Annotated in this window: 193 protein-coding genes, 4 tRNA genes and 4 pseudogenes (2 of these 201 cut by a window edge); 94 read left to right on the plus strand and 107 right to left on the minus strand. The window is 73.2% G+C overall.

Translation table 11 applies throughout. The annotated features are described in order from the left end of the window. Positions 1-154 carry the 5' portion of a stage II sporulation protein M gene (locus D7M15_RS10145; protein WP_121517210.1) on the minus strand. Its footprint begins 848 nt before the window's first position, so the window shows 154 of its 1002 coding nt (coding positions 1-154); it begins with the start codon at positions 152-154; its stop codon lies off the left edge, out of view. Positions 155-262: 108 nt separating this feature from the next. Here D7M15_RS10145 and D7M15_RS10150 point away from each other — a divergent pair, with 108 nt between their 5' ends. After that, positions 263-1228, plus strand: coding sequence for an RDD family protein (locus D7M15_RS10150; RefSeq protein ID WP_121517211.1), 966 nt, complete (start codon positions 263-265; stop codon positions 1226-1228). 36 nt (positions 1229-1264) lie between these two features. Here D7M15_RS10150 and D7M15_RS10155 read toward each other — a convergent pair whose 3' ends face one another. Next, positions 1265-1879, minus strand: coding sequence for a hypothetical protein (locus D7M15_RS10155; RefSeq protein ID WP_121517212.1), 615 nt, complete (start codon positions 1877-1879; stop codon positions 1265-1267). Positions 1880-2077: 198 nt separating this feature from the next. Then, positions 2078-3541: an adenosylhomocysteinase gene (gene ahcY, locus D7M15_RS10160; RefSeq protein ID WP_121517213.1), complete on the minus strand. Its 1464-nt coding sequence runs from the start codon at positions 3539-3541 to the stop codon at positions 2078-2080. 357 nt (positions 3542-3898) lie between these two features. Here ahcY and D7M15_RS10165 point away from each other — a divergent pair, with 357 nt between their 5' ends. Next, on the plus strand, positions 3899-6082 hold the full coding sequence (locus D7M15_RS10165; RefSeq protein ID WP_121517214.1) for a fructose-specific PTS transporter subunit EIIC: 2184 nt from the start codon (positions 3899-3901) through the stop codon (positions 6080-6082). Positions 6083-6300: 218 nt separating this feature from the next. Here the strand turns inward: D7M15_RS10165 and D7M15_RS10170 are convergent, their stop codons facing one another. The 6 genes from D7M15_RS10170 to D7M15_RS10195 form a co-directional block, all read right to left on the minus strand. Further along, a complete protein-coding gene (locus D7M15_RS10170) occupies positions 6301-7269 on the minus strand; it encodes a cation diffusion facilitator family transporter (protein ID WP_121517215.1) in 969 nt (322 codons plus the stop codon). Positions 7270-7386: 117 nt separating this feature from the next. Then, positions 7387-8592, minus strand: a complete 1206-nt coding sequence (manA, locus tag D7M15_RS10175) for a mannose-6-phosphate isomerase, class I (RefSeq protein WP_121517216.1) — start codon at positions 8590-8592, stop codon at positions 7387-7389. Between the two features lie 146 nt (positions 8593-8738). After that, complete coding sequence (locus tag D7M15_RS10180) at positions 8739-9953, minus strand: SIS domain-containing protein (protein ID WP_121517217.1); 1215 nt, start codon at positions 9951-9953, stop codon at positions 8739-8741. 42 nt (positions 9954-9995) lie between these two features. Beyond that, positions 9996-10211, minus strand: a complete 216-nt coding sequence (locus D7M15_RS10185) for a Trm112 family protein (RefSeq protein ID WP_121517218.1) — start codon at positions 10209-10211, stop codon at positions 9996-9998. A 157-nt stretch (positions 10212-10368) separates the two neighbouring features. Then, on the minus strand, positions 10369-11736 hold the full coding sequence (locus D7M15_RS10190) for a phosphomannomutase/phosphoglucomutase (protein ID WP_121517219.1): 1368 nt from the start codon (positions 11734-11736) through the stop codon (positions 10369-10371). Positions 11737-11844: 108 nt separating this feature from the next. After that, entirely contained in the window at positions 11845-12294 is a 450-nt protein-coding gene (locus D7M15_RS10195) for a DUF3499 domain-containing protein (protein ID WP_121517220.1), read from the minus strand. A 184-nt stretch (positions 12295-12478) separates the two neighbouring features. Here D7M15_RS10195 and D7M15_RS10200 point away from each other — a divergent pair, with 184 nt between their 5' ends. Continuing rightward, complete coding sequence (locus D7M15_RS10200) at positions 12479-12928, plus strand: metallopeptidase family protein (RefSeq protein WP_121517221.1); 450 nt, start codon at positions 12479-12481, stop codon at positions 12926-12928. Positions 12929-12966: 38 nt separating this feature from the next. Here D7M15_RS10200 and D7M15_RS10205 read toward each other — a convergent pair whose 3' ends face one another. The 3 genes from D7M15_RS10205 to D7M15_RS10215 form a co-directional block, all read right to left on the minus strand. Then, positions 12967-14511 carry a DUF5719 family protein gene (locus D7M15_RS10205; RefSeq protein WP_121517222.1) on the minus strand — a complete coding sequence of 515 codons (1545 nt, stop codon included), beginning with the start codon at positions 14509-14511 and terminating at the stop codon, positions 12967-12969. After that, complete coding sequence (locus D7M15_RS10210; RefSeq protein ID WP_121517223.1) at positions 14508-18380, minus strand: glycosyltransferase family 2 protein; 3873 nt, start codon at positions 18378-18380, stop codon at positions 14508-14510. Before D7M15_RS10210 ends, D7M15_RS10205 begins: the two co-directional genes overlap by 4 nt. Before the next feature lie 176 nt (positions 18381-18556). Then, positions 18557-18820, minus strand: a complete 264-nt coding sequence (locus D7M15_RS10215; protein WP_121517224.1) for a WhiB family transcriptional regulator — start codon at positions 18818-18820, stop codon at positions 18557-18559. A gap of 759 nt (positions 18821-19579) precedes the next feature. Between D7M15_RS10215 and D7M15_RS10225 the strand changes: the two genes are divergently transcribed. The 3 genes from D7M15_RS10225 (at position 19580) to D7M15_RS10235 (ending at position 22576) form a co-directional block, all read left to right on the plus strand. Further along, positions 19580-20107, plus strand: coding sequence for a cysteine dioxygenase family protein (locus D7M15_RS10225; protein ID WP_121517226.1), 528 nt, complete (start codon positions 19580-19582; stop codon positions 20105-20107). Positions 20108-20210: 103 nt separating this feature from the next. Further along, entirely contained in the window at positions 20211-21170 is a 960-nt protein-coding gene (gene cofD / locus D7M15_RS10230; protein ID WP_121517227.1) for a 2-phospho-L-lactate transferase, read from the plus strand. Between the two features lie 68 nt (positions 21171-21238). Further along, positions 21239-22576 (plus strand): coenzyme F420-0:L-glutamate ligase, encoded by a 1338-nt coding sequence (locus D7M15_RS10235; protein WP_121520532.1) that lies wholly within the window; start codon positions 21239-21241, stop codon positions 22574-22576. A 51-nt stretch (positions 22577-22627) separates the two neighbouring features. On the opposite strand, the gene D7M15_RS10240 is transcribed toward D7M15_RS10235, so the two are convergent. The 3 genes from D7M15_RS10240 to D7M15_RS10250 form a co-directional block, all read right to left on the minus strand. Beyond that, positions 22628-23605: a DNA-3-methyladenine glycosylase 2 family protein gene (locus D7M15_RS10240; protein WP_240649218.1), complete on the minus strand. Its 978-nt coding sequence runs from the start codon at positions 23603-23605 to the stop codon at positions 22628-22630. A gap of 12 nt (positions 23606-23617) precedes the next feature. After that, complete coding sequence (locus D7M15_RS10245) at positions 23618-24721, minus strand: NDP-sugar synthase (protein ID WP_121517228.1); 1104 nt, start codon at positions 24719-24721, stop codon at positions 23618-23620. 168 nt (positions 24722-24889) lie between these two features. Then, a complete protein-coding gene (locus D7M15_RS10250; protein WP_121517229.1) occupies positions 24890-26236 on the minus strand; it encodes an N-acetylmuramoyl-L-alanine amidase in 1347 nt (448 codons plus the stop codon). A 129-nt stretch (positions 26237-26365) separates the two neighbouring features. On the opposite strand from D7M15_RS10250, the gene D7M15_RS10255 reads away from it, so the two are divergent. From D7M15_RS10255 to D7M15_RS10270, 4 genes are all read left to right on the plus strand, one after another. Continuing rightward, positions 26366-27136 (plus strand): TIGR03089 family protein, encoded by a 771-nt coding sequence (locus D7M15_RS10255; protein ID WP_121517230.1) that lies wholly within the window; start codon positions 26366-26368, stop codon positions 27134-27136. A gap of 264 nt (positions 27137-27400) precedes the next feature. Next, on the plus strand, positions 27401-28696 hold the full coding sequence (locus D7M15_RS10260; protein WP_240649220.1) for an LCP family protein: 1296 nt from the start codon (positions 27401-27403) through the stop codon (positions 28694-28696). 121 nt (positions 28697-28817) lie between these two features. Next, the gene (locus tag D7M15_RS10265; RefSeq protein ID WP_121517232.1) at positions 28818-30623 is read left to right on the plus strand and encodes an LCP family protein; all 1806 of its coding nucleotides are present in this window, start codon (positions 28818-28820) and stop codon (positions 30621-30623) included. A gap of 100 nt (positions 30624-30723) precedes the next feature. Continuing rightward, complete coding sequence (locus D7M15_RS10270) at positions 30724-32502, plus strand: LCP family protein (RefSeq protein ID WP_121517233.1); 1779 nt, start codon at positions 30724-30726, stop codon at positions 32500-32502. Between the two features lie 79 nt (positions 32503-32581). Here D7M15_RS10270 and D7M15_RS10275 read toward each other — a convergent pair whose 3' ends face one another. Beyond that, positions 32582-33655, minus strand: coding sequence for a glycosyltransferase family 2 protein (locus tag D7M15_RS10275; protein ID WP_276314446.1), 1074 nt, complete (start codon positions 33653-33655; stop codon positions 32582-32584). Positions 33656-34114: 459 nt separating this feature from the next. On the opposite strand from D7M15_RS10275, the gene D7M15_RS10280 reads away from it, so the two are divergent. Next, positions 34115-35521, plus strand: a complete 1407-nt coding sequence (locus D7M15_RS10280; protein WP_121520536.1) for an LCP family protein — start codon at positions 34115-34117, stop codon at positions 35519-35521. 85 nt (positions 35522-35606) lie between these two features. Here the strand turns inward: D7M15_RS10280 and D7M15_RS10285 are convergent, their stop codons facing one another. Both D7M15_RS10285 and D7M15_RS10290 read right to left on the minus strand, forming a co-directional pair. Beyond that, entirely contained in the window at positions 35607-36119 is a 513-nt protein-coding gene (locus D7M15_RS10285) for a lytic polysaccharide monooxygenase auxiliary activity family 9 protein (protein ID WP_121517235.1), read from the minus strand. Between the two features lie 453 nt (positions 36120-36572). Beyond that, complete coding sequence (locus D7M15_RS10290) at positions 36573-37124, minus strand: acyl-CoA thioesterase (RefSeq protein WP_121520537.1); 552 nt, start codon at positions 37122-37124, stop codon at positions 36573-36575. 129 nt (positions 37125-37253) lie between these two features. Between D7M15_RS10290 and D7M15_RS10295 the strand changes: the two genes are divergently transcribed. Next, on the plus strand, positions 37254-38555 hold the full coding sequence (locus tag D7M15_RS10295) for an LCP family protein (protein WP_121517236.1): 1302 nt from the start codon (positions 37254-37256) through the stop codon (positions 38553-38555). A 143-nt stretch (positions 38556-38698) separates the two neighbouring features. On the opposite strand, the gene D7M15_RS10300 is transcribed toward D7M15_RS10295, so the two are convergent. Next, positions 38699-40051 (minus strand): UDP-glucose/GDP-mannose dehydrogenase family protein, encoded by a 1353-nt coding sequence (locus D7M15_RS10300; protein ID WP_121517237.1) that lies wholly within the window; start codon positions 40049-40051, stop codon positions 38699-38701. Positions 40052-40307: 256 nt separating this feature from the next. On the opposite strand from D7M15_RS10300, the gene D7M15_RS10305 reads away from it, so the two are divergent. Further along, entirely contained in the window at positions 40308-41438 is a 1131-nt protein-coding gene (locus D7M15_RS10305; RefSeq protein ID WP_121520539.1) for an acyl-CoA dehydrogenase family protein, read from the plus strand. A 108-nt stretch (positions 41439-41546) separates the two neighbouring features. On the opposite strand, the pseudogene D7M15_RS10310 reads toward D7M15_RS10305, so the two are convergent. Then, a pseudogene (locus tag D7M15_RS10310) lies at positions 41547-41980 on the minus strand (class I SAM-dependent methyltransferase); the annotation flags it as partial. A 16-nt stretch (positions 41981-41996) separates the two neighbouring features. Beyond that, positions 41997-42485: a hypothetical protein gene (locus D7M15_RS10315; protein WP_240649222.1), complete on the minus strand. Its 489-nt coding sequence runs from the start codon at positions 42483-42485 to the stop codon at positions 41997-41999. A gap of 170 nt (positions 42486-42655) precedes the next feature. Between D7M15_RS10315 and D7M15_RS10320 the strand changes: the two genes are divergently transcribed. Further along, the gene (locus D7M15_RS10320) at positions 42656-43180 is read left to right on the plus strand and encodes a DUF1772 domain-containing protein (RefSeq protein WP_121517238.1); all 525 of its coding nucleotides are present in this window, start codon (positions 42656-42658) and stop codon (positions 43178-43180) included. A gap of 43 nt (positions 43181-43223) precedes the next feature. Here D7M15_RS10320 and D7M15_RS10325 read toward each other — a convergent pair whose 3' ends face one another. The 3 genes from D7M15_RS10325 to D7M15_RS10335 form a co-directional block, all read right to left on the minus strand. Next, a complete protein-coding gene (locus D7M15_RS10325) occupies positions 43224-44447 on the minus strand; it encodes a dipeptidase (RefSeq protein WP_121520543.1) in 1224 nt (407 codons plus the stop codon). 41 nt (positions 44448-44488) lie between these two features. Beyond that, the gene (purE, locus tag D7M15_RS10330; protein WP_121520545.1) at positions 44489-44995 is read right to left on the minus strand and encodes a 5-(carboxyamino)imidazole ribonucleotide mutase; all 507 of its coding nucleotides are present in this window, start codon (positions 44993-44995) and stop codon (positions 44489-44491) included. 89 nt (positions 44996-45084) lie between these two features. Further along, the gene (locus D7M15_RS10335; protein WP_165906230.1) at positions 45085-46269 is read right to left on the minus strand and encodes a 5-(carboxyamino)imidazole ribonucleotide synthase; all 1185 of its coding nucleotides are present in this window, start codon (positions 46267-46269) and stop codon (positions 45085-45087) included. Between the two features lie 171 nt (positions 46270-46440). Between D7M15_RS10335 and D7M15_RS10340 the strand changes: the two genes are divergently transcribed. Further along, a complete protein-coding gene (locus D7M15_RS10340; protein WP_121517240.1) occupies positions 46441-47025 on the plus strand; it encodes a GtrA family protein in 585 nt (194 codons plus the stop codon). Here the strand turns inward: D7M15_RS10340 and D7M15_RS10345 are convergent. Then, entirely contained in the window at positions 46942-48222 is a 1281-nt protein-coding gene (locus D7M15_RS10345; protein WP_121517241.1) for an ATP-binding protein, read from the minus strand. The genes D7M15_RS10340 and D7M15_RS10345 overlap by 84 nt on opposite strands. Before the next feature lie 12 nt (positions 48223-48234). Further along, positions 48235-48915, minus strand: a complete 681-nt coding sequence (locus D7M15_RS10350; RefSeq protein WP_121517242.1) for a response regulator transcription factor — start codon at positions 48913-48915, stop codon at positions 48235-48237. A gap of 136 nt (positions 48916-49051) precedes the next feature. Between D7M15_RS10350 and D7M15_RS10355 the strand changes: the two genes are divergently transcribed. Then, a complete protein-coding gene (locus tag D7M15_RS10355; protein ID WP_165906231.1) occupies positions 49052-50161 on the plus strand; it encodes an alpha/beta fold hydrolase in 1110 nt (369 codons plus the stop codon). 154 nt (positions 50162-50315) lie between these two features. On the opposite strand, the gene D7M15_RS28960 is transcribed toward D7M15_RS10355, so the two are convergent. Next, positions 50316-50948, minus strand: a complete 633-nt coding sequence (locus D7M15_RS28960) for an ATP-binding protein (protein ID WP_346428830.1) — start codon at positions 50946-50948, stop codon at positions 50316-50318. A 192-nt stretch (positions 50949-51140) separates the two neighbouring features. Next, positions 51141-51521, minus strand: a complete 381-nt coding sequence (locus D7M15_RS10365; RefSeq protein WP_121517245.1) for an STAS domain-containing protein — start codon at positions 51519-51521, stop codon at positions 51141-51143. Between the two features lie 254 nt (positions 51522-51775). Here D7M15_RS10365 and D7M15_RS10370 point away from each other — a divergent pair, with 254 nt between their 5' ends. Continuing rightward, positions 51776-52729 (plus strand): RNA polymerase sigma factor SigF, encoded by a 954-nt coding sequence (locus D7M15_RS10370; RefSeq protein WP_121517246.1) that lies wholly within the window; start codon positions 51776-51778, stop codon positions 52727-52729. 118 nt (positions 52730-52847) lie between these two features. Here D7M15_RS10370 and hutI read toward each other — a convergent pair whose 3' ends face one another. The 4 genes from hutI to hutU all read right to left on the minus strand — a co-directional run bounded on the left by hutI (position 52848) and on the right by hutU (position 58567). Continuing rightward, positions 52848-54035 (minus strand): imidazolonepropionase, encoded by a 1188-nt coding sequence (gene hutI, locus D7M15_RS10375; RefSeq protein WP_121517247.1) that lies wholly within the window; start codon positions 54033-54035, stop codon positions 52848-52850. A gap of 103 nt (positions 54036-54138) precedes the next feature. Continuing rightward, on the minus strand, positions 54139-55554 hold the full coding sequence (locus D7M15_RS10380) for a formimidoylglutamate deiminase (protein ID WP_206337473.1): 1416 nt from the start codon (positions 55552-55554) through the stop codon (positions 54139-54141). Beyond that, positions 55551-56798: an allantoate amidohydrolase gene (locus tag D7M15_RS10385; RefSeq protein WP_121520548.1), complete on the minus strand. Its 1248-nt coding sequence runs from the start codon at positions 56796-56798 to the stop codon at positions 55551-55553. Before D7M15_RS10385 ends, D7M15_RS10380 begins: the two co-directional genes overlap by 4 nt. 41 nt (positions 56799-56839) lie before the next feature. Then, a complete protein-coding gene (hutU, locus tag D7M15_RS10390) occupies positions 56840-58567 on the minus strand; it encodes a urocanate hydratase (protein ID WP_121517248.1) in 1728 nt (575 codons plus the stop codon). Positions 58568-58683: 116 nt separating this feature from the next. Between hutU and D7M15_RS10395 the strand changes: the two genes are divergently transcribed. Further along, on the plus strand, positions 58684-60132 hold the full coding sequence (locus D7M15_RS10395) for a diaminopimelate decarboxylase (protein ID WP_121517249.1): 1449 nt from the start codon (positions 58684-58686) through the stop codon (positions 60130-60132). A 45-nt stretch (positions 60133-60177) separates the two neighbouring features. Here the strand turns inward: D7M15_RS10395 and D7M15_RS10400 are convergent, their stop codons facing one another. After that, positions 60178-60747, minus strand: coding sequence for a hypothetical protein (locus tag D7M15_RS10400; RefSeq protein ID WP_121517250.1), 570 nt, complete (start codon positions 60745-60747; stop codon positions 60178-60180). Between the two features lie 265 nt (positions 60748-61012). Between D7M15_RS10400 and D7M15_RS10405 the strand changes: the two genes are divergently transcribed. Continuing rightward, a complete protein-coding gene (locus D7M15_RS10405; protein WP_121517251.1) occupies positions 61013-61684 on the plus strand; it encodes a TIGR03086 family metal-binding protein in 672 nt (223 codons plus the stop codon). Between the two features lie 27 nt (positions 61685-61711). On the opposite strand, the gene D7M15_RS10410 is transcribed toward D7M15_RS10405, so the two are convergent. Further along, on the minus strand, positions 61712-62569 hold the full coding sequence (locus D7M15_RS10410; protein WP_121517252.1) for a MurR/RpiR family transcriptional regulator: 858 nt from the start codon (positions 62567-62569) through the stop codon (positions 61712-61714). 161 nt (positions 62570-62730) lie between these two features. Between D7M15_RS10410 and D7M15_RS10415 the strand changes: the two genes are divergently transcribed. Next, positions 62731-63171, plus strand: coding sequence for a hypothetical protein (locus D7M15_RS10415; protein ID WP_121520550.1), 441 nt, complete (start codon positions 62731-62733; stop codon positions 63169-63171). A 188-nt stretch (positions 63172-63359) separates the two neighbouring features. Here the strand turns inward: D7M15_RS10415 and D7M15_RS10420 are convergent, their stop codons facing one another. Beyond that, a complete protein-coding gene (locus tag D7M15_RS10420; RefSeq protein ID WP_121517253.1) occupies positions 63360-64748 on the minus strand; it encodes a cystathionine beta-synthase in 1389 nt (462 codons plus the stop codon). A 247-nt stretch (positions 64749-64995) separates the two neighbouring features. Here D7M15_RS10420 and D7M15_RS10425 point away from each other — a divergent pair, with 247 nt between their 5' ends. The 3 genes from D7M15_RS10425 to D7M15_RS10435 all read left to right on the plus strand — a co-directional run bounded on the left by D7M15_RS10425 (position 64996) and on the right by D7M15_RS10435 (position 69163). Next, a complete protein-coding gene (locus tag D7M15_RS10425; protein WP_346428792.1) occupies positions 64996-66285 on the plus strand; it encodes an SGNH/GDSL hydrolase family protein in 1290 nt (429 codons plus the stop codon). A 167-nt stretch (positions 66286-66452) separates the two neighbouring features. Beyond that, a complete protein-coding gene (locus D7M15_RS10430) occupies positions 66453-67673 on the plus strand; it encodes an acetyl-CoA C-acetyltransferase (protein WP_121517254.1) in 1221 nt (406 codons plus the stop codon). 284 nt (positions 67674-67957) lie between these two features. Next, positions 67958-69163, plus strand: coding sequence for a hypothetical protein (locus tag D7M15_RS10435; RefSeq protein WP_121517255.1), 1206 nt, complete (start codon positions 67958-67960; stop codon positions 69161-69163). Positions 69164-69253: 90 nt separating this feature from the next. Here D7M15_RS10435 and D7M15_RS10440 read toward each other — a convergent pair whose 3' ends face one another. Further along, a complete protein-coding gene (locus tag D7M15_RS10440) occupies positions 69254-69574 on the minus strand; it encodes a hypothetical protein (protein ID WP_121517256.1) in 321 nt (106 codons plus the stop codon). A gap of 98 nt (positions 69575-69672) precedes the next feature. Between D7M15_RS10440 and D7M15_RS10445 the strand changes: the two genes are divergently transcribed. Next, positions 69673-69900, plus strand: coding sequence for a DUF4287 domain-containing protein (locus tag D7M15_RS10445; RefSeq protein ID WP_121517257.1), 228 nt, complete (start codon positions 69673-69675; stop codon positions 69898-69900). A gap of 113 nt (positions 69901-70013) precedes the next feature. Here D7M15_RS10445 and D7M15_RS10450 read toward each other — a convergent pair whose 3' ends face one another. Further along, positions 70014-70865 carry a Bax inhibitor-1/YccA family protein gene (locus D7M15_RS10450; RefSeq protein ID WP_121517258.1) on the minus strand — a complete coding sequence of 284 codons (852 nt, stop codon included), beginning with the start codon at positions 70863-70865 and terminating at the stop codon, positions 70014-70016. A gap of 385 nt (positions 70866-71250) precedes the next feature. Between D7M15_RS10450 and D7M15_RS10455 the strand changes: the two genes are divergently transcribed. Beyond that, entirely contained in the window at positions 71251-73506 is a 2256-nt protein-coding gene (locus D7M15_RS10455) for an MMPL family transporter (RefSeq protein WP_121517259.1), read from the plus strand. Between the two features lie 136 nt (positions 73507-73642). Here the strand turns inward: D7M15_RS10455 and D7M15_RS10460 are convergent, their stop codons facing one another. Continuing rightward, positions 73643-75112: a glycosyltransferase family 39 protein gene (locus tag D7M15_RS10460; protein ID WP_121517260.1), complete on the minus strand. Its 1470-nt coding sequence runs from the start codon at positions 75110-75112 to the stop codon at positions 73643-73645. Positions 75113-75238: 126 nt separating this feature from the next. Here D7M15_RS10460 and D7M15_RS10465 point away from each other — a divergent pair, with 126 nt between their 5' ends. Both D7M15_RS10465 and D7M15_RS10470 read left to right on the plus strand, forming a co-directional pair. After that, entirely contained in the window at positions 75239-75919 is a 681-nt protein-coding gene (locus D7M15_RS10465; RefSeq protein ID WP_121517261.1) for a response regulator transcription factor, read from the plus strand. Continuing rightward, the gene (locus tag D7M15_RS10470; RefSeq protein ID WP_121517262.1) at positions 75906-77432 is read left to right on the plus strand and encodes a HAMP domain-containing sensor histidine kinase; all 1527 of its coding nucleotides are present in this window, start codon (positions 75906-75908) and stop codon (positions 77430-77432) included. Before D7M15_RS10465 ends, D7M15_RS10470 begins: the two co-directional genes overlap by 14 nt. Before the next feature lie 101 nt (positions 77433-77533). On the opposite strand, the gene D7M15_RS10475 is transcribed toward D7M15_RS10470, so the two are convergent. Continuing rightward, a tRNA-Leu gene (locus tag D7M15_RS10475) sits at positions 77534-77618 on the minus strand. A gap of 405 nt (positions 77619-78023) precedes the next feature. Here D7M15_RS10475 and D7M15_RS10480 point away from each other — a divergent pair. Both D7M15_RS10480 and D7M15_RS10485 read left to right on the plus strand, forming a co-directional pair. After that, the gene (locus D7M15_RS10480) at positions 78024-78809 is read left to right on the plus strand and encodes an ABC transporter ATP-binding protein (protein WP_240649224.1); all 786 of its coding nucleotides are present in this window, start codon (positions 78024-78026) and stop codon (positions 78807-78809) included. Between the two features lie 149 nt (positions 78810-78958). Next, positions 78959-81502, plus strand: coding sequence for an ABC transporter permease (locus D7M15_RS10485; protein ID WP_121517263.1), 2544 nt, complete (start codon positions 78959-78961; stop codon positions 81500-81502). An 83-nt stretch (positions 81503-81585) separates the two neighbouring features. On the opposite strand, the gene D7M15_RS10490 is transcribed toward D7M15_RS10485, so the two are convergent. The 20 genes from D7M15_RS10490 to D7M15_RS10585 all read right to left on the minus strand — a co-directional run bounded on the left by D7M15_RS10490 (position 81586) and on the right by D7M15_RS10585 (position 109456). Then, on the minus strand, positions 81586-82983 hold the full coding sequence (locus D7M15_RS10490; RefSeq protein WP_121517264.1) for a cyclopropane-fatty-acyl-phospholipid synthase family protein: 1398 nt from the start codon (positions 82981-82983) through the stop codon (positions 81586-81588). 233 nt (positions 82984-83216) lie between these two features. Next, complete coding sequence (locus tag D7M15_RS10495; RefSeq protein ID WP_121517265.1) at positions 83217-84644, minus strand: NAD(P)/FAD-dependent oxidoreductase; 1428 nt, start codon at positions 84642-84644, stop codon at positions 83217-83219. Positions 84645-85024: 380 nt separating this feature from the next. Next, complete coding sequence (locus tag D7M15_RS10500) at positions 85025-85960, minus strand: Ppx/GppA phosphatase family protein (RefSeq protein ID WP_121520554.1); 936 nt, start codon at positions 85958-85960, stop codon at positions 85025-85027. Continuing rightward, positions 85957-86535, minus strand: coding sequence for a DUF501 domain-containing protein (locus D7M15_RS10505; protein ID WP_121517266.1), 579 nt, complete (start codon positions 86533-86535; stop codon positions 85957-85959). The genes D7M15_RS10500 and D7M15_RS10505 overlap by 4 nt, the downstream gene beginning before the upstream one ends. A gap of 207 nt (positions 86536-86742) precedes the next feature. After that, the gene (locus D7M15_RS10510; RefSeq protein WP_121517267.1) at positions 86743-87219 is read right to left on the minus strand and encodes a septum formation initiator family protein; all 477 of its coding nucleotides are present in this window, start codon (positions 87217-87219) and stop codon (positions 86743-86745) included. Positions 87220-87375: 156 nt separating this feature from the next. Then, positions 87376-88656, minus strand: coding sequence for a phosphopyruvate hydratase (eno, locus tag D7M15_RS10515; protein ID WP_121517268.1), 1281 nt, complete (start codon positions 88654-88656; stop codon positions 87376-87378). A gap of 268 nt (positions 88657-88924) precedes the next feature. Then, on the minus strand, positions 88925-89908 hold the full coding sequence (locus D7M15_RS10520) for a transglycosylase family protein (protein WP_346428793.1): 984 nt from the start codon (positions 89906-89908) through the stop codon (positions 88925-88927). 214 nt (positions 89909-90122) lie between these two features. Continuing rightward, the gene (locus tag D7M15_RS10525; RefSeq protein WP_121520555.1) at positions 90123-91400 is read right to left on the minus strand and encodes a cytochrome P450; all 1278 of its coding nucleotides are present in this window, start codon (positions 91398-91400) and stop codon (positions 90123-90125) included. A gap of 113 nt (positions 91401-91513) precedes the next feature. Next, a complete protein-coding gene (locus tag D7M15_RS10530; RefSeq protein ID WP_121520557.1) occupies positions 91514-92305 on the minus strand; it encodes a lysoplasmalogenase family protein in 792 nt (263 codons plus the stop codon). Between the two features lie 96 nt (positions 92306-92401). Continuing rightward, a complete protein-coding gene (locus D7M15_RS10535; RefSeq protein ID WP_121517270.1) occupies positions 92402-94879 on the minus strand; it encodes a polysaccharide pyruvyl transferase family protein in 2478 nt (825 codons plus the stop codon). Beyond that, positions 94876-96135 (minus strand): hypothetical protein, encoded by a 1260-nt coding sequence (locus D7M15_RS10540; protein ID WP_121517271.1) that lies wholly within the window; start codon positions 96133-96135, stop codon positions 94876-94878. The genes D7M15_RS10535 and D7M15_RS10540 overlap by 4 nt, the downstream gene beginning before the upstream one ends. A 193-nt stretch (positions 96136-96328) precedes the next feature. Next, a complete protein-coding gene (locus D7M15_RS10545) occupies positions 96329-97324 on the minus strand; it encodes a nucleoside triphosphate pyrophosphohydrolase (RefSeq protein WP_121517272.1) in 996 nt (331 codons plus the stop codon). Positions 97325-97425: 101 nt separating this feature from the next. Beyond that, positions 97426-98094: a SurA N-terminal domain-containing protein gene (locus D7M15_RS10550; RefSeq protein WP_121517273.1), complete on the minus strand. Its 669-nt coding sequence runs from the start codon at positions 98092-98094 to the stop codon at positions 97426-97428. A gap of 223 nt (positions 98095-98317) precedes the next feature. Continuing rightward, the gene (locus D7M15_RS10555; protein WP_346428794.1) at positions 98318-99133 is read right to left on the minus strand and encodes an HNH endonuclease family protein; all 816 of its coding nucleotides are present in this window, start codon (positions 99131-99133) and stop codon (positions 98318-98320) included. Between the two features lie 93 nt (positions 99134-99226). Continuing rightward, positions 99227-102814 (minus strand): transcription-repair coupling factor, encoded by a 3588-nt coding sequence (mfd, locus tag D7M15_RS10560; RefSeq protein ID WP_121517274.1) that lies wholly within the window; start codon positions 102812-102814, stop codon positions 99227-99229. 519 nt (positions 102815-103333) lie between these two features. Continuing rightward, a complete protein-coding gene (locus D7M15_RS10565; RefSeq protein WP_121517275.1) occupies positions 103334-105913 on the minus strand; it encodes an ABC transporter permease in 2580 nt (859 codons plus the stop codon). After that, positions 105910-106698, minus strand: coding sequence for an ABC transporter ATP-binding protein (locus tag D7M15_RS10570; protein WP_121517276.1), 789 nt, complete (start codon positions 106696-106698; stop codon positions 105910-105912). Before D7M15_RS10570 ends, D7M15_RS10565 begins: the two co-directional genes overlap by 4 nt. 431 nt (positions 106699-107129) lie before the next feature. Next, on the minus strand, positions 107130-107630 hold the full coding sequence (locus D7M15_RS10575; RefSeq protein ID WP_240649226.1) for an SUKH-3 domain-containing protein: 501 nt from the start codon (positions 107628-107630) through the stop codon (positions 107130-107132). Beyond that, a complete protein-coding gene (locus D7M15_RS28965) occupies positions 107627-108190 on the minus strand; it encodes a YwqJ-related putative deaminase (protein ID WP_121520561.1) in 564 nt (187 codons plus the stop codon). Before D7M15_RS28965 ends, D7M15_RS10575 begins: the two co-directional genes overlap by 4 nt. A gap of 699 nt (positions 108191-108889) precedes the next feature. Continuing rightward, on the minus strand, positions 108890-109456 hold the full coding sequence (locus tag D7M15_RS10585) for a TetR/AcrR family transcriptional regulator (RefSeq protein WP_121517277.1): 567 nt from the start codon (positions 109454-109456) through the stop codon (positions 108890-108892). A gap of 113 nt (positions 109457-109569) precedes the next feature. Here D7M15_RS10585 and D7M15_RS10590 point away from each other — a divergent pair, with 113 nt between their 5' ends. From D7M15_RS10590 to D7M15_RS10630, 9 genes are all read left to right on the plus strand, one after another. Next, positions 109570-110484, plus strand: coding sequence for an SDR family oxidoreductase (locus D7M15_RS10590; RefSeq protein WP_121517278.1), 915 nt, complete (start codon positions 109570-109572; stop codon positions 110482-110484). A 225-nt stretch (positions 110485-110709) separates the two neighbouring features. Next, positions 110710-111213 carry an RNA polymerase sigma factor gene (locus D7M15_RS10595; RefSeq protein WP_240649615.1) on the plus strand — a complete coding sequence of 168 codons (504 nt, stop codon included), beginning with the start codon at positions 110710-110712 and terminating at the stop codon, positions 111211-111213. After that, positions 111210-112061, plus strand: a complete 852-nt coding sequence (locus D7M15_RS10600; RefSeq protein WP_121517280.1) for a zf-HC2 domain-containing protein — start codon at positions 111210-111212, stop codon at positions 112059-112061. Before D7M15_RS10595 ends, D7M15_RS10600 begins: the two co-directional genes overlap by 4 nt. Further along, on the plus strand, positions 112058-112945 hold the full coding sequence (locus D7M15_RS10605) for an ABC transporter ATP-binding protein (protein WP_121517281.1): 888 nt from the start codon (positions 112058-112060) through the stop codon (positions 112943-112945). The genes D7M15_RS10600 and D7M15_RS10605 overlap by 4 nt, the downstream gene beginning before the upstream one ends. Continuing rightward, positions 112942-114336, plus strand: coding sequence for a hypothetical protein (locus tag D7M15_RS10610; protein WP_121517282.1), 1395 nt, complete (start codon positions 112942-112944; stop codon positions 114334-114336). The genes D7M15_RS10605 and D7M15_RS10610 overlap by 4 nt, the downstream gene beginning before the upstream one ends. Next, positions 114333-114908, plus strand: coding sequence for a hypothetical protein (locus D7M15_RS10615; RefSeq protein WP_121517283.1), 576 nt, complete (start codon positions 114333-114335; stop codon positions 114906-114908). Before D7M15_RS10610 ends, D7M15_RS10615 begins: the two co-directional genes overlap by 4 nt. 349 nt (positions 114909-115257) lie before the next feature. Next, positions 115258-116232, plus strand: coding sequence for an SMI1/KNR4 family protein (locus D7M15_RS10620; protein WP_121517284.1), 975 nt, complete (start codon positions 115258-115260; stop codon positions 116230-116232). Between the two features lie 7 nt (positions 116233-116239). Further along, positions 116240-118783, plus strand: coding sequence for an SUKH-4 family immunity protein (locus tag D7M15_RS10625; RefSeq protein ID WP_121517285.1), 2544 nt, complete (start codon positions 116240-116242; stop codon positions 118781-118783). Positions 118784-119173: 390 nt separating this feature from the next. Continuing rightward, complete coding sequence (locus D7M15_RS10630) at positions 119174-120094, plus strand: DUF6779 domain-containing protein (protein ID WP_121517286.1); 921 nt, start codon at positions 119174-119176, stop codon at positions 120092-120094. Positions 120095-120134: 40 nt separating this feature from the next. Here D7M15_RS10630 and D7M15_RS10635 read toward each other — a convergent pair whose 3' ends face one another. Then, a complete protein-coding gene (locus D7M15_RS10635; protein WP_121517287.1) occupies positions 120135-121571 on the minus strand; it encodes a histidine kinase in 1437 nt (478 codons plus the stop codon). A 203-nt stretch (positions 121572-121774) separates the two neighbouring features. Between D7M15_RS10635 and D7M15_RS10640 the strand changes: the two genes are divergently transcribed. From D7M15_RS10640 to D7M15_RS29380, 7 genes are all read left to right on the plus strand, one after another. After that, a tRNA-Gln gene (locus D7M15_RS10640) sits at positions 121775-121846 on the plus strand. Between the two features lie 176 nt (positions 121847-122022). Beyond that, complete coding sequence (glmU, locus tag D7M15_RS10645) at positions 122023-123504, plus strand: bifunctional UDP-N-acetylglucosamine diphosphorylase/glucosamine-1-phosphate N-acetyltransferase GlmU (RefSeq protein ID WP_121517288.1); 1482 nt, start codon at positions 122023-122025, stop codon at positions 123502-123504. Between the two features lie 86 nt (positions 123505-123590). After that, entirely contained in the window at positions 123591-124568 is a 978-nt protein-coding gene (locus tag D7M15_RS10650; RefSeq protein ID WP_121517289.1) for a ribose-phosphate diphosphokinase, read from the plus strand. Positions 124569-124867: 299 nt separating this feature from the next. Continuing rightward, the gene (locus D7M15_RS10655) at positions 124868-125458 is read left to right on the plus strand and encodes a 50S ribosomal protein L25/general stress protein Ctc (protein WP_121517290.1); all 591 of its coding nucleotides are present in this window, start codon (positions 124868-124870) and stop codon (positions 125456-125458) included. 87 nt (positions 125459-125545) lie between these two features. After that, entirely contained in the window at positions 125546-126172 is a 627-nt protein-coding gene (gene pth / locus D7M15_RS10660) for an aminoacyl-tRNA hydrolase (protein ID WP_121517291.1), read from the plus strand. A gap of 136 nt (positions 126173-126308) precedes the next feature. Further along, positions 126309-126839, plus strand: coding sequence for a hypothetical protein (locus D7M15_RS10665; protein ID WP_121517292.1), 531 nt, complete (start codon positions 126309-126311; stop codon positions 126837-126839). Positions 126840-127129: 290 nt separating this feature from the next. Continuing rightward, entirely contained in the window at positions 127130-127942 is an 813-nt protein-coding gene (locus tag D7M15_RS29380; RefSeq protein ID WP_165906232.1) for an LPXTG cell wall anchor domain-containing protein, read from the plus strand. An 84-nt stretch (positions 127943-128026) separates the two neighbouring features. On the opposite strand, the gene ppc is transcribed toward D7M15_RS29380, so the two are convergent. Next, positions 128027-130714 carry a phosphoenolpyruvate carboxylase gene (gene ppc, locus D7M15_RS10675; protein WP_240649616.1) on the minus strand — a complete coding sequence of 896 codons (2688 nt, stop codon included), beginning with the start codon at positions 130712-130714 and terminating at the stop codon, positions 128027-128029. A gap of 457 nt (positions 130715-131171) precedes the next feature. On the opposite strand from ppc, the gene D7M15_RS10680 reads away from it, so the two are divergent. Further along, a complete protein-coding gene (locus D7M15_RS10680; RefSeq protein WP_121520567.1) occupies positions 131172-131867 on the plus strand; it encodes a TetR/AcrR family transcriptional regulator in 696 nt (231 codons plus the stop codon). 25 nt (positions 131868-131892) lie between these two features. Here the strand turns inward: D7M15_RS10680 and D7M15_RS10685 are convergent, their stop codons facing one another. Together D7M15_RS10685 and D7M15_RS10690 are read right to left on the minus strand one after the other, a co-directional pair. Then, on the minus strand, positions 131893-132306 hold the full coding sequence (locus tag D7M15_RS10685; RefSeq protein WP_240649228.1) for a VOC family protein: 414 nt from the start codon (positions 132304-132306) through the stop codon (positions 131893-131895). 8 nt (positions 132307-132314) lie between these two features. After that, a complete protein-coding gene (locus tag D7M15_RS10690; protein WP_121517294.1) occupies positions 132315-133142 on the minus strand; it encodes a methyltransferase domain-containing protein in 828 nt (275 codons plus the stop codon). Between the two features lie 73 nt (positions 133143-133215). Here D7M15_RS10690 and D7M15_RS10695 point away from each other — a divergent pair, with 73 nt between their 5' ends. Further along, positions 133216-133713 (plus strand): MarR family transcriptional regulator, encoded by a 498-nt coding sequence (locus D7M15_RS10695; protein ID WP_121520571.1) that lies wholly within the window; start codon positions 133216-133218, stop codon positions 133711-133713. Positions 133714-133737: 24 nt separating this feature from the next. On the opposite strand, the gene D7M15_RS10700 is transcribed toward D7M15_RS10695, so the two are convergent. Then, positions 133738-134697: a response regulator transcription factor gene (locus D7M15_RS10700; RefSeq protein ID WP_121517295.1), complete on the minus strand. Its 960-nt coding sequence runs from the start codon at positions 134695-134697 to the stop codon at positions 133738-133740. 297 nt (positions 134698-134994) lie between these two features. On the opposite strand from D7M15_RS10700, the gene D7M15_RS10705 reads away from it, so the two are divergent. From D7M15_RS10705 to D7M15_RS10715, 3 genes are read left to right on the plus strand one after another with little or no spacing between them, the layout of a single operon-like run. Next, positions 134995-135420 (plus strand): GntR family transcriptional regulator, encoded by a 426-nt coding sequence (locus D7M15_RS10705; protein WP_346428795.1) that lies wholly within the window; start codon positions 134995-134997, stop codon positions 135418-135420. Next, positions 135417-136403 (plus strand): ABC transporter ATP-binding protein, encoded by a 987-nt coding sequence (locus D7M15_RS10710; RefSeq protein ID WP_121517297.1) that lies wholly within the window; start codon positions 135417-135419, stop codon positions 136401-136403. Before D7M15_RS10705 ends, D7M15_RS10710 begins: the two co-directional genes overlap by 4 nt. Further along, the gene (locus D7M15_RS10715) at positions 136400-137422 is read left to right on the plus strand and encodes an ABC transporter permease (protein WP_240649230.1); all 1023 of its coding nucleotides are present in this window, start codon (positions 136400-136402) and stop codon (positions 137420-137422) included. The genes D7M15_RS10710 and D7M15_RS10715 overlap by 4 nt, the downstream gene beginning before the upstream one ends. 90 nt (positions 137423-137512) lie before the next feature. On the opposite strand, the gene galK is transcribed toward D7M15_RS10715, so the two are convergent. The 3 genes from galK to galT are packed head-to-tail and all read right to left on the minus strand — an operon-like array spanning position 137513 to position 140858. Continuing rightward, a complete protein-coding gene (gene galK / locus D7M15_RS10720; RefSeq protein ID WP_121517298.1) occupies positions 137513-138652 on the minus strand; it encodes a galactokinase in 1140 nt (379 codons plus the stop codon). Continuing rightward, the gene (gene galE / locus D7M15_RS10725; protein ID WP_121517299.1) at positions 138649-139749 is read right to left on the minus strand and encodes a UDP-glucose 4-epimerase GalE; all 1101 of its coding nucleotides are present in this window, start codon (positions 139747-139749) and stop codon (positions 138649-138651) included. The genes galK and galE overlap by 4 nt, the downstream gene beginning before the upstream one ends. Positions 139750-139757: 8 nt before the next feature. Next, positions 139758-140858, minus strand: coding sequence for a galactose-1-phosphate uridylyltransferase (gene galT, locus D7M15_RS10730; RefSeq protein ID WP_121517300.1), 1101 nt, complete (start codon positions 140856-140858; stop codon positions 139758-139760). Positions 140859-141093: 235 nt separating this feature from the next. On the opposite strand from galT, the gene D7M15_RS10735 reads away from it, so the two are divergent. Both D7M15_RS10735 and D7M15_RS10740 read left to right on the plus strand, forming a co-directional pair. After that, positions 141094-142764 (plus strand): sodium:solute symporter family protein, encoded by a 1671-nt coding sequence (locus D7M15_RS10735; RefSeq protein ID WP_121517301.1) that lies wholly within the window; start codon positions 141094-141096, stop codon positions 142762-142764. 21 nt (positions 142765-142785) lie between these two features. Further along, positions 142786-143160, plus strand: a complete 375-nt coding sequence (locus tag D7M15_RS10740; RefSeq protein WP_240649232.1) for a hypothetical protein — start codon at positions 142786-142788, stop codon at positions 143158-143160. 53 nt (positions 143161-143213) lie between these two features. Here the strand turns inward: D7M15_RS10740 and D7M15_RS10745 are convergent, their stop codons facing one another. The 3 genes from D7M15_RS10745 to D7M15_RS10755 all read right to left on the minus strand — a co-directional run bounded on the left by D7M15_RS10745 (position 143214) and on the right by D7M15_RS10755 (position 148081). Next, a complete protein-coding gene (locus D7M15_RS10745; protein WP_121517302.1) occupies positions 143214-143915 on the minus strand; it encodes a LuxR C-terminal-related transcriptional regulator in 702 nt (233 codons plus the stop codon). Between the two features lie 216 nt (positions 143916-144131). Further along, on the minus strand, positions 144132-146018 hold the full coding sequence (locus D7M15_RS10750; RefSeq protein ID WP_121517303.1) for a PQQ-binding-like beta-propeller repeat protein: 1887 nt from the start codon (positions 146016-146018) through the stop codon (positions 144132-144134). Positions 146019-146230: 212 nt separating this feature from the next. Further along, positions 146231-148081: an ABC-F family ATP-binding cassette domain-containing protein gene (locus D7M15_RS10755; protein WP_121517304.1), complete on the minus strand. Its 1851-nt coding sequence runs from the start codon at positions 148079-148081 to the stop codon at positions 146231-146233. Between the two features lie 129 nt (positions 148082-148210). Here D7M15_RS10755 and D7M15_RS10760 point away from each other — a divergent pair, with 129 nt between their 5' ends. Continuing rightward, on the plus strand, positions 148211-148588 hold the full coding sequence (locus D7M15_RS10760; protein ID WP_121517305.1) for a hypothetical protein: 378 nt from the start codon (positions 148211-148213) through the stop codon (positions 148586-148588). Positions 148589-148759: 171 nt separating this feature from the next. Here D7M15_RS10760 and D7M15_RS10765 read toward each other — a convergent pair whose 3' ends face one another. The 3 genes from D7M15_RS10765 to D7M15_RS10775 all read right to left on the minus strand — a co-directional run bounded on the left by D7M15_RS10765 (position 148760) and on the right by D7M15_RS10775 (position 153114). After that, on the minus strand, positions 148760-149245 hold the full coding sequence (locus D7M15_RS10765; RefSeq protein ID WP_121517306.1) for a YbaK/EbsC family protein: 486 nt from the start codon (positions 149243-149245) through the stop codon (positions 148760-148762). Between the two features lie 101 nt (positions 149246-149346). Continuing rightward, entirely contained in the window at positions 149347-151077 is a 1731-nt protein-coding gene (locus tag D7M15_RS10770; protein ID WP_206337346.1) for a penicillin-binding transpeptidase domain-containing protein, read from the minus strand. Between the two features lie 186 nt (positions 151078-151263). Further along, positions 151264-153114 (minus strand): phospholipid carrier-dependent glycosyltransferase, encoded by a 1851-nt coding sequence (locus D7M15_RS10775; protein WP_121517307.1) that lies wholly within the window; start codon positions 153112-153114, stop codon positions 151264-151266. Between D7M15_RS10775 and rsmI the strand changes: the two genes are divergently transcribed. The 6 genes and pseudogenes from rsmI (at position 153077) to D7M15_RS10805 (ending at position 158978) form a co-directional block, all read left to right on the plus strand. Continuing rightward, positions 153077-153979: a 16S rRNA (cytidine(1402)-2'-O)-methyltransferase gene (gene rsmI, locus D7M15_RS10780; protein ID WP_121517308.1), complete on the plus strand. Its 903-nt coding sequence runs from the start codon at positions 153077-153079 to the stop codon at positions 153977-153979. The two genes, D7M15_RS10775 and rsmI, sit on opposite strands and share 38 nt — an antisense overlap. Before the next feature lie 235 nt (positions 153980-154214). Continuing rightward, a pseudogene (locus D7M15_RS10785) lies at positions 154215-154481 on the plus strand (hypothetical protein); the annotation flags it as partial. Positions 154482-154820: 339 nt separating this feature from the next. Beyond that, positions 154821-155663, plus strand: a complete 843-nt coding sequence (locus tag D7M15_RS10790; RefSeq protein ID WP_121517309.1) for a TatD family hydrolase — start codon at positions 154821-154823, stop codon at positions 155661-155663. Between the two features lie 296 nt (positions 155664-155959). Further along, positions 155960-157042, plus strand: a complete 1083-nt coding sequence (locus D7M15_RS10795; protein ID WP_276314447.1) for a ubiquitin-like domain-containing protein — start codon at positions 155960-155962, stop codon at positions 157040-157042. After that, complete coding sequence (gene rsmA, locus D7M15_RS10800) at positions 157039-158025, plus strand: 16S rRNA (adenine(1518)-N(6)/adenine(1519)-N(6))-dimethyltransferase RsmA (RefSeq protein ID WP_121517311.1); 987 nt, start codon at positions 157039-157041, stop codon at positions 158023-158025. The genes D7M15_RS10795 and rsmA overlap by 4 nt, the downstream gene beginning before the upstream one ends. Then, a complete protein-coding gene (locus D7M15_RS10805; protein WP_121517312.1) occupies positions 158022-158978 on the plus strand; it encodes a 4-(cytidine 5'-diphospho)-2-C-methyl-D-erythritol kinase in 957 nt (318 codons plus the stop codon). Before rsmA ends, D7M15_RS10805 begins: the two co-directional genes overlap by 4 nt. A gap of 54 nt (positions 158979-159032) precedes the next feature. Here the strand turns inward: D7M15_RS10805 and D7M15_RS10810 are convergent, their stop codons facing one another. From D7M15_RS10810 to D7M15_RS10825, 4 genes are all read right to left on the minus strand, one after another. Continuing rightward, complete coding sequence (locus D7M15_RS10810; RefSeq protein ID WP_121517313.1) at positions 159033-160283, minus strand: serine hydrolase domain-containing protein; 1251 nt, start codon at positions 160281-160283, stop codon at positions 159033-159035. 99 nt (positions 160284-160382) lie between these two features. Beyond that, on the minus strand, positions 160383-161171 hold the full coding sequence (locus D7M15_RS10815) for an ABC transporter ATP-binding protein (RefSeq protein ID WP_121517314.1): 789 nt from the start codon (positions 161169-161171) through the stop codon (positions 160383-160385). Beyond that, positions 161168-161941: a cobalt ECF transporter T component CbiQ gene (gene cbiQ / locus D7M15_RS10820; protein WP_121517315.1), complete on the minus strand. Its 774-nt coding sequence runs from the start codon at positions 161939-161941 to the stop codon at positions 161168-161170. Before cbiQ ends, D7M15_RS10815 begins: the two co-directional genes overlap by 4 nt. A 1-nt stretch (position 161942) precedes the next feature. Beyond that, the gene (locus tag D7M15_RS10825) at positions 161943-163115 is read right to left on the minus strand and encodes an energy-coupling factor ABC transporter permease (protein ID WP_121517316.1); all 1173 of its coding nucleotides are present in this window, start codon (positions 163113-163115) and stop codon (positions 161943-161945) included. A gap of 446 nt (positions 163116-163561) precedes the next feature. Between D7M15_RS10825 and D7M15_RS10830 the strand changes: the two genes are divergently transcribed. Then, on the plus strand, positions 163562-163975 hold the full coding sequence (locus tag D7M15_RS10830; protein WP_121517317.1) for an SsgA family sporulation/cell division regulator: 414 nt from the start codon (positions 163562-163564) through the stop codon (positions 163973-163975). 114 nt (positions 163976-164089) lie between these two features. Here D7M15_RS10830 and D7M15_RS10835 read toward each other — a convergent pair whose 3' ends face one another. After that, on the minus strand, positions 164090-166327 hold the full coding sequence (locus tag D7M15_RS10835) for an MMPL family transporter (RefSeq protein ID WP_121517318.1): 2238 nt from the start codon (positions 166325-166327) through the stop codon (positions 164090-164092). A gap of 146 nt (positions 166328-166473) precedes the next feature. Here D7M15_RS10835 and D7M15_RS10840 point away from each other — a divergent pair, with 146 nt between their 5' ends. Together D7M15_RS10840 and D7M15_RS10845 are read left to right on the plus strand one after the other, a co-directional pair. Next, complete coding sequence (locus D7M15_RS10840; protein WP_121517319.1) at positions 166474-169998, plus strand: S41 family peptidase; 3525 nt, start codon at positions 166474-166476, stop codon at positions 169996-169998. Positions 169999-170163: 165 nt separating this feature from the next. Continuing rightward, a complete protein-coding gene (locus tag D7M15_RS10845) occupies positions 170164-170595 on the plus strand; it encodes a hypothetical protein (protein ID WP_121517320.1) in 432 nt (143 codons plus the stop codon). A gap of 82 nt (positions 170596-170677) precedes the next feature. Here the strand turns inward: D7M15_RS10845 and D7M15_RS10850 are convergent, their stop codons facing one another. The 3 genes from D7M15_RS10850 to D7M15_RS10860 are packed head-to-tail and all read right to left on the minus strand — an operon-like array spanning position 170678 to position 174224. Further along, positions 170678-171565 carry an SDR family oxidoreductase gene (locus D7M15_RS10850; protein WP_121517321.1) on the minus strand — a complete coding sequence of 296 codons (888 nt, stop codon included), beginning with the start codon at positions 171563-171565 and terminating at the stop codon, positions 170678-170680. Then, complete coding sequence (locus tag D7M15_RS10855) at positions 171562-172566, minus strand: alpha/beta hydrolase (protein WP_121520581.1); 1005 nt, start codon at positions 172564-172566, stop codon at positions 171562-171564. Before D7M15_RS10855 ends, D7M15_RS10850 begins: the two co-directional genes overlap by 4 nt. A 53-nt stretch (positions 172567-172619) precedes the next feature. Next, a complete protein-coding gene (locus D7M15_RS10860; RefSeq protein ID WP_121517322.1) occupies positions 172620-174224 on the minus strand; it encodes an NAD(P)/FAD-dependent oxidoreductase in 1605 nt (534 codons plus the stop codon). 388 nt (positions 174225-174612) lie between these two features. On the opposite strand from D7M15_RS10860, the gene D7M15_RS10865 reads away from it, so the two are divergent. Next, on the plus strand, positions 174613-175509 hold the full coding sequence (locus D7M15_RS10865) for a MerR family transcriptional regulator (protein WP_121520583.1): 897 nt from the start codon (positions 174613-174615) through the stop codon (positions 175507-175509). 96 nt (positions 175510-175605) lie between these two features. Here the strand turns inward: D7M15_RS10865 and D7M15_RS10870 are convergent, their stop codons facing one another. The 3 genes from D7M15_RS10870 to D7M15_RS10880 form a co-directional block, all read right to left on the minus strand. Beyond that, positions 175606-176253, minus strand: coding sequence for a response regulator transcription factor (locus tag D7M15_RS10870; RefSeq protein WP_121517323.1), 648 nt, complete (start codon positions 176251-176253; stop codon positions 175606-175608). Positions 176254-176266: 13 nt separating this feature from the next. Continuing rightward, positions 176267-177700 (minus strand): sensor histidine kinase, encoded by a 1434-nt coding sequence (locus D7M15_RS10875; protein ID WP_240649233.1) that lies wholly within the window; start codon positions 177698-177700, stop codon positions 176267-176269. Positions 177701-177947: 247 nt separating this feature from the next. Further along, entirely contained in the window at positions 177948-178751 is an 804-nt protein-coding gene (locus D7M15_RS10880) for an exodeoxyribonuclease III (RefSeq protein WP_121517325.1), read from the minus strand. A gap of 369 nt (positions 178752-179120) precedes the next feature. On the opposite strand from D7M15_RS10880, the gene D7M15_RS10885 reads away from it, so the two are divergent. Together D7M15_RS10885 and D7M15_RS10890 are read left to right on the plus strand one after the other, a co-directional pair. Continuing rightward, positions 179121-179876 (plus strand): hypothetical protein, encoded by a 756-nt coding sequence (locus D7M15_RS10885; protein ID WP_127201735.1) that lies wholly within the window; start codon positions 179121-179123, stop codon positions 179874-179876. Continuing rightward, entirely contained in the window at positions 179828-180301 is a 474-nt protein-coding gene (locus D7M15_RS10890; protein ID WP_121517327.1) for a GNAT family N-acetyltransferase, read from the plus strand. Before D7M15_RS10885 ends, D7M15_RS10890 begins: the two co-directional genes overlap by 49 nt. 34 nt (positions 180302-180335) lie before the next feature. On the opposite strand, the gene D7M15_RS10895 is transcribed toward D7M15_RS10890, so the two are convergent. Next, positions 180336-180911: a class I SAM-dependent methyltransferase gene (locus D7M15_RS10895; protein WP_121517328.1), complete on the minus strand. Its 576-nt coding sequence runs from the start codon at positions 180909-180911 to the stop codon at positions 180336-180338. Positions 180912-181099: 188 nt separating this feature from the next. On the opposite strand from D7M15_RS10895, the gene D7M15_RS10900 reads away from it, so the two are divergent. Beyond that, entirely contained in the window at positions 181100-182479 is a 1380-nt protein-coding gene (locus D7M15_RS10900) for a lipase (protein WP_121517329.1), read from the plus strand. On the opposite strand, the gene D7M15_RS10905 is transcribed toward D7M15_RS10900, so the two are convergent. The 6 genes from D7M15_RS10905 to D7M15_RS10925 form a co-directional block, all read right to left on the minus strand. Continuing rightward, the gene (locus tag D7M15_RS10905) at positions 182444-183238 is read right to left on the minus strand and encodes a dienelactone hydrolase family protein (RefSeq protein ID WP_206337347.1); all 795 of its coding nucleotides are present in this window, start codon (positions 183236-183238) and stop codon (positions 182444-182446) included. The two genes, D7M15_RS10900 and D7M15_RS10905, sit on opposite strands and share 36 nt — an antisense overlap. 185 nt (positions 183239-183423) lie before the next feature. Continuing rightward, positions 183424-183876 carry a lamin tail domain-containing protein gene (locus D7M15_RS10910; RefSeq protein WP_121517330.1) on the minus strand — a complete coding sequence of 151 codons (453 nt, stop codon included), beginning with the start codon at positions 183874-183876 and terminating at the stop codon, positions 183424-183426. A gap of 478 nt (positions 183877-184354) precedes the next feature. Then, positions 184355-185686, minus strand: a complete 1332-nt coding sequence (locus D7M15_RS28200; protein WP_127201736.1) for a PIN-like domain-containing protein — start codon at positions 185684-185686, stop codon at positions 184355-184357. Between the two features lie 393 nt (positions 185687-186079). Continuing rightward, positions 186080-186742, minus strand: coding sequence for a hypothetical protein (locus D7M15_RS10915; RefSeq protein WP_121517331.1), 663 nt, complete (start codon positions 186740-186742; stop codon positions 186080-186082). Beyond that, entirely contained in the window at positions 186736-187152 is a 417-nt protein-coding gene (locus D7M15_RS10920) for an ATP-binding protein (protein ID WP_121517332.1), read from the minus strand. The genes D7M15_RS10915 and D7M15_RS10920 overlap by 7 nt, the downstream gene beginning before the upstream one ends. A gap of 45 nt (positions 187153-187197) precedes the next feature. Then, positions 187198-187605, minus strand: coding sequence for an NUDIX domain-containing protein (locus D7M15_RS10925; RefSeq protein WP_206337475.1), 408 nt, complete (start codon positions 187603-187605; stop codon positions 187198-187200). A 123-nt stretch (positions 187606-187728) separates the two neighbouring features. Between D7M15_RS10925 and D7M15_RS10930 the strand changes: the two genes are divergently transcribed. The 8 genes from D7M15_RS10930 to D7M15_RS10960 all read left to right on the plus strand — a co-directional run bounded on the left by D7M15_RS10930 (position 187729) and on the right by D7M15_RS10960 (position 194220). Beyond that, the gene (locus tag D7M15_RS10930; protein ID WP_121517334.1) at positions 187729-188517 is read left to right on the plus strand and encodes a GntR family transcriptional regulator; all 789 of its coding nucleotides are present in this window, start codon (positions 187729-187731) and stop codon (positions 188515-188517) included. Between the two features lie 188 nt (positions 188518-188705). Beyond that, positions 188706-189056 carry a hypothetical protein gene (locus D7M15_RS10935; RefSeq protein WP_121517335.1) on the plus strand — a complete coding sequence of 117 codons (351 nt, stop codon included), beginning with the start codon at positions 188706-188708 and terminating at the stop codon, positions 189054-189056. Between the two features lie 4 nt (positions 189057-189060). Further along, a complete protein-coding gene (locus tag D7M15_RS10940) occupies positions 189061-190437 on the plus strand; it encodes an FtsK/SpoIIIE domain-containing protein (protein WP_121517336.1) in 1377 nt (458 codons plus the stop codon). Between the two features lie 94 nt (positions 190438-190531). Beyond that, positions 190532-191137: a DUF2637 domain-containing protein gene (locus D7M15_RS10945; RefSeq protein ID WP_121517337.1), complete on the plus strand. Its 606-nt coding sequence runs from the start codon at positions 190532-190534 to the stop codon at positions 191135-191137. 37 nt (positions 191138-191174) lie between these two features. Further along, entirely contained in the window at positions 191175-191297 is a 123-nt protein-coding gene (locus tag D7M15_RS29385) for a hypothetical protein (protein ID WP_276314449.1), read from the plus strand. Between the two features lie 171 nt (positions 191298-191468). Further along, positions 191469-192779 carry a replication initiator gene (locus D7M15_RS10950; RefSeq protein WP_121517338.1) on the plus strand — a complete coding sequence of 437 codons (1311 nt, stop codon included), beginning with the start codon at positions 191469-191471 and terminating at the stop codon, positions 192777-192779. Continuing rightward, the gene (locus D7M15_RS10955) at positions 192779-192988 is read left to right on the plus strand and encodes an excisionase family DNA-binding protein (RefSeq protein ID WP_121517339.1); all 210 of its coding nucleotides are present in this window, start codon (positions 192779-192781) and stop codon (positions 192986-192988) included. The genes D7M15_RS10950 and D7M15_RS10955 overlap by 1 nt, the downstream gene beginning before the upstream one ends. Next, on the plus strand, positions 192985-194220 hold the full coding sequence (locus D7M15_RS10960) for a site-specific integrase (RefSeq protein WP_121520585.1): 1236 nt from the start codon (positions 192985-192987) through the stop codon (positions 194218-194220). Before D7M15_RS10955 ends, D7M15_RS10960 begins: the two co-directional genes overlap by 4 nt. Positions 194221-194292: 72 nt before the next feature. Here D7M15_RS10960 and D7M15_RS10965 read toward each other — a convergent pair. The 7 genes and pseudogenes from D7M15_RS10965 to galU form a co-directional block, all read right to left on the minus strand. After that, positions 194293-194365 (minus strand) — tRNA-Ala (locus tag D7M15_RS10965). A 117-nt stretch (positions 194366-194482) separates the two neighbouring features. Further along, the gene (glpR, locus tag D7M15_RS10970; RefSeq protein WP_121517340.1) at positions 194483-195748 is read right to left on the minus strand and encodes a gephyrin-like molybdotransferase receptor GlpR; all 1266 of its coding nucleotides are present in this window, start codon (positions 195746-195748) and stop codon (positions 194483-194485) included. A 165-nt stretch (positions 195749-195913) separates the two neighbouring features. After that, entirely contained in the window at positions 195914-196537 is a 624-nt protein-coding gene (locus D7M15_RS10975) for a GNAT family protein (RefSeq protein WP_121520586.1), read from the minus strand. After that, positions 196534-197067 (minus strand): MogA/MoaB family molybdenum cofactor biosynthesis protein, encoded by a 534-nt coding sequence (locus D7M15_RS10980; RefSeq protein ID WP_121517341.1) that lies wholly within the window; start codon positions 197065-197067, stop codon positions 196534-196536. Before D7M15_RS10980 ends, D7M15_RS10975 begins: the two co-directional genes overlap by 4 nt. 101 nt (positions 197068-197168) lie before the next feature. After that, positions 197169-197648, minus strand: a pseudogene (gene moaC, locus D7M15_RS10985) (cyclic pyranopterin monophosphate synthase MoaC); the annotation flags it as partial. Between the two features lie 127 nt (positions 197649-197775). Further along, positions 197776-199080, minus strand: coding sequence for a gephyrin-like molybdotransferase Glp (glp, locus tag D7M15_RS10990; protein ID WP_121517343.1), 1305 nt, complete (start codon positions 199078-199080; stop codon positions 197776-197778). 4 nt (positions 199081-199084) lie between these two features. Next, a complete protein-coding gene (galU, locus tag D7M15_RS10995; RefSeq protein WP_121520588.1) occupies positions 199085-199987 on the minus strand; it encodes a UTP--glucose-1-phosphate uridylyltransferase GalU in 903 nt (300 codons plus the stop codon). Between the two features lie 50 nt (positions 199988-200037). Between galU and D7M15_RS11000 the strand changes: the two genes are divergently transcribed. Continuing rightward, a complete protein-coding gene (locus tag D7M15_RS11000) occupies positions 200038-200670 on the plus strand; it encodes a 5-formyltetrahydrofolate cyclo-ligase (protein ID WP_121517344.1) in 633 nt (210 codons plus the stop codon). Between the two features lie 101 nt (positions 200671-200771). On the opposite strand, the gene D7M15_RS11005 is transcribed toward D7M15_RS11000, so the two are convergent. Continuing rightward, the gene (locus D7M15_RS11005) at positions 200772-203552 is read right to left on the minus strand and encodes a penicillin acylase family protein (RefSeq protein ID WP_121517345.1); all 2781 of its coding nucleotides are present in this window, start codon (positions 203550-203552) and stop codon (positions 200772-200774) included. 211 nt (positions 203553-203763) lie between these two features. Between D7M15_RS11005 and D7M15_RS11010 the strand changes: the two genes are divergently transcribed. The 5 genes from D7M15_RS11010 to D7M15_RS11030 all read left to right on the plus strand — a co-directional run bounded on the left by D7M15_RS11010 (position 203764) and on the right by D7M15_RS11030 (position 208298). Continuing rightward, a complete protein-coding gene (locus D7M15_RS11010) occupies positions 203764-205272 on the plus strand; it encodes a potassium/proton antiporter (protein ID WP_276314484.1) in 1509 nt (502 codons plus the stop codon). A gap of 156 nt (positions 205273-205428) precedes the next feature. Further along, complete coding sequence (locus tag D7M15_RS11015) at positions 205429-205809, plus strand: FmdB family zinc ribbon protein (protein ID WP_121517347.1); 381 nt, start codon at positions 205429-205431, stop codon at positions 205807-205809. A 36-nt stretch (positions 205810-205845) separates the two neighbouring features. After that, positions 205846-206679 carry an S-methyl-5'-thioadenosine phosphorylase gene (locus D7M15_RS11020; RefSeq protein WP_121517348.1) on the plus strand — a complete coding sequence of 278 codons (834 nt, stop codon included), beginning with the start codon at positions 205846-205848 and terminating at the stop codon, positions 206677-206679. Positions 206680-207383: 704 nt separating this feature from the next. After that, a complete protein-coding gene (locus D7M15_RS28980; RefSeq protein WP_240649234.1) occupies positions 207384-207644 on the plus strand; it encodes a hypothetical protein in 261 nt (86 codons plus the stop codon). A gap of 99 nt (positions 207645-207743) precedes the next feature. After that, the gene (locus tag D7M15_RS11030) at positions 207744-208298 is read left to right on the plus strand and encodes an MscL family protein (RefSeq protein WP_121517349.1); all 555 of its coding nucleotides are present in this window, start codon (positions 207744-207746) and stop codon (positions 208296-208298) included. A 22-nt stretch (positions 208299-208320) separates the two neighbouring features. On the opposite strand, the gene D7M15_RS11035 is transcribed toward D7M15_RS11030, so the two are convergent. Beyond that, positions 208321-208509 carry a hypothetical protein gene (locus D7M15_RS11035; RefSeq protein ID WP_121517350.1) on the minus strand — a complete coding sequence of 63 codons (189 nt, stop codon included), beginning with the start codon at positions 208507-208509 and terminating at the stop codon, positions 208321-208323. A 29-nt stretch (positions 208510-208538) separates the two neighbouring features. Here D7M15_RS11035 and D7M15_RS11040 point away from each other — a divergent pair, with 29 nt between their 5' ends. Further along, the gene (locus D7M15_RS11040) at positions 208539-209561 is read left to right on the plus strand and encodes a P1 family peptidase (RefSeq protein WP_121517351.1); all 1023 of its coding nucleotides are present in this window, start codon (positions 208539-208541) and stop codon (positions 209559-209561) included. Positions 209562-209572: 11 nt separating this feature from the next. On the opposite strand, the gene D7M15_RS11045 is transcribed toward D7M15_RS11040, so the two are convergent. From D7M15_RS11045 to D7M15_RS11065, 5 genes are all read right to left on the minus strand, one after another. After that, positions 209573-211705 (minus strand): fructose-specific PTS transporter subunit EIIC, encoded by a 2133-nt coding sequence (locus D7M15_RS11045; protein ID WP_121517352.1) that lies wholly within the window; start codon positions 211703-211705, stop codon positions 209573-209575. Beyond that, a complete protein-coding gene (pfkB, locus tag D7M15_RS11050; protein ID WP_121517353.1) occupies positions 211702-212661 on the minus strand; it encodes a 1-phosphofructokinase in 960 nt (319 codons plus the stop codon). Before pfkB ends, D7M15_RS11045 begins: the two co-directional genes overlap by 4 nt. Before the next feature lie 5 nt (positions 212662-212666). Further along, positions 212667-213428 carry a DeoR/GlpR family DNA-binding transcription regulator gene (locus D7M15_RS11055; protein WP_121517354.1) on the minus strand — a complete coding sequence of 254 codons (762 nt, stop codon included), beginning with the start codon at positions 213426-213428 and terminating at the stop codon, positions 212667-212669. A gap of 225 nt (positions 213429-213653) precedes the next feature. Next, positions 213654-214673: a sigma-70 family RNA polymerase sigma factor gene (locus D7M15_RS11060; RefSeq protein ID WP_121517355.1), complete on the minus strand. Its 1020-nt coding sequence runs from the start codon at positions 214671-214673 to the stop codon at positions 213654-213656. A 444-nt stretch (positions 214674-215117) separates the two neighbouring features. Further along, complete coding sequence (locus D7M15_RS11065; protein WP_121517356.1) at positions 215118-216341, minus strand: winged helix DNA-binding domain-containing protein; 1224 nt, start codon at positions 216339-216341, stop codon at positions 215118-215120. A 207-nt stretch (positions 216342-216548) separates the two neighbouring features. On the opposite strand from D7M15_RS11065, the gene D7M15_RS11070 reads away from it, so the two are divergent. The 4 genes from D7M15_RS11070 to D7M15_RS11085 all read left to right on the plus strand — a co-directional run bounded on the left by D7M15_RS11070 (position 216549) and on the right by D7M15_RS11085 (position 221494). Then, complete coding sequence (locus D7M15_RS11070; protein WP_121517357.1) at positions 216549-217214, plus strand: TetR/AcrR family transcriptional regulator; 666 nt, start codon at positions 216549-216551, stop codon at positions 217212-217214. Between the two features lie 202 nt (positions 217215-217416). Further along, a complete protein-coding gene (locus D7M15_RS11075; protein WP_121517358.1) occupies positions 217417-218937 on the plus strand; it encodes an MFS transporter in 1521 nt (506 codons plus the stop codon). A 322-nt stretch (positions 218938-219259) separates the two neighbouring features. Next, positions 219260-219886: an NAD(P)H:quinone oxidoreductase gene (gene wrbA, locus D7M15_RS11080; protein ID WP_121517359.1), complete on the plus strand. Its 627-nt coding sequence runs from the start codon at positions 219260-219262 to the stop codon at positions 219884-219886. A 192-nt stretch (positions 219887-220078) separates the two neighbouring features. Further along, positions 220079-221494 carry an FAD-dependent oxidoreductase gene (locus D7M15_RS11085; RefSeq protein ID WP_121517360.1) on the plus strand — a complete coding sequence of 472 codons (1416 nt, stop codon included), beginning with the start codon at positions 220079-220081 and terminating at the stop codon, positions 221492-221494. 40 nt (positions 221495-221534) lie between these two features. Here the strand turns inward: D7M15_RS11085 and D7M15_RS11090 are convergent, their stop codons facing one another. Beyond that, on the minus strand, positions 221535-222218 hold the full coding sequence (locus D7M15_RS11090) for a class I SAM-dependent methyltransferase (protein ID WP_121517361.1): 684 nt from the start codon (positions 222216-222218) through the stop codon (positions 221535-221537). Positions 222219-222342: 124 nt separating this feature from the next. Here D7M15_RS11090 and D7M15_RS11095 point away from each other — a divergent pair, with 124 nt between their 5' ends. Continuing rightward, positions 222343-222750 carry a S4 domain-containing protein gene (locus D7M15_RS11095; RefSeq protein WP_121517362.1) on the plus strand — a complete coding sequence of 136 codons (408 nt, stop codon included), beginning with the start codon at positions 222343-222345 and terminating at the stop codon, positions 222748-222750. Between the two features lie 36 nt (positions 222751-222786). Here the strand turns inward: D7M15_RS11095 and D7M15_RS11100 are convergent, their stop codons facing one another. Further along, positions 222787-223467 carry a VanZ family protein gene (locus D7M15_RS11100; RefSeq protein ID WP_240649236.1) on the minus strand — a complete coding sequence of 227 codons (681 nt, stop codon included), beginning with the start codon at positions 223465-223467 and terminating at the stop codon, positions 222787-222789. Between the two features lie 235 nt (positions 223468-223702). Between D7M15_RS11100 and D7M15_RS11105 the strand changes: the two genes are divergently transcribed. From D7M15_RS11105 to D7M15_RS11140, 8 genes and pseudogenes are all read left to right on the plus strand, one after another. Further along, complete coding sequence (locus tag D7M15_RS11105) at positions 223703-225496, plus strand: glycoside hydrolase family 3 protein (protein ID WP_121517363.1); 1794 nt, start codon at positions 223703-223705, stop codon at positions 225494-225496. A gap of 124 nt (positions 225497-225620) precedes the next feature. Beyond that, positions 225621-225827: a hypothetical protein gene (locus tag D7M15_RS11110; RefSeq protein ID WP_240649238.1), complete on the plus strand. Its 207-nt coding sequence runs from the start codon at positions 225621-225623 to the stop codon at positions 225825-225827. Positions 225828-226191: 364 nt separating this feature from the next. Further along, entirely contained in the window at positions 226192-227226 is a 1035-nt protein-coding gene (locus D7M15_RS11115; RefSeq protein WP_121517365.1) for a Gfo/Idh/MocA family oxidoreductase, read from the plus strand. Continuing rightward, entirely contained in the window at positions 227219-228520 is a 1302-nt protein-coding gene (gene rfbH, locus D7M15_RS11120) for a lipopolysaccharide biosynthesis protein RfbH (RefSeq protein ID WP_121517366.1), read from the plus strand. Before D7M15_RS11115 ends, rfbH begins: the two co-directional genes overlap by 8 nt. Positions 228521-228742: 222 nt before the next feature. After that, positions 228743-228815, plus strand: a tRNA-Arg gene (locus tag D7M15_RS11125). Between the two features lie 118 nt (positions 228816-228933). Then, a pseudogene (locus tag D7M15_RS11130) lies at positions 228934-229155 on the plus strand (cold shock domain-containing protein); the annotation flags it as partial. Between the two features lie 566 nt (positions 229156-229721). Further along, positions 229722-229907 (plus strand): type A2 lantipeptide, encoded by a 186-nt coding sequence (locus D7M15_RS11135; RefSeq protein WP_206337349.1) that lies wholly within the window; start codon positions 229722-229724, stop codon positions 229905-229907. A 210-nt stretch (positions 229908-230117) separates the two neighbouring features. Beyond that, positions 230118-230686, plus strand: partial view of an HlyD family efflux transporter periplasmic adaptor subunit gene (locus D7M15_RS11140; RefSeq protein WP_121517368.1) — the 5' portion only. The gene runs 238 nt beyond the window's last position; the window shows 569 of its 807 coding nt (coding positions 1-569); it begins with the start codon at positions 230118-230120; the stop codon falls past the right edge of the window.

A 230686-nucleotide genomic window follows, 5' to 3' on the forward strand; every position in this document is an offset into this window, starting at 1 on the left:
GCGCGCTGGACTGGATCTGCGACAGGTGCGTGGAGGCGCGCTGGTAGAGGGCGACGAGTTCGTCCGCTTCGGCCCCGGACAGTCGGCGGCGTACGAGGACATCCAGACGGTCCCACTCCGCTCGGTGTGCGGAGACGAAGACATCGAGATCCATGTGGAGAGCTTGGCAGATCGTGCGCACCGGGCGGCAGACTGTGCGGAGGGCGGCGGGCAGCCGTACGGGATGCTCGCCGTCCGGCGGGCGAGGGGAGGACGGGTCCGGGTGAGCGAACTGGTGACGGGTGACGCCGTCGTGCTCGGTCTGCGGCCCGCCCGTCTGCCGAGCCGCGCGCTCGCCGTACTCGTCGACCTGGTGCTGGCGTGGACGGTCTACGTGGTGCTGTCCCTCGTGCTGCTCACCGCCACCTCGTCGTTGGACACGGCGGCACTGGCGGCGGTCCAGGTGGCGCTGTTCCTGCTCGTCCTCGTCGGCGGGCCGATCGCGGTGGAGACGCTCAGCCACGGACGTTCCCCGGGCAAGGCGGCCTGCGGGCTGCGCGTGCTCCGGGACGACGGCGGGCCGGTGCGTTTTCGGCACTCCCTCGTACGGGGTGCGCTCGGTGTCGTGGAGATCCAGCTGTCCTTCGGGGTGATCGCCTGTACGGCGTCGCTGGTGTCCGCGCGCGGGAGGCGGCTGGGTGACGTGTTCGCGGGCACGCTGGTCGTACGGGAACGGGTGCCCGCCGCGCGCGCGGTGCGGGTGCCGCCGCCACCGCCCGCGCTGGTGGGACGGTTCCGCGGGGTGGACCTGTCGCGCGTACCGGACGGGTTGTGGCTGGCCGTACGGCAGTTCCTGACGCGGGCCGGGCAACTGGACGCCGCCGTGGCGGAGTCGATGGCCCGGCGGCTGGCCGCGGACGTCGCGGCGTGCACGGGGGCTCCAGTGCCTCCGGAGGTGCCCGCGGGGGCGTATCTCGCCGGGGTGGTCGCGGAGCGGCAGGAGCGGGACGCGCGGCGGGCGTTCGGGGCGGGGCCGGGGCACGACGGGTGGCCCGCGGCTGCGGAGGCGCGCGGAGTGGCGCGGGAGGCCACGCCGAAGGGTCCCCCGGTGACGGGCTTCGCTCCCCCGGCGGGTGAACGGCCCGGCTCCGCCGCCGTGTTCACGCCCGCGCCGGGGGCCGGCAGCGGTACGGCGGGCGGAGCCGAAGTGGCGCCGGAGCCGCGTACGGGGTTCGTCCCGCCGTCCTGAACCGCGTACGCGTGACCGCCGGTCCGGTGCGGGGTCTCAACCGAAGGTCGAGGGCGGGGACTCCAGCTCCTCCAGCTCCAGCCCCGGCGCGGCGAGCACGACGTCGCCGGCGAGGTGGACCGCGTGCTGCTCCCCCGTCTCCAGGTCGTTGACCTGGTAGTTCTCCACGACGAGCGGGCCGTTGTCAGTGCCGTGTGTTTCGCTTTCGAGGAGCGCCCAGGACTGGTCGAGGGTGCGCGGAGCGAGCACGGGGGAGGCGAAGGTGACGAGGCGTACGCGGGTCGCGGGGGCACCGGGGGCGGGACGGAGCAGGCGGGCCGTCGCCACGAGGAAGGCGGGCGACGTGCCGGTGAACGAGTGCGCGGGGACGTTGCCCTCCTGCGCCTCGGCACCGGTGGGGTCGCTGCGGACCCAGGTGACGCCGTCGAGCGCCGCGCCGCGCACCTGCCAACCGGAGGCGTGGAGTTCCATACGGATCGGGCGCCCGAGAGCGTCAAGAGTGAGGTCGACCGATCCCGCGTGCTCGCCGGTGGTGCCGGTGAGCTGGGAGACGTAGCGCCACCCGGAGGGGCCGGTGGCGCAGTGGAAGTGCTCGTCACCGAGAGGGGTGTGGTCGTGCGGGTCGTGGAGCGAGTAGCGGCCTCGTGGCATGGGTGGACTGTACGGCGGCGGGTGCGGTGGGCCTGGCGGCGGGCACGGCGGTACGCGGCCGGGATCCGCACGGGCGCGGGTGCGGCCACGGAAACGGCGGCACCGCCGCGTGACGCGGTGGTGCCGCCGGTGCCCGTGCGCCGTCCGACCCCGGCCGGGCGCTGCGCGCCGACCGGGCGGGCGGGTGCGGTCAGCCGCTCAGTAGCGGTAGTGGTCCGGCTTGTAGGGACCCTCGACCGGGACGCCGATGTACGCGGCCTGCTCGGGGCGCAGCTCGGTCAGCTTGACGCCGAGCGCGTCCAGGTGGAGCCGGGCGACCTTCTCGTCGAGGTGCTTGGGCAGCACGTAGACGTCAGTCGGGTACTCCTCGGGCTTCGTGAACAGCTCGATCTGGGCGATCGTCTGGTTCGCGAAGGAGTTGGACATCACGAACGACGGGTGGCCGGTCGCGTTGCCGAGGTTGAGGAGGCGGCCCTCGGACAGGACGATGAGCTTCTTGCCGCCGGGGAAGGTCCAGGTGTGCACCTGGGGCTTGACCTCGTCCTTGACGATGCCGTCGATCGCGGCCAGACCGGCCATGTCGATCTCGTTGTCGAAGTGGCCGATGTTCCCGACGATGGCCTGGTGCTTCATCCGGGCCATGTCCTTGGCCATGATGATGTCCTTGTTGCCCGTCGTGGTGACGAAGATGTCGGCCGTCTCGACGACCTCGTCCAGCGTGGTCACCTGGTAGCCGTCCATCGCGGCCTGGAGCGCGCAGATCGGGTCGATCTCGGTGATGATCACGCGGGCGCCCTGGGCGCGCAGGGACTCGGCGCAGCCCTTGCCGACGTCGCCGTAGCCGAAGATGACGGCGGTCTTGCCGCCGATCAGGACGTCGGTGGCGCGGTTGATGCCGTCGATGAGGGAGTGGCGGCAGCCGTACTTGTTGTCGAACTTCGACTTGGTGACGGCGTCGTTCACGTTGATCGCCGGGAAGAGGAGGCTGCCCGCGGTGTGCATCTCGTAGAGACGGTGCACGCCGGTGGTGGTCTCCTCGGTGACACCGCGGATCTCGGACGCGAGCTGCGTCCACTTCTGCGGGGTGTCGGCGACCGTACGGGTCAGCACCTCGAGGATGACGCGGTGCTCGTCGCTCTCCGCCTCGGTGGCGGGGTCGGGTACGACACCGGCCTTCTCGTACTCGACGCCCTTGTGGACGAGGAGCGTGGCGTCGCCACCGTCGTCCAGGATCATGTTGGGACCGCCGGTCTCGGCGCCGGGCCAGGTCAGCGCCTGCTCCGTGCACCACCAGTACTCTTCGAGCGTCTCGCCCTTCCAGGCGAAGACCGGTACGCCCTGGGGCGACTCGGGCGTGCCCTCCGGGCCGACAGCGATGGCCGCGGCGGCGTGGTCCTGGGTGGAGAAGATGTTGCAGGACGCCCACCGCACCTGGGCGCCGAGCGCGACCAGCGTCTCGATGAGCACGGCCGTCTGCACCGTCATGTGCAGCGAGCCGGTGACGCGGGCGCCCGCCAGCGGCTGCTGCGCGGCGAACTCCTCACGGATCGACATGAGGCCGGGCATCTCGTGCTCTGCCAGCTGGATCTCCTTGCGGCCGAAGGCCGCGAGGGACAGGTCGGCGACCTTGAAGTCCTGCGTGGTGGAAGTGACAGTCGTCATGCGGGGCTGCTCCTCGGGATGTCGAGGTGTCGGGCTTTCGGGTCCGTGCTGCGGCGCGGGAGGCGGACATGCGGCGTACGACGCGGTCAGGGCGTCGACGGGCACACGTCTCCCTGGGTCACAGCGCAGTCCGTCGGAGGCCCTCTCTCCCTCGGAGGCCCGTGTCCCGGGCCGCCCGACCGCCATCAGCAGCGACGTCTGTGCTCTACGAATCTACACCGCTCATCCAGTCGAGCGGATTGCCTACGGGTTGTTCAAGGGCGACCATGGGTCGGTTTTCGGCCCCGGTACCGCGGCTCGTAGGGTCGTTGACTCATCCTCCCCCGTCGTCGAGCCGGTTACGCAAGGAGTAGACACGTGACGAGTCCCCCCGACCCCCGCGACGAGACGGGGAAGGAGGCCGAGCCCCGGCTGAGGCTGCTCGCCGTGACCGCGTGCCCCACCGGCATCGCGCACACGTACATGGCGGCGGAGAAGCTGGCGAAGGCCGCCGAAGCCCGTGGCATCGGCATGAAGGTCGAGACCCAAGGGTCGATCGGCGCCGAGAACGTGCTGACCGACAACGATGTCAGAGAAGCGGACGGCATCATCATCGCCGCCGACAAGGACGTCGCCCAGGACCGCTTCGTGGGCAAGAGGGTGCTGGTGGTCGGCGTGGCCGACGGCATCAGCGACCCGGGCGGCCTGATCGAACAGGTCCAGCGGGCACCCGTACTCGGCGAGGATTCCGGCAGCGGCGGACGTACGGGCTCCGGGGCGGCGGCCTCCGGGGGCTCCGGCGGGGCCGGGGACAAGCACAAGGGCCGGAGCGTCGGCTACAAGGCGCTGATGAACGGCGTCTCGTACATGATCCCGTTCGTCGTCGTCGGCGGCCTGCTGATCGCGGTGTCCCTCGCGCTCGGCGGCGACCCGCAGGCCGACGGCGGTCTCGTCATCCCCGACGACTCGTTCTGGAAGCACGTCAACGACATCGGTGTGATCGGCTTCACGCTCATGGTGCCGATCCTGTCCGGCTACATCGCCTACGCGATCGGGGACCGCCCCGCGCTCGTGCCGGGCATGATCGGCGGCTGGATCGCCAACACCGGTGAGCTGTACGACTCGGAGTCCGGCGCCGGTTTCATCGGCGCCATCGTGACCGGCTTCCTCGCCGGGTACCTCGTCCGGTGGATCAAGAAGGCGTCGGTCCCGAAGTTCGTGCAGCCGGTCATGCCGATCATCGTGATCCCGATCGTGGCGACGTCCGTACTGGGACTCTTCTTCATCTACGTCATCGGCCGCCCGATCTCCTGGGTCTTCGAGAACCTGACGGACTGGCTCGGCGGGCTCACCGGCAGCAGCGCGGCGCTGCTCGGCGTCATCCTCGGGCTGATGATCGCGTTCGACATGGGCGGGCCGGTCAACAAGACGGCGTTCCTCTTCGGCGCGGGACTGGTCTCCAAGAACCCGGAGGTCATGGGCATGTGCGCCGCGGCCATCCCGGTGCCGCCGCTCGGTCAGGGCCTGGCGACACTGATCCGCCGCAGGTACTTCGACGACGAGGAGCGCGAGACGGGCTACGCCGCGCTGTTCATGGGCTTCTTCGGGATCACCGAGGGCGCCATCCCGTTCGCGGCGGCACGCCCCGCCCGGGTGATCCCCGCGAACATGCTGGGCGGCGCCGTCGCCGGTGCCATCGCGGGCATCGGCTCCGTCGAGGACAACGTGCCGCACGGCGGGCCGATCGTCGCGGTGCTGGGGGCGATCGACGGGATGGCGGTGTTCTTCCTGGCCGTGATCGTCGGTACGGCCGTGACCGGTGTGACTACCATCGCGCTCATGTCGCTCGGACGGGACCAGGCGCGTGCCGGTGCCGGGTCCGGGGACGGTGGCGAGCGCGGTACGGCGGCGGGTGAGGACGTACGGGCGGCCGAGCCGGTCCCGGCGACCGGCGGCACCGGGACGGCCACCGCGACCACGACCGCGACTGCGACCGCCACGGCTGCGGCCCCGACCACCGCCACCGGAACCGCCACCGGAACCGCCACCACGGCGGAGGCACCCGCGCCGGAGGAGACGGCCGCGACGGACGATGCGGAAGAGGCCGAGGTGCTCTCCGGGCATCTCACGCGCGACACCGTCAAGGAGGAGCTGACGGCGACCGCCAAGGAGGCCGCCATCCGCGAGATGGCCGAACTCCTCGCCGCCAGCGGCCGCGTGACCGACGTGGACGCGCTCGTACGGGCGGCGCTGGCCCGCGAGGAGCAGGGCACCACCGGCCTCGGTGAGGAGATCGCCATCCCGCACGCCAAGACGGACGCAGTGTCCGCGCCCGTCGTCGGCTTCGCGCGTTCCACCGAGGGGATCGAGTGGGGCGCGCTGGACGACACGAAGGCGCGGCTCGTCTTCATGATCTCCGTCCCGGAGGCGGCTGCGGGCGACGAGCACCTGCGCATCCTGGCGCTGCTGTCGCGGAAGCTGATGGACCCGGGCTACCGGCAGCGGCTGTTGGACGCACCCGACGGCGGCGCGATCCTGTCGGTCCTCGGGGAGATCCGCTGACGGTCGCGGGCGGCAGCGGAAGGCCCCGGGCCGGTGGTTGAGGTACGGGACTGGTGCTTGAGGTACCGGACCACCGGGAGCGACGGAGGCGGCGCACGGCAGAAGCGGTGAACGGCAGAGGCGGTGCGGGTGCCCGAACGGGCCCGCACCGCCTCCGTGTTCACCTCACACGCCGAGGTTGACGCCGCGCGCGTGGCGCACCGCGCTCGCGCCGCCGCTCACTTCTCCGGAACGGCACCCGCGTCCGTACCTGCACCCGCGACCGCGTCCGCGTCGCCCGCGCGCAGCAGGTCCGGCTCCAGGTAGATGACCCGCGCGATCGGCACGGCGGCCCGTACGCGCGCCTCCGCGTCGTTGATCGCGTGCGCGACCTCCGCGGCGGTGTCGTCGTGCTGGACGGACACCTTGGCGGCGACGAGGAGTTCCTCCGGGCCGAGGTGCAGCGTCCGCATGTGGATCACGCCGGTGACGGTGCCGCCGTCGACGAGCGCCTCACGGATGCGTACGACCTGGCTCGCGTCCGCCGCCTCGCCCAGCAGCAGCGACTTGGTCTCGGCCGCGAGCACGATCGCGATGATGACCAGCAGGACGCCGATGCACAGCGTGCCCACGCCGTCCCACACCCCGTCGCCGGTGGCGAGCGCCAGGCCGACGCCGCCGAGCGCGAGGACCAGGCCGACGAGCGCGCCGAGGTCCTCCAGCAGCACGACGGGCAGCTCGGGCGCCTTGGCCCGCTTGATGAACTGGGCCCAGGTCAGGGACCCCCGTACCTCGTTCGACTCCTTGATGGCCGTACGGAACGAGAAGGACTCCGCGATGATGGCGAAGACCAGGACGCCCACGGGCCAGTACCAGTGCTCCAGTTCGTGCGGGTGCTTGATCTTCTCGTAGCCCTCGTAGAGGGCGAAGACGCCGCCGACCGCGAAGAGGACGACGGAGACGAGGAAGCTGTAGACGTAGCGTTCGCGCCCGTAGCCGAACGGGTGCTCCTCGCTCGCCGCCTTGGTGGCCTTCTTGCCGCCGACGAGGAGCAGCGCCTGGTTGCCGGAGTCGGCGAGGGAGTGGACGCCCTCCGCGAGCATCGACGACGAGCCGCTGAAGGCGAACGCCACGAACTTGGCCACCGCGATGGACAGGTTGGCGCCCAGCGCGGCGACGATCGCCTTCGTTCCGCCTGATGCACTCATGTCGAGGAGGGTCCCTTTCTCCGTGCGCCCCGTGTCCTGTCGGCCACGGCGGGCGCCCTGTGTCGTACGGGCCGTGCGCGCGGCGGTCGGGCCGCCGCGCCTCGAACGGTCGGTCGGTCAGACGGCCACCGTCGCGCGGAAGATCGTACCTTCACCGGACACCTGGAGCCGCTCGCTCGCGCCGGCGTACGCCGACTGCCCGCGTTCCAGGGCGAGTTCGGCGCCGCTGTCCGTATCGCGCAGGACCACGCGGCCGTCCGTGCACAGCAGTACGCGGGGGGCGCCGCCCGGCAGCGCCTGCGGGCCGCCGTCGGCCACGGGCAGCAGCCGGGACAGCCGGAACTCCCCGACGGGCGCCGCGTACACCTCCTCACCGCCGTCCGCCTCGGGGCGCAGGAGGTGCGGCGGGCCGCTCTCGAAGCGGACCACGCGCAGCAGTTCGGGTACGTCCACGTGCTTGGGGGTGAGGCCGCAGCGCAGCACGTTGTCGGAGTTGGCCATGATCTCGACGCCGAGCCCGTCCAGGTACGCGTGCGGCACGCCCGCCCCGAGGTAGAGCGCCTCGCCGGGCTGGAGACGTACATGGTGCAGCAGCATCGCCGCGATGACGCCGGGGTCGCCGGGGTAGTGCCGGGCGAGGGAGGCGTACGGCGTGTACGGGTCGCGCGCGCCGGAGCCGCCCTCCTCCGCCGCGAGCCGTTCCAGGGCAGCCGCCACCCGGGCGACCGTGGCGGCGACCACGTCCCGGTCGGCGGTCAGCACCGCCGTGAGCACCTCTCGCAGGGCGCGGTCCTCGGGGCTGGCGCGCAGGATGTCGACGTACGGCGCGAGCCCGTCCACGTCGAGCCCGGCGAGCAGCGCCGCGGACTCCGCCGCCGGGCGGAAGCCGCACAGGCCCTCGAACGGGGTGAGGGCGCAGAGGAGTTCGGGCTTGTGGTTGCGGTCCTTGTAGTTGCGGTGGGGCGCGTCGACCGGCACGCCGCGCGCCTCCTCCGCCGCGAACCCCTCGGCCGCCTGCGCCAGGTCCGGGTGCACCTGGAGGGAGAGCGGGGAGGCGGCGGCGAGCAGCTTCAGCAGGAACGGGAGGCGGGGGCCGTAGGCGCGTACGGTCGCGGCGCCGAGTTCGCCCTCCGGGTCGGCGGCGATCACGTCGGTCAGCGGCACCGGCCCGGCGCCCCGGTCGAGGTGCGAGGGCGCGCCGGGGTGGGCGCCCATCCACATCTCGGCCTGGGGCTCGCCGGTGGGGGCGACGCCGAGGAGGGTGGGGATGGCGGTGGGCGAACCCCAGGCGTAGGGGCGCACGGTGTTCTGGAGGAGGTCCATGGGTGCAGGCTTCCTGACTGGTGGCGGTCCGCGTCCGCCCCCGGTGCTCCGGGCGGGCGGTACGGGCGCGCGGGGGCGTGCCCGTACGGGGGTCGCGGTACGGGGCGGATGAGGGTGAGGTGAAGGGGGTGAGGGGCGGCGGCGGGTCAGAACGCGGACGTGCCGCCCGGGTCCGTACCGGCGCTCGCGCCCGTGGCGAGCCGGAGGTAGACGGCGGCGAAGTCGGCGGTGGCGATCAGCTCGGCCGCCGCCTCCAACGGCCCGCTGTCGGCGGCCGGTTCCAGCTCGCTCAGCGGGACGTCGTGCGCGTACGCGAGGTCGCGCGCGGTGACGACGGCGGAGTCGGCGTCGGGGGCGTGCTCGCGCAGCAGCACGATCCGCGTGTGCAGCGACTCGGCGTCCTCGACGCGGTCGCGGAAGAAGTCGTCCGCGTCGCCGCCCGCCCCGAACGCGCCCGTGAGCAGCGCGCCCTGCCCGTCCAGCGCCTCGGGCAGCTCCGCGGCGAGCGCGGGCCGCCCCGCGAGGGCGGCGAACGTCGTGGCGCAGTGCCGCGCGGCCGCCGCCGCGACGGGGCCCTCGCTCCACAGGAGCGGGAGGGCGCCCGCGAGTTCGGCGGCGAGGGTCTTGCCCGAGTTGCTGTCGGTGTCGACGACGGGGCCGCAGCGCTCCGCCGTACGGTCCAGCCGGTCGGCCATCGCCTGGAGCGCCGAGGGCGGAGCGGTGAGCAGGCCGAGCCGGTCGCACAGGGCGAGCAGCGGCGTGAGGAGCGCCCAGAGGGTGCCGGGGGTGACGACCGGGGGCGTACGCCAGCCGGAACCCGCGCGCCCGGGGCCCGCAGCCGTGTCGGCGGAAGGCGCGTACGGCACGGGCCCGTCGGCCAGCGGAACGGTCAGCCCGCGGGTCTGCGTCGTGGCCTCCGCGACGCTCGTACCGGCGGGGGTGACGGAGACGACGGTGCAGCCGCGCCGGTACGCCTGCTCCAGCAGCGTCTCCAGGCCCGGCTCCTCGCCGCCGGGTGTCGCGACCAGCAGCAGGTCGAGCGGCCCGGCCCAGCCCGGCAGGGTCCAGGCGAGCGCGGCGGGCGCGGCCAGCGCGCCGGTGGGACGCAGCAGCGTGACGGGCACGCCGCCGTTGCCGAACGCCCCGAGCAGGTCCGCGACGCAGTGCGTGACCGGCCCGTACCCGGCGACGAGCACGGCCCGCGGCCGTCCGTCGGGGCGGAGCGCGGTGACACCGGCGTCGTCGGCGAGCCGGATCGCCGTACGCGTACGGGCACCGGCCTCGGCCACGCCGTGCAGCAGGCCGTGCGCGTCGGCTCCGACCAGCGCGTCGGGGTCGTCGAACAGTGACTCGTCGAGCATCCGGTGGGTGCCTCCGTTCGGGCGCCGGTCCGTGCGGGACCGTCAGGCGGGGCGGCGGGCCTCGTCGACGAGGAGGACGGGGATCTCGTCGCGGACGGGGTACGCGAGGCCGCAGGCGTCGCCGGTGCAGACCAGTTCGCCGCCCGTGGCGCCGGTCGCGCTCCCCTCGGTCGCGCTCCCCTCGGCCGGTTCCTCGCGCAGCGGCGCGTGGCAGGCGGGGCAGGCGAGGATCTCCAGGAGCCCGGCTTCGAGCGGCATGTGGTGGTGTCCCTTCGGGAGCGGGCACGCGGGCGCGCGCGGCGGCAGTGGGGCCAGGGTACCGCCGCCCGTACGCCGCGCACCGCCCGGCCGACCCGCCCCGGCCGGGCGCCGTACGGCGGCACGGGCGGAGCGGGCCGCGCGGGTGCCCCGGCGCCTACGCGCCGATGAGCCCCAGCACCTCGTCCCGTACCGCCGCCACCGTCGCCGCGTCGCGCGCCTCGACGTTCAGCCGCAGCAGCGGCTCCGTGTTGGACGCGCGCAGGTTGAACCACCAGTCGTCGGCGGTCACCGTCAGCCCGTCCAGCTCGTCCAGCCCGACGCCGTCGCGGCCCGTGTACGCGCTCCGCACCGCCTCGACGCTGGCCGTCTGGTCCGCGACGGTGCTGTTGATCTCGCCGGACGCGGCGTAACGGTCGTACTGCGCGACGAGCGCCGACAGCGGCCCGTCCTGGCCGCCGAGCGCGGACAGCACGTGCAGGGCGGCGAGCATGCCGGTGTCGGCGTTCCAGAAGTCGCGGAAGTAGTAGTGCGCCGAGTGCTCGCCGCCGAAGATCGCGCCGGTGGCGGCCATCCGCTCCTTGATGAACGAGTGCCCCACGCGCGTACGCACCGGGACGCCGCCCGCCTCCCGTACGACCTCGGGGACCGACCAGGAGGTGATGCAGTTGTGGATGACGGTGGAGCCGGGGGCCTTGGCCAGTTCGCGGGCGGCGACGAGCGCGGTGATGGCGGACGGCGACACCGGATCGCCGTTCTCGTCCACGACGAAGCAGCGGTCGGCGTCGCCGTCGAAGGCGATGCCCAGGTCGGCGCCGGTCTCGCGGACGCGGGCTTGGAGGTCGACGATGTTCTTCGGGTCGAGCGGGTTGGCCTCGTGGTTCGGGAAGGTGCCGTCCAACTCGAAGTACATGCGGTCGAGTTCGACGGGCAGCCCGTCGAGGACGGTGGGCACGGTGTGTCCGCCCATCCCGTTGCCCGCGTCGACGACGACGCGCAGCGGGCGCAGGGACGCGAGGTCGACCAGTCCGCGCAGGTGGGCGGCGTAGTCGGTGAGTACGTCCCGCTGCGTGACGGTGCCCTCGCCGGCGGCGGCCGGGGGCGGTCCGGCGGCGGACCACTCCTCGACGAGCGCGCGGATCTCGGACAGCCCGGTGTCCTGGCCGACGGGGGCGGCACCGGCGCGGCACAGCTTGATGCCGTTGTACCGGGCGGGGTTGTGCGACGCGGTGAACATCGCGCCGGGGAGCGCGAGGCTGCCGCTGGCGAAGTACAGCTGGTCGGTCGAGCAGAGCCCGATCTCGGTGACGTCGACGCCGAGCCGCGCGGCGCCGCGGGCGAAGGCCCGCGACAGACCGGGCGACGAGGGGCGCATGTCGTGCCCCACGACGATCGCGTCCGCGCCCACGACCCGCACGAACGCGGCGCCGAACAGTTCGGCCAGCCCCTCGTCCCACTGGTCCGGCACCACACCGCGGATGTCGTACGCCTTGACGATCTGCGACAGATCAGCAGCGGCAGCCATGCAGCCCTCCCGGAGTCCTCGACGGAGAGCCCAACCTACCGGCCGCCGCGCCGCCGTCCCCGTCCAGGTGCGGCGGGCCCCGCCGAGGGCGGCGGAAGGAGGAACGGGTCAGGGCTCCGGGGAGCGGAGGATGCGCAGGTGCCCGCGCCGGGCGACCTCCATCGGGTCCGCGTCGCGCCCGCCGGGGCCGACCGGGCCGGGGGGCGGGCGGTCGCCCTCGTCGCGTGGCGTGCGGCTGCGGGCGGCCTCGCGTACGGCGTCCGCGAGCGCTTCGAGGTCGTCGCCGCTGGGCCGGGGCGGGGTGGTGTCGAGGGCGAGCCGTACGACCTCCCAACCGCGGGGGGCCGTCAGCCGCTCGGAGTGCTCGGCGCACAGGTCGTAGCAGTGCGGCTCGGCGTACGTGGCGAGGGGGCCGAGGACGGCGGTCGAGTCCGCGTAGACGTACGTCAGCGTGGCCACGGCTGGGCAGCCGCACGCGGTGCGCGAACAGCGACGTACAGGACTCACGACGTTGGACGGTACCGCACTCCTGAGCGGGCCGCGACGACTCCGGGGCACGTCACCTTGCCGTGTCGTCCCCGTATGCCGGTTTCCGCCGTACCGGAGGGCCGGGTACCCGGGGGGCGTACCGGCGGTAAGGGGTGGCCCGGGGGACGGCGGGGGCGCCGGGGAGCGGTGCGATCCGGACGTACGGGGCCGCCGGGGCGCGGACGCGGCGCCGCCGGACGCTAGGCTCGGAGGGATGACCGACCCGGCCCCTCCCCCACGCCGCCCCGCCGCCCCGGCCCGCCGCCGTGACCGGCACGGGCGCGGCATGCGCGGGCCGGTCGCGCCGCCGCAGGTGCCGCTGGCGATCAGCCGGGGTGAGGCCTTCGACGACCTGGTGCGCGACTCGGCGGACCGGCTGGAGCGGCACTGGCCGCAGCTCGGCGGCATCGACTTCGCCGTCCAGGAGGTGCCGCGCGGCGACTCCGGGGAGCTGGACGACGCGGGCGCCGTACCGCTCGGGCGGCTCGTCCCGGCGCACGGGGACGCCCCGGACCGGGTCGTGGTCTACCGGCGGCCGATCGAGATCCGTACGAAGTCCCGCGACGAACGGGCCCTCCTGGTGCACGAGGTCGTGGTCGAGCAGGTCGCCGAACTCCTCGGCATGGCCCCGGAGTCCGTCGACCCGCGCTACGGCCAGGACTGACGCGCCCGCGGGCCGTCCCGGGCCGACGGCCCGCCCGCTCAGTCCGTCAGCACCGACAGGTCCTGGCCCGCCTCCGGCACCGCCACCGTGCCCCGGTCGTCGGGCAGCGTCTGCACGGTGAACGCCGGTACGCCGTCCGCCTTCACCTCCAGCGTCCGCGCCGCGTACACCTCGCCGCCCGACTCCCGCTCCACCGTCAGCGCGTACGTGCCCTTGCCGCCCGTGGGGAGCGGCGGAGTGACGGCCGTCGTGGTGCCCGCCTTCACGGCGTACGTCGCGGTCTTGGGCGAGCCTCCGCCGCTGCCCGCCGACGCGGTGACCTTCACCGTGGCCGCCTCACCGGGCGCCGTGAGCGAGAGCGTCCCGCCCTTGGACCGGTTGTCGGCCACGGTCGCCCGCTCCTCGACGGGGACCGTCGCCGGGATGAACGCCGTCTCCTGCTTCGCGCCCTTGCCCCGCGTCACCCGCAGCGCCGCCACGAACGGGGTGGTGTCGCCCTTCTCGGACGGCGTCAGCACGAGCGAACCCGGTTCACCCTTGGTGACGTCCCCCAGGTCGACGGCGTTGACCTCGCCCGGCTTCAGGTGCAGCGTCTCGTGCCCGGCCGGGGTGATCTGCCCGGACCGGCCCGCGAGCCGCACCTTCAGGTCGGCGTCGTCCTGGCCGGTGGTGAGCGCGACGAGGCGTACGGCGGTGGCGTCGGCGGGGATGCCGGGCAGTACGGCCGTACCGCGCGGCACGCCCGCGGCGGGCAGCCAGTCGCCGCCCAGGTCGTCGTCGACGGCGTGCACCTGGGCGCCGACGCGGCCCGTACGGACGACGGCGTGGACCGCGAGGTTCGTCTCCGGGTCCGGGGTGAGGGTGGACAGCAGCACGGGCACCGTGGAGCGGGGCGGGACGGTGATCTCGCGCCCGCTCTCGGAGGTGACGCGACCCCCCTTGCCGTACATCTCCAGGTCCACGACGGCCGCCGTGTCGTCCGGGTTCGTCAGGTGCGCGTAGTCGTGCCGCTCGTCGGCGGTGCTGGCGGCCGGGAACCAGAAGTCCGTGTCGGCCTCCCCGCAGGCGGTGCCGTGCAGGCCGCGGCCGATGCCCGCGCTCACCGAGGTGGTCTGCTGCACCGTCCAGCCGGGCGCGAACGAGCCGTCGGCGGAGCCGAAGAGGGCGGGCGCGTCGGGGCTGTCGGTGTCGGTGACGACGGGGGTGCCGGGGGCCTTCAGGGGCAGTACGGACTTGGCGGAGCCGCCGTCCTCGCCCTTGTCCTCGTCCTTCTTCTTGTCCTTCTTGTCCTTCTTGTCGTCGCCGCCCGGTGTCGACGGGTCCGCGAGGTCGGCGGGCAGCAGCCGGGCGCCGCCCTTGCCGTCGCCCGCCTCGCCCTTGGGCGTGAACGCGGTGTAGTCCGTCGTCGCCAGCTCCGACTCGGACGGCTTGGGGCAGACCAGCGTGGAGCGCTCCACCGGCAGTCGCTGGGCCGCCGACGCGCCGTCGTCGGCCCCGTCGTCGGGAACGGTGAGCGCGCCGACCCCGGTGACCGCGGCGAGCGCGGTGACGACGCCGATCAGGGTGAGGGTGGTGCGGTTCACTGCTGCTCGCTCCTGTTCCCGTACGGGGTGCCGTCGTGGTCGGCGGGGTCGTGGCCCGCCTGCTGCGGGTCGTAGCCGTACGGGTCACCGGGCGCCGCGTACGGCTGCTGGCCCTGCTGCCCGTGCTGCGGCTGGCCCTGCTGCGGCCAGTCGCCGTACGGCTGCTGCTGCCCGTAGGCGTCGTACGCGCCGTACCCGCCGCCGTGGTCCGCGCCCACGTACGCGCCGCCCTGCCGCTGCGGGTCACCGGCGGGCTCGTACGGCGTGCCGTACGCCGGATCGTACGGCTGCGCGGGGTCGTACGGCTGCGTGCCGTACGGGGCCCGCTGGCCGTACGGGTCGTACGCCTCGTCGTAGCCCGGCTGCTGCTCCGGCACGTACGGCGCGGCCTCCGGGGGCGCGGGCTGCTGCCGCGCCTCGGCGGGCTCCGGCTCCGCGCCGCCCCCCGCCTCCGGCGCGTCCGGGCCAGGAGCGCCGTCCGGCGCGTCCGTCGGCTGCGCCTCCGCGCGCGCGGCCTCCGCCGCCGCGCGCAGTCGCCGCGCGCGCCGCCCCTCGCCCGCCACCGGCTCCGCCGGGACGGCGGCGGCGACGGCCGCCTCGCCGTCCTCCGGCAGGTCGTCGTCGACCTCGCGGCGGCGGCCGGGCAGCGCCAGGACGACCGCGACGACCGCGAGCAGCGCCTGCGTCCACACCCACGCGGTGTGCGCGAACGGCGTCTCGTACGTCAGGTCCAACCGGCCGCCGGACGTGCCCAGTTCGAAGCCCTGGGCCCAGCCGTCGACGGTGACGGGCTCCAGCGGCTTCCCGTCCAGGGTCGCCTGCCAGCCGTCGTCGGCGGCGTCCGCGACGCGCAGCACGCGCCCGTCGGGGCCGGACGGCACGTCCGTGTGCGCCTCCACCGGGCCCGCGGCGACGGCCACCGGCTTGGTCACGCCGCCCGCCGCGCCGTCCTTCTCCGCGCCCGGCACCACGGAGACCCGCGACACCTGCGCCTCCACACGCCACAGCGCGCTGCCGTCCTCCTGGCTGAGCCGGGTCAGGCCGGGGGTGGCGTCGAGCGTACGGCTCATGCCGCGCGGGGCGCCGTCCCGCACGAGGACGTAGCGCACGGCGTAGCCACCGAGCTGCGCCGTCTGGTCGGCGCCGGAGCCCGCGACGAGGTTGGCGACCACGTCGCCGAGGCGGTCGTCCGCTCCGTCGGCGGCGGCGAGGTCGGCGTCGCCGAGGCGGGCGCCCGAACCGCGTACCAGCGTGTACGACACCCCGGTCACCTCGTCGCCCGCGGCGTCGTCGCCGTCCCGTTCACCGGCGAGCACCAGGGTGCGTGCCTGGTCGCGCGTCTCGCTGTCCGCGGCGACGAACGCCGGGACCTGCACCGGGTCGCGCCGCGACAGCGGCCCGTCCGCGCCGTCCGTCATCCAGCCGACGGCGGCGATCAGCGGCGCCGCCACGGCCGCCGCGGCGATCAGCGCGGCGACCGGCTGCTGCCAGCCGAAGCTGCGGGCGGCGACGCGCTCCTTGGCGCCGTCCGCGCCGACGGCGGCGGCCGACAGCAGCGCGAGGCCGTAGACGAGGGTGGCCGGACCGGCCCAGCCGGAACCGTTGCTGAGGGCGGCGAACAGCAGGCCCGTCAGCGCCACCGCCCAGGCCGCGAGGGTCGCCTGCCGCCGGTCGGCGCGCAGCAGCGCGGCCAGCGCGGCCAGCAGGACGCCGACGAGCAGCAGCCCGCCGGGCGTACCGGGGCCGCCCGGCGTGAGGGTCAGCAGGTCGAGCGCGTCGGCGGCGCCCTCCCCGTACGGCAGCCCGGCCTCGTCGAGGAAGCGCGACGGGCTGCCGAACAGCGTCAACGACCAGGGGGCGAGCAGCAGCAGCGGGGTGAGCAGCACGGCCAGGGCGCGGAGCCCCGTCGCCAGCAGCGCGTCGGTCTCGCCACGGCGCAGTACCAGCAGCGGCAGCCACAGCACCAGCGCGATGGGCCACACCACGGGGGTGAAGGCGGTGGTGAGGGTGAGCAGCACGGCGTACGCCCAGGCCGCGCGCCAGGACGCGCGCCCGCGCAGACCGCTCGCGGCGACCGCCGCGCGCCCCAGCAGCGGCAGCACGATCGCCAGCAGCGCCGTACCGATCCGGCCGCCCGCGAGGGCGCCGGTGGCGGCGGGCAGGAAGGCGTACGCGACGCTGGCCCAGGCCCGTACGAGCCGGGACGCGGCCAGCGGGCGGGACGCGAAGTACGCGCTCAGCCCGGCCAGCGGGACCGAGCAGACGAGCAGCAGGGTGAGCGCGGAACCGGTGCTGCCGAGGAAGAGGGTGGCGACGGCGGCGACGATCGCCAGGTACGGCGGGGCGCTGCCGGTGCCCCCCACGCCGACGGCGTGCCAGCTCTCGGTGACGCGCGCCCACAGGTCGGACGCGTCCGCCGGCGCGGGCAGCAGCGCGCCGCCCGCGAGCGCGCCCCCACCGAGGAGCCCCCGGCAGGCGACGAGCGACACCAGCAGCAGCACCGCGAACAGCAGCGGCGCGGGCTTGTGCGCGATCCGCTTCAGCCGGGCGAACTGCTCGACGTCCAGGAAGTCGGCGTCCTCGTCGCCCGGCCCCGACTCGACGGCGCCGTGCCGTCCACCGGAGGAGAGTTCGGGTTCGGAGCGGCCGCCGAAGTTGCTCGCGACCTGCTCGACGGTGGCCCGTACGGTCGCGCCCGGCGGCGGGAACAGGGGGCGCAGGTCGCCGTGGGCCACCACCGCCTTCCCGCGTCTGCGCCGGGCCGCGACGATGCGCTCCGGGCGCAGCAGCGTCCCGTACAACCCGGCCATCTCGTCCAGCGCCTGCCGTGGCACCTTGCCGACGAGGTACGCGAGGGTGCGCAGGTACGTGCCGAGGAACAGCCGGAGCAGCACCCAGGGCAGCACGGCCGTACGGGAGTTGGCGAGCAGCGTGTAGACGGCGGCGGCCTTGTCCACGCGGTGCGGGCTGGCGCCGCCGCTGCGGCCCACGCAGTCGACGGGGCGGCGCTCGCGCGAGGCGGCCTCGGCGTGCCGTACGACGGCGTCGGGCACGACGAGCACCCGGTGCCCGGCTGCCTGCGCGCGCCAGCAGAGGTCGACGTCGTCCCGCATGAGCGGCAACCGCCGGTCGAAGCCGCCGAGTTCGTCGAAGACGTCGCGCCGCACCAGCATCCCGGCCGTCGACACGGCCAGCACGGGCCGTACGTGGTCGTGCTGGCCCTGGTCCTGCTCGCGCCGTTCGATGCCGGTCCAGCGGCGCCCGCTGTGGGCGATGGTGACGCCCGCCTCCAGCAGCTGCCTGCGGTCGTACCAGCTGCGCAGCTTGGGCCCGGCGATCATCACGGTGGGGTCGGCGTCCACGACGCGCAGCAGCTCGGAGAGCGCGTCGGGCTCCGGCGCGCAGTCGTCGTGGAGCAGCCAGAGCCACTGGACGGGTTCGCCGTGGGGCAGTTCGGGCATGTCGTACGCGTCGTCGCGCCAGGTGCGGGTGACGGGGTCCCAGCCGCTGGGGCGCTTGAGGTACGGGAGGTCGTCGGGCGTCAGCACCCCGGCCGTACGGGCCGCCTCGTCGACGGCGGCGCCGAAGCCCGAGCGCCGCGCGAGGTGGAGGACCCGGTCGGGGCCGAGGGCCTCGGTGAGGATCTGCGCGGAGTCGTCGGCGCTGCCGGTGTCCGCGGCGACGACGTTCTGCACCGGGCGGTCCTGACCGACGAGTCCGGCCAGCGCGTCGGGCAGCCAGCGGGCTCCGTCGTGCGCGACGAGCACGGCGGTGACGACGTGCCGCGGGAAGGCGGGGGGATCGACGGCGACCGCCGACCCTGCTGTGGCCGCCTCGTGTTGGGCCGCCGAATGACTGTGCACGGACATCGAGGTACGGGCCCCGTTTGGGTGGACTGCGGTGGACGCGCGCCCTGGGGAGCGGACACGTCTCGGACGGTGCCCCACACTAACGGCTCAGTGCCGGGCCGCCGCCTGCGTCCGCACAAAGATCCGACCCGGGGCGGCCGGTGCCCGTACCGGCCCGACTCCCGTCACGTCCCGCGTCACATCGCGGCTTTTTTCAGCCGCCGCCGCTCACGCTCGGACAGGCCGCCCCAGATTCCGAAACGCTCGTCGTTGGCGAGCGCGTACTCCAGGCATTCGGAGCGCACCTCGCAGGAGAGGCAGACCTTCTTGGCCTCGCGGGTCGACCCGCCCTTCTCCGGGAAGAACGACTCGGGGTCGGTCTGGGCGCACAAGGCGCGTTCCTGCCAGCCGAGCTCCTCTTCCGCCTCTTCGACGAGCAGTTGGTGGAACAGCTCCGTCATGCGCGCGCCCCTCGTCTGTCTTCGCTTCCCCGTGATCCAGTCGTTATCAATTCCGCTTGAACGACACGAGTGAAATTACAAGTGCGCCGATCCGGGGCAGTCAAGCGAGGATCTGCTATTGGGACTGTTATTCACTCTGCGGAACCAAGACGAAGCAGAAAGTGTTCAAATCTCCACAAACTATGACAGTCGCGCGGGGTCGACGATCAGCGCGCCCCTCCCCTACCGGGGAACGTGACGGAAGTCCGCCCGGTTCCACACCGCACACGGGAGCGACGCCGATCACGGCGGGATCACAGAAGCACAACGGCGCCGGAGGACGCGGACGTTGCCCCGTCTTTCCGCGGAAGGGCATGAACAAACCTTTCTCCGCGCAGCGTGACCGGAAGCGGTGAACCCGCGCCGCCAAACGCGCCGCCGGTTGACATCCGTCCCGCCCGTCCGGTCTGCTGGAGCCATGCCTCTGCCCCGCTCGCTCAGCCAGGCCCGCCCCTGCGGGTCCCTTCGCGCTGCGTACGGGGACTGCTGTCGCGAGTGTTTCCGCGGCCGCCGCTGTCGCTGCTGTTGAGGTCCACTCCAGCCGCCACCGCGTAGCCGCACTCCGCGCACCCCGCCCGTTCCGCCGCCGTCGCCGCACACCCGTGGCGCGGTCCGGCGACCCGGCCGCGCGACCCCGCACCCCGCCCCGCACCCCGGGGGCAGACGGGCCGCGCCACCCCGTTCCGCGTCACGTTCCGCACCTCCAGCGAAGGCCCACCCGTGAACAGCGACATCCAGATCGGCGGCGACCTCCTCGCCGTCGCGCACCTGCTGCCGCCCGCCCCCGAGCACCCGAGCACCGTCTCCGGCTTCGCCGGGCTCGCCCGTACGATCGCCGCCGACCGTGACGCGTGGGCACCCCTCGTGCGGTACGACGCCGTCAGCCGCTGGTACCACCGCCTGCGCACCGGCCCCGGCTACGAGGTGTGGCTGCTCAGCTGGCTGCCCGGCCAGGGCAGCGGCCCGCACGACCACGGCCCGTCCTCCGGCGTACTGACCGTCCTCGACGGCGAGTTGACCGAACACGCGGGGGCGCCCGCCGGGGAGCCGGGCGCCACCACGCGCGTACTGCGCCCCGGCGCGCAACGGGTCTTCGCCCCCGGCTACGTGCACGAGGCCGTCAACACCGGCCTCGAACCGGCCGTCAGCCTGCACGTGTACTTCCCCGGCCTCACCGAGATGCCCATGCACCTGCCGCACTGCTCCGCCACGGGCCGTACGCCGCTGGCCGGTTCGACCACGGGCTGACGTCCGGGCCACCCCTCAGTGCTTCAGCCTGCGGCTGAGATTCCCGGCCGTCGCCCGACCACCACCCCTCAAAGCCCCAGCCTGCGGCTGAGATGCTTATGGCATGCAGCGCATTGTGGTTCTGGCCGGGGGTGTGGGTGGCGCGCGGTTCCTGCGGGGGTTGCGGGTCGCCGCGCCCGACGCGGACGTCACCGTCATCGGGAACACCGGCGACGACATCCATCTCTTCGGCCTCAAGGTCTGCCCCGACCTCGACACGGTGATGTACACCCTCGGCGGCGGCATCGACGAGGCGAAGGGCTGGGGCCGCGAGGACGAGTCGTTCCGCGTGAAGGAGGAGCTGGCGGCGTACGGCGTCGGGCCCGGCTGGTTCGGGCTGGGTGACCGGGACTTCGCCACCCACATCGTCCGTACGCAGATGCTGGGCGCGGGCTACCCATTGAGCGAGGTGACGGCCGCGCTCTGCGCGCGCTGGGAGCCCGGGGTACGGCTGCTGCCGATGACCGACGACCGGGTGGAGACGCACGTGGCCGTCGACCTGGACGGGGAGCGTCGGGCGGTGCACTTCCAGGAGTACTGGGTGCGGCTGCGGGCCTCCGTCGAGGCGCACGCCGTCGTACCGGTCGGCGCCGACCAGGCCAAGCCCGCGCCCGGCGTGCTCGACGCGATCGCCGAGGCCGACGTCGTCCTGTTCCCGCCGTCCAACCCCGTGGTCAGCGTCGGCACGATCCTCGCGGTGCCGGGCATCCGGGAGGGCATCGCGGACGCCGGGGTGCCGGTCGTCGGCCTGTCCCCGCTCGTCGGGGACGCGCCCGTGCACGGCATGGCCGACAAGGTGCTCGCCGCGATCGGCGTCGAGGCGACGGCTGCGGCGGTGGCCCGCCACTACGGTTCCGGGCTGCTCGACGGCTGGCTCGTGGACACCGTGGACGCGGGGTCCGTACCGGCGGTGGAGGAGGCGGGCATCCGGTGCCGCGCCGTGCCGCTGATGATGGACGGCCCCGAGGCCACCGCGCAGATGGCGCGCGACGCGCTGGCCCTGGCCGAGGAGGTCCGCGCGTGAGCGGCCACGGACGGGACACGGACGGGCGGGACGCGGGCGGACAGGGCACGAGCGGGCAGGACGGGGGCGTGGCGGGCGCGCCGAACGCGTACCGCGTGTGGGCGCTCCCCGGCATCCCCGAGGTCCGGCCGGGCGACGACCTGGTGCGGCTCGTCGCGGAGGCGTCCGTGGCGGAGGGGCTGCCGGGCCTGGCCGACGGTGACGTGCTGATCGTCACGTCGAAGATCGTCAGCAAGGCGGAGGGCCGGGTCGTACGGGCCGCCGACCGGGAGGCGTCGATCGACGCGGAGACCGTACGGGTCGTCGCGCGGCGCGGTCCGGCGCGGATCGTCGAGAGCAGGCACGGCCTGGTGATGGCGGCGGCGGGCGTGGACGCGTCCAACACCCCGGCGGGCACCGTGCTGCTGCTGCCCGAGGACCCCGACGCGTCGGCCCGCCGCCTCCGGGAGGGGCTGCGCGCGGCGCTCGGCCGGGACGTGGGGATCGTCGTCACGGACACGTTCGGGCGGCCGTGGCGCGAGGGCCAGACGGACGTGGCGATCGGTGCGGCCGGGGTGCGGGTGCTGGAGGACCTGCGGGGCGGTGTGGACGCGTTCGGCAATCCGCTGGGTGTCACCGTCACGGCGGTCGGGGACGAACTGGCCGCCGCGGGCGAGCTGGTGAAGGGCAAGGCGGACGGGCTGCCGGTCGCGGTCGTCCGCGGCCTGGGGCGGCACGTGGCGCCGGACGGCCCCGAGGCCGTCCCGGAGGGCGGGGCGCGGGCGCTCGTGCGGGAGGCGGCGCACGACATGTTCCGGCTGGGCACGTCGGAGGCGGTACGGGAGGCGGTGACGCTGCGCCGTACGGTGCGGGAGTTCACCGCCGAGCCGGTCGACCCCGGTGCCGTACGGCGCGCGGTCGCGGCGGCCGTGACGGCGCCCGCGCCGCACCACACGACGCCGTGGCGGTTCGTGCTGTTGGAGTCGGCCGGGGCGCGGCGGGAGCTGCTGGACGCGATGCGGGACGCCTGGGTCGAGGACCTGCGGCGGGACGGCAAGAGCGAGGAGAGCATCGCGAAGCGCGTACGCCGCGGCGACGTGCTGCGCAACGCCCCGTACCTCGTGGTGCCCTGCCTGGTCGCGGACGGCGCGCACGCGTACCCGGACGCGCGGCGGGCGGGTGCGGAGCGCGAGATGTTCGTCGTGGCGAACGGCGCCGGTATCCAGAACTTCCTGGTGGCGCTGGCCGGTGAGGGGCTGGGGTCGGCGTGGGTGTCGTCGACGATGTTCTGCCGCGACGTCGTGCGCCGCGTGCTCGACCTGCCCGCCGACTGGGACCCGATGGGCTCCGTCGCCGTGGGCCACGCGGCGGCGCCGCCGCGCGAGCGGCCGCCGCGCGACGGCGCGGACTTCGTCACGGTGCGCTGAGGGGGGCGCGCGCCCGTGCCGTCCGCGTACGGGCGCGGGCACCGGCGCGCGTCAGAGGCGCGCGATGTCCCCGCGCGGGAAGCGGGGCGCGCGGCGCGGCGGGGTGCGCCCCGTGGTGAGGATCAGCCGGGCCGCCCGGTGCCGCTGCCCCTCGTACGGTGCCAGCAGCTCCAGCATCCCGGCGTCGTCCGTGTCGCGGCGGCCGGTCAGCGCGTAGCCGATGATGCCCGGCAGGTGCAGGTCCCCGACGGTCACCGCGTCGGCCGCGCCGTTGCTGCGTTGCAGGGTCTCGGCCGCCGTCCACGGGCCGACGCCGGGGATCGCGCACAACCGGGCGACGGCGTCCGGGAGTTCCATGGCGGCGGCCTCCTCCACGCGCCGGGCGTGCCGGGCGGTGCGGAGGACGGCCGACGCGCGCTTGTCGTCGACGCCCGCCCGGTGCCACTCCCAGGAGGGGATCAGGCACCAGCCGCGCGCGTCGGGCGGCACGTACATGTCGTCGGCCGGTCCGGGCGCCGGTTCGCCGTGGCGGCGCAGGAGCAGCCGCCAGGCGCGGTACGCCTCCTGCGTGGTGACCTTCTGTTCCAGGATCGACGGGACGAGGGACTCCAGCACCAGCCCCGTACGGGCCAGCCGCAGCCCCGGGTGCCGCCGGTGCGCCTCGCGCGTCAGCGCGTGGTGCGGGACGAACGCCGCCGGTTCGTCGTCCGCGCCGAGCAGCGCGGGCAGCCGGTCCAGCGCCCAGTCGGCGCCGGGCCCCCACGCGTCGGCGCCGACGCGGCCCGCGCCGTCCGGCGCGACGCGCAGCGTCACCGGCCCGGCGGGGGTGCGGCTGGCGCGCCAGACGGCGCCGCCGCGTACCCGGAACGCGGGGTCGTACGGGCCGCGCCCCAGTACGCGCAGGGTCCGCCCCAGGTCGTACGGGCCGCCGGGGTCCCAGGCGCGGCGCGCGGCGGCGGCCTCCGTACGGGGGCCCGGCAGGGCGCCGTCCGGCGGCTCCCGGCGGGGCGCTCCGCGGCCCCGGCTCATGTCACCGCCGCCTCACTGGTCCGAGGAGAACCGGACCGACCCGGCGGCCAGTTCCGTACCGCACCAGACGCGGATACCGGCGCGCAGCTCGTTGTCCGCGCCCACCACCGCGCCGTCGCCGACGACCGCGCCGTCCAGCACGGCGCGCGCGCCGACGCGCGCGCCCGCGCCGACCATCGACTCCCGTATCCGGGCGCCCTCCTCGACGATCGCGCCGTCCAGCAGCGTGCTGCCCTCGACGCGCGCCCCGTGGCCCACGACGGCGCCCGCGCCGACCGCCGTACCGCCGGTCAGCTTCGCGTCGACGGCGACCTCCGCGCCCTCCAGCACCAGGCTCTCGCCGTGCCGCCCCGGCACGGCGGGCGACGGGGCGCGCCCCAGCACCAGGTCCGAGGAGCCGCGGACGAACGCCTGCGGGGTGCCCAGGTCCAGCCAGTACGTGGAGTCGACCATGCCGTGCAGGTGCGCGCCCTCGGCCAGCAGCCCGGGGAAGGTCTCGCGTTCGACCGACACCGGCCGCCCCCGCGGGATGGTGTCGAGGACGGCGCGGTCGAAGACGTACGCGCCCGCGTTGATCTGGTCGGTGACGATCTCCTCGGGCGTCTGCGGCTTCTCCAGGAACGCCGTCACGCGCCCGTCCGCGTCCGTGGGCACCAGGCCGTACGCGCGCGGGTCGTCGACGCGGGTCAGGTGCAGCGACACGTCGGCACCGGAACGGGTGTGGGTGTCGACGAGCGCGCGGATGTCGAGGCCGGTGAGGATGTCGCCGTTGAAGACGAGCACCGGGTCGCCGGGCGCGGACGACAGCCGGGAGGCGACGTTGCGGAGGGCGCCGCCGGTGCCGAGGGGCTCCTCCTCGGTGACGTACTCCAGGTGCAGACCGAGCCGGGAGCCGTCGCCGAAGTACGGCTCGAAGACCTCCGCCAGGTACGAGGTCGCCATCACCACGTGCTCGACGCCGGCCGCCCGCGCGCGGGCCAACTGGTGGGTGAGGAAGGGGACTCCGGCGGCGGGCACCATCGGCTTCGGAGTGTTCACGGTCAACGGCCGTAGCCGGGTGCCCCGGCCGCCGACCAGAAGGATCGCCTCCGTGCCAGCTGCTGCTCCGACCTGCATAGATCCCCCAGTACGGCCGGGCTTCGCGTGGAGCGCCACCCGGGGCTGCCGATTGCTTCCGGGTGATTCTGCCCCACGCGGGCCCGTGCCGTGCCCGCCGCGCTCCCCGGCCGCACCGGGGCGGGCCCGCCTCGGGCGGCCGGGGAGCGGGGTCCGCGCGGCCCCGCGTCAGCGGCCCTGGAGGCGGCCCGCCGTGGCGCGGATGGTGCCGAGCTTCGCGTAGAGGCGGGCCCCCGGGCACTCGGTGTTGAATCCGTCACGGTGGCCCGAGACGGTGTTCATCCGGACCCGCTTGCCCTTCGCGTACTTGCCGCCGCCGGACGTCATCGTCGTCTTCCCGCGGACGTCGGCGCCGTACAGCCCGAGCTTCCACGCCGTCAGCTTCGCGACGCCGTCCAGCGCCTGCTTCGACGGCTGCGACGAGCCGAACGAGCCGAGGACGGCGACGCCCATGGTGTTCCCGTTGAAGCCGTACGTGTGGGCGCCCTGCACGGGCTCGGTGACGCCGCCCGCGCGGCCCTCGTAGATCTTGCCGCACTTGTCGACGAGGAAGTTGTAGCCGATGTCGCGCCAGCCGCTGCTCTTGACGTGGTAGCGGTAGATGCTGCGGATGATCGACGGGGACTGCGAGCAGCTGTAGTCGTTGCCCATCGCGGTGTGGTGGACGAAGGCCATGCGGACGGTCTTGCCGTACGCGAAGTTCTTCTCGCGGAGGCGCTCGTCCGCGCCCCAGCCGCTGCGGGTGACGATGCCGGGGCGGGGGCCGACGTGGTCGCCCGCGTCGGCGAACTCGATGCCGAGGCCGCGGGCCGCCGCCTCCGCGCTGGTCTGCGCGCGGTCGAGCGGCGGGATGAGCGCGCCACCCGTCTCGCCGCCGGGTTCGGCGGCGCCCGACGCGGTGTCCGTGGTGCCCGGGTCGATCAGCTCCAGGCGGAGCCCGGCGGGCAGCGCGGCTCGGGCGCCACCGGCCCGCGCGGCCTTCTTCACGGCCTCGCCGTCCGTGGCCTCATGGGCGTCCCCGGCGCCCGGCACCACCCGTACCTGCACCCCGTCGGAGGGGCCGACCCACAGAGGCGCCGTCGCGCCGCGCGCCGCGCCGCCCGTCCGCTCCTCGCGGCCGGGGTCGGGGGCGTCGCCGCTGTGCGCGTCGAGGTCGTGCCACCGCGACCAGCGGCCGGTCCCGGCGGTACGGGTGCGCACCTGCACGCGCCCGTGCAGCTCCGCGTCGGCGTCGTCCCAGACGACGCCGAGCAGGGAGAACGGCTTGACGGTACGGGGTGCGAGCCCCGGTGCGGCCTCGGCTCCCGTACGGGGGCCGCGGTCGGCCGACGGGGCGGCCAGCGGCAGCGACTGGGTGCTGCCCTCCTGGGCCGTGTGGGGCGCGCCGCCCCCGGTACCGGCGGAGGCGGGGTTCACGGGGGCGGCCGCGGCGGTGGGGACGGCGGGGAGGACCGGGGTCAGCAGCAGGGCGGCGGAGGTGAGGGCGCCGAGCGAGGAAACGGAGAGTACGCGCATGACACGGATAATGGACATATATGTTCATAGCTGTCCATTCGGGAACTGACGCACCGTCGCCCCACCGGCCCGCACCGGCCCCTCCCCGCACGGCCGCTGACGCCCCGTCGGCCGCGTACGCTTGCGACGATGAACGCCACCGACCGCACCCCCGCCGACCTGCTGGGTTCCGCTCTGGCGCGGGACCCCGCGCACCCCCTGGTGACCTTCTACGACGACGCCACCGGCGAGCGCGTGGAACTGTCCGTCGCCACCTTCGCCAATTGGGTGGCCAAGACGGCGAACCTCCTCCAGGACGACCTGGGCGCCGAGCCCGGCGACCGGCTCGCGCTGCTGCTGCCCGCGCACTGGCAGACCGCCGTATGGCTGCTCGCGTGCTCCGCCACCGGCGTGGTCGCGGACGTGGGCGGCGACGCCGCGCGCGCGGACCTCGTCGTCGCGGGCCCGGACGCGCTGGACGCGGCCCGCCCGTGCGGCGGCGAACGCGTCGCGCTGGCGCTGCGCCCGCTCGGCGGGCGCTTCCCGCAGCCGCCGGAGGGGTTCCTCGACTACGCGGTCGAGGTCCCGGGGCAGGGCGACCGCTTCGCCCCGTACGCGCCGGTCGACCCGGACGCGGCGGCGCTCGCCGTACCGGCCGGGTCGGCGGGCGGGCCGGAGGAGCTGAGCGGCGCGCGGGTCGTCGAGCGCGCCCGCGCCGACGCGGCCGCGCGGGGTCTCGCGCCCGGCGCGCGCGTCCTGTCGACGCTCGGGTACGGGGACTGGGCGGGGCTGTCCGCCGGGCTGTACGCGCCGTTGGCCGCCGGGGCGTCCGTCGTCCTCTGCCGCAACTCCGCCGCCCTCGCCCCCGAGGAGCTGGCCCGGCGCGTGGCGAGCGAGCAGGTCACGCACACCGCCGCGTGAGCGCCGCCCCCGCACTGCCGGCACCGGCCGCTGACACCGGATCAGCCGTACGGGGACGGGGGCCCGTACGGCGCGTGCGGGCGGCTCCGGGGCGGCGCGCGGCGCGGGGAGCGGAACAGGCCGTACCAGATCGTGGCCCCGTTCATACAACCAATCCCACGTTCTGACCGTCTGTCCCTGTGACCGATGCCCGTACGCGTGTACCCGCGCCGTCGCGGCCACGGTCCCCATCCGGGCCGACGACATCGCGAGGGACGGACGCACGTGACCGAAACCGGCACGCTCCCCACCGACGAGGCGCCCCCGCCCCCGGCCCCGCCGGAACGCGGGCGGCGCCGGTGGCTGCGCTGGGCCGCGCTCGGCACGGCGGTGCTCGTCGTCGCCGGTGCCGGCGTCGGCTGGGCCTTCTACGAGAAGCTCGACGGCAACATCCGCACGGACCGGGACACCGCCGAGGAGCTGGCCCGGCACGAGGACGAACGCCCGGTGGGCACGGGCGAGGCGCAGGACATCCTGCTGCTCGGCTCGGACAGCCGGGACGGCGACAACACCGGCTACGGCCCCGGCGGTTCGGAGCGCGCCGACACCACGATCCTGCTGCACCTGCCCGCCGACCGGTCGCACGCGACGGCCGTCTCGCTGCCGCGCGACCTGATGGTGGACATCCCCGGCTGCGGGAAGCCGGACGGCGGGACGACGCGGCCGCAGTTCGCGCAGTTCAACTGGGCGTTCGAGTTCGGCGGCGCCGCCTGCACGATCCGTACGGTCGAGAAGCTGACCGGCGTACGCGTGGACCACCACCTCATCGTCGACTTCAGCGGCTTCAAGGAGCTGGTGGACTCGCTCGGCGGCGTCGAGGTCTGCCTGCGCGAGCCGGTGCGGGACCAGGACGCGCAGCTCGACCTGGACGCCGGACGGCAGACGTTGCACGGCGAGGAGGCGCTGGGCTTCGTCCGCGCCCGCAAGGGCTTCGACGGCAGCGACACCCAACGCATGGACCGGCAGCAGCAGTTCCTCGGCTCGCTGGTGAAGAAGACCCGCAGCGACGGCGTACTGCTCAACCCGGCCAAGCTCTACCCCGTACTCGACTCGGCGACGTCCTCGTTGACCGCGGACACCGGGTTGGACTCGCTGCGCGAGCTGTACGACCTGACGCGCAGCGTGCGCGGCATATCGGAGGAGAAGGTCCGGTTCCTCACCGTGCCCCGGCAGCCGTACGCGCTGAACGCCAACCGGGACGAACTCGTACAACCCGCCGCGGAACGGCTGTTCACGCTCCTGCGGAACGACCAGCCCGTCCCCGTGGGGGAGAAGACCGACGACGCCACCCCCGAGCCGGGCGCCTCCGACGGGACGCCGAGCGCCGCACCCGGGGCCGCGAACCGGGCCTCCCTGGAGACCGGACCGAGCGCCTCCGCGAGCCCGTCCGCGCCGCCGTCACCCGACGGTTCGGGCGACCCGTCACCCGACGCCTCGCCCGACGGGGGCGCCACTTACCGTGGCACGACCGCCGCCCGCGACGTCTGCGCACAGGGTGGCGCAGGGAATGGGGCGGATTGACCGTTTCTGATCCAGTGGAGTTCGTCACCGACGTCGCTCCTTCTGGAAGTCGCCGGATAGTGTGAGCGATCCGGCGCCTTCCCCAGGGGCGCCAGCGGCATATTGGAGGAAGTTCGCAATCGTGGACGCGCATGGCCGGCGGCACGCGGGGGATGTCGACCCCGCGGATCAATGGGTGTTGAATCCGGACACCGGCAGCTACGAGCTGCGCCTGACGCCTCCCGCCGACGAGACCCCGGTTTCATACGGCGACGAGGACCGCCCCACCACCCCGCGACGCGGCAGAAGAGCCTCCTCCCCCACCGACACGGAGCGCGACGGCGACGGCACCGAGCCGCACGTGCCCGGACAGCGGACGACGGCGTCGGCCGCGGAGGACGCGGGCACGGGCGCGGGTACGGCCACGGGCGGTGGCGGCCACCGGGCCGGGGGCCGCGCCGCGGCCCGGGCGGCGGCCGCGGGCAACAGCCGCCGCAAGCCGAAGGAGCAGCTGACCCGGAAGCAGAAGATGCTGCGCTGGGGCGGCGGTTCGATGGGGCTGGTGCTGCTCGCGGGCTGCACCGGCGGCTACCTCCTCTACCGGCACTTCAACGGGAACATCGACAAGGTCGACGTCGGCATCGACAACCCGGCGGTCACCGACGGGCCCGTGAACATCCTCGTCATCGGCACCGACAGCCGTACGGGCAAGGGCAACGACGGCTACGGCGACGCGGGCAGCGTCGGCCACGCGGACACCACGCTGCTGTTCCACGTCTCCGCCGACCGCTCCAACGCGACCGCGCTCTCCATCCCGCGCGACATGATCACCGACATCCCCGAGTGCCCGACGAAGCAGGAAGACGGCTCGACGAAGACGATCCCGGCCGAGCGGAACGTCCGCTTCAACACCAGCCTCGGACAGCGCGGCAGGGACCCGGGCTGCACCTGGCGCACCGTGCAGGAGTTGACGGGCGTCGAGGTCAACCACTTCATGATGGCGGACTTCAACGCCGTCAAGGAGCTGTCCAGCGCGGTCGGTGGCGTCGAGGTCTGCGTCGCCAAGGACATAGACGACCCCAAGTCCCATCTGAAGCTGGACGCGGGCAAGCACACCGTCGAGGGCGAGCAGGCGCTGGCGTTCGTACGGACCCGGCACTCCGTCGGGTTCGGCAGCGACCTGAGCCGGATCGAGCTGCAACAGCAGTTCCTCAGCGCGATGATCCGCAAGATGAAGGCCAGCAACACCCTGAGCGACCCGAGCAAGCTCTTCGACCTGGCGAACGCCGCTACCCGCGCGCTGACAGTCGACACCGGGATAGGCAGCGTGAAGAAGCTGGTCGACCTCGGCAAGGACCTGCGCCGCGTCGACATCGGGAACATCACGTTCGTCACGGCTCCGGTCGTCGACAACCCCGAGGACAAGGCGTCCGTCGTACTGGACCAGGCCAAGTCCGGGCCCCTGTTCAAGATGCTCCAAGAGGACAGGTCGCTCACGAAGACCAAGAAGGACAAGGACAAGGGCGGCAAGAAGGAGAGCGGCGTCGACCTGAGCAAGGTGGAGCCCTCGGCCGCCGACGAGGTGCGCGTCGACATCACCAACGGCGGCGGCCCGGTCGGCGCCGCGCAGGCCACGGTGACGTACCTCCAGAACGAGGAGGGCGTCACGCTCTCCACCAACGCGGGGAACGCCTCGGAGGAACTGCCCGCGACCCGCCTGGAGTTCGCACCCAACCAGGAGGACCAGGCCGCCGCCCTCGCGAAGCTGATGGGCCTGCCGAACTCCGCGCTGAAGCGGAGCTCCACCGAAGCCGGGCCGAGGGACCCGATGAAGCTGACGCTGGGCAAGGACTTCACGGGCGCGGGCGAGCCCATCGGCGCGCCCGACAAGGCGCCGGACGGCGTGAAGGAAGTCAACGCCGGCGACAAGAACATCTGCGCGAAGTGATCCGGACGACGGCGGTGACGGCGCCCCTTTCCTCGACGGCGAGGAGAGGGCCGCGTACCGCCGTGCCGGGCGCGGTACCACAGAAGAACGGGGAAGCCACGTGCGGCAGCGAAACGGTGGCCGTGGCGACGCGGAGCGCGGCAGCGCGCCCTCAGCCAGTGAACTGGGCTGGGACGACGGCCTGTACGACCGCGGGCCGGGCGGATCGGGCGGACCGGAGGACGCGGCCGAGCCGGACGCACCGGGCGACCCGGACGGCTCGGGTCGAGGAGACGACGGCGACGGTCCCCGCGGGAGCGGCGGCCCCGCCCCGGCACGGAAACCGCCGAGTACGGTGAAGCGCCGCGTCTTCCGCTGGTTCGTGCTCGCCACCTCGGTGCTGATCCTCGGCACGGCGGGCGTCGGCTACCTCTACTACCGCCACCTCAACGGCAACCTCGGCCGCGACGCCCTGAACCTCGGCGACCACAAGCTGGACCCGAGCGACCCCAACGGCGACGGCCAACGCCCCCTGAACATCCTGCTGCTGGGCTCCGACTCGCGCGCCTCCAAGGCCAACGTCGACCTCGGCGGCTCCCGCGCGGACGCCGACCGGCCACCGCTGGCCGACGTGCAGATGCTGCTCCACGTGTCGGCGGACCGCAGCAACATGTCGGTCGTGTCCATCCCCCGCGACACCCGTGTGGACATCCCCAAGTGCACGGACAACGACGACGACGAGGTCTACGCGGCGACCTCCGACCGGATCAACTCCAGCCTCCAGCGGGGCGGTCCGGGCTGCACCGTGGCCACCTGGGAGGCCCTGACGGGCGTACCGGTCGACCACTTCATGATGATCGACTTCGCCGGTGTGGTCTCCATGGCCGACGCCGTCGGCGGCGTCCCGGTCTGCGTGAAGGACAACGTCCAGGACGTCAAGTCCGGTCTGAAGCTCAAGAAGGGCCGCTCCGTCGTCCGGGGCGAGCAGGCCCTCCAGTGGCTGCGTACGCGGCACGGCTTCGGGGACGGTACGGACATCGGGCGGGCCAAGGCCCAGCACCTCTACATGAGTTCGATGGTCCGGCAGCTCAAGGCCGGTACGAAGCTCAGCGACCCGAGCAAGATGCGCGACCTCGCGGAGTCCGCGACGAAGGCGCTCACCGTCGACCACGGGCTCGCCAGCGTCAAGCAGCTCTACGACCTGGGCAACGACCTGAAGCGGGTGCCCACCGGCCGTATCACCATGGCCACCATGCCCTGGCAGTACTCCAGCGGCGGCAGCTACGTCGAGCCGAAGCCGGAGGACGCCGACAAGCTGTTCGCGATGCTGCGGCAGGACGTCGCGCTCGACGGCAAGGACGAGAAGAAGGCCCGGCCCGACAAGCCCAGCGAGCCGGCGGACACCGCGCCGCCGAAGGCGGAGATCCCCGTACGGGTGATGAACGGCACCGGCACGGCCGTGCAGGCGCCGGTCTCCGGCCGCGCCGGGAACCTCGCGGAGTGGCTGAACACCCAGGGCTTCACGCAGGCGACCGCCGACCAGACGCCCAAGTCGCAGACGGACACGATCGTCAGCTACGCCACCACGGACCAGCGCGCGGACGCGCTGGCGGTGGCGAAGGCGCTGGGCGTGCCGGAGCGCCTGGTCAAGCACTCGTCGGCGGTGCGGGGGGTGACCCTGGTCATCGGCGCGGACTGGCGTACGGGGACGGCGTACCCGGGCTCGACCCCGGACACCGGCGACACCGGTGGGTCCGACGGCTCCAGCGGCGAGGAGTCGGGCGGCTCCGACGACGGCGGCGCGGAGCCGGAGGACGAGAAGGCGCCGGACAGCGCGGACTCGCTGAACGGCGACGACGAGACGGCCTGCATGGACGTGAACCCGAACAACGTGTGGTGAGTGTCCCCGTCGTCCCCCTTCGGGGACGCGTACGGGGAGGGGCCGCGCGCCCCTCCCCCGGCGGGAGCCGGACCGTGCGTCAGGCCCCGGGGGTGCCCGCGCCCGTACCGGCGCCCGCGTCCGTCACCGCGTCGGTGCCCGCACCCGTACCCGCACCGGCGGCGCTCGCGCGCACGTGCCGCGCCAGCTTCCGCGGGCTGGTGAGGAAGCCCCAGCCCCACGACATGTGCATGGTGGCGAGCGCGACCGGGATGCGTACGCGCGCCCCGAACGGCAGTCCCCGGCCCGCGGGCAGCGACCCGGCGGTGATCGCCGCGAGGTACCCGACGGGGACGGCGAAGCCCCACGGCGTCACGGCGGCGCCGACCACGGCGCCCGCCGCGATGGCGCAGAGGGCCGCCGGGGGCGCGAGGTAGCGCAGGTTGATGGAGCCGGAGTGGTAGCGGGCGACGACGTGCCGCCAACGGCCGTAGTTCCGGTACTGCTTGGCCAGCTCACGGACGTTCGGGCGCGGACGGTACGACACCCGCAGCTCCGGTGAGAACCAGATCAGACCGCCCGCCTCACGGATGCGGAAGTTCAGCTCCCAGTCCTGCGCGCGGATGAACTCGACGTTGTAGCCGCCCTGCCGCTCCAGCACCTCGCGCCGGAACACGCCCAGGTAGACCGTCTCGGCCGGGCCCGCCTCGCCGCCGGTGTGGAACGCCGCGTTCCCGACGCCGATGCGCGCGGTCATGGCGGCGGCGACGGCGTGCTCCCAGTCGTTCTCGCCCTCGGCGTGCATGATGCCGCCGACGTTCGCGGCGCCGGTCTCGTCGAGCAGGCGCACGGCGGTGGCGATGTAGTCGGGCGAGAGCATCCCGTGCCCGTCCACGCGGACGACGACCGGGTGCCGGGACGCCTTGATCGCGGCGTTCAGCGCGGCGGGCGTACGGCCCGTCGGGTTCGGCACGGTGCTGACACGGGGGTCCTCGCGGACCAGCTCGGCGGCGATCTCGTCCGTACGGTCCGCGGAGGGGCCGAGGGCGATCACCACTTCCAGCTCACCCCCGTACTCCTGCTCCAGGATGTGCCGGACCGAAGTGCGCAGATGGCGCTCCTCGTTCAGCACGGGCATGATCACGGAGACGGCGGGGGGCGCGGAGGCAGTCACGGCCGCCACGTTACCGCGAACGGGGGACCCCTTCGCACGCCAGCCGGGTGTCCGCCGCACGGCGGCACGGCGTGGGGGAACCGGTCCGCCGATCATATGTGCCTACAGTGCGACCGCAGCACCGCCCGGCCTCCGGGCCCACGGCCCGGGAGGTCCCCCCAGCCGCGGAGGTCCGCATTGCCCACGCCGGCCAGCCCCCACGAACGCCCGCAGCGCACGGGTGCCCGCCACGCGGCCACGTCCCGTACGGACGGGCCCCGCACCGCCGCGTCCCGCGCGGCCCGACCGCGCACGGGCGCGCGCCCCACCGGGAAGCACGCCGCCGGACGCCCCGCCCCGGGCGGCGGCGGCAGACGCGCGGGCGGGAACGGCGGGGGCGGGAACGGCGCGGGCCGCGCGCGCCGGAGGGGGTCCGGCGGGAAGGGGGGTGGGCGGCCCCGCTGGGGCCTGCGTGTCGTCATGGCCACGTCCGCCGTCGTGCTCGCCACCAGCGGCGTCGGGAACGCCCTCGTCAGCGGGCTGGACGACGGCGTACGCCGGGTCGACCCGTTCTCCGGCATGACCGACCGCCCGAATGCCGCCGGGGGGTTGAACTTCCTCGTCGTCGGCGTGGACCAGCGGGACCAGCTCAGCAAGGCGACACGGCAGAAGTACCGGCTGGGCGGCGGCTCCTGCGACTGCACCGACACGCTGATGCTGGTGCACCTGTCGGAGGACCGGCAACGGATGAGCGTGGTCAGCATCCCGCGCGACTCGTACGTGAAGCTGCCCGACCACCGCGACGACGGCACCGGCAAGCGGCACACCGCGTTCCCCGCGAAGATCAACTCGGCGTACGCGCACGGTGGTCCGCATCTGACGGTGCGCGCGGTGGAGGCCATGACGAAGGTGCACATCGACCACTACCTGGAGGTCGACTTCGGCAGCTTCATGAAGACGGTCGACACGCTCGGCGGCGTCGACGTGTGCACCGTACGGCCGTTGAAGGACACGTACGCGGGCCTCGACCTGCCCGCGGGCACCTCCCGGCTGAACGGCGCGCAGGCCCTGTCGTACGTGCGCGCCCGGCACCTCGACGGCGCCTCCGACTTCGGGCGGATGCAGCGGCAGCAGCGGTTCCTCGCCTCCGTCATCGACAAGGCGACGAGCAGCGGGGTGCTGATGAACCCGGTGAAGTTCAACGAGGTAGCGAAGAGCCTGCTGAAGTCCGTACGCGCCGACCGCGGTTTCGGCACCGCCGAGATGGTGGCGCTCGGGGAGGCGATGCGGGAGTTCACGCCCGCGTCGTCGGAGTTCGTGTCGGTGCCCGTCGCGAACGGCGACTACCGCGTGCCCGCGCTGGGTTCCACGGTGAAGTGGGACACCGCGCGCGCGGAGCGGCTGTTCGACGCGCTGCGCGACGACCGGCCGTTGGCGGAGCACAAGAAGAAGGAGAAGAAGGACCGCGGCGGGAAGGACGCGGCCACGCGCGCGGTGCCCGTCGACATCCCGCCCGGCAGCATCCGCGTACAGGTCGAGAACGGCACCGCGCACGCCGGTCTCGGGCACAAGGCGGACACCGCGCTCCGCGAGGTCGGCTTCAGCACCACCGGCATCCCCCGCAACGCGCGGGAGAAGGACCTGGAGCGGACGGTCATCACGTACGACCCGCGCTGGAACCGTTCCGTCCGCACCCTGGCCGCGGCGCTGCCCGGTGCGGAACTGGAGCAGGAGAAGGGGCGCGGGCCGTCGATGAAGGTCACGGTCGGCACGGACTTCCGCGCGGCGCGCGCCGTACGGGTCGCGGAGCCGCTGCCGACCGCCGGGACCGACAAGTCCGGGAAGGGGTTCCAGGCGGTGACGGGCGACGAGGTGACGTGCGGCTAGCGGAGGCCGAAGCCGGTGCCCGCGGGGGCTCCGGTGCCGTGCGGTGGGGCGCTGTCGCGCCGTGCCGCACGGCACCGGCCGGCTGTCAGCCGATGTTCACGTCGATGCAGGCGTAGAACGCGTTGCCGGTGTCGGCGACGTTCCAGACGGCGAGCACCTTCTGCTTGCCCTTGATGCCGCCGAAGTTGACGTTGTGGCTCACCGTCTCGGGCGGCTGCGCGCCGTTGTCGTTGACCTCCGCGACCTTCTGGCCGCCGACGAAGTACTGCCAGGTGCTGGTGCGGTGGCGCGCGGTCAGCTTCCACGTGAACGTGTGGGAGCTGCCGATGTTGGTGACCTGCCAGCCCTTCCCGTCGTCGTCGAGTTCGGTGAAGCGGCTGCCGCCGCTGCACGTCGTCTGCCCCTTCGGGCCCTCGACGCTCTGCGGCTCGTACTTGATGTCACCGCACGAGACGGAACCCTTCGCACACTGGTCCTGACGGCTCGGCGGAGAGGTCACCCAGCCGTGCGCGCTGGCCGAATTGGCCGGGAGGCACACGGCGATGAGCGGTGCGATACCCGCACCGACCACGGCGGCCAGTCTTCGCTTCGAGTGCATGCCAACTCCTTCACGGTATGAGTCGCCGCGGGGATGGGGGCCGGTGCCCGCGGGAGTGCTGGGCGCCGTCGGCGACTGTGTCGAGTTGCGCGGCGAACGCGAAGACGGATGTTCCGCCAGCGGTGAGGAAGCAGCCGTCCCGTGAAGTGAACTGACGGCTGCGAAAGTGGTCGATTCGGTTCCCGTTCGCCATTAGTCCAGACCATACCGACAGTCCGGAAAGGGTCAAGAGGCCGCGCACGAGCCGGTTTCGGCGCCGTACGCGCCCCTCCACCCCGCCGTACGCACCGGTGCGCACGCCCGCTGACGTACGGCCCGTACGCCGTCTACGCCGCGCGCGCGGGCACGGATCGGCGTACGGGACCCTCGCGGGCGCGCGCAGGCTTCGGCGCACGCCGGAGGGGGTACGGACAGGGGCCGTGCCGTACGGGGACGCCGCCGGGGAGCGCGCCCTCAGTCGTCCAACAGGCCCTCGGCCACACGCCGTTCGCGCAGCTCACGGATCGCGCGGCGGCGCGCCAGCCGGTGCGTACGGCGGATCTGCGCCTCCTGGTAGCGGCGCCGGTCCCGGCCCGTCTCGGGCAGCACCGGGGGGACGGGGCGCGGCGTGCCGGTCTCGCCGACGGCGGCGAACACCAGGTAGGCGCTGCCGACCTGGGTCGCGGGGGTGGACTCGTTCCAGCGCTCGGCCAGGACCCGTACCCCGACCTCCATGGACGACCGGCCGGTCCAGTTGACCTGCGCCTTGACGTGGACCAGGTCCCCGACCCGTACCGGCTCCAGGAACACCATCTCGTCCATCGACGCGGTGACGGCGGGGCCGCCGGAGTGGCGCCCGGCGACGGCGCCCGCGGCGTCGTCCACGAGCTTCATGATCACACCGCCGTGCACGGTGCCCAGCAGATTGGTCTCGTTCGCCGTCATGATGTGCGAGAGGGTGGTCCGGGAGGCGGAGGTCGGCTTGCCCGGAAGGGCCGCTTCCGCCGGAGCTGCCTGGTCGGTCATGACCTCCACCCTATGCGGCGGTCCGCCTCCCGCCCCGCCCCGCGGGTTTGCGACAGCTCTGCTACAGGCTCGGCCCTAATCCGCACCCGCCCTGTGTCCGCGCCGGTGGCTGCGTGCAGACTACGGGGCATGAACCAGTGGCCGGACGGACGGACCGACGAAGGGCCCGACCGGCACGGACGCGGCGGCGCCGCACCCGAGCCGGAGCCCACACGTGTCATGCCCCACACGCAACGCCCCGGCGTACCGCAGCAGAACAGCGGCTACGGCGACAGCCCGTACGGCCATGCCGCCGGGCCGGGAGGCGGCGCCGCGTACGACTCGGGCTACAACACCGGGCAGGTCTACGGCGGTCGCCACGGCGACCCGCAGCCCGGCGGGCCGGCCGGTCCCGGCGGACCGGGCGACTACGCCGGAGGGCCCGGCGGCTACGGTCCCGGCGGACCGGCGCGGCAGGTGGACTGGAGGCGCCGTATCAAGGTCGGCCTGATCACGTTCCTGGTCTTCATGCTGGTGTGGTCCGTGGGCACCTACTTCTGGGCGGACTCCAAGCTCAAGCGCGACGTCGACCTCAGCAAGGTGGAGGACCGGCCCGACGGCGGCGAGGGCACCAACTACCTGATCGTGGGCTCGGACAGCCGCGAGGGCATGTCCGACGACGAGAAGAAGAAGCTCCACACCGGCTCCGCCGAGGGCAAGCGCACCGACTCCATGATGATCCTGCACGTCGGGGACAACGGGAACACCATGGTCAGCCTGCCGCGCGACTCGTGGGTGACCATACCGAGCTTCACCGGCTCCGAGAGCGGCAAGCACTACGAGTCCCCCGGCGCCAACAAGCTCAACGCGGCCTACGCGCAGGATGGCCCGCAACTGCTGGTCCGCACGGTCGAGCACAACACCGGCCTGAAGATCGACCACTACGCGGAGATCGGCTTCGGCGGCTTCGCGAAGATCGTGGACGCGCTCGGCGGCGTCGAGATGGACATCCCGCGCGACATCAAGGACAAGAACTCGGGCGCGGACTTCAAGAAGGGCAAGCAGACCCTGAACGGGGAGGACGCGCTCGCCTTCGTCCGGAACCGCTACGAGGCGGGCAGCGACCTGGAGCGGACGAAGAACCAGCAGAAGTTCCTCTCCGCCCTCGCCAACCAGACGGCGACGCCGTCGACCGTGCTCAACCCGTTCAAGCTCTACCCGACGCTCGGCTCCGGCCTGGACACGCTGATCGTCGACAAGGACATGAGCCTGTGGAACCTGGCCTCGATGTTCTGGGCGATGAAGGGCATCACCGGCGGTGACGGCACCTCGATGAACATGCCGATCGCGGGCAGCGCCCCGATGGGCTCCCTGAAGTGGGACATGGGACGCGTCGAGGAGTTGGTGTCGCAGCTGAAGGCGGACGAGAAGGTCACCGTCAAGGGCGACTGACCCCACCGCGCACGCGCGTACGCGCACGGACCGGCGCCCGCTCTCCCCGTACGGGAGGGCGGGCGCCGGTGCGTCGGTCTCCGGTACGTCCCGCTTCCGTACGCGTACGGACCCCGTACGGGACGCGCCCCCCGCGCGCGCCGTCAGGCCGTCGGCCGGCCCAGCGCGCGGAAGCGCCAGCCGTCCTTCCGCCACAGCGCCGGGTCCAGCGTGTTCCGCCCGTCGAGCAGCAGCCGCTCCGCGACCGCCTCGCCCAGCGCCGCCGGGTCCAGCTCGCGGAACTCGCGCCACTCGGTGAGGTGCAGGACGACGTCCGCCGCCCGTACGGCCTCCAACGCGCTCGGCGCGTAGCCGAGGGTGGGGAAGATGGCGCGGGCGTTCTCCATGCCCTTCGGGTCGTAGACCGTCACCTGGGCGCCCTGGAGGTGGAGTTGGCCCGCCACGTTGAGCGCGGGCGAGTCCCGTACGTCGTCCGAGTCGGGCTTGAACGTGGCACCCAGCACCGCGACGCGCTTGCCCAGCAGCGTGCCGCCGACGGCGTTCCGGGTCAGCTCCACCATGTGGCTGCGGCGCCGCATGTTGATCGAGTCGATCTCCCGCAGGAACGTCAACGCCTGGTCGGCGCCCAGCTCTCCCGCCCGCGCCATGAACGCGCGCAGGTCCTTCGGCAGGCAGCCGCCGCCGAAACCGATGCCCGCGCGCAGGAACTTGCCACCGATGCGGTCGTCGTACCCGATCGCCTCCGCCAGCCGCACCACGTCGCCGTCGGCCGCCTCGCAGACCTCGGCCATGGCGTTGATGAAGGAGATCTTCGTGGCGAGGAAGGAGTTGGCGGCGGTCTTGACCAGCTCGGCGGTCGGGAAGTCGGTGACGACGAACGGCGAACCCTCGGCTATCGGCCCCGCGTAGACCTCCCGCAGCAGGCCCTCCGCCCGCTCGCTGCGCACCCCCACGACGATCCGGTCCGGGTGCAGGGTGTCCTCCACGGCGAAGCCCTCGCGCAGGAACTCCGGGTTCCACGCCAACTCCGCGTCCTCGCCCACCGGCGCCAGCTCCGCCAGCCGCGCGGCGAGCCGGTCGGCGCTGCCGACCGGGACCGTCGACTTGCCCACCACCAGCGCGGGCCGCCGCAGCAGCGGCGCCAACGAGTCGAGGGCGGCGTCCACATAGCTCATGTCGGCGGCGTACTCACCGTGCTTCTGCGGGGTGTTGACGCACACGAAGTGCACGTCGCCGAAGTCCGCGACCTCCTCGTACGAGGTGGTGAACCGCAGCCGCCCGGACGCGCCCCCGATGCCCTCCACGTGCTGCCGCAGCAGCTCCGCCAGCCCCGGCTCGTACATCGGGACCTCGCCGCGCGCGAGCGTCTCGACCTTCTCCGGCACGACGTCCAGCCCCAGCACCTCGAAACCGAGCTCGGCCATCGCGGCGGCGTGCGTGGCACCCAGGTATCCGGTGCCGATGACGGTGATCCGGGGACGGGCCGCCTTGGCCATGTGCTGCTCCCTGCTTCCCGCGGGTGTGCGGTGGTCGTCGGGCCGGTGACTGGTCCTCGCGAGCATAACCGGGGCCCCGGAGAGGAACCTCACCTATGCCTGTCGAGGGCTCGGCCCCTAGAATTGGGTTACTTAACGGTAATTAGCTTCGGCGCTCCAGGCGCCGTACGAACAAGAGGAGTGACGCACCGTGGCGCCCTCAGCGAACAGCACCCCGGCCGGATTCGACCTCTACCGGCCGCTGGAGGAGCACGACATGCTCCGCGACTCGGTGCGCTCGCTCGCCGAGGCGAAGATCGCGCCGTTCGCCACCGAGGTCGACGAGGAGGCCCGCTTCCCGCAGGAGGCCCTCGACGCGCTCGTCGCCAACGACCTGCACGCGGTGCACGTACCGGAGTCGTACGGCGGAGCGGGTGCCGACGCGCTCGCCACCGTCATCGTCATCGAGGAGGTCGCCCGCGTCTGCGCCTCCTCCTCGCTGATCCCCGCGGTCAACAAGCTCGGCTCGCTGCCGGTGGTCCTGTCCGGCTCGGAGGAGCTGAAGAAGACGTACCTCGGGCCGCTCGCCAAGGGCGACGCCATGTTCTCGTACTGCCTCAGCGAGCCCGACGCGGGCTCCGACGCGGGCGGCATGAAGACCCGGGCCGTACGGGACGGCGACAGCTGGGTGCTGAACGGCGTGAAGCGCTGGATCACCAACGCCGGCGTCTCCGACTACTACACGGTCATGGCCGTCACCGACCCCGAGAAGCGCACCAAGGGCATCAGCGCGTTCCTCGTCGAGAAGTCGGACGAGGGCGTGTCCTTCGGCGCTCCCGAGAAGAAGCTCGGCATCAAGGGGTCGCCCACCCGCGAGGTCTACCTCGACAACGTACGCATCCCCGCCGAACGCCTCATCGGCGCCGAGGGCACCGGCTTCGCCACCGCCATGAAGACCCTCGACCACACCCGCATCACCATCGCCGCGCAGGCACTGGGCATCGCCCAGGGCGCGCTGGACTACGCGAAGGGCTACGTCCAGGAGCGCAAGCAGTTCGGCAAGCCCATCGGCGACTTCCAGGGCGTGCAGTTCATGCTCGCCGACATGGCGATGAAGCTGGAGGCGGCCCGCCAGCTCACGTACGCGGCGGCGGCGCGCTCCGAGCGCGTCTCGCTGGCCGCGGGGAAGGGCGGCAAGGAGGACCTGACGTTCTTCGGCGCCGCCGCCAAGTGCTACGCCTCCGACGCCGCCATGGAGATCACCACGGACGCGGTCCAGCTCCTCGGCGGCTACGGCTACACCCGCGACTACCCGCTGGAGCGGATGATGCGGGACGCGAAGATCACGCAGATCTACGAGGGCACCAACCAGATCCAGCGCGTCGTCATGGCCCGCAACCTGCCGTAACGGGGTCTGCGCGGGTCAGCCGTCCTCCACGGCATCGGGTGGGCGGGCCGGGTCGTCCGGCCCGCCCACCCCGAGCGTTTCGCCTCAGCCCACCACCGCGCGGGCGAATCAGCCCACCACCGCGCGGGCGATCAACGTCCCGATGTGGTCCTTCTCCGGGGCCGCCAGCACCCGTACCTCCGCCGTCGCGAAACCGGCGCGCAGCAGCAGGCTCTCCCACTTCCGCGGCGTGTGGGAGTACCGGTAGGTGTACCTGGCCTTCCCGCGAACCCTCCCTTGTAAATGCCCTGGGGACCGTACGCGCCGGGGATCGCCGGAGGATGGGAGAACGCGAGTACGCCGCCGGGGTTCAACCGCTTCGCCACCAACGGCAGCAGCTTGGCGGGGTCGGTGAACCAGGCCGCCCCGAAGATCGAGTAGACGGCGTCGTAGGTCTCCGTGGCGGTGCTCAGGTGGTCCAGCACTTCGGCACGGACGAACCGCGCGCCCGACGACCCCCAACGCTCGGTGGTATGGGCGACCATGACCGGCGAAAGGTCCACCGGACCCAGCGCGTCGTCAGGTGGGTTTCCGGGTGCGGGTGAGGTAGAACGTCGCGACGAGGGCGAAGGTCAGGAAGGCGAGTGCCGCGCAGCCCGACATGACCGCCGCGACGGCCGCGCCGCCGCCTCCGGTGTCCGCGTCGCGGGCGACGACCCGCGGGTCGTCCGCGCGGTGGCGTACCGCCAGTTCGGCGCCGACGGACTGTTTGCCACCGCCGCTGCCCGGCGGCAGGGTCGCGATCACCGTCCGCCCGTCCGCCGTGAACTCAACCTCGCAGGCGCCCAGCATGCACGAACCGTCCTTGTGCAACGTCGCCCGCGCGCGCACCCCGTCGTGGAGGGAGCGCAGGTGTTGGGCGCGCGGGACCAGGACGAACGCCGACAGGGCGCCGAAGAACAGCGCGAGCGTCAGCAGCAGGACCAGGCCGGTACGCGGCTTCATGCCGCTGCCGGGTGCCTGGGCCGGCGGTACGCGGGCCGCGCCGGAATGTGCCGTACGTGCCATGTGATCCCCCCTCCGCGATCCTACCGGCGGCGGGCGCGGCCCCGGGGCGGGCGGACGGACGCGGGCGTATGGGCGTGAGACGCGGGGCGATGGTGCCCGGCCCGGTGGCGGCCTTGACTGGTCGTGGACGCGGGGCGAGGGCCCCGCCGCTACGGGACGGGGTGACGGGGATGGGGCAGGCGGGGGTGCTGGCCGTGGCGGCCGTACTGACCGGGCTGATGGCCGGGATCTACGCGGCCTTCTCGGTCGCGGTCATGCCGGGGCTGGCGCGGGTCGACGACGCGGCGTTCACGCGCGTGATGCGGTCGGTCAACGTACGCATCCTGAACGGCTGGTTCCTGCTCGCCTTCCTCGGCGCGGCACCGGCCGCCGCGGCCGCCGCGCTGCTGCACCGCGGGGACCCGCCGGTGGCGGTGTGGGCGGGAGCGGGATGCGCGCTGTACGCGGCGACGGTCGCGGTGACCTTCCGGGTGAACGTGCCCCTCAACGACGCGCTGGAGGCCGCCGGTGCGGCGGCCGGGCCCGGGGCGGCCGGGCTCACGGAGAACGGGCCCGGGGCGGCCGGGCTCGCCGAGGCGCGGGAGCGGTTCGAGGCGCGTTGGACCCCGTGGAACGCCGTACGCGCCGTGCTCGCCACCGCCGCGTTCGGCTGCCTCGCCGTGGCACTGCTCCTGCACGGCGACGCCGGGAGCTGACCCCGCCCCGGGGGCCCGGGACGGTCCCGGGCCCCGCCCCGGCTCAGGCGTCCGGCGCCGCGCCGTCCGCCTCGGCCGCGCCGTCCAGCTGCGCGAGCGTCGCCACGGACGGCCCGCGCCGCGTGCTCAGGTCCGCCGCGACCGACTCCGCGTCGCGCAGCACCCGTACGGCGTTGTGCCAGGTGAGCTTGGCGAGGTCGGCCTCCGACCAGTGGCGGTCGAGGAGTTCCGCGACCAGGTTGGGGTAGCAGGAGACGTCGTCGAGGCCGGACGGGGTGAACGCGGTGCCGTCGAAGTCCCCGCCGATGCCGATGTGGTCGACGCCCGCCGCCTCCCGCATGTGGTCGAGGTGGTCGGCGACGGTGGCCGGGGTCGCGACGGGGCGCGGGTGCTCCGCCTCGTACGCCCGCTGCACCCGCATCGCGTCCGGGGTGGTGTCCAGCGGGTGCAGGCCGTGGGCGCGCATGTTGGCGTCGGCGCGCTCCGTCCACTCGATGGCCTCGGGCAGCACGAACTTCGGTACGAACGTGGCCATCGCCACGCCCCCGTTCGCCGCCAGCCGTTCCAGCACGTCGTCCGGGATGTTCCGCGGGTGGTCGCAGACGGCGCGCGCGGAGGAGTGCGAGAAGAGGACCGGCGCCTCGGTCACGCGGAGCGCGTCCCGCATGGTGCTGGGGGCGACGTGGGACAGGTCGACGAGGACGCCCGTGCGGTTCATCTCCCGTACGACCTCCTCGCCGAAGCGGCTGAGGCCGTCGTGCCGGGGGGCGTCGGTGGCGGAGTCCGCCCAGTCGATGGTGTCGTTGTGGGTGAGCGTCATGTAGCGCACGCCCAGCCGGTGCAGGGCGCGCAGCGTCGCCAGGGAGTTGCCGATGGAGTGCCCGCCCTCGGCGCCCATCAGGGAGGCGACGCGGCCCTGGGCCCGTACGGCCTCCAACTCGTCGGCGGTGCCCGCGAGTCCGAGGTCCGCGGGGTGCCGTGCGGCCAACTGCCGGACGATGTCGACCTGTTCCAGGGTGGCGGTGACGGCGGCGTCCCCGGCGAGCGACGCGGAGACGTACACCGACCAGAACTGCGCGCCCACGCCGCCCGCGCGCAGGCGCGGGATGTCGGTGTGCAGGTGCGCCGACTGGTCGGCGGCGATGTCGCGGCGCGTGAGGTCGTACGCCACCTGCTCGCGCAGGGCCCACGGCAGGTCGTTGTGCCCGTCGAACACCGGGTGGGCGGCGAGCAGTTCCCGCGCGCGGGCCAGCGACGCGGCGGACACCGAACCGGCGGCGGACCCCGTGGGCCCGGCGGCCCCGCCCGTCACCGGCCGCCGCCGAAGCCGAAGCCCGCGTCCGACGCGGCGGCCTTGGCCCGTACGCGGCGGCCCTTCTCGGTGGCCTCCTCGTTCAGCTCGGCCTGGAACTGCCGCATCCGCTCCTGGAGTTCGGCGTCGTGCGCCGCCAGGACGCGTACGGCGAGCAGGCCCGCGTTGCGCGCGCCGCCGACGGAGACGGTGGCGACCGGTACGCCCGCGGGCATCTGCACGATCGACAGCAGCGAGTCCATGCCGTCCAGGTACTTCAGCGGCACCGGCACCCCGATGACGGGCAGCGGCGTGACCGCCGCGAGCATGCCGGGCAGGTGCGCGGCGCCGCCCGCGCCCGCGATGATCACCTGGAGGCCGCGGTCGGCGGCCTCCGTGCCGTAGCGCAGCATCTCGTGCGGCATCCGGTGCGCGGAGACGACGTCCGCCTCGTACGCGACGCCGAACTCGTCGAGCGCCTTCGCCGCGGCCTCCATCACGGGCCAGTCGGAGTCGGAGCCCATGACGATGCCGACGGCGGGCGAGGCGGGGCCGCCGCCGGAAGCGGGGGCTCCGGAGGGGTCGGTGGCTCCGGCGGAGGCGGCGGATGCGGTCACTCTTGGATCGTCCCTCGCAGGTATCCGGCGGCGTGGGCCGCGCGCTCGCGCACGTCGGCCAGGTCGTCGCCGTAGGTGTTGACGTGGCCGACCTTGCGGCCGGGCTTCACGTCCTTGCCGTACATGTGGATCTTCAGCTGCGGGTCGCGGGCCATGCAGTGCAGGTACGCCGCGTACATGTCCGGGTAGTCGCCGCCCAGCACGTTCGCCATCACCGTCCAGCGGGCGCGCGGGCGCGGGTCGCCGAGCGGGAGGTCGAGGACGGCCCGCAGGTGGTTGGCGAACTGCGAGGTGACGGCGCCGTCCTGGCTCCAGTGGCCGGAGTTGTGCGGGCGCATCGCCAGCTCGTTGACGAGGACGCGGCCGTCCCGGGTCTCGAACAGCTCCACCGCGAGATGTCCGACCACGTCCAGCTCCTCCGCGATCCGCAGCGCCAACTCCTGCGCGCGCACGGCCCGTTCGGCGGGGAGGTCGGGTGCGGGCGCGATGACCGTGTCGCAGACGCCGTCCACCTGGATCGACTCCACGACGGGGTAGGCGACGGCCTGCCCGTGGGGTGAACGGACGACGTTCGCGGCCAGTTCCCGTACGAAGTCGACCTTCTCCTCGGCCAGTACGGGCACCCCCGCGCGGAACGGCTCCGCCGCGCCCGCCTCGTCGCGGACGAGCCACACGCCCTTGCCGTCGTAGCCGCCGCGCACCGTCTTCAGCACCACCGGGAAGCCGCCCGGGGAACCGTCCCCGGAGCCGCCCGCGCCCTCCGCGCCACTCGCGCCCTCCGCCGCGAACGCCGTGACGTCCGCCACGTCCCGCACGATCCGGTGCCGCGGGCACGGCACCCCGAGCGCGTCGAGCCGGGCGCGCATCACGCCCTTGTCCTGCGCGTGCACGAGCGCGTCCGGACCGGGCCGTACGACCACGCCGTCGGCCTGGAGCGCGCGCAGGTGCTCCGTGGGCACGTGCTCGTGATCGAAGGTGATCACGTCGCAGCCGCGCGCGAAGCTACGCAGCGTTTCCAGTTCGCGGTGGTCACCGAGGACCACGTCACTGACGGCCTGCGCCGCCGACTCCTGCGGGGAGGCGGCGAGAAGCCTGAACCGGACGCCGAGCGGTATGCCCGCCTCGTGCGTCATGCGGGCGAGCTGGCCCCCGCCGACCATGCCTACTACCGGGAACGTCACGTGCCCAGCGTACGGTCCCCTGCTCACCGGCCGCACACCGCGGCTGGCAACTGCCGCTGCGTGGGACGCGTCCTCCTGGTTAGCATGTGCCCGGGGACGACGGACCGAAGCAGCACGCGAGGACGGACTCGGAGCGGACCACGCCGAGGGAACGGGGACCAAGCGATCACTATGAGTGAATGGCGCGGCGTACGCTCACGCCTTGAACGAGTCGTCCGCGAGCTGGCGAAGTTCGGCACCGTGGGGGCCTTCGGCTTCCTGGTGAACGTGGTGGTGTTCAACCTCTGCATCCACACCCTCGGGCTCGCCACCGTACGGTCCGGCGTGATCGCCACGGCCGTCGCGATCTGCACCAACTACGTGGGGAACCGGTACTGGACGTACCGGCACACCGACAAGAGCCGGGTGCACCGCGAGGTTTCGCTGTTCCTGCTGTTCAGCGGGATAGGCATGGTCATCGAGAACGGCGTGCTGGCGCTGTCGCACTACGGCCTGGACTACACCTCGCCGCTCGCGGACAACGTCGCCAAGAACGTGATCGGCCTGGGCATCGGCACCGTCTTCCGCTTCTGGTCGTACCGCACCTGGGTGTTCCAGGACAGCGAGGAGGCCCGGGAGCGCGAGGAGGCCGCCGCGGCCGAGGCCCGCGAGCGGCGGGCCGCGGGCGCCGGGTCACGCGCCGGAGCCCGTGCCCGTGTCCTCGGCGGCCTCCCGGCTCAGGAAGAGCGCGAAGACCGGCGGGTGCTGCTGAAGTAGCTCCAGGCGGCCGCCGTCCGCCTCGGCCAGGTCGCGTGCCACGGCGAGGCCCAGCCCCGTGGAGTTGCGGCCGCTGACCGTCCGCTCGAAGACCCGCGAGCCCAGCTCCGGGTCGACGCCGGGCCCCTCGTCGGTGACCTCCGCGACGGCCTGGTTGCCGGTGACGCGGGTGCGGATCGCGACCGTACCGCCGCCGTGCATCAGGGAGTTCTCGATCAGCGTCGCCAGCACCTGGGCGACCGCCCCGGGGGTACCGACGGCGCGCAGCCCGTTCTTGCCGGAGCGTACGAGTGCCCGGCCCTCGCCCCGGTACGCGGGCTTCCACTCCTCCATCTGCTGCTTCACCACGTCGTCCAGGTCGAAGGCGACGGCCGAACCGGAGTGCGGGTCACGCGAGTTGGTCAGCAGCCGCTGTACGACGTCGGTCAGCCGCTCGACCTGCGCCAGCGCGATCGTCGCCTCCTCCTTGACCGTGGCGCGCTCCGCCGGGTCGGAGGTGTCGGCGGTGGCGATGATCTCCTCCAGCCGCATCGACAGCGCGGTGAGGGGCGTACGCAGCTGGTGCGAGGCGTCGGCGGCGAGCCGCCGTTCGGCGGTGAGGATGCGGGCGATGCGTTCCGCGCTGGCGTCCAGCACGTCGGCCACGCGGTCGAGTTCGGGCACCCCGTAGCGGCGGTGCCGGGGGCGCGGGTCGCCGGAGCCGAGGCGTTCGGCGGTCTCCGCGAGGTCGGTGAGCGGCGCGGCGACGCGGTGCGCCTGCCGTACGGCGAGGATGGCGGCGGCGGCGATCGCGAGCAGCGACACGGCGGTGATGATCAGCAGCGTGCGCCCGACCTCGTCGCGTACGGCGTTCTCCGCCTCCCGCACGGTGACGGTCTCGCCGTGCGCGCCGGTCTGCCGCACCTCGATCGCGCCGTCGCCGGGCGGGTCGCCGAAGACGATGGGCGGGCGGCCGGGGACCTGGATGCGGGCGTAGCGGTTGCCGTCGACCGTGGTGCCGAGGCTGTCCTCGGTGACCCGCTCCCCCGCGACGAGGCGGCTCTCGACGACGGACACGAGGCGTACGGCCTCGGACCGTACGCTCTCGCGCGCGCTCTCCTCGATGGTGCGGGACTCGACGATCACGAGCGAGACGCCGAACACGGCGATCACCACGAGGACCACGGCCAGCGTGGACTGGATCAGTCGGCGTCTCATACGGGGCGGGGCTCAGCTCTTCTCGAAGCGGAAGCCGACGCCGCGCACGGTGGCGATGTAGCGCGGGTTGGCGGCGTCGTCCCCGAGCTTCTTGCGCAGCCAGGAGATGTGCATGTCCAGGGTCTTGGTGGACGACCACCAGGTGGTGTCCCAGACCTCGCGCATCAGCTGGTCGCGGGTGACGACGCGGCCGGCGTCGCGGACGAGCACCCGCAGCAGGTCGAACTCCTTGGCGGTCAGGTGCAGTTCCTCGTCGCCCATCCAGGCGCGGTGCGACTCGGCGTCGATCCGTACGCCGTGGGTGGCGGGCGGCGGCGCGGGCTCGGTGGTGGCGCCGCGGCGCAGCAGGGCGCGTACCCGCGCGAGCAGCTCCGCCAGCCGGAACGGCTTGGTGACGTAGTCGTCGGCGCCCGCGTCCAGGCCGACGACGGTGTCGACCTCGTCGGCGCGCGCGGTCAGCACGAGTACGGGGAAGGTGTGCCCGCCGTTGCGGAGTCTGCGGCAGACCTCCAGGCCGTCCATGCCGGGCAGGCCGAGGTCCAGCACGACGAGGTCGACGCCCTCGCTCAGCCCGGCGTCGAGCGCGGTGGGGCCGTCCTCGCGGACCTCGACCTCGTAGCCCTCCCGGCGCAGCGCGCGGGCCAGGGGCTCCGAGATCGACGCGTCATCCTCGGCGAGCAGTACACGGGTCATGGGCCGATGGTAGTCCGCGCTGCACAGCGCGTGGATGGTCCCCGGCCGTCCGGGCCGGTCCGGGGGCGCCCCCCGCGTACGCCGCGTCCCGTGGCCCCGGGATGCGGCGTACGCCGGGAGCGGTCACGATGTGGCGGTGCGCCGACTCCTCCGTACCCTCGCGGTGTGCGCGGCGCTCACGTGCTGCACGAGCCCCGGCCTGGTGCCCGTGCCCGGCACGGACGCGCGGTCCCCCCGCGCGGAGCGCACGTACGCCTACGGCCCGCACGCGCGGCAGCGCGTGGCCGTGCACTGGCACCCGGAGCGCTCCGCGGACCGTACGCGCCGCCCCGCCGTCGTCGTGCTGCACGGCGGCTTCTGGCGCCTGGACGCGGCGCCGGGCTGGCGCGGCTGGTGCCGGACGCTCGCCGACCGCGGCCTGGTCGTCTTCGACGTGGAGTACCGCCGCAACCTCGACGCCCGCTGGCCCGCGCAGCGCGACGACGTGCTGTCGGCGCTGGCGTGGATACGGCAGCGCGGGGAACGGTTCGGGGTCGATCCGGAACGGCTGGTACTCCTCGGTTCGTCGGCGGGCGGGCACCTGGCGACGAGCGTCGGCGCGTACGGGGCGGGCGCCCGCCGGGTCGCGGGGGTCGCCGCGCTGTCGCCCGTCGTGGACCCGCTGCGGTCGTGGCGTACGGGCGCGGCGTACGGGGCGGGTGCCGGGCACGGCGCTCCCGTACGGCCGACGCCGCGCGCGCGGGAGGAGCGGGAGGTACGGGGCGGGCCGGACGGCGACCGCACCGCACGCCCCACGCCGCCCGACGCCCGTACGCCGCCCGCGCGCGCGGACCGGCCCGCGTACGCCGCGCGGGTACGCGCCGCACGGCAGCGGGGCGTACGGGAGAACGCGGCGCTGCTGGCGGGCTGCCGCCCCGCGCGGGGGGACGGGGAACGGGCGGCGGCGTGCGCCGAGGTGTGGCGCGACATGTCGGCGGCGGCGCACGCGTCGGGGAAGGACGACGCGCCGCTGCTCCTGGTGCACTCGGCGTGGGACTTCGTACCGGCCGCGCACTCACGGGAGTTGGCGCGCGCCGAACGCGCGCGGGGGATGCCGCGCCGGTCCGTCACGGTCCGCACGGTGCCGGGCGCCGCGCACGGCGGCGGGCTGCTGCGCGCGCCGGGCGTACTGCCCGCGCTGCTGGCGTGGCTCGACGCGAGGGTGGACGCCGGGGCGGACGGAGCGGCGGACGGCCGCGATCGGTGAGACGCGATCGGTGACATGTGGCCGGTGAGACGTGGCCGGAACCGGGCGGCCGGGGCGGCGGGCCGCCGGAGCCGTGCGGCGGGAAGGGGCGGAAGTGACGGGAGGGGCGGCGACGCCCCGCGCCCCCGCCCCTCCCGATTCCGTGCGCGTCCGCTCAGTTGGGCGCGGCCAGCTCCGCCCACACCGTCTTGCCGGCGCCCTCGGGGCTCCGTACGACACCCCAGTCGAGGCACAGCCGCTGGACTATGAACATCCCGTGGCCGCCGGGCCGCCCGGCCCGGTGCGGGGTGCGCGGCGCCGGGGCGCCGGAGCCCGTGTCGACGACCTCCAGGCGCAGCAGCTTGGGGCTGCTCCCTATGCGCACTTCCTCGGGCCCGTCGGCGTGCAGACAGGCGTTGGTGACGAGTTCGGAGACGACCAGCAGCACGTCCTCCGCCGCCGCCTGCTGGTCGGCCGTGGCCGCCGGGAGCCAGCCCCAGTCCTGGAGGGCCTGGCGTGTGAAGTCGCGGGCCCGCGCCACGGCGCCGGAGGCGCCGACCAGGCGCAGCCGACGGACCTGGCGCAGCGGGCGGTCCCGCTCGGCACGGTCCTGAGCGGGGGCGTCACCGGACGGGACGCCTTCGGGGGCCCCGGCCGCGCCCGGCGTGCCGGACGTCCCGGTGTCCCCCGCGGCGCCGTGCGCGGCCCGGGGTGCGAAGCCCGCGGCGCCGCCGTTGAGCTGCCCCGTCCCGACTCCGCCCGCGCTCGCGGTGGCCCCTGGACCCGCGCCCGCTCCGGCGTGCCCGATCTGCGGAGCGGCAGCGGTCGTCGCGGCGCCCTCGGGCTCCGGGCCGCGGTCGCCCGCCGGGTACGGCCGGGTGGTGCTCATCCGTGGTTCACCTCACCGAATACCTGACAGATTCAGGGTTCTCCTGCCCTACCGAACCGGGAGAACACCCACGGATTCCGTCGGACTCGTGTGACGCCTCTAACGCGGGGTCTACGCCTCGGTCACATTCGTGAGGGCACTGTCCAGATCCGGGTGGAGGGTGAACACCGCGTCCGCACCCGTGATCGTGAACACCCGCGCGACGACGGGGCGCATTCCGGCCAGATGTACGCCGCCGCCCTCGGCCTCCGCCAGGAGGCGCGCGCCGAGCAGCACGTTGAGCCCGGTGGAGTCGCAGAACTCGAGCCGCGAGCAGTCGACGACGAGCCTGCTGTAGCCGTCCCGTACACCCTGCTCGAGCGGCTCGCGCAGCAGATCGGCGGTATGGTGATCCAGCTCACCCTCGGGGGTCACCACGACGGTGGCGCCCTGGTGTCGCACCTCGACCGTCAACCGGCCCCGGCTGGCGCTGCCGGGCATCCCCCGGTCCATGCACACCCCTTGTGTCTGCTCAACGAGTCACCTCTGCTGCCCAGTCAGGCGTCTCGAACCCTACGCCCTCACCGCCGGGACCGGTACCCGAACAACCCGCACATTAGTGCATATTTGGACAACTAGGACTTGCCATGCCCGTGCTGGAGCGGGTAGGCAAGTAGGGGACAAGAAATCGTCGGCCTTGGAGGCGCCGCACTTCGCAGTGCACGTCACGGCTCCGGCAGCCATATGCCGAGAATGATGGAGGACACATGTCACCCCGGCTCGACCACGGGATATCGGAATCCGCCGACCCGGCCGTTCCGGCCCTGACGACGGCGCCCGAACAGGACGCGGACCCCGCGCACGGCGCCGACACCCGGCCGAACGCCCCGCAGGCGGTCGTCGAGGAACTCCTCGACCAGCTCGACCTCCCCGAGCTGCCCCCGTACGCCGAGGTGGGGCCGGTGGACGCGCGCGCGCTGTCCAAGACCCTCTTCGAGCGGCTCGGCAGGCTGGAAGAGGGCACGCACGAGTACGCGTACGTACGCAACACCCTCGTCGAACTCAACCTCGCGCTCGTCAAGTTCGCCGCCTCCCGCTTCCGTTCGCGCAGCGAGCCGATGGAGGACATCGTCCAGGTCGGCACGATCGGCCTGATCAAGGCGATCGACCGGTTCGAGACGGGGCGCGGCGTCGAGTTCCCCACCTTCGCGATGCCGACGATCGTCGGGGAGATCAAGCGCTTCTTCCGGGACACCTCCTGGTCGGTACGGGTCCCGCGGCGCCTCCAGGAGCTGCGCCTCGACCTGGCCAAGGCGGGCGACGAGCTGGCGCAGCGGCTGGACCGCGCGCCGACCGTCGAGGAGCTGGCCGAGCGTCTCGGCCTCTCCACCGAGGAGGTCCTGGAGGGCATGGCGGCGAGCAACGCCTACACCGCCAGCTCGCTCGACGCGCAGCCCGAGGAGGACGACACCGAGGGCGCGCTGGCGGACCGGATCGGCTACGAGGACCACGGCTTGGAGGGCATCGAGTACGTCGAGTCCCTGAAGCCGCTCATCGCCGAACTGACGCCGCGCGACCGGCAGATACTGTCCCTCCGCTTCGTGGCGAACATGACGCAGTCCGAGATCGGCGAGGAGCTGGGCATCTCGCAGATGCACGTCTCCCGGCTGCTCTCCCGCACGCTCAACAAGCTCCGCAAGGGCCTGATGGTCGAGGAGTGACCGGCGACGGCGGCGCGGACCACGCGGCCACCGTCCCGGACCCGCGCACGCGGTCGTCCCCGTCCCCCCGCAGGGGCGGGGACTTTCGCGTGCCCGCCCCCGCCGGAGGTCCGCGGGCTCAGACCGCGCGTACGCCGCGCCGCCACACTTCGGTGACCAGCGGGACGCCCGGCCGGTAGGCGAGATGGACGTGCGAGGGCGCGTCGAGCACCGCGAGGTCCGCGTACGCCCCCGGGCCGAGCCGCCCCACGTCCGTACGCCGCAGCGCCCGCGCGCCGCCCGCCGTCGCCGCCCACACCGCCTCGTCGGGCGTCATGCCCATCTCGCGCACCGCGATCGCCACGCAGAACGGCACCGAGGACGTGAACGACGACCCCGGGTTGCAGTCCGTGGACAGCGCCACCGTCGCGCCCGCGTCGAGCAGCCGCCGCGCGTCCGGATAGACGGCGCGCGTCGAGAACTCGCAGCCCGGCAGCAGCGTCGCCACCGTGTCGCCCTGGCCGAGCGCGTCCACGTCCGCGTCGGTGAGGTGGGTGCAGTGGTCGGCGGAGGCGGCGCCCAGCTCGACCGCGAGCCGCACCCCGGGCCCGTACGACAGCTGGTTGGCGTGGACGCGCGGCAGCAGCCCGCGGGCCTGTCCGGCGGTCAGGATGGCGCGCGCCTGGTCCCCGTCGAAGGCGCCCTGCTCGCAGAAGACGTCGATCCAACGGGCGTACGGGGCGCAGGCGTCCAGCATCGGCCCGGTGACCTCGGCGACGTACGCGGCGGGGTCGCCGTCGTGTTCGGGCGCGACGATGTGGGCGCCCAGGTAGGTGACCTCGTCGGTGAGCCCGGCGGCGATGCGTACGGCGCGGGCCTCCTGGTCGACGGTCAGGCCGTAGCCCGACTTGGTCTCCAGGGTCGTCGTGCCCTGCCGCAGGGCCTCCGCGAGGTGCCGGGCGAGGGTGGCGGCCAGCTCGTCGTCGGAGGCGGCGCGGGTGGCGGCGACGGTGGTGCGGATGCCGCCCGCGGTGTAGGGGCGGCCGGACATGCGGGCGTTGAACTCCTGCGTGCGGTCGCCCGCGTAGACCAGGTGCGAGTGGGAGTCCACGAAGCCGGGGAGGACGGCGCGGCCTTCCACGTCGTACGCGGTGTCGGCGGCGGGCGCGTCGGCGGCGGGGCCCGCCCAGACGACGTGCTCGCCCTCGATCACGAGCGCGGCGTCCGCGACGAGGCCGAGCGGGGCGTCGGGGGCCGACGGGTCGCGCGCGAGGGCCGGTTCGTTGGTGACCAGGCTCCGGATTCCGTGGATCAGGGTGGCGGTCATCGGGCGCTCCTCGTCGTCGGCTGTCGTTCGTCCGGGCGCGCGTACGCGTCCCGGTGGTCCCCGTGCGCGTACCCGGGCGTCCGCGCGCGCGGTGCCCGTCCCGTCAGGCGTGGCACGCCCGTACCGCCTCCCGCAGCGCCCCGGCGACGTCCCCGACCGCCGTGTGCTCCCCGTCCCGTACGACGTGCCGCCCGGCGACGACCGTGTGCCGTACGTCCGCCGCGCCCGCCGCGAACACCACCGCCTCCGTGGCCAGCCGGGGCTCCGGGCCCGCGGTGCGGACGGAGTCGAGGGCGACCGTGGCGAAGTCGGCGGGCGCGCCCGGTTCCAGGCGGCCCGCGTCGGGGCGGCCGAGGGCCGCGTGGCCGTGCTCGGAGGCGGCCCGCAGCAGTTGGGCGGCGGTCCAGTGGCCGCGCGTACGGGTGCGCAGCCGCTCGTCGAGTTCGAGCGCCCGCGCCTCCTCCAGCAGGTCGATGACGGCGTGGCTGTCGCTGCCCAGCGACAGCGGGGAGCCCGCGCGTTGGAGCGCGGCGGCCGGTCCGATGCCGTCCGCGAGGTCGCGTTCGGTGGTGGGGCACATGCACACCCCGGTGTGCGAGCCGCCGAGGAGCGCGATGTCCGCGTCGGTGAGGTGCGTGGCGTGCACGGCGGTCGTACGCGGTCCGGTGACGCCGTGTTCCGCGAGGAGCTGCGTGGGGGTGCGCCCGTGGGCGGCGAGGCAGGCGTCGTTCTCGGCGGTCTGCTCCGACAGGTGCACGTGCAGCGGAGCCTCCCGTTCCCGCGCCCACTCCGCGACGGTCGCCAACTGGTCGGCGGGGACGGCCCGTACGGAGTGCACGGCGGCGCCGACGGTCGCGTACTCCCGGGCGCGCGCGTCGGGGCGGAGGGCGTCGGCGCGTTCCGCCCACGCCTCCGCCGTGCCGTCGGAGAAGCGCGACTGGTGGGTGTCGGGGGCCTTGCCGAAACCGGCGGAGAGATAGCAGGTGTCCAGCAGGGTGATGCGGATTCCGGCCTCCCCCGCGGCGGCGATCAGCGCGTGCCCCATCGCGTTGGGGTCGTCGTAGCGGACGCCGCCGCGCGCGTGGTGCAGGTAGTGGAACTCACCGACCGCGGTGACGCCCGCGAGCGCCATCTCCGCGTACACCGCGCGCGCGAGCGCGAAGTACGTGTCGGGGGTGAGCCGGGACGCCACCTGGTACATCACCTCCCGCCACGTCCAGAACGTGCCCGAGCCCACCTGTACGGTGCCGCGCAGCGCCCGGTGGAAGGCGTGGCTGTGGGCGTTCGCGAGGCCGGGCACGGTGAGGCCGCGCAGCCGTACGGCGGACGCGTCCGGCGCGGTGGCGCCCGTGTCCGTACCCGCGCCCGTGCGTACGGCGGTGATCCGGCCGTCCGCGACGTCCAGGTCGACGTCCGGCTCCACGGTGCCGTTCAGCCAGGCGTACTCGGCCCGGTAGGTCACCGTGGGCGGGCCGCCGTCCCGGCCGCTCCGCTCGTCCTGTCCGTCCTGTCCGTTCACCGGCACGCCAGCTCCTCCAGTACGTCCGCGAGCGCCGTCACACCCGCCACGCAGTCGTCCTCCTCGGCGGACTCGGCGGGCGCGTGCGAGACACCCGTCGGGTTGCGTACGTACAGCATGGCCGTCGGCACCTGCGCCGACAGGATGCCCGCGTCGTGCCCGGCGCCCGTCGGGAGCAGCGGGACACCCGCGCCGCCCTCGGTGGCCAGCGTCGCGGCGACGCGGTCGCGCAGCGCGTGCGCGAACTCCACGACGGGCGTGAACGACTCGCGGTCGACGCGTACGTCGACCCCGTCCCGCGCGCCGCGTTCCGCCGCCGCCCGCTCGATCTCCGCGACGACCGACGCCAACGTCTCCTCGTCGGCGGCGCGGGAGTCCAGCCAGCCACGGACGAGCGAGGGGATGGCGTTGACGCCGTTCGGCTCGACGGAGACCTTGCCGAAGGTGGCGAGGGCGCCCGCCAGCCGCGCCTTCTTGCGGGCGGCCAGCACCGTGTTGGCGTACGTGAGCATCGGGTCGCGGCGGTCGTCGAGGCGGGTGGTGCCGGCGTGGTTGGCCTCGCCGTGGAAGTCGAACCGCCAGCGCCCGTGCGGCCAGATCGCCGACGCCACGCCCACCGGGTGGGCGGTGTCCGCCAGCGCGCGGCCCTGCTCCACGTGGAGTTCGACGAACGCCCCGACGCGGCCCAGCCGTTCGGGGTCGGCGCCGAGGGAGTCCGGGTCGTACCCGGCGCGTTCCATCGCGCGGGGCAGCGGGACGCCGTCGCCGTCGCGCAGTTCGCGCGCGCGTTCCGGGGTGAGCAGGCCCGCAGACAGCCGGGAGCCGACGCAGGCGAGGCCGAAGCGCGCGCCCTCCTCGTCCCCGAAGTTGACGATGCCGAGCGGCTTGGCGAAACGCGCTCCGCGCGCGCGGAGCGCGTCGACGGCGGCGAAGGCGGAGACGACACCGAGCGGGCCGTCGAACGCGCCACCGTCCGGTACGGAGTCCAGGTGCGAGCCGGTGACCACGGCGTCGCCGACGGAAACCGTACCGCTGTCGGCGGATTCCGTGCCCTCCGCGCGCGCGGAGGGCACGTTCAGCCACGCCCACTGGTTGCCGTTCCGGTCCAGTTCGTACGCCAGGCCGCGCGCCTCCGCCTGCGCCCGGAACCAGGCGCGGCAGTCGGTGTCGGCGCCGGTCCATGCGTACCTGCGGTAGCCGCCGCTGCGCGCGTCCCGGCCGAGGACGGCCAGTTCGCGCCACATCTCCTGGAACGACGCGGGACGCGCGGCCCCCGCCGCCCCCGTCACGCGCCGTCCCCCGCGCCGTCCGCGCCGCCGTCGCCCGTACCCGTACGGTCGCCGGTCTCGCGCATCGGCACCCGTACGCCGCGCTCCGCCGCGACCTCCTCGGCCCGCTCGTAGCCCGCGTCGACGTGCCGGATGACGCCCATGCCCGGGTCGTTGGTGAGCACCCGGCGCAGCTTCTCGCCCGCCAGGGGCGTGCCGTCCGCGACCGTCACCTGGCCCGCGTGCAGGGAGCGGCCCATGCCGACGCCGCCGCCGTGGTGGATCGAGACCCAGGACGCGCCGGAGGCCACGTTCACCATGGCGTTCAGCAGCGGCCAGTCCGCGATGGCGTCCGAGCCGTCCTTCATGGCCTCCGTCTCGCGGTACGGGGACGCCACCGAGCCGCAGTCCAGGTGGTCGCGGCCGAGGACGATCGGTGCGGAGAGCTCTCCGGACGCGACCATCTCGTTGAAGCGCTCACCCGCCTTGTCGCGCTCGCCGTAGCCCAGCCAGCAGATACGGGCGGGCAGCCCCTGGAAGTGCACGCGTTCCCCGGCGAGCTTCAGCCAGCGGGCCAACGACTCGTTCTCCGGGAAGAGTTCGAGCAGCGCGCGGTCCGTCGCCGCGATGTCCTTCGGGTCGCCGGAGAGCGCCGCCCACCGGAACGGGCCCTTGCCCTCGCAGAACAGCGGCCGGATGTAGGCCGGTACGAAGCCCGGGAAGTCGAAGGCCCGCGCGTAGCCGCCGGTACGGGCCTCGCCGCGGATCGAGTTGCCGTAGTCGAAGACCTCAGCTCCCGCGTCCAGGAAGCCGACCATCGCCTCCACGTGCCGGGCCATCGACTCCTGCGCGCGCGCCGTGAACTCGGCGGGCTTCTCGGCGGCGTACGCGGCCATGTCCGCGAAGTCGACGCCCACCGGCAGGTACGCGAGCGGGTCGTGGGCCGACGTCTGGTCGGTGACGATGTCGATCGGCGCGTCCGCCGCGAGGAGCCGCGGCAGCACCTCGGCGGCGTTGCCGAGCAGCCCGACGGAGAGCGGTCGGCGCGCGGCGCGCGCCTCCTCGACCAGCCGGAGGGCGTCGTCGAGGGAGTCGGCGCGCACGTCCAGGTAGCCGTGCTCGATGCGGCGGTCGATACGGGACGGGTCGCACTCGACGCAGAGCGCGACGCCGCCGTTCATGGTGACGGCCAGCGGCTGCGCGCCGCCCATGCCGCCGAGCCCGGCGGTGAGCGTGACGGTCCCGGCGAGGGTGCCGTCGGACGTGCGCCCCTCGCGGGTGAGCTTGGCGGCGACGGCGGCGAAGGTCTCGTACGTGCCCTGGAGGATGCCCTGGGTGCCGATGTAGATCCACGAACCGGCGGTCATCTGGCCGTACATGGTGAGTCCGAGCGCGTCGAGGCGCCGGAACTCCTCCCAGTTCGCCCAGTCCCCGACGAGGTTGGAGTTGGCGAGGAGCACGCGCGGCGCCCACTCGTGCGTCTGCATGACGCCGACGGGGCGCCCGGACTGGACGAGCATCGTCTCGTCGTCCGCGAGCGTCTCCAGGGTGCGCACCATGGCGTCGAACGAGCCCCAGTCGCGGGCCGCCTTCCCGGTCCCGCCGTAGACGACGAGCTTGTCGGGGTGCTCGGCCACCTCCGGGTCCAGGTTGTTCTGGAGCATCCGCAGCGCGGCTTCCTGCTGCCAGCCGCGCGCGCTGATCCGGGTGCCGCGCGGTGCCCGTACCGGTCGGGGTCCTGACATGGCCCTGCCTCCCGTCGAAGGAACATCAGCGTTCTATTCATACACCCTACGGAGTGAATATTTTCAGTCAACAACCACGCTGGGATTCGGCGCCCCGCCCGTGTTTGTGTGGCTCCATGGACCACGCGCATTCCGCCACGAACACCGCGGACTCCCCCACGGGCGACCCCTCCGACGCTTCCTCGGACACCCCGGCCCGCCCCCGTACGCCGGGCGCCCGCGTCGCCGCCCGCCGGGACCTGGCCGTACGCGCCGCCGTCGCCCGCGGCCTGGTCGACGACGGCGCCCGTCCGGTCGCCGCCCTGCTGGACGTGGCGACCGTACGGGAGTCCGCGGCGGCACTCCGTACGGCCTTCGCCGCCGTGGCCGCGGACGGCCAGGACGTACTGCACACCTTCGCCGTCAAGGCCGCCGCCCTGGTCCCCGTACTGCGCCTGCTCTCCGACTGCGGCGTCGGCGCCGAGGTGGCCAGCCCCGGCGAACTGGCCCTGGCCCGCGCCGCGGGCGTCAGCCCCGCGCACACCGTCCTGGACAGCCCCGCCAAGACCGGCGCCGAACTGGCCGAGGCGCTCGCCCTCGGTATCGCGCTCAACGCCGACAACCCGGAGGAGCTGCGCCGCCTCGACGCGCTCCGCCCCTCCCCCGGCGCCCGGCTCGGCCTCCGCGTCAACCCGCAGCTCGGCGCGGGCGCCATCGACGCGATGAGCACGGCCACCGCCACCTCGAAGTTCGGCGTCGCGCTGCGCGACGAGGGCGCCCGCGACTGGGTCGTCCGCGCCTACCGCGACCGCCCCTGGCTGACGCGCCTGCACTGCCACGTCGGGTCGCAGGGCATGCCGCTGGAGGCGATGGCGGCGGGCGTACGGGCCACGTACGAGCTGGCCGAGGAGATCAACACCGCCGTGGGGCACCGCCGGATCGACACCCTCGACATCGGGGGCGGCCTCCCCGTCGACTTCACGTCCGACGAGACGTCACCGACCTTCGACACGTACGCCCGGCTGCTGGCCCGTACGGTGCCGGGGCTGTTCTCCGGACGGTACGCGCTGGTCACCGAGTTCGGCCGGTCGCTCCTCGCGCGCGCGGGCACCGTGCTGGCCCGCGTCGAGTACGCCAAGTCGGCGGGCGGGCGCCCCGTCGCGGTGACGCACGCGGGCGCGCAGGTCGCGGTCCGCACGGTGTTCGCACCGGAGGCGTGGCCGCTGCGGGTACGGGCGTACGACGGGCGGGGGCGGCCGAAGGACGCGCCGCCGGTACGGCAGGACGTCGCCGGCCCGTGCTGCTTCGCGGGCGACCTGGTGGCGCGCGACCGGGAGCTGCCGCTGCTCGCGGCGGGGGACCACGTGGGGCTGCTGGACACCGGCGCGTACTACTTCTCCAACCCCTTCGGCTACAACTCCCTGCCGCGCCCCGGGGTGTACGGCTTCACCTGCGGCGACGGGGAGGGTGCGGACGGTGCGGAGGGTACGGACGGCGTGCGGTTCCTGTCCGTACGGGAGCCGCAGACCCTCGACGACATCGTGGCCGAGTCGGGCGGCGGGCGGCCGGACGCGCTGCTGGACTGACCGGCGGCTGCGGGGCGTTGCGGTGGGGTGGGGTGGGGTGCGGGCTCAGGCCGTGCGCCGCCGCGCCCCACCCGCCACCGCGTCACCGGCCAGCGGCCCCGTCGTCATCCAGCCGCGCACCTCCGCGCGCGCGGGACCACGCCCGGCGGCCCACTCCGGACGCACCCACAACAGCCGCTCGTGCCGCAGCTCCCAGCGCCCGAGCCAGACCGACTTCGCCCACAGCCCGGCACCCGCCCCGGCCAGCACGGCACCACCCGCGGCCGGTACGGCGGCGGACGACGCGACCGCCGCCGCGAAGCCCAGCGGCAGCCACCAGCGGTGGACGCGCCGCCACTCCCGTACGGTCACCGCCCGGTCCCGCAGCACCGCCCACTTCCCGGCCGGTGCCGCCTCCGCCAGCAGCTCGCGGCAGCGCCCGCGCCGTACGGCGAACGCGCCCGCCGCCGCGCACAGGAACAGCAACGCCCCCACCAGCACCCCGATGCGTCTCCCCGACCAGCCGGGCACCGCCAGCCCCACGCCCGCAGCCAGCAGGCCCGTCCACCACCACGCACCGGCTGCCGCCCGCAGGTAGACCGGCACCCGCGCCAGCGCGTACGAACCGCGTCCCATCGGCACGCTCCCCTCATCCCGTACGTACGGCGGCGGGCGCCGCACGTGTCCGTCAGTTCCGGCCCAGCAGGGTAGTGAGCCGTCATGAGAATCGTCTGAGCGCGCCCCCGCGCGCGCCGTACGCCCTACGCCGATGAGTTTCCGGCGCCCCCACGGTCAGAACGGCGAGGGCACCGGCAGCACGGCGCCACCGGCAGCACGGCAGAGGAGCGGCCATGTCCCCGCGGAACACCCCCCGTACCGGCGCCGCCGCCCCCGCGCGCGGATGAGCGCGCCACGGGAACACCCACCGGAGGGACGTACGCCGCGGGAGCACCCGGGCGCCGCGCTGCTGGAACGCGCCGTCGGCTACGCCCTGTGCAGCGTCCGCCCCGTCACCCCGGACCTGCTCACCCTGGCCACGCCCTGCCGCGGCTGGAACCTGCACCGGCTGCTGCGCCACACGAACGACTCCCTGGCCGCGCTCCGCGAGGGCGTCGACACCGGGCACGTGGACCTGGCGCCCGCGGAGGAGTCGTACGGCGACCCGGCGGAGGCGTTCCGTACGCGCGCCGCGCTCCTCCTCGGCGCCTGGTCCGCCCCACCCCGGCCGGAACGTGCCCCGCGCGCGGGGGACGCGTACGGCGCGGACGGTCGCGTGGTGTCCGTCGGGGACCGGGCGCTGGTGGCGGCGGCCGTCGCGCGCGCGGGGGCGCTGGAGATCGCGGTGCACGGCTGGGACATCGCGCGGGCCACCGGCCTGCCCCGGCCGATACCCCCGGCGCTGGCGACCGAACTGCTCGGCGCGGCCCGGCAGTTCGTACCCGCCCCGCGCGACCGCCACCCGCTGTTCGGCCCGCCGGTCACCACCCCGCCGGACGCGGCCCCCGGCGACCGCCTCGTCGCCTACCTCGGCCGCGACCCGTGGCCACGTACCGACACCCCGCCGCACACCTGACCCCCCCCCACCGGCGCGCCCCGCGCCTCACTCCACGAACAGCCCGCGCTCCGCCGCGCGCGCGTCGAAGTCCTCCAACCGGGCCTGCGCGTCCGGCAGTCCGTCGCACATCGCCTCCAGCAGCACCCGCGCCAGCAGCATCGGCGCGCACGCCGTGTCGAAGGCCAGCCCGGTGCCCACGGCCGCCGGCAGCAGCACGTCGGCCGGGTGCGCCACCGGGGCCAGCACGCTGTCCGCCACCGTGACGACCCGCAGCCCCGCGCCGCGCGCGTGGTCCAGCGCCGCCACCGTCTCCCGGGGGTGCCGGGGCAGGGCGAAGCAGAGCAGGGCGCTCGCCCCGGCCCGTACGGCGGCGTCGATCCGGTCCGCGAGCATGGAGCCGCCCTCGTCGAGCAGGCGTACGTCCGGGTGCACCTTCGCGGCGAAGTACGCGAAGCCGCGCGCCTGCGCGGAGGCAGCGCGCAGGCCGAGCACGGGGAGCGCGGGCGAGGCGGCGAGGAGCCGCCCGGCGCGTTCGACGGGGGCGGGGTCGGCGAGGAGGGCGGCGAGTTCGCGGAGGTTGTCGATCTCGGAGAGCACGGCCTGCTGGTACTCGTTGCCGGGGGCGGCGCCCCCGCCCGCCCCGTGCTCCCCCGCCTGTTCCGCGCCGGACTCCGGCACGTCCCGCAGGTGCCTGCGCAGCGCCGGGTAGCCGTCGAAGCCGAGCGCGACGGCGAACCGCGTGACGGACGGCTGGCTGACACCGGCGAGTTCGGCCAGCTCCACGCTGGACAGGAACGGGGCGTCCGCCGCCCGCCGCACCATGCAGTGGGCGATCCGCCGCTGGGCGGGCGTGAGCCGGTGGCCCTCGAAAAGCTTCAGCAACCGCGCGCTCGCGCCGCCCATCGCGCCACCCGTCCCGTCTTCCGCCGCCGCCGACGACTGCTTTCACCGCGCTCCGACTCTGCATGACTCCATACAGGGGGAGCAACTCTGAGGATCACCGCAGGCGATTGGTGGGGATACCCCCAGTGCCCCGGTGGCTCCTGGTTCGTATCCTGTTCGCCATGGACGCTCGCGACCCGGAGTTGAAGAAGGAACTCGACGCGACCTTGCAGATCCGCAAGGAGCTCGGGCCTGAGTACGAGTCGGAGCTGGTCGATTCGTTCCTGGAGAAGCTGGAGGAGTCGGTGGACCGGCGGGTCCGCAGACAGCTGGCCGAGCAGCAGATGGTCGTGGCGCGCGGCAGCAGCCCGCGTCCGGCGCAGCATCCGAACGCCGCGCTCCCCGACGGGCTGGGCGCCGGGCTGGGAGTGGCCGTCGTCTCCCTCGTGCTGGCGATCCCGCTGTCCGCGATCGCCGCGGTCAACACCGGCCTGCCGGGCCTGCTCGTCTGCTGGGGCGCCATCGTCGCCGTCAACGGACTGCACGCGAGCCGCGCCTGGTTCGAGCTGCGCCTCAGCCGCCAGTCGCAGGCGTCCCCGTCGTCGATGAGCGGCTGGGACTGACCACGGGTCACGGCGGCACGGGCACGGACGCAGGCACAGGCACAGGCACTGGGGCGTACGGGCCGCGCGACCCGCACCGGTCGCGTCACGCGTACCGCCCACACCGTCCGTACCGCCCACACCACCCGCGCCGCCCGCACGGTCCCGGCGGGACGGCCGACCCCCGTCCCCGTCCCGCCGGTGCGCGGCTACTTCCGGTCCCGCGCCAGGTACGCCAGCAGGTCCTGCCGGCTCAGCACGCCGGTCGGCTTGCCGTCCTCCAGCACCAGCGTCGCGTCCGCGCCCTCCAGCACCCGCATCAGCTCGCCCACCGACTCACCCGAGCCGACGTGCGGCAGCGGCGGGCTCATGTGCTTCTCCAACGTGCCGTCCAGCGAGGCGCGCTGCGCGAACAGCGCCTCCAGCAGCTCCCGTTCCACCACCGACCCGATGACCTCGGCGGCCATCACGTCCGGGTGCCCGGCGCCCGGCTTGACCACGGGCATCTGCGAGACGCCGTACTCCCGCAGCACCTCGATCGCGTCCCCGACCGTCTCCTCCGGGTGCATGTGGACGAGCGACGGCAGCGGGCCCTCCTTGTACCGGAGCACGTCGCCCACCCGTACGACGGAGGGCTCGCCCTCCTCCAGGAAGCCGTAGTCGTTCATCCAGTCGTCGTTAAAGATCTTGCTGAGGTAGCCGCGCCCGCTGTCCGGGAGCAGCACCACGACGACGTCGTCCGGGTCGGCCCGTTCCGCGACGCGCAGCGCGGCGGCCACGGCCATGCCGCAGGAGCCGCCGACGAGCAGCCCCTCCTCCTTGGCCAGCCGACGCGTCATCTGGAAGGAGTCCTTGTCGGAGACGGCGACGATCTCGTCGGTGACCTCCCGGTCGTACGCGTCGGGCCAGAAGTCCTCACCGACGCCCTCGACCAGGTACGGCCGCCCGGAGCCGCCGCTGTAGACGGAGCCCTCCGGGTCCGCGCCCACGACCCGTACGCGGCCCTCGCTGATCTCCTTGAGATAGCGGCCCGTTCCGGAGATGGTGCCGCCGGTGCCGATGCCGGTGACGAAGTGGGTGATGCGCCCGTCCGTCTGCTCCCACAGCTCGGGACCGGTCGTCTCGTAGTGCGAGCGCGGGTTGTTGGGGTTGCTGTACTGGTCGGGCTTCCACGCCCCGGGCGTCTCGCGGACCAGCCGGTCGGAGACGTTGTAGTAGGAATCCGGGTGGTCGGGATCGACCGCGGTGGGGCACACTACGACCTCCGCGCCGTACGCCCGCAGGACGTTGATCTTGTCCGTGGAGACCTTGTCCGGGCAGACGAAGACGCAGCGGTAGCCCTTCTGCTGCGCCACGATGGCCAGGCCGACGCCGGTGTTGCCGGAGGTCGGCTCGATGATCGTGCCGCCGGGGAGCAGCTCGCCGCTGCGTTCCGCTGCCTCGATCATCCGCACGGCGATCCGGTCCTTCACGGAGCCGCCCGGGTTGAAGTACTCGACCTTCGCCAGGACGGTGGCCCGGATGCCCTCGGTCACGCTGTTCAGCTTGAGCAGCGGGGTGTTGCCGACAAGCTCGATCATCGACTCGTGATACTGCACCTGTTCTCGCCTTTCGGGGTCAGGGTGTGGCGGGGCCGACGGTCCCTGTGGGGTGCCGACCCGGCGGAACGCAGCGGGCCGCTGCCGTCGCTCCACCCGTGGCGACACCATATTGCGCAACATGCGCACGCCAGGGGCGCGTTGCACGACGGGCCACGCGGGGTAACACAGTGTTGAGGACGACAGGCCGTACATACACGGAACGTTACGGAACAACCCATCGGGAGGCGGGACCACAACTATGCCCATGTCGAAGGCGGCCAGTGCCAGGGTGGCACGCCGGATCGCGACCGCGGCCGCGTACGGCGGCGGCAGTCTCGGGCTGCTCGGAGGAGCGGCGGTCGGGCTGGTGTTCACCGAGATCCAGCTGGCCAAACGGAAGGTCGGGGTCGGCGGCTCCGACGAGGAACCACCGATGGCCGACGGGATGTACGGGGACGCCTTCGCCGGGACCGCGCCCGACGCCGCGGGGAACGCCGCGCGTCACGTGCGCCCCGTACGGCTCGCGGTGCTCGGTGACTCCACGGCCGCCGGGCAGGGCGTGCACCACGCGCGGCAGACCCCGGGCGGGCTGCTCGCGCTGGCCCTCGCCGCGGTCGCGGAACGCCCCGTGGAGCTGCGGAACGTGGCGGTGCCCGGCGCGCAGTCCGACGGCCTGGAGGAGCAGGTGACGCTGCTCCTCGGGGAGCGCGACCTCGACCAGGCACCGGACGTCTGCCTGATCATGGTCGGCGCGAACGACGTGACGCACCGCATGCCACCGGCCCGTTCCGTACGGCTGCTGTCGGACGCCGTCGCCCGGCTGCGTACGGCAGGGTGCGAGGTGGTCGTCGGCACCTGCCCCGACCTGGGTTCCGTCGAGCCCGTCGGGCAGCCGCTGCGCTGGATCGCGCGCCGGTTGAGCCGCCAGCTGGCCGCGGCGCAGACCATCGCGGTGGTCGAGGAGGGCGGGCGTACGGTCTCGCTCGGCGACCTGCTCGGGCCGGAGTTCGCGGCGAACCCGCGGGAGCTGTTCGGACCGGACAACTACCACCCGTCGGCGGAGGGTTACGCGGCCGCGGCGATGGCCATGCTGCCCACGCTGAGCGCCGCGCTGGGCCTGTGGCCCACCGAGGACGACCGCCCGGACGCCGCACGCCGCGAGGGCATCCTCCCGGTCGCGCGCGCGGCCGCCGAGGCCGCGGCGGAGGGCGGCACCGAGGTGGCGGCCGTACGTGGACCGTGGGCCCTGCTGAAGCACCGGCGGCGTCGGCGGCTGCCGGTGGCGGACGCGGACGCGCCGTCGGGCGTGGCGGGGTCCGCCGAGGCGCGCGCCGCGGAGGCGGCGGAGGGCGGCGGCGCGGACGCGGACCCGTACGCCACCGCAGCGGTGCCGGACGACGACGGCGACAGGCCGAAGGGGAAGGGGAAGGCGAAAGCGAAGGGGCGGGCCCGGCGCAAGGGGATCGACGACGGTACGGCCGCCGGGTCCACCGGCGCCGACCCGGGCCCGGACCCCGGTGCGCCACCGCGCCGCGACGCGGGCGTCCGCCCGTAGCGGCGCGGGGCGGCACGGCCGCCGCACCACGGGCACGTCGGGCACACACCAAAGCAAGCGCTTAGAAAAGAGTCCCGCATCACATCGCGTGCCGCGTGACCCCCGGGCTACGGGTCGGTAGCTTCCGTAGTCAGTCCGGAACCGTCCAGCGCACCTTGGAGCCCTTGATGCCCGAAGCAGTGATCGTCTCCGCCGCCCGTTCCCCGATCGGACGCGCCTTCAAGGGGTCCCTCAAGGACCTGCGGCCGGACGATCTCACCGCGGAGATCGTCCGGGCGGCCCTGGCCAAGGTGCCCGAGCTGGACCCCGCCCTGATCGAAGACCTGCTGCTCGGCTGCGGCCTGCCCGGCGGCGAACAGGGCCACAACCTCGGCCGGGTCGTCGCCGTCCAGCTGGGCATGGACCAGCTGCCCGGCTGTACGGTCACGCGCTACTGCTCCTCCTCGCTCCAGACGACCCGGATGGCGATGCACGCCATCAAGGCCGGCGAGGGCGACGTCTTCCTGTCGGCAGGCGTGGAGACGGTGTCCCGTTCCGTCAACGGCACCTCCGACGGCATGCCGGGCACGCACAACCCCCTCTTCGCGGACGCCGAGGCCCGGACGGCCCATCGCGCCGAGCACGGCGGCGAGGGCTGGGCCGACCCGCGCGGCACCGGCGAACTCCCCGACGTCTACATGGCCATGGGCCAGACCGCCGAGAACCTCGCCCGGGACAAGGGCATCTCGCGCGCGGAGATGGACGAGTTCGGCGTGCGGTCGCAGAACCTGGCGGAGAAGGCCATCGCCGACGGCTTCTGGGAGCGCGAGATCACCCCCGTCACCCTCCCCGACGGCACGGTGGTCTCCCGTGACGACGGCCCGCGGGCGGGCGTCTCGCTGGAGGGCGTGCAGGGCCTGAAGCCGGTCTTCCGCCCGGACGGGCTGATCACGGCGGGCAACTGCTGCCCGCTGAACGACGGCGCCGCCGCGCTCGTCGTCATGTCCGACACCAAGGCGCGCGAGCTGGGCATCACGCCGCTCGCCCGCGTCGTCTCCACCGGCGTCTCGGCGCTCTCCCCGGAGATCATGGGCTTCGGCCCGGTCGAGGCGTCGCAACAGGCCCTGGCCCGCGCGGGGATGAGCATCGGGGACATCGATCTCGTGGAGATCAACGAGGCGTTCGCCGCCCAGGTCATCCCCTCGTACCAGGCCCTCGGCATCGACCTCGACCGGCTGAACGTGAACGGCGGCGCCATCGCCGTCGGCCACCCCTTCGGCATGACCGGCGCCCGCATCACGGGGACGCTGATCAACTCCCTCCAGTGGCACGACAAGCAGTTCGGGCTGGAGACGATGTGCGTCGGCGGCGGCCAGGGCATGGCCATGGTCGTCGAACGACTGAGCTGAGCGGTCCGGCACACGTAACTCCCCGGCACCGTACGGGTACCGGAAGCGAACGGCGGCGTCCCAGGCCGCCGCTCGACGGCCGGTCCGAAGAAGGACCGCCGCGCCCCCAGGGTGTGACATATCCCCTGGGGGCGTGGCATTTTCGCAGGTCAACGACGTGAGGCCGGGAAGCCCCCGCTCTCGCGCCAGGCCCTCCCGCCAGGTTGTGCACTACGGTCGAGGGGTCTTGCCAGCGAAATCTGAGGTAGGAATTCGGGGACCTAAACGGAACCGGGAGTACGTCAGTGAGCGCCATATCCATCGTTCTGCTGGTGGCCGCGGCCGTCGCCACGGCCCTGGGCGGCGCCGCCCTCCACACCGTCCGCGGCCTGCACCGCGAGTTGACCGCGCTGCGCGACCAGTTGGACACCGCGGAGGCGGCCCGTGCGGCGGCCGCCGCGCCGATGTCCGTGCCCGCCGCGCGCCAGAGCCCCGCCGAGGAGATCCGGGCCGCCGTCAGCGCCGCCCTCGCGGAGGAGCGGGAACGCGAACTGGCCGAGGCGCGCGCCTTCTGGGCCGCGCAGGAGGCACGTGACGCGGACACCGACGCGGGCCTGCTCGCCGGGCACGGCACCGAGTACGAGGTCGCGCCGGACCTGGACGGCGCCCTGCTGGACGCCCTGCTCGAAGGGCGCCTCGACGACCTGGACGTGCCCGACGGGCCGTTGGGGGGCGACGTGTTCGTGCCGCGCCAGTCGGGGACGGCGGGGTCGGACACGGCGGGCGCGCCGGACGCGTTCGACACCTCGGAGCACGTGGAGGCCCTGGACGCGCCGGAGTTCGGTGACGCCCCGGACGCGGGCGACCGCGCCGAGTACGGCGACCGGGTGGAGTCGAACGGGGCCACCGAGGTCGCTGAGGTCAGCGAGGCCGCGGGGACCGGTGGCGCCGGTGGGACCACGGAGGCTACGGAGACGGTGGAGCCGGTCGAGGCCAGGGAGACGGCGGAGATACCGGAGCACGCCGACACCCGCACCGCCGACACCCGTACCGCCGGGTCCCGCGCCGCCGACGCCGGACCCGATCTCGGCCCCGAGTCGCCGGAGTTGGCCGCGGCCCGCCGCCGCCACCCGTCGCACCCCGGCTTCCACCTCAACGGCGACCCCGTCGTCCCCTCGCCCACCCCGCCCGGCGGTCACGGGCCCGTCCTCGCCGAGCACGAGCGCACGGTCCGGCGGCTCACGGAGCTGGCGGAGGCCCGTACGCCGCTGGCCGACGTACGGCCCGGTCCGCTCGGCACGTTGGACGTGTACGCGTTCGAGGACGGCACGACGCTCTGCATGTCCCCCGGCCACCAGGAGACGGCGCGCCATCTCGCGCAGGCGCTCGACGGCGGTCTGCCCCCGGTGCTGCTCGGCGGCTCGGGTGTCTCCGGCGCGTACGCGCTGACGTTCGCGATCGGTGACGAGACGGTCTACACCCTGGCGGACCGCGTCATCGCGTCGCTCTGAGCGACGCGCCCCGCACGCACCTCGCCGCCGTACGGACATCCACCGCCGTACGGGCGTCCGCCGCCCGTCACACCGGACGCACCCGCGCCGTCACGCCCGTGCCCCCGCGCCGACCGCCGTCACCAGGTCGACCGCATCCGCCAGCGCCGCCTCGTCCCCCGCGGCGGCCAGCGCGAGCGCCAGATCGTGCCCGGTCACCGACAGCTGGTCGCCGACCGCGAACGGGCCCGCGTCCGGCAGCTCGTACGGCGCACTCCCCGGGAACTCCAACTCCTGCGCGCGCCGGGCCAGTTCGCGGGCCAGCGCCAGCCCCTCCGCCGCCGCCCCGCGCCGCAGCGCGCTCTGCGGGGTGGCGCGGAGCCGGTCGGCGAGGCGGTCCACGGGCCGGGTCAGGGAGGTCGTGTCGAGCATCGCCCAACCCTATGCGCCTACCACGGACGGTTGCCATCGTCCGAACACTCAGGCACGGTGGCGTGAAGGACTCAGCAAGGCAGCAGCCGGAGGCGCCGATGTCCCAGACCTTCTCCGATGAGACCCACCAGAACCTGCTCTCCCGAATCCCTCACTGCACCGGCCGTGAGGTGTCCGACTGGCTCCGCACCGTCGACGAAGGCCCCGCCCTCTTCCGCTTCGAGGAGAAGGTGAGCTGGCTCCGAGGAGAGCACGAACTCTCCTACGGGCACGCGAAGGCGATCATCCACGAGTACGACCTGCGGCGCGCCGCGCGCCACCTCTGAACGGCCCGAGCCCTCCCCTGGGCGTGTGACGAGACGCGGGAAGGGCCCGCGAGGCGATCGAATCGCCTCGCGGGCCCTTCCTCGTGCGACTGACGTCCGTCGCGACGTACGCCCTACTCGCTCTGGAGGATGGCGATGAGCCGCAGGAACTCCAGGTAGATCCAGACCAGCGTCAGGGTCAGGCCGAACGCGGCCATCCAGGACTCCTCGCGCGGCGCCCCGTACGCGATCCCGTCCTCGACCTGCTTGAAGTCGAGCGCGAGGAAGCAGGCGCCGAGCACGATGCCGATGACACCGAAGAGGATGCCCATGCCACCGCTGCGGAAGCCGAGCCCGTCGCCGCCGCCGAAGACGGCGAACAGCATGTTGACGCCCATGAGCAGGACGAAGCCGATGGCGGCGGCGATCACGAAGCGGTAGAACCGCTGGGTGACGCGGATGATCCGCGTCTTGTACATCACCAGGACCGCGGTGAACACGGCCATGGTGCCCAGGACGGCCTGCATGGCGGCGCCGTCGGCGATCTGGCTGTCGATGAAGTTGCTGATGGCACCGAGGAACAGGCCCTCGAACGCCGCGTAGGCCAGGATCAGCGCCGGGACGGCCGTGCGCTTGAAGGACTGCACGAGCGCCAGCACCATCGCCACGAGCGCCGCGCCGATGGCGAGGCCCAGCGGCAGGTCGGCGATCCAGGCGAGCGCCGCCATGACGACCACGGTGCCGACGGTCAGACCGGTGCGCGCGACGACGTCGTCCATCGTCATACGGCCGGCGTACGACGGAGCCACCGGCGGCGCACCCTGCGGGCCGGCCGCGGTCTGCGTCTGCTGTGCGTACGGATTGGTCGCGTAAGGGTTCGTCGCGTAAGGGGTCCCGGTCTGCGGCTGCTGTGTGCCGTTGAAACCGGCAGGGCCGTTGGCGCGGCTGAACCCCCGACGCGAGAAGACCGGGTTGCTGCTCCTCATCTCACTCCTCCATGACCGCACGGCGCGGCCTTGCCCTCCAGGGTAATGCTTGAGCAAAGCTCGCACGCTGGTGCCGCAGTAAGAACGTACGAGAAGCCCGCGATTGTTCCGGGCGCCGCCGACTCCCCCGCTCGCCCACCCCCTCCCGGCCCTCCGCCCGGAACGGACCCCGGGTGTCGAAGCGCGCTGATCGTGGCGTACAACGGGAAACCGGGAACAAGGCCCCTTTCCGGGCCGCTCCCGCACCCCGCGTCGGGGGTTGCCCGGCCGCAATCTGTGATCTGGCTCTCATCTCGGGCAACGACTCACCCTCACTCGTAAGAGTGAGCGTCTTTTGGCGTGGACTGACACTGCCCCTGCGACCCGAGACCGGAGAACCAGCCTCGTGGCCACTCTTCTGTACAAACTAGGCAGGCTCGCCTTCCGGCGCCGCCGCATCGTCGCCCTCCTGTGGGTGGCGCTGCTCGTGGCCGCGGGAGCGGGCGCTTCCACCGCATCCTCACCGCCCAGTGACGAGTTCGCGCTTCCTGGTACGGAGTCCCAGAAGGCGTTCGACATCATGGAGGACCGCTTCCCGGACGCCTCGGCGGACGGCGCCTCCGCCCGGATGGTCTTCAAGGCGCCGAACGGCGAGAAGATCACCGCCACCGACAACAAGGCCACCGTCCGGAAGGCCACCGAGGAGCTGAAGGGCGAGCAGACCGCCGCGGTCAGCGACCCGTTCCTCCCCGAGAGCGGCGCGGTCAGCCAGAAGGGCGACATCGCGTACGTCTCCGTCACCTACAAGGTGCCGGGGAACGACCTGGAGGACGCCACCCGCGAGGGCATCGAGGACGTCGCCCAGCAGGCGCGCGACGCGGGCCTCACCGTCGAGACCGGCGGCGACGCGCTGCTCGTCGAGCCCGAGATGGGCAGCGCCGAGATCTTCGGCATCGGCGTCGCGGCCGTCGTACTGATCCTCACGTTCGGTTCGCTGGTCGCCGCGGGGCTGCCGCTGATCACCGCGCTGATCGGCGTCGGCATCGGCATCTCCGGCATCGCGGCGCTCGGCGCCACGCTCGGTCTGTCCGCGAACACCTCGACGCTCGCCATGATGATCGGCCTCGCCGTCGGCATCGACTACGCCCTCTTCATCGCCTCCCGCTACCGCGCCGAGCTGACGGAGGGCCGGGACCACGAGGACGCCGCGGGGCGCGCGGTCGGTACGGCCGGTTCCGCCGTGGTCTTCGCCGGTCTGACGGTCGTCATCGCCCTCGCCGGGCTCGCGGTCGTCAACATCCCGATGCTGACCAAGATGGGCCTGGCCGCCGCGGCCACGGTCGTCATCGCCGTACTGGTCGCGATCACGCTGGTGCCCGCCGCGCTCGGCATGGTCGGCAAGCGCATCTTCGGCCGCAAGGTCCGCGCGGCCAACCCCGAGACGGGCGTGCCCACGCCCGCGCTGGACGAGAAGCCCAAGGCGGGTACGCGGTGGGCGCGGTTCGTGCTGCGCCGCCCCGTGCTGGTGCTGGTGACGGCCGTCATCGGGCTCGGCACGATCGCGCTGCCGGTGTCGAGCATGCAGCTCGGCCTGCCCGACGAGGGCAACCAGCCGACGGACACCACGCAGCGCAAGGCGTACGACATGCTGTCGGACGCCTTCGGCCCCGGCTTCAACGGCCCGCTGATGCTCGTCGTCGACACCCGTGGCAGCGACGACCCGAAGGCGGCGGCCAAGCAGGTCGAGAAGACCGTCAAGGGCGTGGACGGCGTCGTGAACGTCAGCCCCGCCACGTTCAACAAGGGCGGCGACACCGCCACCGTCACCGCCGTACCGGACGCCGGGCCGAGCGACGAGAAGACCGAGACGGTCGTCCGCGACATCCGCGACGCGACGGGCCCCATCGAACGGGAGACCGGCTCGGACGTGCTCGTCAGCGGTTCCACGGCCGTCGCGATCGACTTCTCGCAGGTGATGAACGACGCGCTGGTGCCGTACCTGTCGCTGGTCGTCGGTCTCGCCTTCGTCCTGCTGATGCTGGTCTTCCGCTCGATCCTGGTGCCGCTGAAGGCGGCGCTCGGCTTCCTGCTATCCGTGCTGGCCGCGCTCGGCGCGGTGGTCGCGGTCTTCCAGTGGGGCTGGCTGGCCGGGGTGATCGGCGTGGAGCAGACCGGGCCGATCATGAGCATGATGCCGATCTTCATGGTCGGCGTGATCTTCGGTCTGGCGATGGACTACGAGGTGTTCCTCGTGACGCGCATGCGGGAGGCGTACGTGCACGGGGAGAGCGCCGCCGAGGCCGTCACCTCCGGCTTCAAGCTGGGCGCGCGGGTGGTCAGCGCGGCGGGCGTCATCATGATCAGCGTCTTCGCGGGCTTCATCGGCGCCTCGGAGTCGATGATCAAGATGATGGGCTTCGGTCTGGCCATCGCGATCCTCTTCGACGCGTTCGTCGTGCGCATGGCGATCGTCCCGGCGGTCCTCGGACTGCTCGGCGACAAGGCGTGGTGGCTGCCGCGGTGGCTGGACAAGGCGCTGCCGAACGTCGACGTCGAGGGCGAGAAGCTGCACCAGCAGCTCGCCGCCCCCGGCGCGGACGGCGGCGTCCCGGGCCCGGACCCGGTCGTCCCCTCGCAGCAGCGCGAGGACACCCGGGTCTGACCGGGACGCGTACCCGACCGCCGTGGACACGGCGGCCCGTGGGAACGGAACCGCCCGCGCGCGAAGGCGCGGGCGGTTCCGCACGTCCGGCCCGTACGGGCGGGCGGACATCCCGGCCACGGCGGCGGGCGCGGGCTCAGTTCCGGACGTGGACGATGACGCGCGCCCCCTTGAGCGCGGTGCTCCCCTCCTCGTGGAAGTGGCGCCGCAGGGTGTCCCTCTTCGCCTCCTCCCGCGCGTCGACCGACGCGTCCGCGTCCGCCGCGCGGACCACGACGATCCGGTCGAAGTCCCGCATCCGGTCCGCGATCTCGGCGGCGGGCAGCTCCACGCCCGCGAGCGTGTCCGACGAGACGGCGTCCCGCGCCAGCGCGAGATCCGTCAGGGCACGGGTGTCCGCCGGATCGGCCGCCGTCAGGAGCCGGTGCCGCCCGGCGAGGAACAGCAGCCCGTCACCGGGACGCCCCGCCTCGCGTACGGCGGCCCCGACCGCGGTCACGTCGTCGCTGCGGCTCTCCGGGGTGCGCAGCGCCAGGCTCGGCGGTACGAGCGCGGCCAGTACGGCGACCGTCACGGCCCACGTGGCGCGGGAGGCGCGACGTGACCGGTGCGCGTGGTCGAGCAGCGCGCCGAGCAGCAGGGCGAGCCCGATGTCGCAGTACAGCACGTACCGGTCCACGAAGACCGGCCTGACCAGCGACGCGACCAGCAGCAGCAGGCCCGGGAGCACCAGGATCGGCACGGCCACGGCGGCCAGCCGTACGGGCCGCCGCCCTCCCGGGAGCACCAGGGCGCAGGCGACGCCGACGACCGCCGCCACCAGGAAGTGCTGCACCCGCACCGGCCCGTCGATCCAGGACAGTTGCTGCGACTGCCCCGCGCTCCGCAGCGCCAGCGGCAGCAGTCCGGCCACGACGCCCGCGGCGGCCGCGGCCCACGCCGTCAGCACCGGCCGCGGCACCCGGGAGACGAGCAGGGTGACGCCGTGCGCGGCCAGGGCCAGCACGGCGAACTCGTGCAGCAGGCAGGCCAGCAGCATCGTCGCCCCGTACCCCGCCCACCGCCACCGGCCGCGGCGCGGGACGTTCACCACCAGCGCGTACGTGGCCCAGGTGACCAGCGCGCACACCATGGCGTACGAGCGGCCCTCCTGCGCGTACTTCTGCACCTGCGGCAGCAGCGGGAACACCAGCCCGGCCAGCAGCCCCGCGCGGGGCCCCGCCAGCCGCAGCCCCAGCAGCGCCACCCCGGCCGCCGCGGCGGCCATGGCCAGTACGGACGGCAGCCGCAACGTCAGCAGCCCGGCGCCGAACACCTCGAACAGGACGTGCGTCAGCGCGTAGTGGAGGACGTGCACCAGGTCGGCGTGCTGGCCGGTGTCCCATATCTGCCCGAGGTCGCGGCGCGCGAGCTGGTACGTGACGGACTCGTCGCCCCACATGGTGTTCCGCCTGCGGATGCCCCAGAGCCCCAGCGCGACCGTCAGCAGCACGGGCGCGAGGACGACGACCGTACGGGCCGGTGACCGCCGCCAGGGTACGAGTACGGGTGCGGCCGGAGCGGACGCCGTCGTGAGCACGGCGGGAGCACGTTCGTCAACGGACATCGGTGGCAGGCCCTTTCAGCGGCGGCGTGGACACCGCCACCGTGCCCGGACCCCGTTGACCGGTCGCTGACCCGACCTGACCGAGCGGTCAGGAACCCCGCCCGGCCCTGTGCCAGGCTGCCCCTCATGCGCGTACTGGTCGTCGAGGACGAGGTGGACCTCGCCCACACCCTGCACACCGGGCTGACCGCCGAGGGCTACAGCGTCGACGTCGCCCACGACGGGCGGACCGGCCTGTGGATGGCCCGCACCGGCGAGTACGCCTTCGTCGTACTGGACCTGATGCTGCCCGGACTCAACGGCTACAAGGTCTGCGCCCAGCTGCGCCGCGAGGGCAACGCGACCCCCATCCTCGTGCTCACCGCCAAGGACGGGGACTGGGACCAGGCCGAGGCCCTCGACACCGGGGCCGACGACTACCTGGCCAAGCCCTTCTCCTACCTGGTGCTCGTCGCCCGGCTGCGCGCCCTGGCCCGGCGCGCCGCCACGGTCGCCCCGCCCGTCCTCGCCGTGGGCGACCTCTCGCTGGACGTGGCCGGGCGCACCTGCCACCGGGGCGGGGTACGGGTGCGGCTCACGCCCAGGGAGTTCGCCGTACTGGAAGTGCTGGCCCGCCGGGCGGGCCAGGCCGTCTCCAAGTCGGACCTGCTCTACCAGGCGTGGCCCGACGAGGCGTACGACCCGAACCTGGTGGAGGCGCGCGTCAGCGCCCTCCGCAAGAAGGTGGACTCCGCCTTCGACCGGCGGTCCCTGCAGACCGTACGGGGCACCGGCTACCGACTGGTGGACGACCGTGAACGCGACTGAGCCGCGCCGCCGCCTCCGCTGGGCGCCCCGTTCGGTACGGACCCGCGCGGCCCTCGCCGTCGCCGCGGTGGCCGCCGCCGTCCTGGCGGGCACCGGCTGGTGGGTGCACGGCGACGTCCACCGCCAGAACGCGAGGATCGCCGAGGAACAGGCCCGTAAGAACCTGTTCGCACTCACCGCCCAGGTCACCGCGGGCTCCGTACCCGACAAGCGGAACGCCGTGCCGTTCGAGGTCGTCGCCACCGGCCGCCGCACCCCGGTCGCCGTCGGCGGCGGCATGGAGGACTTCGGGCCGGGCGCCGAGCACGTGCTGCCCACCCCGCCCGCGCTCACCACCGCGCCCGACCCGCCGTACACCGACGACGGCTACGGCTACTCGACGCGCCCACTCCCCCTACCGGAGCGCCCCGGCTACGACGCGAACCACCGGTACCACCTGGCGGGCCGGACCTTCCCCGTCCTGTACGTCGACATCTGGGCCGCCCAACTGAGCGGCGACGAGGTCGAGGCACTGGGCGTCGACCCCGACGCGACCCTGCGGGTCTACGTGGTGTCGACCCCGGAGACGGCCGAGCGGATCACCGAGGCCACCGACCGGCGGCTGCTGCGCACCGGGATCGTCGGACTCGTACTGATCGCCGGCGCCGCGTACCTCACCGTCCGCCTCGCCCTGCGGCCCGTCGAGGCCATCCGCGTCCTCACCGCCTCGGTCAACCCGAACGACCCCCGCCAGCGCGTCACCGTCCCCGCCGCGGGACACGAGATCACCGCCCTGGCCACCACCCTCAACTCCACCCTCGAACGCCTCGACACCGCCGCCGCCGAGCAGCGCCGCTTCGTCGCGGACGCCGCCCACGAACTGCGCAGCCCCCTCACCACGTTGCTCGCCAGCCTGGAGGTGGCGCTCGCCTACCCGGAACGCACCGACTGGCCCGCCTCCGTCACCACCGCCGCCCGGCAGACCCGCCGCCTCCAAGCCCTCGCCGAGGACCTGCTCCTCCTCGCGCGCCTCGACACCCGTACCCCCGTGGCCGACCCGGGGACCGTCGACCTGGCGGGCCTCGCGTCCCGGCTGGTGGAGCAGTACCCCCTCGACGACCGGCCGTTGGCCCTCAGCCGCGACGGCGTCGCGCCCGCGTACGTCCACGGGGACCCCGGCGAGTACGAACGGCTGCTGCGCAACCTCGTCGACAACGCCGTACGCCACGCCGCCCACCGCGTCCAGCTCACCGTCCGGAACGAGGACGGCCAGGTCGTCGTCACCGTGCACGACGACGGGCCGGGCGTACCCGCCGTGGACGCCGAGCGCGTCTTCGAACGCTTCGTCCGCCTCGACGACGCCCGCTCCCGGGACCGGGGCGGCGCCGGTCTGGGCCTCGCCATCGCCCGCGACCTGGCACACCGTCACCGGGGCACCCTCACCCTCACTCCCCGGACCCTCGGCGCCTGCTTCGAACTGCGCCTCCCCGAGGCCCCCGCGCCCGCCGACGCACCGGTCCCCGCCGACGCGTGACGCGCGGCGCCGCCGCCACGGCGTGCTCCCACGGTGCTCCCAAAGCCTCCGGCGGTGCGTCGAGAATCGGACGTCCCGCAGGTCAGAGGGGGTAAGAGAGATGGTGCCCGGAGCCGGACTTGAACCGGCACGGCCCGAAGGCCAACGAGGTTTAAGCTCGTCGTGTCTGCATTCCACCATCCGGGCAGTGGCTCCTGGCAGACGCCTACACACCGGCACGGACCAGCGTCTGTGCGTCCGGGGCGCGGGAACGAGCCTATCCAGGTCTGCTCCCGAACAGCGGGTCGAGAGCCCGATGTTGTCTTATTTTATTGGCGCCTGACGGAGCATCAGCGTCGCCTCCCCTCTTCGGAGCCCTGCCGCCCCAGGGCATGCCGGTGGACGGGAATGACGTAAAGTCGCCGCCCCCTGTCACCCGTACGGGCCCACTTCCCCCACGACCTCCGTCCTACCTGGGTAGGACGGACTGCCCTTGGCATACCTCCCAGGGCTCGGCTGGAAACCGGTTCGCGGGGTGATACGACGGCCCCCGGGGCGGGAGACGATGGACCAGTCACAAAGTCACACCCCCCGTCCGACAGGAGCTACGTCGTGACCACCCCCATCCAGGCAGGCGCCTACGCCCCCGCCTCTCACGGCATCGCGGCGGCCCGCGCCACCGACCTGTCGAAGGTCTACGGAGAGGGCGAGACCAAGGTGGTCGCCCTGAACCAGGTCTCCGTCGAGTTCCGCCAGGCGGAGTTCACCGCGATCATGGGCCCCTCGGGCTCCGGCAAGTCGACCCTCATGCACTGCATGGCGGGGCTCGACTCGATCTCCAGCGGCAGCGCGCAGATCGGTGACACCGAGCTGACCTCGCTGAAGGACAAGAAGCTGACGCAGCTGCGCCGGGACCGCATCGGCTTCATCTTCCAGGCGTTCAACCTGCTGCCGACGCTGAACGGGCTGGAGAACATCACGCTGCCCATGGACATCGCCGGCCGCAAGCCCGACCAGCAGTGGCTGGACCGGGTCATCGAGACCGTCGGTCTCTCCGGCCGCCTCAAGCACCGCCCGAACCAGCTCTCCGGCGGCCAGCAGCAGCGCGTCGCCGTGGCCCGCGCCCTGGCCTCGCAGCCGGAGATCATCTTCGGCGACGAGCCGACCGGAAACCTGGACTCCCGTTCCGGCGCCGAGGTGCTGGGCTTCCTCCGCAACTCCGTACGCGAGCTGGGCCAGACGGTCGTCATGGTCACCCACGACCCGGTGGCCGCGGGCTACGCGGACCGCGTGGTCTTCCTCGCCGACGGCTCGATCGTCGACGACATGCCCAACCCCACCGCCGAGACCGTCCTCGACCGGATGAAGGCCTTCGACGCCAAGGGCCGCGTCAGCTGACGGCGTGGCGCGCCCGCCACGCGCCGCCGCTTCCCCCGCACCGACCGTTTCCCGCCTCGCGCCGTGCCGTGAGCGCGCTCCGCCACCGCCCCCGGCGTGAGCGGCGCACGCAGCCGCCCGCGGGTGGACTCTCCCCTCTGGACTGATCCATGCTACGAACCGCCTTGCGCAACGTACTTGCGCACAAGGGCCGGTTGATGATGACCGTCCTCGCCGTGATGCTCGGCGTGGCCTTCGTCGCCGGCACCCTGGTCTTCACCTCCACGATCCAAGAGGCCTACAACAAGAGCTCCGAGAAGGGCTTCGACCACGTCGACGTCGCGATCCAGCCCATCAAGCGGGACGCGGACGACGAGAAGCTGAAGCCCGTCGACAACCTCGACCAGCGGACCCTCGACAAGGCCGCCGCACTGCCCGGCACCAAGTCCGTGATCGGCATCGTCTCCGGGTTCACCGGCATCGCCGACAAGAAGGGCAGCCTCGTCGGTGACGGCTGGGGCACCACCGGCGCCAACTACTACGCGGGCCAGGACGGCAAGGGCACCGACCCCCGGTACCCGATGAAGCAGGGTCAGCCGCCGCGGAACGCGAACGAGATCGCGATCGACGCGAAGACCGCCGACCGCACCGGCTACAAGGTCGGGGACACCGTGCCCGTCTCGGTCGACGGCCCCGTACGCGAGCAGAAGGTCTCCGGCGTCTTCACCACCGACGACGGCAGCGTCCAGGCGGGCGGCTCGCTCGTGCTGTTCGACAACACCACCGCGCAGAAGCTGCTGGCCGACCCGGGCGAGTACACCGAGATCCAGCTGTCGGCCGCGGCCGGCACCTCGCAGGCGAAGCTCCAGTCCGAGGCGGAGAAGATCCTGCCGCCGGAGTCCAAGGCCGTCACCGGCCAGAAGCTCGCGGACGACCAGTCCAAGATGATCGAGGCGCAGACGTCCGGGATGCAGACGGCGATGCTGGCCTTCGCGGGCATCTCGCTGTTCGTCGGCATCTTCATCATCGCGAACACCTTCACCATGCTCGTCGCCCAGCGCACCAAGGAGCTGGCGCTGATGCGCGCGGTCGGGGCGACCCGCCGTCAGGTGACGCGTTCGGTCCTGATCGAGGCGTTCTCCGTGGGCTCCGTGGCCTCCGTCGCCGGTCTCGCCGCCGGTGTCGGCATCGCGGTCGGACTCCGTTCGCTGCTCGGCTCCGTCGGCGGCGGCGAGATGCCCGACGGTCCGCTGGTCGTCTCGCCCGGCACCGTCGTGACCACCCTCGTCGTGGGTGTCCTGGTGACGGTCCTCGCCGCCTGGCTGCCCGCGCGGCGCGCGGCGCGCATCCCCCCGGTGGCCGCCATGGGCAGCGTGCACGCCCCGGCCACTACCCGTTCGCTGGTGCTGCGCAACACCCTGGGCGCGATCCTCGCGGGCGGCGGCGCCGCCCTGGTGGTCGGTGCGATCTCCGGCGACGACAGCAAGATGATGGGCCTCGGCGCGGCTCTCCTGCTGATCGGTGTCTTCGTGCTGACGCCGCTGCTGTCCCGGCCGATGATCGCGGCGGCGGCTCCGGTGCTGAAGCTGTTCAAGGTCAGCGGCAAGCTGGCGCGGCTCAACGCGGTACGCACCCCGCGCCGTACGGCCGCCACCGCGTCCGCGCTGATGATCGGCCTCACCCTGATCACGGGCATGACGGTGATCGCCGGTGGCGTCCAGCACGCCATCGACAAGATGGCGACGGGCTCCATCAAGGCCGACTACGCGATCTCCATGGCGAACTTCTCGACGCTCTCGCCGGACGTGGAGAAGCGGCTCGACGCGATGGACGAGGTCGAGGTCAGCTCGCCGTTCCGGACGTCCCCGGCGCTGGTCGAGGGTGACAAGGAGACGCTGACCGGCGTCAACGGCTCCACCATCTCCGAGCTGACCAGCCTGGAGTTCACCGAGGGCTCCTGGAAGGGCGTCTCCGAGGGGAACAAGGCCATCGTCGACACCGACATGGCCGACAAGCACGGCTGGAAGGTCGGCTCCAAGGTCGACGTGGCCTACGAGGACGGCAAGAGGGGCGCCCTCACGGTCACCGGTGTCTACGAGGGCAACCAGCTCATCAAGGGCATCCAGATGGACACCAAGACCCTCGACCCGCACATGTCGAAGGTCGCGGACCTCCAGATCATGGTGAAGACCACCGACGGCGCCAGCGACGCCATGAAGCAGACGCTGGAGAAGGGCCTCGGCAACAACCCGGTCGTCACCGTGCAGGACAAGCAGGACATCTCCGACGGCATCGCGCAGGTGATCAGCATCCTGCTGAACATCCTGTACGGGCTGCTGGCCATGGCCGTGATCGTCGCCGTCCTGGGTGTGGTCAACACCCTGGCCATGTCCGTCTTCGAACGCAGCCAGGAGATCGGCATGCTCCGCGCCATCGGCCTGGACCGGCCCGGCATCAAGCGGATGGTCCGGCTGGAGTCGCTGGTCATCTCGCTCTTCGGCGGTGTGCTAGGGATCGGACTGGGCGTGTTCTTCGGCTGGTCGGCGGGCGAGCTGATCGCCGGCGCGGGCCTGGACACGTACGAGCTGGTCCTGCCGTGGGGCCGTCTGGCGCTGTTCCTGGCGCTCGCGGCGCTGGTGGGCGTGCTGGCCGCGCTCTGGCCGGCCCGCCGCGCGGCGAAGATGGACATGCTGGCCGCGATCAAGGCCGAGTGACCGCCACGGCCCGCTGATCCAAGAGACGACGAGGCCCCGCTCCCTTCCCGGGGGGCGGGGCCTCGTCGCGTACGGCCCGCGCGTCACGCGGCGCCGTGCCACTCCCGCGCGTGCAGCGGCAGGCCGGAGGTGCCCGCCACGGGCGTACGGACGGCCAGCACCTGGTTGACGCCGATCTTGTTGCGCTCGAAGGCGAGCGCGGAGGCGGCCATGTAGAGCCGCCACACGCGGGCGCGGCCGGGCGAGGTGAGGCGGACGGCGTCGCGCCAGCCCGCCTCCAGGTTCGCCACCCAGCGGCGCAGCGTGAGGGCGTAGTGCTCGCGCAGCGACTCCAGGTCGCGGACCTCGAACCCGGCCTCCTCGAGGAGGGTGACGGTGCGTCCGGCGGGGGCGAGTTCGCCGTCGGGGAAGACGTACGCGTCGATGAAGGCGTCGACCTCGTACGCGCCCTCGTCGTACGCGGGGCGGCGCGCGATCTGGTGGTTGAGCAGCCGCCCGCCGGGGCGGAGCAGCGCGTACAGGCTCTCGGCGTACTCCCGGTAGCGGGTGGCGCCGACGTGTTCGGCCATGCCGACCGACGCGATGGCGTCGTACGGGCCGTCGGCCACCTCGCGGTAGTCCTGGACGCGGATCTCGACGCGGTCGGTCAGGCCCTCCTCCGCGACGCGCTTGCGGGCGTACGCCGCCTGCTCCCGGGAGAGCGTCACACCGACGGCGCGCACGCCGTACTCGCGCGCCGCGTGGAGCACCAACGAACCCCAGCCGCAGCCGACGTCGAGCAGCCGCTGGTCGGGGGCGAGCGCCAACTTGCGGCAGATCAGGTCCAGTTTGGCCGTCTGGGCGGCCGCCAGGTCGTCGGGGGCGAGGTCCTCGTGCCAGTAGGCGCAGGAGTAGACCATGGTGGGGCCGAGGACGAGGGAGTAGAAGTCGTTGCCGACGTCGTAGTGGTGGCCGATGGCGCGGCGGTCGCGGAGCAGGGAGTGGCGGAGGCCGCCGCGGTGGCGGATCTCCTCGCGGGGTGGCGGCGGGGGTGGCCAGGGCCCGGCGAGGGCGATGAGTTCGCGGGCGGCGGACCGTACGCCGGGGTCGCGGGCGAGGGCGACGGCGCCGCGTCCGGGAGCGGGGGCGCGTCCGGGGGCGGGGGCGCGTCCGGGGGCGGGGGTCGTACGGTCCGGGGTGGCGCGTTCGAGGGTGGGGCGGGTGGGGGCGGTGACGTCCCGGGACCAGAGCCCGGAGAGGCGGGCGAGCACTTCGTACAGGTCGCCCTCGACGTCGAGTTCGCCCGCCACCCAGGCGCGGGCCAGGCCGAGTTCGCCCGGCCGCCACAGGACGCGGCGCAGTGCGCGCCGGTCGCGTACGACGACGGCGGGCGCGCCCGGCGGGCCCGCCTCACTCCCGTCCCAGGCCCGGATACGTACGGGGAGCGGCGCGTCGAGCGCCCGCTCAGCGAGGGCGTGGAGCCGCTGTGCGGCACCGGACATGTCCTGACACCTCCGTCATGAGGGGTTGACACACGTATACAGCGCGCTGCGACGTTGTACCTGTAGACAACACCGAAATGGCCCGCATGCTTCCCGGCGCGCGCCCCGTCGGCCCGTACGGGCGGGGTCGCGCGGGCATGCGAAAGGGGCGCGAGCAGGTGTGCTCGCGCCCCTCGGAGGCGGTGACCGGCGCGTACGCCGGGTGTCGCCGGTGTCGCGGAGGTCCCGGGCGGTCAGCCCGCGTTGGCCTTCGCGCCCCGGTCGGCGGCGGACTCGGCCTGCGGCGCGTCGTCCAACCGGCCGACGCCCACGGGCCGCTGCGTCGCCGTGGCGCGCGACCGCGGCGCGGCGGCCTCCTGGAACTCCTCGCGCGGGGTCTCCATCGCGCCGAGCGAGACGACCTCGCGCTTGAGGAACATGCCGAGGGTCCAGTCGGCCAGTACGCGGACCTTGCGGTTCCAGGTCGGTACGGCCATGCCGTGGTAGCCGCGGTGCATGTACCAGGCGAGCCGGCCCCTGACCCTGATCCGCATCTTCCCGGCGACGATCATCGCGACGCCCTTGTGCAGACCGAGCCCGGCGACGGCGCCCTTGTTGGCGTGCTTGTAGTCGCCCTGCGGGAAGCCGCGGAGGGCCGAGATGACGTTGTCACCGAGGACCTTGGCCTGGCGGAGCGCGTGCTGCGCGTTCGGCGGGCACCACTGGCCCTCACCGGCGGCCAGGTCGGGTATCTGCGCGTTGTCGCCCGCGGCCCAGATGTAGTCGGTGCCCTTGACCTGGAGACTGGCGGCCGTGTCGACGTGGCCGCGGGGGCCGAGCGGCAGACCGAAGGAGGCGAGCGCCGGGTTGGGCTTCACGCCCGCGGTCCACACGATGGTGTCGGAGTCCGCCTCGAAGCCGTTCGAGAGGATGACCCGGCCGTTCTCGCAGGACTTCATGGAGGTGCCGAGGTAGACCTCGACGCCGCGGTTCTGGAGGTGCTCGCGGCCCCACTCGCCGAGCTTCGGGCCGACCTCGGGGAGGATCTTGTCCGCGACGTCGACGAGCACGAAGCGCATGTCCTCGCGGCGCACGTTCGGGTAGTACTTCGCCGCGTCGCGCGCCATGTCCTCGATCTCACCGACGGTCTCCGCACCGGCGAAGCCGCCGCCGACGAAGACGAAGGTGAGGGCCCGGCGGCGGATCTCGTCGTCCGTCGTCGAGTCGGCCTTGTCGAGCTGTTCGAGCACGTGGTTGCGGAGGCCGATGGCCTCCTCGACGCCCTTCATGCCGATGCCGTTCTCGGCCAGGCCGGGGATCGGGAAGGTGCGGGAGACCGCGCCGAGCGCGATGACGAGGTAGTCGAAGGGCAGCTCGTACGCCTCACCGACGAGCGGCGCGACGGTGGCGACGCGGCGGTCCTGGTCGATGGTGGTGACCCGGCCGGTCAGCACCTCGGCCTTGGGCAGCACGCGCCGCAGGGGCACCACGACGTGGCGCGGTGAGATGGAACCGGCCGCGGCTTCGGGGAGGAAGGGCTGGTACGTCATGTACGAACGCGGGTCGACGACGGTGACCGTCGCCTCGGCGTAGCGCATCTTCTTCAGGATGCGGCGCGCCGCGTACAGGCCGACGTACCCGCCACCCACAACGAGGATTCGAGGACGCTCCGTGGTGCTCATGCCATCGAGTATCCAGCACCTGGGGAGGGGTAGCTCGTGAGGGGGTTCACAAGCTCGTCGGCACTTCTGCTATAGTCCCCCGCCACCCACTCTGTCCACCCCTTGGACACTCCCCCGGCACCCGCCCCGTACCCCCCTCGCACCCCTCGTGAGCTGCGCTTACGGGTGTCCACGGCGGGGCGTCGACACGGTCGCGGCGGTCACCGGAAAGGGCGGCGGCGATCACGCCGGGCGAGGGGCCCGTACGGGACGGCCGCTTATCCCCCGCTTACGTGCCCACAAGGGGCCTGACTGGGCACTTTTTCTTGTGAAGGACTTCACAAACTTTCCCGGGGTCTCGCCACCCGGACCCCCGGCCCCGACACGGGGCACTCCGGCTCCTACCCCCCGGCGCGGGCCGTGTGGAGCGCGATGCCGTCCAGGATGTCGTGCTCGCTGGCGATCAGCTCGGCGGCGCCCGCGCGTTCCATCACCGCCAGCAGGATCTGCGCGCCCGCGGTGATCACGTCGACCCGGCCCGGGTGCATGACCGGGATCGCCGCGCGTTCGGCGTGCGTCGAGCGCAGCAGGCGGTCCGCGATGGCGGCCACCTCGTCGACGCCGACGGCCGTGTGGTGGATGGCCGCCGAGTCGTACGCGTCGAGGCCCAGCGCGATGCCCGTGACCGTGGCCACCGTGCCCGCGAGGCCGACGAGCGTACGGGCCTCCCCCAGCGGCACCGTCTCGGCCGCCTCGTCGAGGGCGGCGGCGATGTCCGCGCGGAGGGCGGCGGCCTGTGCGTCCGTCACCGGGTCGGAGAGAGCGTGGCGTTCGGTGAGGCGTACGCAGCCGATGTCCACGGAACGGGCCGCGCTCACCCGCTCCGTGCCCACCACGCACTCGGTCGAGCCGCCGCCGATGTCCACGACCAGGTACGGACCGGGGTGCGTGGCGCCGGACAGCGCGTGGGTGGCGCCCGTGAAGGAGAACTCCGCCTCGCGGTCGCCCGTGACGACCTCCGGCTCGACGCCGAGGATGTCCAGGACGCCGCGCGTGAACTCGTCCCTGTTGGACGCGTCGCGCGTGGCCGAGGTGGCGACGAACCGGACGCGTTCCGCGCCGAGTTCGCGGACGGCCTCGGCGTAGCCGCGGCAGGCGGCGAAGGTGCGTTCCAGCGCCTCGGGCGCGAGGCGGCCCGTACGGTCGACGCCCTGGCCGAGCCGGACGATCTCCATCCGGCGATCCAGCTCGGTGAGTTCGCCGGTGACCGGGTCGGCGTCGGCGACGAGCAGGCGTACGGAGTTGGTGCCGCAGTCGACGGCGGCAACGCGGGTCACCGCCCGGCCCCCTCGGCGCCGGTCGCCGTACGGGCCGCGTCGGCCGTACCCGCCGCGCACTCCGTACGGGCCACGCACGGGCCCTTGCGCCACCACTCCGGCAGCATCGCGAGCGCCTCGTCGCCCAGCGGGTTGACGCCCGGCCCGGCGGCCAGCGAGTGCGCCACGAGGACGTGCAGGCACTTCACCCGGTCCGGCATGCCGCCCGCGCTGGGGAAGCCGGGGAGCACGGCGATGGCGTCGCGGCGCGCGACGTAGTCCTCGTGGGCGGCGCGGTAGGCGGCGGCCAGTTCGGGGTCCTCCGCGAGGCGGGCGGTCATCTCCCGCATCACGCCGTCGGCTTCGAGGGTGCCGATGGCGGAGGCCGCGCGCGGGCACGTCAGGTAGTACGTGGTGGGGAACGGTGTGCCGTCCTCCAGCCGTGGCGCCGTCTCCACGACGTCCGGCTCACCGCAGGGGCAGCGGTGCGCGATGGCCCGGAGGCCGCGCGGCGGGCGGCCGAGCTGCTCCCGGAAGGCCGCGACGTCCGCCTCGGTGGGCGGTGCGGACTCGGTCTGGGGTGGCGGGGTGTCCATCGCTGGCGCTTCTCCGTCGGTTCGGCACGGCGGGCTTCCGTACGGGCGGGCCTCGCGGCGCGGGCGGCGGCGACGCGCCTCGCCGTACGTACCGGAGAGCTTACGGTGCCCGCGCCGTGCCCGGCCCGGCCGGTCCGGCGGGCGTCGCCGCACCGTCGGCCACCGTCGACCCGTGTCGATTCGTGCCGACCCGTGTCGGCCGGGCCGTCAGCGCCCGTCGGGCTGGTCGGCGCGGTCGACGCCGTCCCACAGGTTGTCGTACCAGGGGCGGTCGGCGGCGCCGCGGTCGCGCGGGGGCTCGGTGTCGCCGGTGCCGTCGCGCATGACGTAGCCGGTCTCGCCGGGGCGGAGGAAGTGGAGGTGGTGGCGGGCCTGCTGCTCGACGAAGGCGGGGTCCTGCCAACGGGCCTTCTGCTCGCGCAGTTCACGGACCCGCTCGCGGGCCTGCTCGGCCTGGCGGCGCTGGTCCTCGATGTCGGAGCGCTGCGAGATGTACTGCCGCGTCGGGTAGGCCAGCGCCACGACCATCGAGCACACCACGAGCCCCAGCAGCGCGGCGCGGCCGGTGAGGCGGCTGCGGCGCGGGGTGCGTACGCGGCGGCTCTGCGCGCGGTAGACGCGTTCGGCGGCCTGCGAGCCGAGGGCCCTGAGCCTCGTCGCGGTCGAGAACCGGTCCGCGGGCACGTGTCTCCCCTGTCGTCTGTCGTCCGGTGCCGCGTGCGTACGTGGGTACGTGCGTACGTGTACGCACGCGTCCCCGCCACCGTACGGGAACGGGGGCGGGGACGCGGGCAGACGGGGCGCGGGCGGCGGCGGTGGGGCCGAACGGCCCGCGCGGACTCAGCCCTTGAAGCGGGGGAACGCGGAACGACCGGCGTAGACCGCCGCGTCGTCCAGGATCTCCTCGATGCGCAGCAGCTGGTTGTACTTGGCGACGCGCTCGGAACGGGCCGGGGCACCCGCCTTGATCTGGCCGCAGTTGGTGGCGACGGCCAGGTCCGCGATGGTGACGTCCTCGGTCTCGCCGGAACGGTGCGACATCATGCACTTGAAGCCGCTGCGCTGCGCCAGCTCGACGGCGTCGAGGGTCTCGGTCAGCGAGCCGATCTGGTTGACCTTGACCAGCAGGGCGTTGGCGGCCTTCTCGTCGATGCCGCGCGAGAGGCGCTCGGGGTTGGTGACGAACAGGTCGTCGCCCACGAGCTGCACCTTGTCACCGAGCTTCGCGGTGAGCCCGGACCAGCCGGCCCAGTCGTCCTCGAACAGCGGGTCCTCGATGGAGACCAGCGGGTACGCGTCGACCAGTTCCGCGTAGTACGCCGTCATGTCGTCGGCGGTGCGCTCCTTGCCCTCGAAGACGTAGACGCCGTCCTTGTAGAACTCGGAGGCGGCGACGTCCAGCGCCAGCGCGATGTCCTGGCCCGCGGTGTAGCCCGCCTTCTCGATGGCCACCAGGATCAGGTCCAGCGCGTCGCGGTTGGAGCCCAGGTCGGGGGCGAAGCCGCCCTCGTCGCCGAGGCCGGTGGCGAGGCCGCGCTCCTTCAGCACGCCCTTGAGCGCGTGGTAGACCTCGGCGCCCCAGCGGACGGCCTCGGAGAACGACTCGGCGCCGATCGGCGCGATCATGAACTCCTGGATGTCCACGTTGGAGTCGGCGTGCGAGCCGCCGTTCAGGATGTTCATCATCGGAACGGGCAGCTGGTGCGCGTTCGGGCCGCCGAGGTAGCGGAAGAGGGGGAGGTCGGACGCCTCGGAGGCGGCGTGCGCGACGGCGAGGGAGACGCCGAGGATGGCGTTCGCGCCGAGGGAGGACTTGTCGGCGGTGGCGTCCAGGTCGAACATCGCCTGGTCGATGAGGCGCTGCTCGGTCGCGTCGTAGCCGACCAGCTCCGGGCCGATCTGCTCGATGACGGCAAGGACGGCCTTCTCGACGCCCTTGCCGCCGTAACGGCCGGTGTCGCCGTCGCGCAGTTCGAGCGCCTCGAAGGCGCCGGTGGAGGCTCCGGACGGAACGGCAGCACGGCCGGTGCTGCCGTCGTCGAGGCCGACCTCGACCTCGACCGTGGGGTTGCCTCGCGAGTCGAGGATCTCGCGGGCTACGACGACGTCGATGGACGGCACGAAGGTCTCCTTCTGGTGGGTCTGCCTGTGTCCCCGCAGCCTAACCGGCTCCCGCTGCGAAGCGTTTGTTCCGCTGGTAAAGAAAACCCGCTGTTACGGATCTGAGGCGTAACCCGGCGTTCTCCTCACCTCCGGTCGGCCGTCCGTTCACCCACGGTCCCCACCCCGTGCACGCCGACTCCCGTACGCGGCACGGGGCGCGCGTACGGGAGCGGCGGCGGTGCGAGGGGGCGTGGTGACGGAACGGGGGTGGGCGCGCCGGTGGTGGTCAGAAGTGGAGGCGCTGGCCCGGCAGGATCAGGTCGGGGTCGGTGCCGACGGTGCCGCGGTTGGCCTCGTAGAGCGCGGTCCAGCCGCCCTCCACGTCCAGCTCCTCCGCGATCCGGGACAGCGAGTCGCCGCGCTCCACCCGGTAACCGCCGTCCTCGCGGCCGTCCTTGCCGCCGCGCGACGGGTGGCCCGACTCGCGGCCGTCGCGGCCCTCGCGCTCGTCGGGCTCGCCCCGGTGGCGGCCGGTGCCCTCGCCGGGCAGCCGCTCGCCCGAACCGTCGGAGCCCTCCGGGCCGTCGGGGTGGCCCGGGTAGCCGGTCGTCGGGGAGTCGTCCGGCCGCTGCGGCTCGGAGGTGCCGGGCGACGGCAGCGTGGGCGACTCGTCGCCCGGGTCGCCCCCGCCGTCGGTGCCGCCGGGGTCGGTCGGGCTGGGCGTCGGGGTCGGCTCGGAGGGGTCGTCCGGGGCGGGCGTCGTCGGCTCGGTGTCGGGCTTCTCCGGGGCGTCGGGCGCGTCGGGCGCGTCGGGCGCGTCCGGCGTCTCCGGGGCGTCGGGCGTCTCGGGAGCCTCCGGGGACTCCGGGGCGTCGGGGGACTCGGGGGTGTCCGGGGAGGGCGTCGGCCCGGAGGACGCGTCGTCCGACGGGTCCGGCTCGGGCTCCGGTGACTCCGTGGAGCCGTCCGTCAGACCGCCCTCCTCGGCGCAACTCGGCCACGCCATGGGCCCCTTGTCCGCGAGGATCCGCTCCGCGACGGTGATCTGCTGGCCGCGGCTCGCGAGGTCGGGGCGCTCGGCGTAGTCCGTACCGCCGTACTCCTCCCACATGCCCTGCGTCAGCTGGAGGCCGCCGTAGTAGCCGTTGTCGGCGTTGGCGCTCCAGAGGCCGCCGCTCTCGCACTCCGCGACGCGGTCCCAGGTGGCGCCGTCGGCGGCCTGCGCGCCGCCCGCTCCCAGCAGCGGGATGGCGATGCTCGCGCCGGTCACTCCCGCCGCGACGAAGAACGCCGGTGCCTGACGGGGACGTCGGTGACGGCCGTTACCGGAGCGCATGCGGTGCCTCTCAGTCGAGCAGATCGCGAACGTACTCACGCGACCGGCTGGCGCCGGCCGGATCGGCGACGCCCGTGTGCGCGCACGCCTGGATCGGTGGTCGAACGTAGCGTCGAGTCCCACCCGTCACAAGTGAATGTCGCGTGGATCACGTGAAGGTCACGGGCAAAGTGCGCAATCCCCGCATGATCAGGCCACCCCGCCATCGCAACTCCTCGGGCTCCACGGCGAGTTGCAGATCCGGCAGCCGACGGAGCAGCGTGGCCAGCGCGATCCGCCCCTCGAGTCGGGCCAACGGGGCGCCCAGACAGTAGTGGATGCCGTGCCCGTAACCGAGGTGCTGGTTGTCGCGCCGCTCCAGGTCCAGCACGTCCGGCCGGGCGAACTTGGCCGGATCGCGGTCCGCCGACGCCAGCACCACCAGTACGGGCTCCCCCGCCGCGATCCGCCGCCCGCCCAACTCCAGCGGCTCCGTGGCGAACCGCCAGGTGGCCAGCTCCACCGGCCCGTCGTAGCGCAGCAGTTCCTCCACCGCGGCGGCGACGAAGGCGGCGTCGCCACGGTCGACGGCGTCGTGCAGGAGGGCGCGTTGCGCGGGGTGGCGCAGCAGCGCGTACGTGCCGTTGCCGATGAGGTTGACGGTCGTCTCGAAACCGGCGAAGAGGAGGATGAACGCCATCGCGGCCGCCTCGTTCTCCGTCAGGTGCTCGCCGTGGTCCGAGGCGCGGATCAGGTCGGAGATCAGGTCGTCGCCGGGGTCGAGGCGTTTGCGGTGGATGAGTTCGGCGAGGTAGCCGCGCATCTTCTTCACCGCGCGGCCCACCCCGCCGCGCGGGCCGCCGCCGTGCCGGATCATCATCCCGGCCCAGTCGCGGAAGTCGTCCTGGTCCTCGGCCGGGACGCCGAGCATGTCGCAGATCGCGTGGATGGGGAGCGGGAACGCGAACTCGTGGATGAGGTCCGCCTCGTGCCGTACGGGTACGGGCCCGCCGGGCGGTACGGGCTCGCCCTCGGCCCGTGCGGTGTCGCGGCGCGCGACGATCCCGTCGACCAGCCGGTCGGCCAACTCCCGTACGCGCGGCTCGAACTCCGCCACCCGGCGCGGCGTGAACGCCTTCGCCACCAGGCGGCGCAGCCGCGTGTGGTCCGGCGGGTCGATGTTGAGCAGGTGCGTCATCAGGTTCGCGCCGCGCTCGCCCGGGATGCCGACCCGGCCCCGGCCGTGCGCGGCGCGTTCGCTGTGGCGCCCCGGGTCCTTGCTCAGCCGCGGCTCGGCGAGCGCCTGCCGGGCGTCGGCGTAGCGGGTGACGAGCCACGCCTCGACACCGCTGGGCAGTTGGGTCCGGTGCACGGGCGCGTGCTCGCGCAGCCAGGCGTACACCGGGTACGGGTCGGCCGCGGACTCCCAGCCGAACAGGTCGGGCATCGGCGGCGGTTGCCCCGTGGCGGGAGCGGGGGCGGGGGTGTCGTCGTGCACGTCCCCGACCGTACCGGCGCGCGCCCCTGCCCGTACGGGCGCGGGCGGCGTACGGACATCGCCTAGGCCGCCGACGCGCCGCCCGTACCGGCGCCGTCCAGCCGGTCGAGCCAGCCGGTGACGAGGAGGTACTGGCCCAGCACGTAGCCCGTCATGATCAGCACCTCCTGGGAGGGCAGCTCGTACCCCGCCGCCTGGAGCCCGATCAGCAGGTCGGAGGCGAGGAACGCGCCCGCGCCCGCCGCCACCCGGCCGCCCACGGCGAACGCGGCGGCGCCCATGGCGGCGAGCGCCAGGCTGTAACCGGCGACGGGCAGCCGCAGTGGCGGGTCCAGGGTCGGGCCCAGCGCGGCGTTGGCGGCGGCCCAGGCGGTGAGGCAGCCGAGCGCGCCCCAGGCGCCCGTACGGGCACGGGCGGCGCCGCCGTACGGGCGCGACCCGGACCCGGCGGAGGGTACGGGTCCGGTGCGCGGCAGTCCGGCGAGGCCCGCCGTGTAGCAGACCTGGGTGCCGAGGAAGGCGGCCATGCCGAGCAGGAACGCGGGCTCGTGGTCGTCGAGGAGCAGCGCCGTGTCCCCCGCCGCCGCGAACGCCAGCCCGGCCGTCAGCCGCTTCGGCACCGGCGCGCTCGCGTCGGCGCGGCGCCGCAGCACGTGCGCCGCGAGCGCGGGCATCAGCAGCGGCTTGGCCGCGCGCCCGGCCCCGCGCGGGGCGCGCGCCGTGGCGAGCACGTCGACGGCGGCGAGCGCGCCGTACGCCGCGAGCGCCCCGCGCCCGTGCCCGTCGGGGCGGGTGAGCCGGGACGCCGCGGTCCTCAGCAGGGAGCGCGCGCCGCGCCCGGTGATCGTCGCCATGCCGGGCAGCATGGCCAGCGGCGCGGCCCGGGTCAAGGGGCCCGTGGGCGGGACGCGGCGGTGGGGCCGTACGGTGCCGCGGCGGGGCCGTACGGCTCAGCCGAGGACGTCGCCCAGCTCCCGCAGGTTCTCTGCCGTCGTCCGCCACAGTGCGCGCTGGCGCCCGTGCACGTCGGCGACGGCGGCGTCGTGGTCGTCCAGGAAGGCGGTGGCGCGTTCGGTGAGGACCGCGCCCAACTCCCGGTCGTGCACGGACACTCCCCACTCGGGGCGGCCTACGTCCTCGAGGAAGTAGGCCAGTTTGGGGTGCGAGACGAGGCTGATCGACGGGGTGCCCGAACCGAACGCGATCATCGTGGCGTGCCCGCGCATCCCGATGACCAGGCGGGTACGGGCGTAGTGGTCGCGGATGGCGTCGTTGCCGAAGTCGTGGAGCGGGTCGACCGGGAGGGTCAGCCCGTGCTCGCGCCGCAGGTCGTGCACGAAGCGCTCGTCGGCGGGCAGGTGCGCGGCGTAGCGCACCTCCACCCGGCCGCGCAGCGCGCGGACGGCGGCGGCCATCTGGGCCAGGAAGTGCCCGTAGTCGTGGCCGAAGCGGAGGCCCGCCCGGTCGTACGCGCAGTTCACCAGGGCCGTCTCGGCCCGCTCGGCGGGGTCGGTCCAGCCGGGCACCAGATGGCGGGTGACGGTGGTCGGGCAGGGCTGCCAGCGCACGCGGTCGCGCAACGAGGCGGGCAGCAGGTCCCGTACGCGCTCCACCGAGCCGTGGTTGCGCAACCCGAAGAACGCAGACCGCTCGACCAGCGTGCGCAGGCTCTCGACGAAGCGGCCGCGGCCGTACTCCTGGCCGTCGAAGGCGTTGTAGCCGACGGCGAAGACGGCGAGCGGGACGGTGACGCGGCGGACGGCGTCGTCGGGGGCGTTCCACTGCCAGGCGCTGTTGCCGTTGGGCCAGGTGTCCGGGAGGAAGAGGCCGCCGCCGCCGACGACCAGGGCACGGCGGGCGTTCACCTGCTCCAGGGCGCGTTCGTCGAAGAGGCGGTGGACGGGGACGGACAGCCAGCGGTCGGGGCCGGTGTCGCTGTCGAGGCACATGCGGACGGCCTCGGGGAGCACCTTGTCGCCCGCGTTCTCCTTGCCGGTGGAGAAGAGGGCGACGTGCGCGAACTGCTCGGCGGGCGGCACCTGTCGGCGTTCCCGCGTCGGTACGGGGGCGGGTACCGGTACGGGCGCGGGCCGGTCGGACGCCCCGTCGCCGGGCGTGCCGCGGGGCGCGGGCGGCGGGCCGTACAGGGTGCGGCAGCCACGGTCCGTCGGGTCGGAGTCGAGGCCCTCGCGGGCGTACCCGCGCGCCGCCTCGTCGTCCCCGCGCAGCCAGGCCATCCGCGCCAACCGCGCGAACGCGCGCGGCGCGAGGTGCGGTGCCGCCGTCGCCAGCAGCAGGTGCGCCTCGGCCTCGTCGTAGCGGGACACGGCCATCAGCGCGGTGCCCGCCGTCTCGTGGAAGCGCGGCTGGTCGGGCTGTGCGCGTTCCAGCACGGGGGCGAGCACCTCGACGGCCTGCTCGTAGCGGCCCCGTTCCAGGTGGACGGCGGCGAGTTCGCGGGCCATGTTCACCGACGGCGGGGAGCCGGTGGCGAGCAGCGGGGCGGCGCAGTGCGCGAACAGGTCCGGGTGGCGGGGGCCGGGGAGGGCACAGAAGGCGCGGCGGAACGCGTCGTCGGCCATGTCGTAACGGCGCCAGGCGCGTTCGGCCGGGCCGTGGCCGGGGAGACCGCCGTCCCAGGGGCGGTGCGCCCCCTCGCCGAAGTCGAGGACCACGACGTGGTCGGGCACGGGGGCGTCGTCGTAGAGGCGGGCGGCCAGGAAGTCGTAGCGGGCGTCGAGGTGGACCAGGGGGCCGGGGCGGGCGGGGACCTCTCCGCGGACGCGGGGCCCGCCGGGTGTCCGCGCGGCGGCGGACGCCTCCCCCGTGGCGGGGGGCGGGTCGGCGGCGTCGCGCTGGAGGACGTACAGGCCGTCGTCGCGTACGGCGCGGGCGCGCGTGCCGTCGTCGCCCTCGGCGAGCGCGTACGGCTGGGGCACGGCGGCGATGCCGTGGCGCAGGCGCAGCAGGTCGCTGAGGTCGCCGAGGACGACCATGCCGGTGGTGAACGCGACCACCGTGTCGTACCCGGCGCCGCCGACGGGCCCGCCGTCCGTGCCGGTGGCCGTACCGCCCGTGCCGCCGCCCGTGCCGTCGGCCGCCGCTCCGGGCCAGGGCGGGGTGAGCAGTTCGCGGCGGGAGGCGGCGCGGCGCGGTACGACGCGGGGGTGCAGGCGGCGGGCGGCGTCGAGGGCGCGCTCCGGGAGCCCGTCGTGCAGCACGAGGAAGTCCTCGCACAGCCCCGGGTTGGTGAGCGCGAGGCTGCGCAGCAGCGCGAGCAGGCCCGGCACCCGGTCCTCGTGCGCGACGTGGCAGGCGAAGGCGATCCGGCGCTTGCCGGTGCCGCCCCGGACGCGCGTGGTGGCGGCGTCGGTGACCTCGGTGGCCCCGGCGGCCGAGGCGGCCCCGGTGGCGTCGGTGGCCGTCATCGCAGCGACATCCGTATCTCCCCGCTGCCCTTCGCGTGTGCCGCGACCCATTCCCGCTCCTCCTCGCGCAGCTGCCCCGGCAGCTCGTAGCCGAACAGGTCGACGGCGCGGCTCACGTCCAGGAAGTCCAGCAGCCGCAGCACGGTGAACGCCGTGGACGGCCGCGCGCACCAGCCGTCCTCCCCGAGCAGCGCCGGGTCGGCCAGCGGCCTGCGCAGCGCCACGTCGCCCGCGAACCGCTGCGCGCCGGGCACCAGTTCGCGTACGGCCCGCTGCCAGTCGTCGCCCGACTCCGCGAAGACGATCCGCGCCTCCACCGGGTCGTGCCAGCGCGCGTGCCGCAGCCGTTCGCGCGGCGCCGCCGGGTCGGGCGTGACGGCGTGCAGGTCGGTACGGGTGCCGCCGCCGGGCGTCCCCGCGCGGTATCCGTCGCACCGGACCACCAGGTCGTAACCGTCGATCTCCGCGCCCCGTTCCGCCGGACCCTCCGCCGACGCGGCGGAGTCGGCGACCAGGCACACGCGGCGGCCCGCGACGAGACCGCGCAGCTCCCCGATGCCGAGCGGCGCGCAGTCGCCCAGCAACGGGTCGGTGACGCGGGGCTGTTCGAGCAGGCGGCAGTACGTGGCGTAGAGCGCCGCCAGCCGCCGTACGTCCCCGTCGCCCGCGCCGCGCTCCCGCATCCGGGCGGCCACGTGGGCGGTGAACGCGCGGCGCGTGTCCGCGTCGGGCAGCTCGTCGCGTACGGCCGCGGTGAAGGCGCGGGCGTGCGGGCAGCCGTCGGGGCCGTCGCCGGAGGACGCGGACGCGGTGTCCGGGCATAGGGCGGCGGCGCGTGCCAGGCAGTCGCGCTTCTCCTTCAACGTGGCGAGGTGCAGGGCGACTTCGTACGCCGCCGGGCCGCCCTCCGACAGGTCGAGGTAGCGCCCGTACGCCTCGGCCGCCTCCGCCGGGCGCCCCAGCGCCTCCAGCGCGCGGGCGCGCAACCGCCACGCGCCCTTGGACCTGCGGCGGGACTCCACCGCGGCGTCGGCCAGTTCGAGGGCGAGCGCCGCCTCCCGGGCGTGGCTCGCGCCGGGCCCGCCCGCGCCCGCCGGTACGGCGTCCAGCGCGGCGCCGCCCGCGTGCAGCAGGGAGTCGAAGTCGCGGGCGCCGAGCAGCGCGCCGAGGGACGCGGCGAGCCGCAGCCGACCCGCGTCGGGGGTGCCGTCGAGCGCCGCCAGATAGGCCACGCCGGTGTCCGCACACGCGGTCACGGGGTCGCGTGTCCGCGTCCACAACTTACCCATCGGTTCTCCACGCTCGGCCGAACAGAGGGCCGAACTCTGCCCGATGGCCGCGCGTCACACGTGTCCCCCCGGCGGACAGCGGGTGAACAGTGCGGGAAGCGCGCGGCACCGACCCGGCCGCCCCGCGACCGGCGGCCTGCGGCGCGCGGACCGGCGCGCCTCAGCCCGTACCGGTCCGCGCCGCCTCCGCCGCGCGGATCGCGTCCCGGTACGTACGGGCCGCCGCGCGCAGCGCCGTCTCCGGCTCCGTACCCGCCTCCTCGGCGCGTACGGCGAGCGCCAGCAGCGCGTACCCGGGCCCCTCGCCCGCCGGGAGCGGCACCTCCAGCCCGGCGGTACGGGCCCGCCCGGCGAGCTTCGCGGCGAGCGCCAACGCGGGCTGCTCCAGGGGCACTCCGTCGGTCACCGAGTCGCGCCGCTTCTCCACCGCCTTGGTGCGCAACCAGTGCGCCTTGACGTCCTCGGGCGTCTCCGCGGACGCGTCCCCGAAGACGTGCGGGTGGCGGCGGATCAGCTTCTCCACGATCGTCCCGGCCACGTCGTCCACCGAGAACGGCTCGTCGGGGTCGTCCTGCGCGATGCGCGCGTGGAAGACGACCTGGAGCAGCACGTCCCCCAACTCCTCGCGCAGCGCCTCCCGGTCCCCCGACTCGATCGCCTCGACCAGCTCGTACGCCTCCTCCAGGCCGTACTTCACCAGGTCCTCGTTCGTCCGCCGCGAGCTCCACGGGCAGTCGGCGCGAATCCGGTCCATGACCTGCACGAGGTCGAGCAGGCGGGCGCCGGGCAGGTCGTACGAGCCGGGCAGCAGCTCCAGCTCCGGCAGCTCCTCGCGGCCCGAACCGGCCAGCCGCGCCAGCCCGTCGGTGAGCCGGGGCTCGCCCTCGGCGCCCGCGACGACGACGGTGGTGCCGCCGTCCGCGAGGCAGGCGTCGACGAGGGCGCGCGCGTCCGGCGCGGCGTGCTCCACCGTGACACCGGCCTCCGCCGCGTACGGGAGGAGCGGGTGGTCGGCGTCGGCGCACACGACGCGGCGCGCGCCCCGCAGCGCCTCCCACGCGGGCCAGGACAGCAGGCCGGGGGCGACCCGGTGGCTGGTGGTCAGCAGGACGACGCGGGGCCGGTCGGCGGGGGCGGTCTCGGGTGTGTGCGGCACCGTACGACGCTAACGCACCGCCCCCGCGCGCCCGACGGGACGTACCCCGGGGGCGCGAGCCGGGGCGTGCCGGGGGCGCGGCCGGGCGCCCGCCGGGTCGCTCAGGCGCCCGGCTGCGCCTGCTGCTCGCGCTCGGCGTCCTTGCCCGAGACGTCGTTCAGCCAGGGCTCCTTGACGGCGGCGAGGCTGGCCTGCTTGGTGCTCCACTTGCCGTAGCGCGGGTTCACGTCGATCTTCATCTTCTCGGCCGTGGCGGCGAACTTCGCGGTCAGCGCCTCGTTCCCCTCCGGGCTCTGGAGGTCGATGCCCTCGGACTCCGCGAGCTTGCGCACCTCCAGCTCCATCCTGATCCGCTTGTCGATCTCGGACGGGGCGATGGCCTGCTGCTGGAGCAGCGCGGCCTCGAACTGCTTCGTGCCGCCCGCGCCCTTCTCCAGCTCGTCGCGCAGCTTCTGGATCTCGCGCCGCGACACGGACACCCCGGCGTCGTCCGCGGCCGCCCGTACGACCTGCTCGCGGATCATCGTGTCGAGGGTGGCGCGGGTCAACTGGCCGCTGCGCTGGACGAGCTGCGCGGCCTGCGGCTGCTCGTTCTGCGCGTCGCGCACCTCACCGACCCGCGACTGGAGCTGCGACATCGTGATCCGGTCACCGTCCACGACGGCCGCGGAGCCCGGGTGCGCGTCGTTTCCGCAGCCGGTGAGCAGCGGTGCCGCGACCGCGAGTGCGGCGGCGGAGCTGACGGTGAACGCGGACCTGCGGCGATGCATGGGGCCTCCCGGCGGCGGCGAGGGTTGTGCGCGGTTTCACAACCTGTCGGTGATCGATGGTAGGCAGTGCGCGGGGCTGTGACCACCGGTTCGCGGCGCGGGGATGACACGGGTCGGAGGATTTCGCCGGTTTCGCCGCGTTCGTCCGCCCGTTCCCGTACGCGGCCCGTCGACGGCGTACGGGAGTACGGTGCCCGCGCCGGTGCACGTACCGTCGCTCGCGTCAGCCGGGGCAGCGGTCCAGCATCTGCCGCAGCGCCGTCCTCTCCTTCTCCGTGACGGACAGCGCGTAGTGGTGCTTCACCTCGATCCAGTCCCCCGCGTACGCGCACCAGTAGTCCTTGAGCGGCGGCTTCCACTCGTCGGGCGGGCTGTCGCCCTTCGACTGGTTGACGTTGTCGGTGACGGCGAGCAGCTGCGGCCGCTCCATGTCGTTGGCCAGCTCCTCGCGGCGGTCGTCGGTCCACCCGTCGGCGCCGCTGCGCCACGCCTCCGCCAACGGCACGATGTGGTCGATGTCCACGTCGGACGTCTCCGTCCAGGTCCCGCCGTCGTACGGGCTGCGCCAACTCCCGGACACCGCCTTGCAGGCGCGGTCCGTACGGACGTCCTTCCCGTCCCGTTCGAGCACCGCCTCGCGCGTGTCGCAGTTCCCCCGGACCGTGGACCAGTGCGGGAAGCGGTCGCGCGCGTAGCCGTCCATGCTGGCCGGTGCCCGGACCCTCAGCTCCTCCAGCCGCTGCCCGGCGCGGTCCCCGTCCCCGTCGCCGTCCCCGTTCCCGCCCGCCTCGTCCTCCGCGCCGGGCGACGCCGGGGCCGAGGAACCCGGCGGCTCCGGGTCCGCCGTGTCCGCCGCGCCCGTGCCCGTGGCGTCGTCGCCGCTTCCGCAACCGCCGCACAGCAGCAGCGCGGCGAGCGCCAGACCGGCCGCGCCGCGCCCACCCCCGCCCGCGCGCCGACCGTGCGTGCGCCTCCCCCCGTACGTCCGCCCGTCCACCTGCCCGTACGCCGTCCCCGGCACCTGCTGAGTGACCTTCACCGCACCAGCGGACCCCAGGCGGGGCTCTCCTGACAAGGGGTCACGGTCCCGCGCGGCCGTACGCCCCCTGCGTACGGCCGCGCCCCGCGCGCGCTACGCGCCCGGGATCGTCGTCAGGAACTCGCCCACCCACGCGAGCAGTTCACGCCCCACCACCGGCTTCCCGCCGATGCCGGACGGTTTCGGGCGGGGCACCAGGACCTGGCCCGCGGTCTGCCGGATCACCGAACGCGGATACAGCCGCTTCAGCCGCAGCTCCTGCGACTCCCGCAACTCCACCGGGCCGAACCGCACGTTGGGGCCCTGGAGCGTGATGTCCGTGACACCGCACGAACGGGCCAGCATCCGCAGCCCGGCGACCAGCAGCAGGTTCTCCACCGGCTCCGGCAGCGGGCCGTAACGGTCCGTCAGCTCCTCCCGTACCGCCGCGATGTCCTCCTCGGAGCCCGCGGCGGCGATCGCCCGGTACGCCTGGAGGCGCAGCCGTTCGCCCGGCGCGTAGTCGTGCGGGACGTGCGCGTCGACCGGCAGCTCGATCTTGACCTCCAGCGGCGGCTCCTCCACCTCGCCGCCGGACTCCAGCGCCGCGCGGTAGTCCGCGACGGCCTCACCGACCATCCTGACGTACAGGTCGAAGCCGACACCCGCGATGTGCCCGGACTGCTCGCCGCCCAGGAGGTTGCCCGCGCCGCGGATCTCCAGGTCCTTCATCGCGACGTACATGCCCGCGCCCATCTCCGTGTGCTGCGCGATCGTCGCCAGCCGCTCGTGGGCGGTCTCGGTGAGGGGCTTCTCCGGGGGGTAGAGGAAGTACGCGTACCCGCGGTCGCGGCCACGGCCCACCCGGCCGCGCAGCTGGTGCAGCTGCGACAGGCCGAAGTTGTCGCCGCGCTCGACGATCAGGGTGTTCGCGTTCGAGATGTCGATGCCGTTCTCCACGATCGTGGTCGACACCAGGACGTCGAACCGCTTCTCCCAGAAGTCCAGGACCACCTGCTCCAGCGCCGCCTCCGACATCTGCCCGTGCGCGATCGCCACCCGCGCCTCCGGCACCGCCTGCCGCAGCCGGGCCGCGGCGCGCTCGATGGAGTCGACGCGGTTGTGGATGTAGAACACCTGGCCCTCGCGGAGCAGTTCGCGCCGGACGGCGGCGCTGATCTGCCGCTCCTCGTACGGTCCGACGAAGGTGAGCACCGGGTGCCGCTCCTCCGGCGGCGTGGTGATGGTCGACATCTCGCGGATACCGGTGACGGCCATCTCCAACGTGCGCGGGATGGGCGTGGCCGACATCGTCAGCACGTCCACGTTGGCCCGCAGCTTCTTCAGCTGCTCCTTGTGCTCGACGCCGAAACGCTGCTCCTCGTCGACGATGACGAGACCCAGCTCCTTGAACTTCGTCTCCGACGAGAACAGCCGGTGCGTGCCGATGACCACGTCCACGGAACCGTCCCGCAGCCCCTCCACGACGGCCTTCGCCTCCGTGTCCGACTGGAACCGCGACAGCGCCCGCACCCGTACGGGGAACTGCCCGTACCGCTCCGTGAACGTCGAGAAGTGCTGCTGCACCAGCAGCGTCGTCGGCACCAGCACCGCGACCTGCTTGCCGTCCTGCACCGCCTTGAACGCGGCGCGCACCGCGATCTCCGTCTTGCCGTAGCCCACGTCACCGCAGACCAGCCGGTCCATCGGGACCGACTTCTCCATGTCCTCCTTGACCTCGCCGATCGTCGTCAGCTGGTCCGGCGTCTCCGCGTACGGGAACGCGTCCTCCAGCTCCCGCTGCCAGGGCGTGTCCGCGCCGAACGCGTGGCCGGGGGCGGCCATCCGCGCCGAGTACAGCTTGATCAGGTCGGCCGCGATCTCCTTGACGGCCTTCTTCGCGCGCGCCTTCGTCTTCGTCCAGTCCGCGCCGCCGAGCCGGTGCAGGGACGGCTGCTCCCCGCCGACGTACTTGGTGATCTGCTCCAGCTGGTCCGTGGGCACGAACAGCCGGTCGCCGGGCTGGCCGCGCTTCGCGGGCGCGTACTCCACCAGCAGGTACTCGCGGGTGGCGCCCTGCACGGTCCGCTGCACCATCTCCACGTAACGCCCGACGCCGTGCTGCTCGTGCACGATGAAGTCGCCCGGCTGGAGCGTCAGCGGGTCGATCGTCTTACGGCGCCGGGCGGGCATCCGGCCCAGCTCCTTGCTGGCGGCCTTCTGGCCCGACAGGTCGGTCTCCGTCAGGACCGCCAGCTTCAGCGACGCGTCGATGAAGCCGCTGTCCAGCGAGCCGCGCGCGACCTGCACCACGGAGGGGGCGAGCTGCTCCAGGTCGGTGTCCAGGCGGGCCGCGATGCCCTCGCCGCCGAGGACCTCGACCGTACGGGCGCCGGGGCCGTGGCCCTCCGTCACGTACACGCAGCGCCAGCCGTCGGACAGCCAGCCCTTGGTGTCGGCGAGGGCGCGGGCGGTGTCGCCCCGGTACGACTCCGGGGCGCGCATGCCCAGCTGGAGCGCGTCGTCCAGACTCGGCACGGCGTCCGGACCGGAACCGTCGGCGGCCTGCTCCGCCGCGGCGACGTCCGTGCCGAACGGGCTCACCGACCACCACGCCATGTCCAGCTCGCGGGCCCGCTCCCGTACGTCCGCGATGCCCCACAGCGAGGCCGCGCCCACGTCGATCGGGGCCTCACCGCCGCCCGCGGTCGCCGCCCAGGACGCCTCCAGGAACTCCTGGCTGGTGGCGACGAGGTCCGCCGCGCGCGTCCGCACCCGCTCCGGGTCGCACACCACGGCCATGCTGCCGGACGGCAGCACGTCGAGCAGCAGCTCCATCTCGTCCACCAGGACGGGCGCCAGGGACTCCATGCCCTCGACGGCGATGCCCTCGGCGATCTTCCCCAGCAGCTCGTCCAGCTCAGGGTGGCGTTCGGCGAGGGTGGCGGCGCGGGCCCGTACCTCCTCCGTCAGCAGCAGCTCGCGGCAGGGCGGCGCCCACAGGCCGTGCTCGGCCACCTCCAGCGAACGCTGGTCCGCCACCTTGAAGTAGCGGATCTCCTCGATCTCGTCGCCCCAGAACTCCACCCGCAGCGGGTGCTCCTCCGTCGCCGGGAAGACGTCGAGGATGCCGCCGCGGACCGCGAACTCGCCGCGCTTCTCGACCAGTTCCACCCGGGCGTACGCCGCGGCCGCCAGCCCCTCGACGACCTCCGCCAGGTCGTGGCTCTCGCCCTGCCGCAGCGCCACGGGCACCAGGTCACCGAGGCCCTTGACCTGCGGCTGGAGCACGGAGCGCACGGGTGCCACGACCACGCTCACGGGGCCCGTCGTCGGGTCGCGCGGGTCCGGGTGGGCGAGGCGGCGCAGCACGGCGAGACGGCGCCCGACGGTGTCGCTGCGCGGGCTCAGCCGCTCGTGCGGCAGCGTCTCCCACGACGGGTACTCCACGACCGCGTCCTCCCGGCCCGCGGGCATCAGCGAACGCAGCGCCGCCGCCAGGTCCTCCGCCTCGCGGCCGGTCGCGGTCACGGCGAGCACGGGGCGCCCGGCGCCGCGGGCCAGCGCGGAGATCACGAACGGGCGGGCGGCTGGCGGCCCGACGAGGTCGAGATGCGGCCGGTGACCGGCGGTGGCGGCCTTGACGGCCTCTTCCAGGGCAGGGTCGCGTACGACGGCATCGAGCAGGCCGTGCAGGCTCATGAGACTTCCGTCCGAGGTGGCGGGGCGTGACCGGGCGGGCGGCACGCGGGGCAGCACGAAGGGCCCGGCACGAGGGCGGGCCGGGGTGTCTCCAGCGTACGACGGCCCGCCGACATCGGGCGCGGCGCCGAGGAGCGGGGGCCGGGACAGGGGGCCAGGGCTGGGGTTGCGGCTGGGACTGGGGCTGTGCAGATGGGGCTGTGCGGCTGGGGCCGCGAACGGGCGCGGGGCCGGGCCGGGGCGCGGGGTGGAGCGGGCGGCGGGCTGGCGCGGACCGACGGGGTCGCGCCGTGGGTCGGCCCCACACCCGCCCCGGCACCCGTGGCCGCCTTCCGGCAGCCTGCCCGGACGTGCCACGACCCCGGCGCGCCGCCAGCGCACCGGGGTCGTAGGGACTGCCGGCTCTGCCCGGCAACGGCCACCGCGTTCCCCTCTGTCGGACGCGGTGGCCGCGTCTCGCGTCGGGAGCCCTCCCCCGAGGGCTCCCGACTCTCAGGAGTGGTTCCCCTCAGGAGTGGTTCACTCCGTGGCGATCGCGTTGAGCACGTTCATCCGGCCCGCGCGGAACGCCGGGACCAGCGCGGCCACCAGGCCGACGAACGCGGACCCCACGAAGACCATCAGGATCGTCGGCCACGGGATCTCCAGCACCTTCAGACCCTCCAGCGCCAGCAGCTTCTGCGCGGTGGCACCCCAGCCCATGCCCAGGCCGAGCCCGAGCAGCGCGCCGAAGAGCGCGATGACGACCGATTCCAGCCGGATCATCCGGCGCAGCTGCCGCCGGGAGAGACCGATGGCCCGCATCAGGCCGATCTCCCGGGTGCGCTCGACGACGGAGAGGGCGAGGGTGTTCACGACGCCGAGGACGGCGACGATGATCGCCAGGGCCAGCAGCCCGTAGACCATGTTGAGCAGCTGCCCGACCTGGTCCTGGAGGCTCTGCTTGAAGTCGGCCTGGTCCCGCACCTTGTACTGCGGGTACGACTCCAGCCCGGACTTCAGCGCCGCGTACGCCTCCTTCTCCTGACCGTCCACCGCCTTGCCGAACATGATGTCGTTCAGCGGCATGGCGCTCTCCGGCACGTACCGCTTCGCGGTGGCCAGGCTCATGTAGTACGCGCCGTTGTCGATGGACGTCTCGCTGGAGGTGACCGCGCGGAGCGTCAGCCGCGCCGTGCGGCCGTCCTTGAAGGCGACGGACAGCTCGTCGCCCACGGACAGGTCGTACTTCTTCGCGAAGTCCTCGTCGACGGACATCGCGTTCGCCCCGTAAGCCGCCGACAGCTCGCCCTCGACGGTCTCGACCCGCAGGTCGTCGGCGTACGTCGGGGAGGCCGCGGTGACGTCCTTCGCCTCCGTCCGCCGTCCGTCGGCGGTGGTGAGCGACGCGTCGATGATCTTGTACTCGCTGACGTGCTCCAGGTGCGGGGACTGCCGCATCTTCTCGGCCGCGGCCGGGGTGATGGGCGCGCCGGTGTCGGACTGGAGGATGTAGTCCGCGCCGACGGACTTGTCCAGCTCGTCGGTGGCCGAGGCGACCATCGAGGAGCCGACCACCGACAGGCAGGCCACCAGCGCCAGCCCGATCATCAGGGCCGCGCCCGTGGCGCCCGTACGGCGCGGGTTGCGCAGCGCGTTGCGCTCCGCGAGGCGGCCCACGGAGCCGAACAGCCGCAGCACGACCATGCTCAGCACCCGTACGACGACACCGGCGAGCAGCGGGCCGATCATGACGAAGCCGAGCAGGCTGAGCAGCACGCCCAGGGCCAGCATCATCGAACCGGACGTCGCCTTGTCGGCCTGCGACGCCGCGAGGAGCCCGGCCAGCCCGCCCGCGGTGAGCAGCCCGCCCAGCACGCCCCGGACGAGGCCCGCGCGGCCGTCGGCCGGTGTGCCCGCGTCCCGCAGCGCCGCCATCGGCGACACCTTGCCCGCGCGGCGGGCCGGGAGGTACGCGGCGAGGACGGTGACGACGACGCCGAGCACCACACCGATCACGGGGGTGGCGGGCTTCACCGTCAGCTCGGAGGTGTTGAGGTTCATGCCCATGGAGCCCATCAGCTCCATCAGGCCGACGGCGAGGGCGACGCCCGCGCCGACACCCAGCAGGGAGCCGACGACGCCGAGCAGCAGGGCCTCGATCAGCACCGAGCGGTTGACCTGCTTGCGGCTGGACCCGAGGGCCCGCATCAGGCCGATCTCCCGGGTGCGCTGCGCGACGAGCATCGAGAAGGTGTTGACGATCAGGAAGACGCCGACGAGCAGGGCGATCCCGGCGAAGCCGAGCATGGCGTACTTCATGACGTCCAGGAACGAGCCGATGTCCTCCCGTCCGGCGTCCGCGGTCTCCTTCTGCGTCTGGTACGTGAAGGCGCCCGCGCCGAGGGTCCGCGCGACCTGCTGCTTCAACTCCCCGTCCGCGACGCCGCCTTCGGCGGTCACGGCGACGTTCGTGAACACGTCGGGGGCGCCGAGCAGGAACTTCTGCGCGGTCGCCGTGTCGAAGTACACGATGGCCGCGCCGGGGTTGGTGACCTGGAACGTGGCGATGCCGGTGATCTTCGCCGTACGGTCGCCGGTGACGGCGATGGTGCGCAGCTCGTCGCCCAGCTCCAGACCGTGCTTGTCGGCGGTGTCGGCGTCGACCATGATCTCGTCCGGTGCGCGCGGTGCGCGGCCGGAGGTGATGTCCATCGACTTGCGGTCGTTGGCCGTCCAGTTCCCGGCGATGGTCGGGGCTCCGGTGGAGGAGCCCATGTTCTCGTTGTCCTTGTCGACGACCGTGACGCTCATGCTCGTCACGACGCCCTCGGCGGCCTTGACGCCCTCCGCCTCCCGCACCTGCTCGACGGTCCCGGCGGGCAGCGCGGCGGGCTTGCCGTTCCGCGGCTGCTCCTCCTCGCCCTTCGCGCCCTTCGGGGAGACGGTGACGTCGGCGGAGGTGGCCGCGAAGAGTTTGTCGAAGGTCGAGTTCATGGTGTCCGTGAACACCAGCGTGCCGCAGACGAACGCCACCGAGAGCAGCACGGCTATCGCGCTGAGCGCCATGCGGCCCTTGTGCGCGGCGAAGTTGCGCATCGAGGTTCTGAGGATGGTCACGACACCCTCCCGAAGGTGTCGAAGCTCTTCATGCGGTCGAGGACGGCCTCGGCGGACGGGCGGAGCATCTCGTCCACGATCCGGCCGTCCGCGAGGTAGAGCACCCGGTCCGCGTACGAGGCGGCCACCGGGTCGTGCGTGACCATGACGATGGTCTGGCCCAGCTCGTCGACGGAGCGGCGGAGGAAGCCCAGCACCTCGGCCCCGGCGCGGGAGTCCAGGTTCCCGGTGGGCTCGTCGCCGAAGATGATCTCCGGTCGGGCGGCGAGCGCGCGGGCCACGGCGACGCGCTGCTGCTGGCCGCCGGAGAGCTGGTTCGGCCGGTGCTTGAGGCGGCCGGAGAGGCCCACGGTCTCCACGACCTGGTCCAGCCACCGCTGGTCGACCTTGCGGCCCGCGATGTCCATGGGCAGCGTGATGTTCTCGACGGCGTTGAGAGTCGGCAGCAGGTTGAACGCCTGGAAGATGAAGCCGATGCGGTCGCGCCGCAGCCGGGTCAGCTTCTTGTCCTTCAGCGAGGTGATCTCCTGGTCACCGATGCGGATCTGGCCGCTGGTGACGGAGTCCAGCCCGGCCAGGCAGTGCATCAGGGTCGACTTGCCGGAGCCGGACGGCCCCATGATGGCGGTGAAGGCACCGGCGGCGATGTCGACGTCGACCCGGTCGAGGGCGACGACACGCGTGTCCCCCGAGCCGTACGCCTTGACGACCTGCCGTCCTGCGGCGGCAACGGCCGTACGCCCTCCACTGCCCCCGGTCCTGGGATTCGCTACAGCCGTTGTCACAGTCATGACTCCTCACAGATGTCCCCCGGGAGTCGTCCTCCCGTGAGCAATGAGCTTGCTGGAAACGGGGGCTGCGTCGCGATGGTGTTCAGCGCAGTCTTCGGCGGGGGTTTTCCCTACCCCGCGACGTGCGGCAACCCGTATAAGCAGAGGTTAAGGAGGTGCGGGCGCCCTCCTCGTCGTACGCGGGGACGAACCGGGTCCCCGGTTCCGTGGGTGACGACCCTTAGGGGAGTACGGGGGTGCGGGCGGCGTCGTCTCGGGGGTGCGCGCGGGCGGGCGGACGTACGGCGCGCGCGGCGCGCGTACGGGAAGCGGGTGTACGACGGCGAGCGCCCGCGCGGCGGCAGCGCGGGGAACGAGGAGCCGGGGCCCGGAGCGCGGGGCCCGCCCCACCGGGGAGCGGGCCCGGCGGTCCGGGCCCGGAGGGCCTACGGAACGGTCAGCCGGACCGGGCGCACGCCCCCGACGAGGGTGGCCAGGGCGGCGTCGATGTCCGCCCCGAGGTACCAGTCGCCGGTGTGGTCGAGGCCGTAGACCCGGCCCTCGGTGTCGATGGCGAGCAGCGCCGAGTCCCCGGCCTCCGCGCCCAGCGGGGCGATCTCCGTCTCCAGGGCGCGGCCGAGGTCGGAGAGGGTACGGGCGGCGTGCAGCCCCCGCAGCGGGTCGATGCGCAGCGCCGACGGCGCCAGCTCCAGGCCGGGGCCCGTGGGCGCGATGTCCAGGCTGCCGAACTCCGCCCACGCCTCCACCGCCGCCGGGAACAGGGCGTGCTGGTGGCCGCCGGACGAGGCGTACCCGCGCAGTTCGTCCGCCCACTCCTCGGCCTGCCGCATGTCCCAACGGCCGGGCCGCCAGCCCGCGGCGCGCAGCGCGGCGTCCACGGCGACGGAGAAGCGGGTGGCGGGCGGACGCTCGTACGGGCGGGTCAACGGGCCTCCTCCGGGCCGACCGCGCGGACGCCGAAGTGGGCGAGCAGCGGGCCGCAGGAGCGGCAGGGCGGCGCGTACCCGCCGTGCAACGGGTCGCCGTCCTCCCGGATGTGACGGGCGGTCAGCTTCGCGTGCTTGAGCGCGCGCTTCGCGTCGCCGTGCCCGAACGCCTTGCGGGCCGCCCGCCCCTTGCGGGACTCCTCGGCGGTCGCCAGCAGCCGGGAGAGGAGCAGCGCCTCGGGGCAGCGGCCGTCGTGCCGCTCGCTGCGGTCGGTGCCGAGGGTGTCGAGGAAGTCCCGTACGAGCGGGTGGAGTTCGGTGGGCTGGTCGCCCTTGCTGCCGGTGCAGGTGAGCCGCGTGCCCCGGACGGAGAGGACGGCGGCGACGGCGGGCAGGATGCCGTCGCGGCGGTGCCGCAGGGCGGGCGTCCCGGCGGCGCCGGTCCCGGTGGGGTCGACGGGGTCGGCGTCGGGCGCGTGGTCGAGGAGCGGGGCGTGGCCCGGGGCGGCCGAGGGGAAGGGGGCGCCGGGGCGGGGCCCGGCGGGGTGCGCGTCGGGCACGAACCCGTCGGGGGCGTAGCTGTCGGGGGCGTGGCCGTCGGCGCCGAAGCGGGCCCGGTCGTAGCCGTCCCGGGTGGAGGGGACCGGCGTGAAGACGTCCTGGTCGTACGGGTCCCCGTACGCGTCCTGCCCGTACGCGTCCGCCGCGCGCGCGTCCGGAGTGAACGGGCCCTGCCCGAACCGGTCCGGCCCGAACCCCCCGGTCCCGAACTCCCCGGCCCCGAAGCCGTCCGCCGCGAAGCCGCCCACCACGGCCCCGGGCGCCGCCGGGTGGTCCGGCAGGGAGAGGCGGGAGACGTCCAGCAACGGGAGCGTGGGGCCGGTGGACGCCGTCGCCGTACGCCCCTTCGCCGCGCGCTCGGCCGCCGGACGCTCCGTCAGGGACGGGTCGCTGCCGGAACGTTCCCCCTGGTTCCCGGCCTGCGCTGACCGGAAGAGGCCGCGACGCGGATCGTCCCCTCCGGCCCCGTCGTCCATCCCGGTCGGATGGTGTGGTGCGATGTGCATGGTCGTACTTCCTCCCCGTGATCTCCATGTGTGGAGATCACGCCCAGTATGCATGGTGGCCTCCGGCGCCCTCCCGGCCCTGGTCAGGCGTACGCGCCCGGCTCGGCGGACGCGTACCGCGTGTGCGAGCGGCGCGTACGGCGGGTGTGCGCGGCGGGTACGGCGGGTGCGCACCGCGACTGCCGCGCCGGTTCAGCCCTCGCCGGTCGCGGCGCGCAGCGCGCGGAGCGAGTCGCGTGTCCAGTGCGCCAGTTCGCCGTCGTCGGGGTCCGCGACCCAGCGGGCGAAGCCGACCTTGAAGGCGGCGATGCCCGCCTCCGCCGTCAGGCTCGCGGCGGGTTCCGCGACGCCGCGCCCCCGCAGCGCGACCGTGAGCGCGTCCGCGAGGGAGGCGAGCTTGACGAGTTCGCGTTCGCGCAGCTCCGCGCTGGCGGCGATGACGGCCTGCCGTCGCCGTACGAACTCCAGGCGGCCCGTGAACCCTTCCGCGATCGCGTCCAGCCCGACCGCGACGGCGTCGATCGGCGCCGCGGACCCCGGTGCCTCCGCGACGGCCGCCGCGAACGCCTCCGCCATCTCCCGCGAGCCGCCGAAGAGGACCTCGCGCTTGTCGGCGTGGTGCCGGAAGAAGGTGCGCTCGGTGAGTCCGGCGCGTGCGGCGATCTCCGCGACGGTCGTCTGCTCGTACCCGCGCTCGGCGTACAGCTCCAGTGCCGCCTTCACCAGGCGCCCGCTCGCGTCCGGCTGCCATCTGCTCATGCGCGGAATCCTACGCGGCGGAAACATCCACGACAGTCACTGACATCAGATGCTACGGTCGAAGACAGTCACTGACATCGCCGTGATCGGCATCGACACTTCGGGGTTCTCCCATGCGCTACTTCGTGACCGGGGCTTCCGGCTGGATCGGCTCCGCACTCGTCCCCCAACTCCACGACGCGGGCCACCAGGTCGTCGCGCTCGCCCGTTCCGACGCGTCCGCCGCCGCCCTCACCACCGCCGGGGCGGAGGTCGTCCGCGGCGGGCTCGACGACCTCGGCCTGCTGGCCGAGACCGCCGCCGCGACGGACGGCGTCATCCACCTCGCGTTCCGGCACGACCTCGCGTTCTCCGGCGACTTCGCGGGCGCCGGGGCGGCCGACCGCCGCGCCGTCGACACCTTCGGCGACGCCCTCGCGGGCACCGGCCGCCCCTTCGTCCTCGCCAACGGCGTCGTCGGGCTCGCGCCCGGCCGCGTGGCGACCGAGCGGGACATGCCGGTGCCGGACGGCTCCCCCGCCTCCGTACGGGCGACCACCGCGCGGGCCGTACTGGACCTGGCCGACCGCGACGTGCGGTCCTCCGTCGTACGGCTCTCCCCCACCTGCCACGGCGAGGGCGACGGCGGGTTCCTCGCCGCGCTCGTCGCGGCCGCCCGACGCGGCGGCTTCTCCGGCTACCTGGGCGACGGCACCAACCGCTGGCCCGCCGTCCACCGGACCGACGCCGCCCGACTGTTCCTGCTGGCGGCCGAACGGGCCCCCGCCGGGTCGGTGCTGCACGGCGCGGCCGAGGAGGGCGTACGCCTCCGCGACGTGGCCGAGGTGATCGGCCGCCACCTCGACCTGCCCGTACGGCCCGTCGCCGCCGAGGACGCGGCCGGGCACTTCACCTGGCTCACCCCCTTCCTCGGCCTCGACAGCGCGATCTCCCACGAGCTGACCACCGAACTGGTGGGCTGGCGGCCGACCGGCCCGACCCTGCTGGAGGACCTGGAGAAGGGCCACTACTTCCACGCCACCGCCTGACCCCCGGGCCCCGCGCCCCCACCCCGCCCCACCCGCGTGCGACGAGCCGGACCGCACGCGGGTGGCGCGCGTACGGGCCCGGCACCGCGCGCCGCGACCCCGCATCCTGGTGTGATGTACGTCACCCGCGGAGGAAAACCCGCGGCGGGGGCCCGCCGTCTAGCAGGTGTGAGAAGAGACAGGAGAACGCCGGATCGGCTGGACGAGGAACGACTCGTCCGGCTGGTGGGCAAGGGCGACCGCGCCGCGTTCGAGGAGCTGTACCGGCGCACCGCGCCGTGGCTGGCGGTGCGCCTGCGCCGCCGGTGCGCGGACGAGCAGATCGTCGCCGAGGTGATGCAGGAGACGTACCTGGCGGTGTGGCGGGCGGCGGACGCGTTCGCGGGCAGCGCGGTCGGCGGCACCGCCGTCGGCTGGCTGTGGACGATCGCGGCCCGTCGCCTCGTGGACGCCTTCCGGCGCCGCGCCCACCACGCCGAGCCGCCCCCGGCGGCCGCGCCGCGCGACACCGCGCCGGGCGCGGAGGACGAGGCGCTGGCGGCCCGCGTCGACGGCGACGTCGGTGACGCGCTGCGGCGTCTCGCGCCGGAACTCAGACAGGTCCTCCAGGCCACGGTCCTCGACGGGATGACCGTACGGGAGACCTCCGTCCTGCTCGGGCTGCCCGAGGGCACGGTCAAGACCCGTGCCCGGCGGGCGCGGATCGCGATGCGGAAGGCGTTGACATGAGCGTGGAACACGCGTCGGTGCGGATCATCGACGGTTACGCGCGCGGCGGGGCCGACCTCGCCGCCGACGAGGTGTGGGCCCTGGAGTCCCACCTGGAGACGTGCCCGACGTGCCGCGTCCGGCTGTCGGACGCGGTCGCCACCGGGGCGCCGGACGTCGTGTCGCTCGTCGACACCGTCTGGTCCGAGGTCGCACCGCGCCTCGACCCGGCCGCCACCATGCGGGCCCGGCGGAAGGCCGCCGGCGTGTCCGTACGGCTGCCCGCGCGGTCGCGGTCGGCGCTGTGGCGGTGGCTGACCCCGGCGATGGCGCCGTGGCTGGCGATGGCGGTGGCGGTGACGTTGACGGCGTACGTGCTGGACACCTTCGACGACGGCATCGACGACGTCTCCGTGCTGCTCCTCCTCGCGCCGGTGCTGCCGGTGCTCGGCGTGGCGGCGTCCTGGTCGCGCGGCCTGGACCCGGCGTACGAGCTGACGGCCGCCGCCCCCCGCGCGGGCCTCGAACTGGTGCTGCGCCGGACGGCGTCCGTGCTGGCCGTGGTCGTGCCCGCGCAGCTGCTGGTCGGCGGCGCGACGGGGGTGTCGGTCGCGCAGTGGCTGCTGCCCTGCCTGGCGTTCACCTCCGCGACGCTGGCGCTCGGCGGTGTCGTCGGGGTGACCCGCGCCGCCGCCGCGCTCGTCGTGGTGTGGAGCGCCGCGGTACTGGCCCCGACGCTCGCCACCGGCCGTACGGCCGCCGCGCTCGACGCGGACGCCCTGCCCGGCTGGGCCCTGCTCCTCACCCTCGGTACCGGTGTCGTGGTCGCCCGCAGGGGCGCGTACTCCGTGCTGGGAGCCCATCGATGAACCTCGGAAAGGACGACCGCATGATGTCCGCGGTGAGCGCGGCCGAGCTCGCGCCGAAGACGTACGCCTGGGAGATCCGGGCCACCGGTCTGAAGGTACGGGCCGGGCGCGGCAAGATGGCCGTCGACGGGCTCGACCTCACGCTGGGCACCGGCGTGCACGGCCTGCTCGGGCCCAACGGCGCGGGCAAGACGACCCTGATCCGCGCGCTGGCGACCGTACTGCGGCCCGCGGGCGGCGAACTGGAGCTGTTCGGCCGGCACGTCGGTGGCGCGGGCGCAGCCGGGAAACGGGGCGGCGGGAGCGGCGCCGGGCACCGGAGCGGTTCGGGCCGGCACCGGGAGCTGCGGCGGCGGATCGGGTATCTGCCGCAGGAGTTCGGCTACTACAAGCGGTTCACGGTGCGCGAGTTCGTCGAGTACATGGCGTGGCTGAAGGAGGTCCCCAAGAAGGACGTCCCGGCGGCCGTGCAGCGCGCGGTGGAACGGGTCGGCCTGGCCGACCGGGCCGACGCGCGCATGAAGACCCTGTCGGGCGGCATGGTGCGGCGGGCCGGGATCGCCCAGGCGATCGTCAACGACCCGTCGGTGCTGCTCCTGGACGAGCCGACCGTCGGCCTCGACCCGGGCCAGCGGCTGCGCTTCCGGGAACTCCTCGTCCAACTGGGCGCGGACACCTGCGTCGTCGTCTCGACCCACCTCGTCGAGGACGTCGCCGCCGCCTGCACCGACGTGGCGCTCGTCGCCGACGGCCGCCTCGTCTTCACGGGTACGCCCGACGACCTGGCCGAGGCGGGCAGTCCCGACCACGTGGGCGACACCCCGCTGGAACGCGGCTACTCGGCGCTGCTCCACGACCCCGCCCAGGAGAGGAGCGCCTGGTGAACGCCCGTGTGCTGCGCACCGAGTTGAGGCGTTCCGTCGCCCCGTGGGCCGGTGTGCTCACCCTGGCGATCCCGGGCGCGTTCCTGTACCTGCTGAACGGGGAGTGGACGCGGGACACCACGGCGTGGACCGCGCAGTGGACGTCCCTGGGCCTGTGGACCCGGCAGTCGCTCGCGTACCTGTGGCCGATCGTGATCGGACTCGGGGCGCTCCAGGGCCTGCGCGACCACCGTTCGAAGATGCCGGAGCTGCTGGCGAGCACGCCGCGGCCCGGCTGGCACCGTGCCGCCGTCACGGCGGGCGCCGCCGCGGCCACGCTCGTCTCGGCCTTCGGGCTGCTCGTCCTCTCGGGCGCGGTCCAGGTCTCCGGCAGCACCGGGTACGACCACCTCGGGTGGCTGCCGATCACGCTGCTGGGCGCGGCGTTCCTGGTCGCGGGCGCCGTACTGGGCATGGGCCTCGGGCGGTCGCTGCCGTCGCTGCTCACACCGCCCGGGGCGGCGATCGCCGCGTTCGCGTTCACGACGCTCCTGCACGTGTCGGTGGGGCAGCGGGAGACGACCTCGCCGGACGGGTACTCCTTCACGCAGCCGAAGCGGATCTCGCTGCTGTCCCCGGCCCCGGAGAACGTGGAGAGCGTCTTCACCACGCTGTCCGGCTCCGTGCACGCCGGGCAGACGCTCTGGGTGCTCGGCCTCGCCGCCACCGGTTTCGCCCTGCTGGTCGCCGTGACCGCGCGGGCCCGGCTGCTCGCCCTGACCCCGCTGCTGGCGGGTACGGTCCTCGCCCTGCTCGTCCTCCCCACCTCGCCGGACCGGATGTACGTGAGGGACGAGGCCGCCTCGGAACTGGTCTGCGACGGCCCGGTCTGCGTGGCGAACGCCCACCGCGACCGGCTCGACGAGACGGCGGACTCCGGCCGGAAGGCGCTGCGCGAACTGCGCGCCGTGCTCGGCGACGACGCGCCGCGCTCCGTACGGGAGATCACCGCCGTGCAGGACAAGGGCACGTACGAGCAGCGGTCCCGGAAGACCGTCCTCTTCGGCTTCGACGACCTGCTCCTCGGCTCCGGGCCGGAGGAGCTGACCCGGGGCCTGGTCGCCAAGGGACTGGTGCCGGGCTGCACCCCGGTCGGACTGCTCGGCTTCGGGAGCGACGAGTACGCGCAGGTCGTCTCCGCGGCCTGGGTCTTCGGGGACTTCCGGCCGCTGCCCGGCATGACGGACGGGTACTCGCGGGCGGCCCTCGACGACGAGGTGCGGCCGGTGTGGGAGAAGTTCGCCGCGCTGCCGCGCGCCGAGCAGACGGAGCGGATCGAGGCGATGCGCGCCTCCGCGTTCTCCTGCGACGACAAGGCGTTCGACGCGCTGAAGGGGGGCGCGTCCAGGTGAGGTGGCTGACGCTGTACGCGCGGTCCCGGCAGGTGCCCGCGTCGCTCGCCGCGACGCTGCTCGCCGCGACGGTGCTGTGGGCGTTCGCGGGGGACGGCGGGGGCGGGCCCGGCGATCCGCGCCCGGCGGCCTTCCTCCTCACGACCGGGGTGATGGCCTTCTCCGTCGGGCTCAGCGGGCAGGACCCGGCGCTGGACCGTACGGCCGCGACCCCGTGGCCGTACCGCCGGGCCGCGCACGTGGTGCTCGCCGCCACGACCGTCGGCGCGACGCTGCTGCTCCTCCAGACCGCGGGCGACCCCATGGCGACGACCGCGTTGGTCGTACGGGACTGCGCGGGCCTGACGGGGCTGGCCGCGCTGGGCGCGGCACTGTCCGGCGGGCAGTACGCGTGGACGCTGCCGTTCGGCTGGCTCGCGTTGGCGTACTTCGCGCCGCTGGGGCAGAGCACGCTGGGCCGGGTGGCGACCTGGCCGGTGCAACCGCCGGGTACGGAGGCGGCCACCTGGACGGCGCTGGCGCTGGCGGGCGCGGGCACCGTGGCGTACGCGGTGGCGGGGCCACGGCAGTAGCGGCCACGGCCGGGGGGCCGCGCGAGGAGGTGTCCCGCGCGGGCCACCGGCGGGCGGGGGGCGCGCGTACGGGCCGGTGGCAGCACCGCCACCTTCCTCTCCGTCGGCGTCACCGGAGCCCCGGCGCCCGTGCCGGGAACCGTCGTCGAGGGTCAGTGGCGGAAGCTCGCCGGGGCCGCCCGCCCGTGACCCCGGACACACCCGGCGGGCGCCCCCGGCACGTACCGGCGGCAAGTCCGGCACGTGGGCGGCGTACGGGCGGCCCGGGTGATCAGCGGTGACGATGACTGGCCGTTCCCCGACCGCTTAGTCTGTGCGTGACAGCCGGATGCAGCAGGGGGCTAACGTCATGACGACTGGTCGGCTCGGGCAACACGCCGCGCCACCGAACACGGCCTACGCCGGGCAGGCCGTGAACTTCCCGGACCCGGTCCGGGCCGCGCGTCACCCCCGCGGGGTGCGGGTGGACGAGCGTGGTTTCCCGGTGTTCTCGCCGTACGCGTGTGCCGCCGCCGAGATAGCCGAGCCCCCCGAGGGCTTCGGCGTCGACGAACTGCGGCTCACCGACTTCGTGTCCGCCAACGCCGCCCTGCACGCCTCCGGACACACGATGTGGGCCGATCTGCCCTCCGTCGCCACGCCGCACGGCTGGACCTGGCACCACGTCCCGCACACGCGGCGCGTCGAGCTGGTGCCCGTCGAGATCAAGGCGCTGCTGCGGCACCACGGCGGGCTCGCGACGGCCACCGTGGACCACGGCAAGCGCGGCACCCGGCCGCTCCAGGAGACCCGGCCCGCGCACTTCGCCCTGCCCGACGGACCCGCCGTGACCGAGGGGCTCGTCGTCGAGGCCGAGGAGAAGCTCGGCTACCGGCTCCCCACCGCGTACCGCGCCTTCCTGAAGGCCGCGGGCGGCAGCGCGCCGCGCGGCGTCGCGCTCGACGCGGAGCTGGGGCTGCTGGTCGACCAGCCGTTCTTCACCCTCCGCGGCAAGCCCGCGCTCGACGACCTCGTCTACATCAACAAGTGCCTGCGCGACCACTTCTCCAAGGACTACCTGAGCGTCGCCTTCGTCCAGGGCGGGATCGTCGCCGTGAAGGTACGGGGCGACCGCGTCGGCACGGTCTGGTTCTGCCCGTACGACGACGCGCGGGACCGGGACGGCATGGACGTACGGGAGCGGCTGGACACGCTGCTGCTGCCGTGCGGTGCCGACTTCGACGACTTCCTGCTGCGGCTCGCGGGCAACCCCCCGGAGCTGGCGACCGTGGCGGATCTGATGGTGGACGGCGGCTTCGCCCGCGCCGTCCCGGTGGAGGGGTGACGGCGCAGTGGTGACGTACGCACAGGCCCAGGAGCGCGCCGAGCGCTGGATCAACGGGGACGTGCCCGTCTACCAGCAACGCGAGGTGCGCGTCCAGGAGTTCGGCCTCGGCTACGTCGCCTGGTCCGAGGCCCGGCAGGGCGGCCCCGTCTCCGAGGGCGCGCGCAGCCGGATGGTGATCGCCCGCGACACCGGCGACGCCACGCTGTGGCCCGGCCTGCCCGTGGACGAGGTGATCCGGCGGTACGAGCAGGAGTACGGCGCCGACGCGGAGCGGTCCCGTCCGGCGCCGCCGCGCGAGCCGCTCGACCTGGAGGCGACGTCGTTCCTGCTGACGCCCCCGGAGTGGCTCCAGGAGGCCGCCGACCGGATGGGCGTGCCCGACAACCGGCCGGGCCGGTCGGCCACACCGCCACCGCGCGCCGCGGCACCGGCCGCGGACGCGAACCCGTGGGACGCGGCCGACACCAGCAGCACGAACGCGTACACCGGGCAGGAGCCGCCCGCCACGGTCTTCGCGCCGCCGATCAGCGGCAGTGACGACGACGACACGCCCCCGCCGCCGAGTTCGGAGGCGAAGACGGCGCTGATGCCGGAGGGCAGCGGGCTGCCGAAGACGGCGGTGTCGCCGGTGCTGAAGCGGGACCGGGCCGGGTCCTCGTCCGACCCCACCCCGCCGCCCGCGTCGGCCACGCCGCCGCCGTCCACACCCTCGCCGTCCTCCGCCACGTCCGCGCCGTCCTCGTCCTCTTCGGCGCCCTCGGCGCCGTCCTCCGCGCCGTCGCCGGGGTCCGGCCCGGCGGGCCCGTCCGGGGACGGGACGCGGACGCCCCCGCCGCCGTCCACGCCGCCCACTCCGCCGGGCGGCACCGGCGGTGGCGCGCACCACGCCGCGACCGTGCTCGCCGATCCGTCGCAGGGCGGCGGCTCGTACGGTGGCTCGTTCGGCGGCTCCCAGGGCTCGCAGGGCGGCCGGGGTGCCCAGGGCGGCACCCCGCCGCCGCCCTCCGCACCGCCCGCGCCGCTCGCGGCCGACGCCGCCACCGACCGCGCCCAGCGCGGCTCCTCCCCCCGCCCGTCGCGCGGCGGCGGCCCCGCCGTACCCCCGCCGCCGGGCGCGCCCGGCACGCCGGGCGCCCGCCCGGGCACGGGCGGCGGCCAGGCGCCGGGCACCCCGGCGGGCGGCTACGCACCGACGCAGCTGGTCTCCGCCGACGACGTGGCCGGTCAGGCCGGTCCCGCCACCGGCGGCAGCGCGGCCGACGGCGGCACCGGCGGTCCCGGCCACGGCGCCGTCCACCACGCGGCGACGGTCCTCGCGGACCCGTCGCAGGGCGGCGGCTCGTACGGCGGACCGGGCGGCACCCCGCCGCCCCCCACCGGCCCCGCGGCCCCCGGCGGTCCGGGCGGCGTGCACCACGCCGCGACCGTGCTGGCGGGCCCCGCGCAGGGCGGCCCCGGCGCCCCGCCGCCGCCCGCTCCCCCGCCCCCGGCGCCGGGCATGCCCCCGGCGCCCGCACCCGGGCCCGCGGGCGGCCCGCCCCCGGCGTACGGCTATCCGCCCCAGGGCGGCCAACCGGCCGTCGGCCCCGGCTACATGGCGGTCCTGCGGTACCGCGCGGCCGACGGCTCCGAGCAGCAGCTGATCCGCCGCTCGGCACCCGGCACCCCGCACCCGGAGTGGCAGATCCTGCACGAGCTGCGCGGCATGAACGTGCCGCCGCAGCAGGTGCTGGAGCTGCACACCGAGCTGGAGTCCTGCGACCTGCCGGGCGGCTACTGCGCCCGCATGATCCGCGAGACGTGGCCGCAGGTACGGGTCAGCCACACCGCCGCGTACGGCCGCGACCACGCGTCCCGGCAGCAGGGCATGCGCCATCTCGTCGAGCACCAGGGCGAGTTGCACCAGGTGGCGGACGCGCCGCCGCGGCACGCCCCGAACCGGATGCCGCTGCCGCACGTCCAGCCCGCGCCGCCGGTGCCGCCGGACGCGATCGGGCACGAGCTGCTCCAGGCGTTCGCGCCGCAGGGCGTGTTCCGCTTCGACCAGCGCGCCGTGTCGCGGCAGGGCGTGCCGGACCTCGTGGGCCAGGTGCTGGTCTGGGCGGGTCTGCCGATCGACTTCGGGCCGTTCTTCTGGGGCCAGGCGCAGCCGGGCCGCCCGGTGCCCACCCTGGCCGAGCTGGCCCAGGAGCGCGGCGTGCGGCCCGCCCCCGACGCCGGTTCGTACCTGGTGATGGGGAACGACTTCGGGCGCCAGCTGTGCGTGCAGTACGGCACGGCGCACATCGTCGCCGTACCGCTGGAGGCGGGCCCCGGCGGGCAGTCGACGCCGCCGCAGTTCGTGAACACGGGACTGCCCGAGTTCGTACGGTGCATGGCGATGCTCGGCCGCATGTGGCGGCTTCGCTACGGGTTGACGCCGGAGCAGGCGGGCCGCTGGACCGTCGACTTCCAGACGCAGCTCGCGATGCTGGACGGCGCGTCGCTGGCGTCGCCGGAGAACTGGTGGTCCGTGCTGCTGGAGCAGATGTGGGACGGGCTGTTCTGACCGCGCGCGGTACGGCGGTACGGCGGGCTGACCGGGCGTCGCGCGACGGCGACGACCGGTCCGACGTTCACCCACACGGGTGAGCTGCGGCCTTGGTGCGCCCGCACCCGCCGTACCTCGCCCCGGACTGCACGGACCCCTACGAAACCGCTGGTCAGAGCGGTAGGCTCGGACACCGCGGCAGCTCGTGCGCCGAGCCGCCGCACGTGGGGTTTTTGATCAGATGCGAGGGGATGTGGCGATTACGGCCGCGCCGCGCGCGTGACGCATCCTGGAACGTGCACACGGGCGGACCCGCCGCGCTCCGCACGCACCACCGCGACCGCGCCACCGCCGAGGACGCCACGCCACCCGTCGTGTCGCCGAACGAAGCTGAGTGAAGGGGCTCTCATGAGTACGTCGTCGCCGCACGGTTTCGTCGTCGTACGCCGCGGCTACCGTCCCGCGGAGGTCGACGGCCGCGTCGCCGACCTGGGCGAGGAGCGGCAGTTCGCGCAGGCGCGGGCCGCCGAGCTGACCGCGCTGGCGGACGAGGCGGCCGCCGAGGCCGAGCGGCTGCGCCGGGTCGTCGCCACGCTGCCGGAGCAGACGTACGAGACGCTCGGCAGGCGCGCGCAGCTGATACTGGCCACCGTCGAGGAGGAGGCCGCGGCCGTACGCGCCGCCGCCGAGGAGGCGGCCCGGCAGGCCACGGAGGACGCGGAGGCGTACGCGGGCGAGACCCGGCGGGCGGCGCAGTCCGCGGCCGAGAAGCGGCGCGCCGAGGCCGAGGACGCGGCACACCAGGAGCTGACCAACCGGCGGAACAACGCCGACGCCCTGCGGGAGGCGGCCCGTTCGGAGGCGGAGGCGCTGCGCAAGGCGGCGGCGGACGCGCTGGAGGAGCGGGACCGGCGGTGCTCCGCCCTGCTGGCCGACCAGCAGCGCGACCACGCGGCGCGGTCGGAGGCGCTGGACCGCGAGTTGGCCGACCGGGCGCGGAAGTCCGCGGCCCGGGTCGAGGAGCTGGACGAGCACGCGCGCCGGTTGCTCGTGGACGCGCAGCGCTCGCACGCGGAGGCGCAGGAGGCGGCCCGGCAGACGCAGGAGGACGCGGACGCGCAGAGCGCGTCGTTCCTCGCCAGGGCCCGTTCGCAGCAGGACCGCATCGAGCGCGAGACGGACCGGGTGCGGCGGGAGCACGCGGAGCGGATGGACGAGCTGCGCGCCCGGATGACGCACATCCGCAACAGCCTGGCGACGCTCACCGGCAGGGCCGTCGAGGAGCCGCCCCCGGCGGTCCCGGCGCAGACGCGGGCCACCGACCACTAGGCGATGTCCGGGCCGTACGGCGCGCGCGGCGGTGCGGCCCTCAGGCCACGCCGCCGTCCCCTCGCGGGATCACCGCGGACACCCGGAAGCCGCCCGCGTCCGTCGGTCCGGACACGAAGACGCCGCCGAGCGTCGTGACGCGCTCGCGCATGCCCACCAGCCCGTTGCCGCCGCTCGGCAGGCCCGCGTCGGCCCCGCCCTCGGCGGGCGGCTCGTTCTCCACCTGGAGGGCGACCTCGGCCTCGCGGTGCGCGAGGCGGACGCGCGTACGGGCTCCGGCTGCGTGCTTGTGCACGTTCGTCAGCGCCTCCTGCACCACGCGGAACGCGGTCTGTTCGACATCCGCCGCGTACCCGCCGTGGGTGCCCTCCACCGTCAGCTCGACGGCCATGCCCGCCTCGCGGGACTGCCCCACCAGCACGTCCAGCTCCCCGAGCGTGGGCCCGCGGCCGTCGGGCACGGGCGCGGCGGGCGCGGTGGCGACCCCGGTGGCGGCCCCCGGCCCGGTGGTCGGCCCGGCGGTGGGCGCACCGGCCGGGGCCGGGGCGGAGCCGGGCACCGGGGCTGCCGCCGCGGGCACGGCGGCGGCAGCGGCCGCGGCGGCCGGGGTCGTCTCGTACGACGGGTCGCCGGAGCGCAGGACGCCCAGCATGGTGCGGAGTTCGGTGAGGGCGCGGCGGCCCATGTCACCGACGAGCGCCGCGTTCCGCGACGCCTTCTCCGGGTCCTTCAACGTGATCGTCTGGAGCGCCGAGGCGTGCACGACCATCAGGCTCACGCGGTGCGCGACCACGTCGTGCATCTCCCGGGCGATCCGGGTCCGCTCCTCGTTCCGCGCCCACTCGGCGCGTTCCTCCGCGCGGTCGGCCAGGAGGGACAGCTCGCGTTCCAGCCCGTCGGCGCGCTCCCGCAGGCTCTCCACGAGCCGTCGCCGCGCGCCGACGTACAGGCCGAGCAGGACGGGCGGCACGGTGAACGCCACGGACATCAGCACGGAGGTCAGCGGGATGAACCACAGCGGCGGGTCGAAGTTCGGTGCCTGGCCGACGCTCTGGTGCATCCGGATGGCGGTGATGACGAAGCAGCCGATCACCTGCATCCCGGCGAGCAGTCCGGTGATGCGGCGCGGTACGTCGGTGGCGGCGAGGGTGTAGAGGCCGACGACGTTGAGCAGGACGCCCATCTCGGCGGGCGTGACGGCGATGGTGACGAGGACGACGAGCACCGGGTAGCGCCGCCGCAGCAGCAGTACGGCGCCGACGACGACGCCCATCAGCAGGGCGAGCGGCAGCGGCACCCCGGTCTCGTCGCTGAACAGCTTGCCCTCGTACGCGCACTCGGCGACGGACAGCACGGCGAGCGTCAGGTCGAGCACGAAGGCGCGGGGCCGTTCCCACCACCACGGGCCGCTCTCCTCGGGCGGCTCGGGGCCGCAACCCTCGTCCCTCGTTCGAACGACTTCCCCCGTCTCGGTCATACCGCCCAGCCTACGACCGCCCGCGACCCGTTTTCCGGCCGAGACGCACAACGTGCGGCGGGTCGCGGGCACCCTCGGCACGCTCGTCACAGCGCTCCCGCACTTCGCTCACGTATACCGTCGCACCGAGGCTGGGTGGTACGGCATAGTAGAGGCGTCGTCCGAGCAGGCCGGACGTGCGTGAGTACCGGCCGACCCGGCGATCCCCTGTGGTGTAATCGGCAACACTGACGGTTTTGGTCCGTCCGTTCCAGGTTCGAGTCCTGGCGGGGGAGCACCGCGCGCCGCCCGTTCCGGCGGCTTCCACGGCGGCCCCGCACGCCGCCGCCCGCCCGTGCGCCCCCTTGCCCGACGCCGCCGCGCGCCGCCCCGGGCCCCGCTCCTCCGGCCGCCCCGCGCGCCCCCGGTATCCTGCGGAGGTCATCCCCACCCGAAGCCGAAGGGCACACCCGTGAGCGCCAATCGCCCGGCAGCCGTCGTCGTTCTCGCAGCGGGTGAGGGCACCCGCATGAAGTCGGCGACCCCCAAGGTCCTGCACGAGATCTGCGGACGGACACTCCTCGGACACGTCGTCGAGTCGTCCCGCGCGCTCGACCCCGCGCACCTGGTGGTGGTCGTCGGGCACGCGCGTGAGCAGGTCTCGGCGCATCTCGCCGGGATCGACGCGGGCGTACGGACCGCCGTGCAGGAGGAGCAGAACGGCACCGGCCACGCCGTACGCACCGGCCTCGACGCCCTCGCGCGTGAGGGCATGACGCTCACCGGCACCGTCGTCGTCACGTGCGGCGACACCCCGCTGCTGACGGGTGCGACGCTGCGCGCGCTGACCGAGGCGCACGCGGCGGACGGCAACGCCGTCACCGTGCTCAGCGCGGAGGTCCCCGACGCGACGGGTTACGGGCGGATCGTGCGCGACCCGGCGGACGGCGCGGTCACCGCGATCGTCGAGCACAAGGACGCGACGGACGCCGAACGGGCGCTGCGCGAGATCAACTCCGGCGTCTTCGCCTTCGACGCGGAGCTGCTGACGGACGCGCTGGCGAAGCTGCGTACCGACAACAGCCAGGGCGAGGAGTACCTCACCGACGTCCTCGGCATCGTGCGTACGGCCGGGCACCGGGTCGGCGCGGCGATCGCCGCGGACCACCGGGAGATCCTCGGCATCAACAACCGCGTCCAACTCGCCGAGGCGCGGCGGCTGCTGAACGGGCGTCTGCTGGAGCGCGCCATGCTCGACGGTGTGACCGTGGTGGACCCGGCGACGACGTGGCTGGACGTGACCGTGTCGTACGAGCCGGACGCCGTCGTGCACCCGGGCACGCAGTTGCTCGGCGGTACGCACGTCGCCGCGGGCGCGGAGGTCGGCCCGCACTCCCGGCTGACGGACACGGCGGTCGGCGCGGGCGCCGTCGTCAGCAACACCGTGGCGCAGGGCGCGGAGATCGGGGCCGGGGCGCAGGTCGGCCCGTACACCTTCCTCCGTCCCGGCACGGTGCTGGGCGGCGGGGTCAAGGCGGGCAGCTTCGTGGAGATGAAGAACGCGACCCTGGGCGAGGGTACGAAGGTGCCGCACCTGTCGTACGTGGGCGACGCGTCGATCGGGGAGCACACCAACATCGGTGCCGCGAGCGTCTTCGTGAACTACGACGGCGTGGACAAGCACCGCAGCACGATCGGGTCGCACTGCCGGACCGGCGCGGACAATATGTTTGTGGCTCCCGTCACGGTCGGGGACGGTGCCTACACGGCCGCCGGGTCCGTGATCACCAAGGACGTACCGCCGGGCTCGCTGGCGGTCGCGCGCGGCCAACAGCGCAATATCGCGGGCTGGGTGGCGCGGAAGCGGCCCGGCAGCGCGGCAGCGCGGGCGGCTGCGGAGGGCTCCGGGGAGCCCTCGACGGAGGGCGGCGAGGAGACCGGTCGGGGCGTCTGAGCGGCGCGACCGGGTAAGCGCCGGGTACGGGCGGGGTTTACGGTGAAGAAGCACCCACGCGAAGCGGAACGCAAGGAGAATGTGCTGTGACCGGGATCAAGACGACCGGCGAGAAGAAGCTGATGCTCTTCTCCGGCCGCGCACACCCCGAGTTGGCCGAGGAGGTCGCGCAGCAGCTGGGTATCAGCGTGGTCCCGACCAAAGCCTACGATTTCGCCAACGGTGAGATCTATGTCCGCTTCCAGGAGTCGGCGCGCGGCGCCGACTCCTTTCTGATCCAGAGCCACACGACGCCGATCAACAAGTGGATCATGGAACAGCTGATCATGATCGACGCGTTGAAGCGCGCCTCCGCGCGCAGCATCACGGTGATCGTCCCGTCGTACGGCTACGCCCGGCAGGACAAGAAGCACCGCGGCCGGGAGCCCATCTCCGCGCGGCTGCTGGCGGACCTGCTGCGGACGGCGGGTGCCGACCGCATCCTCACGGTCGACCTGCACACCGACCAGATCCAGGGGTTCTTCGACGGCCCCGTCGACCACCTCTCGGCACTGCCGATCCTCGCGGACTACGTGGGCGCGAAGGTGGACCGCTCCAAGCTGACCGTCGTCTCGCCGGACGCGGGCCGGGTACGGGTCGCGGACCGCTGGTGCGACCGGCTGGGCGCCCCCCTGGCGATCGTGCACAAGCGGCGCGACAAGGACGTGGCGAACCAGGTCACCGTGCACGAGGTCGTCGGTGACGTCGAGGGCCGCGTCTGCGTGCTCGTCGACGACATGATCGACACCGGCGGCACGATCTGCGCGGCGGCCGACGCGCTCTACGCGCACGGCGCGGAGGACGTGATCGTCACGGCGACGCACGGCATCCTGTCCGGGCCCGCGGGCGACCGGTTGAAGAACTCGAAGGTCAGCGAGTTCGTCTTCACCAACACGCTGCCGACGCCGAGCGAGTTGGACCTCGACAAGATCACGGTGCTGTCCATGGCGCCGACGATCGCCCGCGCCGTGCAGGAGGTCTTCGAGGACGGCTCGGTGACGAGCCTCTTCGAGGAACAGGCGTAGCGGGTACGGGCGTTCCGGGCCCGCCGGATCGATACTGCAAGATCCGGAACGCCGGGCCCGAGCCCGTACGGCGGGGTGCCCGACCCCGTACGACAAGATCGATTTCTGTGCGGCCTCCCCCGCCGAGTAGACTCACCGAGTTGCTCGGCGAGGGAGGCCGCGCCGCACGTCACGGCAGGTGCCGGGCCGTGCGTGAGGCTCTCCGTTATCGACGCGCTCTTCGTAGCAGGCCCGTACGGGCCGCCTGTCGGGTGCCGGGTGACCGCCCACACCGATCCGCGAGATACGAGGAGCGCCACATGGCCGACGTCAACCTCACCGCCACCGTCCGCAGCGAGTTCGGCAAGGGCGCGGCCCGCCGCCTGCGCCGCGAGGAGCGCGTCCCGGCCGTGATCTACGGCCACGGCGCCGAGCCCCAGCACGTCACGCTGCCGAGCTACGACCTGATGATGGCGCTCAAGTCCTCGAACGTCCTGATCAACCTGGACGTCGACGGCAAGAAGCAGCTCGTCATCCCCAAGGACGTGCAGCGCGAGGCGATCCGCGGCTTCCTCGTCCACATCGACCTGCTCATCGTGAAGAAGGGCGAGAAGGTCAGCGTCGAGATCCCGATCCACGTCGAGGGCGAACTCGCCCCGGGCCAGCACGTCCTGGAGCACGGCCTGAACGCGCTGCCGGTCGAGGCCGAGGCCACGCACATCCCCGAGTCGGTCACCGTCTCCGTCGAGGGCCTGGCCGCGGGCGACTCCGTGGCGGCGAAGGACATCAAGCTGCCGAACGGCGCGACCCTGGACACCGACGGCGACACCATCGTCATCCAGGTGCTGGCCGCCCAGGCCGAGGAGCCCGCCGAGGACGGCGAGGGCGACGCCGAGGGCGACGCCGAGTAACCTCCCGTCCCGTACGTCTCCGGCCGCCGTCCCGCGCAGCGTTCGCGGGGCGGCGGCCGTCTCCCACGGCCGCCGGAGGGCCCAGACATGTCGACCAACGCCACCCCGTCGGGCGCCTCTTCGAGCGCGGCGGGCACGGAGCCGTGGCTGATCGCGGGCCTCGGCAACCCGGGCCCGGAGTACGCGGGGAACCGGCACAACGTCGGGTTCATGGTCGCCGACCTGCTGGCGTCCCGCCTCGGCGGCTCGTTCAAGACGCACCGGGCGCGCGCGCAGGTGCTGGAGGGCCGCCTCGGCACGCCGGGGGTCTCCAGCCAACGGGTCGTGCTGGCCAAGCCGATGTCGTTCATGAACGTCTCGGGCGGGCCCGTCACCGCGCTCCGCGACTTCTACCGGGTGCCGGTCGAGCGGATCATCGCCGTGCACGACGAGCTGGACATCGACTACGGCGCGCTCCGCCTCAAGAAGGGCGGCGGCGACAACGGCCACAACGGCCTCAAGTCGATCACCAAGTCCCTCGGCCCCGACTACCACCGCGTCCGCTTCGGCGTGGGGCGCCCGCCCGGCCGGATGGCCGTCGCCGACTACGTGCTGCGGGACTTCGCCACGGTCGAGCGCAAGGAGCTGGACTACTTCGTGGACCGCGCCGCCGACGCCGTCGAGGCGTTGATCACGGACGGCCTGGAGCGCGCGCAGGGCACGTACAACTCCTGACCGGTGGCGGCACGCGGGGGCGTGCGGGCGCGACCGGGAGTGTGGAGAAGTCAAGAAGAACGCGTACGAGCCGTTAACGGACCAAGCGGGCAGCCGACTGTTGACCGGGGGCCCGGCATGGCCGATTATCGCGGCCATGTCACCCAGCACGGTGCGGAGACGCAGCCGCATGCGGCGGGCCGGCGAGAGCGCGTACGGCCTGCTGCTGCTGGCGAAGGCGGGCCTCACGGCCCTGCTGGTGGTGCTGCTGGCGGCGGCGGGCGCCTGGACGTCCTGGGACACCGCGGAGCCCGCGATGTTCCCCGAGGACGGGAAGCGGGGCACGTTCACCGTCGAGAAGTGCGGCACCGACCGGTGTCACGGGTCCTTCACACCGCGCGGCGACGGCGGGCGGGCGCGCGACGGCGTGTCCATCTCCCGTACGGTCGCCGAGGGGCGCGGCAGGACGCTGGACGTGGCGCTGCGCACCGGCTCGGCGGGGGACGGCCCCGACGCGGAGGCCGTACGCACCGGACCGGCCGGGACGCTGTACGCGTGGGTGCCGCTGGCGGGGGCGCTGCTGCTGGCGTCGGTGGTCGTCGCGGGCGGGTTGCGGCTGCGGCGTACGGCCTGGGTGCTGGCGCTGCTGGGGGTGGGCGTGATGGGGGCCTCGGCGCTGACGCTGTGACGGCGGAGGGCGCGTAACCCCTGCGCGTACCCGGGTAGCGGCCTCTGATCCCCTCGCGGGGCGACTCGTTCCGCTTTCGTGACCCTCCGGGACGGAGGCCCCGCGCGAGGCGGTCTTTCGCGACTCAGCGTTGTCACTGCATCGTTATCCCGATGATTCCGCACACCGCGCACGCAACGACGCATACACGACATTCCCTTCTTGACCCGCCCGTCGTGGCACAACAAGCTGTGCCGGACACGGTCTGACCCTCCGGAACCCCCCATTCACCCCCCGAAGTTGGATGGCCCATGCGCGCCTTTCCCCCCGTGTACGCCCTCCCGGCCGCCGCAGCCCTCTTCCTGCTGCCCGTATCCACCGCGCACGCCACTCCCCGGGGCGACAGCGGCACCGTGCGGGTCCACGACACCGTGGACGACACGGAGATCCCGCCCGGCGGCCCCGCCGTCTGCACCTTCTACCTCGTCGGCGAGGGCTTCGACGGCGCCGGTCGCGTCACCTGGCAGATAGCGCAGCGCACCGGGTCGGGCGAGCCCGGCACCGTCGCGGAGACGGGCACGCTGGTGGTCGACGGCGGCGGGTACGGGCGTACCGACGGGCTGTCGCTGGCCGACGGCGCGTACGAACTCTTCTGGGACCTCGGCGCCGACCAACCGCCCACGAGCGGCGGCCCGTTCACCGTCCGCTGCGACGGCGAGGGCGCGGCCGGCGGGGGCGGCGACGGCAAGGCGCCCGGCGGCGGGCCGGACGGCGGTACGGCGCCCTCCGCCTCCGCGCCCGGCGCGGGACGCGACGGCTCCGCCGGGCCCTCCCCCGGCGGGGACCCCGGGCGCGGGTCCGGGACGGACCCCGACGCGCGCGACGCGCCGCAGCGGGACGCCGACCGCGGCGGCGGGCCCGGGACGGCGCCGACCGCGGACGGCCCGGCGGGCCCCGACCCCGCCGTGACGGAGCCCCCCGGCCCGTCACCGCAGGGCGAGGGCGACCTCGCGCGGAGCGGCTCCGACGTGCCCGCGGGCGCGTTCGCCGCGGTGGGCGCCGCACTCCTCGGCGCGGGCGCGTACCTGGTGCTGCGCCGCCGCCGCGCCCCCGGCCCCCGCTGACGCGGACACCGGTCCCCGACCTGACGCGGACACACGGAAGGGCCGCGTGTACGGCATCCCGTACGCGCGGCCCTTCCGCGCGCGTCAGCCCGTGTTGCGCAGGCCCGCCGCCACGCCGTTGACCGTCAGCAGCAGCGCGCGCGACAGCAGCTGGTCCGGCTCCTCGCCGCGCTCGGCCGCCTCCCGCTGCCGGTGCAGCAGCGTCACCTGGAGGTACGAGATCGGGTCCAGGTAGGCGTCCCGGATGCGGAACGTGCGGCGGAGCGCCGGGTTGGCGTCCAGCAACTCGTCCTCGCCGGTGACGCGCAGCACCTCGCTGACGGTCAGCGCGTGCTCCGCCTCGATCGTCGCGAAGACGTGCCGCAGCTCCTCCGGCACGAGCGTGTCCACGTAGTGCCGGGCGATCCGCAGGTCCGTCTTGGCGAGGGTCATCTCGACGTTGGACAGGAAGTTGCGGAAGAAGTGCCAGTGCTCGTGGGCCTCTTCGAGGACGGATTCGAGGCCCGCCTCGCGCGCCGCGCGCAGCCCCGTGCCCACCCCGAACCAGCCGGGCACGATCTGCCGCGACTGCGTCCAGCCGAACACCCACGGGATCGCCCGCAGGCCGTCCAGGCCCGCGCCGCTGTCCGGGCGGCGGGCGGGCCGGGAGCCGAGGTGCAGCTCGGCGAGCTGGTCGACGGGCGTGGAGGCGAAGAAGTACGCGGGCAGGTCCGGGTCCTCGACCAACCGCCGGTACGCGCCGTGCGCCGCGTCGGACACCGTGTCCATCGCGGCGTCCCAGCGGGCCAGCGCCTCGTCGGACTGCCGGGGCGCGGTGTGCAGCGCGGACGCCTGGAGGGTGGCGGCGACGGTGAGTTCCAGGTTCTCCCGGGCCAGGGACGGCACCAGGTACTTGTCGGAGATCACCTCGCCCTGCTCCGTCAGCTTGATCTCGCCCTCCAGCGTGCCCCAGGGCTGGGCGAGGATCGCGTCGTGCGTGGGGCCGCCGCCGCGACCGACGGTGCCGCCCCGGCCGTGGAACAGCCGCAGCCGTACGCCGTGCCGGTGCGCGACGTCGCGCAGGCGCCGCTGCGCGCGGTGGATCTCCCACTGGGAGGTCGTGATGCCGCCGAACTTCGACGAGTCCGAGTAACCCAGCATGACCTCCTGCCGGTCGCCGCGGAGCGCGACCAGGCGGCGGTACGACGGGTCGGACAGCATCGCGTCCAGCAGCTCGTCCGCGATCTTCAGCTCGTCGGTGGTCTCCAGCAGCGGCACGATGCCGATGCGCGCCCACCCGCCGTGCAGGTCGACGAGTCCGGCCTCGCGGGCGAGCACGGCCGCCGCGAACACGTCGTCCGCGCCCTGGCACATGGAGATGATGTACGACTCGATGACCTCGGGCCCGAAGGTGTCGAGCGCCCGGCGGACGGTCTGGAAGACGCCGAGCGTACGCGCGCCCGCGTCGTCCAGCGGCGGCGGCGTGGGCGCCAGCGGGCGCCGCGACCGCAGCTCGCGGGCGAGCAGGCGGCGGCGGTAGTCGCGCGGCATGTCCAGATAGCGCCAGGACTCCTCGCCGAGCCGGTCGAACAGCTGCCCGAGCGCGTGGTGGTGCGCGTCGGCGTGCTCCCGTACGTCCATGGTGGCGAGTTGGAGCCCGAACGCGGCGAGGGTGCGCAGCACCCGCTCCACGTGCCCGTCGGCCACGAGCCCGGCGCGGTGCTCGCGCAGCGACTCCTGCAACAGGGTGAGGTCCGCGAGCAGTTCGCCCGTACCCAGGTAATCGCGCCCGGCGGCGTGCGGGGAGCCGGAGGCCAGCCGGTCGCGGGTGTTGAGCAGCTTCTGCCGGACGCAGGTGGCCTTGAGGCGGTACGGCTCCTCGGCGTTGAGCCGCTTGTAGCGCGGGCTGATCTCCGGCAGGCGCTCCAGGTCGGTGTCGAGGGAGCGCAGCAGCTCGGGGGTGGCGCCGCAGTTCCGGATGGAGTTGGAGAGGGCGCCGCGCAGCTCGTCGACGTGCTCCAGGGCGTCCGCGATGCCGTGCTCGTGCTGGAGCATCAGCACGTCCCAGGTGACCTGCGGGGTGACGTTCGGGTTGCCGTCGCGGTCGCCGCCGATCCAGGTTCCGAAGGTCAGCGGCCGGGTGCCGGACGGCAACGGGGCGCCCGCCCGCTCCAGTTCGGCGGCCAGGTCCTCCAGCACGTCGCCCACGGCGCCGCGGTGCAGCTCGTCCAGGTAGTAGACCGCGTTCCGCGCCTCGTCGGCGGGCTCGGGGCGGACGACGCGCAGCTCGTCGGTCTGCCACACCAGGTCGATGTTCTCCGCGAGGCGCAGGTCGGTGCGGCGGCGGTCGGCGGTGTCCGTACGGTCGAGCAGCCCGGCGATCGTCCGCAGCTTCGTCAGCACGGAGCGGCGCGCGGCCTCCGTCGGGTGGGCGGTGAAGACGGGGCGGACGCCCAGGTTCCGCGCGGTCTCGGCGAGATGGCCCGCGTCGGCGTCCTTCAGCATGTCGGCCGTACGCGACAGGTTGCCGCCCTCGGCCTCGCGACGGGCGCGGAACTCCCGGCCGCGGTGCACCTGTTCGGTGACGTTCGCCAGGTGGAAGTAGGTGGAGAAGGCCCGGACGAGCTTCGCCGCCGTCTCCAGGTCGGTGCGCGCGAGGAGGGCCGCGGCGGCCTCCCCGTCGCTGCGGGTCAGCGCGCGCACGCGCTCGACCAGCTCCAGCAGCTCGGGGCCCTCCTGGCGGACGAGGGTCTCGCCGAGCAGGTCGCCGAGGCGGCGGATGTCGGCCCGCAGCGCGGAGGTCTCCGTCGGCCCGGCGGGGTCGCCGGGCCCGGTGGCCGGGGCGGTCGCGGGCTCGGCGGCGGGCTCGGTGCGGGTCTCGGCCGAGGTCTCGGCGTCGGCGCTGCTCACAGGTACGGCTCCTTGTGGCTTCTGGCTTCCGGTGCGGGATTCCCGGTGCTCGGCTCCGGGGTGCGCGAGGCAGGTCACGGACCGCTCTGTCCGACGGACCAAGGATAGGTCGCGGGGGTGACAGCGGGACATCGCGTCCGGCTGTTGGGCGGGCCCCGCCGGTACCCGCCGCGCCCGGCGCCGGGACGGCCCGTACGGCACCCGCCGGTGGTCACCCGTGCGGGTGGCGTCGCCGCGCCGCCCGGCGCGGGCCGCGCGTACGCCGTCGCGTGCGGCGCGCGGCGGCCGCGGGCGTACGGATCGCGGCCCGGCGCGTGGCACGGCGGACGGAAGCGGCATGATGGTGGGCGTGCCGACCGATGACGGAACGAACGCGACGAGCAAGAAGGACACCACTCCCCCCGCGTCGGGCTCCCGGCGTGCCCGCCGCCGTATGACGGGCAAGGAACGGCGGGAGCAGCTGCTGGACATCGGGCGCACGCTCTTCGCGGAGCGCGGTTTCGAGGCCACGTCCGTGGAGGAGATCGCGGCGAAGGCGGGGGTGTCCAAGCCGGTCGTCTACGAGCACTTCGGCGGCAAGGAGGGGCTGTACGCGGTGGTGGTGGACCGCGAGATGCGCCAGCTGCTGGACATGGTGACGAGCGCGCTGACCGGCGGGCACCCGCGGGAGCTGCTGGAGGAGGCGGCGTTCGCGCTGCTGGACTACATCGAGCAGTACACGGACGGCTTCCGCATCCTCGTCCGGGACTCGCCGGTGGCGCAGTCGACGGGCACCTTCGCCTCGCTGATCAGCGACATCGCGACGCAGGTGGAGGACATCCTCGGGCACGAGTTCAAGGCGCGCGGCTTCGACCCGAAGCTGTCGCCGCTCTACGCCCAGGCGCTGGTCGGCATGGTCGCGCTGACCGGGCAGTGGTGGCTGAACGCGCGCCGCCCGAAGAAGGCGGAGGTCGCCGCGCACCTGGTGAACCTCGCCTGGCACGGGCTGGACGGGCTGGAGCAGAAGCCGCGCCTGGTCGGGCACCGCCGGTCCTGAGGGCGGCGCCGGGGCCGGGCGTGGGTCAGGGCGCGACGGGGCAGGGCGCGACGGGCTCCAGCACTTCGAGTCGGTTGCCGACCGGGTCCTCGGTGTGGAAGCGGCGGTGGCCCGGCAGGTCGTCGTCCCAGCGGACGGGCACTCCCGCCGCCACGAGCCGCGCGGCGACCGCGTCGATGCCGACGACGCGGAACGCGGGATGCGCCTTGCGCGGCGGCGCGAAGCCCTCCTCCACGCCGAGGTGCAGCCGTACGGCGCCCCCGGCCGCCCGGAACCAGCAGCCGCCGCGCGCGGCGAGCACCGGCGGCTTCGGCTCCTCCGCCATGCCGAGCAGCCCCCCGTAGAACGCCCGCAGCGCCTCCTCGGCGCCGGGCGGCGCGGCGAGCAGTACGTGGTCGTACGCCGCGATGCCCCCGCCCTCCGCGCCCCCGTCCGCCACGCCCCCGTTCACCGTTTCACCGCCACGACGAAGACCCGCCGGAACGGGAAGCGCGTGCCGCGTTCCGTCGCCGGATAGGCGTCGGCCAGCGCGCTCCGGTACTCCGCCAGGAACGCGTCCCGCGCCTCCTCGTCGCCCTCCAGCCGACTCAGCGCGGGCCGCAGCGCGGTGCCCTTGACCCACTCCAGTACGGCGTCGGGGCCGGGCAGCAGGTGCTGGTACGTGGTCTCCCACACGTCCACGTCGCAGCCGAGCCGTTCCAGGTCGGCCGCGTAGTCGACGGGTTCGGCGACGGTGTTCGGACGCACCGCGAGGTCACCGAGGCGGGCGCGCCAGCGCGGCGCCACGCACAGGGTGCTCAACGTGGTGTGGCTGGGCGCGCGGAAGTTGCCGGGCACCTGGAACGCGAGGACGCCGCCGTCGGTGAGCGCCGTGAGCCAGCGGGCGAAGCGCGCGCGGTGCTCCGGCACCCACTGGAAGGCGGCGTTGGAGGCGATCAGGTCGAAGCGCTCGCCGTCGGGCGGGCACCAGTCGTCCAGGTCGGCGTGGACGAAGTCCAGCCGGTCGCCGTACTCCTCGGTGCCCTCGCGGCGGCGGGCGCGTGCCAGCATGTCCGGCGAGTTGTCGTACCCGGTGAGGCGTGCTCCGGGCCAGCGGGCCGCGAGGGCGGCGGTCGAGTTCCCCGTGCCGCAGCCGAGGTCCGCGACGCGGGGCGCGGGCCCGCCGGGGAGGTCGGGCACGGCGGCCAGCAGGTCGCGCAGCGGGCGGGAGCGCGGGCCCTCGAAGCGGAGGTACTGCTCGGGAGACCAGGACGGCGCGGGGTCGGAGGAAACCATGTCCGTATGGTCCGGGTAAAATTATCTCGATGTCAAGAGACTTCACGTCGACACAACTACTACAATGATCGGCATGGAGGACGAGGTCGACCGACTGGTTGCAGCATGGCGCCGTGAGCGCCCGGACCTCGACGTGGAACCGCTGGAGGTGCTGAGCCGCGTCAGCCGGCTCGCCCGGCACCTGGACCGGGCGCGGCGCCTCGCCTTCGCCGAACACAGCCTGGAGCCCTGGGAGTTCGACGTCCTGACCGCGCTGCGGCGCGCGGGCGACCCGTACCAGCTCTCGCCGGGCCAGCTCCTCACCCAGACCCTCGTCACCTCCGGCACCATGACCAACCGCATCGACCGGCTGGCCAAGAGCGGCCTCGTCGAGCGGCTGCCCGACCCGAACGACCGGCGGGGCGTGCTCGTACGCCTCACCGGGGAGGGCCGCCACCGCGCCGACGGGGCGCTGGCCGGGCTGCTCGCGCAGGAACGGGCCATCCTGGCCGAGCTGTCGAGCGGGCAGCGGGGGGAACTGGCCGGGCTGCTGCGGCAGTTGACCGCGCCGTTCGACAACACGCCGGGCTAGGCGGTGTCCGGGCGCGGCCACCCGTCAGCCCTGGACGGGCGGCGCCGGGGCCTCCTCCACCGGCCCGACGCCCGCGCGGCGCGCCAGCGCCACCGCCGCGAGCGTGGAGTGCACCTCCAGCTTGCCCAGCACGTTCTGCATGTGCGTACGGACGGTGTGCGGCGAGAGGTACAGCCGCTCGGCGACCGCCTTCCGGCCCAGCCCGGCGACCATGCACCGCAGCACCTCGTGCTCGCGCGGCGTCAACGCCTCCACGAGCCGTTCGCTCTCCGTACGGTGTCTTCGGCTCGCCGTCAGCTCGCGCAGCACGCCGGTGAGCAGCGCGGGCGACAGGTGCGTCTCGTCCTTGAGCACGCCCCGGATGACCTGGAGCAGCCGCGAGAGGGAGCAGTCCTTGGCGACCCAGCCCGCCGCCCCCGCCTGGAGCGCGGCGGCGGCCTGGCGCGGGTCGTCGCGCTCCGCGAGGACGACCGCGCGCGTCCCGGAGTGGTCGGCGCGGACCCGGCCGACCAGCGCGATCCCGCCGGGCCGCGCACCGGACCGCGCGCCCTGCGCGCCGTTCCGTACGGCCTCGCCGGACTCGCCCGGCTCGGCCGCCGCGGCCACCGGCACGGCGGCGGGCGCGGGAACGGTCGGGGCACCGGCGGGGGGTGAAGGGGCGCTCTGGGGCGCGCCGTTGAGGGGCGGGGCGGGCGCGGGTACGTGTACGCCGCCGCCGCGCGCGGGCGTCGCCGGAGACGGCACCGACGGCTGCCGCCCGCCGGGGCCTCGGCCCGCGGCCTCGGGCGGCTCGCCCAGGTCCGCGTCGACGAGCAGCACGTCGAAGCCGCGCCCCTCGGTGGCCGCCCGGTCCAGGCAGCGCAGGGCGGCGGTGCCGCTGCCCGCCGCGACGACCTCGACGTCCTGCTCGGCCGCCAGCGCGGCGGCGAGGGACTCGGCGAAAATGCGGTGGTCGTCGGCCACCAGCACCCGGATTCGTTGCATGACACCCCTCATGGAGGGCTACGGCGTCCGGTCGGGGCATTCCGCGCCGGTCGGCCGTCGCCCGCGCCGCCGCTTCCCCGCCCCGGGCGTCGCACCCGGCTCTCCCGCCCCCTGACGTTACCGGCGGTCCACCGGTGACGTACATCACGCTCAGGGTACGGGCGGGCGCGGACACGACAAGGGTGATTGTCGAAACTGACCGCCGCGGAGGCGCACGGGGCCGCCGAGTGGATTGACAGGGGCGGGTCAGCCACAGCACCATTCCACTAGTTAAGTAGTGGACTACGGATGGTGTGCATGAAGTACCGGATCGAGCGACGCCGCGGCGTCGCCGCCTACCAGCAGATCGTCGAGCAGACGAAACGCGCCCTGCGCACGGGCACCCTGCGCGTCGGGGACCGGCTGCCGACCGCCCGCGAGGTCGCGGAGACCTGCGCCGTGAACCCGAACACGACGCTCAAGGCGTACCGGGAGCTGGAGCGCGAGGGCGTCGTCGAACTCCGCCAGGGCATCGGCACGTTCGTCGCGCGCGCCCCCGAACCGTTCGTGCCGGACGCCGGTTCCACGCTCCACGCGGAGCTGTACGAGTGGACGGAGCGCGCGCTGCGCTCCGGCATGGCCGAGGACGACGTCCGCGAACTCCTCGAAACGGCGCTCGCGCGGTACGGGGACGCGGCCGGGGACGTCCTCGTCACGGAGGAGCGGAAGGGCGGTCCGGCATGACCCGCACGAGCGGCACGAGCGGCACGACGGTGCGGGGCACGGCCCCGCACGAGGCCCGCGTCGCGCTGGAACTGCGCGAGCTGGGACGGCGGTACGGGCGGCACTGGGCGCTCCGGAACGCGACGTTCCGGCTGCCCGCGGGCCGGGTCTGCGGACTCGTCGGCCCCAACGGCGCCGGCAAGACCACCATGTTGGAGATCATCGCCGGGCTGCGCCGACCCACCCGTGGCGAGGCGACGGTCTTCGGCGCACCCGCGGGCAGCGCCGAGGCACGCGCCCGCGTCTCGTTCCTCCCGCAGGAGAAGCCGCTGTTCACGCGCTTCAGCGTGGCCGACACGCTGCGCATGGGCCGCGAGCTGAACCCCGGCTGGGACCAGGCCCTGGCCGAGGACTTCGTACGGGCCGGATCCGTGGCCCTCGACGCCAAGGTGGGCAGCCTCTCCGGCGGCCAGCGCACCCGTATCGCCCTCGCGGTGGCCCTCGGCAAGCGCCCCGACCTCGTGCTCCTGGACGAGCCGCTGGCCGAACTCGACCCGCTCGTACGGCGGCAGACCGTCGGCGCGCTGCTGGCGGAGGTCGCGGAACGCGGCATCACCGTGCTGATGTCCAGCCACCTCGTCGCCGAACTGGACACCCTCTGCGACTACCTGCTGCTCGTCTCCCGGGGCGGGCTGCGGCTGGCCGGGGACGTCGACGAACTCATCAGCGTCCACCGGCTGCTGTCCGCGCACGGCGACGCGGTGGTCGATGCGCCCGACGGCACCCCGGCGGGACTGGAAGCGCACACCGTGGTGCAGGCCCAGCGCGAGCGGCGGCAGGTCAGCGCGCTCGTACGGCCCGGCGGCCCGGTCACCGACCCGTGGACCGCCGCCGCGCCGACCCTGGAGGAGGTCGTCCTCGCCTATCTGGAGCAGGGCGACGCGGACGCGCTGATCAGCCCGAACTCCCATGTCCCGGGCACCGGTACGGAGGTGGCGGCATGAGCGCGACGACACAGGAGGCACGGCGCGGCAGCGGACCGGCGCGCGCCCCGCGCGCGGCGGCACCACGGCGCGGGTTCGCCCCGCGCGGCATGGTGTGGCTGGTGTGGCGCCAGCACCGGGCGACGTTCCTGGTGATGCTCGGCGGCACCGTGCTGGCCACGGCGGCGCTGCTCTACAAGGGCGTGTACGTCCACGAAGCGGTGGCGGCCGTCGACGGGGGCGACCCGACGCCCGGGGACGACGCGACGGTCGCGGACGCGTACAGCGCGCTCCAGGCGTACGGCGCGGCGCTGGCCGGACTGCCGTTCCTCGTCGGCGCGTTCGTCGGCGCCCCGCTCTTCGCCGGGGACCTGGAGAGCGGCACGGCCAAGCTCGTCGGGGTGCAGTCGCGGAGCAGGACGGAGTGGGTGGCGACGAAGCTCGCCGTGGCCGCGCTGTTCTCCGCCCTGGCCGCGGGGGCCATGGGGGCGGCGCTGCACTACTACCGGGCGCCGCTGGTGGAACACGACGCCTCCCAGGCCGACTTCACCCTCTCCAACAGCTTCGACAGCACCGGCCCGGTGGCGGTCGTCCTGGTCCTGATCGGCCTGCTCGTCGGCGCCACCGTGGGCCTGCTGTTCCGGCGGATGCTGCCCTCGATGGTGGTGACCCTCGTCAGCCTGTACGTGCTGAACTTCGCGTGGGAGTTGGCGCGGATGGCGTTCGCCCGGCTGGAGACGGTGACGACCGGCGGCGGCCGGTTCGGGGACGACGACCGTCCGCGGATCCCCCGGGACGCGGTCGAGATCGACCTCTCCTACCTCCGGTCCGACGGCTCCCTCACGGGCTGGAGCACGTGCGTGAACGCCGAGAACGGGCCCGCGTGCCTGCGGGAGGACGGGGTGGTCGGCTGGGCCGTCGACTACATGCCGTACTCCCACTTCGGCGCGATGCAGTGGACGGCGGCCGCCGCGCTGACCGGCGCGCTGCTGCTGATCGGCGTCGTCACGGCGTACGCGGCCCGGCGCACCCTGCGCTGAACGCGCGGAGCGCCACGCGCCGTACGCGCGGAAGCGGAAGGGGCCCGGTGCGGCGTACCGCACCGGGCCCCTTCCACGCACCGACCGGGGCTACTCGGCGTGCGCCCCGCGCCCCGGGAGCGCCGGGAAGACCCGCGGCCTGCGGTAGCCCGCCGCGTCGAAGGCCGCGTCGACCGCCTCGGTCACCTTGTCCGTCAGGGCGTCCTCGACGAGGACGATGGCCGAGCCGCCGAAGCCGCCGCCCGTCATCCGGGCGCCGAGCGCGCCCGCCGCGTTCGCCGTCTCCACCACGAGGTCCAGCTCGTCGCACGAGATGCGGAAGTCGTCCCGTACGGACGCGTGCCCGTCGGTGAGCACCGGGCCGATGCCCCGGGTGTCGCCCGCGTCGAGCAGCCGGATCACGTCCTCGACGCGCCGGTTCTCGCTGACGATGTGCCGCACCAGGCCCCGTACCTCGGGCGTCGCGATCCGCGTCAGCTCCTCGTCGAGCCGCTCGTACGGGACGTCGCGCAGCGCGGGGACGCCCAGCTGCCGGGCGCCCTCCTCGCAGCCCGCGCGGCGCTTGGCGTACTCGCCCTCGCCCAGCTCGTGCTTCACCCGCGTGTCCATCACGAGCAGCTTCAGGCCCTCGGCCGCCAGGTCGAACGGCACCTGGCGCCAGGTCAGTTCGCGGGCGTCCAGGAAGAGGGCGTGGCCCTCGGTGCAGCAGGCCGACGCCATCTGGTCCATGATCCCGCAGGGCACGCCGACGAAGTCGTTCTCCGCCCGCTGGCACAGCCGGGCCAGCTCCGCCGGGTCCTGTCCGAGGCCGTGCAGGTCGTTCAGGGCGAGCGCCGTGGACACCTCCAGCGCCGCCGACGACGAGAGGCCCGCGCCCGTCGGCACGGTGCTCTCGAAGTGCAGATCGGCGCCGCCGACGGGCAGCCCCGCCGTACGCAGCGCCCAGACGACGCCCGCCGGGTACGCCGCCCAGCCCGCGGCGCCCGCGGGCTCCAGCTCGTCGACGCGCAGCCGTACGACGCCGTCGCCGGTCTGCGCCCCGCTGTCGGCGGAGTGCAGGCGCAGGACGCCGTCGTCGCGGCGGGCGGCGTGCACGCGCGTGGTGTGCGGCAGCGCGAGCGGCAGCACGAAACCGTCGTTGTAGTCGGTGTGTTCACCGATCAGGTTGACGCGGCCCGGCGCGGCCCACACACCGTCCGGCTCGCCCCCGTACACCTCGTGGAACGTCATCGCGCGGCGCCTCCCTGCTCCCCACCGGCCGGCTGCCCACCGGTCTGCTTCCCGCGCGCCGCGTGCTCGCGGCGCGCGAACGTCCACGCGTCCTCGACGATGCCGGTCAGGTCCGCCCGCCGGGGCGCCCAGCCCAGCACGTTCCGGGCGCGCTCGGCGGAGGCGACCAGCACGGCGGGGTCGCCGCCGCGGCGGGCCGCGACGACCTCGGGCACCGGGTGGCCGGTGACCTTCCGTACGGTCTCGATGACCTCGCGGACGGAGAAGCCGTTGCCGTTGCCGAGGTTGCAGACGAGGTGCTCGCCGCCGACCGCCGCGTCCAGCGCCAGCAGGTGCGCGTCCGCGAGGTCGGCGACGTGGATGTAGTCGCGTACGCAGGTGCCGTCCGGCGTCGGGTAGTCGTCGCCGTAGACGGAGATGGCCTCGCGGGTGCCGAGGGCGACCTGGAGGACCAGCGGGATGAGGTGCGACTCGGGGTCGTGCCGCTCGCCGTACGCCGCCCCGCCGCCCGGCGCCCCCGCGGGCTCCCCCGGCGGGCCGGTGAGGTGGGCGCCCGCGACGTTGAAGTAGCGCAGCGAGGCGGCGGCCAGGCCGTGCGCCCGGCACTCACCGGTGATCATGTGGTCGACGGCGAGCTTCGTCGCGCCGTACGGGCTCGTCGGCGCGGTCGGGTCGGTCTCGGAGAGCAGCTCACCGGCGGGCTCGCCGTACGTCGCCGCCGTGGACGAGAAGACCAGCCTGCGCACGCCCGCGCCGCGCATCGCGGCGAGCAGGTCCATGGTGCCCGCGACGTTGTTGCGCCAGTACTTCTCCGGGTCCGCGACGGACTCCCCGACCTGCGAGCAGGCCGCGAAGTGCAGCACCCCGTCGTACGAGGGGTCCAGCCAGCGAGCGGACTCCTGGATGCGGCCCTCGACGAACTCCGCGCCCGCGGGGACCCCGGCGCGGAAGCCGGTGGAGAGGTCGTCGAGCACCGTCACCGTGTGGCCGGCCTCCAGCAGATGCGCCGCGACGACGCTCCCGACGTAGCCCGCGCCGCCCGTCACCAGGTACTTGCGCGGCCGTACGGCGGCCGTCCCCGTGCTGGTCCCGCTCACGGTTGCACTCACTCGCTCGCTACCTCTCGCAGTCGCTCGGCCGCGGCTTCCGGCGGCACGTCGTTGATGAACACGTTCATGCCGGACTCGGAACCCGCGAGGAACTTCAGCTTGCCGGAAGTGCGGCGAATGGTGAAAAGCTCGAGGTGGAGCGCGAACTCGGCGCGCTCCGGCACCTCGTCGGTGACCTGGTGCCAGGCCGCGATGTACGGGGTGGGGGGCTCGTCGGGGCCGAAGACCCGGTCGAAGCGGCGCAGCACCTCCAGGTACATCCCGGGGAACTCGGCCCGCTCCGCCTCCTCCAGACCCAGCAGGTCGGGCACGCGGCGACGCGGGTAGAGGTGCACCTCGTACGGCCAGTGCGCGGCGTGCGGCACGAAGGCCACCCAGTGCTCGCCCTCCAGCACGATCCGCCGCCCGTCGGCGAGTTCGGCGCCGAGGACGTCGTCGAAGAGGTTGCGGCCGCCCGTACGGTCCCGGTGCGCGGCGGCGCTGCGCAGCATCCGTTCGGTGCGGGGCGTGGTGAACGGATAGGCGTAGATCTGGCCGTGCGGGTGGCCGAGGGTCACGCCGATCTCGCGGCCGCGGTTCTCGAAGCAGAACACCTGCCGCACGCCGTCCAACCGGGACAGCTCGGCGGTGCGGTCCGTCCACACGTCGAGCACGAGCCGCGCCTGCTCCTCCGTCAGGGCGGCGAACGACGCGTCGTGGTCGGAGGTGAAGCAGACGACCTCGCAGCGCCCGGCGCCGGGCGCCGCGGCGAACAGGCCGTGCGGGCCGCCCGCGACGGCGGGGCCGGGACCGCCCGAGAAGGACGGGAAGCGGTTCTCGAACACCGCGACGTCGTAGTCCGGTTCGGGGATCTCGCTGAGCCGTCCGTCCCGGGAGGGGCAGAGGGGGCACTCGTCGGCGGGCGGGTGGTACGTGCGGCCCTGCCGGTGCGCGGTGACGGCGGTCCACTCGGAGAGCAGCGGGTCGTACCGGATCTCCGAGGACGTGGCGGGCCGGTCGAGCGGGCGCCGGTCGACGGCGTCGCGTACGGCGTCGTCGCGCGTGTCGTAGTAGACGATCTCGCGGCCGTCTGCGAGCCGGTTCGAGGTCTTCTTCACGGAGGCTCCTCACCCACCCGCCCAAACAGAAGTAAACACAATGAAGCACAATTCAACACAGTGGTCAAGCGCGCGTTGCCTTAGGTAGCAAAACCGACATCGAGCACAATCGCTCCACCGTAAGGGCCCATCTCCATCGCAAACGAACAAAATCAAGCAACATCACTCTTCAGAAAGTGATGGCCAACGAGTACCTTCACCTCCGTTCCCTCTGAACTATGAAGCGAGTGACCGTATGACCTATCTCGCCGAAGGGCTTCGGCTCGAGACCAACGCACTTGATTACACACTTCTCGGCATCTACTTCGTCGTCGTCCTCGGGATCGGCTTCGCCGCCCGGGCCAGCGTGAAGACGAGCCTCGACTTCTTCCTGTCCGGCCGGTCCCTCCCCGCGTGGATCACCGGCCTCGCCTTCGTCGCCGCCAACCTGGGCGCCACCGAGATCCTCGGCATGGCGGCCAACGGCGCCCAGTACGGCGTCTACACCGTCCACTGGTACTGGGTGGGCGCCATCCCCGCCATGGTCTTCCTCGGCCTGGTGATGATGCCGTTCTACTACGGCTCGAAGGTCCGCTCGGTGCCGGAGTTCCTGCTGCACCGCTTCGGGCCCTCGTCGCACCTGCTGAGCTCCGTGATCTTCGCGGTCTCCGCGGTGCTGATCGCGGGCGTGAACCTGTACGCGATGGCGATCGTCCTGGAGGCCCTGCTGGGCTGGGAGCAGTGGGTCGCGATCGTGATCGCGGGCTTCTTCGTGCTCGCGTACATCACGCTCGGCGGCCTCTCCTCGGCCATCTACACCGAGGTGCTCCAGTTCTTCGTCATCCTCGCGGCGCTGATCCCGCTGACGATCGTCGGCCTCAAGCACGTCGGCGGTTGGGGCGGCCTCAGCGACAAACTGACCAGCAGTCAGGGCGAGGCGTTCACGACGGCCTGGGACGGCACCGGGATCGGGTCGGACAACCCGCTCGGTGCCAACTGGCTCACGATCGTGCTCGGCCTCGGCTTCGTGATGAGCTTCGGCTACTGGACGACGAACTTCGCCGAGGTGCAGCGCGCGCTCTCCGCGAAGAACATGTCGGCCGGTCAGCGGACCCCGCTGATCGCCGCGTTCCCCAAGATCCTCATCCCCATGGTGGTCGTCGTCCCCGGCCTCATCGCGCTGGTGATGGAGCCGACCATCGGCACCGAGGAGAACGGGCTCCAGTACAACGACGCGATCCCGCTGCTCATGCGGGACCTGCTGCCGAACGGTGTGCTGGGCATCGCCGTGACGGGTCTGCTGGCGGCGTTCATGGCGGGCATGGCGGCGAACATCTCGTCGTTCAACACCGTGTTCACGAACGACATCTACGCCCCGTACGTGAAGAAGGACCAGCCGGACGAGCACTACGTGCTCACCGCGCGCGTCGTCACGGTGGTCGGTGTGCTGATCGGCATGGGGACGGCGTTCATCGCGTCCACGTTCAGCAACATCATGAACTACCTCCAGACGCTGTTCTCCTTCTTCAACGTGCCGCTGTTCGTGGTGTTCATCATCGGCATGTTCTGGAAGCGGACGACCCCCGCCGCCGGTTTCTGGGGACTGCTCTCCGGCACCGCCGCCGCCATGGTCAACTACTTCTACTTCTACAAGCAGGGGGTCATCGACATCCCCAGCGACCAGGGCGCCAACTTCGTGTCGTCCATCGTCGCCTTCGTCGTGGGCGCGCTGGTGATGGTCGTGGTGACCTTCGTGACGAAACCGAAGCCGGTGGAGCAGCTCGCCGGACTCGTCTACGGCACCGTGTCGCCGGGCATGGCGGAGGCACCCGCCGAGGGCGACGACGCCTGGTACCGCCGTCCCGCGCTGCTGGGCTGGGGCGCGATCATCCTCGCCGCCGCCTGCTATGTCCCCTTCTCCTTCTGATCCGCGAAGGGCTGAACGACCATGAACGACAAGCAGAACGACCAGAACGCCACCGGCGACGGGGCCGTACCGGACACCGCGCACGACCCCGCCGCGCACATCCAGGAGGTCGAGGACCTGGAACGGCGGTCCAACACCGCCGCCCGCCTCTTCGACGTACGCCGGATCATCGGCGGCCTCTTCGTGGTGTACGGCGTGATCGTGACCGTCGCCGGGATCCTCGCCTCGGACGAGGACCTGGACAAGGCCGAGGGCATCAACATCAACCTGTGGACCGGACTCGGGATGCTCGCCCTCGGCGTGTTCTTCCTCGTCTGGCTGCGGCTGAGCCCGACCATCCCGCCGCCGCCCCCCGAGGAGGCCGCGGCCGAGAGCGGTGACCCGCTGGTGAAGTAGCGCGGTGCCGTACGGCCGGGGCGCGGGCGGGGACGTCGCAAGGACGTCCCCCGTCACCCGCCCCGCTCGTACGGGCCCGTCGCGTCGTACGGGCCCGTCGCGCGGTCCAGCAGGCCCGTACGGGCGGCCAGCGCCGCCGCCTCCAGCCGCGAACCGACGTCCAGCTTCATCAGCACCCGCTGCACGTGCGTGCGCGCGGTGCTCGGCGCGATCCGCATGCCCGCCGCGATCAACCGGGTGTCCTCACCCTCCGCGACCCGTACGAGCACCTCGACCTCGCGCGGGGTGAGCAGCTGGAGCAGACGCTGCCCCTCGTCGTCCGGCTCCGCGACCGGGTTCAGCAGCTCCGTGAAGGCGTCACGCAGCAGCTGCGGGCCGACGGCCACCTCCCCGGCGCGCGCCTTCATCATGGCGCGCTCGACGCCCTCGATGCGCTCGTCGTTCCGTACGTAGCCCGAGGCGCCCGCCGCGAACGCCGCGGCGATGCCGCGCGGGCTGGGCACCGGGCCCAGGACCAGCACCGCGATCTGCGGCTTCTCGCTCTTTATCCGCACCACCGGGTCGAAGACGCCCTCCGCCGCGGGCGTCGCGGTGCCCAGGAGGCAGACCTCCGGGGCGCGGTTCAGCACCAGTTCGGCGGCGCCCGCGCTGGGCGCGGCGGCGGCCAGCACGCGGTGGCCGCGCAGCTTCAGCGCCGAGGCCAGCGCCTCGGCGAGCAGGCGGTGGTCGTCCACGACCATGAGCCGCACGCTCATACAGCCCCCCAACTCCCGCTCTCCGCCGGGCCGCCCGGCGGCCGGGGCCCCTCCGGGCACGGGTGTTCGCCCACGGAAGCTACACGCTCCCCCGCCCCCGCGCGGCCAAACCCCGGGAAGCCGCCCGGAATACGGCGGTCCCCGCCGTACCGGTGCGGCGAACGCACCGGCACGACGGGGACCCGGGGCCGTACGGACCGTGCCCGTACGGCGCGGTCAGCCGCCGAACCCGACGGCGAGCAGACGCTCCTTGGTGAAGGTGCCCGCCCGCTCCGTCACGTACTTCTCCGGCAGCAGCAGCTTGCCCTTCCCGTACACCACCTCGGTGTCCTGGCCGTACGTGTTCGGGCCCAGCTCCTGCTCCTCGTCCACCGAGTCGTTCGGCATCTTGAGGTACGAGGTCTGCTTGCCCGCCTTCGGCTCGATGCCCACGATCTCGCCGCCGGAGTCGTACGTCGGCAGTCTGTACCCGACGACGGTCTCGCCGTCCATCTGGATGGGCATGATCGTGCGCTTCGCGCCCGCGTCCGACTTCCACTTCGTCCGGCCGCTGGCGAAGTCGAAGGCCATGACCTCGTTCGTCCGGCCGTACTCGGAGGAGCTGTCGCTGTGCTCCTTCGTCGAGAGGTACACCGCGTCCTTGCCGACCGTCATGCCGAAGCACGCCTCGACGCCCAGCCCGCACGGGTTGTTGTAGCGGTCGCCGCCGAGCGAGATCTTCGCCGCCAGCTTGTTGTTCCGCACCGTCATGATGTCCGTCGGCGTCGACTCGCCCGCGCCGACCACCAGGACCAGCGGCGACGTGGAGGGCACCCGCACGGTCTCGGTGCCCTTCGGCACCTCGAACTCCGAGATCGACTTGCCGGTCTTCGGGTTCAGCTCCTGGATCGTGAACGTCGGGTTGGAGAAGTCCCCGCAGCGGACGACGGCCATCAGCTTCGGGCCGCCCGCGTACCCCTCGTCCTTGCAGTCGCCGTTCGTCTTCGCCTGGAAGATCGGCTTGCCGCCGGTGATCTTGTACGCGACGGAGCCGCCGATCCAGGCCGAGGCGACGGTGCCCTGGCTGAGCGTCACGTTGTCGACGCTGATGGTGTCGGCGCCCGGCATCGTCTCCTGCCAGAGCTTCTTGCCGGTCTTCATGTCGATGACGACCATCTGGTTGCAGTCGGCCTTGCTCGACTTCGTCTCCTGCGTGACGATCGCCGTCTTGTCGTCGTCCGTCTGGTGCGGCGACGCCGCGCAGACCGAACCGGGCAGCGGGATCTCCCACGCCTGGGAACCGGACGTGGCGTCCACCGCGACGACGCTCTCGACGGACGTCTTCACGAACAGCTTGTCCGTGACCCACGCGCCCGGCACGCTGACCTGGTCGTCGACCTTCGGGGCGGCCATCTTGGCGACGAGCTTGCCCTGGATGTTCGTACGCTCCTGGCCCGCGCCCCCCTCGGTGTCGGTGCCCTGCGAAGTCTCCTTCTTGTCGCCGTCGGCCTTGTCGTCACCGCCGTCGTCGTCCTTGCCCAGGAAGACCACGGCGCCGCCCGCGACGAGCAGGACGGCCACCACGGCCGCGATGATCACCGGAAGCTTCGACTTGCCGCCGCCGGAGCCCGCGGGACGCCCCGGACCGCCGGGCCCGCCGGGAGCCGTCGGGTACGCCCCCGGGTCCTGACCGTACGGCTGCTGCCCGTACTGCTGTTGGCCGTATGGCTGCTGCCCGTAAGCCTGCTGCCCCTGCGGGTAGCCGTAGTGCTGGCCGGGCTGCTGCTGCCCGTACCCGCCGGGGGGCGGCGGGGTCGGCGCCCCGAAGCCGCCGCTCGCGGGCGGCTGGCCCGGCTGCTGCGGGTAGCCGTAGCCGGGCGCCTGGCCGGGCTGCTGCGGATAGCCGTACCCCGGCGTCTGGCCCGGTGCCTGACCCGGTGGCTGGGGATAGCCGTAACCCGGCTGCTGCGCCGGGGGCTGCGGGTAGCCGTACGCGTCGTTGTGCCCGTCGCCGCCCTGGGGACCGGTGGCGGAGGAACCCCCGGAGGGGTCGGACGGCGGGTCCTGCGGCGCTCCGAAGCCGCCCGAGGGCGGCTGGCTGGGTGGTGGAGGCGGCTGAGACATGACGTTTCCTCGTGGCTAAGCAGGCCGACGCCCGGCACCCCAAACCCCCGTAGGGCCGAGCGAATCGGACATACTGGCCTGTCATGGCTGACTGATGAGCGGACATTCTTTGTATCACCGGACACCGACAGAACGGACTTCGGTTCCCGAGGGGCGGCCGACGCGTTACCAGAATGCAGCCGGAGGGCGCGGGCGCGACGCGCCCGCAACCCTCAGCCGTCCTCGGCCAGTTCCAGCCAACGGGTCTCCAGCGTCTCCCGTTCCGACGTCAGCTCGCGCAGGCGGCCGTCCAACTCCGCGACCAGCGCGAAGTCCGTCGCGTGGTCCGCGATCTCCGCGTGCAGCGCCTTCTCCTTGTCACCGATGCGGTCCAACTGCCGCTCGATGCGCTGGAGTTCCTTCTGCGCCGCCCGCGAGGGACCCGCCGCCCTCGGCCGCTCCCCACCCGTACCGGCGCCGCCGCCCGCGGCGGGCGCCGCCGGAGTCGCGGCGGCGGGCGCCCCCGGGGTCGCGGGCTGGTCGGCGGCGCGCATCGCGGTACGCCGCTCCAGGTACTCGTCGACACCGCGCGGCAGCATCCGCAGCGCGCCGTCACCCAGCAACGCGTGCACCCGGTCGGTGGTCCGCTCCAGGAAGAACCGGTCGTGGGAGATCACCACCAGCGAGCCCGGCCAGCCGTCCAGCAGGTCCTCCAGCTGCGTCAACGTCTCGATGTCGAGGTCGTTCGTCGGCTCGTCCAGGAACAGCACGTTGGGCTCGTCCATCAGCAGCCGCAGGATCTGGAGCCGCCGCCGCTCGCCACCCGACAGGTCCCCGACGGGCGTCCACTGCCGCTGCTTCCCGAACCCGAAGCGTTCGCACAGCTGCGACGCGCTCATCTCGCGCCCCTTGCCGAGGTCGACCCGCCCCCGTACCTGCTCCACGGCCTCCAACACCCGCCAGGTGGGGTCGAGTTCCGCGACCTCCTGCGACAGGTACGCCAGCCGCACCGTGCGCCCGACCTTGATCCGCCCGCTCGCGGGCTGCCGTTCGCCCTCACTGCGCGCGGCCTCCTCCAGCGCCCGCAGCAACGAGGTCTTGCCCGCGCCGTTCACGCCCACCAGGCCGATCCGGTCGCCCGGACCCAGCTGCCAGGTGAGCCGCCGCAGCAGCACCTTCGGCCCGGCCTGCACGGTCACGTCCTCCAGGTCGAAGACCGTCTTGCCGAGCCGCGTCCCCGCGAAGCGCATCAGCTCCGCGCTGTCGCGGGGCGGCGGCACGTCCGCGATCAGCTCGTTCGCCGCCTCGATACGGAAACGCGGCTTGCTCGTACGCGCCGGGGCGCCCCGCCGCAGCCACGCCAGCTCCTTCCGCATCAGGTTCTGGCGCTTGGCCTCCTCCGTCGCCGCGATCCGGTCCCGCTCCGCGCGCGCGAAGACGTAGTCGCTGTACCCGCCGTCGTACTCGTGCACCGTGCCGCCCTGCACGTCCCACATGCGGGTGCAGACCTGGTCCAGGAACCAGCGGTCGTGCGTCACGCAGACCAGCGCCGAACGGCGGGCCCGCAGGTGACCGGCCAGCCAGGAGATGCCCTCCACGTCGAGGTGGTTGGTCGGCTCGTCCAGCACGATCAGGTCGGGCTCGCCGATCAGCAGCTTGGCGAGCGCGATACGCCGCCGCTCACCGCCGGACAGCGGCCCGATGACGGTCTCCATGCCCTCCGGGAAGCCCGGCAGGTCCAGCCCGCCGAACAGCCCCGTGAGCACGTCCCGCACCCTGGCGCTGCCCGCCCACTCGTGGTCCGCCATGTCCCCGACGACCTCGTGCCGTACGGTCGCGGCCGGGTCGAGCGAGTCGTGCTGCGTGAGCACACCGAGGCGCAGCCCGCCCGCGTGCGTGACGCGGCCCTGGTCGGCGGGCTCCAGCTTGGCGAGGACACGGATCAGCGTCGTCTTCCCGTCGCCGTTCCGCCCGACGACACCGATGCGGTCACCCTCGCTGACCCCGAGGGAGAGGCCGTCGAGCAGCGCGCGGGTGCCGTACACCTTGTCCACGGCTTCCAGATTGACGAGATTGACTGCCATCTCACTCCTGTTTCGCGGGATCAGCCTTTCAGGGTACCGGCCGCCGGGAGCCGTCCCGCCCCGGCTGAGTAGCGGCTGAGTACGCGCGCGGATACCCGGTCGCGGGCGCCCCTCCGTAGGTTCGGCCGCATGGAGAACGACACCACCGCCCACGGGCCCGCCGACCCCGCCCTCGACCTGCCCGCCGCAGCGGGCGAGCGGTCCGCCGCCGACCGGGCCGGGCTGGTGCTCCTCGCCCTGGTCGTCGTCCTCGCGGGCCTGGTCGTCGGCGTCTTCGGGCCGCTCGCCGCCATCGCCTGCGACTCCTGCCAGGACGGTGTACGCAGCCAGCTCCGCTTCGCGGACACACTGCTCGGCGTCGCGCGGTTCGGGGTGCCGGTCACGGTGGTGCTGACGGTCGTCGCGATGTTCACGGCCCGGCGGGGCGCCCGCGCCGGGGGCGTCGGGCTGGGCGTGCTGGGCCTCCTGCTGGTGCTGATGATGGCGCTCGGCGAGATCACGGGCTGACCGTCCGCCCGCTCCGTACGGCCACCCGCGCGCGGAGGGTCGGAAACGTGGAACGCCCTCCGCGCGCGCGGAGGGCGTTTTCGCGCGGAGGGAGGGCGTTTTCCTGTACGGGGGTCGCTGTACGGGGGTCGCTGTGTGCGCGTGATTCCGCGCGCGGGCAGGGTCCGGCCTTCAGCGTTCCTCGCGTACGTCCGCCAGCGTCCCGCCCGCGTGCGCGACCAGCGCCTTCGGGCCGATCGCGAACACCGTGTGCGGTGTCCCCGCCGCCGCCCACACCGTGTCGTGCGCCAGCAGCCCCCGGTCCGCGAGGACCCGCAGCCGCGTGGTGTGCCCGAAGGGCGGCACGCCCCCGATCGCGTAACCGGTGGCGTCCCGTACGACGCGGGCGTCGGGCCGTTCGACCCGTTCGGCGCCCAACTCCGCGCGCACCCGGTCGACATCCACCCGGGAGGCGCCGTCCATCAGCACGAGGACGGGGACGCCGTCGGCGGCGAAGACGAGGGACTTGACGATCTGGCTCAGCTCGCAGCCGACGGCCGCCGCGGCCTCGACCGCCGTACGGGTCGCCTCCGGGAAGCTCCGGACCTCGACGTCGTCGAGACCGAGGGCGGACAGGGCGGCGGCGAACCGCGGGTGGGCGGCGGAGGCTGAGGTCATGCCGTCACGCTAGCCGCCGGAGCCGCCGCACGGCGAACCGGTTCCGGCGACCCCGACCGATCCGCGCGCGGATCGGTCGTCCGCCCTGCGCGGTCGCTCGCTCAGCCCGCGTCGAGCACCTTGCGCACGACCGGTCCGGCGAAGTCGCCGCCGTGCCCGGAGGCCGGGACGACGGCCGCGACGGCCATGTCACCGCGGTACGCCGTGAACCACGCGTTCGGCTTCTTCTGCCCGCCGACCTCGGCCGAGCCCGTCTTCGCGCCGAAGTCGCCGCTGAGCCCGGACATCGCCTCGGCGGCGGTGCCGCCGGTGGCCGTCGTCTTCATCAGCGCCCGCAGCCCGCTCACCGTCTCGGGCTTCATCGAGCGCGGCGCCTTAGCCAGCGTGCGGTTGTCCAGGGAGGGCGACACGAGGTACGGCTGCTTGAACGTGCCGGACTTCACCGTGGCCGACACCGACGCCATCGTCAGCGGGTTCATCCGCACGCTGCCCTGCCCGATCAGCGACGCCGCCATCTGCGCGTCGGACTGGACGGGCACCTGGCCGTCGAACGTGCTCGTACCGACCTGCCAGTTGAGCCCGATCCCGAAGACGTCGCGCGCCTCCTTGGTCAGCGAGTCGTCCTCCAGCTCCGGCGCCTGGCTGATGAACGCGGTGTTGCAGGAACGCGCGAAGCTCTGGCTGAACGTGCCGCCGCTGATCTCGAACTTGTCGTCGTTCTGGAACTTCCAGCCGCCGTACTCGAAGTACTTCGGGCACGGGTGCGCCTTGCCCGGCGACGCCAGCCCCTGGTCCATCAGCAGCGCGGCGGTGACGACCTTCATGGTGGAGCCCGGCGCGTACGAGCCCTGGAGCGCCGTGTTGAAGCCCTTGGCCGGGGAGTTGGCGACAGCGAGGATCTCGCCGGTGCTCGGCTTGACCGCGACGACCGACGCCTTCGTCTTGTCCGCGACGGCCGCCTCGGCGACCTTCTGCACGTCCAGGTCCAGCGTCGTCTTGAGGGTGCCGGGCGTGCCCTCGGAGAGGGTGCGCAGGGTGGTGCCGGTGTCCTTGCCCTTGGCGTCGACGATGCGGGTCTCGACGCCGGGGGTGCCGTCGGTCTTGGCGCCGTAGCGCTTGCGCAGGTCGTCGAGGATTCCGGCGAGCGCCGGGTGGTCGGCCTTGGAGACCTCGGTGCCGTTCCGGTCGACGGCCTTGATCGGCGGGGTGCCCGCCTCGCCGGTCTTCACCGACTGGCCGTCCTTCAGCCCGGGGTGGAGCACGGTCGGCGCCCAGTCGACGACGACGTCACCGGTCTTCACGTCCCGTACGACACGCAGCGCGGAGTCGTACGACAGGGCGGAACGCTGCTCGCCGTACGCGAGTTGGGCGGTCACCTTGAACGGGACCTCGGACCTGCCGTCGTCCTCGGCCTCGTCCCCGGCGTCCTTCGAACCCTTCGCGTCCTTGGAGTCCTTGGCGGCGGTCGCCTTCGTCGGCGTACGCGGGGTGCCCGGGGTGAGGGCGACCTTGGACACCTTGGCGTCCTTGCGGAGGGCGGTCAACGCGGTGCGCGCGGCGGCCTTGTCGTCGGTGAGCGCGGCGGCCTCGCCCGCGTCGCCGGAGGCCCAGGCGTCGAGGAAGTCCTTCGCGGTCTTCTCGATCTCCTCGTCGGACGGCGGCCCGGTCTCGACGTCCCCGGAGTTCTTCCCGTCCGAGGCGGCCGAGACGCTGCCCTTGTCGGCGCCGTCGTCCTCGCCGCCCCCGACGAGCGCGTACACACCGAAACCGGTGGCTCCGACGACGACGGCGGCGACACCGCCGAGCACCGCCATCCGCTGGCTGTCACGCATCCGAGTTCTGAACCTCCGCCCCGCCTCCGCCCGCCTGGCCGAGGGTCTTGACGCACCATAGAGTACAGAGGTGAAGGCAGTGCCTCGAAACCACCCTTTCGAGACTCGAAAGGGAGTTTCGACAACTCAATTCACGTCTTCCACCAGGCGGTTGGCATCGCCCGGCGCGAGCGCGTGTGGCCGGAATCAGATCCAGGTGTCGAGCCACATCCGTTGCTGCCAGTCGTCGAGCGGGAGGCTCTGGCCCGTGTAGATCGGCCAGAAGTAGACGAAGTTCCAGGCGATGAGCAGGATCAGCACGCCCGAGGCGACGATCCCGACGAGTCTTCTGCGTTCGGTCACACCCGGCGGTCCGGCGAGCGCGCCGACCATCATCGTCACCGCGAGGCAGAGGAACGGCAGGAACACCACCGCGTAGAAGTAGAAGATCGTCCGCTCCGGGTAGAGGAACCACGGCAGGTATCCGGCCGCGACACCGCAGAGGATCGCGCCCGCGCGCCAGTCGCGGCGGAACAGCCAGCGGTAGACGGCGTACAGCAGCGCGAAGCAGGCGGCCCACCACAGCAGCGGCGTGCCGAGGGCGAGCACCTCGCGGGCGCAGCCGTCGGCGGCGGTGCAGCCGCGTTCGCCCGCGTCGGAGGACTCGTAGAAGTACGAGACGGGGCGGCCGAGCACGAGCCAGCTCCAGGGGCTGGACTCGTAGTTGTGCCCGGAGGTGAGTCCGACGTGGAAGTCGTACACCTCCGCCTCGTAGTGCCACAGGCTGCGCAGCGGCCCCGGCAGCCAGCCCCAGGCACCGGCCTGGCCGTCGGTCTCGGCCCAGTCGCGGAAGTAGCCGCCGCCGGTGGCGAACCAACCGGTCCAGGTGGCGACGTACGTGACGAGGGCGACCGGCACCAGCGACGTGAACGCGGGCAGCGCGTCCCGGTGGAGCGCCGCCAGGAACGGGCGTCCGGCACCGGCCGTACGCCGCGCGCCCATGTCCCAGAGGACGGTGAGGAGGCCGAACGCGGCGAGGATGTAGAGCCCGTTCCACTTCGTGGCGCAGGCCAGGCCGAGGCAGACCCCGGCGGCGATCCGCCAGGGGCGCCAGCCGAGGCCGAGGCGTTCGGCCACGCCGTGGTCGGGGCGTACGTCCCCGGGGGCGCGCGGCCCGTCCGGCGCCGCGTCGCGTGCCGCGCCCTGCCGCAGCGCCCCGGCCAGCCGCGCACGCGCCTTGTCCCGGTCGACGAGGAGGCAGCCGAAGGCCGCCAGCACCCAGAACATCAGCACCAGGTCGAGCAGCGCGACGCGGCTCATCACGAAGTGCAGCCCGTCGACCGCCATCAGCGCACCCGCGAGACACCCCAGGACGGTGGAGCGGAACAACCGGCGCCCGATACGGCACAGCAGGAAGACCGACACCGTGCCGAGCACGGCGGTCATGAAGCGCCAGCCGAACGGTTCGAGGCCGAAGATCCACTCGCCGAGACCGATGACCCACTTCCCGGCGGGCGGGTGCACCACGTACGAGGGGTCCTCGGACAGCGGGATCCGCTGCGGGTCGGCGAGGATCAGCTTGTCGGCGTTGTCCGGCCAGTGCCCCTCGTAGCCGTACCGGTAGAGCGACCAGGCGTCCTTGGCGTAGTACGTCTCGTCGAATATCAGCCGGTGCGGCGACCCCAGGTGCCAGAACCGCAGCCCGCCCGCGACCAGCGCGACCAGCGCGGGCCCGACCCACGCGGCCCAGCGCGCGAACCGCGCGGCGGCGTACGGGGAGAAGCCGAACAGCGCGGCGAGGCGCGGGGACGGCGCCGCGTACGGGGGGTCCAGCCGTTCCGTCACGCCGGGGCGCGGCGCGGCCACGTAGCCGTACCGGCGCAGCCGCAGCTGCCAGGAGGGCGCGTCGTGCGCGCCGGTGCGTCCGCGTTCGACGTCCGGGGCCGTGTCACTGGTCGTCACGGGCACATCGTAGGGAACCGCGGCGGGTGCGCGCGGTGGCCGCTGCGAGGATGTCCCGGTGGATTCCGGAACGCTCGTACTCGCAGGCACCCCCATCGGCGACCCCGACGACGCGCCCCCGCGCCTCGCGGCCGAACTCGGCGGAGCGGACGTCGTGGCCGCCGAGGACACCCGTCGGCTGCGTCGGCTGACCCAGGCGCTGGGGGTACGCACGGCGGGGCGCGTCGTGTCGTACTTCGAGGGGAACGAGGCCGCCCGTACGCCGGAACTCGTCGAGGCCCTGCTGCGCGGCGAGCGGGTGCTGCTGGTCACGGACGCGGGGATGCCGTCCGTGTCGGACCCGGGCTACCGGCTGGTGGCCGCCGCCGTGGAGCACGGCGTACGCGTGACGGCGGTGCCGGGGCCGTCGGCGGTGCTGACGGCGCTGGCGCTGTCGGGGCTGCCCGTGGACCGCTTCTGCTTCGAGGGCTTCCTGCCGCGCAAGCGCGGTGAGCGCCTGTCCCGGCTGCGGGAGTCGGCGGACGAACGGCGCACGCTCGTCTACTTCGAGTCGCCGCACCGGGTCGCGGACGCCCTCGCGGCCATGGCGGAGGTCTTCGGCGCGGAGCGGCGCGCGGCGGTGTGCCGGGAGCTGACGAAGACGTACGAGGAGGTGCGGCGCGCCCCGCTGGGCGAGCTGGCGGAGTGGGCGGCGGAGGGCGTACGGGGCGAGATCACCGTCGTGGTGGCGGGGGCGCCCGAGCCCGGGCCGTACGGCGCGGAGGACGGCGGCCCGGCGGAGCTGGCCCGCCGGGTCGCGGTACGGGAGGAGGCGGGCGAGCGGCGCAAGGACGCGATCGCGGCGGTGGCGCGGGAGGCGGGCGTACCGAAACGCGACGTCTTCGACGCGGTGGTCGCGGCGAAACGGGAACTCCCGGGAAACGAGGGGAACGGGAGCGGCGGGAGCGGTGACGGGAACTGAGAGGGACGTGGGAGGGGCGTGAGAGGAACGGCGGGGAGTGCGGAAAGCGCGGGAACGGCGCCGACAGGTCAAGCCGGGGGCAAAAGGCTTAGGGTGAAGGTAAAGCCAGAGCCGCAGAGCGGGCCGCGTTTCCCATAGCCGGATCAAATCTGCCCCAATTGCGCGGGAGAAAGCTGCGTTTCCTCCGGCGGAGGAGTCCACTGGGTGTGGGTCAACCGCTCGGAAAGGAGCTGGGATGGCAGACAGCAGCGGCATCGGCGGGGGTACGGCGGGTGCGACCGGTGGGACGGGAACGGTCCACGAGGAGTACAGCTTCGCCTGCATGAAGTGCGGCCACGGGTGGGAGCAGACGTACGACATACAGCACCATCTGCCGCCGGACGGAACGCCGTTCGTGACCTACTGGACCGAAGGCCACCGCGTTCCCTCGCCGCTCACGAATCCCACGTGCGTCAACTGCGACGGGCACCTGCTGCGCATCATGCGGTCGGGGCGCGTGGCGTTGGCCGAAAGGGCCATGCACACGTGACCGTGCGCCCGGCCCCGTACGTGTGCCGCGGCGCGCGGCACGTGCGGCGCGGTGCGGAGACAGGCGGTACGGAAACACGCGGTGGGCGCACCCGGTGACCATGTGTGCGGCGGGGCGGCGGGAAAGCGGGCACGGGCGCGCACACGGCGTACGGGCGCGTTCACCGCGGGGCGTATTTCACCGAAGGTGAGTTTCCTGGAACGGCTCCAGAACGCCTCGGGATGTCCCGGCGACTTCTCCGGGCACTTCCCCAGGAGTTCTCACCCGGGGTCCGGTGAGGGGCGCCGGGCGGCGCCGAATTACCATCGCGGCATGCCGAATTCCCCGCGGGCCGCCGCACAACCGCCCCCGTCGCCCGAACCGCTCCGGGTGCCGGTCGCCGACTCGCACACGCACCTCGACATGCAGGACACGACCGTCGAGGAGGCCGTGGCGCGGGCGGCGTCCGTCGGCGTGGACACGCTCGTCCAGGTCGGCTGCGACCTGGAGCGTTCACGGTGGGCCGCCGAGACGGCCGCCGCGCACGCGTCCGTGCACGCCGCGGTCGCGCTGCATCCCAACGAGGCGCCGCGGTTGGAGGCGGAGGGCGGTCCGGGCGCGCTGGACGCCGCGCTCGACGGGATCGCGGAGCTGGCCGCGCTGCCGCAGGTCCTCGCCGTGGGCGAGACGGGCCTCGACCACTTCCGTACGGGGGACGAGGGGCGGGCCGCGCAGCAGCGGTCGTTCCGCGCGCACATCGAGTTGGCGAAGCGCCTCGGGAAGGCGCTCGTGATCCACGACCGGGACGCGCACGCGGACGTGCTGCGGGTCCTCGCGGAGGAGGGCGCGCCGGAACGCACGGTGTTCCACTGCTACTCCGGGGACGCGGAGATGGCCGAAGTGTGCGCGTCGCACGGCTGGTTCATGTCCTTCGCGGGGAACGTGACGTTCAAGAACGCGCAGCCGCTGCGGGACGCGCTGGCGGTCGCCCCGCCCGAACTCGTCCTGGTGGAGACGGACGCGCCCTTCCTGACGCCGTCGCCGTACCGGGGACGTCCCAACGCGCCGTACCTCGTGCCCGTCACCCTGCGGGCCATGGCGGAGGTCAAGGGCATGACGGAGGACGCGCTCGCGGAGCACGTGGCGGCCAACACGGCGCGGGCGTTCGGCTACTGAGCGCCGGGGGCCGCGGCCGGGACGCCGTACGGAGGCGCTTCCGCGTCACGTACGGCACGTACGGGCAGCGGCCCGACGGACGGCACGTTCGCGACACGGAGTAGTCGTACGACTTTTTCGGGTGACCCTCCCTCCGCTACATTCCGCCCTCGCCGGTGACCACCGGCAGCCGGTCGCGGGCGGGAGTGCGCACAGTGGGCCAGTCGCGGAGAAGTCACCGTGCCGTACGTCGTCGTCCGCGCGCGCGGACGGCGTCCGCACGCCCCGCCGCGCTCAGCGCCGACACCCTCCGGAGGGTGTTGCCGCAAGCGCTGGTGGTGGCGTTCCTGGCGGGCGGCACGTCGGCGTTCGTGGCGCACGACAAGGCGGTCACCCTCACCGTCGACGGCCACCCGCGCACCCTGCACACCTTCGCGGACACCGTGGACGAGCTGCTGGCGGAGGAGGGCGTACGGCCCGGCGCGCACGACACGGTCACCCCCGCGCGCGGTGAACGGCTCGCCAACGGCGAGGAGATCGCCGTACGCGGCGGCCGTCCCGTCGCGCTCACCCTGGACGGTGAACGCCGCACGGCGTGGACCACCGCCCGCACGGTGGGTGCCGCGCTGCGCGAGTGGGGCGTGCGGACGGAGGGCGCGTACGTCTCCGCAGGGCGGCACGCGCGCGTCGACCGTACGGGCACCTCCCTGGTGGTGCGGACCGCGCGGAGGGTGACCGTCCTCGCGGACGGACGGCGGCTCCCCGTGCGCACGAACGCGGCGACCGTCGGTGAGGCCGTACGGCAGGCGGGCGTCACCCTCCGCGGCGAGGACACCCTGTCGGTACCCCGGGACGGCTTCCCCCGGGAGGGGCAGACGGTCACCGTCCTGCGGATCGTCGGTACGGACACCGTCCGCGACGAGCTGATCGGCTTCCGTACGGTGCGCCGCGAGGACCCGCGGTTGAGTCGCGGCACGGAACTCGTGACCCGCGCGGGACGGTACGGCGTGCGGCGCACCACGTACCACCAGCGGACGGTGAACGGCGTCTCCGGGAAGCCGGAACGCGTCGCCACGGAGGTCGTACGGAAACCGCTGCCCCGGCACGTACGCGTCGGCACGGGGGAGCCACCGGCGGGCCCGGCGGACCCGGCGGACGGCGACGGGCCCGACCGGCGCGCGCCGACCGCGTGCGCGTCGGACGTACCGGCCGACGCGGGGCAACCCTCGGGCCCGTACGGCGGTCTCCCCCGGACCGGCACCCGCGACTGGCGGGCCCCCGACGACGAGGGTGGCACCCGGCGGGCGCACGCGGCGGAACAGGGCCCGCGGGCCGGGAAGCCGTACGTGCCACAGGGGGCGGCCGAGTGGCCGGTGTGCGCCCGTAAACTGCACCGGTGAGCGCACCCCCCGACCCCTCCGACAGCCCGGAACCCCCCGGTTCCCTCCTCGGCCCCGCGGACGTACGCGAACTCGCCGCCGCCCTGGGCGTACGCCCGGCCAAGCAGCGCGGCCAGAACTTCGTCATCGACGCGAACACCGTGCGCCGCATCGTGCGGACGGCAGGGGTGCGGCCCGACGACGTGGTGGTGGAGGTCGGGCCGGGCCTCGGCTCGTTGACCCTCGCGCTGCTCCAGTCGGCCGCGCACGTCGTCGCCGTGGAGATCGACGAGGTGCTGGCGGAGGCGCTGCCCGCGACCGTCGCCGCCCGGCTGCCGTCCGCCACGGACCGCTTCGCGCTGGTGCGTTCGGACGCGATGCTCGTACGGGAACTGCCCGGCCCGCAGCCGACGGCGATGGTCGCCAACCTCCCGTACAACGTGGCGGTGCCGGTCCTGCTGCACATGCTGGAGACGTTCCCGGGCCTCGAACGCACCCTGGTGATGGTGCAGTCGGAGGTCGCGGACCGGCTGGCGGCGCCGCCCGGCTCGAAGGTGTACGGGGTGCCGTCCGTGAAGGCGGCGTGGTACTGCGAGGTGAAGCGCGCGGGGGCGATCGGGCGGACGGTGTTCTGGCCGGCGCCCAACGTCGACTCCGGGCTCGTGTCGCTGGTGCGGCGCGACCCGCCGGAGACGAGCGCGCCCCGCGAGGAGGTGTTCGCGGTGGTGGACGCCGCCTTCGCGCAGCGCCGCAAGACACTGCGCGCGGCGCTCTCCGGCTGGGCGGGCTCCGGGGCGGAGGCGGAGGCGGCGCTCGTGGCCGCCGGGGTCTCCCCGCAGGCGCGCGGGGAGTCGCTGACGGTGGGCGAGTTCGCGCGGATCGCGGAAGCGCGTCCGCGCGCGCGGACGTCGTCCGGGGCACGCACGGAGGACGGAAAGGCACGGGACGGACAACGGCGCGACGCACAGGGGCGGCGCGCGCGGGGCGGGGAAGGCATCGCATGACGGACGGCTCCGTGACCGTACGGGTCCCGGCGAAGGTCAACGTGCAGCTGGCGGTCGGCGGCCTCCGCCCGGACGGCTTCCACGGGTTGGCGAACGTCTTCCTCGCCGTCGGCCTCCACGACGAGGTGACCGCCACCCCCGCGGACTCGCTGCGGCTCACCGTCGGCGGACCCGACGCCGCCGCCGTGCCGCTGGACGGCACGAACCTGGCGGCACGCGCCGCGCGCGCGCTCGCCGCGCACCACGGCCTGGCGGCGCCGGGCGTGCACCTGCACCTCGCCAAGGACATCCCGGTGGCGGGCGGGATGGCCGGGGGCAGCGCGGACGCGGCGGGCGCACTCGTCGCCTGCGACGCCCTGTGGGGCACCCGTACGCCGCGCGCCGAACTCCTCGCCCTCTGCGCGGAACTGGGCTCGGACGTGCCGTTCAGCCTGCTGGGGGAGGCCGCGTTGGGCCGCGGGCGCGGCGAGTTGCTGACGCCGCTGCCGGTCGGCGGCACGTTCCACTGGGTGTTCGCGGTCGCGGACGGCGGGCTGTCCACACCGGAGGTCTACCGGGAGTGCGACCGGCTGCGCGCGGCGGCCGGTACGGGCGCCACCGTGGACGCCGTACCGGAGCCGGAGCCCTCCCCCGCGCTCCTCGCCGCCCTCCGGGACGGCGACAGCGCGGCCCTCGCCGCGGCGTTGTCGTCCGCGGGCGCGGGCGGCGGCTCGTCCAACGACCTCCAGGCGGCGGCCCTTTCGCTGCGCCCGTCCCTCGCCGACACCCTCAAGGCGGGCACCGCGGCGGGCGCGCTCGCCGGGCTGGTCTCCGGCTCGGGCCCCACCTGCGCGTTCCTCACCGGCGGCGCGGCCGAGGCCGAGGCGGTCGCCGCCGCCCTGGCGGAGTCGGGCACCTGCCGCACCGCCCGCCCGACGACGTCACCGGCGCCGGGCGCGACGCTGCTGCCCTGAGCCGTACGGGCCGCACGCCGCACCGGGGGCGCCCCTGGTGCGGCCGGGACCGCGTCAGCCCGTCAGGCAGCCGCGCAGCGCCCGTACGAGCGCCTGCGCGCGCGGGTCCGAGGTGACGGAGCGCTGCATGCCCGACGTGACGTACGCGAACGAGACGCCGGTGCCCGGGTCCGCGAACGCCAGCGAGCCGCCGCGCCCCGGGTGCCCGAACGACCCCTCCCCCAGCATCGGGGAGGCCGGGCTGTGCAGCATGTAGCCGAGTCCGAAACGGGTGTTCACCATCAGCACCCGGTCCGGGCCGCCGGACTCCTGCGCCCTGGCCTGCGCGAGCGTCGCCGGGGTGAAAAGGCGCCGCCCTCCGTCGACTTCGCCGATCAGTGCCGCGTAGAACGCGGACAGCGCGCGGGCGGTGCCGACGCCCGCCGAACCCGCGAGACCGCCGGCCAGGTACGCGGGGTGGTTCTCGTCCATCGCCCCCGCGACGCCCGCCCCGGGCGCCGCCTCCGCGCCGGGCGCCGACAGGGCGATCGCTCCGAATGCCCGCCGGGTCAGCGACTCCGGGTCCCGGTACGCCGCCGCCACCTCCGGCTTCGCCCGCACCCGCAGCCCGCGCCCCGGCGCGCGTTCCGGCACCGGGGCGTGCACCACCCGCGCGACGCCCGGCACCCGGGACGCGGGCAGCCCCAGCCACAGTTCCAGGCCAACCAGCGGCGCCGCCACCTCCTCCGCGAACCACGTGCCGAGGGTGCGTCCGGTGACCCTCCGCACGAGTTCGCCGAGGAGCCAGCCGTACGTGTGCGGGTGGTAGCCGTGCGCCGTCCCCGGCGCCCACACGGGCGCCTGTGCCGCCACGGCGCGCGGCCCGGTGACACCGTCGACGGCCTCGGCGGCGGTGAGCGGCCGGTCGAGCAGCGGCACGCCCGCGCGGTGCGACAGCAGATGCCGTACGAGCGCCCGCTCCTTGCCGTTCGCCTTGAACTCCGGCCAGTACGTGCCGACGGGCGCGTCCAGGTCCAACAGCCCGCGCTGGTGCAGCAGGTGCGGTACGGCGGCGGCGACGCCCTTCGTGGCGGAGCGCAGCATGACGGTGGTGTCCGCGGCCCACGGTTCGACCGGTGGGTCGGCGTCCGCGGGCAGGTCCGGCGCGAGCGGCTGCCGGACACCGCCCCACAGGTCGACGACGGGGTGCCCGTCGCGGTGCACGGCGAGTGCCGCGCCCGTGTCGCCGCGTCGGGCGAAGTTCACCGCGAACGCGTCCCGTACCGCCTCGAAGCCCTCCGCCACCGTGCCCTGCACGTCCACCACTGCCTGCCCCGATTCCCCGTCGTTCCGCTGCCGCTGCCCACCGGCCCGTACGGCACCGCACCGCGCGCCCGCGCGCCCGTGCCGTACCCGCCCATGCTGCTACGTGCCCGGAACGCGCACCGAGCGGGGGTCGAATCCGAACGGCAGCTCCAGCCGGTGCGCCCGCATCAGCTCCTCGTCGCACAGGAGGTCGCGGGTGGCGCCGTCCGCCGCGATCACCCCGTCGCTCAGCACGACGGAACGCGGGCACAGCTCCAGGGCGTACGGCAGGTCGTGCGTGACCATCAGCACCGTGAGGTCGAGGTCCCGCAGGATGGTGGCGAGTTCACGGCGGGAGGCCGGGTCGAGGTTCGAGGACGGCTCGTCCAGCACCAGGATCTCCGGGCGCGTGGCGAGGACCGTGGCCACCGCGACGCGGCGCCGCTGCCCGAACGACAGGTGGTGCGGGGGGCGTTCGGCGTACGCCTCCATGCCGACCCGGGTGAGCGCGTCCCGTACCCGCGCCTCCAGCTCCGCGCCGCGCAGCCCGGCGGCGGCCGGGCCGAAGGCGACGTCCTCGCGGACGGTGGGCATGAACAGCTGGTCGTCGGGGTCCTGGAAGACGATCCCGACCATGCGCCGCACCTCGGCCAGGTGCGCGCGGTCGACGGGCAGCCCCGCGACGGCGACCGTCCCGGCGCCGGGCGCGAGGATGCCGTTGAGGTGCAGCGCCAGGGTGGTCTTTCCCGCGCCGTTCGGGCCGAGCAGCGCGACGCGTTCCCCGCGCGGCACGGTCAGGTCGACGCCGAACAGCGCCTGGTGCCCGTCCGGGTACGCGTACGCGAGGCCGCGCACCTCCAGCGAGGGCGGGGCGGCGGGGGCCGGTGGTCCGGGTTCCGGGGGGCTCATCTCAGCAGCCATCCTGCCAGGCACACGGCGAGCGCCGCGGCCGGGAGGACCGCCGTACGCGCCCACTGCGCGCGTGTGGCCGTCACCTCGTCGATGACGGGCACGGTGCCCGTGTAGCCACGGCTGAGCATCGCCAGGTGCACCCGCTCGCCGCGTTCGTAGGAGCGGATGAACAGGGCACCGGCGGACTTGGCGAGCACACCCCAGTGCCGCACGCCGCGCGCCTCGAAGCCACGGGAGGCGCGGGCGACGCGCATGCGGCGCATCTCGTCGGTGATCAGGTCGCCGTAGCGGAGCATGAACGACGCGATCTGCACCAGCTGCGGTGGGAGACGCAGCCGCTGGAGGCCGAGGAGCAGCGCCCGCAGCTCGGTGGTGGCGGCGAGGAGGACGGACGCGGCGACGCCGAGGGTGCCCTTGGCGAGGACGTTCCAGGCGCCCCACAGGCCCGGTTCGGAGAGCGACAGGCCGAGCCACTCGACGCGCGGGCCCTCCGCGACGAACGGCAGCAGCACGGCGAACGCGACGAACGGCACCTCGATCACGAGCCGCCCGAGCCACGTGCGGAACGGGACCCGGGCCAGCCGTACGACGGCCGCCAGCAGCAGCGCGTACGCCGCGAAGGCACCCACCGCCTCCCGTGGCGTGGACACGACGGCGAGGACGAAGCACAGGACGGCGACGAGCTTGCAGTGCGGTGGGAGGGCGTGCACGGGTGAACTCCCGCGCACGTACAGCCCGCGCGCGTGGCCCGCGCCGCCGGAACCCACCTCAGTGCCCGTCGCGGTCCGCGCCGGAGGCGGAGGCGGCGGGCGCGGGGGCGGACGCGCGGCGGCGGCGTACGACGACGAACACGCCCGTGCCGACGGCGAGCGTCGCGCCGACGCCGATCACCCCGGCGGTGCCGCCGGACAGCCGGGTGTCGGAGATGTCCGCCACGCCGTAGTCGGCCAACGGGGAGTCCGCGAGGCCGTGTTCCTCGGCCTGCTCGTCGATGCCCTGGTCGGCGGCGACCTTCTCCAGCCCGTCGGGGTCCGCGGAGGCGTAGAAGCTCACCACGCCCGCGCACACGAGGGCGGTGGCGAGCCCGGCCAGCCACACGCGGCGGGTGGACCGGCCGCGTACGGGGGCGGGCACGGCGGCGGGCTCCGCCGGGACGCCCTCCGCCGGAGCGCCCTCGGCGTCCGCGCGCGCGGCGTCCTCCGTGGTGGCCGCCGTGCCGCCGCCCGGGACCGCCGCCGTGACGTCCCGCAGCACCAGCGGCGCGGTCACCCCGCGCGCGCCGTACACCAGGTCGGGGCGTACGGAGAGGACCGCGCCGACCGTCAGCGCCGTGATCGCCGCCTCCCCCAGGCCGATCAGCACGTGCACGCCGACCATGGCCGTGAAGACCTTGCCGAGGGACACGTCCGCGGTGCCGCCGAGGGCGTACAGCGCGGTGAAGGCGACGGCCGCCGCGGGCACGGACACCAGCGCGGCGGCGAAGGCGGCGCCCGTCACGGCCCCGCGCCCCCGCGGCAGCACCCGTACGAGCGCGCGGAACAGGCCGTACGCGACCGGGACCGCGACCACGGCCATGTCCGTGATGTTGACGCCGAGGGCGGTCAGGCCGCCGTCCGCGAAGAGCACGCTCTGCATGAGCAGGACGACGGACACGCAGAGCACGCCCGTGTACGGGCCGACGAGCACGGCGGCGAGCGCGCCGCCCAGCAGGTGGCCGCTGGTGCCGCCCGCGACGGGGAAGTTGAGCATCTGCACCGCGAAGACGAACGCCGCCACCAGCCCGGCCAGCGGCGCCGTGCGCTCCTCGCCGAGGCCGCCCGCCCCGGCCGGGCCCGCCAGCTCGCGGCGGGCTCCGCGCAGGGAGACGGCGACCGCACCGGCCGCGACGGCGCCCGCGGCGAGCGAGACGGGTGCGTCGATGAATCCGTCGGGGACATGCATGACGGGCTCCGCTTCGTCGGCTTGTCGGGTTCGTCGGCTTGTCGGGCAGGGGCGGCCGTGTGGCCGGGGGCGTCGCTGGCGCGCGCCGGAGCACGCGGGAGGGGCTCGGGGAACGGGCACGGGGCGCGCGGCGCGAGGACGTGCGCGGCCCGTACGGCAGGCGGGTGAACCGTCCCATAGTAGTAGGCACCTGCGAGAGGGTTGCAAGAGCGCGATTCCCACAGCAGTCGCCCGGCATCCCGAATGGAAATACCCCTGGAATATGCCCGGAGTCAGTAGCAGAATCCGATTTGGGACTGTCATGTGGCGCAGCTCACGCCACCCCGCTCGTGACTGCCGTGCCGTGTCGAGCGTCTGAGGAAGGAGGGGGTACGCACCATCAGGAGGTACGCAGCCGACGGCGGGCGCCCCCGCCCCACGCCGTCACACACCCGGAGGAGCCGACGATGCACGGAGTCATCGAACAGCACGCGCAGGCCCGTCTCATCGCCCGTGCGAACGACGCCCGGCCCCTCTCCACGACGCTGCGCTACGACACCGGCGACCCCCTCGCCGTCCGCGCCGTCTTCCCCGCCGACGCCTCCCTCGACGGCGCCGAGGTCGCCTGGGTTTTCTCCCGCGACCTGCTCGACGCCGGTACGGACGCACCGGCGGGCGAGGGCGACGTACAGCTGTGGCCGTGCGGCCCCGCCCACACGATGCTCGAACTGCACACGGCGGACGGCGTCGCCCTGGTGGAGCTGCGCAGCAGCGACGTACGGCGCTTCCTGGAGCGCAGCTACGCGGCCGTCCCGCGCGGCCGGGAGCAGCCCGCCGCCGGGCTGGACACCGGCCTCACGGACCTGCTGCGCGGCGTCTGAGCAGCGGCCCCCGGAGCCGGCACCGGACCACGGACCCCGGCGGGCCCGGACACACGCGCGGAGCCGCCCGCACGGTACGTGCGGACGGCTCCGGTGTCGGACCCTGCGCGGGTGTCAGACCTTGCTCGACTCCTGCCGCGGCACGATGAGCGTCGGGTGGTCCTTGAGACCCTCACCGAACTCGTGGCGCAGCTTCTCGCCCTCGACGTCGACGTTCGGCAGCACCTTGTCCAGCCACTGCGGCAGCCACCACGCCTTGTCGCCGAGCAGTCCGAGGACCGCCGGGACGATGGCCATGCGCACGACGAACGCGTCGAAGAGGATCGCGATGGCCAGACCGAAGCCCATCATCTTGATCACGGAGTCCCCGGCACTGATGAAGCCCGCGAAGACGGCGATCATGATGACCGCGGCCGCCGTGACGACGCGCGCGCCCAGCTTGAAGCCGGAGGTGATGGCCTCGGCGGCGTTCTCACCCCGTACGTACGCCTCCCGCATGCGCGTCACGAGGAACACCTCGTAGTCCATCGCCAGACCGAAGATCACGCCGACCATGAAGATCGGCATGGTGCTGGAGATCGGCCCGGTCTGCTCCACGCCGAAGAGGTCCGCCGCCCAGCCCCACTGGAAGACCGTGACCACCGCGCCGAGCGCGGCCAGTACGGACAGCAGGTAGCCGAGCGCCGCCTTCAGCGGCACCAGGATCGAGCGGAAGACCAGCATCAGCAGGACGAAGGCGAGACCGACGACCAGTGACAGGTAGGGCACCAGCGCGTCGTTCATCACCTGCGAGAAGTCGATCGCGACGGCAGTGGAACCGGTGACGAACAGCCGGGTGTCGGAGTCGTCCGCGACGGACCCGACCTCGTCGCGGAGGTCGTTGACGATGGTCTTGGTGTCCTCGTCGGCCGGGCCGGTCTCCGCTACGGCGGTGAGGATGGCGGTGTCACCGCTCTTGTTGACCGTGACGGGGCTGGCGCTGACGACGCCGTCCACGTCCTTGACGGCCTTCTCCACCTGCTGGGTGGCGTTCTTCGCGTCGTCGCTCCCGCTGATGTCCATGACCAGCAGCAGCGGACCGTTGAAGCCGGGACCGAACGCGTCCGACAGCATGTCGTACGCCTTGCGCTGCGTGGTGTGCTCCGGCTGGCGGCCGTCATCGGGTAGCCCCAGGGCCATGCTGCTGACCGGGAGGGCGATCGCCACGAGGCCCAGCACGGACACCGCGAGCACCATCAGGGGACGGCGCAGCACGAACTTCGCCCAGCGGGCACCCGCCTGGAGCCGCTGGCCGAGAATGGGCCGGGGGACACCGGTGCGCGGGTTGGCCTTGCGGGCCTTGGTGCTGAAGATGCGCTTGCCGACCATGCCCAGCGCGGCGGGGACCAGCGTGATCGCGACGAGCACGGCCACGATCACGGTGCCGGCCGCGGCCAGACCCATCTTGGTCAGCAGCGGGATGTTGATGACCACCATGCCGGACAGTGCGATGACGACCGTGAGACCGGCGAAGACCACGGCCGAACCGGCCGAACCGACCGCGCGCCCCGCGGCCTCCTCCTGACTCTGGCCCTCCATCAGCTCGGCACGGTAGCGGGCGGCGATGAAGAGGGCGTAGTCGATGCCGACCGCGAGGCCGATCATCAAGGCCAGCGTCGTGGTGGTGGCGGAAAGGCCGAAGGTCGTGCCCAGCGCCGCGATGAAGGAGACTCCGATCGCGATGCCGATCAGCGCGGTGATCAGCGGCAACCCCGCGGCGACCAACGAACCGAAGGTGAGGAAGAGGACCAGCGCGGCCACGGCGACACCGACGATCTCGCCGCTGCCCATCTCCGGCTGGACCATCAGCGCGTCGCCGCCGGTCTCGACGGTGAGCCCGGCGTCACGGGCCTGCTGGGCGACGTCCTCGATGCCGTCGCGGGTGGCGTCCTCCAAGTCACCGCTCGGTACCTTGTAGACAACCGAGACGTAGGCTATGTCGCCCTTCTCGCTGATCGCTCCGCTGTTGGGAGCGAACGGGTCGCTGACCGAGGCGGTCTGCTCACCCTTCAGCGCCTTCCCCGCCTTCTCGATGGCGGCCCGGTGGTCAGTGGCGGTGATCTTCCCACCGTCGGGCGCCTTGAAGACCATACGGGCACCGGCCCCGTCGGCCGACGCTTCGGGGAAGCGGTCGCTCATCACGTCGAACGCTTCCTGGGATTCCGTACCGGGCAGCGCGAAGTCGTCGCCGGGCGCCGGACCCGCGCTGGAGGCGGCGACCCCCGAGCCCATGAGCAGCGCCACCCACACGAGGGCGACGATGCGGCGGCGCCGGAAGGCGAGCCTGCCTAGTTTGTACAGAAGAGTGGCCACGAGGCTGGTTCTCCGGTCTCGGGTCGCAGGGGCAAGGGCAGTCCACCTCAACAGACTCCAACTCTTTCGTGGTTGGGGTGCCCTTTGAAGCGGATGAGAGCCAAGTCACAGGTTGCCTCAACGTAAATGCCCAGAAGAATGGGAGGGTGACCGAAAGCGGCGCTTATCTCCGGTTCCCCCACCTCCATGGCGACCTGCTCTGTTTCAGCGCTGAGGACGACCTGTGGGTGTCACCACTGGCCCCTTCCGGAGCCCCCGGAGGGGCCGGGCCGGACCGTGCGTGGCGGCTCACGGTGGACCGTACCCGCATCGGGCACCCCCGCTTCTCCCCGGACGGGCGGTACATCGCGTTCACCAATTGGCGGAGCCTCGACCCGGAGATCCATCTCGCGCCCGTCGCGGGCGGTCCGGCCCGGCGGCTCACGTACTGGGGCTCGGCCGACACCCGCGTCTGCGGCTGGGCGCCGCCCGACGCCGAGGGGCGTACGGACATCCTGGCCGTCGCCTCGCACGGGCAGCCCTTCTCGCACTTCACCTGGTCGTACCGCGTGGCCCTCGACGGCGGTCCCGGCAGCCAGCTGCCCTGGGGGCCGGTCGCGCACGTGGCGCTGGCGGAGGGCGGTACGGAGGACGGTACGGGGAGCGGTACGGAAACGGGCGCCGGGAACGGTGACACGGGCGGGAGCGGTACGGCCGGGGGCGGCGTACGGCGCACGCTGCTGCTCGCCGGTACGCCGCCGCACGAGCCCGCCGCCTGGAAGCGGTACCGGGGCGGCGCCACCGGCCGCCTGTGGCTGGACGGCGAACAGCTGCTGCCGGACCTGGGCGGGCACCTGGACTGCCCCATGTTCGTCGGTGGCCGGATCGCGTTCCTCTCCGACCACGAGGGCGTCGGCAACCTCTACTCCTGCCTGCCCGACGGCACCGGTCTGCGCCGCCACACCGACCACGCCGACTTCTACGCCCGGCACGCCGCCACCGACGGCGACCGCGTCGTCTACCAGTGCGCGGGCGACCTCTGGCTCGTCGACGACCTCTCCCCCACGGGCGTCCCGCGCCGCCTCGACGTGCGCCTCGGCGGCCCCCGCGCGGGCCGCCGCACGTACCAGGTGCCCGCCGCCTCCCACGTCGACTCCCTCGCCGCCGACCACACGGGGCGCGCGAGCGCGGTGTGCGTGCGCGGCAGCCTGTACTGGCTGACGCACCGCGACGGGCCCGCCCGTACGATCTCCGACACCCCGGGCGTACGGGTGCGGCTGCCGGTGATGCTCGGCGGGACCGGGCAGATCGCGTACGTCACGGACGCGGCGGGCGAGGACGCGATCGAGATCGCGGACCTGCCGCGCGCGAGCCGCCCCAGCACGCCCCGCCGCCTGGCCGCCGGACGGCTCGGCCGCGTACGGGAGATGGCGGCGGCGCCGGACGGGGAGTCGATCGCGGTGGCGTCGCACGACGGGCGGCTGCTGCTGGTGGACGTGACACCGCCGGGCGAGGGCGGCGGCGCGGTCCCCGACACCCTCTACACGGCCTCCGCGCGCACGGAGGCCACGGAGTCCGCGGAGGGAGCGCGTTCCGGGGACCCGACGGACGGCGAAACCGTGCGCACGGACGCGGAAAAGGGCGCCGGGCGGGGCGCGGACGCGGGTGACGTGGGCGCCCCCGTCACCGAGGTGATCCGTTCCGTGAACGGCCCGGTCCACGACCTCGCCTTCTCCCCGGACTCCCGCTGGCTGGCGTGGGCCCACCCCGGTATCGGGCGCTCCCTGAGCCAGATCAAGATCGTGCGCCTGGGCGGCCGCCGCACGGTCCTCGACGTGACCGACGGCCGTTTCGAGGACGAGCAGCCGGTGTTCACACTCGACGGCCGCTACCTCGCGTTCCTCTCCTGGCGCGGCTTCGACCCCGTGTACGACGTGCACACCGGCGACCTGTCGTTCCCGCTGGGCTGCCGCCCGTACCTGGTGCCGCTGTCCTCCGCGACCCCCTCCCCCTTCGCGCTGTCGGCCGACGGCCGGCCCGCCGCCGGGGGCCTGGACCCGCAGGACCACGCGGCCGAGAGCGGCACGGTGCTGGTCGAGGCGGAGGGGCTGGCGAGCCGGGTGACGCCGTTCCCGGTGGCCGCGTCCAAGTACGCGTCGCTGCGGCCCGTGGCCGGGGGCGGCCTGATCTGGCTGCGCTACCCGATCTCCGGCGCGCTCGGCGAGACCTTCGTCAACCCGGCCGACACCTCGGGCCGCCCCACGCTGGAGCACTTCGACCTCGTACGGGCACGGCGGACCGAACTCAGCGGCTACGTCGACTGGTTCTCGCTCAGCGGCGACGGCAGCAGGCTGGTCGTCAACGACAGCGGCGACCTGCGCGTGATCCCCTCCGACGAGCTGGCCGACGCCGACTCCACCACCCCGCTCGACCTGCGCCGCATCCTGCACGAGGTGGACCCGGCTGCGGAGTGGCGGCAGGCGTTCGACGAGGCGGGGCGGATCATCCGGGCGTACTTCTGGGAGCCGCACATGTGCGGCATCGACTGGGACGGCGTACTGGCGCAGTACCGGCCGCTGGTCGAACGGGTCGCGTCCCCCGACGAGTTCGCGGACCTGCTGCGCGAGGTGACGGGCGAGCTGGGTACCTCGCACGCGTACGTCACCCCCGCCCGCCGCAACGAGGGCCCGCCGCACTACCAGCGCGCCATCGGGCTGCTGGGCGTCAACCTGTGCCGTACGGAGGCGGGCGAGTGGCAGATCGCGCGCATCCTGCCGGGCAACTCGTCGGACTCCCGGGCCCGTTCGCCGCTGGCCGGTTCGGGCATCCGGGAGGGCGCCACGCTGACGCACGTCGACGGGCGCCCGGTCGACCCGGTGACCGGGCCCGCGCCGCTGCTGTCGGCGGCGGGCGGTACGACGGTGGAGCTGACGTTCTCGCGCCCCGACCCGGAACGGCCGCCGCGCCGCGTCGCCGTCGTACCGCTGGTCGACGAGCGCCCGCTGCGCTACCAGGACTGGGTGGCCCGGCGGCGCGAGGTCGTCCGCGAGCTGAGCGGCGGCCGCTGCGGCTACCTGCACATCCCCGACATGGGCGGCTCGGGCTGGGCGCAGTTCAACCGGGACCTGCGGATGGAGGTGTCGCGGCCCGCGCTGATCGTGGACGTACGGGGCAACGCGGGCGGGCACATCAGCGAACTCGTCGTCGAGAAGCTGACCCGCGTGATCCTCGGCTGGGACCTCACCCGGGACGCGCAGCCCGTGAGCTACGCCAGCAACGCGCCGCGCGGACCCGTCGTCGCGCTCGCCGACGAGGCGACCTCGTCCGACGGGGACATGATCACGGCGGCGTTCCGGCTGCTGCGGCTGGGGCCCGTGGTGGGGAGCCGTACGTGGGGCGGCGTGGTGGGCATGACCGGGCGGCACCGGCTGATGGACGGCACGGTGATCACGGTGCCGATGAACGCGGCGTGGTTCGACGGGTACGGCTGGTCCGTCGAGAACCACGGCGTGGCACCGGACATCGAGGTGCCGCGTACCCCGCTGGACTGGGCCGAGGGCAACCACACGCTGCTGCGCACCGCCGTGCGCACCGCCCTGGAACGGCTGGCGGAGCAGCCCGCCGCCGTGCCGCCCGACTACGGCGACGCCCCGGACCTGCGCCGCCCACCGCTGCCGCCGCGCGACGGCTGAGGCGGGTGCGGCGGACCGGGCGGGTGGGGCGAACCGGCGTACGGGGGCGGAGAGTTCGAGCGGCCACCGCGCGCCACCTTCGTACCACTCTGATCCGAAATGCACATGGTTGAGCAGCATGTCAGGCTGGTCCTGTCCCACCCCTTTCCCAGTCTTGGAGTGACCATGGGTATCTCCGACCAGTACGACGACGACAGGTCCCCGGAGCGCGGCATGGAGACGGACGACGGGCAGCAGGACCGGCGCGGCACACGGGAGGAACGCCAGGACGGCGACGCGGGCGGCTGGACGGAGGGACGGCGGTCCGACCGGTCCGACGGGCGGTCCTCGCGCGGCACGGACGACATGCGCGGCATGGACGAGAGCGGCGGTTCCGACGACATGCGCGGCATGGACGGGGACCGGGCGATGGACGGCAACCGGGGCATGGGCGACAGCCGGGGTACGGGTGACGACCAGGGCATGAGCGGCGACCGCGGCATGGACGACGGGCGTTCGCAGCGCCGCTCGGACGACATGGCGGACCGCCCGCGCATGAGCGAGGACGAGGGCGAGGGCGAGGACTTCGGCGACGGGCCGCAGAGCGGCTCCTTCTGAGCCGCGCGGCCGACGGCTGAGGGGTGCACCCGGGGCGGGGTGCACCCCTCACGTCACGCGCGCGGCGGGCGGCGCGCCGCCGTCAGTTCCGCGCCCTGCGTGCCGCCTCGTCCGCCTCGCCACCCGCGCCGACGAGCCCCGCGCGCGGCCCCGCCGCGGCGAGCCGGGGCGCGAAGCGCCGCATCTCGCGCTGGCCGACCGTGCCGATGACCGACGGCAGGTAGCCGCGGATGCCCTGCATCCCCCTCAGCCACCACTGCCCGTAGACGTGCGCCGACCGGCGTTCGATCCCGGCGACCAGCCGGTCGACGGCCGGGCCGACCGGGTACGTCTTGTTCGACGGCCACGGCAGGCTCTGGCGCATCTCCCGCATCACGTCGTTCTGGTCGGCGCCGCGCACCATGTCGGTGTCGGTCCAGCTGAGATAGCCGACCCCGACCCGTACGCCCTGGTGTCCGGTCTCCGCGCGCAGCGAGTGCGCGAACGCCTCGGCGCCCGCCTTCGACGCGCAGTACGCGCTCATCATCGGCGCGTGCGTGATCGCCGCGAGGGAGGCGATCTGGAGGAAGTAGCCGCGCGAGGCGATGAGATGGGGCAGGAAGGCGCGGGCCGTGACGGCGCCGCCGATGAGGTTGATCTCGATCACGCGGCGCCAGGCGACGGGGTCGGTGTCGAGCAGCGGACCGGCCGTGGCCACACCGGCGTTGGCGACGACGACGTCCACCTTCCCGAAGTGCTCCTTCACCTCCCGCGCGACCCGGTCCATGGCCTCGTTGTCGGTCACGTCGGCGCACCAGTGACGCGAGTCCGTACGGAGCGACTCGTCGACCCGCTTCAGCTCGTCCGGCTCCAGGCCGACGAGGGCGATCCGCGCGCCGCGCGCGGCGAGCTTGCGGGCGAGCAGTTCGCCGAGGCCGCGGGCGGCGCCGGTGACGACGGCGACCTGGCCGTCGAGGTCCCTGCGGGTCATGGGGTCTCCTCCTTGATCGCGAACTCACCGGCCGTGGCGCCCGGTTCGTGTCCGTCTCCCTCGCCCGCACCGTTCCGGGCGCTGTTCCCGGCACCGTTCCCGTTCCCGTTTCCGGTGAGGTGGTCCCGTACGAGCCCGGCCAGCACGCCGCTGACCGCCTCCGGCGCCTCGACGGGCGTCATGTGGCCCATGCCGGGCAGCTCCGTGAGGCCCGTGCAGTGCGGCAGCACCGCCCGCATCCGGCGGGCGTGGGGGAACGGCGTGAGCCGGTCCGCGGTCCCCGCCACGACGGCGGTCGGCAGGGACAGCCGGGACAGTTCCCCGCTCAGGTCCAGCCCGTCCAGTACGTGCCCCCAGGCCGCGCGCGTCCCGCGCGGGCAGGCGTGCACGACGCGGGTGACGGCGTCCGTCTGCGCGGGGGTCGAGGCGGGGCCCATCGTCCCGTAGCGGAGCAACCGCCGTGAGACGGGCGTGACCGGTCCGAGCGGGAGGCTGCTGCCGAGGAGCTTCCGCTGGAGCCACGTACGGAGCGCCGCGGGCCGTACGGGCACGATGCGGGCGGCGGACACCAGCCGCGCCTCGCCCGTGCTGCACAGCATCAACGCCGCGGCGTGCTCGCGCAGTTGGGGCCGCCCGGCGGCGGCCATCAGGGTCATCCCGCCCATGGAGTGGCCGCCGACCACGGCCTTCTCCCCGGGTGCGAGGGTCCCGTCGAGCACGGCGCACAGGTCGTCGGCGAGCAGGGTGGTGGAGTGGTCGCCCGGCGCGGCGGCGGGCGTACGGCCGTGGCCGCGCTGGTCGTACACGACCACCCGCAGGCCGTCGGCGACCAGGGCGCGCACCACCGGCGCCCAGAAGGCGGTCGAGCAGGTCCACCCGTGCGCGAGGACCACCGCGGGCGCGTCCTCGGGGCCGTGCACCTCGACGTACAGGCGCGTGCCGTCCGCCGAGACGACCCGCGGGGTGCTCCGCGGCTCCGGCGGGACGAGGGCCGCGGCGATCCGCGCCTCCCGCGCGCCGTGGGCAGCCGTACGGGCGGCGCCGGAGGTGCCCGTCACGGCCGCTCCTCCCCCGCCGCGGCGAGCGCCGTACCGCCGACCGCCGGCGCGTCGGCCGACGCTTCGGCCGGTGCGGGCGACGGCGCGCGCCGCACGTCGTACTCCGACAGGTCCAGGCGCCGCGTCAGCCGCCGGAACTCGCCGGTCGTGCCCGGCCATACGGTCGTGTTCCGGCCGTTCGCGTCCAGGTACCAGCTGTCGCAGCCGCCCGTGCTCCACACCGTCCGCTCCATGCGGTCCTGCACGTGGTCGTTCCAGGCGTCGACGGCCGCCGCGCGCGGCTCGAAGGCCGCCCGGCCGCCGAAGGTGTCGAGCTGCCGGAGGTAGTCGACCATGTAGTTCAGCTGCGACTCGATCATGAGGATCATCGAGCTGTTGCCGAGGCCGGTGTTGGGGCCGATGACGGTCATGAAGTTCGGGAAGCCCACCGCCGTACAGCCGCGCAGGGCCTTCATGCCGTCCCGCCACGCCTCCGCGAGGGTCGTGCCGTCGGCGCCCTTGATACGGTCCGCGATCGGCATGTCGGTGACGTGGAAACCGGTGCCGAAGATGATCGCGTCGGCCTCCGTCTCCGTACCGTCGGCCGCCACGAGCGTGCTGCCGCGCACCTCCTTCAGCCCGGACGCGACGACGTCGACGTCGGGGCGGGCGAGCGCCGGGTAGTACGCGTTGGAGAGCAGGATGCGCTTGCAGCCGATGCGGTAGTCGGGCGTCAGCTTGCGCCGCAGCTCCGGGTCACTGATGGACTTCGTCATGTGCCGGGAGGCCAGCTTCTCGACCAGGCCCAGCTGTTCGGGACGCTTGGTGAACGCGCCCACCTGGAGTTCCCGGATGCCCCACAGGACCCCGCGCCGCAGGGTTCCGGTGACCGGGACCCTGCCGTGCAGCCAGCGTTCCGGGCCGGTGATGCGGCGGTCGACGCGCGGCATCACCCAGGGCGCGGTGCGCTGGAAGACGGTGAGCCGTTCGGTCTCCGGAGCGATGGACGGCACGATCTGGATCGCGGAGGCACCCGTACCGACCATCGCGACGCGCTTGCCCCGCAGGTCGTAGTCGTGGTCCCACTGCGCGGAGTGGAAGACCTTGCCCTCGAACGTGTCCAGGCCGGGGATGTCCGGGATCTTCGGGTCGGAGAGGGGGCCCGTCGCGGACACCACGAAGTCGGCCGTCAACGTGGCCCGTTCGGTCTCGATGACCCAGTGGAACTCCTCGGTGTCCCAGGTCATCCGGTGCACCTCGGTGGAGAGGCGGAGGTGCGGCCGCAGCCCGAAGGTGTCGGCGACGCCCTCCAGGTACGCCCGGATGTGCCGCTGGCCGGAGAACGTACGCGGCCACTCCGGGTTGGGCGCGAACGAGAACGAGTACAGGTGCGACGGCACGTCGCAGGCACAGCCCGGATAGCTGTTGTCGCGCCAGGTGCCGCCGACGGAGTCGCGGCGCTCCAGCACGACGAAGTCCGTGATGCCCGCGCGGCGCAGCCGTACGGCGGCGCCCAGACCGCCGAACCCGCTGCCGATCACCGCCACCCGTACGTGTTCGCGTTCACCCGCGCCGTCGTTCCCGCCCACGCGCCCGCTGTCGCTCTCGCGCTCGGCTGCCATATGTGCCGCCTCCCGAGGTCTCACCCTTTGGTCCCGCACCGACTGTGTTCCGCACCGACTGGTTCCGCGACGTCCGGCCCACTGATCGTGCCAGTGATTGCTGGCGCGATTTCTTGGAGAGTAGAGCAGGGGCCTACCGATGGGTAGAGGGTGGGCGCGGAAAAGTTACCGGGGGTTCGCGACGACCGGGCGGGGCAGGCGGCACACACGCCCGAACGGGCCCACGAGGGCGGCGGCATAGGCTGCGACGGTGGCCACGAGGAAACGAGCGGACGGTGCGGACGGTGCGGGCGGCGGCGCGCGCGACGGGGACGCGGACGGGGACGGCAGGGGCGACGGGAACGGGGCTCGCTCCCGGGGCCGGGGCCCGCGCGGGAACGGCGACGCCGTGAGCGCCGGAACCGGCCACGGCGCGCAGACCGGCGGGCCCGGCGGTACGGCGGGGGGCGGCGCTGCGGGGGGCGGTGACACTGCGGGGGACGACCCTGCGGGCGGCGACGCCGAGGGCGCGACACCTCCCGTCGAGTACCGCGCGGACGAGCTGGCCACGGCCGCCGGCATCACCCCGCGCACCCTCCGGTTCTACCGCGAACGGAAACTGCTGCCGCCACCCCGCCGCGAGGGCCGTATCGCCTGGTACGACGAGCACCACCTCGCACGGCTGCGCACGATCGCGGCCCTGCTCGCACGCGGCCACACCCTGGGCGGCATCGCGGACCTGATGACGGCGTTCGAGGAGGGTCGGTACGGGCGCAGCCCCGCCGAGCTGCTCGGGCTCGACACCCTGCTCAGCACGCCGTTCTCCGAGGAGGTCCCGATCCGGCTCACCCCGCAGGAACTGGCCGACCACTACGAGGGCGGCGTCACCTCGGAGAATCTGGCCGACTCCCTCGACATCGGCTATCTCGCCGTGGACGGCGAGGAGTTCGTGCACGTCAGCCGACGTCTCCTCGAAGCCTCCTCGGCGCTCGTCAGGGAGGGCATCCCGCTCGGCGCGGTCCTCGCCGCCGGACGCGAACTCCGGCACCACACGGACGTCATCGCCGCCGTCTTCAGCGACCTGCTGCGCAGCCACGTCCTGGGCGGCGACCTGTCGGTGAACGACGCGGACTGGATCACGGAGAAGCTGGAACGGTTGCACCCACTGGCGAAGCAGGTGGTGGAGGCGGAACTGGGCCTCGCTCTGGACCGCAGGGTGCGCGAGGAACTGGACACCTGGCTCCTGCCACCGGACGGCGGCGGCGGCGACGACGGGGCGAACGGACCTGGCGCCACGGAGGGGTGACCGGTTCACCCGGCACGGAGGGCGACACGGCGACGTACCACCGACTCCCGTGAGAGGGTGTCACCGTCGCGCGTACGCCTCACGTACGCGTACGTCTCAGGCGCGCAGGTAACGCAGTACCGCCAGCACCCGCCGGTTGTGGTCCTCCGACGCGGGCAGCCCGAGCTTCCCGAAGATGCTCGCCACATGCTTCTCCACGGTCCCCGCGGAGACGTACAGCGCCTGCGCGATGGCCGCGTTGGTACGTCCCTCCGCCATCATCGTGAGCACACTCCGCTCCCGTTCGGTGAGCGCGCCGAGCCCGTCGCTCTGCCGTCCCCCGTCCGCGGCGAGCCGCGTGACGATGACGGGGTCGAGTGCGGTGCCGCCCGCGGCGACGCGGGCGAGAGCGTCGGTGAACTCGGCGACGTTCGCGACCCGGTCCTTCAGGAGGTAGCCCACACCCGCCGCGCCCTCGGCGAGCAGCTGAGCGGCGTACCTGGTCTCGACGTGCTGCGAGAACAGCAGCACACCGGTGCCGGGGTGCGTGCGTCGGATGTCGATCGCCGCGTGCAACCCCTCGTCGGTGTGCGTGGGCGGCATCCGGATGTCCACCACCGTGACGTCCGGACGGTGCTCCGCGACCGCCGCCCGCAGGGCGTCCGCGTCCGGTACGGCGGCACACACCTCGTGCCCGCGCTCCGTGAGCATCTCGGTCAGCAACTCCCGCAGGACGGCGGCATCCTCAGCGATCACGACGCGCATGGGCGGCATGCTCTCACGCGTGCGGCGGCAGGGTGACGGTGACGACGGTGGGCCCACCCTCCGGGCTGTCCACGTCCAGTCCGCCGTCCACCGTGCGTACCCGCTGGAGTAGACCAGTGAGCCCACCGCCGAGGGTGGCACCACCGCGCCCGTCGTCCGTGACGCGCAGCCGGATCGCGCCGTCCCGCTGCGCCGCCTCGACCTCGACGCCGCGTGCGCCGCTGTGCTTGATGGCGTTGGTCAGCAGTTCGGCCGCGCAGAAGTACGCGATGGTCTCGATGGCGGGTGTCGGCCGCCGGGGCAGATCGACGGTCAGCCGCACGGGCAGCACGCTGCGGGCTGCCAGCGTGTCGAGCGCGTCCGGGAGGCCGTCGTCGAGCGCGGGCGGATGGATGCCGCGCGCGAGGTCGCGCAGTTCGGAGAGGGCCTCGGTGGCGTTGCGGTGCGCGGTGTCGGCGAGCCGCCGGAGGCGCGCGGCGTCGACCGGGGACCGCCCGCCCTCGTCGCCGCGCACACCGTCCGTACGGGCACCTTCCGTACCAGCGCCTTCCGTACGGGCTCCTTCCGCGCCACCTTCCGTACGGGCACCGCCCGCGGCGGGAGCATCCGTGCCGGGGTCGGCCCCGAGCCCCTCCCGGAGCATGTCGAGGCTCATCGCGAGGGCCACGAGTCGCACCTGCGCACCGTCGTGCAGGTCGCGTTCCAGGCGCCGCAGCAGCGCCGCCGAGTCGTCGACGGCCAGGGCCCTCGTCTCCTCCAGGTCGCGGACGCGGGACTCCAGCGCGCCCGGCCCGAGCAGGCCGTGCAGCAGCCAGCGGTCCATCGCGACCGCGCCCCTCGCGGGCCACGGCGCGACCAGCAGCAGCCCGACACCGATCGCGAAGGCCACCCACGTACCGCCGAAGGTCGTGATGTGGGGCGCCCCGCCGCCGAACGGCAGCGGGTTGACCACCGACGCCTCCGCCCCGCCCCCGTGGTCCGGGTACTGGCCGAGCAACCCCCAGCGCAGCGGCAGGCTCAGGTTGAGCAACGTGGCCACCCACAGGCCGAGCACCGCGTACAGCTGGACGGCGGCGAGCGGCAGTTTCGCCAGCACGTAGCCCGCCGAACGCCACCCCGCGCCGTCCCGCAGCCGTACGTCGAGCCGCCCCAGCGGGCCGCTCGCCGCGGGCACCGGCGGCGGCCCCGGCAGCCGTTCCCCCAGCAGCCGGGCGGCCAGCCCGCGCTGGGCCGCGGCGAGCACGCGGGCGAGTCCGAGGGCGGCGGTCAGCAGCAGCAGCCCGACGACCGCGCCGAGCAGCGACAGCGTCAGCGCCGTGCCGACGGCGAGCAGGACGAGCACGAGGACGAAGCCGACCAGCGCCGGGGGCAGCCCGACCACGCAGTACGCCGCCTCGCTCCACGTCCGCCGGGTGAACGGCGTGCGCAGCACGGTCCGTACGCTCACCCGCCGCACCACCGGAACGGCCGGCGGCACCTGCCGAACGGTCCGCGGCGCCGCACCGGTTCGGCGGCGCTCCGAGGGACCTCGCGCCTCGCTCATCGTGACTCCTCGCCCGCACGGCGTCCGCCGTGCTCGCAGCTCACGACGCTAGACAGCGGGCGCCGCCACCGGAACGCGGCTTCCCGTCGCCCCTCCGGGGGTTTTCCCCCACCGCGCGCGCGGACGGCGTTCTCCGCCGCCGCCGACGCCGTCAGGGGCCGAAGACCACTGTGACGGGCGCGTGGTCGGACCACCGTTCGGCGTGGCTCGCCGCCCGCTCCACGTACGCCTTGACGGCCCGGTCCGCGAGGCCCGGCGTCGCCATGGCGTAGTCGATGCGCCAGCCCGAGTCGTTGTCGAAGGCGCGCCCGCGGTAGGACCACCACGAGTACGGCCCGGCCTGCTCCGGGTGGTGCGCCCGTACGACGTCCACGTAGCCGCCGTCCGCGGGGTCCAGGACGCGGTCGAGCCAGGCGCGTTCCTCCGGAAGGAAACCGGCGGAACGGCGGTTGGCCCGCCAGTTCTTGAGATCCGCCTCCCGGTGCGCGATGTTCCAGTCACCGCACACCAGGACCTCACGGCCGTCGGCGGCGCACCGTTGCCGCAACTGCGTCAGGTACGGCAGGAACGCGGCCATGAACCGCTCCTTCTCGTCCTGCCGTTCGGTACCGACCTCGCCGGACGGCAGGTAGAGGCTGGCGACGGTCAGGCCGGGGAGGTCCACCTCGGCGTAGCGTCCGGCGTCGGCGAACTCGGGCTCCCCGAAGCCGACGCGTACGGCTTCCGGTTCGCGCCGCGTGAGGAGGGCGACTCCGGCGCGGCCCTTGGCGGACGACGGGGCGTAGACGGCGTGCCAACCCTCCGGTTCCCGGACCGCGACGGGCAACTGGTCCTGCTCCGCCCGTACTTCCTGGAGGCAGACCACATCGGACCCGGTGTCCGCGAGCCATTCCGCGTACCCCTTGCGGGCGGCCGCCCGGAGGCCGTTCACGTTGACGGTGGTCACCTGCTGCACTCGCGCTCCCGGTTGCTCTCCGCTGCGTACGGACAGCGGCGCAGCCTACGGCACCCACCGGACGGCGACGCGCTCCCCCCGCGCGACGCGCGGCACCGGCCCGGAGGGGGCACGGACAGCGCCTGCCGGGCGTCGTACCGACACCCCTCCCCGTGCCGGGAGTTCACCCGGAAAGGGCCCACAATTCCCCTCCGGCGCGCACCCCGGGCGGGACACTCATGCGGACGACGGCGGGGCCCCGATCGTTCAGACTCGCGGTGATCGGCACGGTGACGGCGGCGACGGCACTCAACCGCGCTGTCCGCACCGGCCGCCCCGGCGGACAGCACCTCCGTCCGGGAACGGGCGCGGGCGGACACACCGCCGACCGTGGGGCGAAAACGCGCGAGGGGATGGCGGATCTTCACCGCGGGGCGGCTGTCGCCCGGTGTGAGCCTGAGCGCGGTGGCCTCCGCGGGCGCCGACGCCGCCTGGGCGGTCGACAGCTTCGCACTCGTCGGCCGTGAGTCGCGCGCCGTCGCGCCGCACTGGGACGGTCGGCGCTGGCACGAGACGGTCCTCCCGGACGTCCGGGTACGGCTCACCGGCGTGCACGCCGAGTCCGCCCGCGGCACCTGGACCACCGGTTTCCGCACACCGGTCGGTGACGAGGGCTACGAGCCGAGGGTGTTGCACTGGAACGGCCGCGCCTGGCGCGACGTGACCGGGCCCGTCACCGGCCTGTCCCCGCGGGCGATCCGCGGCGGTGTCCGGGTCAGCGGCAACACCGAGAGCTGGGAGGGCCCGCCCGTCCTCTGGCACCGTGAACGCGGGCGCTGGACGATGGTGTACGGCGCGACCGTCCCGGGCGGCGAGACGCAGGCGTACGACGTCACGGACCTCGCCCCCGCCGGGTGCGGAGACCGCCTGCGGGCCGTGGGCGGCTGCGAAGTCCGGACGGGCAAAGCGGCTCCTCCGGGTACGAGTCCGTCCAGCGCCGGGGCCGCTGAACGGCCACCGCCGACGCCCGCCCTGCCGCCCCTCGCACACCGGTGGGTGGCAGGGGACCGTTCCGGCGGGCGGATTACGATGCGCTCATGCGCATCATCCCCGTCCGCTACGACCACCCCGACGCGGTCAAGCTGAACGACATCGTCCAGGAGGAGTACACCGAGCGTTACGGGGAGAGCGACGTGACTCCGCTCGCCCCCGAGATGTTCGACCCTCCGCACGGCCTGTACCTGCTGGCGTACGACGACGAAGGGCGCCCGGTGGCGACCGGCGGCTGGCGGGCGCAGGAGGACGGCGAAACGGGGTACGCGCCGGGGGACGCCGAGATCAAGCGGATGTTCGTCATCCGCGAGGTGCGCGGCCAGGGCCTCGCCCGCCGCATACTCGCCGCGCTGGAGGACAGCGCGCGCGAGGCGGGACGTACGCGCATGGTGCTGGAGACCGGCACGGAGCAGCCGGAGGCGATGGCGCTGTACGCGTCGAGCGGTTACGCGCCGACGCCCAAGTTCGGCTACTACCGCTTCCACGACGACAGCCGCTGCTACGCCAAGCCGCTCTGACCCCGCCCGTCCCTCCGCCTCCGGGGGGCGGCGGCTACGAGCGCACCGCGCGGAAGCGGACGGTACCCACCTCCGGGTGGACGGCGACCTCGACGTCCTCGAACCCGGCCGCGCGCAGTCGGCCGGGGAGCGCGTCCGGGTCGACCGTGTTCATGGTGTCGCGCAGGTGCAGCAGCCGGAAGCGGAGACTGCCTCCCGTACTGTCGCTGCCCGCGAAGACACTTCCCGTCCGCAGCACCCGGTGCGCCTCGGCGAAGATGCGGTCCTGCTGCGCCGCCGTCGGCACGTGGTGCAGCATCGTGAAGCACACCACCGCGGAGAAACACCCGTCCGGGAGCGGCATGTCCGCGCCGTCCCCGTGCACCACACGCGCGCGGTCGCCGTGGACGCGCTCCAGCTGTCGCGCCGTTCCGGCGTCCACCTCCAGCGCCGTCACGCGGGGCGCCCGCTCGACGAGGACACGCAGGTTCGCCCCGTAGCCGGGGCCGATCTCCAGTACGTCGGTGCCGAGTTCGACCCCGTCGAGCGCCCAGGGCAACAGGCGCTCCCGTACGGAGTCGGCCCACTTCTCGGAACCGCACAACCTGCGGTGCGCTCTGTTCATCGGCATGCGTGCGACGTTACGGACGGCGCCACGCAACCGCCACGGGCTTACGCTGCCAGGTGATGTCGCCGGACGGGCACCCGTCGGTGCACGAAACCGACTCGACCGCGCCCCGCGGGTCCTGACGAAAGTGGGGGTCAGGTCCTGCCGAAGGACCCGTGTGCGGGGTGCGGGCCCTGCCGGAGTGTTCAGGCATGCCCTCACCCGAGCGACTCACCCACACCGGCGGCGCACCCGCCGCACCCCCCGCACGCGGACGACGTTCCCGCCGTACCCACCGCGCCGTCGTCGCCGTCCTGGCCGTCGGCGCCTGCGCCGCCGCCGTACCGGCCGTCGGCCTCCCCGGCGGCGCCCCGGACGCCACCCGCGCGGCCGACGCCACCGACCGTACGCACACCCCCGCCCGACTGTCCCTCCCCCGCCCCACCGGCCCGTACGCGGTCGGCACCACCGAACTGCACCTCGTCGACAAGGACCGCGAGGACCCCTGGGACGCGTCCCGGCAACGGGAGTTGATGGCGGGCGTCTGGTACCCGGCGCGGCACGGCAGCGGCGGCGAGCAGGCGCCCTACATGCGGCCGGGCGCCGCGAAGGTCTTCGCCCGGGGCGCGGCCGAGGTGCTGGAACAACCCGTCGGAACCGTCGACTGGGCGGCCACCCGTACGCACGCCCGACTCGACGCCGAGGTCTCCCCCCGGGCGGGCCGGGCACCTGTGGTGCTGTTCAGCCCCGGCGGCTTCAACGAGCGGGCCCTCGGCACGTCCGCCGCCGCACAACTCGCCAGCGAGGGATACGTCGTGGTGACGATCGACCACCCCGGCGAAGCACACGCGGTCGAGTTCCCGGACGGTCGCGTCGTCGAACCGTCACCGGAGCTGGCACAGATCAAGGACCAGGCCGAGCAGTGGCGACGGATGCTCGACGTACGCGTCGCCGACACGCACTTCGTGACCTCGCAGCTGCGCGCGCTCACCCGCGGGAACAACCCCGACGCCGAGGGCCGTACGCTGCCCCGCGGCCTGGCGCGGGCGATGGACATGAGCAGGGTGGGCATGTTCGGGCACTCCATGGGCGGTATGACGACAGCCGAGGCCATGCGCGGCGACGCGGGCATCGACGCCGGTGCGGACCTCGACGGCCCGCTGGGGCTGAGCTGGACGGACCCCGCGAAGATGCTGCCCGTCGCGCGGAACGGGCTGGACAGGCCGTTCCTCTTCATGGGCACCAGGCTGTACCGCGAGGACGAGTCGGTGGCGCCGCACACCCACCGCGAGTCCCCGTCCTGGAAGTCCTTCTGGGAGCACTCCCCCGGCTGGAAGCGCGACCTGTGGTGGCCGAAGGCCGCGCACAACTCCCTCACCGACTACCAGTCGCTGCTGCCCCAGGTCGACCGCGTACACGAACTGCCCGACGGGCTACGCGAGAACATGATCGGCAGCGTCGACCCGGAACGGTCCGCCAGGTCGCAGCAGACGTACCTCACCGCGTTCTTCGACCACCACCTGCGCGGACGGGACCGGCCGGTGCTCGACGGGCCCTCACCCCGCCACCCGGACGTGCGGTTCGTACGCTGACGGCCGCGCCGGGCGGTCAGGCCACCGAGCCGTGGCGGGCGGTGAAGTCGAGGATCCGCTGCCAGGAGTCGGCGCAGGCGGCCGCCCAGTCCCCGGCGGACACGTCGAAGTAGGAGTGCGGGGCGCCGTCGTAGACGTGCATCTCGTACTCCTTCCCGGCTCCTCGAAACCGGCCACCAGCGCCTGGAACTCGTCCTGCCCGGCGGCCGCGTCGTCCCCGGCGAGCAGCAGAAGCAGCGGCGCGGACAACGCGGCCGTCGCGTCACCGAAGAACCGCGGCGGACCGTAGAAGCCCACGGCCCCGGCCAGGCCGAGGTCACCGGCGGCCTGTCGCCACGAGTGGGCACCACCCAGGCAGAAACCGAGGGTGAACACCGGATCGCTGCTCCGCGCGCGCGTCCACGCCACCGCGGCGGCGACGTCGGCGTCCACGTGCGCCGCCTCCAGCCGCGGCATGTGCGCCGCCCAGTCGAACGCGTCCCCACGCGGCCCGGCACCCGCCGTACGCCCGTAGAAGTCGATGGCGAGCGCACGGAATCCGGCCTCCGCGAACCGCAGCGCGAGCTTCTCGTAGAAGGGGTGCAGACCGCGGCGGTCGGGGAGGATCACCACGCTGCGGCCGATCGGGGCGTCCGGCTCGGCATGGTAGGCACGCAGCCGGTTGCCGTCGGCGGCGTCCAGTTCGAGGCCACCGTGCGCGGCCACACCGCCGGTGACGACGGGGGCGGCGGGCGGGACGCCGTTGGCGGGATGGCACATGGAGCGGCTCCTTACACGATGTCGCGTTCCTGCGGGCGGCTCGTACGGCTACGCACTCCGTACGACTCTCCGCGTACCCGCCCGCCACCGCCCCACGTGCGACCCGTACGAGGCGGCTCCCGGCCCTCACGGGGACGGGAGCCGCCTCGGCGCGCGCGGTACGACGGCTGGGCGCCGCCGCCGGATCAGCACATCTTGTAGTCGACGCGCGTCGAGTTGTACGAGCAGGAGTCGCGCAGCGACCCACCCGGCTTGTACAGGCTGGCCTTGTCCTTGTCGTTGTTCCACACGTACCAGCCGCGGCCCATGTACAGGTGCCCGGCGGACTTGGTCCCCTTGCCCGTGTGCACGAGCACCGTCTTGCCCGCGCTGATCTTGTAGCTGGGGAAGACGTACTTGTGACCCGACGCGTCCTTCAGGGTGTGGCCCTGCATCTGGAACGCTGCACCGGTGGAGTTCTTGATCTGCACGTACTCGGCGTTCAGGCTGCTGTTCCCGCCCCGGTCGCTGCCGGGGCTGTCGTAGTAGACCTTGTAGATGTACACCGACCCGGCGGCCTGCGCCTGCGTCGGCACCAGCACGCCACCGGCCAGACAGGCTGCGGCGGTGGCGACGGCGGCGGTGCGGATTCTGGACATGGGCGTCCTTCACATTCGTGCCGAACTCCCCCCACAGGGCCCGGCGGACGCTCAGAATATGGCCAACCCCCGCTTCCGGAACGCTGGTTACCAAACCGGTACATGAGCCCCACCTCCGCACGCCCGACACCCGCAGCACGCACGAAAGAGTCCCTGCCGGATACCTCCGACAGGGACTCTGCACGCGGTGGACCTGAGGGGATTCGAACCCCTGACCCCCTCGTTGCGAACTACGGGCGCGGCGGTCGCTGAGGACTGCCCGGCAGGTCAGCCGGTGTTCGGCGGTCATCCACGACCTGTGGCTGTCACTGGGGTTGCTGTACTTCGCTGCTGTACCCCAAGCACCCTGACCACCAGTTTCATGAAGATGCAGGGCAGATGCTTGCTGCCCCTCAACACACTGCGCTCCCTCTTGACTCCTCGTCAGCGAAACCGTCATCGCGTTGCCAACCACGGCCAGGAGCACGAGACCCGGGCTCTATTCTTGCTCCGTCTCTTCAGAGCTCCGCGTCTGACGGATAGAGTCTTGGCCCCGAAAGGGGCCATATTTCTTCTTGAACGACTCTTCACGCGCGATAATCTCACGTCCGGAGCGAATACTTGAGCGTAGCGACTCACTGATTGGAGGAAGCTGCAAGTCGCCATTGAATTGACTTGCACCCTGAACCGCATTTTCAAACTCGGCAAGAAGTTCACTGTTCGCTTCGACCATCATCTGATGACGTTGTAATTTTTCTTGAAGTTCCTCACGTAGATCTAGATCTTCTATGGATTCTTCATCCTCAAGCCGCTGCAAGACCGCTTCTAGAAGTTGCGCGTTTCGACGGATACTGGCGAGCTTAGATTCTTTGAACCAATCAGCAAAGCCAGCACTGATCACCATGCTTCGCTTAGAGGAGGCCTGCCAAATTTGAGGATCGAGCATGCGCGCCTGACTTACAGTCTCGGATCGAACCGATGTCATCAGAAATTTTTTGACAGCTTCAAGAAAAACCGCGAAGGTCATAATCTGAAATGAGCCACCCGCGCGAGTCTTCATTTCTTCAACTAGTTCGACTCTAGGTCCAATTTTAAAATTAAACTTCCTATTTACCCAATCATCCTTGCCGTAATTCGACACAAACAGAACAGGCATTCTGCGCTTCTCTGCCTCCAGGAGGGTTTGCTCCCAAAGCAAGTAGTCACCGTGGGGATTACTTGCTTTCCCGCGATCCCGATACCCTGGAGGAATCTCCTCCTCTGCTCTTCTCTGGGCTTCACGTAATGCCACTTCTTGCGCTTCTCGATCCAGTGGCTCACCGACTCTGCCATCGAGAAGCGTTGCAAGGCTTCTCAAGACTGGATCGTCATCCATTACTTTTTTAATGGACAAATCAAAGCGAGACTCATATTCTTGAAGTTTAGTTGTCACATAACCAAAAGCCTCATTAAGGAGCTGATCAAGTGCACCTTTTTCCTCTTCTTCAATTGCGAGGCGATTAGAAAATTCAGCCACTTTTTCCAGGCTCTGCTTCTTGATGGATTCAATAGACTTGCGAGTTGCATCAAAGAACTCTGCCTGATCCTTGGCCGCGGACACCCTCCCAGTGTGGAATTCGAGTGCCACCTGATGGGGCACCCAGAGCCTATCCCTAACCGCCGATAAGGCTGCGACCATGTCTTGGCGCGCATCGGGGGTTACCCTATACAGAGAGAGAAGAATATTGGAGTCCACGACAATCATGGCGCTGCGCAGAATTCGTTGATTTTCATCCGAAGAAGCGCGGATATAACCCGTGAACGGACCGATGAATGAACTATCCAAATCCATGCTTTTCTAATCCCTTCGATCAGCTGCGATTTAGCGTAGCGCGGAAACCGAACTGTGTCGCGCACCGAGGTCGGAGGAGCGGGTTTGGGCTGGAGCTGCCATGGGGCGAGAGGTCGGGGGCCCGTAAGCTTGCGGCGACTCGGGCAGCACCTCGCCTGCCCGCAATAGCCCGAAGTGGGCCCCCGATCTTCGAGGCTCGCCCCATGGTGGCTGCCTAAAGCCGTGGAGCCGACCGCTCCAGCCACGACGGCGCCCCTTCTCTGACGCCAGCTGGTGCCGCGCGGGTCGGCGGGCCGGGTCGGAGCGGGGCGGAGACAGGAGCGTCGGCCCGGCCGGGAGCCGGGCCGCGCGCGGCGAGCGGAGCGAGGCGCCTTGAACTCGTAAGGAAAGTTGTTACGCGCGCGGCTGGTGAGGCTCGGTGTCGAGGTCCGTGGGCGTGTAGTCGATCAAGTGCATGATGAGTTGGCCTGCTTGGACCCAGTTGATGCGGTGGTCGTCGAAGGCGACTCCGGCCGCTTGGACGATGACGGGCTTCGACTGGACGGGGCAGTAGAGCGCTCCGCGTACACCGATCTGCTCGAAGCGCCGTACCCGCAAGGCCACGTAGTGGTGGCGCAGGTGCGGGCACGCGTGGATCGAGGTGTGGGCACAGGGCAGGCACAGCGGCGGGTGCATCGTGTGCAGCCCCCCGTCTCGGCCGCCTTGGTCGTCGGGGTCCTCCCCCACCAGCCACAGGACACCGTCCTCGTTACGGTCGGCGGGCTGCCCGCACACCTGGCACAACAGTCGGTCCATGGCGTTGCGCTGCCGCAGCGGGTGCACCTTCCCGTACTGGGGCCTGCCCTTACCCGGCTGCGAGGGTGTGCGAGTCCAGAGGACGCCGGCACTGTCCCTGTCGTACGGACGCTCCTTGGCGAACGCGAGGCGCCCCCGCCGTACGACCAGTTCGACATCCGGCGCCCGTTCACCGCTCCATCGCGTGATGTACGGAACGGGCACAGAAGCGGGCCGGGGCAGCGTCCCCAACGGTCTGCTCTCCCGCGAAGTGTTCAGCATGCCTCCGCCCCCGGGGTCGTCCGGCCGAGAAGGTGAGCCGTCGCGGTATGTCCGTGCGCGTGGCGCGTGATGTGCACGCTCGCCGCGAGGAGGTGCACCAGGATCAGCCCGCGCCCGCTGCTGTCCAGCTCGCCCGGCTGCCGCACCCGTGGGCCCTCCTCGCCGCTGCCCCAGTCCGTGACGGCGACGGTGAGCGCGCTCGCGCCCAGGCTGAGGACGACACGGAAACGGCTGCTACAGGCGTGCGTCACCGCCTTCCCGCCCAGCTCCGAGACGATCAGCGCCACGTCGTCCGCGTACGACGTATCCCGCAGCACGTCCTGGGTCCAGCGGCGGGCCCGGCCGACTTCTTCCGGGAGACCCGGACAGGTGAGTTCCCAGATCCGCACCCTACTCATATACTCGTGCATACAAGTCCTTCCATGCTGGTGACCGCTGTGGGTGATGAGTTGGAGCTAGACGAGTTTCACGCCGTCGTGCGCGCGCACGGCAGGCGGCGACGCGGCGTCCAGGGCGTCGAGTACGCGGATCGCGTACGCCTCGTCGGCCAGTTCGGAGACCTCCGCGCGGGTGGCCCAGCGCAGGGCGTACGTCTCCTCACCGGTGGTCGGGCTGCCGTCCGCCGCAGCGCAGCGGAAGACGAGCGAGACGATGAGACCCGTCATGTTCTTGTACGCGCCCGTGAGGACGGCGTTGTCCGCGATCTTGATGCCGGTCTCTTCGAGGACCTCGCGCGCGAGCGCTTCGGGGATCGTCTCGCCGGGTTCGAGGACGCCGCCCGGCGGCTCCCAACGCCCGTTGTCGCGGCGCTGGATGAGCAGCGCGCGGCCGTGGTCGTCGACGATGACCCCGGCGACGCTCACGGAGTGGGGGCGTTCGGCAGCAGTGCTCACGTTCGTCGGTTTCCTCGGGCTTCGGGTGACTAGAGTTCTCCACCGTAGCAACAGCACTCAGCCTCTCGTCTAGATATCCGAAGGAGTTACACCATGGCGGCTCTCCCCTCCGGGGTTCTCGGAGTGATCGACTCCACCAGTGACCGCGCCGTGTTCCGGCAGATCGCGGACCGGTTGCGGGAGGCGATCGACAAGGGCCGGTTCAAGGAGGGTGCCAAGCTGCCGTCCGAGTCGGAGTTGGTGGAGCACTTCGGGGTGTCCCGGATGACGGTGCGCAACTCCCTTTCCATCCTCCAGAGCGAGGGGCTGGTCTCGTCGGAGCACGGCAAGGGCGTCTTCGTACGGCCGCGCCCGCCCGTACGGCGGCTGGCTTCCGACCGGTTCGCGCGGCGCCACCGGGAGCAGGGCAAGTCCGCGTTCACGGTGGAGGCCGAAGCCGCGGGCAGCCGCCCGGAGGTGGACAGTCTGAAGGTGCGCGAGGAGCGGCCAACTTCCGACATCTCCGCCCGACTTGGCCAGCCGCGCAAGGTGCTCGCCCGGCGCCGCCGCTACCTGCTGGACGGTCGCCCGGTCGAGTTCGCCGTCTCGTACCTCCCGCTGGACCTGGCCCGTGACACCCCCATCGCCGAGCCCAACCCCGGCCCCGGCGGCATCTACGCCCGCCTGGAGGAACTGGGCCACCGCCTCGACCACTTCGACGAGGAGGTACGGGCCCGCATGCCCTCGCCCGACGAAGTGAAGACGCTCCGGCTCGCCTCCGGCGTGCCCGTCATCCAACTCGTGCGGACCGCGTACGACACCGAGGGCCGCGCCGTTGAGGTCTGCGACACGGTGATGTCGGCGGACGCGTACGTACTGGCCTACCAACTCCCCGCCAACTGAACGCTGTTGACGCCTCGCACCGGCTGTCTCTCCGGGACTCGTACACCTCACCACGCCAACTCGTATAGACGAGTTGCTGAGTGGTGTGGCACAGTGGGGGAAGTCCCAGTCCAACCGGCACCGCTCGACGCATCTTGTATAGACAACTATGTGTGAGTGGTGCCGGTTCAAGTCCAAGGAGAGACACCGTGCGCACCATGCGTATCGAGACCTCGAACGCCACGATCCTGCTCACCGAAGCGCCCGCGCTCAAGGTCCGCGACCGGCAGACGGGCGAGATCGCCAAGGACGCCGCGACCGGCGAAGCGTTGATGAAGCTCGGCGTCGTCTACATCGACGAGGGCGAGTCCTCGCTCCTCCAGGTCACCGTGCCGGAGAGCGGCGTGACCGACGAACTGACCCTGGGCGCCCCGGTGTCCCTGCCGGGTCTGGTAGCCCGCCCGTGGGAGTCGGTGTTCAACGGGCAACAGCGGCACGGCATCGCCTTCCGCGCGGCAGCCGTCACGGCGGGTACCGCGCCTGCCGGGTTGGGGGTCTGACCCGATGTCGGAACTCCTGACGCTGATGCAGGTGGGTGCCCCCGTCGCCGCTGCCGGTGGTGGGGCCGCCTACCTCCGGGCCCGGCACCCGGCGGCCTGGTGGTCCACGGTCGGACTGCCCGTCTCGGCCACCCGGCTGACCCTCTCGTACGACGCGGTGATGGAGGCGTGCGGCCTGAGCGTCGCGCCCTCCCGGCTCCGTTCCTTCACGGTGGGGACGGCAACGCGCCGCGAAGTAGGGCCCGTTCCGCCCCACCGGGGTGCGCTGCGCCCGACCGCGACCGGCATGCGCGTACGGCTGCGCCTCGCCCCCGGACAGGAACCGGCGGACGTGGTCGCCTCGGCGGAACGCCTCCGGCACGCCTGGGGCGTGCACGCGGTCTACGTGCACGAGGTGAAGCCGGGCGTCGTCGAACTGCGGCTCGTCGGCTTCGACGTGCTGAACCGGGTACGGATGCCGCGCCGGTCCGGCGCCGGTCCGCTGCGGGTACCGGTGGCGTTGCGCGAGGACGCGTCCCCGTTCGTCCGCGACTACCGCGCGATACCGCACCAACTCACCCTCGGCGCCACGCTGTCGGGCAAGTCCATGTACCTGCGGCACCTGGTCGCCGGACTCGCCGGACAGCCCGTGGCGCTGGCGGGCATCGACTGCAAACGGGGTGTGGAGTTGGCCCCGTTCGCCTCCCGTCTCTCCGCCCTGGCGACCGACCCCGAACAGGCCGCCGAGCTGCTGCCCGCCCTGGTCGCGTTGATGGATGAGCGCTACGACCTGATCCGCGCCCGGCAGGGCATCGCGCCCAGCACCCCGGACGAGGAGATCACCTCCGACATCTGGGGCCTGCCGGAGCACCAACGCCCGGTGCCCGTCGTGCTGTTCGTGGACGAGGTGGCCGAACTGTTCCTCACCGCCTGCCGCAAGGACGAGGAACGGCGGGACGAGATGGTCACCCACCTCGTGCGCCTGGCCCAGCTCGGCCGCGCCGCCGGTATCCATCTGGAGGTCTGCGGCCAGCGCTTCGGCGCCGAACTGGGCAAGGGCGCCACCATGCTCCGCGCCCAACTGACCGGCCGCGTCTGCCACCGCGTCAACGACGAGGCGTCCGCGAAGATGGCGCTGGGCGACATCGCCCCCGAAGCGGTCGGCGCCGCCTGCGCCATTCCCGCCGAACGCCCCGGCCTGGCCGTCGCCGGGGACACCTCCGGCGGCTGGTCCCGCATCCGTACGCCGTACCTCTCGCTGGCCGACGCCGCCGCCACCTGCGACCGGTACGCCCACCTCGTACCGCACCTGCCCGCGCTGGCGCCGTTCCGGCCCACCGCCCCGGTCCGTCCGGCGCAGCCGCCGGTGCCGCTGGCGAAGCTCTGGCCCGTGGCCGACTGAACCCGTTCCCCCTCCCGGTCGGCGTGACCGCCTCGCGCCGCTTCCCTACCCCCGCCATGCCCGGAACCGGAACCCGAACGGAAGGAGCCGCCCCGTGCGCGCCCAACTGGCCCGCCTCGACGCGGTACTCGTGCAAGCGGTCATCGCCGCCGCGCTGTCCTTCGCCCACCTGCACGACCTGGCGTCGGCGGCCGGGCAGACCGGCTGGAAGGCGTGGGCCTACCCGGTCTCCGTCGACCTGCTGCTCGTCGCCGCCTGGCAGCGGCTGCGGACCGGGCCCGACAAGGTGGCGGGCTGGTGCTGGTTCCTCGTCGCCCTGACGGCCTCGCTCGGCGCGAACGTCGCGACGGCCGGGCTGCTGGACCTGGACGACGTACCCGCCTGGCTCCGCATCCTCGTCGCGGGCTGGCCCGCCGTCGCCTTCCTCGGCGGCACCCTCCTCGCCCACCCGACACCCCGTACGGAGTCGGCAGCGGAAGAGGAGCGGACCGCCGAGCCGGAGACGGAGCAGGAGCACGCGGAGCCTGCCGAACCGGTGCCCACGGGCCCGCCCGTACCGGCCGCGCTCGTCGAGCACGCACGCAAGGTCGCCGCCGCCCACCACGCCCGTACGGGCTCACCCATCGACACCGGCACCCTCCGCGCCCGCCTCGGCGTACCGGCGCCGCTCGCGGAACGCATCGCCGCCCAACTCATCTGACAGCACCGACAGTTCCCGCCCGCCGAACGGAGAACCCGTGAACCTGCCCCTGCTCGCCGCCCTCGGCCTCACCGCCTGGGCCGTCGTGACGTTCCTCGGCGTACGCCCCTGGCTCGTCGCCGCCCTCGCGGTCGCCGCCCTCGTACTCGTCCACGCCTGAACCCGCACGCACCAAAGCGGCCACCGGGGCGGCCTCGATACCGCCAAGCATCCGCCGCCCCGGTGGCCCGACTCCGCCACGACCCGTAAGCCGCAAAGGAGAAGCACCATCATCGCCCGCAACCGTCCGGCCCCGCTCGCGGAAGTCGGAAACCTCGCCTCGTCCGGCGCCCTGCCCGGACTGCTCCGCCAACTGTCCACGCTCGGCGGCTGCACCCGCCCCGTACGCCTCGCCGGGTACCGCGCCGAACACCCCCTCGACACCGCGACCGGCGAGATCGGCCCCGCCCGGCACCGCCTCGACTCCGCCGAACTGCCCGCCGGTCACCTCCTGGTGCGCTGCGGCAACCGCCGTTCCACCCGCTGCGCCGCCTGCGCCGAGACCTACCGCCGCGACACGTACCACCTGATCACCGCCGGACTGCGCGGCGGCAAGGGCACCCCCGAGGAGGTCACCACCCACCCGCGCGTCTTCGCCACCTTCACCGCCCCCGGCTTCGGCCCCGTGCACAACCGCCCCACCGGGCCCAGCGGTTCACCCCGCCCCTGCCGCTGCGGCCGACGCCACCAGCCGGACGAACCCGCGCTCGGCACACCGCTGGCCCCCGAACGGTACGACTACGAGGCCGCCGTCCTCTGGAACGCCCACGCAGGTGCCCTTTGGCGCCGCTTCACCATCCACCTGCGCCGGGAGATCGCCAAGCGTGCCGGACTCACCCAACGCGCCTTCCGCCACCACGCACGCGTCTCGTTCGCCAAGGTCGCGGAGTATCAGAAGCGCGGCGCCGTCCACTTCCACGCCGTCGTACGCCTCGACGGCCCGACCGGCGGCAGCACACCCCCGCCCCGCTGGGCGACGGCCGAGCTGCTGACCGACTCGATCCACGCCGCCGCCCACACCGCCCGCGTCAACGGGCCCACCGTCGACGGCCGTACGCACACGTTCGCCTTCGGCCGCCAGCTCGACGTACGCACCATCCACGGCCCCGACCTCGACGCCGGCACCCAACTCACGGACCGGGCCGTCGCCGCGTACATCGCCAAGTACGCCACCAAGGGCGCCGAGACCGCGACCGGCACCCTCGACCGCCCCCTGAAGTTCGCCGCCGAACTCGCCCAACTCGACCTGCCCCCGCACGCCGAACGCCTCATCCGCACCGCCTGGGCCCTCGGCGCCCGCAAGGACCTCGCCCACCTCCGGCTACGCGCCTGGGCGCACATGCTCGGCTTCCGCGGCCACTTCTCCACCAAGACCCGCCACTACTCCACCACCCTCGGCACCCTCCGCCAGGCCCGCGCCGACTGGCGCCGCCTCCGAGCCGCCCACGCACACGGCGAGACCCCGCGCCCCGCCGACAACCCCGCTGACGAAACCACCCTCGTCCTCGCCCACTGGGCCTACGCCGGAACCGGCCTCAACCCCACCGAGGAGTGGCTGACCGCCTCACTCGCCGCACCCGCGCAGGAAGGGGGTAGCGCCTGATGAGCGCCCTCACGCCCAAGTGGCACACCACGGCCGAGGTCGCCGTGATGCTCGGCTTCGGACTCTCCAAGACGAAGATGCTCGTCCTCACCGGCGAGATCCGCTCGGTCAAGGTCGGCCGCAACCGCCGCATCCTGCCCGTCTGGGTGGACGAGTACGTGCAGCGCTGCGCCGCCGAGGCCGACGAGCCCGTGAGGTGGTCGGCGTGAGCGGCAAGCGCAGCAACGGCGAAGGCTCCATCTACCCGTACCGCAACGGGAGCTTCGCCGCGTACGTCTGGGTCGACACCCCGGACGGCAGACGCAAGCGCAAGTACGTCTACGGCAAGAGCCGCGACGAGGTGCACGACAAGTGGATCAAGCTCCACACCGAGGCGAAGAAGGGGCCGGTCGTCACGTCGTCCCCGACCCTCGCGCAGTACCTCACGCGCTGGCTGGCGGACGTCGTGAAACCCGACCTGAAGCCCAAGAGCGCGGAGACGTACGAGATGCACGTCCGCCTCTACATCGTGCCCGGACTGGGCTCGAAGCGTCTCGACAAGCTCTCCGTCCGGGACGTCCGTACGTGGGTGACGCGCCTCCTCGAACAGTGCCAGTGCTGCGCCCAGGGGAAGGACGCGGCACGGGCGGAGGAGAAGCGACGCTGCTGTGCCGTAGGGCAGTGCTGTAGGCAGGTCACTTCCCGCCGCACGGTGCAGGACGCCCGGGCCGTACTCCGTTCCGCCCTCACCCACGCCATGACGGAAGAGATCATCAGCAGGAACGTCGCCGCGCTCGTCAAGGTGCGGTCGGGCCGTAAGGCGCAGCGCCATCCCTGGTCCGTAGAGGAGGCCCGGACCTTCCTGGAGGCGGCGCGGAAGGCGCACGACCCGCTGTACCCGGCGTACGTCCTCGTGCTGGTGCTGGGGTTCCGCCGTGGTGAGGTACTGGGGCTCAGCTGGCAGGACGTGGACCTGGAGGCGGGACAGGTGACGGTCGGTCGCCAGCTCCAGCGGATCAACCGCCGCTTGGTGCACGACGGGACCAAGACGGACGCCTCGACGGCGACGCTGCCCCTCCCCCAGATCTGCGTGACCGCCCTCGGGCTCCGCAGGAAGACGCAGGAGGCGGCTCGGCGCGCGGCCGGTGAGCTGTGGACGGTCTCCGACTTCGTGTTCACGACGCGCTACGGGACGCCGGTCGAACCGAGGAACTTCAACCGGGAGTTCGACGCCAGGGCGGTCAAGGCCGGTGTCCGCAAGATCCGGCTGCACGACACGCGGCACACCTGCGGGTCGCTCCTGGCCGCGCTCGACGTGCACCCCCGGGTGGCGATGCAGATCCTCCGGCACAGCAAGATCGCCGTCACCATGGAGATCTACACGCACGTCCCGTCCGAGAACACCCGCCGGGCGCTGCGCAAGCTCGGCAAACACCTCGGCGGGCAGGAAGACCGGAGGTAGTTGCTGTACTCCGCTGCTGTACGGCATGACAGAGGCCCCGCCGGAAATCTCCGGCGGGGCCTCTCATCAGCGTGGACCTGAGGGGATTCGAACCCCTGACCCCCTCGTTGCGAACGAGGTGCGCTACCAGCTGCGCTACAGGCCCTTGCGACGTGGAAAACTTTAGCATCCCCGTCGGGTCGCGCGGAAATCCGTTGCCCCGCTGGTCACACCCGCCCCGTACGGACGAGGCGCCGCAGCACGGGGAGGTGGACCCACCCCGTCACTCGTTGGCGGCCCTCGGCCGGTCGTCGTCCGCGTACTGGTCGAAGAGCGGCGTACGGCCCCGCTCCCTGCCCGGCCCGGCCTGCGCCCGTTCGGCCTGCGGATCGGCCTCCGGGCCTGCCCCGCCCGCAGACGTGCCCGCCGCGCTGGAACGTGCCGAGCTCCACGTGTCGGGCGCTTCCAGGTCCACGCCGCGTGCCGTACGGGGGGCGACGGGCGCGCTGACATACGTGGGCAGCGGGACCGGCACCGGGTCCCAGCTCTCGTTGTCCGACTGCTCACGTCCCCAGGAGCGTTCCTGGTCGACCCACTCCGCGTGGTCCGTCTGCTCGACCAGTGCACGCCGGTCGGCGGACGGGACCGACTCCGACGCGCGAAGGTGTCCGTGCGCCTGCCCCGCCGCGTACCCGCCCGAGGCCGCGTCGCGCCGGTCCACGGCGAGCTGCACCGGCTCCACGGGTTCGACGTCCTCCTCCGACTCCGGGTCCACCGCGCGCGCGGTGCCCGTACGGCCGGTGCGCCGTGCGTGCAGTTGCTGCGCGGCCTCCTCCGCACGACGGCGGTCCATGGTGAAGGTGAAACGGCGGCGTTCCTGCGTGCGCAGGTGCACGATGTACGCACTCAGCAGCAGGGCGGGTGCGGCGGGTGCCCAGAGGAAGGCCAGGCCGCCCACTGCGGCGACGATCGCGCCGAGGGTGAACGCGAGGAACAGCATCATCGTGGTGCGCCTGCGCCGCGCCAACACCTGGGCGCGCTTGTTCCGTTCGGCCTTCTTGCGTTGCGCGTTCCTACGTTCCGCCTGCGGGCGGTCGTCACCGTGGGATGCGGCCTGCGCGAGCCGGTCGTCGTGGTCCGCCGCGCCGTACCCTGCCACGCTGTGGCCCGCCGGACCGCGACCCGCCTCGTCGGGAGTCGGGACCCGGATCATGGTCTGGGGATCGGCGAACGCCCGGACGTCGACCACGTCGTCGGTCGCCCCGTCCGGGTCGCTGCTGTCCACGTCGTCATCGTCGAAACCGTCGGCCCGCCCGGTGACGTCCTGGGCGCCGGGACCGTAGTCCTCCGCCTCGCGCCGTTCGGCGTCCTTGGCGTAACGACGCTCCATCGCCGCCTTCCCGGACAACAGCCGGATGGCGGTGCTGAAGCGTTCGGTCGGACGCGCCTCGTTCAGCTCGTCCTGGCGACGGAGCCACATGGGCACCAGGTAGGCGGCCCAGGCCCCGACGATGACTGCGTAGATGAGGCCACTACTGCTCACCCTCATACGGTAGAGGGGATCGAGTCGGCGCATCGACTGAATAGCGCGGTGTGTCGCACGATCTTGCTGATAACACCGTCTTTTCTTCTACCCGGACGTACAGCGATCGCCATTTGTCCCCAATTGTTGGACAGGCAGGGGGAGTTCAGAAAAAGATATCGAACTGCTGATCTATTTCTGCTGGGTCTGTGGGCTCACCCGGTGCCACCGGGCCAGCAGCCCTTCGGAGACTTCCTCCGCAGTCAGCGCGAAGACCATGTGGTCCCGCCAGGCGCCGTCGATGTGCAGATAGCGCGGGCGCAGACCCTCCTCACGGAATCCCAGTTTCTCCACCACCCGACGACTGGGCGCGTTCTCCGGGCGGATGCACACTTCGACGCGGTGAAGCCCCACCGTGTGGAAGCAGTGGTCCGTGGCGAGTGCGACCGCTGTCGGCATCACCCCGCGCCCGGCGACGGAGCGGTCGATCCAGTAGCCGACGTGTCCCGAGCACATAGAGCCCCAGGTGATGCCCGCGACGGTCAACTGCCCGACCAGCCGCCCCTCGTGCTCGACGACGAACGGCAGCATGCGGCCCGCCTGCGCCTCGGAACGCAGGTGCCGCACCATCTGCCGGTACGTGGGACGGCGCGGCGGGAACTGGCCGGGGAGCGGCGGCGGGATGGTCGCCTCCCACGGGCGCAGCCATTCGCGGTTGCGCTGGTTCACCTCGCGCCAGGCGCGGTGATCGCGCAACCGTATGGGACGGAGGGCGGTGGGGCCGTCCGCCAGCACTACCGGCCAGGGCGCGTTCAGTCGGCGTCGTCCCCTCTCGGGTGGTCGCCGCCGCGGAGCTGGTCCACGGCGTGCGTGAGGAGCCGGCCGAGGACGGTCAGTCCGTCCCGTACTCCGCCGGAGGAACCGGGCAGGTTCACGATCAGTGTGCGCCCGCAGACGCCCGCGACACCACGGGACAGCGCGGCCGTGGGGACTTTCGCGAGCCCTTCGGCGCGGATGGCCTCGGGGATGCCGGGGATCTCGTAGTCGAGGACGCCGCGTGTCATCTCGGGGGTGCGGTCGGTGGGCGAGACGCCCGTACCGCCCGTGGTCACCACGACGTCGTACCCCGCGGCCGCCGCCTCCCGGAGCGCCTCGGCCACGGGCTCGCCGTCGGGCACCACACGCGGGCCGTCTACGGCGAAGCCGAGCGCCGAGAGCGCTTCGGTGATCAGAGGGCCGCCGGTGTCGGCGTACACGCCTGCGGCGGCGCGGTTCGAGGCGGTGACGGCGAGTGCGCGGTACGGGGCGCGGGCGGGGTCGTGCGCGGCGGGTCCGGCGGTGCTCATCACGCCTCCTGTCGCGGGGAGTCGTCCGCGGAAACGTCATCCGCGCGCGCGGACGGCGTTTTCGCGCGGTTGTGGTCGTCCACGCGGTTGTCGTCGTCCGGGCGGGTCCAGTCCCCGGAGGCGCCGCCGGTCTTTTCCATCACCCGTACGTCGGTGATGGCCGCCCCCTTGTCGACGGCCTTGACCATGTCGACGACCGTCAGCGCGGCGACGGTGACGGCTGTCAGCGCTTCCATTTCGACGCCCGTACGGTCCGTAGTGCGCACGGTGGCCGCGAGTTCCACCGCGTCGGTGGCGACGGACACGTCCAGGTGGACGCCGGAGAGCGCCAACGGGTGGCAGAGGGGGATCAGTTCGGGGGTCTTCTTCGCGCCCATGATCCCGGCGATACGGGCGACGGCGAGGGCGTCGCCCTTCGGCATCCCCTCGTTCCGCAGCAGTTCCACCACGCGGGGCGAGACCAGTACGCGGCCCACCGCGCGCGCGGTGCGCGCGGTGACGTCCTTGGCCGAGACGTCGACCATGCGGGCGGCGCCCGCCTCGTCGACATGGGTGAGGTGGTGCTGCTCGGCGCGGCTCATCGTTCTCCCGGTGCGGTTCCTGTGCGCAGACACGGTACCGCCCGGACGGCGCACGGGAGCGTGACGGTCGGCACGTCCCCCGGGAAGTAAACGGCGTCCGCGCGCGCGGATGGTCCGGCGGGCGCCGTCAGTCGAGCTGGATGACGTCCAGTTCGTCCCCTGGCGCCGCCTGCTCGCTGTCCTCCGGGATGACGATCAGCGCGTCCGCCTGCGCGAGGGCGGCGATGAGGTGCGATCCGGAACCGCCGACCGCTCGGACGGTGCCCGCCTTCTCACCGGGGGCGGGCGGCGTGTACGCGCCACGCAGGAACTGCCGCCGTCCCGCGGGCGAGTGGAGCACCGTGTCCCCGGTGAGCACCGCCGGTACCACCGGACGGCGGACGGGATCGCGGCCCATCAGGGCCCGGATCGCGGGACGGACGAAGAGTTCGAAGGAGACGTACGAACTGACCGGGTTCCCCGGCAGCGCGAGCAGCGGGGTGCTTTCGGCGCCGATGAGGCCGAAGCCCTGCGGCTTGCCCGGCTGCATGGCGAGCCTGCGGAACTCGACGCTGCCGTCCGCGCCGTCGACGCCGCCGAGCGCCTCCTTCACCACGTCGTACGCGCCGACGCTCACGCCCCCGCTGGTGACGACGATGTCGGCGCGGATCAGCTGGTCCTCGATCGTGGCGCGGAGCGTGTCCGGGTCGTCCGCGACGGCGCCGACCCGGTAGGAGATGGCTCCGGCGGCGCGTGCGGCGGCCGTCAGCATGTAGCTGTTGGAGTCGTGGATCTGGCCGTGCTCCAACGAGCCGCCCGGCTGCACGAGTTCACTGCCGGTGGAGACGACCACCACTCGCGGGTTGGGTCGTACGGTGACCTTGCCGAGGCCGATGGCGGCGAGCAGGCCCAGCTGCGGCGCCCCCAGGACCGTACCCGCGGGGAGGGCCACTGTGCCCGCCCGTACGTCGCTGCCACGCGCGCGGACGTACTGCCCGTCGGTGACGGGACGGTGCACACGGACCTCGCCCGTGGCCCCGCCGGGGTCGGTGGTCCGCGCGGTCATCGAGTCGGCGGGGCCGCCTCCCGTACCGCCGTCCGTCCACTCGACGGGGACGACCGCCTCGGCTCCCGGCGGCAGCGGTGCGCCCGTCATGATGCGCGCCGCCTGTCCGGGTCCGACCGTCGGCAGGTCGGCGCTGCCCGCGGCGACGTCGCCGAGGACGGAGAGCACAGCGGGGAACTCCCGTGTGGAGCCCTCGACATCGGCCGTCCGCACCGCGTAGCCGTCCATCGAGCTGTTGTCGAACGGCGGGAGCGAGGCGGGCACCGTGATCTCGTCGACGAGCACGCAGCCCTGCGCGTCCAGCAGTTGAAGCTCGATCGGCTCCAGCGGGCGCACGCGGCGGAGAATGTCCTCTAGGTGCTTGTCGACCGACCAGGTCTCGCTCAATTCTCTACATCTCCTTGCTCACGTACTCGCGCAGCCACTCCCGGAAGTCCGGGCCCAGGTCCTCACGTTCGCATGCCAGCCGCACGATGGCGCGCAGATAGTCACCCCGGTCACCGGTGTCGTAGCGGCGGCCGCGGAAGACGACACCGTGCACGGGCCCGCCCAGGGACGGGTCGGAGGCGAGCGTCTGGAGGGCGTCGGTGATCTGGATCTCGCCGCCGCGGCCGGGGCTGGTCTTGCGCAGCACCTCGAAGACCGCGGGGTCGAGGACGTAGCGGCCGATGATGGCGAGGTTGCTCGGGGCCTCCGCCGCGCTCGGCTTCTCCACCAGGTCCGCGACGTTCACGACGTCGTCCTCACCCGTGGGCGACGCGGCGGCGCAGCCGTACAGGTGGATCGTCTCCGGGTCGACCTCCATCAGCGCGATCACGCTGCCGCCGTACTCCTCCTGCACCGCCGTCATCCGGGCCAGCAGGGGGTCGCGCGGGTCGATCAGGTCGTCACCCAGGAGTACGGCGAACGGTTGTTCACCGACGTGCGGGGCGGCGCACAGCACGGCGTGGCCGAGGCCGCGGGGGTCACCCTGGCGTACGTAGTGCATCGTGGCCAGGTCGCTGGACTCCTGGACGCGGGTGAGCTTGGTGGCGTCACCCTTGGTGCGGAGGACCTCTTCGAGCTCGTAGTTGCGGTCGAAGTGGTCCTCCAGCGGGCGCTTGTTGCGCCCGGTGATCATGAGGACGTCGGAGAGGCCGGCGGTCACGGCCTCCTCGACCACGTACTGGATCGCGGGCTTGTCGACGACCGGCAGCATCTCCTTCGGCGTCGCCTTCGTGGCGGGCAGAAAGCGGGTGCCCAGTCCGGCCGCCGGGATGACAGCCTTACTGATCCTGTTACGCGAGTTAGTCATGCGGAGCACCATAACGCGTGCATATGTACGGAAGATGAGGAACGTGTGCCGTGAATGATGCCGACTTCGCGAAGCGCGAGTTGCGCCGACAGATCCTCGCCGGGAGAACCCGGTTGCCGTGGGAAGACGCGGAAACGGCCCCGTTGGTTCTCTCCCGGAGGGCACGGGATCTGCCGGAGGTCGCGGCGGCCCGTACGGTCGCCGCGTACGTCTCCGTCGGACGCGAACCGGGCACCCGGCCGCTCCTGGACGCACTGCGCGAGGCGGGCACACGGGTGCTGTTGCCCGTGCTGCTCGCGGACGACGACCTCGACTGGGGCGTGTATGGCGGCGCGGACTCCCTCCGGCCCGCCGCCCGCGGGCGGGGCCTGCTGGAACCCGCCGGGCCTTACCTCACGCCGGACGCCGTGACGGAGGCGGACGTGGTGCTGCTGCCGGGGCTGGCCGTGGACGCCGCCGGGATGCGGCTGGGGCGTGGCGGCGGCTCGTACGACAGGGTGCTGACGCGCCTGGCCGCGGCGGGCGCGGCACCGGCACTGGTGGTGTTGCTGTACGACGGCGAGGTGCTGCCGAGGGTGCCCGCGGAACCGCACGACCGGCCGGTGACGGCGGCGGTCACCCCCTCGGGCGTACATCGCTTCACCGCCCGCGCGGAGAGGGCCGAAACCCGCGAACAGTCGTAACGGAAAGGATATTTCGCGGAACGGAGGGACGACAGAAGCGTGCGGAGGGACGGCAGGTACGGCCCGCACCTGCCGTCCGGAACGGCGCCGCCTGTGCGCGATTACGGGGTGAGCGCCATCTTGTCGTCCGTCCCCTTCTCGACCGCACCCTCCGTGAAGGCCCACGGCAGTTGCTCCCCGTTCGCCCATGCGTCCGTCTGGTCCACGTAGTTGGGGTGGTACGCGTGCCCGGAGGCGCCGGTGAGGTTGATCCAGCTCGACTCGTCGAAGTCGGCCAGGTTGACCACCATCCGCATCGAAGGCACCCAGGTGACGTCGTAACCGCCCGCGGCGTTCCAGCCGGTGGCGTTCACCGTCGCTTCACCTCCTCCCAGGTCCCAGGGGCCACGGTTGAGGAGCCACTGCACGAAACCGGGTCCCTCCGTGCCGAGGGTCTGGTTCTTGAGCATCAGGCGGTGCAGGCGTCCCCACGACCACGTGTCGATGTCCTTGCCGAGCTTGGACGTCAGCTCCCAGCGGGCGTCCTTCATGGCGTGCCCGAGGAGTTCGTCGCGGTTCTTGTCGCCCGGCTCGATCCTGTTGCCGGTGGTCTTCCACCAGTGGCTGTCCGGCTTCTGGACCAGCTTGCGCACGACCTCGAACCAGCGGTCGCCGCCGTCGGGCTGCGCCGCGTCCGCGTCCCGCTTGCCGCACTCCTCCACCAGCTCCGAGTCGCCGTCCAGGTCCTCCAGCGGCCCGGACTCGTCGGCCGGGGGCACCCGCAGGCACTCGCCCTCCACCCGCAGCTCCTTCGGCAGCTTGTTGCCGAAGGCCAACTTGAGCGTGTTCCGCCAGACGGCGTTGAAGTAGGCGGCGGCGGCCGAGTCCGCGTCCTGCGTGAAGTCCCAGCCGCGGAGGAGTTCCTGGGCCTCGCGTACGTAACCGTCCTTGACGTCGATCTCCAGCAGGTACGGCACCAGCAGCCGGGCGATCTCGCTGCTGTCGTCGAGCTGCATGTCCTGCATGTCCTGCGTGGAGATCTTCCCGCCGTCCTCGGTCTTCTTCTGGATGAGGTCGTTGATGCGCTGGCTGCGGGCGCCGTAACCCCAGTCGTCCGTCAGCAGGTACGGGTACTTGTCCGGGTCCGTGACCGCCTGGTTGGCGGTCACGATGTAGCCGCGGGAGGGGTTGTACTCCCAAGGGAGCGCGGACTGCGGGACGTAGCCGGTCCAGCGGTAGTCGGGGTCCCAGCCGGGCGCCGGGTAGCGGCCGTCGCCCTTGCCGCGTACGGGGATGGCGCCCGGCGCCTGGTAGCCGATGTTGCCCTCGGTGTCGGCGTAGATGAGGTTCTGCGAGGGGACGGCGAAGTCGCGGGCGGCCGCGCGGAACTGCTTGAAGTCGGAGGCCGCGTTCAGCTTGAAGACGGCGTTCATCGTCTTCGACGCGGTCAGCGCGGTCCACCGGAGGGACACCGCGTAGCCGTCGCCGCGGTCGGGCGCGGAGAGGCCGACGGGCGCCTCCTCACCGACCTGCGCGAGTTCGTCGTCGCGGTCGGAGATGATCGGCCCGTTGTTCGTCTCCCGGACGGTGATCTCGCGGCTCTTGCCCCCCGCGACCTTGATGACCTCCTTGCGGGTCTTGAACGGCACCTGCTTTCCGTCGTACAGGTACTCACCGTCCTCGATCTTCTGCAGATAGAGGTCGCTCACGTCCGCGCCCAGGTTGGTCATGCCCCAGGAGATGTTCTGGTTGTGGCCGATGACGACACCGGGCATCCCGGAGAACGTGAACCCGGACACGTCGAACGGGCAACTGGCGTCGACGCTGTTGCAGTGGAGGCCCATCTGGTACCAGACCGAGGGCAGTTGCGGAGCCAGGTGCGGGTCGTTCGCCAGCAGGGGCTTCCCGGTCACCGTGTACTTACCGGAGACCACCCACGAGTTGGAGCCGATGCCACTGCCGTTCGGCCCGAGCATGCCGGGGACCTTGTCCAGGGCGTCGGCGGCGGCGCCGAGCTGGGTGCCCGCGCCTTCCACCGCGTCCGCCGCGGCGGGATCGGCGGCCGGGTCGGCACCCGTACCCGACTCCGTACCCGCGCCGGACTCCGTACCGGCGCCGGACTCGGTGCCACCGTCCGGCGTCGTCCCCGCGCTGTCGCTCCCCGGCTCGTACTCGTCGGTGGCGTCGTTGACGGAACCACCCTCGACGATCGGCTTGTTGCGGCTGGTGGGGTACTCCGGGTAGAGGTCCTCGATCTGCTCCGGCTTCAGACGGCTGGTCATCAGGGCCCGGTCGATCTCGTCCTGCATGTTGCCCCGCAGGTCCCACGCCATGGCCTTCAGCCAGGCGACCGAGTCGACGGGGTCCCAACGTTCCGGGGCGTAGCCGTGCTTGAGTTCCAGCGCGGCGTACTCGACCGACGCGGCCGAGCCCTCGTGGTCCGCCAGGTAGGCGTTGACGCCGTCCGCGTACGCCTGGAGGTACTCCTTGGTCGTCGCGGGCAGCCGCGCGTACTCCTGCTCCGCCACCTTGCGCCAGCCCATGGTGCGCAGGAACGCGTCGGTCTTCACCTGCCCGTCGCCGAACATCTCCGACAGTCGTCCGGACGTCGTGTGGCGGCGTACGTCCATCTCCCAGAAGCGGTCCTGCGCCTGCACGAATCCCTGGGCGAGGAAGAGGTCATGGGGGTTGTCGGCGTACAGCTGCGGCACGCCCTTGCCGTCGCGCTTGACGGTCACCGGGTCCTTGAGGGCCTTGATCTTGAGCGACCCGGTCGTCTGCGGAAAGGAATCGCGGACGGTGCCGATGCTCCAGTACGCGCCGAAGCCGAGACCCCCCACGAGCAGCAACACGACGGCGATGACGATCAGACGGGCGCGTCGTGAGGTCTTCTTGGCGGGCATCGCTGTCCTTCGAGGGGCAGGTGGTCCTGGGCAGTGCTGGAGCAACCATAGGCCGAACCGGTGAGCGGCCCGACAGGGACTCAGGGGAGTGGGGCGCCGGAGGGGCGTGGGTGCGGCTGATGAGGCGTCACACGGGACTCCCGAGTGGGTTCAAGATTCAAGCGATGGTAAATTGTTAGCCATGCGAACGAACTAGCGGGAGGAGCGGCCCCTGAGTATCGACCACCTCAATCAGCTCATGCTGATCAGCGCCGTCGTCCTGCTCTTCGCGATGGGCGCGATCCGCCTCTCGGCCCGTACCGGGCTCCCCAGCCTCCTCATCTATCTCGGCATCGGCGTCGCCATAGGCCAGGACGGCTTCGGCCTCGCCTTCGACGACGCCGAACTCACCCGCGCCCTCGGCTACGCCGCCCTCGTCGTGATCCTCGCCGAAGGCGGCCTCGGCACGCGCTGGCGGGAGATCCGCCCCGCCGTCCCCGCCGCCGCCGCACTGGCCACCGTCGGTGTCGGGGCGAGCGTCGGGGTCGTGGCCAGCGCCGCCCACTTCATGGTCGGACTGGACTGGCAGGCGGCGCTCATCATGGGCGCGGTGGTGTCCTCCACCGACGCCGCCGCCGTGTTCTCCGTCCTGCGCAGGGTCCCGTTGCCCCAACGCGTGACGGGCACCCTGGAAGCCGAATCGGGCTTCAACGACGCACCCGTGGTCATCCTCGTCGTCGCCCTCTCTGAAGCCGGCCACGAGACGCCCGTGTGGTACGTGTTGGTGGCCGAGATCGTGCTGGAGCTGGCGATCGGACTCGTCGTCGGGCTCGTCGTCGGCAAGCTGGGGGCGTACGGACTACGGCGGGTGGCGCTCCCCGCCTCCGGCCTGTACCCGATCGCCGTACTCTCCCTCTGCGTACTCGCCTACGCCGGTGGCGCGACCGCGCACGGCAGCGGATTCCTCGCCGTCTACCTGACCGCGCTCGTCCTTGGCAACGCGAAACTGCCCCACCGTCCGGCCGTACGCGGCTTCGCCGACGGGCTCGCCTGGCTGGCGCAGATCGGCCTGTTCGTCCTGCTCGGGCTGCTGGTCACACCGCACGACCTGGCGGACGACATCGGGCCCGCACTCGTCATCGGACTAGCGCTGACCCTGGTGGCGCGCCCACTGTCGGTGCTGCTCAGCCTGCTGCCGTTCCGGTCGCCGTGGCAGGAGCAGGCACTGCTCTCCTGGGCGGGGCTCCGCGGAGCGGTGCCCATCGTGCTGGCGACCATCCCGATGGTGGCCGGAGTGCCGGGCAGCGAACGGATCTTCAACATCGTCTTCGTCCTGGTCGTGGTCTTCACCCTGCTCCAGGGACCGACCCTGCCGTGGCTGGCGGGCAAGCTCCGACTGCACGACTCGGGTGGCCCGCAGGACGTCGACATCGAATCCGCACCCCTGGAGCGGCTGCGCGGCCATCTGCTGTCGGTGGCCATCCCGAAGGGATCGCGGATGCACGGCGTGGAGGTCACGGAACTGCGCCTGCCGCCGGGCGCCGCCGTCACCCTCGTCGTACGGGACGGCACCAGCTTCGTCCCCCTCCCTACGACGATATTGAAACGGGGCGACGAACTGCTGGTGGTCGCGACGGACACGGTGCAGGACGCGGCGGAACGGCGGCTGTTGGCCGTCGGCCGGGGCGGCAAGCTGGCGGGCTGGCTGGGCACGGGCGGCAGCACCGCGGCACCGCACTGAGGCAGCCCGTACGACTCGCACGCCCCGGCGCGGCCTGGAACGGCCACCGCGCGCGCGTGCCGAGACCGTGATCCGCGTCCGGTGGACTATGCAGCGGAAATACTGCACGATAGAGCGTCGTTAGCACTCCACAGGTAAGAGTGCCAGGAGGAAGAAGTGCCGACCTACCAGTACCAGTGCACCGAGTGCGGCGAGGGCCTCGAGGTGGTGCAGAAGTTCACCGATGACTCGCTCACGGAGTGCCCGAACTGCGAGGGCCGCCTGAAGAAGGTGTTCTCGGCGGTCGGCATCGTCTTCAAGGGCTCCGGTTTCTACCGGAACGACAGCCGCAACACCTCGTCGAGCAGCTCTGCGGCCAGCCCGTCCTCGTCGTCGTCGGACTCCTCGTCCAACGGGTCCTCGTCGTCGGGTTCGTCCAACGGCTCGTCCTCGGACTCCGGCGCGTCGAAGTCGTCCGGTTCGTCGGACTCCGGCTCGTCCTCCACGTCTTCGGACAAGAGCGGCAGCAAGAGCACGAAGAGCACCTCGGCAGCCTGACCGTACGCGCTCAGGAGCGCCCCTTAGGGTGAGCGCATGAGCGAACAGGCAGAGATCGGCGTCATCGGCGGTTCCGGCTTCTACTCGTTTCTCGACGACGTGACGGAGGTCACGGTCGAGACACCGTACGGGCCGCCCAGCGACTCGCTCTTCCTCGGTGAACTCGGCGGCAGAAAGGTGGCGTTCCTGCCCCGGCACGGACGCAAGCACCATCTGCCGCCCCACCGCATCAACTACCGCGCCAATCTGTGGGCCCTGCGCGCGACCGGCGTCCGGCAGGTCCTCGCACCGTGCGCGGTCGGTGGGCTGCAGCCCGAGTACGGGCCCGGCACCCTGGTCGTCCCGGACCAGCTGGTGGACCGCACCAAGGCCCGCGTGCAGACGTACTTCGACGGGGAGCCGCTGCCCGACGGCTCACGGCCCAACGTCGTACACGTGACCTTCGCCGACCCGTACTGCCAGACCGGCCGCGAGGCGGCGCTGACGGCAGCGCGCAGCCGCGACTGGGAACCGGTCGACGGCGGCACCCTGTGCGTCGTCGAGGGACCCCGCTTCTCCACCCGCGCGGAATCGCGCTGGCACGCGGCACAGGGCTGGTCGGTCGTCGGCATGACCGGACATCCGGAAGCCGTACTCGCGCGCGAACTCGGCATGTGCTACGCGGCGTTGGCCCTGGTCACCGACCTGGACGCGGGCGCGGAGACGGGTGAGGGCGTCTCCCACGAGGAGGTACTGGAGGTGTTCGGGCAGAACGTGGGACGGCTCCGGGACGTCCTCTTCGACACCGTGCGGAACCTGCCGACCGAACCGACCTGCGGGTGCGCCAGGTCGCTGGACGGCTTCGAGCCGGGCATCAAGCTGCCTTCCTGAGCCGCTTCCTTTGGCTGTCGCCTCCGGTGGGATCCGTTCGCCGCGGTGCGGTGCGGCGCCGGGGCAGATGTGGCAGGAGAGCTTGCTGGGGCGGCCGTTACTCCTGTGAGTGATGCGGTTTTCCACAGCCACTGAGTTGTCCACAGGCTTGAGCGAGATCCGCAGAAACCGTGCACGGTAGGGCCGAAGTCTGGTCCCCCTCACGGCAGGCGGTGCTCGTCATGTCCAGAAACCCCAACGCGCGTTCCGGTCGGGCCCGCGGCCTCTCCCGACTCGCCCGTCGTCGCGGCACCGGCTCGGGCCCGCGACGTGCCTCCGGCCCGGAGAGGACCCGCCCATCCGTTGACGTACGTCCGGCGCCCGGTGGCGGTCCGTTGGCGGGACGCGTACCGGACTTCGAACCGATCCGCGCGGGCTGCGGGCGCGGCGACGGTCGGCACCGTCTGCGGCGGGCCGTGCGGCGACGACGGGGCACGCTGGCCGCCGGGCTCGCGGTGGCGGCCACGGCCCTCGCGGCCACCGCGACACAGGGGCGTGACGCCCCTACGACATCCGCTGCGGGGCCGGCTGCCGAACCGGAAGCGCACGCACGGCCGGAAGCCGTTCCGGCACGCGGGGCTTCCGAGTCGCCCCACGGGGAGAAACGCGCCAGCGGGCCGAGCGGCGGCCGTACCGGCCCGTCCACAACATCGGGCCACGAGACGGTGTCGGCGCCCATCCGCGTCGCGGACGCGGACACCGTACGGCTGCTGCGCCGCGGCGACCGCGTGGATGTCATCGCGATCCCGACGGACGCGGGCCCGGCACGGGTGGTGACGCGCGCCGCACGCGTGGAACAGGTCCCCGAAGCGGGTGAATCCTCGGCCGAGGAGGGGGCGCTCGTCGTACTCGCGGTCGCCCGTCCGACCGCCGACAAGCTGGCGGGTGCCACCGTGAACTCCCTGCTGGCGGTGACTCTGTGCTGATCCGAGGAGTTGGAGATTGGACATTCCTGTCAAAGATCGTGCACGGTATTCGGCGTTCCGTTTCCCGTGGGTTGCAGTGGTACGAGAAGAGGCATTCCGTTGAGCGACGAAAAGCCGGGGCTCCTGACAGGCTTCAGGGACTTCCTGATGCGGGGCAACGTGGTCGAACTGGCCGTTGCCGTCGTGGTCGGCACCGCTTTCAGCAAGATCGTCGACTCTGTCGTGAAGGGGTTCATCAACCCCCTCGTCGGCGCGATCGGCACGAAGAACCTGGACGCCTACCGTTCCTGCCTACGCGGTCCCTGCGAAGTCGACCCGACCACGGGGGAGACGGTCAGCGGCGTCCCGATCAGCTGGGGGACGGTGCTGAGCGCGTCCCTGACCTTCCTGATCACGGCGGGCGTCGTCTACTTCCTGATGATTCTGCCCATGACCAGGTTCAAGGAGCGGCAGGCGGCACGGAACCCGGTGGTCGAGACCGAGACCGGGCCCACCGAGGTTCAGCTGCTGACGGAGATCCGCGACGCGCTGGTCGCGCAGCGGATCGGCTCGCACGACGCGGCGGCGGCCCTGGGCGCGCAGCGGGCGGGCAGTCCCGGGGGGACCGACAGCGATGGTGCAGCACCCGGGGGCGGGATCTCCACACAGAAGTAGCGGGTCCGCCGGGAGCGACGGGTCAGAGGTGGTGCGGCGGCTTCTCGTCCAGGAACCGCGCGAGGTCCGACGCGCCACCGCCGCCGTCGGCGGGCCGCTCGCCCCAGCCGTCGTCGTCGGACCTGCCCCAGAGCCGTCCGGTGTCCGACGACTCCTCCCCCAGCGGGTCGTCGAAGACCAGGTGCTCGGACGGCTCGGGTCGGGTGCTCATGCCATCAGGGTACGGGCACCATTGCCCCCATGGACTCGCTGACGGATGTACGGGGTCTGCTGGTCGGGCAGGCCCAACGGGCAGGCGACGGCTGGCTGACGGGGACGACGGTGGTGCTCGCGCCCGAGGGCGGCGCGGTGGCCGCGGTGGACGTGCGCGGCGGTGGCCCGAGTACGCGGGAGACGGACGCGCTGGACCCGCGCAATCTGGTGCAGCGCGTCGAAGCCGTGGTGCTGACCGGCGGCAGCGCCTTCGGGCTGGACGCGGTCTCCGGCGTCGTCTCCTGGTTGGAGGAGCGGGGGCGCGGTTTCCGTATCGACGACGATCCAACCCATGTCGTACCTGTGGTGCCGGCGGCCTGCCTCTTCGACCTGGGCCGCGGCGGCGACTGGCACGCCCGGCCGGACGCGGGGCTGGGCCGCGAGGCGGCCGCGAACGCCTCCTCGACGGTGCTGCAGGGCAACGTCGGTGCCGGAACGGGCGCGGTGGCGGGCGGCCTCAAGGGCGGCGTGGGTTCCGCGAGCACCGTCCTGCCGTCCGGGGTGACGGTGGCAGCGCTGGCAGCCGTGAACGCGGTGGGGTCGGTACTGGCCCCGGGCAGCGGCGTCCTGTACGGCGACCTCTGGGACGCGGGCCGTCCCCCGTATCCGTCCCCGGAGCAGCACGCCGAAGCACAGCGGAGGCTCGACGCGGCCCGCGAGGAGTCGGCCCGTCGCCTGAACGCGACCGTACGGCCATCGCTCAACACCACGCTTGCCGTCGTGGCGACGGACGCCGAACTGACCCGCGCCCAGGCGCAGAAGCTCGCGGGGACGGCACACGACGGCCTGGCACGGGCCGTCCGTCCGACCCACCTCCTCAACGACGGCGACAGCGTCTTCACCCTCGCGACCTGCCAGCAACCGGTGGACGGCGCCGCCCTGAACGAACTGCTGGGCGCGGGGGCGGACGTACTGACGCGGTCAGTCGTACGGGCGGTCCTCGCGGCGGAGAGCGTCGACGGGCCAGGCGGGGTGTTCCCGTCGTACCGCGAGCTGTACGGCAGCCCCTGAACGCCGGACCGTCAGGCTGCGACGGCGACCTTGCTGTCCTCGCCGAGCGTCTCGTCCGGCGCTCCCGGGACCTGCGACGCACTCGTACGGGCTTCCTTGAGCACGATGACGAGACCGGTCGTGACTGCCGTACCGACGGCAACGGCCAGGAGGTAGAGCACCGGCTGGCCGATCAGCGGCACGACGAAAACGCCGCCGTGCGGAGCCCGGAGGGTGCTGCCGAAGGCCATGGACAGGGCACCGGTGACGGCACCGCCCGCCATCGCGGAGGGGATGACCCGCAGCGGGTCGGCGGCGGCGAAGGGGATGGCGCCCTCGGTGATGAAGGACGCGCCGAGCACCCAGGCGGCCTTCCCGTTCTCCTGCTCCGTCTTGGTGAACAGCCTGCGGCGTACGGTCGTTGCCAGTGCCATGCCGAGCGGCGGCACCATACCGGCGGCCATCACCGCGGCCATCACCTTGAGGCTGCCCTGGCTGGGGTCGGCGGAGGCGATACCACCGGTGGCGAAGGCGTAGGCGACCTTGTTCACCGGGCCGCCGAGGTCGAAGCACATCATGAGGCCGAGGAGCCCTCCGAGCAGGACGGCGTTGGTGCCGGACAGGCCACCCAGCCAGTCGGTCATGGCGTCCTGTGCGGAGGCGATCGGCTTGCCGATCACGACGAACATCAGGGCGCCGACGACCGCTGCCGAGATCAGCGGGATCACGACGACCGGCATGACACCGCGCAGCGGTGCCGGGATGCGCACCCGCTGGATGGCCATCACCACGGCGCCCGCGAGCAGTCCGGCGGCGAGACCGCCGAGGAAGCCCGCCTCGATGCTGGTCGCGATGGAGCCTCCGACGAATCCGGGCACGAGGCCGGGGCGGTCGGCCATCCCGTACGCGATGTATCCGGCCAGGACGGGGATCAGGAAGCTGAAGGCGACGTTGCCGATCTGGAAGAAGAGCGCTGCCCAGCTGTCGATCTCGGTCCACACGAAGTGGTCGGCCACGGATGGGGCTTCGTTGATCTCGTAGCCGCCGATTGCGAAGGCCAAGGCGATAAGCAGGCCACCGGCGGCCACGAAGGGCACCATATAGCTGACACCGGTCATCAACCATTTGCGCAACCGGGTCCCGTAGCCGTCACCGGACTCCGCCCCGGAGTCGACGGGGGCCGGGGCGGAGCCGCCGGTGATCTCACCTCGCTCGGCCTTTTCGCGGACTTCGGCGACGAGTTCACCGGGCCTGCTGATGGCGGCCTTGACTCCGACGTCGACGGTCGGCTTGCCCGCGAACCGCTCTTTCTCCCGCACCTCGACGTCGTGGGCGAAGATCACGCCGTCCGCGGCGGAGATGGTGGCTGGGCTCAGCCGCTCGAATCCGGCGGAGCCCTGGGTTTCCACGACGATCGCCGCTTCTGCCTCAGCTGCGGCGCGTTCCAGGGATTCGGCGGCCATGTAGGTGTGCGCGATGCCGGTAGGGCAGGAGGTGACGGCGACGATACGGAACGGCTCGGTGGTACCGCCGCTGAGCCGGCCGGCGTCAGCGCCGTCCCGCTGACCGGGCTGGCGGGTCTGTCCGGACTCGTGGCGCGGTGCTGCCGTTTCGGACGCCTCGTCGTCGCCTCGGTGGCCGTCGGGGGTGGGTTCAGTCGGTTCCGCGGGTTCGTCGGGTCCGCTGTCGGCGGCGTTCTCGCTGTCGTCGAGTGTGGCGAGCGGCGCGTCGCCGCGGATCAGACGGGCTGCCGCGGCTGGTTCGGACGCGTCACGGAGCGCCTGGGTGAACTCCGGGTCCATCAGGCGGCGGGCGAGGCTGGACAGGATGGTGAGGTGCTCGCTGTCGGCACCGTCGGGGGCGGCGATCAGGAAGATCAGGTCGGCCGGACCGTCCGGAGCCCCGTAGTCGACGGGGGTTGCGGCACGGCCGAACGCCAGCGTGGGTTCGGTGACGTGGGAGCTGCGGCAGTGCGGTATGCCTATGCCGCCGTCCAAGCCGGTCGGCATCTGCTCTTCGCGCGCGACGACATCGGCGAGGAATCCGTCCAGGTCCGTCACCCGGCCCGCCGTCACCAGCAGTTCCGCAAGCGCGCGGGTGGCTTCTTCCTTGGTGGACGCGGACAGGCCGAGAGCGACCAGGTCCGCGGTGATCAGCTGGTTCATCGGACGACTCCGTGGGACAGGGGGTGATCGAGAGGGACCTCGGTGGTGACGTTGACGGCCGCGCGATCCAGGTCGCCGGGCGTGGGCATCGCGCTGCCGGGAAGCTGGACGGCGGCCGCACCGTGTGCGACGGCTGCGGCGAGCGCTTCGGGACCTCGGCCACCTGCGGCAAGGAATCCCGCAAGGGAGGCGTCGCCGGCTCCCACGTCGCTGCGGACGGTACGGACGGGTGCGCTGCCGAAGTACGTACCGGTGTCGTCGACGAGGAGTTGGCCGACCGCGCCGAGGCTGGCGAGTACGGCGCGCGCGCCGTGGTGCCGTACGTCCTCAGCGGCCTTGAGCGCGTCACCGACCGTGGTGAGGGGGCGGCCGACTGCCTCGGCGAGTTCGTCGCCGTTGGGTTTGACGACGTCCGGGCCCTCTCGGAGGGCGGCGTTCAGGGCGGGCCCGGAGGTGTCCAGGGCGATACGGGCTCCGGCACGGTGCGATCGGGACACGAGCTCCGCGTACCACTCGGGGGTAAGTCCTCGGGGAAGGCTGCCGCAGCAGGCGATCCACTCGGCGTCAGCGCTGGCAGTCCGCGTTCGGACGGTTTCCAGCAGGGCTTCGGCCTCGTGTTCAGTGACCTCGGGGCCAGGAGCGTTGATCTTCGTGAGGGCGCCGTCGGGTTCGGCGAGAGCGACGTTGACGCGGGTGGAGCCTCGTACGGGGACTCCGGCGACCTCGATGCCGAGCGCGTCGAGAAGCCGCGTGAGCAGTGCGCCCTCCGGGCCGCCCAGCGGCAGTACGGCGATGGTCGGGTGCCCGGCGGCGGCGACGGCGCGTGAGACGTTGACGCCCTTGCCTCCGGGGTCCACCCGGTCAGTGGCGGCCCGGAGTACCGCCTGCCGAGTGAGCGCGGGTATCTCGTACGTGCGGTCGAGGCTCGGGTTGGGGGTGACGGTGAGGATCGTCATGGCACTCAAACCCGCTTCACCTGTGTGCCTTGGCGCTCGATGGCCGCGGCGTCGTGGACGTCCAGTCCGGTGTCGGTGATCAGCAGATCCACGTCGGTGAGGGAACCGAACCGTGCGAGGTGCTCCTGCTGGAACTTGGCGGAGTCGGCCAGTAGCACCACCCGGCGCGCTGCAGCCATGAGCGCACGTTTCACGGCTGCCTCCGCGAGGTCGGGCGTGGTGAGTCCGCTCGTCGCGGCGAACCCGTTGGTGGCGAGGAACGCGGTGTCCGCGTTGATCTCGCCGTAGGCGCGCAACGCCCAGGCGTCGACGGCGGCGCGGGTGCGATGCCTGACCCGACCGCCGACGATGTGCAGATCGATACCGGGGTGGTCGGCAAGGCGCGCGGCCAGGGACAGGGCGTGGGTGAGGACCGTCAGGGTCGAGCTGACGGGGAACACCGCGGCGAGCCGCCCGGTCGTGGACCCGGCGTCCAGTAGCACGCTGCCGCTCCGTGGCAGCTCGGCTACGGCGGCCTTGGCTATGCGGTCCTTCTCGTCCGGCGCGGTCGCCTCACGTTCGGTGAGGTCAGGCTCGAAATCCAGCCTCCCAGCCGGGATGGCTCCGCCGTGCACCCGCCGCAGGAGTCCGGCTCGGTCGAGCGTCTTGAGGTCGCGTCGTACCGTTTCGGCCGTCACCTCGAACTCGGCGGCGAGCGACAGCACCTCCACCCGACCGCTCTCGTGGGCGAGGCGCAGGATCTCCTGCTGTCGCTCAGCTGCATACATGTGGATTCGTGTCCGTCCGGCGCCTGCTTGTGTGGCCTGAGCGGAAGAGTACGACTGGGCAACTCCGAAGTAAACACGTTCGGGCACGGCGATCAGCAGGCAGGCATGGGACAGACACGTTCGGATCCACCGCACTGAGCACGTCGCCGCCGTGACCGCGCCCGGACAGCAGCGAGCCCCGATCACCGGGGGGCGGTGATCGGGGCTCGGCCCGTCCGGCGACCGTCAGGCCGCCGCGTCGAAGCCCGTGTCCCGGGCCAGCTTCTTCAGCTCCAGCAGTGCGTGCTTCTCTATCTGGCGGATCCGCTCCCGCGTCAGCCCGTGCTGCTTCCCGACCTCGGTGAGCGTCCGCTCGCGGCCGTCGACCATGCCGTAGCGCGCCTTGATGATCGAGGCCGTACGGGGGTCGAGGCGTCCGATCAGATCGTCCAGTTCCTCGCGACGCAGAAGCGTCAGCACGGATTGCTCCGGAGAAGCAGCCGAGGTGTCCTCCAGCAGGTCACCGAACTGTGTCTCCCCCTCGTCGTCCACGGACATGTTGAGGCTCACCGGGTCGCGCGCCCAGTCCAGCACGTCGCCCACCCGCTCCGGGGTGGAGCCCAACTCCTGCGCGATCTCGGTGTGTTCCGGCTCGCGCCCGTGCTCGCGGTTGAACTCCCGCTGCACGCGCCTGATCCGGCCCAGCTCCTCCACCAGGTGGACCGGCAGCCGGATGGTGCGCGACTGGTCGGCGATGGACCTGGTGATGGCCTGTCGGATCCACCAGGTCGCGTACGTGGAGAACTTGAAGCCCTTCTGGTAGTCGAACTTCTCGACCGCGCGCACCAGACCGGCGTTGCCCTCCTGGATCAGGTCCAGCAGCGGCAGTCCGCTGCGCGGATACCGGCGGGCGACGGCGACGACCAGGCGGAGGTTGGACCGGATGAAGACGTCCTTGGCTCGCTCGCCCTGGACGACGAGCGCCTCCAGCTCCTCGCGGCCCGCCGTCGCGCTGGGCGCGTCGTCGGACGGGCTGGTCTCGGCCCCGTCGAGAATCCGCCTCGCGTACACCCCCGCCTCGATGTCGAGCGACAGCTCGACCTCCTTCGCGGCGTCGAGCAGCGGAGTGCGGGCGATCTCGTCGAGATACATGCCGACCAGGTCACGGTCCGCGACTTCTCCGCCGCCGGTGGCGCGAACACTGCTGGCCGTGTCAGTGGCACCGGTGGCGGCTTCCTGACGACGGGCGACGGCACGGGTTGCCATGCGTGCTCCCTTGCGTGTCTACAACTGGTCGGTGTCTCGGATCGGACCTCTCAAGTGCCCCCATCCGATGGATTCAACGACGGGAATCAGGACAGAATTCCCAGAAGACGCATCGTTTTTCGGATCATGCAGTATCCTGCGCCCCCACCTGGACAGATGACCGTGACGGAGAGTGGGGCTCGACCGGCGGAGACGGAGCGCTCCACGCGCACCCGCGCGAGGCACTGAACGGCCACGGTCACGGCTCAGGCGGACCGACCGCCCACGTCCGGCGCCGATCTGCCACCCCCCGGAGAGTGCCGCCGTTGGCCGCTCTCCGACCGTGAAGACGAACGAAGACCCGGCCTGGTTGCGCGAAGGCCGCGAATCGGTCCCCGCCACGCACCGGCATGATCCCGTCACCCCCGGACGTCGATGTCCGGCTTGTACGGTTAAACGCTCGGGCTAGCGCGTCAGTTCCCTCGCCAGCGGCGTGGGGAAGGACGGCACGAAGCGCCCCTCTCCGAGCCACGTCCGCAGCCGCGCCGCCTCCGCGTCGACCGCGGCCGCAGCTTCCCGCCCCCGGTCCGCGAGCTGCCGCCAGACGATCTCCTCGTCCGCACGGCAGGCCCAGCCGCCGATGATCTCCCCGTTCCACCACACCGTCGGCCCGCCGTTGCCGTTGGTGTCGAAGAGCAGCGGACGGTGTACGGGGTCCAGGTACCAGTCGCGGTGCTTCCAGCCCATGGTCGTCGGATCGAGCCCCGGCAGCAGCGCCGCGTACGGCTCCGTCGCGTCCTCGCGTGGCCTCCGCGCACGCGGTGCGTCGGGCGTTCCGGGGACGCGGGCCTCCGGCACGTAACCACCCGCCCCGTAGTCACCGGGAAGCACCCAGCCGCTCCCCTCGTCCAGTTCGACGGCCACGGCCCCGACGGCTGCCAGCCCTTCCCGTACGTGCGCGACGGTCCACCCCGTCCACCACTTCACGTCGTCCGTCGTCCCCGGCCCGTACGAAGCGAGCCAGCGGCGTACCAGTTCGGCCCGTGCCTCCGCCGGTGCCAGCGCGGGCAGTTCGGGTGCGGCGTAGTAGCGGAACCGTCCCGAGGTCCAGCCTCCCTGCGGTCGCCCGCGTCGCACTCTGCCGTCCATCGCGAGCAGCCGCAGCACCCAGCCGCCGACCCGCTGTTTCGCCTCGTACGGCTTGCCGCGCGCGAGTGTCACCGTCTCCCGCAGCACGGGCACCTCGGCGGCGATCTCCTCGGCTCCGCTCTCCCCCAGGCGTACGAGCGCGTCGAGCGCCGCCTGTTCGGGGGCCGCCAGCCAGTCGGCGTCCCACTGCGGGTTCTCCGCGGTGAGGCGCTTCAGCAGGGAAGCGCGTTCCCGGGCGGCGACGGTCTGCGCCGTGGAGAAGTGGAACACCGGCGCGAGTGCGGTGGGGACGGCGAAGAGGGTGCGCCGCATGCAGTGCATCCGCAGCACCGTGCGGTCCTCGTACAGCGCCCTGTCGACGTCGGCCATGGTGGGTTGGGTGAGGCGCGCATAAGCGGAGAGGGTCACGGTCGACGCGTCCGTCGCGTGCAGTCCGACGAGTGCTTCCGCGACTTCCTCCGTTCCGCGCGCGCGGAAACCGGGCGCGAGCAGGTGGCGGTGGGCGAGGCGGGAGCGGCGGACGGTCGCGGTGAAGCGCATCCGTTCACCCTAGGCAGCGCGTGTGACGCAGCACACAAGTGGGCGCGAAATATCCGGGGAGGGTCTCCCCGTTTGCACAGACGTCGGCACAACTGGGGACTGACTCCCCGGATTTCACCGGCCCTTCCGAACGACCGGAGCCACCGGCCGTGCGACCGGAACCAGCGAAGCGACCGGGATCGCCGGTACGAGAGGAGCGTGGCAGTCATGACGGCAGCGGCAGTCGACGGCACCACGGGTACGCGGTTGCGCGCGGACGCGCTGCGGAACCGCGAGCGGATCGTCGACGCCGCGCGCGAGGCGTTCGTCCAGTACGGTCCGGACGTCCCGCTGGACGAGATCGCGCGGGACGCGGGAGTGGGCAACGCCACGCTGTACCGCCACTTCCCCGACCGCGACTCCCTCATCCGCCATGTGGTGCTGTCCGTGATGGATCGCGTCGCGTCGCGGGCTGAGGCGGCGTACGCGGAGGTGCCGGGCGCGTTCGACGCGTTGCGGCGCTTCGTCTTCGACGCCGCGGAGGAACGGGTCGGCGCGCTCTGTCCGATGCTGACACCTCATCTCGACGGGAACGCGCCGGAGTTCGCCGCCGCCAGGAAACGCCTGGAGGACGCCACCCAGGCGTTGATGGACCGGGGGCGCCGCTCCGGCGAGCTGCGGCCCGACGTTGATTCCGGTGACCTGATGGTGGCGTTGAGCCAGTTGGCGCGCCCGCTGCCGGGCACCGGGTGTGCGGAGATCGAACGCTTCGTCCACCGTCACCTCCAGATCTTCCTCGACGGGCTGCGCGCACCGGCCAGGTCCCGACTGCCGGGCAGCGGCGCCACGTTCGAGGATCTGAGGAGCGGCGGCGTGCCCGTGCAGCGCTCGTAGAGCATCCGGGCGGACAGGGCGGACCGATGAGTCGCGCCCGTCCGGACGGTCAGTAACAGCAGTCATCCCGCGGCGCCAGTGCTGTCGCCGCCCGTCACCCTCACCACGAGCCACCACCGTCATCGAGCCGTGCCCGAACGCGGCCCACACGCGCCCGTTTTTCACCCTTGAGCACTTTTAGCACCGCGAGGTAGCCACTCCCATGTCAAAAACCGTCACAGAGCCCAACCCCCAGCGCTGGAAAGCGCTGACGTTCATCGCGATAGCCCAGCTGATGGTCGTCCTCGACGCGACCATCGTGAACATCGCGCTCCCCTCCGCGCAGGCCGACCTGGAGATCTCCAACGGGAACCGGCAGTGGGTCATCACCGCGTACGCCCTGGCTTTCGGTGGCCTGCTGCTGTTCGGCGGCAGGATCGCGGACCTGTGGGGCCGTAAGAACACCTTCGTGACCGGTCTGCTCGGTTTCGCCGGGGCGTCCGCGCTCGGCGGGGCGGCGACCGAGCCGTGGATGATGTTCGGCGCGCGCGCTCTCCAGGGCGTCTTCGGCGCGCTGCTCGCGCCCGCCGCGCTGTCGATCCTGGCGGTGATGTTCACCGAGTCGAAGGAGCGGGCGAAGGCGTTCGGCATCTACGGCGCCATCGCGGGCGGCGGCGGCGCCGTCGGCCTGATCCTGGGCGGGGTGCTCACCGAGTACCTGAACTGGCGCTGGACGTTCTTCGTCAACATCCCGTTCGCGATCGTCGCCGCTGTCGGCGCGTTCGCCGTGATCCACGAGTCCGAGGGTGCGCGCAACCGCTCCCCGCTCGACATCCCCGGCGTGCTGCTGTCCACGACGGGCCTGGTCTCCCTGGTCTACGGCTTCACGCGCGCCGAGGCGGAGGGCTGGTCGGACGGTGGGACCATCGGCATGTTCGTCGCCTCCGCCGTGCTGCTCGCGGCGTTCGTCCTCGTCGAGTCGAAGGTGCGCGCCCCGCTGCTGCCGCTGCGCGTGCTGCTCGACCGGAACCGCGGCGGGATCTACCTGTCGATGGGGCTGGCCGTGATCGGGATGTTCGGCCTCTTCCTGTTCCTGACGTACTACCTGCAGGTCGTGAAGGGTTACTCGCCGGTGAAGTCCGGGCTGGCGTTCCTGCCGATGGTCACCGGCATGATCGTGGGTTCGACGCAGATCGGCGCCCGCCTGATGACGCGGGTCCCGGCCCGGCTGCTGATGGGTCCGGGTTTCCTGGCCGCGGCCGTCGCCATGCTGATGCTGACGCAGCTGGAGCTGGACAGCTCGTACCCGGCACTGATCCTGCCGGCGCAGCTGCTGCTGGGTCTGGGCATGGGCACCGCGTTCATGCCCGCGATGTCGCTGGCCACCGCCGGGATCGACCCGAGGGACGCCGGTGTCGCCTCCGCGATGGTCAACACCTCGCAGCAGGTGGGCGGCGCGATCGGTACGGCGCTGCTGAACACCATCGCCGCCAGCGCCACCACGACGTACCTGGACGACCACATGGCCCAGGCCGGGGCGTCGGAGCAGGGTGCGCGGCTCGTACAGCTCCAGGGCATGGTCGAGGGCTACACCTCGGCGATCTGGTGGGCGGTCGGCATCCTGGCCACCGCGTCGCTGGTCGCGTTCACGTTCATCACCGCCGGCGGCGGGAAGACGGGACCGGCCGTGGCGAGCGGCGGGAAGGACGCCGAGGTTGAGCCGGTGCTGGTGGCGATGCACTGACCGTACGGTGTCGCGTCGCGGCGGAGGGCGCGCTGCTCACATGCGCCCTCCGCCGAGGGGTCGTCCCGCGAGGGGCGGGCCCCTCGCGCGTGCCGGTTGTCGCCCCTCCCGCGTGTCGCCGTACGTGCGGGGTGGGGCGCGTACGAGGGTTCCCCGAGGGCACTCGTTGCGGCGGTCGCAGGGACGTCGGCACGGGAACGGCGGACCCACGACTTAAATGTTGAAGCTTGTACTACTGGGCTCGCTGCCCCACCATGGAAGTGCCCTGAAAGACACCACTGTCGCCACTGTCCGCACGCGACGGAACGGAGAGCCACCGCACATGAGCACAGCCACCGCCACACCCGTCAAGATCGCCGTCATCTACTACTCCGCCACCGGCACCATCGCCACCCTCGCGAAGGAGATCGCCGACGTCGCGGAGCGCGCGGGCGCGGAAGTACGCCTCCGTCGCGTCACCGAGCTGGCGCCGCAGGCCGCGATCGACTCGAACCCCGCGTGGGCCGAGAACGCGCGTGCCACCGCCGACATCCCGGAGGCCGCGCCCGACGACATGGACTGGGCGGACGCCGTGGTGTTCGGCACCCCCACCCGGTACGGGAACGTGTCCTCGCAGCTGAAGCAGTTCCTCGACCAGCTCGGCGGCCTGTGGCAGGAGGGAAAGCTCGCGGACAAGGTCTACAGCGGCTTCACCTCGTCGGCCACCCTGCACGGCGGCCAAGAGTCGACGCTCCTCGCGCTCTACAACACCGTCCACCACTTCGGCGGCCTCGTGGTGGCCCCCGGTTACACGGACGCGTCGAAGTTCGCCGACGGCAACCCGTACGGCACCTCCCACGTGGACGCGCAGGGCGGCAACCCGGTGGACGACACCGCCCGCACCGCGGCACGCGTGCAGGCGGAACGCGTCGTACGGATCACGTCGGCGCTGAAGGCCGGCGGCGTCTGACGGACCCAGCCCGTACGGGCGCACCTGTGCGTGATCCGCGTCCGCGCGCGCGGACGCGGATCACGCACAGGTGGAGCGGATCGCACAGCAGGGTGTGCCCGCGCGCGGAGGGCGGGCACATAGCGTGAGCCGTACGCGCACGCGTACGTACGGACAGTCCGGCGAAAGGGACACACGGTGGCGGCAGAGCGCATGGTGATCATCGGCGGTGACGCGGCGGGCATGTCCGCGGCCTCACAGGCCCGGCGGCTGCGGAGCGAGGACGAACTGGAGATCGTCGCCTTCGAGCGCGGCACCTTCACCTCGTACTCGGCCTGCGGCATCCCGTACTGGGTCGGCGGCGAGGTCGACAGCCGCGACGAACTGATCGCCCGTACGCCCGAGGAGCACCGCAAGCGCGGAATCGACCTCCGTCTGCACACCGAGGTCACCGAGATCGACGTGGACGGCCGGAGGGTACGCACCCGGACCGTCGACGGCGCGGAGGGGCCGTCCGGGCCGGACGGCTGGACGCACTTCGACAAGCTCGTCGTGGCGACCGGTGCCCGGCCCGTACGACCGCCGTTCCCCGGTGTCGACGCGGACGGCGTACACGGCGTGCAGTCCCTCACCGACGGGCAGTCCGTACTGGACGACCTGGCGGCACTGGAGCGTACGGACGACGGCGGGCGTCGCACGCTCCGCACGGTGGTCGTCGGCGCCGGGTACATCGGCGTGGAGATGTCGGAGGCCCTGATCCGCCGCGGCCACCGGGTGACCGTGCTGGAGCAGGCGGAGCAGCCCATGTCGATGCTCGACCCCGACATGGGCGCCCTCGTGCGTGAGGGGATGTCCGGACTGGGCATCGAGGTCGTGACGGGCGCGGCCGTACGGGAGATCCTCACGGGTGCGGACGGGCGCGCCCGTGCGGTCGTCACCGACGACGGGGAGTACGCGGCGGACGTCGTCGTACTGGGCATCGGCGTACGGCCGGAGACCTCGCTCGCGCGCGCGGCCGGGCTGCCCGTCGGCGAGTCCGGCGGCCTCCTCACCGACCTGGGGATGCGCGTCCTGGGACAGCGGGACATCTGGGCGGGCGGCGACTGCGTCGAGGTCTTCGACCGCGTCGCACGCCGCACCCGGCACCTGCCCCTGGGCACGCACGCGAACAAGCACGGCCAGGTCATCGGCACGAACGCGGGCGGCGGCTACGCCACGTTCCCCGGCGTCGTCGGAACGGCCGTCAGCAAGGTGTGCGACCTGGAGATCGGGCGTACGGGACTGCTGGAGCGGCAGGCCGCGGAGGCCGGTCTGCGGTACGTCACGGTGACCGTCGAGTCGACCAGCCGCGCCGGGTACTACCCGGGCGCGCAGGCGATGCACGTGAAGATGCTCGCGGAGGAGCGCACGGGGCGGCTGCTCGGCACGCAGATCGTCGGCCGCGAGGGCGCCGGGAAGCGGGTGGACATCGCGGCGGTCGCGCTCACGGCGGGCATGACCGTCGAGGAGATGACCGGGTTGGACCTCGGCTACGCGCCGCCGTTCTCCCCCGTGTGGGACCCGGTGCTGGTGGCGGCGCGCAAGGCGGTGTCCGAGGTGCGCGCGCGGTCGGGAGGCGGTTCCGCCTGACGCGCACCCCGCACACGGGCGTACGGGCGTGCCCGTACGCTCAGGGGTCCGCGGGAGCGGGGGCCAAGGGCTCCCCGGTGCGGGTCGCGTGGAACAGCGTGTGCCCGCCGTCGCCCTCCGGCACGAACTCCTCGTGCGTGACGGCGAGTCCGGCGTCCGCGAGCCAGCGCCGGTACGTGCCCGCGTCCGCGTGGCTCCACCACATCGTGGCGCCGGTGCCCAGCCAGTCGTCGTCCGTGCCGGTCCAGGCGGTGTGCCCCGTCGTCGCGAGGAACCGTCCGCCCGGCCGCAGCCAGGACGCGGCACGGCGCAGCAACGCGGGCTGCCGCTCCAACGGCATGTGGATCAGCGCGTACAGGCAGACGACGGCGTCGAAGGACTCCTCGGGCAGACGCAGTCCGGTGGCGTCACCCTGGTGGAAGACGGCGCCCGGTACGAGGGCACGGGCCCGGCGGATCTGCGTCGCGCTCAGGTCCACACCCGTGACCGCGTGCCCCGCCGTGCTCAGCGCCCGCGCCACCGGCACCCCGCAACCACATCCGAGGTCCAGTACGGCCGCACTCGCGGGCAGTTCGCGCAGGAGCGCGTCGATCCACCGGGCGTACTGGCCGAGTTCGGCGTCGTCCGTGCGGTACGTGTGGGAGACGGCGTCGTAGCCGCGCCGTACGACGTCCGTGGGGTCCGTGGGGCCCGCGGCTGCGGTGGGCGGTTCGAGTGGGGTCACGGGCGCCGACGCTACGCGTGGGCCGCGCGCGCGGGCGAGCGATTTCCCTCCGCTCCCCCTCCGTACCCTTCCGCCCGTCCCTTCCGCTCCCCTCGTTCCGCGCGGGGGCGCCTAGACTCGGCGCATGGCTTCCGACGAGGCGACGACGAGCGTGCGGGTCGACAGCTGGATCTGGTCGGTCCGGCTCACCAAGACCCGTTCCGTGGCGGCCGCCGCCTGCCGCGCGGGGCACGTACGGGTCAACGGTGAACGGGTGAAGCCCGCGCAGGCGGTGCGCCCCGGGGACGAGGTACGGCTCCGGCACGCGGGGCGGGAACGGATCGTCGTCGTCACACGGCTCGTACGGAAACGCGTGGGCGCCGCCGTCGCCGCCGACTGCCTCGTCGACAAGAGCCCGCCGCCGCCCCCGCCGGAGGCCGCCGCCGCGGTCCCGCGCCGGGACCGGGGCGCGGGGCGGCCCACGAAGCGGGACCGGCGGGAGCTGGAACGGCTCCGGGACGCGGGACCGGCGCCGGGCGCCCACGACGGCTGAACCGCCGCGGGCGCCCGCCCTCCGCACGCCCGTGCTTCAGGCGTCCGCCGGCGCGCCCGGATCGGGCCGCCGGGTCCAGCGGTGCCACCAGTGGTGGCGACGCGGGTGCATCGCACGCCCCAGCCGCCTGCCGAGCAGCAGGTAGCCGAGCAGCGCGCCGCTGGAGTTGAGGATGACGTCGTCGATGTCGAAGGCGCGGCCCGTCACGAGGGTGCCCTGCACGAGTTCGACGACGAGCATGACGAACGCGGTCGCCACGGTCACCCGCAGCAGTCCGCGGGTGGGTTGTGCCAGGACCGGCAGGAGGATGCCGAAGGGGATGCCCAACAGGACGTTCCCGCCGAGCTGTTTGACGGTGTCACGCAGCTCGGGCTGATCGAGGTAGGAGCGGATCGAGTCGCCTGGTTTGAGGTTGGTGTGCGTCAACGACTCGGACGCGACGGACGGTTGGAGCGTCACCGTCGACAGTTCGGCGGCGAAGACGACGCCCAGCGCGATCGCGGCGAGCATCATCAGGACCCGCGCGAACAGCGGCAGCCGCTGCGCGGTCAGTACGGCGGACGGGTCGTTCTCCGCGTCCGCGCGCGCGGACGCGTCCCCGCTCCGCGTTCCGTCCGCTGCGCCGTCGGGCGGGGCGGACCGCCGGATCGGTTCCGGCAGTCGCCCGTCGTCGTACGCGGTGGATCTCCGTGCCTTGCGGCTCCGGAACGAGTGCACGTGTGGCCACCCCCGGGGGGTCGGTGTCGGACTCAGAGGCATCCGTTACCCAGCGGGCGGCGCCCCACACCCCGGGTCCAGAGGGCTAGACCACTGAATTCCGCCACCATGTCTGGCTGATCGCCCGAGGCGCTGCGACGATGTGGCGGCCCCGACCCGTCACACCGGGGTCGCCGGGCCGGCCGTCGACGACGGCGTGGGCCGGTGGGGCCACCGTCACGTGAGGAGCGTTCCGATGCAGCAGCCGAGTCGCAGACAGACCCTCGCCGGCGCCGCCGGTGTCGCCGCCGGTCTCGGCATCGGCGCCGCCGGAGCGGCCGGGGCCGATGGCGGTACGGGCGAGGCGGCCGTACGTCGGAAGGCAGCCGGTCTGCTGGGCGGGATGTCGCTGGAGGAGAAGGTCGGCCAGCTGTTCGTCGTCGAGGTGTACGGGCAGGCCGCGGACACCTCGCACGCGAAGAACCGCGAACTGTACGGCGTGGACACCCCCGCCGAGGTGCTCGCCAAGTACCGGCCGGGCGGCGTCATCTACTTCGACGCCCGGCGCGGACCCGACAACGTGCGCGACCCCCGCCAGATCGCGCGCCTGTCCAACGGGTTGCAGCGCGCCAGCCGCGTCCCCCTCATCATCTCCACCGACCAGGAGGGCGGCAGCGCCGTCTTCCGGCTGGCCGCCCCGGCGACCCTGCTGCCGGGCAACATGGCGCTGGCGGCGACCCGTTCGGCGGCAGACGTGCAGGAGGCGGCACGGATCATCGGCACGGAGCTGGCTGCCGTCGGCATCAACCAGAACTACGCGCCCGTCGCCGACGTGAACGTCAACCCGGCGAACCCCGTCATCGGCGTCCGTTCCTTCGGCTCCGACCCGGCGCTCTGCTCGGAGCTGGTCGCGGCGGGCGTACGCGGCTACCACCGGGGGCGGGTGGCCAGCGCCGCCAAGCACTTCCCCGGCCACGGCGACACAGACACCGACTCGCACCACGGGCTGCCGGAGATCCGGCACACGCGGGAGGAGTTGGAGCGGATCGACCTGCCGCCGTTCCGCGCGGCGATCCGGCGCGGCGTGGACACCATCATGAGCGCGCACATCGTCGTGCCCGCGCTGGACCCGACGGGCGTACCGGCGACGATGTCGCACCCGATCATCACCGGGCTGCTCCGCGAGGAGCTCGGTTTCAACGGGCTGATCGTGACGGACGCGTTGGACATGCAGGGCGCCTCGGGGGAGTTCCCACCGGACGTGGCGCCCGTACGGGCCCTGGAGGCGGGCTGCGACCAGCTGGTGCTGGCGCCGGAGACGGACACCGCGTTCCAGGCGGTGCTGGACGCCGTACGGTCCGGGCGGATCTCCCGGGAGCGGATCGACGCCTCGGTACGGCGGGTGCTGCTGCACAAGCTGCGCCGTGGGCTGTTCCCGTTCCCGTACGTGAGCGAGTCGCACGCCGTGCGGACGGTGGGCAGGCGGAGTCACACCGCCGTGGCGGAACGGATCACCGACCGCGGTGTGACCCTGCTGCGGAACGACGCGCTGCTGCCCCTCTCGACGGCCACCGCGCGCGCGGTGCTCGTCACGGGCTGGGACACGGCGACGACGGAGACGCTCGCCGCGCGTGTCTCCGCCCGCCGCGGGCAGACGGCGCGCGCGCTGCCGACGGGCGCGGTCCCGACGCGGGCGGCGATCGACGAGGCCGTCGCGGCGGCGGGCTCCGCGGACCTGGTGGTGGTCTCCTCGAACGCCGCCGCCGCGGGCAAGGAGGACGGTGCCGCGCAGGCGGCCCTGGTGAAGGAGCTCATGGCGACGGGGACACCCGTGGTGGCGCTGGCCGTGCGGAACCCGTACGACATACGCCGCTTCCCCGAAGTCCCCGCCTGCCTGACCGGTTACACGTACGGCGCCCCGACGTTGGAGTCCCTGGTGCGGGCGGTCTACGGCGAGCTGAACCCGCGCGGCACCCTGCCGGTGGCGGTGGCCTCGGCCGAGGACCCGGAACGGGAGCTGTACGCGTTCGGGCACGGCCTGCGCTACTGACGCGCCCCGCCCGCCCGGCGCCGGGCGGGCGGCCGCATGCGGCGTCCCGGTGCGCACCGCGCGGTGCGCACCGGCGCCGTACGGACCGGTGCTCCCGTGGCGGGGGCCGCGCCATACTGGCCGCATGGAACGGCGCACGGGCGCCATGGACGGGTCGGCCCCGGAACGGGCCCCGGCACCGCCCGCGGCACACCACCCGGAGGAGGGCGGCGAGTCCCCCTGCTGGCTCGACCGCGTGTGCCCCGAGTGCGGACGGTTCGCGGACGGCGCCACGCCGCCCGCCGTCTGCGCGCGCTGCGGCGCACCCTTCGCCCCTCACGCCCCAGGCTGAGCACCTTTAGGGAAATCCCTCCGGACAACCCGTTACCGGAAGTCGCGCGCTTGCCCCTACTCGGCCGCCTGTCGCACGATCCACCGTGCGGAGGATTCGGCCATCCCGGTGCCCGACGAGCCGCGCGCACTACGGCACCCCACGGTCCGCCCCACCGGCCGGAGATCCCTCCGGTCCGACCGGCGGGTGCCCAGTGAGCCAGCCGAGCACCGACCACGCCGATCACCGAGCTGATCACCGAGAGAGGCCCCGGATGACCCCAGGGAGAGGGAGGTTGTCGCATGCCGAACACCGAAGCCGCCCCGGCAGTCGCCGCGCGGCCGGTGGTACCGGTCCGTCCGGTGCGGCAGGGCGAGGCGCGTTGATGGCCACGGGTACCGGTACGGGTGACGCGTCGGCCTCCGCTCCGGAGCAGGCGCCCGTACGGCTCGGCGTGCTCGGCTGCGCCTCCATCGCGCGGCGGCGGATGCTGCCCGCCCTGGCCGCGCGGCCGGAGCTGGAGCTGACGGCCGTCGCGAGCCGCGACCTGTCGAAGGCCCGCGCGTTCACCGACGAGTTCGGCGGACAGGCCGTGGAGGGCTACGCGGAACTCCTCGCCCGGGACGACGTCGACGCCGTCTACGTACCGCTGCCGATCATGCTGCACGCGGAGTGGGTCGAACGCGCCCTCCGCGCCGGCAAGCACGTCCTCTGCGAGAAGCCGCTCACCCGCGGACTGGCCGACGCGGAACGGCTCGTGAAGCTCGCGGACGGGCTCGGGCTGACGCTCATGGAGAGCCTGATGTTCGTCCGGCACTCCCAGCACACGGTGGTCAGGGAGCTGCTGGACGGCGGTGCCATCGGTGAGCTGCGCAGCCTCACCGCGGAGTTCGCGTTCCCGCCGAAGCCCGCCGGTGACATGCGGTACGACGCGGTCAGCGGTGGCGCCCTCGCGGAGATCGGCGTGTACCCGTTCGCGACGGCCCTGCTGTACCTCGGCGCCGACCTGCGGGTGCTCGGCGCGACGGTGCGCCGGGACGAGGCGCTGGGGCTGGACATGTCGGGGGCCGCGCTGCTCGCCGCACCCGACGGCACGACCGCGCACCTGACCTGGGGCATGGAACACGCCTACCGGTCGGCGTACGAACTCTGGGGCAGCACCGGGCGGATCGTCGTGGAATGGGCGTACACCCCGCCGTCCACGCACCAACCGGTGATCCGCGTCGAGACGCAGGACCGTCAGGAGCGGCGTACGCTGCCGCCCGACGACCAGTTCGGCAACGTACTCGCGCACTTCGCGCGCGCGGTGCGCACGGGTGAGGACAACGGCTTGCAGGGCGAGGACATCCTCCGGCTGGCCGCACTGACGGAGAAGGCCGGCGCACACGCCGTGGCACTGCCTGGAGGCGACGGTGAGTGATTCACAGGAGTTCATCCTGGAGCTCGTCCGGAAGTACCACCGGGAGAAGGAACTCCAGCGGGAGTTCGTCCCCGGGAAGACCCTGGTGATGCCGTCCGGCGCCACCCTCGACGAGGACGACCGGGTCGCCATGGTCGAGGCCGCGCTGAACATGCGGATCGCCGTGGGCTCCAGCGCCATCGAGCTGGAACGGCAGTTGGGCCGCGCCCTGCACCGCCGCAAGGTGCACCTGACCAACTCCGGCTCGTCCGCGAACCTGTTGGCCCTCACGGCGCTCACCCAGCCCGAGATGGGCGACGCGCGGCTGAAGCCGGGCGACGAGGTGGTGACGGTCGCGGCGGGCTTCCCGACCACCGTGAACCCCATCATCCAGAACGGCATGACGCCGGTCTTCGTGGACGTGGAACTGGGCACGTACAACACCACGGTGGAGCGGATCGCGGACGCGATCGGCCCGCGCACCCGCGCGATCATGATCGCGCACGCGCTGGGCAACCCGTTCCCCGCCGCCGAGGTCGCCGCGCTCGCCAAGGAGCACGGGCTGTTCTTCGTCGAGGACAACTGCGACGCGGTCGGCTCCCTCTACAACGGGCGCATGTGCGGCACGTTCGGGGACTTCAGCACGGTCAGCTTCTACCCCGCGCACCATCTGACGATGGGTGAGGGCGGCTGCGTCACCACCGACCGGCCGCGGTTGGCCCGCCTGATCGAGTCGCTGCGCGACTGGGGCCGCGACTGCTGGTGCGAGCCGGGTGAGAACGACACGTGCGGCAAGCGGTACTGCCAGCAGTTCGGCGGGTTGCCGTACGGCTACGACCACAAGTACACGTTCTCGCGCGTCGGGTTCAACCTGAAGACGACGGACGTGCAGGCGGCGCTGGGCCTCTCGCAGCTCCAGCGGCTGCCGGAGTTCGACGCGGCGCGGCGGCGCAACTGGTGGCGGCTCAGGGAGGGCCTGGACGGCATCCCCGGGCTGATGATGCCGGTGCCGCAGCCGGGCAGCGACCCGAGCTGGTTCGGCTACATCCTCACCGTCGAGGAGAACGCCGGATTCGACCGGAACGAGATCGTCGAGTTCCTGGAGTCGCGGCGCATCGGCACCCGCATGCTGTTCGCGGGCAACCTGACGCGACAGCCCGCCTACCAGGGGCAGAACTACCGCGTGTCCGGGTCGCTGGAGAACAGCGACGCCATCATGGAGCGCACCTTCTGGATCGGGGTCTTCCCCGGGCTGACGGACGAGATGCTGGACTACATGATCGACTCCCTCTGGGAGTTCGTCCGCAGCCGCTGACGCACACCCTCCTGTACGGCCTTGAGCCCTCCCTCGGCGCGGCACCACGCGCTGCGGGAGGGCTCACGCGCGGTGTCGCGCTGCGGACTCACCTCCGCGCGCGGAGGCGTCGTCTCGCCGGAGAACTCTCCGCACAAGGAGCGCGACCGTCCCCGGTGCCGAGCGGGTGACGGGCACACCACCCGCTACACTTGCGGGCGGCGCCGCACGCCGGCGTACCCCGCCTCCGTAGCTCAGGGGATAGAGCACGGCTCTCCTAAAGCCGGTGTCGCAGGTTCGAATCCTGCCGGGGGCACTCCGCACGACACAGCCCCGGACGGTCGCCGTCCGGGGCTGTGTCGTGCGTGCGCGCCCGCCTTCCGTACGGCGAGAACCCGTACCGGTGCGGGCGGGAGCCCTCCTAGGGTCGGCGCATGGTGACGGCGACCGTACGTGAGTGGCACGTCGAGCAGGGGTGGGGAGTGCTCGACTGCCCCGAGACGCCCGGCGGTTGCTTCGGCCACTTCTCCGACATCCGGGCGACCGGGTTCCGCGCGCTCTCGCCGGGGCAGCTCGTGGACCTCACGTGGGAGGCCCCGGGCTCCGCGCAGGACGGGTACGACTTCCGCGCGGTGAGCATCGTGCCGCGGTCCGCGTGGCGCGGGACGTACGACGAGGCGTACGGGTCGGCGCCGGTCGTTCAACGGCGTGAGGAGACGCGGCTGTTGAGCGCGTGCGCGGCAAAGGTGGGGGCAGACAAACATCACCCCGGTACCCGCTTTCGGGGAGTCGAAGCATCGAATCCCGAGACCGCTTCAGCGCCACACCCTGCATCGAATCTTCACATGTGATTGCCTCGCTTCGCCCTCGTCATGGATACCCGGTGGTAACTATTGCCGGGCGTCCACCCCCGTGTCCGCTTTGCGAGGGCAAGACGGATAAAAGATACTCCGGGATTTCGACCGTTGTCTCAATGAGTAATCACGGTTGACGGAGGGTCGTTCGCACAATCATTACATCCGTGACGGCCCCGACTACGGGGTGCCACCGCCCCGCAGCGAACGGTTGGGCGGGCGCCGGGCGTGTGATCTGATCTGCGGACCGCGAAGTTGTTGAGGCCGCCTCTCCAGTTCGGTCACAAAAGCGTGCGTGGAATGCCCCGTCCCTTACGTGGACGGACGGGGCATGCTCATTCAGTGGTTTATGGATGGAAGGATCTGTCATGGACTTCACCCCTCAGGTTGAGACCCGTGAAATCGCCGACAGCGAGCTGGACAACGTCTCCGGCGGTCTCGCCGACGGCCTGAACCTCTCGCCGATCACCGACCTGGACCTGGGTGTCGAGGGCATCGGCTCCATCGCCGCCCCGGTCACCGGCACCGTCGGCGAGATCATCGCCGGTCTCTGACCACCCCGCGCACAGCGTGGGTCTGCGACCCGCCGCCGCTTCCCGGCCCTCAACCGTGGGCAGGGCGCTACGGCGGACGTTCGCAGCGCATGACCCGGCGGGCCCCGGAAATCCATCCGGGGTCCGCTTTCGCCACGGGAGGATTTTCGCCTCCCGTGGCGGAGTCCGGTCTGATCGGAACTGAAGCACCGCAAACGGGGGGCACCTACCGTGCAGCTGCGGCAAAGAGCGCTCTCCAAGCTCGAAGCGCCGGAAGAGCTGGAGATCCCCGTCCGCCTCGCCCGGCCGCAGGGCCTGCTGGTGCTGATCGTGACGGTGGTCTTCATCGCAGGTGCGGGCGTGTGGGCCACGGTCGGCACCATTTCCCCGAAATTGAACGCGCCCGGAATTCTCACGTACGCGCAGGGCAGTTACGTACTGCAGAGCCCGGTGGCCGGCCAGGTCGTCGCCGTCTACGCCGAAGAGGGCAAGCTCCTGCGCAAGAACGCCCCGGTGCTGAAGGTCCGAACGGAGACGGGTGAGCGGACCGTACGGGCGGTCGCGCCGGGCAAGGTGCTGTCGCTCGCCGCGAAGATCGGCTCCGTCGTCACCACGGGGCGGGACGTCGCCACCCTGGAGAGCGTGAAGGATCCCCGCGACCCGCTCGTCGCACTCGTCTACGCCCCCGCCGACAAGGCCGCGGACGTACCGGTCGGCGCCCGCGTCGACCTGACCGTGCAGTCCGTACCCACGCAGCGGTTCGGTGTGCTGCGCGGAAAGGTGAAGGCGGTCGACCGCGC

Origin of the sequence: Streptomyces sp. Z26 (genome assembly GCF_003665095.1) — a bacterium.
GTDB lineage: Bacteria > Actinomycetota > Actinomycetes > Streptomycetales > Streptomycetaceae > Streptomyces > Streptomyces phytohabitans.

Bases quoted from the DNA above. Each gene is read 5' to 3' on its own strand.
- D7M15_RS10155 (WP_121517212.1), bottom strand. From the start codon at position 1,879: ATGCCACGAGGCCGCTACTCGCTCCACGACCCGCACGACCACACCCCT.
- D7M15_RS10365 (WP_121517245.1), bottom strand. From the start codon at position 51,521: ATGGACCGGGGGATGCCCGGCAGCGCCAGCCGGGGCCGGTTGACGGTC.
- D7M15_RS10665 (WP_121517292.1), top strand. From the start codon at position 126,309: ATGTCACCCAGCACGGTGCGGAGACGCAGCCGCATGCGGCGGGCCGGC.
- D7M15_RS10920 (WP_121517332.1), bottom strand. From the start codon at position 187,152: ATGCACGAGTATATGAGTAGGGTGCGGATCTGGGAACTCACCTGTCCG.
- D7M15_RS10860 (WP_121517322.1), bottom strand. From the start codon at position 174,224: ATGGCAGCCGAGCGCGAGAGCGACAGCGGGCGCGTGGGCGGGAACGAC.
- D7M15_RS29380 (WP_165906232.1), top strand. From the start codon at position 127,130: ATGCGCGCCTTTCCCCCCGTGTACGCCCTCCCGGCCGCCGCAGCCCTC.
- D7M15_RS10185 (WP_121517218.1), bottom strand. From the start codon at position 10,211: ATGCCGCTCGAAGCCGGGCTCCTGGAGATCCTCGCCTGCCCCGCCTGC.
- D7M15_RS10765 (WP_121517306.1), bottom strand. From the start codon at position 149,245: ATGACCTCAGCCTCCGCCGCCCACCCGCGGTTCGCCGCCGCCCTGTCC.
- D7M15_RS10915 (WP_121517331.1), bottom strand. From the start codon at position 186,742: ATGCTGAACACTTCGCGGGAGAGCAGACCGTTGGGGACGCTGCCCCGG.
- D7M15_RS10240 (WP_240649218.1), bottom strand. From the start codon at position 23,605: ATGAGCCGGGGCCGCGGAGCGCCCCGCCGGGAGCCGCCGGACGGCGCC.
- D7M15_RS10790 (WP_121517309.1), top strand. From the start codon at position 154,821: ATGCCGAATTCCCCGCGGGCCGCCGCACAACCGCCCCCGTCGCCCGAA.
- D7M15_RS10775 (WP_121517307.1), bottom strand. From the start codon at position 153,114: ATGGGGGTGCCTGCGAGTACGAGCGTTCCGGAATCCACCGGGACATCC.
- D7M15_RS10405 (WP_121517251.1), top strand. From the start codon at position 61,013: ATGAGCGCGCCACGGGAACACCCACCGGAGGGACGTACGCCGCGGGAG.
- D7M15_RS11095 (WP_121517362.1), top strand. From the start codon at position 222,343: ATGGCTTCCGACGAGGCGACGACGAGCGTGCGGGTCGACAGCTGGATC.
- D7M15_RS10525 (WP_121520555.1), bottom strand. From the start codon at position 91,400: ATGCCCGACCTGTTCGGCTGGGAGTCCGCGGCCGACCCGTACCCGGTG.
- D7M15_RS10445 (WP_121517257.1), top strand. From the start codon at position 69,673: ATGTCCCAGACCTTCTCCGATGAGACCCACCAGAACCTGCTCTCCCGA.
- D7M15_RS11105 (WP_121517363.1), top strand. From the start codon at position 223,703: ATGCAGCAGCCGAGTCGCAGACAGACCCTCGCCGGCGCCGCCGGTGTC.
- D7M15_RS10680 (WP_121520567.1), top strand. From the start codon at position 131,172: ATGGTGGGCGTGCCGACCGATGACGGAACGAACGCGACGAGCAAGAAG.
- D7M15_RS10280 (WP_121520536.1), top strand. From the start codon at position 34,115: ATGGCCACGTCCGCCGTCGTGCTCGCCACCAGCGGCGTCGGGAACGCC.
- D7M15_RS10465 (WP_121517261.1), top strand. From the start codon at position 75,239: ATGCGCGTACTGGTCGTCGAGGACGAGGTGGACCTCGCCCACACCCTG.
- D7M15_RS10845 (WP_121517320.1), top strand. From the start codon at position 170,164: ATGGGTATCTCCGACCAGTACGACGACGACAGGTCCCCGGAGCGCGGC.
- D7M15_RS10900 (WP_121517329.1), top strand. From the start codon at position 181,100: ATGCCCTCACCCGAGCGACTCACCCACACCGGCGGCGCACCCGCCGCA.
- D7M15_RS10290 (WP_121520537.1), bottom strand. From the start codon at position 37,124: ATGACCGACCAGGCAGCTCCGGCGGAAGCGGCCCTTCCGGGCAAGCCG.
- D7M15_RS10315 (WP_240649222.1), bottom strand. From the start codon at position 42,485: ATGGCACGTACGGCACATTCCGGCGCGGCCCGCGTACCGCCGGCCCAG.
- D7M15_RS10350 (WP_121517242.1), bottom strand. From the start codon at position 48,915: ATGACCCGTGTACTGCTCGCCGAGGATGACGCGTCGATCTCGGAGCCC.
- D7M15_RS10655 (WP_121517290.1), top strand. From the start codon at position 124,868: ATGGCCGACGTCAACCTCACCGCCACCGTCCGCAGCGAGTTCGGCAAG.
- D7M15_RS11135 (WP_206337349.1), top strand. From the start codon at position 229,722: ATGGACTTCACCCCTCAGGTTGAGACCCGTGAAATCGCCGACAGCGAG.
- D7M15_RS10215 (WP_121517224.1), bottom strand. From the start codon at position 18,820: ATGACGGAGCTGTTCCACCAACTGCTCGTCGAAGAGGCGGAAGAGGAG.
- D7M15_RS10815 (WP_121517314.1), bottom strand. From the start codon at position 161,171: ATGAGCCCCCCGGAACCCGGACCACCGGCCCCCGCCGCCCCGCCCTCG.
- hutU (WP_121517248.1), bottom strand. From the start codon at position 58,567: ATGTCAGGACCCCGACCGGTACGGGCACCGCGCGGCACCCGGATCAGC.
- D7M15_RS11040 (WP_121517351.1), top strand. From the start codon at position 208,539: ATGGACTCGCTGACGGATGTACGGGGTCTGCTGGTCGGGCAGGCCCAA.
- D7M15_RS10635 (WP_121517287.1), bottom strand. From the start codon at position 121,571: ATGACCGAGACGGGGGAAGTCGTTCGAACGAGGGACGAGGGTTGCGGC.
- mfd (WP_121517274.1), bottom strand. From the start codon at position 102,814: ATGAGCCTGCACGGCCTGCTCGATGCCGTCGTACGCGACCCTGCCCTG.
- D7M15_RS10905 (WP_206337347.1), bottom strand. From the start codon at position 183,238: ATGTGCCATCCCGCCAACGGCGTCCCGCCCGCCGCCCCCGTCGTCACC.
- D7M15_RS11065 (WP_121517356.1), bottom strand. From the start codon at position 216,341: ATGCGCTTCACCGCGACCGTCCGCCGCTCCCGCCTCGCCCACCGCCAC.
- D7M15_RS10895 (WP_121517328.1), bottom strand. From the start codon at position 180,911: ATGCCGATGAACAGAGCGCACCGCAGGTTGTGCGGTTCCGAGAAGTGG.
- D7M15_RS10250 (WP_121517229.1), bottom strand. From the start codon at position 26,236: ATGCGCGTACTCTCCGTTTCCTCGCTCGGCGCCCTCACCTCCGCCGCC.
- D7M15_RS11020 (WP_121517348.1), top strand. From the start codon at position 205,846: ATGAGCGAACAGGCAGAGATCGGCGTCATCGGCGGTTCCGGCTTCTAC.
- D7M15_RS11035 (WP_121517350.1), bottom strand. From the start codon at position 208,509: ATGAGCACCCGACCCGAGCCGTCCGAGCACCTGGTCTTCGACGACCCG.
- D7M15_RS10210 (WP_121517223.1), bottom strand. From the start codon at position 18,380: ATGTCCGTGCACAGTCATTCGGCGGCCCAACACGAGGCGGCCACAGCA.
- D7M15_RS10745 (WP_121517302.1), bottom strand. From the start codon at position 143,915: ATGAGCGTGCGGCTCATGGTCGTGGACGACCACCGCCTGCTCGCCGAG.
- D7M15_RS10440 (WP_121517256.1), bottom strand. From the start codon at position 69,574: ATGCTCGACACGACCTCCCTGACCCGGCCCGTGGACCGCCTCGCCGAC.
- D7M15_RS10295 (WP_121517236.1), top strand. From the start codon at position 37,254: ATGAACCAGTGGCCGGACGGACGGACCGACGAAGGGCCCGACCGGCAC.
- D7M15_RS10395 (WP_121517249.1), top strand. From the start codon at position 58,684: ATGGACCACGCGCATTCCGCCACGAACACCGCGGACTCCCCCACGGGC.
- D7M15_RS10630 (WP_121517286.1), top strand. From the start codon at position 119,174: ATGAGTACGTCGTCGCCGCACGGTTTCGTCGTCGTACGCCGCGGCTAC.
- D7M15_RS10705 (WP_346428795.1), top strand. From the start codon at position 134,995: ATGAAGTACCGGATCGAGCGACGCCGCGGCGTCGCCGCCTACCAGCAG.
- D7M15_RS11115 (WP_121517365.1), top strand. From the start codon at position 226,192: ATGGCCACGGGTACCGGTACGGGTGACGCGTCGGCCTCCGCTCCGGAG.
- D7M15_RS10460 (WP_121517260.1), bottom strand. From the start codon at position 75,112: ATGTCCGTTGACGAACGTGCTCCCGCCGTGCTCACGACGGCGTCCGCT.
- D7M15_RS10535 (WP_121517270.1), bottom strand. From the start codon at position 94,879: ATGACGGCCACCGACGCCACCGGGGCCGCCTCGGCCGCCGGGGCCACC.
- D7M15_RS10410 (WP_121517252.1), bottom strand. From the start codon at position 62,569: ATGGGCGGCGCGAGCGCGCGGTTGCTGAAGCTTTTCGAGGGCCACCGG.
- galK (WP_121517298.1), bottom strand. From the start codon at position 138,652: ATGACGTTCCACGAGGTGTACGGGGGCGAGCCGGACGGTGTGTGGGCC.
- D7M15_RS10385 (WP_121520548.1), bottom strand. From the start codon at position 56,798: ATGTGGCGCGAACTGGCCGTCCTCGGCCGGGACGCGCGCAGCGGCGGC.
- D7M15_RS11070 (WP_121517357.1), top strand. From the start codon at position 216,549: ATGACGGCAGCGGCAGTCGACGGCACCACGGGTACGCGGTTGCGCGCG.
- manA (WP_121517216.1), bottom strand. From the start codon at position 8,592: ATGGACCTCCTCCAGAACACCGTGCGCCCCTACGCCTGGGGTTCGCCC.
- D7M15_RS10740 (WP_240649232.1), top strand. From the start codon at position 142,786: ATGAACGACAAGCAGAACGACCAGAACGCCACCGGCGACGGGGCCGTA.
- D7M15_RS10700 (WP_121517295.1), bottom strand. From the start codon at position 134,697: ATGCAACGAATCCGGGTGCTGGTGGCCGACGACCACCGCATTTTCGCC.
- D7M15_RS10200 (WP_121517221.1), top strand. From the start codon at position 12,479: ATGACCGACCCGGCCCCTCCCCCACGCCGCCCCGCCGCCCCGGCCCGC.
- cofD (WP_121517227.1), top strand. From the start codon at position 20,211: ATGCAGCGCATTGTGGTTCTGGCCGGGGGTGTGGGTGGCGCGCGGTTC.
- D7M15_RS11005 (WP_121517345.1), bottom strand. From the start codon at position 203,552: ATGCCCGCCAAGAAGACCTCACGACGCGCCCGTCTGATCGTCATCGCC.
- D7M15_RS10425 (WP_346428792.1), top strand. From the start codon at position 64,996: ATGTCGAAGGCGGCCAGTGCCAGGGTGGCACGCCGGATCGCGACCGCG.
- D7M15_RS10805 (WP_121517312.1), top strand. From the start codon at position 158,022: ATGACGGACGGCTCCGTGACCGTACGGGTCCCGGCGAAGGTCAACGTG.
- D7M15_RS10320 (WP_121517238.1), top strand. From the start codon at position 42,656: ATGGGGCAGGCGGGGGTGCTGGCCGTGGCGGCCGTACTGACCGGGCTG.
- D7M15_RS10340 (WP_121517240.1), top strand. From the start codon at position 46,441: ATGAGTGAATGGCGCGGCGTACGCTCACGCCTTGAACGAGTCGTCCGC.
- D7M15_RS10190 (WP_121517219.1), bottom strand. From the start codon at position 11,736: ATGGCTGCCGCTGCTGATCTGTCGCAGATCGTCAAGGCGTACGACATC.
- D7M15_RS10180 (WP_121517217.1), bottom strand. From the start codon at position 9,953: ATGCTCGACGAGTCACTGTTCGACGACCCCGACGCGCTGGTCGGAGCC.
- glpR (WP_121517340.1), bottom strand. From the start codon at position 195,748: ATGAGGGTGAGCAGTAGTGGCCTCATCTACGCAGTCATCGTCGGGGCC.
- D7M15_RS10305 (WP_121520539.1), top strand. From the start codon at position 40,308: ATGCTCCGCGACTCGGTGCGCTCGCTCGCCGAGGCGAAGATCGCGCCG.
- D7M15_RS10600 (WP_121517280.1), top strand. From the start codon at position 111,210: ATGAGCGTGGAACACGCGTCGGTGCGGATCATCGACGGTTACGCGCGC.
- D7M15_RS10910 (WP_121517330.1), bottom strand. From the start codon at position 183,876: ATGTCCAGAATCCGCACCGCCGCCGTCGCCACCGCCGCAGCCTGTCTG.
- D7M15_RS10930 (WP_121517334.1), top strand. From the start codon at position 187,729: ATGGCGGCTCTCCCCTCCGGGGTTCTCGGAGTGATCGACTCCACCAGT.
- D7M15_RS10255 (WP_121517230.1), top strand. From the start codon at position 26,366: ATGAACGCCACCGACCGCACCCCCGCCGACCTGCTGGGTTCCGCTCTG.
- D7M15_RS10430 (WP_121517254.1), top strand. From the start codon at position 66,453: ATGCCCGAAGCAGTGATCGTCTCCGCCGCCCGTTCCCCGATCGGACGC.
- D7M15_RS10300 (WP_121517237.1), bottom strand. From the start codon at position 40,051: ATGGCCAAGGCGGCCCGTCCCCGGATCACCGTCATCGGCACCGGATAC.
- D7M15_RS10450 (WP_121517258.1), bottom strand. From the start codon at position 70,865: ATGAGGAGCAGCAACCCGGTCTTCTCGCGTCGGGGGTTCAGCCGCGCC.
- D7M15_RS10505 (WP_121517266.1), bottom strand. From the start codon at position 86,535: ATGGACACCCCGCCACCCCAGACCGAGTCCGCACCGCCCACCGAGGCG.
- wrbA (WP_121517359.1), top strand. From the start codon at position 219,260: ATGAGCACAGCCACCGCCACACCCGTCAAGATCGCCGTCATCTACTAC.
- D7M15_RS10585 (WP_121517277.1), bottom strand. From the start codon at position 109,456: ATGAGCAGATGGCAGCCGGACGCGAGCGGGCGCCTGGTGAAGGCGGCA.
- D7M15_RS11075 (WP_121517358.1), top strand. From the start codon at position 217,417: ATGTCAAAAACCGTCACAGAGCCCAACCCCCAGCGCTGGAAAGCGCTG.
- D7M15_RS10590 (WP_121517278.1), top strand. From the start codon at position 109,570: ATGCGCTACTTCGTGACCGGGGCTTCCGGCTGGATCGGCTCCGCACTC.
- D7M15_RS10530 (WP_121520557.1), bottom strand. From the start codon at position 92,305: ATGGCGACGATCACCGGGCGCGGCGCGCGCTCCCTGCTGAGGACCGCG.
- D7M15_RS10870 (WP_121517323.1), bottom strand. From the start codon at position 176,253: ATGCGCGTCGTGATCGCTGAGGATGCCGCCGTCCTGCGGGAGTTGCTG.
- hutI (WP_121517247.1), bottom strand. From the start codon at position 54,035: ATGACCGCCACCCTGATCCACGGAATCCGGAGCCTGGTCACCAACGAA.
- D7M15_RS10400 (WP_121517250.1), bottom strand. From the start codon at position 60,747: ATGGGACGCGGTTCGTACGCGCTGGCGCGGGTGCCGGTCTACCTGCGG.
- D7M15_RS10850 (WP_121517321.1), bottom strand. From the start codon at position 171,565: ATGACCCGCAGGGACCTCGACGGCCAGGTCGCCGTCGTCACCGGCGCC.
- D7M15_RS10760 (WP_121517305.1), top strand. From the start codon at position 148,211: ATGGAGAACGACACCACCGCCCACGGGCCCGCCGACCCCGCCCTCGAC.
- pfkB (WP_121517353.1), bottom strand. From the start codon at position 212,661: ATGACGATCCTCACCGTCACCCCCAACCCGAGCCTCGACCGCACGTAC.
- D7M15_RS10170 (WP_121517215.1), bottom strand. From the start codon at position 7,269: ATGAGTGCATCAGGCGGAACGAAGGCGATCGTCGCCGCGCTGGGCGCC.
- D7M15_RS10750 (WP_121517303.1), bottom strand. From the start codon at position 146,018: ATGTCTCAGCCGCCTCCACCACCCAGCCAGCCGCCCTCGGGCGGCTTC.
- D7M15_RS10620 (WP_121517284.1), top strand. From the start codon at position 115,258: ATGACGACTGGTCGGCTCGGGCAACACGCCGCGCCACCGAACACGGCC.
- D7M15_RS10605 (WP_121517281.1), top strand. From the start codon at position 112,058: ATGAACCTCGGAAAGGACGACCGCATGATGTCCGCGGTGAGCGCGGCC.
- D7M15_RS10415 (WP_121520550.1), top strand. From the start codon at position 62,731: ATGGACGCTCGCGACCCGGAGTTGAAGAAGGAACTCGACGCGACCTTG.
- pth (WP_121517291.1), top strand. From the start codon at position 125,546: ATGTCGACCAACGCCACCCCGTCGGGCGCCTCTTCGAGCGCGGCGGGC.
- D7M15_RS10955 (WP_121517339.1), top strand. From the start codon at position 192,779: ATGAGCGCCCTCACGCCCAAGTGGCACACCACGGCCGAGGTCGCCGTG.
- D7M15_RS10735 (WP_121517301.1), top strand. From the start codon at position 141,094: ATGACCTATCTCGCCGAAGGGCTTCGGCTCGAGACCAACGCACTTGAT.
- D7M15_RS10825 (WP_121517316.1), bottom strand. From the start codon at position 163,115: ATGCATGTCCCCGACGGATTCATCGACGCACCCGTCTCGCTCGCCGCG.
- D7M15_RS10715 (WP_240649230.1), top strand. From the start codon at position 136,400: ATGAGCGCGACGACACAGGAGGCACGGCGCGGCAGCGGACCGGCGCGC.
- D7M15_RS10830 (WP_121517317.1), top strand. From the start codon at position 163,562: ATGCACGGAGTCATCGAACAGCACGCGCAGGCCCGTCTCATCGCCCGT.
- galU (WP_121520588.1), bottom strand. From the start codon at position 199,987: ATGACTAACTCGCGTAACAGGATCAGTAAGGCTGTCATCCCGGCGGCC.
- D7M15_RS10245 (WP_121517228.1), bottom strand. From the start codon at position 24,721: ATGCAGGTCGGAGCAGCAGCTGGCACGGAGGCGATCCTTCTGGTCGGC.
- D7M15_RS10490 (WP_121517264.1), bottom strand. From the start codon at position 82,983: ATGTCCGGTGCCGCACAGCGGCTCCACGCCCTCGCTGAGCGGGCGCTC.
- D7M15_RS11045 (WP_121517352.1), bottom strand. From the start codon at position 211,705: ATGAACCAGCTGATCACCGCGGACCTGGTCGCTCTCGGCCTGTCCGCG.
- D7M15_RS10710 (WP_121517297.1), top strand. From the start codon at position 135,417: ATGACCCGCACGAGCGGCACGAGCGGCACGACGGTGCGGGGCACGGCC.
- D7M15_RS11060 (WP_121517355.1), bottom strand. From the start codon at position 214,673: ATGGCAACCCGTGCCGTCGCCCGTCGTCAGGAAGCCGCCACCGGTGCC.
- ahcY (WP_121517213.1), bottom strand. From the start codon at position 3,541: ATGACGACTGTCACTTCCACCACGCAGGACTTCAAGGTCGCCGACCTG.
- D7M15_RS10370 (WP_121517246.1), top strand. From the start codon at position 51,776: ATGTCACCCCGGCTCGACCACGGGATATCGGAATCCGCCGACCCGGCC.
- D7M15_RS10755 (WP_121517304.1), bottom strand. From the start codon at position 148,081: ATGGCAGTCAATCTCGTCAATCTGGAAGCCGTGGACAAGGTGTACGGC.
- D7M15_RS10770 (WP_206337346.1), bottom strand. From the start codon at position 151,077: ATGCGTGACAGCCAGCGGATGGCGGTGCTCGGCGGTGTCGCCGCCGTC.
- D7M15_RS10690 (WP_121517294.1), bottom strand. From the start codon at position 133,142: ATGGTTTCCTCCGACCCCGCGCCGTCCTGGTCTCCCGAGCAGTACCTC.
- D7M15_RS11055 (WP_121517354.1), bottom strand. From the start codon at position 213,428: ATGTATGCAGCTGAGCGACAGCAGGAGATCCTGCGCCTCGCCCACGAG.
- D7M15_RS11085 (WP_121517360.1), top strand. From the start codon at position 220,079: ATGGTGATCATCGGCGGTGACGCGGCGGGCATGTCCGCGGCCTCACAG.
- D7M15_RS11110 (WP_240649238.1), top strand. From the start codon at position 225,621: ATGGAACGGCGCACGGGCGCCATGGACGGGTCGGCCCCGGAACGGGCC.
- D7M15_RS10495 (WP_121517265.1), bottom strand. From the start codon at position 84,644: ATGAGCACCACGGAGCGTCCTCGAATCCTCGTTGTGGGTGGCGGGTAC.
- D7M15_RS28200 (WP_127201736.1), bottom strand. From the start codon at position 185,686: ATGGATTTGGATAGTTCATTCATCGGTCCGTTCACGGGTTATATCCGC.
- D7M15_RS10940 (WP_121517336.1), top strand. From the start codon at position 189,061: ATGTCGGAACTCCTGACGCTGATGCAGGTGGGTGCCCCCGTCGCCGCT.
- D7M15_RS10285 (WP_121517235.1), bottom strand. From the start codon at position 36,119: ATGCACTCGAAGCGAAGACTGGCCGCCGTGGTCGGTGCGGGTATCGCA.
- purE (WP_121520545.1), bottom strand. From the start codon at position 44,995: ATGGGCTCCGACTCCGACTGGCCCGTGATGGAGGCCGCGGCGAAGGCG.
- D7M15_RS10345 (WP_121517241.1), bottom strand. From the start codon at position 48,222: ATGAGACGCCGACTGATCCAGTCCACGCTGGCCGTGGTCCTCGTGGTG.
- D7M15_RS10980 (WP_121517341.1), bottom strand. From the start codon at position 197,067: ATGAGCACCGCCGGACCCGCCGCGCACGACCCCGCCCGCGCCCCGTAC.
- D7M15_RS10695 (WP_121520571.1), top strand. From the start codon at position 133,216: ATGGAGGACGAGGTCGACCGACTGGTTGCAGCATGGCGCCGTGAGCGC.
- D7M15_RS10890 (WP_121517327.1), top strand. From the start codon at position 179,828: ATGCGCATCATCCCCGTCCGCTACGACCACCCCGACGCGGTCAAGCTG.
- D7M15_RS10485 (WP_121517263.1), top strand. From the start codon at position 78,959: ATGCTACGAACCGCCTTGCGCAACGTACTTGCGCACAAGGGCCGGTTG.
- D7M15_RS10550 (WP_121517273.1), bottom strand. From the start codon at position 98,094: ATGCATCGCCGCAGGTCCGCGTTCACCGTCAGCTCCGCCGCCGCACTC.